Here is a 163809-nt window from a genome sequence, read left to right on the forward strand (position 1 = left end):
GGGTGCCTCCCGGCTGAGCGGGGCCGGCGTCGGCGCCCGCCGAACCAGCAGCGCCGCCGCAGGCGGTGAGGGCCGTGGTCAGGGCGACGAGGCCGATCGCGGCCCTGACGGCGGGTGTCCGTTGATGGCGGTCGATCACTGGGTCAACTCCAAGATGTGTGTGTGTGCAGGGAGGAAGAACGTGGGTCGGTCGGTGGGTCGAGTCGTCTTCCGGAACGCACGGGGCACGCCCTCGGCCGGCGGGGCCGCCGGGTCGAACAGCGGTGTATACCCCGCCGCCAGATACAGGCCGACAGCCTCCGGTCGGCGCCACCCGGTGGTGAGGTGGATGCTCTCGTAGCCTCGGGCCGCGATCTCCGATTCCAGTTCGGCGAGAACGCGCCGAGCGAGTCCTCGTCGGCGGTGCGATGCGGACGTCCAGATGCGCTTCAGCTCGGCGGTCTGCTCGTCGTGACGCCGAAACGCCCCGCCGGCAACAGGTTCACCGTTCTCGAGGAGCACGATCAGCCCGCCGTGCGGCGGCGCGAACTCCTCTGCCGGATGGGTGGACAGAGCCGAGTACATCTGGTCGGCGGTCCCGCCGTAGCGGGTGCTGTACTCGATCGCCAGCGCCGCGGGCAGGGGTCGTGCCAGCGGATCGCCCTGGTCGACTCGCGCGACCTCGAGCTGCGGGCGATCGCTGCCGGCCACGGGGGCTCCTTGTCGGACCGAGGTCACTTCTTCGGGAGCCCGGGTGGATTGATCTCCGACGCCGACACGGCCTCGCCGCCGAGCCCCCACTTGTCCAGCACCTGCTGGTAGGTCCCGTTCTCGATGGTGTGATCGATGGCGTCCGCGAACGCCTCGGCGAGCCCGCTGTCCTTCTTCACCAGGACGGCGATCTCACCCTGGAGCGCCTCGCCCGCACCGGAGAAGGTGCCGATGATCTTCGACTCCCCTGTGCTCGACGAGTGGTACTGCGCGGACGGATTGGGTCCGAGGTACCCGTCGATGCGCTTCGAGGACAGGGCGAGGTAGTAGTCGGCGGCGTTCTGGTAGTAGACGATCTCGGCGGGCGCGATGCCCTCCGCCCCGTTCTGCGTGTTCCAGTCGACGAGCAGTTGTTCCTGGTTGGTACCGGACGAGACACCGATCTTCTTGCCGGCGATGTCCTTGCGGTCGGCGAACGTCCAGTCGGAGTCCGTCGGAACCTCGAGGGCGACGTTGTCGAGGCGGTAGGTGGCGAAGTCGTACTTCTCCTTGCGCTCCTCCGTGACCGTCACGTTCGAGATGAAGGCGTCGTTCTCGCCCGAATCGATCTTGACGAAGTTCTGGGCCCAGTCCGCGGTCCGGCGGTCGACCGAGAGACCGAGGACGTCGGCGAAGAGGCTCGCGAGATCGATCTCGGATCCGACGACGGTGGTGTCGTCGGTGGCATAGAAGCCGAGAGGCGGAGTCGCACCCGCTGTTCCGGTGACGACGAGGGTTCCGCGATCACGGATTGCCTGCGGCACCTTCGCCGCGATGTCGTCCACCTTCTCGGTGTGGATGCGCCCGGACTGCTCGGGCGAGAGATCATAGGAGACACCGGCTTCGGACACCACGGTGTTCTCGGCTGCGGGTTCGCCGCACGCGGACGCGACGAGCGCGAGGACGGCGACGGAGGACAGGACCGACGCGAGGCGACGGGACGATCGAGACATGGGAGAGGTCACTTTCGGGAGAGGTGTGCGTGGGAATCAGAGAACCCGGGAGAGGAACTCTCGAGTGCGACTGTGGGTCGGGGTGTCGAACACCTTTGCAGGAGAACCCTGTTCGAGGACGACGCCGCCGTCCATGAACACCACGGTGTCGGCGACCTCGCGTGCGAAGCCGACCTCGTGCGTGACGATGACGAGCGTCGCGCCGTCTGCGGCGAGACCGCGGATGACATCGAGCACCTCGCCCACCAGCTCGGGATCGAGTGCCGACGTGGGTTCGTCGAACAGGATCACCTTCGGGCGCAGCGCCAGCGCCCGGGCGATCGCGACGCGTTGCTGTTGTCCGCCGGACAACCGCCGCGGGTAGTCGTGCGCCTTGTCACCGACACCGACCCGCGACAGGAGTGCGAGAGCCTCGGGTTCCACCTCCGACCGCGGACGTCGCTGTGCGGACACAGGTGCCTCGACCACGTTCTCGAGCACCGTGAGATGCGGGAACAGGGTGAAGTTCTGGAAGACGAAGCCGATCTGCGAGCGCTGGCGCCGAATCTCCTTCGGCGTCAGTTCGTGCAGTTTCCGCCCTCTGCGGCGGTATCCCACGAGGGCACCGTCCACTCGGACGGATCCGGCGTCGACCTTCTCGAGGTGGTTCACCGTGCGCAGCAGAGTGGACTTGCCCGACCCGGAGGGTCCGAGAACGGCCGCGACCTCCCCCGGCCGCACGGTCAGGTCCACGCCTTTCAGGACCTCGAGAGCACCGTAGGACTTGTGCACTCCCCGTACCTCGACCGCATACCGTGCAGTCTCGATCTCGGCGGTCATCGAGTTGCTCCCCTCGGTGACAGCGGCAGCGCAGCGATGCGCGAATGCAACTTCTGGATCGGCGTGAGCGGCACCGTGCGCAGTGCACCCTTGGAGTAGTGCCGCTCGACGTAGAACTGCACCACGGACAGGACGGACGTCAGAATCACGTACCAGACCGTCGCGACCATGAGCATCGGGACGACGCGGCCGGTCCGTCCGTAGATCACCTGGACCTGATAGAACAGCTCGGCGATGGCCATGACCGAGACGATCGAGGTGCCCTTGAAGAGACTGATCACCTCGTTGGCCGCGTTGGGGAGGATTCCCCTCATGGCCTGCGGCAGCACGATCGCGAAGAATTCGCGTCGCTTCGGGATCCCCAGCGCCGCAGCGGCTTCGAGCTGCCCCTGATCGACCGAGATGATGCCGGCGCGCACGATCTCCGCCGAGTACGCCGCCTGATGCAGGGCCAGACCGATGATCGCCGCAGTGGACCCGCTGATGACACTGTTGACGTCGAACTCGACGAAGCTCGGTCCGAACGGAATGCCCAGGGACAACCGCTGATACAGGTAGGCGATGTTGAACCAGAACAGCAGTTGCCCGATCAGCGGGATCGACCGGAACGCCCAGATGTAGAACCAGGAGATGATCTGCAGGACCGGGTTCTGCGACAACCGCGCCGCCGCGAGAGCGATGCCGAGTGCGAACCCGATGAGGGTGCCCCAGAAGGTCAGCTGGATCGTGAGCCACAGAGCAGTGACGACGGACCGCGCCGTGAAGTACTGAGCGAAGGTGCCCCAGTCCCAGCCGGCGTTGGTGACCAGCCCGTGGACGAACTGTGCGAGAAGGACCAGGGTCGCGACGGCGATGATCCACCGCCACGGGTGCACCGTGCGTGCGACGACGAGGTCGTGATCCGAGACGTCACCGGCGTCGGTGGCGACCGGTCGATCGTGGAGTTGAGTCACCGGCTGCACCGGTGCGTGAGGGCAGCGAACATCGCTGTGCCTTTCGAGAGGACGAAGTGAGGGACCTGGTCAGCGCCGCGTACAGGCGCAGCAGCACTCTCGACACCACTCGAGGTGCAGGCGCAGGACGTGCGGGCGTCGGGTCGTCACAGTGTTCATCGGCGGATCTCCTCCATCGGTCCTGGCGGTAGCACCCACACACTCGAACTCGAGGCGGGTTGCTGCGACGTCGACGAGCCAGGTCTCTCGGTCGCTCTGGATGGTGAGGAAAATGTAGCGCCGACGTCTCGAGACGTCAAATCGCACAACAGTTTTCAGATCCGTCGAGTTCGAATCATGATGACCGGAAAGGGTGACAACCGCACCGACCGCGTGTTCGCGGTGGTCACGAGCCCGAGGTCTCACGGCCAGACGTGCGCCGGATCGCCGCGACGGAACCGTCCCGGTCGGTACATTCACGGGGTACACGGTGGAGGTCAGCCGACGACGGATCACCGGTGACGGGGACCGGGGTGCTCGCGTGACGCCACACATCGACAGAGCGCACCGCGGCGCGCGGACGTCGCCCACCGAGTCGCCTCTCGAGACACCCGCACGGCAGGTGCTCGACATCCGGTCGATCGCGATGGGAACGGCGATCACCGGTTCCGCCCTGTCACTGGGAGCGGGCTGGGTGGTGCCCGGTCTGTTCTTCCCCGGCATCGCCCCGATGCTCGCCACCGCTCTCGCCGTCGCTGCGGCCGTGGTGGGAGCCGGCATCATCTGGCGCTCGGGGCGGCTGACCGAACGCCAGTTCGTCGCCATGGGCATGGTGATGCTGTGCGGTACGACGTTCTCCGCGGTGGCGGTGACCGATCCGGCGGGTTCCCTCGCGATCGCCGCGCTGCTCACCATCGTCCCGGTGCTCTCATCGTCGGGTCCATGACCATGCCCAACGAGCCGATCAGCGTCAGATCGACGGGCGATCCGGGGACGAACCAGTTCTCGAGGGTGAGCGGGGCGCCCGAGTCGTCGGAGATCCTCGACGCCGAGGGCGACGCCTGCACGATGCCGTTGCCCTCCGGGCTCATGCCGCGGACGAGTGCCGCGTCACCATTGGTGCCCCATCCCTCACCGACGTGTTCGTTCAGGTCGGGGAGCAGTCCGGTGTCGCGGGCATGCACGAGAAGCCGCGACGTTCCCATCGACCCGGCTCCCAGGAACAGGTCGTCGCAGGTCACCGTGCGGGTGGAGAGGACCTCGGCGGACGGGTCGAGCAGATCCACGGTCAGCGAATAGCGACCGTCCGCCTCCCTGGTCACGGCGGTGACCTCGTGACTCGCATGGATCGTGCACCGGCCAGTGGCGCGAGCAGCGGCCAGATAGTTGCGGTTGAGGTCGAACTTGGCGCCGTTGGAGTTGCCGAGATTCGACTCCCCGATGATCGCAGACGGACGGGACCGACCGGCCATCTCTCCGCGCACCACGTCCCAGTCCCAGATACCGTCGATGCGCTGTGGTGTGTACCCGGCGCGGCGGACCTGGTGATCCCACACCCGTGAATGCGTGAACGGCAGCGACTGGTAGACGTCCTCCGGCATCGGTGCGAGCCGCAGCTCGGAACGGACGAGCGGGTAGTGCAGAGCCTGCATCTCGTCGTACGAGACGAGCCCGGTGAAGAGCTGGTCGAAGAACCGTCGTTCGGGGGCGATCATCACGCCGGTGAACACCAACGAACCACCGCCGACCGCGGCTCCGGACCACACGTCGATGGTGCCGTGTTCGCTCACGTCGAAGATGCCGCCGAAGCGGTCGGTGGGAACCGTGGGCAGTCCGGTCAGCGGAGCAGTGCCACCGCGACGCCAGAACGCGCGCCCGTCCGGCAGGAAGTCGTTGGCGAAGATCTGTCGACGCGGATCCGTGGGCCACTGCGACCCGCGCTCCAGGACGGTGACGCGAACGCCGGCCTCGGCGAGGCGCCGCGCGGTGACCGCGGCACCGAAGCCCGACCCGACCACCACGGCCTCCGAATGCGCCGGCGCCGGATCGATCGGTGCGTAGAGCTCGGGCACCGCCGACCGATACAGACCGTCGAGTATCGGAGCCGCGCGGGACACCGCTTTCGGTCCCGTCGACCCGATCAGGCCCGCGACGCCCATCGCGCCCAGGAACTGTCTCCTCGACCACTGCATGTCACGCTTCTCTCCACCCGGTGCAGGTGATCGCGGGTGTCGCGGACGGGCAGCGGATGCGCTGAAGCTTCCTTACTCGCCGGTAAGTTGTCCACTTCGCCCGGCTCGATGAGAGGCGATCGGCTGTGACGTCGACGAGTGCGCCGCACCACTCGAGCTGTTCCGGCGCCCGCGCGCTGCGCACGGCGTTCCGCGCACGGTGCAGCGCGCGCTCGGCACCGGGCGGTGCGCTCGGCGCCACGTAGCGGACCAGTGCGACGCGCCACTCGGCAACACTGGTTGCTCCGTCGCCCCCACGGGTAGCCCATGCTGGATCGAGACACGATCACCGATCGGAGGCATCACACACATGGCAGCACGAAGTCCGGGCACGGCGCTCGTCGTCGGAGCCACCGGCATCTCGGGGCAGACCATCTGTCGACGACTCGTCGACGCGGGGTGGCGCACCTACGGGTTGTCGCGCAAGACCGAGTTGCCGGTCGACGGCGTGACACCCGTGACGGCCGACCTTCTCGACGCCGATGCTCTGAGTGAGGCACTGCGCGGAACGGCGCCCGACCTCGTGTTCTTCACGGCGTGGATGATGCAGGACTCGGAGGCGGAGAACATCGAGGTGAACACCGCCACCCTCCGGAACATGTTCGACGCGCTGGCGCCGGAGAACTCGGTGAAGCACGTCGCTCTCATGACGGGTCTGAAGCACTACCTCGGCCCGTTCGACGCCTACGGCGCCGCTGTGACGGCGGAGACCCCGTTCCACGAGAGCGAGGAGCGCCTCGACACACCGAACTTCTACTACGCCCAGGAGGACGAGTTGTTTTCGGGCGCAGAGCGACTGGGTTTCACCTGGAGCGTGCACCGGGCACACACCATCTTCGGGTTCGCCGTGGGCAACGCCATGAACATGGCACTCACCCTGTCGGTGTACGCCACTCTCTGCAAGGAGACCGGCGAGCCGTTCGTCTTCCCCGGTTCGGAGACCCAGTGGAACGGTCTGACCGATGTCACCGATGCCGATCTGCTCGCCGAGCAGATGATCTGGGCCGCCACGAACGAGAACGGCGCCGACGAGCCATTCAATGTCGCGAACGGCGACGTGTTCCGTTGGCGATGGCTGTGGCCGCGCATCGCCGACCATTTCGGTGTCGAACCCGTCGGTTTCGACACCGAACCGCGACCGTTGGCGACGCGAATGGACGATGCACCCGACGCGTGGCGGCGCATCGCCGAGAAGTACGACCTCGTCGAGTCGGACGTGACTCGACTCGCATCGTGGTGGCACACCGACGGCGACCTCGGCCGCGACATGGAGTGCCTGACCGACATGACGAAGAGCCGCGAGGCGGGGTTCCTCGGATTCCGCTCGACCAGTGAGAGTTTCGCGGAGAACCTCGCTCGGTACCGGGACGCGCGGATCATTCCTCGCTGACGTCGGACGCAACGGCCGGGCGGGTGGACCCGCCCGGCCGTCGGCGTCAGGACGCGATCGAGAGGCTCTTCAGAATGTTCAGGAAATCGGTCAGAGGCAGCAGATCTCCGAACGAGAAATTGAGGAAGCTGAGGCCGTTGAGAATGCTGAGCATGATGTCTCCCGAGTGAGTGATGTCGCGATTGTTTCGCGCACACAGATCATGAAGGACCCGTCGTCACGGACGACGATGAACGGTGTGGTGACCTGTCACTGACTTGGTCGTGCTCACAGACAACGCCCCGAAACGGTGTCAATTTCGAGAACATCATCAGCGAGCGAGAGCGGTCACCTCGTCCGCGATGATGCGCCCCAACTCGTCGGTCCCCGACGTTCCGCCCATGTCCGCGGTGAGCGCGGCGCCGCCCCGTGCCAACACGTTCTCGACCGCGGTCAGGACCGTGCGCGCGGCATCGGGTTCGCCGAGGTGATCGAGCATCATGCTGCCGCTCCAGATCTGTCCGATCGGATTGGCGACGTTCTTGCCCGCGATACCCGGTGCCGATCCGTGCACCGGCTCGAACAGACTGGGAAAGAGCCCCTCCGGGTTGATGTTTCCACTCGGGGCGATGCCGATGGTGCCCGCGATCGCCGGTCCGAGATCGGACAGGATGTCCCCGAACAGATTGCTCGCGACGACCACGTCGAACCAGTCCGGGTGCAGCACGAAGTTCGCCGTGAGGATGTCGATGTGATAGCTGTCGACGTCCACCGTGGGGTGATGCGACGCCATGGCGGCGACCCGCTCGTCCCAGTACGGCATCGAGATGGAGATGCCGTTGCTCTTGGTCGCGGACGTCAGGTGGCGTTTCGGCCTGGTCTCGGCGAGTTCGAAGGCGTACTTCAGGATTCGGTCGACGCCGATGCGCGACATGACCGTCTCCTGGATCACCGTCTCACGCTCAGTTCCCGCGAACATCCGGCCGCCGAGATCGGTGTACTCCCCCTCGGTGTTCTCCCGCACCACGTAGAAGTCGATGTCGCCGACCTCGCGTCCCGCAAGCGGGCTGGTGACGCCCGGCATGAGCCGGATGGGCCGCAGATTCACGTACTGGTCGAAGTGACGTCGGAACTGGAGCAGACTGCCCCACAACGAGATGTGGTCCGGCACCACCTCCGGCCAGCCCACCGCTCCGAAGAAGATCGCGTCGAACGGTCGGAGCTCCTCGAACCAGCCGTCGGGAAGCATCTTTCCGTGCTCGACGTAGTAGTCGGCGCTGGCGTAGTCGAAGTACTCGTACTCGAGGTCGAGGTCGAACGCCGCCGCCGCGGCGTCCAGTACTTCGATACCGGCGGGAACCACCTCCTTGCCGATGCCGTCACCCGGGATCACTGCGATGCGTCTGGTAGCCATCGTTCGAGCCTAGTCGGGGCGAAACCTTGACACTCGCGGACAGAACTGTCTAGGTTCTGAGCACCCGGCATCGAGATCGGGTGTTCGCCGGGGGGTGCCCACAGGTATCGGCGGACTCCACGAACGATCCGGGGGAAGCCGCATGTCACCGTTCACTCGCCGCACGTTCCTCTCCGGCGCCGCCGCGGCCGGCGGTGCGCTGATCGCCGGCAACCATGCCGCCCGCGCCTCTGCTCACGGCATCGCCGCACGCACACAACGAGTTCCGCTCTCCCGCGAGGATCACCGCGTGGTGATCGTCGGCTCCGGGTTCGGCGGCGGCGTCGCCGCACTGCGCCTCGCACAGGCAGGCGTTCCGGTGACCGTGCTCGAGCGCGGTCTGCGATGGCCGACCGGTCCGAACGCCGAGACCTTTCCGCACGCTCGCTCACCCGACGGTCGTTTCCTCTGGTACGGATCCGCGAAGAACGTGTTCGGACGTCCGATCGACGTCCCGGCGTACACCGGCCTCGTCGAGGCGGTTCCCGGCGAGAACATGACCGCGCTGTGTGCGGCCGGGGTCGGCGGCGGGTCCCTCGTCTATCAGGGGATGACGCTGCAGCCGGCCGAGGCGGTGTTCGCGTCGCAGTTCCCCGGCGCACTGGACTGGGGCCTGCTCGATCGCGTCCATTACCCGCGGGTCGCCCGGATGCTGCACCTCGCGGTCGCGCCCGACGAGTTGGTCGACAGCCCCAATTACGCTGCACCACGAGCATTCCGGGACAGTGCACGACGACTCGGACTCCCCGTGTCGAAGATCCCGATGCCCATCGACTGGAACTTCGCGCTCGACGAACTTCGTGGCGAGATGGCCCCGTCCTACACCAACGGCGACGGCGCCATCGGCGTCAACAACGGCGGCAAGTTCTCCGTGGACGTCACGTACATCGCCGAGGCGGAGGCGACCGGGCTGGCGACGGTACAGACCCTGCACCAGGTCACCGACGTCGAACGGGCGTCAGACGGCCGGTGGACGGTGTACGTCGACCGCATCGACACCTCGGGGGCGGTCGTGGAGAACAAGATCCTCACCACGCCGACCCTGATCATGGCTGCGGGCAGCATGAACACCACGCGACTGCTGATGCGGGCGGCAGCGTCCGGCCGGATCCCGGACATGCCGGACGCGCTCGGCGACGGCTGGGGCACCAACGCGGACAGGATCTACTCGTGGACGACGTTCGACCAGGACTTCGGACCCGCACAGGGCGGCCCGGTGGTCTTCGGCAGTCTCGACTGGGCGGACGCGTCCCGCGCGATGACGGTCATCCAGGCGTCGTTCCCCCCTCTCGGGGTGGATGCCCGGACCACCGTTCTGGTCGGCTACGGCGTCAGCGACGCCCGTGGGCGTTTCGTCTACGACGGTGCGCGGGACGATGCGATCCTGCGGTGGCCGCACGAGGGGGATGCGGCCATCCAGAGTCACATCGACCCGCGCGTGCGCGCGATCGCCGGACCGAACAGCCTCGTCGTGGACACCAACGCGGTGTTCCCGTCCACCTGGCACCCGCTCGGCGGGGCCAACATGGGAACGGTCTGTGATCTGGAGGGTCGAGTCCAGGGACAGCGCGGCCTCTACGTTCTCGACGGCGCCCTGATCCCGGGCAACTGCGCCGCCTGCAACCCGTCGATGACCATCGCCGCAGTCGCGGAGCACGCTCTCGACAGCATCGTGGCCACCGACGTCGGCACCGTCATCTGAGCCGGTCCGCGGCCGGCGTCAGTCCAGCAGGGCATCGGTCAGCTCGACCCGCCGCGCGACGATGTCGTCCGCGAGCTGGGTGACGCGTATCCCGTCTGCGTAGGCGAGGGACCGGAGCCGAACCACGGCCTCGTCGGCGGTGATCCGGAACCGTGCTGCCATCATGCCGGCAGCCACGTGCACGGAGGCGCGGGACAGCGGATCGTCCGCGCCGTCCCCCACTCCGGCGACGTCGCGGCGCACCGCGGACGCGAGTTCCCCGGCGCACCGCGCGGCACGCGCCGCGGTCACCGGCGACCACGGATGCGCGTCACGGCGGTAGAGCTCGAGCACGCCCACCGTCGGCTCCGTGCCCACCGGAAGCGCGAACACGGCACCCACGTCGAGAGCTCGAACGGCGTCGTCGAACAGCGGCCACGGCGAGCCCTCGTCGGTACCGACCATGCTGATCATCGTCTGTTCACTCCGGAAGGCATCGAGGCACGGCCCGGTTCCCAGCGTGAACTGCAGTTCGTCGATGCGGGTCGCGACGTCGTCGCTGCTGTAGACGAGGTCGCGGATCGCCGCGGTCACGATGACTGCCACCGCGATCCCGTCCACACCCAGCGACGGCGCGTACCGCTCCACAACGGCGCGGGTGGCGTCGAAGGAATCCATGGATTCTGGTGCCCGAGTCGGACATGGATAAACGTACCGCCGAGATCACTCCACGACGACAGTTCGGCCGCCCTCGTTCATCGAAGCGACGAGGGCGTCGGCGACGAGACCTGCACGCAGCCCCGCGTCCGCGTCGGCGAGCTCCGAGACCCGGCCGGCCTCGAGGGAATCGACCCACTCCTGGAGTTGCAGGCGATACGCGTCCGCATAGCGGGGAACCCAGTCGGCCGGGTAGGCCACGGACCGCCGGCGGTCGCGGTCGGTGACCACGTGAGTGGGCAGCACGAGCGCAGACGCTCCGATATCGCCCACCACCTCGCACCTCGTGTCGTATCCGTAGCGGGCGTTGAGGAAGATCTCGACCGTCACCAGAACGTCGGACTCGGTCCGCAACAGCATGATCTGCGGATCCTGGCGCGTTCCGGAGTGCGCGGACGTACGACCCGCGTGCCAACTCACCTCCGTGATCGGCGACGACAGCAACCACGGCACGATGTCGAGTTCGTGAATCGCGGAGTTGGTGATGGTCGACGCGGACGTGCCGCCGGGGTAGGCCTCGACGGTGCGACTCACGCAGTGGGCGACGAGGGGTTCACCCAGTTCACCGGAGGACACCACGCGCTTCAGTTCCACGTAGGCCGGATCGAACCGACGCATGAAGCCGACCGTGATCAAGGTGCGTTCGCCCTGCGCGGCGATGATCTCGCGGCACTCCGCCGCCGTGGGCGCGAGCGGCTTCTCGCACAGCACCGGCTTGCCCGCGGCCAGCGCCAGGTGCACCAGTTCGGCGTGGGTCGAATCGTGCGAGGCGATGACGACGGCGTCGACGTCGTCGCGCTCGATCAGCGCCGGGCCGTCCGCCGCGACGGTGGCGCCGCGCAGGGTGGAGGCGACTGCACTCGCCCGTGCTGCGTCGAAGTCGGCGACAGCGGTCACCGCCGCGCCCGACACCCGCCGATCGAGGGACAGGGCATGGTCCGCTCCCATGACGCCGACACCGATGATTCCAACCCGCACAGTCATGATCGAAAGTATTACATCTTAATGTCCTGACAAATATGCTTTCGTCTGATTGGCTCTGCCGCATGACGCAGAGCGCCTCCCTCCCCCTGTCACGAGTTCCCGATCCCCGTGACGCGCCCGTGCTCCGATGGGCAGTCCTCGGGCCGGGCTGGATCGCGCACCGGTTCGTCGAGTCACTGCACCGGCACACGACCCAGACCGTCGTCGCGGTGGGATCGCGCTCACCGGAGCGCGCACGCGCCTTCGCCGACGAGCACGGCGTCGACCGCGCGCACGGCACCTACGAGGCCGTCTTCGCCGACGACGACGTCGACATCGTGTACATCGCCACGCCGCACACCGAGCACCTCGCGAACGCCCTCGACGCCATCGCCGCGGGCAAGCACGTGCTCGTCGAGAAGCCGCTCGCCGTCGACGCGGTCGGCGCGGCCCGTATCGCGGAGGCCGCACGGTCGGCAGGAGTGTTCGCGGGAGAAGCGATGTGGACGAGATTCCTGCCGAAGTTCGACGTGATAGAGCAGGTGCTCCGCAGCGGCGTCCTCGGACCGATCCACACGGTGCTCGCGGATCACGGCGAGTTCTTCACCACCGATCACCGCATCTACGATCCGGCGCTGGCCGGTGGCCCGCTCCTGGATCTGGGAACGTACGTCGCGTCCTTCGCCTACTCGGTTCTCGGTGCACCGGAGACGGTGGATGCTCGGAGTCGACCTGCCAATGACCAGATCGACGGTCAGATCTCGGCCCTTCTCACCGGCGAGTCCGGACATGCGGTGCTCAACACCACGATCCTGACGAACACGCCGACGACGGCGGTCGTGTGCGGCCGGGACGGCACGCTCACCATCGCCGGGCCCTTCTTCATGCCGGGGCCGTTCACCGTCGCACTCCGCGACGGCATCACCCTTGCCTACGACGAGACCCCCGGCCTCCAGGTCGACGGACTGCATCTCGCCGCGGTGGAGGCTGCGAGAAGGATTTCCGTCGGCGAGGTCGAGTCCGCCGTCCATCCCCTCGCCGACGCGGTCGCGACCCTGGAGATCATCGACCGGATCCGCGAACGGATCAGCTGATCAGATCAGCGTAGACCACGATATTGTCGTCGTAACTGGCTGCGTCGCTGTCGAATCGACCGCCACACGTGATCAGCCGGAGTCCCGGGTGGTCGATGTCGCCGTACACCGTGGTCGTCGGGAACTCGGCCTTCGGGTACTGATCGACCTCCACGACCCGGAAGCGCGACGTGGTGCCGTCCTGCAGAGTGACGATCACGTCGTCGTCCGGGTTGAGGTCACCGAGCCGGGAGAACACGCCCGGCGCACCGTCCCAGTCCACGTGACCGGCGATCACGGACGGCCCCATCGCGCCGGGAATCGGTGAACCCGTGTACCACCCGGCCGGAAACGCGCCGGGTGGTACCTCCATCGTCCCGTCCTGCTGCAGACCCAGGCCCATGAGGTCGGAACTCACGGAGATCGCGGGAACGTCGATGCGGACCGGCGGCGACGAGAGGGCCACGGCATCAGGGACACCGGTGGTGCCCTCGTCGACCACGCCGACGTCCGCCGACTCGGTCGCGGCCGGCGCCGGCGGGGCGGTGCCGGCAGCAGTGGAGCATCCGGAGATCAGCGCCAGCGCGAGCAGCACCGCAGCGCACAGTGAGCGCGCCGCGGTGGTGACGGAACGTGATGCCATGTCAGCTCTTTCGACGACGCAGCACCAGGGCCGACCCGATGATCGCCGCGGCCGCGAGGCCGATCGACGCGGGCCGCCAGTGGTCGGCCGACCGGACGGTGCTGCCGTCACCCGTGTCGACGCCACCACCCGGGACCTGAGTGATCTGGCTGCCCGGCGAGTACCGGCCCGGCGCGTCCGGACCCGTGGGGACACCGGGGGTTCCCGGCGTGTTCGGGGTTCCGGGCGTGTTCGGGGTTCCGGGCGTGTTCGGGGTTCCGGGAGTGTTCGGATTTCCCGGCGTGTTCGGGGTTCCCGGCGTACCGGGAGTGTTCGGGGTTCCCGGCGTACCGGGAGTGTCCGAGGTGGGCGGGACCGCCGGTGCGGTGGGCACCGACGAGGTGGGCGGTGTACCCGGCAACCCCGGAAGACCCGGGATGGTGATCACGGGCGGGACACCGGGGATCGACGGCAGTCCCGGGATCGACGGGATCGGAATCACGATGGGAGGCACCACGACTCCCCCGTCGCCGACCGGGGTGGTGGTCGTCCGCGGGGAGCAGTCGTTCGCCGTGATCACGTTGTCGTCCAGGGTGACCGCGCCGTTGCGCGCCAACACACGTCCGGAGACGGTCGCACCGTTCTGGACGCTGATCGAGGTGAGCGCCAGTACCGTTCCGACGAACGTCGTGGAGGTACCGATGGTCGCCGAGCTGCCCACCTGCCAGAAGACGTTGCAGGGATTCACGTTGATCAGTGCCACTCTGCTGCCGGACCCCGTGATCAATGTGGACGGTGCCTGAAAGACGAAGACGGCGTCGGGATCCGATCCACCGTCCAACGTGACGGTGCCGTTCAGGGCCAGTGCGCTGGAAGCCTTGTAGACCCCCGGGGCGAGGGTGCTGCCGGTGATGTCGGCAGCGACGTTCGCCGAGATCGGCTCCGCACTCGCCTGGTCGTATGCCGTGGTGAGGTCCGACTGCGCCTGCAGCGCAACCGCATTGGCGGCATGGATCGTGCCGTTGTTCACGAGACCGGGAGGGAACCCCGTGACGGCCGCGGTCGGACTGGTTCCGAGGTCACCCGAGATGACCGACGGGCCGGTGTTGGTCACGCCCGCACCGGCCAGGACCGCGTAACTGGCAGCGGTGCCGAGTCCCACCGGAGTGGCGGCGTCGGCGGTGCTCGCGCCGACGATCATCAGAGCCGCCGTGGCGACGGCGACGGTACCCAGTGCGGGGAGGCGGCCTCGCTTCGCGGCGTCGAAGGGAGAGCGGTCGAGGTGTGTCCTGATCATGCGGTTCCTTGCGCGATGTGGTGAATGTGCCGCATCCGAGATGCAGCACATGTGGTGCGCAGACTCTGTCCCCGACGACGCAGAGCGGTGCGATGACGCCCCCGCGACGTCGGCGCGTCGATGACCGTCCGAGAAGACGACCGCGGTGCCGAGATGTGGCGGGGGCAGGTGTGAGATCGAGCCGACTCCGTCGAATGCGACGTAGATTTACGGCATAAATGAGAGTGAACAGGACGATAACGGTAATGTCAATGCATGCCGGAATTGCGACATTCTGTCGAGTCCGGACAATCACGTGATGGACGACTGACATCTCTGTGCGACAACGATTCTCGGACTCTGATGTCGACATCGATACGATATCGGGCATGCATTCACGATATAACGGGTGAATAACTTGGATGTACCGCCTCAGTTCTGTCCGACCGGCCGCATCGACCTCCGATCACCGCAGACGCGAGGTCAACGCGTGTGCGGCCCGCAGCAGCTGTTCGCCGAGAACAGGGCGCCGGACATCGTCGAAACGGCCGGCGACGCCCGTCAGACTCAGCGCCCACGCCGGGGCGTCGCGGCGATCGAACACCGCGGCCCCGAGACCCCAGCTACCTTCCACCAACAACCCGGGATTCACCGAGTATCCCTGCACCAGAACTTGTTCCACCCGTTCGGCGATCTCGCGCGGCGCGTGACGTTCTCCCCAGCCGCCGAGCTCTGCACGGTCGAGGTACTCCCTCCGCTCGCGTTCGGGCAGGTGCGCGAGGATCACCAACCCGGCGGACGCGACTCCGAGGGGCATGCGCAGGCCGACGTGCAGGACGTGCGAGCGCAGCGGGAAACTGCCCTCCTCGCTCGCGATGCAGACCGTCTCGTCGCCCCGACGTGCCGACAGGAAGGCGCTCTCCCCCGTCGTTCGGGCCAGATCGCGCAGGATGTCTCCCGCGCTCGACGTGATGTCGTACCGCTCCGCTGCCATCGATCCGAGAAGGAAGGTCTCGGGCCCCAGCGCCCACCGGCCCGACTCGTGCCGATCGACGAAGCCCTCCGCCGCCAACGCGGTGACCATCCGGTGCACGGTGGGCCGCGCCAACCCGGCGGTCCTGGCGATGTCGGTGGTCGACGCGCCGTCCGGCTCGTGATCACCGACGGCACGCATCACGGCCGCGACTCGCGCGATGACCGACCTCGCTGCCTCCGCCATCACCACAGTCTAGGGCTCGCGGGGTGTCCACTCAGTGAACACCGTGCCGCCGATCGTTCCACGAGTCGAGCAGTTCGCCGTCCGGACCCCGTATCGCCTGCGAAGACGCCGTGGTCCTGATCGAATGCAGAGAGTGCGCACGTCCACTCACCGGACCGTACATCTGATCAGTACTCGATCTCAGGAGGAACTCGTGGCCACCGAAGTCCTGTCCACCCCCGCCGACGCGATACGCGGCGTCACGGACGGCGCCACCCTGGCCGTCGGCGGCTTCGGGCTCTGCGGCATCCCGGACGCACTGATCGACGCCCTCGCCGCCACCGACGTCACCGATCTGGAGGTCTTCTCCAACAACTGCGGAGTGGACGACCATGGCCTCGGCATCCTGCTCGCAGCGCACCGAATCCGTCGCGTCACCGCGTCCTACGTCGGCGAGAACAAGGAATTCGCCCGGCAGTACCTGTCCGGCGAGCTCGAGGTCGAGCTCACTCCCCAGGGCACTCTCGCCGAACGACTACGCGCCGGGGGCGCGGGCATCCCGGCGTTCTTCACCCCGGCCGGTGTCGGCAGCCCCATCGCCGACGGCGGGCTCCCGTGGCGCTACGCCGCCGACGGATCCGTCGCACTCGCGTCCCCCCCGAAGGAGACCCGCGTCTTCGGCGACAAGCGGTACGTCCTCGAGGAGGGCATCCGCGCCGACTTCGCGCTCGTGCACGCGCACCTGGGTGACACCGACGGAAACCTCGTCTTCGACAAGGCAGCCATGAACTTCAACCCGCTCGCCGCCATGGCCGGCCGCATCACCGTCGCTCAGGTCGAGCATCTCGTGCAGCCGGGCGAGATCGACCCGGCGCACGTGCACCTGCCCGGCGTGTTCGTCCAGCGCATCGTGGAGACCGGCCCACAGACACCCCGCATCGAGAAGCGCACCACCCGACCCGCAGGAGACGCACGATGAGCACCGACACCGGATGGACCCGCGAGAACATGGCTCGGCGCGCGGCGGCCGAACTGCGCGACGGTGATTACGTGAACCTCGGCATCGGGCTGCCCACACTGATTCCCGGCTTCCTCGATCCCGCGATCCGCGTCACGCTGCACTCCGAGAACGGCATCCTCGGTACCGGCCCCTACCCCACCGAGGACGAGGTCGACGCGAATCTCATCAACGCCGGCAAGGAAACCGTCACCACCCTGCCCGGCGCGGCGTTCTTCGACTCCGCGCTGTCCTTCGGCATGATCCGCGGCAGCCACATCGACACCGCCGTCCTCGGCGGCATGCAGGTCTCGGCGACCGGCGACCTCGCCAACTGGATGGTCCCGGGAAAGATGGTCAAGGGCATGGGCGGCGCCATGGACCTCGTCCACGGCGCCGCGCGCGTCATCGTCGTCATGGAGCACACCGATCGGGACGGCAACCCCAAGATCGTCGACGCGTGCACGCTCCCCCTCACCGGTCAGGCCGTCGTCGACCGTGTCATCACCGACTACGCCGTCATCGACGTCGTCGGCGACGGCACCCTGGTCCTGCGGGAGACCGCGCCCGGTGTCACGGCGGCGCAGGTACACGACGCCACCGGCGCCACCCTCACCGACGCCGACGACCTCGTCACGCACTGACCGGCGGCGGGCCGTTCTCACGGCGTGAGGATGGCCCGCCCTCGCACCGTGCCCGCGTCCAGATCGTCGATGGCGCTCTGGAAGTCGTCGAGTGCGTACTTCGCGGTGTGCAGAACGACGGACCCGCGTGCCGCGAGAGCCATGAGGTCGCACAGGTCGTTGTAGGACCCGACCAGGTTGCCGATGACGTTGATCTCCGACGACACGATGTCGATTGTCGGCACGTCGATGTTCTCGCCGTATCCGACGACGTGGTAATTGCCCGCCTGCCGCAACATCGCGATGCCCTCCGCCGTCGCGCCGCCTTCACCGACGAAATCGATGACCGCTTCGCCGCCCTGCCCACCGGTGAGCTCGAGCACCTGCTCGATGTGGGTGCCGTCGGCGACGACGCCATGATCCGCCCCGATGGACAGGGCCAGCTTCACCGCGTCGGCGTTACGGTCGACGACCACGATCTCGGCCGCGGTCAGCGCCTTCAGCACCTGAATCCCGATGTGCCCCAGCCCACCTGCGCCGATCACCACGACGCGGTCGCGGGGAGTCAGATGCCGGGAAGCCTTCGCCGCGGCATGATAGGCCGTCAGCCCGGCATCGGCGAGGGCAGCCACGTCCGCCGGCTCCAGCGAGTCGTCCAGCTTCACCACACTGCGTGCCGACGTCTTCAGGTACTCCGCGTAGCCACCGTTCGTGTCGATGCCGGGGAACTGGTTGATCTCGCAGTGCACGTCGTCGCCGGATCGGCAGGCGCGGCAGAGCCCGCACGTGATGAGCGGGTGGACGATGACCTTGTCACCCTCCTGCACGTTCGTCACGGCGGAACCGACGGCGTGGACCCAGCCGGCGTTCTCGTGACCGATCGTGTACGGCAGGGTCACGTTCGACTTCTCGGCCCACTGCCCCTCGAGGATGTGCAGATCGGTACGGCACACCCCCGCTCCACCGATCCGGACGACCACGTCGAACGGCCCCGTGGGAGTGGGAACGGGCACCTCGGTCATTCGGAGTTTCTCGTGGTACCCCACGACCTGGACTGCGCGCATGGTGCTCATGATGTGTCTCCTCGGCTTCTCGGGAAGGTCAGGCGTCGACCGTCGTGCGGTCCGGGTCGTCGTAGCGGGTACGGAGCAGTCCCCGGCAGAAGTGGGCATTGCCGTCGATCGAGATGCGGGTCGATCGAGCCCGACGCAGTGCGAGCGGCACGTCGAGCTGCGCATAGCCGGCTCCGGTGTGATCGACCATGACGATGCTGTCGGGCACGTCGTCCAGACCGAGGGACCGTCGCCGCGACCGCAGTGCCCTGGTGGTGTCGTCGTCCGGGAGATCGCCCAGCACAACGGTTCCCATGTCCTCCATGCGCCGGGACGGATCCCGCTTCAGCAGCGCGGTCAGGCACCGCTCCATCGCCGCGACGTGAGCCTTGCGCCGGAACGTCGTCCGGAGCTCCTCCAGATCGTTCTCCGCCTCGTGCGCGAAGGTGCCCCGGTACCCCACGTCCGCGGCGAGTCCCGCGTTGATGATCGGTGAATCGTGGTGGTCGTCGAGTTCCACCGTCACGTTCCGCGTCCAGGGCAGGCCGGTGAGCACGTCCTTCGCGTCGGAGGCCATGAGGTAGGCGAAGTTCGGCGCGCAGAAGGACGTCGGCAAGCGCAGGTGCACCACGACGTCACGGTCCTCGGAGACGGTGAGCGACTGCACGAAGTCGAGGTCGGTGATCGGCTCGTCGAGCTCGGGATCGATCACCACGTCCAGAGCCCGCATCGCCGAGTCGGCACGGGTGGTCATCTCACGCTCCCACGAGAACGTCGTCGGCCGCACGGTCGGCGCCGCGCGGGCCGGTGGCCGTCTCGTCGGCATCGGCGATCTGCAGCTCCGCCGGAACCGGGATGTCGTACATCTTCGCGGCGTTCAGGCCCAGCACCTTGCGCTTCTGGTCCATCGTGATCTCCGGGTACTCGCTCAGCTCCGCCGGGATCTGGAAGTCGACGAACGACTCGATCAGCCAGCGCGGTGTCCAGAGGGCGTAGTCGGACGAGAACTGGATCCGGTCCTCACCGAGCCAGTAGAGCAACTCGCCCATGATCTGGCCGAAGTACTTCGGCCGGGAGTGGATGAACGGCATCGCGACGGCGAGCCCGGCATGCACGTTCGGCTCCTGGGTGGCGATCCAGCAGAAGTCCTCGAGCCGCGGGAGACCGCAGTGCTCGACGACGAAGTTCAGATCGGTGAAGTCGGTGGCGACATGATCGACGTCCGCCACGTCGAAGGCATCGCGATCGAGCGGCCTGATGGTCGGTCCCTTGTGGACGTGGATGTTGGTGATCCCGAGCTCGCGGCAGACCTCGAGGTAACGCCGGGTCCAGTCGTCGTCGAGCTTGTAGCCGCGAGAGTCTCCGTGCCACTCCGCCGTGTAGAGCTTGACGCCCTTCAGTCCGAACCGTTCGGCATCGGCGCGGAGCTGATCGAGCCCACGCTCGCCGTTGCGCGGATCGAAGTGGTGGTTGTAGGTGAGCTTGTCGGGATTCTGCGCCGTGAGGGCCCATGCCTCCTCCGTCTGCCCGAACCCGTTCACGTAGAACTCCCCGAGGTGGGCCGGCTGAAAGATCGCATGATCGACGTAACCGTCCTCGAAGAGGTCCTTCATCAGGCGGTCGCCGCCCTGGTAGAGGTACTCGTCGTACGGCCACAGCTCGCTCTCGGGCGACAGGTTGCGGTGGTAGTCGTAGAAGCAGTCGATGAACTGCTTGCCGTGGATGTTGCGCTGGTTCTCGGGCCGCGCGTCCCACAGCGCGACGTGCGCGTCGACGATGAAGAAGCTGTTGTCGCCCTTGGTGTACATCGAGGTCCCTTCGTCGTGTGACTGGCGTCACCTTCACTGGCTCGACGCTAGGGCGCGACGGACGGAAAGCGGGCGTCCCCGGCGTCTCAATCTGAGACGGTCGACCACCCCTCGGGCGCTGTAACCTGGATCACAACCCGACCCGCTTCGACCCACCAGGACGCCCGCGTGCCAGCACAGCTCCCCGAACACCGGACCGGCTCCGGCCGCGAGGTGGACGCGGTCGCCGGTGCGGTACCCCCTCGGCTCCGCGCCTCCTGGCTTCGGAGTCGGCGCTACGGCATCCCGGTCGATCATGTCGAGCCGGTCTTCGCCGGGACGGAACGGCAGGAGTCGCTCTTTCGGCAGTGCGGTGACGAAGTGCTCGCCGACCTGCAGCGGACGCTCACCGCCGAGCCGGTGGGCCTCATGCTCACCGACGCCGACGGCCTCGTTCTGTCCCGCCTGAGCGGGGACCACACGTTGCTCCGCGCGCTCGACGACGTCCACCTCGCGCCCGGTTTCGGCTACTCGGAACGGGAGGTGGGGACCAACGGTCTGGGTCTCGCGCTGGCAGACCTGGCACCCACCCTGGTCCGAGCGGAACAGCACTACTCCCACAGCCTCACCGGCTTCACCTGCGCAGCCGCCCCGGTGCTGGATCCCGCGACGGGTCGTCTGCAGGGTGCCGTCAATCTCACCACCTGGTCCCGGACGTCGAGCGACCTCCTACTCACACTCGCACGGTCGGCCGCGAGCACCATCTCGCTGTCGATGTCGTCCCGATCGACCGGTCGACGAGAGCGACCGACGGTGCGTCGCAGCCTCTTCCGTATCGAGCACGGGTCCACCGGCACAGGCGTTCGACTCGGCGCGGAGTGGTCACGACTGGAGGCGGACGCCCACTCCGCGATGGCCGCGGGATCGACCGTCGCGGTGATCGGCCGCCCCGGCTCCGGCCGCTCGTCGCTGGTGACGCACGCTGCGCGGCGCGCCTTCCCGCGCCACCGCATTCTCTCGGCAGCGGCCCCCGCACCCGACGACGTCGACACGTGGCTCGACCTGTGGACGTACGAGGCGGATCGCACCGACACGGTCGTCGTCCTGCGCGACGTCGACACGCTCCCCGACTTCGCCGCGCAGTCACTCGTCGACCTGCTGCGGTCCGCCGAGACCCGGATGCCCTTCGCGGTCACCGCCGAACGACTGCACGACATCCCGGCCGCACTCGCCTCCGCGGTCGCATCGGTCGTGTCGCTGCCCCCACTGTCGGACCGACCGGACGACGTCGTGCCGTTGGCTCACGAGTTCGCGCGCGCGGTGCGCGGACGCGACGTGCACATTTCCCCCGCGGCGGAACGCGCTCTGCAGCACCACGACTGGCCGCAGGGCGCGGCGGAGCTCCGCGAACTCGTCACGCGAGTCGCGTCGCGTGCGGACGTCGTCGACGTCGCGATGCTCCCCGCCGAACTGCTGGCGGGCCGGACGCGCCGGTTGTCGAGCATCGAGGCGTTCGAGCACGGGGAGATAGTGCGGGTCCTCGCGTCGGGCAAGGTCACGATGAGCCAGGCGGCCCGTCAGCTGGGGATGAGCCGCGCCACGCTCTACCGCAAGACGGCCTACTACAAGATCGATCCGCGGAACCCCGGCTGACGCGCGTCGGCCGCGTAGTCTCGTCCCGGACGACTCGATCTCACGGGAGGGGCGCGGACATGGACGACGAACTCACGCGACGTCTGTTCGCACTGCGCGACCTCCCCCACTTCCGTCGGGCCCGCGAACGGGACTCGACGGCGACGACCACGGTCTCCGATTTTCTGACCGGCTCGGTGGACGACGATGCCGCTCTGCTCGTCGTGCTCGAGCAGGGCGCGGCGGCGGCGGTCCGATCACTCGACGGCGTGGCGCACGCCGGCATCACCGCCACCGTGGACGGCCACCCCTTCACCGTGTCCCCCACCGACGCCGTCGTGTTCGCGCTCGACGCCCAGCAGTACGACCTCGACGACGGACCCTGCCTGCGCGCGCTGCGGACACACTCGTCGCTGCACTTCTCCCACGACGAGGTGGCCCGACTCTGGCCGCCCCTGGCCGCCCTCGCGGCGAGGGCCGGCGTGGACCGGGTGCACGCGTGCGCGCTGACCGTCGACGGGGCGGCCGCCGGATCGGTCAACCTGTACGCCGCGGGGCCTCCCCTGTCCTCCGCGCAGGTCGAGGCCGAGGACGATCTGGTGTGCGTCCTCGTGGACCACCTCGACACCGCCCTGTGGTCCTACGGCCGCGGGCGCGACCTCGTCGCCGGAGTCCGACGGATCGGTGCGGCCATGGCGGACCGCCGGGTCGTCGGCATCGCGGTCGGCATCCTCATGGTGCGGGACGATCTCGACATGGGCGAGGCCCGAGCACTACTCGAGAAAGCCGCTGCCGCAGCGGAACTGCCACTCGTCGACGTGGCCCGCCGGATCACCGAGGACAGCTGACCGACGATCACGCCGCCATGAACGCCGCCTCGAAGGCGTCGAGTGCCTCGTCGGGATCGGCGCGTGCCCACCCCTCGAGACCGACGACACCGTCGTACCCCATCTCGCGCAGTGCGGCGGCGACGACCGGGTAGGCGATCTCCCCGGTGCCCGGTTCGCAGCGCCCCGGAACGTCGGCCACCTGGATCTCGCCGATCCAGGGAAGCGAGCGCCGCACCGTCTCGATGAGGTTCCCCTCGCCGATCTGAGCGTGGTACAGGTCCAGATTCAGGCGCAGCGCCGCACTGTCCACCGCGGACACGAGTGCGAGCGTGTCCGCCGCGGTGGCGAACGGTGTACCGGGGTGATCGACCGCGGTGTTGAGGTTCTCGAGGGTGAACACGCGACCGGCACGCTCGCCCAGCTCCGCGACCCGGCGCAGTGTGTCGGCCGCCCGGAGCCACATGTCGGGGGTCACCGTGTGCTCGGGGTGGACCGGCAACCCCTCGGAATCGAGACCTGTGCCGTGCAGATTCAGGCGCGGGCAGTCGAGCCGATCGGCCACGCGCAGCGACTCCGCGGCCGTGCGGAGCAACTCGTCGATGCCGTCCGGGTCGGTGAGGCTTCCGCTCAGGTACCCGGTCATCGAGGAGAACCGGGCACCCGTGGCCTGCAGATCGTCGATGTTCTTCGTCGACCAGTTCCAGATCTCGACCTGCAGGCCGCGGTCCGCGATCCGTCGGACCCGATCGACGAACGGCAGATCGAGGTGGAGCATCTCGGCGCTGGCCGCCAGCGTGTACGTCATCGGACACCGTCCGAGTCGAGATCCGCGACGGCGACCGCGGCGCCGGACCGCACGCTCTCGATCGCGGCGAGCGCGATCGACAGGGCGACCCGTGCGTCGGCTCCACCGACGACCGCGGGCGTCGAGTCGCGGACCGAGGACACGAACGCGGTGAACTCGCCGATGTAGGCCTCGCGCAGCAGATCGGTGTCGCGACGGGCGGTGTCCACGGTGATCCCGCGAGCGTCGTACAGGGTCATGTCGCTCGACGCCGCGGTGCCGGCAGTGATCATGCCGCCGGATCCGAACACCTCTCCGCGGACGTCGTAGCCGTACAGCGCGGAGAAGTTGGCCTCGGCCGTCGCGAGGGCGCCGTTGTCGAACGCGATGGTGACGACGGCGGTGTCGAGGAAGCCGTCGTCCATGGCCTCGGGCCGGATCAACGCGTCGGCCATGGCGTGCACGCGCACCGGAGCGGCTCCCGGGTTGAGGAAGCACAGCGTGTCGAAGTCGTGGATCAGCGTCTCCAGGAAGATGGTCCACGCTGGAACGCGGCTCGGATCTCCACCCCACGGGCCGGGATCACGGGTGAGCGACCGCAGCAGCTGGGGCGTACCGATCCTGCCCTCGTCGACGGCCCGACGTGCCGCCGCGAATCCCGGCGCGAAGCGTCGGTTGAACCCCACCTGGAGTGTCACTCCCGCGGCCCGTGCGGCGGCGATGGCACGGTCCGCGTCCTCGAGGGTCACGGCCATCGGCTTCTCGACGAACACGTGCTTCCCGGCCTCCGCGGCCGCGACGACGAGTTCGGTGTGACTCCGCGCGGGGGCGGAGATCACGACCGCGTCGACGTCGTCACGCCGCAGGGTCTCGTGGATGTCGGTGGACGCCGTCGGTGCACCGAGTTCCCCGGCGAGCCTGTCGGCGGCGCCGGGCACCGGATCCGCCACTGCCCGCAGTGCGGCACCCGGTACCCGGCGCGCGACGATCTCGGCGTGGTTGGCGCCGATCCTGCCCGCACCGAGCACCGCGATGCCCACCGCCTCCGAACGATCGACTGCCATGACGCCTCCTACTAGTACGTTCTAGTTTGCCTGTTCGCAGAGGCTAGAACGTACTAGACGCCGGCGTCAACACCCCCGTACGATCGGTGCGTGACCACCAGGAGACGAACCGAGCGTCCCGTCACGATGACCGACGTGGCACGGGCGGCGGGAGTCTCCACCGCCCTGGTGTCTATCGTCTTCCGCGACTCCCCCGGTGCCAGCGACGCGACCCGCGCACGGGTACGCGAGATCGCCGACGAACTGGGATACGTCCGCGACAGACGGGCGAGCAGTCTGCGGCAGTCGCACTCCCGGCTTCTCGGGGTCGTCTTCGAGCTGCAACAACCGTTCCACGGGGATCTGGTCGAACACGTCTATTCCGCCGCGGCTCGACGGGGCTACGAGGTGGCTCTCAGCGCCGTCGCACCCAGCAGAGGTGAGACAGCGGCCATCGACTCCCTCCGTCACGATCGCTGCGAGGCAACGATCCTCCTCGGCAGCCGACTGCCGGAGGACGAGCTGGCCGCGCTCGCCCGCTCCGTTCCCACCGTCGTCGTCGCTCGCCGTGTCGACACCCCGGACACGGTGACGGTGCGCAGCGACGACGTCGCCGGCATCACGCTGGCGGTACGGCATCTCGAGGAGCTCGGCCATCGTCGCATCGCCTTCGTCGACGGCGACGGCGCACCGGGCAGCGAGGACCGATCCGCCGGTTTCCTGGACGCCCTGTCCCACATCGACGACGCCCGAGCCGAGGTGGTGCGGGGCGGCCTCACGGAGGACGACGGAGCGCGAGCAGTCGAGGGACTCCTCGACACCGAGCACCCTCCCACCGCCGTGATCGCCTTCAACGACCGGTGCGCCACAGGCGTTCTCGCTGCACTGGTCGCTCGCGGACTCGCCGTGCCGCGGGACATGTCGGTGATCGGGTACGACGACTCGCGCGTCGCCGGACTGGACCACGTCGCACTCACCACGGTGTCCCAGGACGCCGAGAGCCTGGCCGACGCGGCGGTGGACGCCGCACTCACCCTCACCGTCGACGACAGTGCGCCGAGCATCGTGCTGACGCCCAGCCTGGTGTCACGGTCGACCACCGGCGCACCGAGGGCTACGTCGTGACGTCCGGGGCGGCACCGGTCACGACGGTCCGCAGATCACGGCACGCGACGCGATAGATCTCCGCCAGGTCGGCGTCCTGATCCCCGTCGTCCACGCGCGCCGCCCACGAGTCGAACGCGACCCGGACGGTCATGATCGCCGTCTCGGCGGTCAGGCGGGAGGGCGATCGCGGAACTCGCGCCGCCAGCGCGTCGGCCAGGCGAGCGATGACCACTTCGTCGAGGGCGATCGCCGCGGACCGTAGGTGCGCATCCGACACGATCAGCCGACGGATGCGCATCACGCGGTCGGACGACGCCGTGTTCGCCGCACTCATGCGCCGGAGGAACCGCTCCACGATGTCCTCGATGCCGGCCAGACCGACACCCGCGAGGTCGGCCTCGGTCACCCACGCCAGGATCTCGCGCTCGAGCCCGGCGTCGAAGCCGACGACGGACTGCTCCTTCGTGGGGAAGTGACGGAAGTACGTGCTCTGCGAGATGCCCGCGTCGCGAGCGATGTCGCCGACGGTGGTGGACGCGAATCCCTGACGCTCGAAGAGTTCCAGCGCCGCCAGTGAGATCTCGGAACACATGTCGCGACGCCGACGTTCCCGCAGATCGGGCACCGGTGTCGCCGCCACCTCGGTCGAGCCGTCTCCACTCACGACATCACTCCTCTCCGAATGGCCGTCACCCTACATCAACAACCAGTTTGACAGTGACTGTCATGCAGGAAGACACTGTTACCACACCGAACGACAGAGAGGCCCCACGACGATGCAGGTTCAGCAGACAGAGGTGGACGCGCCGCGCGTCACGGACGGGCCTCTGCCCCGGAGCAGTCGGCTGTTGATCGCGGTACTCGTGGTGTCGGCGTTCGTCATGATCCTCAACGAGACGATCATGAGCGTCGCGCTGCCCACCCTGATGGTCGATCTCGCCATCGACGCCGGCACCGCGCAGTGGCTCACCACCGGCTTCCTCCTGACCATGGCCATCGTCATCCCGACCACGGGCTTCCTCTTCCAGCGCTTCACTCTCCGCCAGGTCTTCTTCGCGGCGATGTCGCTGTTCTCCGTGGGCACCGTTCTCGCCGCGTCGGCGCCCGGCTTCCCGCTGCTGCTCACCGGTCGAGTCGTCCAGGCAGGCGGCACGGCGATCATGCTTCCCCTGCTGATGACGACCGTGCTGCGACTGGTTCCCGCCGATCGGCGCGGCCGCATGATGGGCGTCATCTCCATCGTCATCGCCGTGGCTCCGGCCGTGGGGCCGACCATCTCGGGTGTCATCCTCAGTGCGCTCGACTGGCGGTGGATGTTCTGGCTCGTGCTCCCGATCGCGTTGCTGGCCTTCGCGATCGGATCCCGCCTGGTGGAGAACGCCACCGCGGCGAGCACGGTGGCCCCGTTCGACGCCGTCTCGGTGGTGCTGTCCGCGCTGGCGTTCGGCGGCATCGTGTACGGACTCGGCAGCCTGGGTCACGCCGCCGAGGGCACCGCGGTCCCCGTGTGGATCCCGTTGGGTGTCGGCGTCGTCGCACTGGTCGTGTTCGTCCTCCGGCAGATCGCTCGCCAGGACTCGGGCCGGGCCCTGCTCGACCTGCGTCCGCTGCGCACCCCCACGTTCAGCATCGGCCTGGGCATGCTCTCCATCAGCATGATGGCGCTGTTCGGTGCCCTCATCCTGCTGCCGATGTATCTGCAGAACGTCCGCGGGCTGGACACGTTGACCACGGGCCTGATGCTCCTTCCCGGCGGTCTGATCATGGGCGGTCTCGCTCCCGTCGTCGGACGGGTCTTCGACCGGGTCGGCCCCCGCCCACTGGTGGTCCCGGGCGCCGTCGTCGTCAGCGCCGCACTGTGGTCGATGACGATCCTCACGGCCGACACCGCCCTCCCCGTGGTCGTCGCGATTCACTCGCTGCTCAGCGTCGGACTCGCTCTGATCATGACTCCGCTGATGACCTCCTCACTGGGTTCGGTTCCGCCGCAGTTGTACTCGCACGGCAGCGCGATCTTCAACACCGTGCAGCAGTTGGCGGGAGCGGCCGGCACCGCGCTGTTCGTGACCGTGATGTCCACCGCTGCGGCCTCCCGACTGGCCGGTGGCGTGGGCGACGTGGCGGCGCAGCAGTCGGGGATCCACACCGCGTTCCTGTGCGGCGGTGCCGTGTCCCTGCTGGCAGTGGCCGCCTCGTTCTTCATCCGTACGCCTGCGGCCGACCGGGGGTGACCTGGTCGTTGCCGGAAGGTTGTCGCCCCGTCGTGGTGCAATGGTGGTGTGAACTCCTCTGACTCCTTGCCGCTCGCGGTCGTGATCGGTAACGCCGTCCGCTCGTTGAGCGCGGCGGGCACCGACGACGACCATGCTGCGGAGTTGATGCACCGGCTGGTCGACGCCGCCTGCGCGTGCATCCCCGACACGGACATGTGCGGAGTCACCGTCGAGCTGAACGGCGCACCCTTCGCGGCCGCGACGTCGTCGGCCACCGTCTCCGCCATCGACCTCGAGCAGTACGACGCGAACAGCGGTCCGTGCCTGCACGCCGCTCGCGAGGGCGAGACGGTGCTGGTCGACTGCGAGGCGGGAGACGCCCGGTGGCCGGAATTCGGCACCACTGCGCGCGCCGCGGGGATCGCCGCGATGATGTGCACCCCGGTGCGGGTGGGTGACCGCACCATCGGTTCGCTCACCCTCTTCGCCCACACCCCGCACTCGTTCGACGACCTGGACCGTCAGGTTCTCAGCACGCTGGTCGGCGCCGTCTCGGACGCGCTGGAACGCGACGACCAGCACCGCGACCTCTCGACCACCGTCGACGGCCTCCGCGATGCCATGGCCCACCGCGCACCCATCGAGCAGGCCAAGGGCATCCTCATGGCCCTGCGCGGCATCGACGACGCCGCGGCGTTCGAGGTGCTCTCGACCGAGTCGCAGCGCACCAACCGCCGACTGCGGGACATCGCCCGCGAATTCGTGTCGTCGGTGACGGACGTCGCGCCGGCCGAGATGACCGGCGCGCGCCCCGCCTGACGCACGGGGTGCGGTCAGCCGGAGCCGGAGGGCGTGGTCAGCCGAGCACGAACCTCTGCACGACGAGTCCTGCCAGCACGAGATACCAGAGGACGAGGGGGACGGCGTGGTACCGCGTCAGCAGGTCTCTCGTCCGGCCCGGTCCCGCCAGAGCCGACACGTTCACCACCGTCACGTACCAGAAGACGGGCACCGTGACGGCCCACACCACCATGCAGTACGGGCAGAGCGCACCGATCTCGTACAGGCTCTGCACGATGAGCCAGTGCACGAAGGCGACGGCCGCGGTGACCCCCACCTGCAGCCCTGCCCAGAACCACCGATCGAGACGCGTGCGCATCAGCAGGGCGACGCCCACCATGGCGACGATGGCGAAGCCGCCCACCCCCATGAAGGAGTTGGGGAATCCGAGGACGGCCGCCTGGCGTGATGCCATGACCGAGCCGCAGTTGACCACGGCGTTGAGGTTGCACGTCGGCGCGTACGACGGGTCCGCCGTCAGTCGTATCTTCTCGTAGGTCAGCACACAGGCGGCCGCGAATCCGACGACCCCGCCGATCAGCAGGACCCACGGCAGCACGCGCGCCGGGGTTCCGCGAGACGGACGGTCCACGTCGACGTCGTCGTCGGACAGCGAGGACATCGTCATCGGTGAGATCCCGTCGGAGAGTCGGAGAGTGGTCGAGTCCCCGAGTGTAAACAGCCTCCCTGAGAGATCGGCTCCGGCGAGTCAGTTGACCTCGCGGTCCATCCCGTCCCAGTAGGGCGTGCGTAACTTGAACTTCTGCAGCTTGCCGGTGGCCGTGCGCGCCAACTCGTCCCGGAACTCCACGGTGGTCGGCGCCTTGTACCCGGCCAGTCGCTGCTTGCACCACGCGATGAGGTCGACCTCCGTCTCCGGGCCGGCGTCCACGTCCGGCGCGAGCACCACCAAGGCCTTGATCGTCTCGCCCCACTTCTCGCTCGGCACCCCGATGACGGCGACCTCGCTCACCGAGGGATGGGAGAAGAGGCAGTCCTCGACCTCGATGGACGAGACGTTCTCGCCGCCGGTGATGATCACGTCCTTCTTGCGGTCGGCGATGGTGAGATAGCCGTCGTCGCCGATGAGGCCGCCGTCACCGGTGTGGAACCAGCCGCCGTCCAGCGTTCTGGCGCTCTCCTCGGGCCGCCCCCAGTAGCCCTCCATGACGACGTTGGATCGCGCCAACACCTCGCCGGTCGGGTCGACGTCGAGTCGGACACCCAGTGCGGGGGCGCCGGCCCGAGTGAGCTTCGCGGCACGCTCCTCGGGTTCCAGATCGTCCCACTCCTGGCGAGTGCGGTTGACGGTCAGCAGAGGGGACGTCTCGGTGAGCCCGTAGATCTGGATGAACTCCCACCCCAGTTCACGCTCCACGCGCGCAACGGTCTTCGTCGGTGGCGGCGCACCGGCCATGATGATGCGCACCCGATCCCGGCCGGGGATCTCGCCCTCCCACGACTGCGCGGCATCGAGCACGGCTGCCGCGACGGCGGGGGCCGCACACATCACCGTCACGCCGTGATCGCGCACGCGGCGCAGGATCTCGGCGCCGTCGACCTTGCGCAGGACGATGTGCTGCGCACCGACTCCCGTCATCGCGAACGGCTGTCCCCAGCCGTTCGCGTGGAACATGGGCAGGGTGTGGAGGTAGACGTCGCGATCGCTGACGCCGACGTGCATGCCGAAGGTGACCGCGTTGACCCAGATGTTGCGGTGCGTGATCTGGACACCCTTGGGGCGAGCCGTGGTCCCCGACGTGTAATTGATGGCAGCGGTTGCGTTCTCGTCCGGATCCCACGGTGCCGGAGTGGATCCCGGCGGAGCGTACAGATTCTGGTCGTCACCGAGAACGACGACGTGTTCGCACTCGACGTCGCCGAGCGAGTCCTTCAGCTCCGGATCGATGTAGAGCACGCGCGCACCGGAGTCCTCGATGATGTACCGCACCTCGTCCGGCCGGAGTCTAAAATTGACGGGAACGATGACGCGGCCCCAGCCACTGATTCCGTAGAACGACGTGAGCAGACGGCCCGCGTTGTGGCTGACGATCGCCACTCGATCGCCACGCTCGATACCCAGATCGTCGAGTTTCGCGGCCTGCCGCCGGGCGAGGTCCGCCATCTCGGCATAGGTCGGCGATCCGAGGCTCGGAGCGGGCTGATCGGGCTCGTCGACGAACCCGACCCGGTCTCCGTACACGGCGGCGGCGCGGTCGAGGAAGTCGGTGACACTGAACGGGACGAACATTCGACCGACACTAACAAGGCTCCGCGCCGTGCGGCGCAGTTCACCGAGAGGCGGTGCCCAGCAGGTCGGCCATCATGCCGACGAGCCACTCCTCGACGACGTCGAGCGGCCGCGTGCTCCGTTGCGCCTTGCACATGAGGAGGGCGCCCTCGATGGCCGACAGGGCAAGGGTCGCACCGCGTTCCGCGTCGTCACGAGCGACACCGCGCTCGCACAGAGAGTCCGCGATGATCTTCTCCCACGACGTGAAGGCCGCACCTGCCGCGTCGCGGGCACCCGGGGTGTTGGGCCCCTCGACGGCCGCCGCACCGACGGGACACCCCGCGACGTGATCCGTCGCGACGAGTTGGTCACGGAACGACCCGACGATGGAGGCCATGGTGTGCTCGGGTCCCCGCGACGCGAGACCCGCCGAGATCATCGATCCCATGAAGTCACCCGCGCCCCGTGTCGCTTCCTCGACGAGCTGCGGGCGCCCTCCGGGAAAGTGGTGGTAGATCGATCCGCGCGGCGCATGGGCATGCTCGATGACGTCGGCCACCGAGGTGGCCTCGACACCCTTCTCCCGAAACAGCAGCGCCGCGCTGCGCAACATGTCGGTACGGGCGGTGCTCTGCCTGGGCATGCGATTCCTCTCGTTCTATGCAGTGCACTATACCGACCGTGCTCGTGCTCAGCCGACGGTGAGAAACTCCCGGAACGAGAGCGGTCGGCGTCCGGTGATCTCCTCCACGTCACCCGAGACGTCGGCGAGAGCTCCCGAGGCGATGGCCGTGTACGTCGACACCCACGCGTCGTTCTGCCAGGCGGGTGCCGCCCACCGTGCCCTCGACTCGTAGGCCTCCGCCACCGTCTCGTCGTGAAACCGCACGTCGACTCCCCGGACGTCGGACAGTGTGGCGGCCACCTCCGTCATCGACAGCGCCTCGGGCCCGGTCAGATCGTAGGTCCGGCCGATGTGACGGGCAGGGTCGCTCAGCACCGCCGCAACGGTGCGCGCTAAGTCGACGCGGGCGACGAGCGCGGCACGCCCCTCCCCCGCCGGTCCGCGCAGAACACCGTCCTCCCCCACGAAGTGCTCCATGACGTCGAGGTAGAAGTTGTCCCGGAGGAACGTGAACCCGATACCCGTGGACCGGATGTGACTCTCCGTGGCGTGGTGATCTCGGGCCAGGGTGAAGACGGCGTCCGGCGCGGCGCCGACGAACGACGTGTAGACGATGTGGCGCACGCCGGCGGCGACCGCCGAGTCGACGAACGTCCTCTGCTGGTCGACACGATCGGCGCTCTCGGAGGCCGAGACCATGAACAGGACCTCGATTCCGGCGAGTGCCTGCACCGCGGCGGTCGCGTCCGCGTAGGAACACTGCGCGACGTCGGCACCCGGGTGTGACGGCGCGCGACCGGCGTTCCGCACCAGCAGACGCTGCGACGCGCCCGCAGCGGCGAGCGACGCGGCGACGGCGCCGCCGAGTGCGCCGGTCGATCCGGTGACCGCGACGGGAGTTCGGGTGACGTTCACGGGCTTTCCTCTCGTGACACGATGGCCGCCGGACGATCACCGACCAGGAGACTTTTTCATGGCGCCGTGGCAGATGCGCGCGGTGGCGCTGTAACTGCGGGCGACGGCGAAGCGGACGATGGCGTCCGAGGCTCGTGCCGACCGCCGGATGCGGCGGCCGAAGGACTCTCCGACTCCGCCGGCGCGCATGGCGGGACGGCACAACATCGAGCGGTTCGAGGTCGCGGGGACGGCCCGTCGACGTGGTGCGTCCGCGCGACCGACCTTGCGTCGGCGGCGTCGACGCCCTGATACGCGATCTCACGACCGCGCCCTGACGTCGCTGCGTCAGGTGTCGCTCACCGCATCACGACGCGCGCGGAGACGCCGGAGACGAACGACGACGACCACGGCGAGCAACAACCATCCGGCGCCGATCACACTGCAGCCGACCACGACCATGGTGCGCAACGGATGATCCTGGTCGAGGCGTGCACCGACGAGCGCCCAGAACAGGCCCAGCACCGCGAACAAGGCCATCGCCTGCGCGACGGATCGCTTGAACGTCACTCGTCTCGTCACCAGCGGGGTGTACCCCGCACCGGGCGCGGACTACCCCCGAGGGGGGTGCGAGTCTCGTCACGCGGGAACGACGACGGTGCCGCAGCGCGGAACAAAACATGACCGTGCTCGGTTCTGAGTACAGTCATATAAACCCGTCACAGAATCGAGCTCGTCATGACCGCTCTCGCCGGATCCGTCGTCCTCGTCACCGGAGCCAACGGTGGCATCGGTACGCAGTTCGTCCACGACGCCCTCGCCCGCGGCGCCGCCAAGGTGTACGCCAGCGCCCGGACGCCGCGCGACTGGGACGACGACCGCATCGTTCCCGTCACCCTGGACGTGACCGACCCCGCGTCCGTCGAGGCCGCCGCCGCACAGGCCACGGACGTCACGGTGCTGATCAACAACGCGGGCGCACTTCCGCCCGGCGCCAGCCTGCTCGACGTCGAGGTCGCCGACATCCGCGCCACCATGGAGGTGAACTTCTTCGGTCCCCTGCTCGTGGCGCGAGCTTTCGCGCCGGCACTGACAGCTCACGGCGCGGGCGTGCTGATCGACGTGCACTCGGTCGCCAGCTGGTACCACTTCGGTGGCGCGTACAGCGCGTCCAAGGCGGCCCTCTGGGCGGCCACCAATTCCCTGCGTCTCGAACTGGCGCCCCACGGCGTGCTCGTCACCGGTGTGCACATGGGGTACGTCGACACCGCGATGGCGGCGGGCGCCGACGGGCCGAAGTTGACGACCGAGCAGCTCGTCGCGGCCGTTCTGGACGGAGTCGAGGCAGGTGAGACGGAGGTGCTCGCCGACGAGCTGACCGTCGGCACCAAGGCCGCACTGGCCGGACCACTCGACGCCCTGTACCCCGGATCCCGCCCCACCACAGTCTGATTCGACCGGCCGAAGAGAACTCAGGAGGCTCACGATGCGCGCACTCGTTCTCACCCGCTACAAGCACCCTCTCGTCGAACGGGATGTTCCGGAGCCGATCGTCGGTGATCACGACGTCCTGATCAGAGTGGAGGCGGCCGGTCTCAACGTGCTCGACGAGAAGATCCGTCTCGGCGAGTTCACGCAGATACTTCCGTACACCCTTCCCCGCACACTCGGTCACGACGTCGCCGGCACCGTTCTCGCAGTCGGCTCGGCGGTGCGGTCCTTCGCACCGGGGGACGAGGTCTGGTCGCGGCCACCGACCGATCAGATCGGCACCTTCGCCGAGCGCATCGCCGTTCCCGAGTCCGACGTGGCACCGAAACCGGCCGGCATCAGCATGGCCGAGGCCGGGTCGCTGCCCCTCGTCGCGCTCACCGCGTGGCAGGCGTTGGTCGAGCGAGGCGGTCTGCAGGCAGGTCAGACGGTGCTGATCCATGCGGGGGCCGGTGGTGTGGGCACCATCGCCGTCCAGCTCGCGAAACATCTGGGAGCGACCGTGGTGACCACGGCCAGTGCGCGCAACGCCGACTTCCTGCGGGAACTGGGCGCCGACGTCGTGATCGATTACCACACCGACGATCTCGACACCCTGTCCGGCGTCGACCTCGTGCTCGACAGCGTCGGCGGTGAGACACTCGAGACGTCGCTCCGCGTGCTGAAGCGAGGTGGCAAGGCCATCGGGATCACCGGCCCGCCGGACCCCGCCTTCGCCTCCGACACAGGCCTGAACATCGTCGTCCGCACGGCCATCGCGGTGATCAGCCGGAAGATTCGTCGACAGGCGGCGAAAGCCGATGTGTCGTACGAATTCCTGTTCATGCACGCGGACGGCGGTCAGCTACGGGAGATCGCCGCCCTGATCGAGAACGGGGCGCTCCGTCCCGTCGTCGGCCGCACCATCACCTTCGACGAGATCCCCGAGGCGCTGTCGACGATGTCCGCCGGCGGCAACCGCGGAAAGATCGTGGCCACCCTTCCCGTCACCTGACCGGCGGCGGCTCCCGGTAGCGTCGTCGCGATGAGCTGGATTCGCATGAACGACGTCACCGCCGGGTACGAGCAGAAAGTCGTTCTCCGCGAGGTGTTCTTCCGTCTCTCCGACGGAGACAGGGTGGGCCTCACCGGCCGTAACGGGTCGGGCAAGACCACGCTCCTGCAACTGCTCCTGGGTCGCGTCGCGCCGGACTCCGGCACGGTGGACGTCACCGAGGGTGCTCGGATCGGCTACTTCTCCCAGTTCTCCGAGCTCGACGGCGATCGCAGCATCACCGCCGAACTCGAGTCGCTCTTCGGGGACATCAGGGCGGTGGAGACGGAACTGGCCGAGGTCGAGACGGCGCTCGGAGGCGACATCGACGAGAAGGAGATGTACCGCCTCGTCGACCGCCAGGCCGAGCTGCTCGAGCAGATGGAGGTCGGCGGTGGATGGACGTACCACCAGCAGATCGACACCGCCCTGTCGATGCTGGGTTTCGACGCCGAGCGTCGAGAACTGCCGGTGGACAAGCTGTCCGGTGGATGGCGCAACCGAGCCGCGCTGGCCCGCATCGTCCTGGAATCGCCCGACGTCCTCCTTCTGGACGAGCCCACAAACTTCCTCGACGTAGCCGGGATCACGTGGCTGGAGCGGTGGCTCCGTGACTTCCGCGGCGCACTGCTCCTCGTCTCCCACGATCGCCATTTTCTCGAGCAGGTGGTGACCACCATCGTCGAGATCGAGAACAACCGGTTGCACACCTACGACGGGAGCTACTCGGAGTACGTGCAGCAGAAGCAGTTTCGACTGAAGAACCTCGAGAAGGAGTTCAGCACCGAGCAGCAACTCCTGGCCTACGAGCAGGACGCGATCACCGACCGGAAGGAAGCCGCGAAAAATCCGAGCGGCGTGCTGAAGCGGCGACTGGCGTCGATCAAGAAGAGCAAGACCCCTCGACCGGTCGATCAGATCATCACGTCGATCTACGGCGGACTGCACGTGCACGACGACCTCTGCGTCGTCGACGGCGTCACGAAGGGGCACGGCGGCGATCCACTGTTCGCGGATCTCTCCTTCGAGATCCATCGGGGCGACCGCATCGCGATCACCGGCCCCAACGGCTGCGGGAAGTCCACGCTCCTCGACGTGCTGACCGGGCTCGCACCCGCCGACTCCGGAACGGTGAAGTGGAAGGTCAAGGCGCCCGCCTTCATTCACTACAACACGGTGCTCGCGAACCTCGATCCGGACGACACCGTCACGCACGCGGTCAACGCGATGCCGGACAGTCTGGCACTGACCGCGACCCGGAAGGACGTGGCGCGCTTCCTCGCTCTGCTGCAGTTCTCCGAGGCCGAACAGAAGCAGCGCATCGGAACGCTGTCCGGAGGTCAACAGGCACGCGTCGCGTTGGCCCAGTGTCTCCTGTTCGGAGCCGGCGTCATCGTGCTGGACGAGCCGACCAACCATCTCGACCTCCCGAGCTCGCAAGTCCTCGAGCGAGCGCTGACGGCGTTCCCCGGGGCCGTCGTGGTGGTGAGCCACGACCGCTTCTTCATCGAGAAGGTGGCCTTCCGCCAACTCGCCTTCGACGGCCGGGGCGGAGTGCAGAAGATCGCCGGCGTGCAGATGTAGCCCGGGGTTCGCTCAGCGCGGCGGCACCCGGTGCAGAAGCAGCGTGGCCGCGTCGAGCACCTGATCACGGTCGCGGGTGAGTCGATACTCCACACACGGCTCCCCGTCCGCGGTGCACGGCACCGCGGTCAGCGCCGCGGCGAATTCCGGGTCCACCACCACGATCGAGTGTTCTCTCGCCAGCGGCTCGCTCTGTCCGATCACGACGATTCGATGGTGGCCGGCCAGCGATCGCGCGTCTCCCGCGGTGAACAGCACGGTCAGAGCACTTCGCTCGGACAGCTGATCGAGCAGCTGCCGCCGAGTCCCGATCATCGTCTCCGGCTCCGGGACCGTGACGAGCACCAACGATGTCGGCCCACACTCCAGGGCACGACGGAGCAGATCCGCCTCCAGGTCGGCCAGCGCGGCCAGGGTGGTCCGCACCGCGGACCCGCGGCCGTGAGTGAGCCCGAAGGGTGTCACGGCCACCGGGGCACGCACCGTCACAGCGGGGCCGGCCAGCCCTGGATGCGGTCGACGCGGCACGGCGTCGAAACGCGGTAGCGGGCCGGGTGCGCCGAAGTACCAGCCCTGCCCCCACGAGGCACCGAGCTCGAGGGCGCGGGCCTCGTGCGCAGCATTCTCGATTCCCTCGGCGACGACGACGGAGCCCGTTCGCGCGGTCTCCGCGGCCACCGCGGCGAGGAGCGCGATCGTCTCCGGCGTGGAAGGTTGCTGGACCAGGCGCATCTCCAGCTTGACGACGTCCGGTCGCAGCAACGCCAGCAGCGCGAGGCTCGACGAGTCCGCCCCCACGTCGTCGACGGCGATACGCCACCCCAGGTCTCGGGCGTGCGCGACCGCACGCAGTATTCCGGCCGGATCCGCCATCAGGTCACGCTCGGTGATCTCCACGACGATGGACTGGTCGGCGGCGTCCACGAGCGCACCGCGTGCAAAATCCGGCGGTGGGGCGTCCAGGGCGGCGGGTTCGGAGTTCACGAACAACGCCAGTTCACTCGGGAGTCCCGCTTCCGCTGCGCCACGCACTGCGGACACGCGGCAGAGCCAATCGAACTCGGCGGTCACACCCCGGCGCTCGGCCTCGGCGAACAAGTCCTCGGGTGAGCCGCCGGACGCCGGCCTGGTCAAAGCCTCATAGCCGACGATCGAGCGATTCCTCAGATCGACGATGGGCTGATAGACGGTGTCGATCGGTCCGGGAAGAAGAGGGGGTGCGTCCACCACATGCCCTTTCCGATCCACAACTGCTCCGACGTCCCCACCCGGCCACACAGTGTGCCTCGAGTTCCGTTCGAGTCGGACATCGCGGCTCTGCGTGACCAATGGCCGACCCGCCCTAGGATCAATGCCCATGGTGAACCGGTCGACAGGTGCGATGAATGGCTGAGCAGGTGGCCGCACCCCGCATCGTCGCCGGTCGCTACCTCCTCGGACCTGTCCTGGGTCGCGGTGGCGTCTCGGACGTGTTCCGGGCGACCGATCGGACGCTGGGCCGGGCCGTGGCGGTGAAGTTGTTCCGCAGCGACGACCACACGCCGCACGACCGTCGACGCATCGACAGCGAGATGCGCACCCTCGCGTCGCTGACCCACCCCGGCCTGGTCACGCTCCACGACGCCGGCTCCGAGTCCGACGTCGCCGGCTACGACGGGCCCTACCTGGTGATGGAGTTCGTGGACGGCACCACGCTGTCCACATTCCGCGCGGGCGGCGCCCTGCCGCCCGAGGTGGTCCGGCAGATCGGCCACCAGGTGGCGCAGGCACTGGCACACATCCACGCGTCGGGCATCGTCCACCGCGACGTCAAGCCTGCCAACATCCTGATCACCCGCGACGACGACGCGGGACTGCGAGCGAAGCTCACCGACTTCGGTATCGCGCGCATCGTCGACTCCGACCCGATGACCGAGCACGGCACCGCCGTCGGGACGGCGCACTACCTCAGCCCGGAGCAGGCGACCGGCGAGGCGACGGGGCCGGCCTCCGACGTCTACTCGCTGGGCCTGGTCCTGACCGAGTGCCTCACGGGACGAATGGTGTTCGAGGGCAGCGCGATCGCCGCCGCGATAGCCCGTCTGCATCGCGAACCGGTGATCCCCGTCGAACTCGGGCCTACGTGGGTGTCGCTGCTGACCGACATGACCTCCCGGACGCCGACGGCGCGCCCGACCGCCGCCGACGTGGCTCACCGGCTGCACACCCTCACCGAGGACACCGACACCGCGGTCCTCCCGACCCCGGTGGCGACGCCGGCCGCCGTCGTGTCGGGCCGTCGATCCGCCGTGCCGTGGGTACTCGCCGCGCTGGGAATCTGCGCGGCGCTCGTCACGGTGCTCGCGATCCGTGGAGCGGGGTCGGACGGTGAACCGACGACGGAGCCGCCGCTGCCGAGCACGTCCGTGGTGGTCGAGACGACGTCGGAGCCGACGGCCACCCCTGTCCCGGTTCCCGAGACGGTCCCGGAGGTCGCGCCACCGGTCGTCGAGACGACGACGGTCGCTCCCGCACCCGTCGTTCCGCAACCCGCAGCACCCGGCAACGGCAACTCCGGGAACGGCAACTCTGGCAACGGCAATTCCGGGAACGGCAACTCGGGCAACGGCAATCCCGGGAACGGCAACGGTAACTCCGGGAACGGTAATGGCAATCGCTGACTGATCACCCTCGTTTGTGGCGTGACAGCTCGGGTAGGCCGCACCCATGACTGCAGACGACGCGACCACACCACTACCCGACTACGACCAGCTCACGGTGGGGACCATTCAGCACCGTTGCCGATCGCTCGATCAGGATCAGATGGAGCGGCTGATCGCTCACGAGCGCGATGCGGCGAACCGCCCTCAGGTGCTTCAGATTCTCACTGCTCGTCTCGGCGAACTGCGCGCCGGAGCCGAACCCTCCGGAGGGGACCCGTCCGCCGCTCCCGAGGTGTCGGACACCCCGCGGCAGTCGAACGTCGGTCCGGAGCACTCCCCCACCGACCACACGCCGCTCCGGCACGGCGTCACGTACCAGACCCCGGCACGCGGCAAGCCCTGACGACGCTGGGTCCGCGCGGCGTTCACCGGTCGGTGTGCGCCCAGCGTCGTGCGCCGGCGAAGGTGCTCGCGAGGACGAGCACGACGACGATCGTCAGGGCGGACCACATGGTCACGGACGCGTCGAAGGAGAACAGCAGGCCTGCTCCCAGTGCGGCCGCCGTCGCGACCACCGCGCCGAGGGGAAGCGCCACTGCCACCGCCGTCGTCGTGCGCCGGACCAGAGGATCGGAGGTCAGCCTCAGCGTCAGGAACACGGCGAGCAGCGCGAGAACGTATGCCGCCGCGACGCTCCCCACGTAGAGGATGAGCAACCCGTCCACGGGGAACGCCACGGACGCGTCGGGCGGCAGACCGACGAAGGCGGACACGATCCACAGCAGCCCGGGCAGCAGACCGAGCAGAACACCGGTGAGTCCCGCGGCGACGACTCGTCCCACGTCGTCAGCGACGTCCGGTGCGGATCACGCGGGTTCTCGCATCACACCGAAGTGCCGCGCGGTTCCGGACACCCCGGGCAGCTCCTGCACCGGGGACCATGTGGCGAGACCGTCCGTGCTGTCGGAGTACAGGTACTTCCCGTCGATGTAGGCATCGAGGTAGATGCGCCACACGTCGTTCGGCAGCTGGACCAGAGCCGGACCCTCGACCATGGAACCCCACGCGCCGGGGGCGACGAAGCGGTAGGGCCCGAGCACGGTCGGCGCGACGGCATGCTCGACGAACTTCTTCGTCTCGTTCTTGGTGAACGCGTGGTACGTGGATCCGACCTTCACGATCGTCGTGTCGATGTGGTCGGCTCCGATCCCGTCGAGTGGCACCGGAATGCTCCACGAACTCAGAGAGTCGTCGAGTGCCGTCATCAGGTACGGCACGAAGCCGCCACCGGTCGACAACGACAGGACGACGTGCACCCTGTCGCCGTCGACGAACCATTCCGGAGCCCAGGCCTTGGTGACGAACGGCGACAGCGACGGGCCGTCGGCGAAGCCTGCCGACTCGGAGAAGAACGGGATGCGTGGGCCCTTGCCGTCTCCGGTGCCGGGCATGAACGCGCAACAGAACGGCACCGGCTGGGTACCTGTGAACGTCCAGTTCACCCGGTCCGGGCTGCGAGCGAAGCCGATGTTCGCACCGTCGGCCGTCGTGTAGGTGAGGCGGTACGACCCGTCGATGTGGCGAAAGATGCTGGGGTCCCGCATCAGTCCCGACGGCGGTCGGAACGCGGACGTACGCTCCGGCGTGAACGTGGTCCCGTCCGACGACCGATACACGTCGAGGTCACGGTCGCTGGCATTGCTGAACGCGACCATCGTGTAGGTCCATTCCGCTGGAGCGGCAGCACTGCTCGCCGGGGCGGCGACGAGCAGGCTCGCCACGGCGAGAAGCACCATCGGTGGGCCGGACAGTCGCCTGCGTCGGAGGGTCGTCACCGATGCAGTCTCCCAGTCCCATCCGTCTCATCCGCACCAGGAGTCACATCGGTGCGGGATCGTTACGCAGGTCGTTCACAGGAGACGTCCAGCGTCCTCGCACCGCGGGTGCAGGAAGCATTCGTAACGTCCGACCCATGATGTTCTACAGAACCCCCACACCCGCCGGCTTCCCGCGAGGCGGCCGCACGGCCCTCGCCTCTGTTCTCGTGGCCGGCAGTCTGCTGCTCGGCGGCTGCAGCGCCGCCACCGAGAACGCGGCGACACCGGCCTCCGCCACCACGAGCCAGGAGGCCGCCGTGTCCACCGCCTCCGTCACCGAGGGCGCGACCACCACCGCGGCCACGATCAGCGACAGCGCCACGGCCGCCGAGGCCTTCCTGGCGACGCTCACCGACGCGCAGCGCGAGCAGGTCACCTATGCCTACGACGACGAGACCAAGACGACGTCCTGGTCCAACTTCCCCGTCACGTTCGTCGACCGCGCCGGCCTGAACCTCGCCGACCTCACCGACGAGCAGCGCGGCGCCGCCATGACCGTGCTCGAGTCGTTGCTCAGCGACGACGCCTACTCGACCGTCACCGGCATCATGGGCGGCGACGAGTACCTCCACGAGAACAGCACCTCCACCGAGGACTCACTCGGCCAGTACTACATCGCCTTCTTCGGCGACCCGTCCGACACCAGCGCCTGGGAGATCCAGTTCGGCGGACACCACCTCGGCATCAACGCCACCCTCGACGGCGCCGCCGACGCCGTCACCTTCGCCCCCACCCACCTCGGCGTCCAACCCGCCGAGTACACCACTGCCGACGGCACCGACGTGCAGCCGTTCGACGGCATCTACACCGACGCCTTCGCCTTCTACGACAGCCTCACCGACGAGCAGAAGACCACCCTGTACCAGGGATCGGACGTCGCGGCCATGGTGTGCGCGCCCGGCAGCACCTGCGACTTCCCCACCGGCACCGGACTTTCCGGCGCCGACCTCACCGACGAGCAGAAGCAACTGCTCCTGCAGGTCATCGCGAACTGGGCCGGCATGGCCGACGAGGAGACCACCGCCGACGCGCTCGCGACCATCGAGGCGACGCTCGACACGACCTACGTGAACTGGTCCGGCGCGACCACCTACGACATGAGCCAGGGCGACGGAATCCACTTCCAGATCAGCGGACCGGACGTCTACGTCGAGTTCGCAGCACAGCAGGGCTCGGCCGGGGCGGACGTCGCGGGCGTCACCACCTCGGGGTGGGGCCACGTCCACACCATCTACCGCGACCCGAGCAACGACTACGCGAACAGTGTCACGCAACAGGAGTCGACCGGAATGGGCGGCGGCACGATGCCGGGTGGGGGCTTCTGACGATTCCTCGGTTGCGCCGGGCGGTTCGCGGCGGGTAGTCAGGTGCAGATGAAGACCTACGAGCTACCCGGCACCGATCTTCGCGCGTCCAGCGTCGTGCTCGGCCTCATGCGCATCGAGACGCTGAGCGACGAGGAGATCCGAACACTTGTCGGCACCGCGCGTGATGTGGGAGTGTCGGTCTTCGACCACGCGGACATCTACGGCAGCGATCGTCACGCCTGCGAGCGCAGGTTCGGCGACGCCGTGTCGTTCGCGTCGGATCGAGACGACGTCATCGTCCAGAGCAAGGTGGGCATCCGAGAAGGGTTCTACGACTTCTCGTCCGAGCACATCCTGACCACCGTCGACGAGTCTCTCGCCGCCTTGCGTACCGATCACCTCGACGTCCTGTTGCTGCACCGGCCGGACACCCTCGTGGAGCCGGCCGAAGTCGCGGCGGCCTTCGACACGCTGCACACGGCGGGCAAGGTGCGGCATTTCGGAGTCTCGAACCACACTCCCGGACAGATTCAGGTGCTGAAGACCGAGGTGCGACAGCCCCTGATCGTGAACCAGGTCCAGCTGAGCATCACGCATGCACCGCTCGTGGCGGCCGGTCTCGCGGCGAACATCGCCGGGCTCGAGCAGTCGGTCGACCGCGACAACGGTCTGCTCGATCACGCGCGACTGAACGGCGTCACTCTGCAGGCGTGGTCACCGTTCCAGAAGGGGACGTCGGACGGCGTGTTCCTCGGTGATCGCGAGAACTACCCCGAACTGGACGACGCGCTCCGCGAGCTCGCCTCCCAGTTCGGAACCACGCCCACCGCGATCGCCACCGCGTGGATCACCCGGCACCCGGCGAACATTCAAGTGGTGCTCGGAACTACCAACCCCGGCCGCGTGCGGGAAGCTGCCGCCGGTTCGGACGTGGTTCTGAGCCGGGAGCAGTGGTACCGCCTCTTCCGCGCTGCAGGGCACACGTTGCCGTGATGCCGGTGAACCATGCACTCCCGAACACCGGGATTCCCGCGCCCGCAGGAGAGAATCGTCGTCGAACACCCCTCAGCAGCACATCGACGAGGAGCAGCGCATGCGCCCGCACGTCCACCTCAGCGGTCAGCTGATCTGTCGGGACGATGCCGAGTCGGCCGTCGTGTCGGAGTGTCTGCCCCGCCATGTCGAGCTGACGCGGGCCGAGCCCGGTTGCGTGTCCTTCGACGTCCAGCAGAGCGACGACCCCCTCGTGTGGCAGGTGGACGAGTACTTCACCGACGACGCTGCCTTCGCACGACATCAGGAGCGAGTCTCGTCGAGTGAGTGGGGCGGACGGACGGCGGGCATCGAACGGCGGTACGTCGTGGAGCGCGAGCGCGACGTCGCCCCGACGACGAGGGGGCCGTTACGCACCGCAGGCATCTCTCTGGATTGCGCCGATCCGGAGGAACTCGTTCGGTTCTATCTGGCCCTCCTCGGTGGTCGTCGACTCTGGGGTGACGACCAGGCGTCCGGGATGCGCACCGATGAGGGGCTCGTCCTGGTGGCGCAGAAGGTCGAGGAGTACACACCTCCCGAGTGGCCCGGAACCGCCGTGATGCATCTGGACATCGACGCGGGCAACGACCTGGCCGGTGCAGTCCGGTACGCAGAAACCTGTGGCGCGCGACAGTCCGAGTCACAGGTCGATTCTCGGTGGGCTGTTCTCCTCGATCCGGCCGGACATCCGTTCTGCATCACGACGATGGTGTGGTCCGACCGATGACGAGTCCGGCGCGGTGGCCCCAGCGCTCGATCGGGCGGTGGGATCCGGTGCAGCAGTCCGCGCTGTACGCGGTTCAGTGCACCGGATTCGCTCTGCGCGGCCGGCGTGCCGTTGTTCGTCGTCGATTGGCAGTGGCTGTTCACTCGTCGGTCGAGTCGAACAGTGCACGCACCACACCGTCGAGCGTCTGCGACGAGACGTCGGCCTCGCCGAAGGCGGCACTGGGCACCTTCTCCTCGCGGCGGCACCATCCGGTGCGCATTCCCGCGCGTCCTGCGCCCTGGAGATCCCAGGAGTGCACCGCCACCATCGCGCACCGGTCCGCGGTGACTCCGGCGCTCGACACCGCCAGCTCGTACGGCGCCGCTGCCGGCTTCCACGCGCGGACGTCGTCGATGCTGAGCACTCGTTCGACCCGATCGGACACACCCGCCCGGTCGAGGAACCCTGCTGTCGAGTCCGCGCTTCCATTGGACAGGGTGAACACTCGCGCACCACTGGCGACAGCGGCGTCGAGTGCCGCGACGACGTCCGGGTGCGGTGTCGTCTCGGCGAACCCTCCGACGACGTGCTCGATGTCGGCGTCGGAGACGAACCCACGGGTGTACGCCCGCAGAGCGGACGATGCCACGACGGCGAACGGCTCGTACGCACCGGACAGGGTCAGCGCCATGCCGTCACGCAACAGGTGCGCGAACCATCCGTCGAACGACGACGACGGCGGCGCCACCGAGATGAACCTGTCGCGGACGATGTCGAGATCGGCGAGTGTGCCGACCACATCGAACACGACGACATCAGGAGCAACGGGTTCTGCCATGCCACCGGCGTACCCGACGCGGGGAGACGCCAACCCCGAGCCCATCCGTGTCGCCGACTGTCACCCGCCCGCCGCCACCCGGGTGTGCGCGGTCATGAGGACGGTTCCCACAGTGGACTCGAGTCCCTCGCCCAGTGGTTCAGCACTGAGATCGGCGAGGATCTGTCTGCACAACAGCCGAACTGGAGTATTCGTCTCCTGCGACCGCCACCTGATCAGTGCGAAAGCCTGATCGTCCGTGATGTCGAGGACGACCATGACGATGCCCTTGCACTGATCGATGACCGCGCGTGACTCGAGCGCCGCTCGAAGACCGTCCACCTGACGTTGGGCGTCGTCGGCTCGCCGGGCGATCGCGAGCAACGACTCCACCACGGTGACACAGATCGTCGACGTGTCCGCGTCCGCGTACTCGAACCCGTGATCGCTCCGGCTGTAGAGGTTGAGAGCCCCGTAGCGCTCATCGCCCACCGACACCGGTGTGGACAGGAAGCTCCGCATTCCCGTGTCCGCGTTCCGTGTCCAGAACTCGGGATACCTCTGCGCGGCAACCCCGCTCGTCACACGGACCGGCGTCCGGGTCGCCGCGGCCTCCAGGCACGGGCCCTCGTCGGCGTCGTACTGAGCACGGTCGACAGCTCGGACGCACCCGTCGGTGACCACGATCGTCACCGGTCTTCCCCGTCGAATGACTGTCACGCCTGCCGCGTCGGCTCCGGGTACGGCGTCGACGAGGTTGTCGCACATCTGTTCCAGCGTCGCGTCCACGTCTCCGATGGATTCGAGGAACGAGGTCATCTTCCCGACCACCTCGGCGACGGAGGTCAGAGCCGCATCCGAGGGGCTCCGAGCCATGTGCCGTGCGTCCTCACAGTGCTTCTCGAGCATGAGATCACCGAGTCCTTTCAGGGCTCGTCGGTTGCCGCGTCTCCGGTGTCCGATCGGGCCACGCCCACGGTGAAGGCATTCGCCAACTCGTCGAGCACTCGCTCCGCTCGCGCGGCGCGCCAGGTGTCACCGCACTCGAGCAACCTGTCGCGGTGCGATGCGAAGTGGGCGCTGAGCAACGGGATGAGGTCGACCGGGATGTACATCGATCCCCGTGACGGCCGGGCCTCGAACACCTGGTCCACCTCGACGCCGATGTCCCCGGTCATGACGCATCGCTCAGCGTCGCGGGCAGCCCGCCGCCCGTTCGACGACGCTCGGCGAGCAGTCGCTCGAGTGCCATCAATCTGAACACCTCTTCTGCGGGGGCGTTCTCTCGTACGGCAGCGCGTCGTCTCTGCACGATCGCCACCACGTCGTCGACGTCGGCCGTCCGGTCCATGTCGTCTGCTCTCGACACCATGGCGTTCTCCCCTTCCGACACCGGACGAGTCGTGGAACAGTCGGGCCGATGCCTGGTCTCCGGCCGTCGCCCGGCCGGGAACGAGCGCGCGGCTCGGAGCGTCGACCGCGCTGGGTCAGGTCGATACCCGTAGGGAGTTCCTGTAAACACCACGAGCGTATCGACGTGGCGTGCCGAGAGGACGGAAGGACGGTGTCGGTGCCCCCACCGGGACTCGAACCCGGAACACAAGGATTTTAAGTCCTCTGCCTCTGCCAATTGGGCTATAGGGGCCTGCTCGAGGCCAGCCTATCGTGGGCCGTTCAGGAGACGCCTGGTCCCGTCTCGACCGGTCGCGCGGGATCCGACGACCACGCGGACCAGGATCCCGGGAACAAGGCCGCATCGATACCGGCGAGTGCGAGCGCTGCGATCTCGTGCGCCGCGGTCACACCGGAACCGCAGTAGACGGCCACCTCGTCGCCAGGCCGAATACCCATGCCCGCGAACCGATCGCGCAGTACATCGGGTGCTACGAAGGTCCCGTCGACGGTCACGTTGTCCGACGTCGGCGCACTGAGAGCGCCGGGAATGTGGCCGGCACGGGAATCGACGGGCTCGACCTCCCCGCGGTACCGCTCCCCCGCACGTGCGTCGAGAAGACGACCGGGGAATGTGGCGGCAGCGTCTGCCGTGACCGTCGGCAGATGGCCCTCGGACAGCGTCACGTCCCCAGCTCGCGGCGCCCTCTCCTCGCCCGACCGCGTGGGTAGTTCGGCCGCCTGCCACGCGCCGAGTCCACCGTCGAGCATGCGCACGGTCTCGACGCCCGCCCAGCGCAGCAGCCACCACGCCCGAGCCGCAGCCATGTTGCCGGTGGCGTCGTAGACGACGACGGACGAGTCGGCGTCGATGCCCCATCGCCGCGCATACATCTGCAGATCGTCGAGTCGGGGCAAGGGGTGCCGCCCTTCGGTGGGCTCCCCGTGACCGGCGAGTTCCGAGCCCAGGTCGACGAAAACGGCGCCGGGGATGTGCGCGTCGAGGTAGTGCTGGTGGTTGTCGGGATCACCCAGTGCCCACCTGACGTCGAGCAGCACGGGCGGACGCGGCGACGTCAGCGCTGCGGACAACTCCGACACGGTCACCAGGATCTCCGACATGGCGATCAGAGTACGACTCGGTGTGCCGCGCGCACCGCTCGGTCAGGCAGGGATCACGGGCGGCTCGAAGGTGAACGTCGTCCCGAGCAGCCAGACGAGCAGCAGCACCACCGGGAAGTGGAAGAGGAACTGCAGGAACGTGAATCCGATGAGATCGCGCGCCCGCAGACCCAGGACGGCGAGCAACGGCAGCATGAAGAACGGGTTGATCAGGTTGGGTAGCGCCTCGGCCACGTTGTAGATCTGCACGGTCCAGCCGAGGTTCATCTGCACGTCGGTGGCGGACTGCATGACGTACGGCGCCTCGACCAACCACTTGCCTCCGCCCGACGGGACGAAGAGTCCCAGGATCACGGTGTAGACGGCGATGACCACAGCGAAGGCTCCGCCACCGCCGACCTCGGTGAAGAACGTGGCCAGGTGCTCGGACACCGTGACTCCGCCCCGCCCTTCGGATGTGGTCAGAATCGCGGCCATCGCGGCGTACAGCGGGAACTGCACCAGGATCCCCGCTGTGGCGGGTACGGCCTTGGCGACGGCATCGAGGAACCGTCGCGGTGTGCCGTGCAGCACGAGTCCCAGCATCAGGAACACCAGCAGGTAGCCGTTGAGGCTGCTCACCACCGACAGCACGGGCTTCGAGAGCAGTTGCGACACCAGCCATCCCAGCGTCATCGCCCCGGCGAGGATCGGGAGGATGCGGCTGTACTCGAGCCACTCGCCCGGACGGGTGCGCGGCGGCGGCTCGGCGATGGTGTCGTCGAGATTCACGTCCATGGCCTCGGCGGTCTTGATCGCCGCACCGGTGGGAGCGGAGAGGTGCGCGATGATCACCGTCAGCACGATGATGATCACGCACATGACCAGTGACTGCCACGTGAAGATGGTGGTGCCGAAGTCCAGGACTCCGGTGATGCGGAGCAGGGCCGGCGGGAGCGAGCTCGCGGTGGCCTGGAGCTGCGCCGCGGACGACGACATGCCCAGTGCCCACACCGCGCCCAGGCCCATGAACGCCGCGGCGCCGAGCGCGCGGTAGTCGACGCTCAGATCGCGTCGCCGGGCGATGGCACGAGCGAGCAGTCCACCGAAGACGAGGCTGAGACCCCAGTTCAGGAACGACACCGAGCACGACATGAGCGCGACGAAGCTGACCGCCGTGCGTGGATTGTTCGGCAGCGCGGCCAGTCTCGTGATCAGCCGAGCCACGGGTGGCGACGTGGCCACGACGTACCCGGTGAGCACGACCATGGCCATCTGCAGAGTGAACGCCGTCAGGTCCCAGAATCCGTTGCCGAACGCATCGACCACGTTCTGCGGCGACGATCCGTTCGCGAACGCGGCGATCGCCACCACGAGCACGCCGACCAGCGCGAAGATGTAGGCGTCGGGGAACCATTTCTCGGTGCCGCGGGCCAGTGCCTGGGCTGTTCGCGCCAGACCCTTCTCCGCGGGTGCGTCGGTGTCGCGGACTGCCATGGTGACCTCCTGGTCGTCGAGCGATCGGTGTGTCGGGGACCACAACGGCCTCGATCGACCCTTCCCGTGCGTCCGCCCGAAGGCAAGAGGCATCACTGCACCCTTGATCTGCGGCGATGCAGGACTGCAGGTGGCACACTGCGTCCATGGCGACAGAGGACGACGTCCGACGTATCGCACTCGCGCTGCGCGAGGTGACGGAGAAGCCGTCGTACGGCACTCCCGGCTTCCGCGTGAAGGACCGACTGTTCGCACGGGTCCACGAGATGCCCGACGTTCTGCTGCTCCGCAGACCGAGCGTCGAGGACCGCGAGGCCCTCATCAGCTCGAACCCGGCAGCGTTCTTCACCACTGATCACTACGAGGGTCACGCGTCGGTGCTCGTGCGACTACCCGAGGTGGACGTCGACGAGCTTCGCGAACTGATCGAGGAAGCGTGGGAGTGCCGCGCTCCGGTGACCGTCAGGAAGCTCGGGCCGAGACCGGAGTGATCATCGCCCGGCGACGCTGAGAGCGATCCCGTCGAGGATGTCGTGCTCGCTCACGACCAGGCTGTCGATTCCGGCTTCGGCACCGATGTGTTCGGCGAGTGTGGCCGCGACGAGGGATCCTCCGCCGATGACGTCGACGCGACCGGGATGCATCGGGCCGAGCACGGCACGGTCCGACCTCGTCATGCCGAGCAGACGATCACAGACATCGCGCAGATCGGTGAACGGGATGCGCGACAAGTGGATCGCGTCCGGATCGTAGGCGGGAAGATTCTGTGCCACGGCCGAGAGGGTGGTCATGGTCCCGGCAACCCCGACCCAGGTGCGGGCATCCTTCACGGATACCGCGTCGAACGCCGGCTGGAGGCGCTCGGAGGTGAAGGTCTGCCCTGCCCTGCGCTCGGCCTCGGTGGGTGGATCGGTGCGCAGGCACCGCTCGGTGAGCCGAACACATCCGATGTCGGCGGAGAAGGCGGCGCGCACGCCGTCGGCATCTCCGAGCACCAGCTCGGTGGAGCCGCCGCCGAGATCGACCACGAGGAACGGCCCCTCGTCCGGATCCAGATCGCCGACCGCCCCGGCGAAGGACAGACGAGCCTCCTCGTCGCCCGAGATGACCTCGGCCACTGCACCGTCCGCGACGGAGGCGAGGGTCCGGCGCGTCATGTCGAAGAACAGATCACGATTGTCGGCGTCGCGCGTGGCCGACGTCGCGACCATGCGCACCGCGTCGACACCGCCCAGCTCGGTGATGATGTCGACGTACTCGAGCAGCGCTGCCTCGGTGCGGTCGATCGCCTCGGGTGCGAACGACCCGGTCGCGTCGACACCCTGCCCCAGCCGGACCACACGCATCTCACGCGCGAGGTCGCGGAGACCGTCGTCGTCCACGTCGGCCACGAGCAGACGGATGGAGTTGGTTCCGCAGTCGATCGCAGCGACCCTCATGCTCGGAGCTCCTCGATGGTGGGCCAGTCCGCGGGCAGGGCCGTGCCGCGCAGAGGCCCCTCGGCGGCCAGCGCCACCGACTCGTCGCCCAGCGGATTGGCACCCGGCCCCTTGGCCAGCGAGTGTGCCATCAACACATGCAGACACTTGACCCGGTCCGGCATCCCGCCGCCGGTGAAATCGGTTCCGAGCGACTCGATCTCGTTGCGCTCGGCCAGATACGCCTCGTGGGCACGCAGGTAGGCCGCCGCGAGCTCCTCGTCCTGCTGCAGCCGCTCGGTCATCTCGCGCATGACACCGGCGGATTCCTGGCGGCTCGCCTCGGCCGTCAGACGCGGATCCGTGAGGTAGAAGAGGGTGGGGAACGGCGTTCCGTCGGGCAGCTTCGGCGCCGTCCTGACGACGGCGGGACGGCCGTCCGGGGTGCGGTAGGCGATCTCGAGCACGCCGCGCGGCTCTCGTCCGAGCTGGGCGGACACGGCGTCGAGGTCTTCGCGCGACACGTCGCTCACTGGGTCTGACTCATTTCCGGATCGGGTGGATCGGCGTGCGCCGAGGCGTCACCGTGGGGTGGTCGCCGTGGACCACAGGTCGCTGTACCAGGGTCCGGGCGGGGGCGGCGGCGGATCGTTCTCGATGTCCGATCGTGCACGCGCGCCGGGCAACTGGACTTGATAGGGGGTCTCGCCGGGCATGACGTAACCGAGGCGCTCGCGTGCCTGTGCGGTGATGTAGGCCGGATCGTCGGTCTGGTCCTTGCGGATCTGGAGCTCGGCCACGCGCTGTTCCAGGGCCACTCGCTCGGCGGCCACTTGGGCGGCGTCCCCGCGCTGGGAGATGTACGTCCGCAACGGAACTGCGAGAGTCAGGGCGAGAGCGCAGATCACCACGGCGAGAACGACGGCCTTGCCCGTCGACAGGCCGAGGAACGTGCGCTCCTTCTTCTCGCCGCCGCGGCGGCGTCCGCGCCGACCGACCAGTGCGGCACCCTCGGTGACGACGTCGTTGACCGCGCCGGCGACGGTCCGGGGCTGCGAGGCCCCGGACCCGTCGCGGCGCGTGGATCGACCGGGACGCGCGTCACGGCGCGGCGAACGGCCACCCGGCCGTGCCGCACTGCGTCGAGAGTCCCGGTCCGCCATCGGTGAGCTCAGCTGTCCTTCGAGGTGAAGTCGAGCCGCGGGAACGCCAGCTCGCCCGAGTAGCGCGCGGCGTCGCCGAGTGCCTCCTCGATGCGCAGCAGCTGGTTGTACTTGGCGACGCGCTCGCTGCGAGCCGGGGCACCGGTCTTGATCTGTCCGCTGCCCACGGCGACGGCGAGATCGGCGATGGTGGTGTCCTCGGTCTCGCCGCTGCGGTGGCTCATCATCGTGCGGTAGCCACTGCGGTGCGCGAGATCGACGGCGTCGAGGGTCTCGGTCAGCGTGCCGATCTGGTTGACCTTCACCAGGAGAGCGTTGGCGGCTCCCTTGACGATGCCCTCCTCGAGGCGCTCCGGGTTGGTGACGAACAGATCGTCGCCGACGATCTGGACCCGGTCACCGATGCTGTCGGTGAGGGCGACCCAGCCGTCCCAGTCGTTCTCGTCGAGCGGATCCTCGATGGAGACGAGCGGGTACTGGTTCAGCAGGTCCGCGTAGAACGCCGACATCTCCTCCGCGGTGCGGGTGTTGCCCTCGAAGGCGTATCCCGTTCCGGCGGTGAAGAACTCGGTGGCGGCGACATCGAGCGCGAGAGCGATGTCGGAGCCCAGCGTGAGACCGGTCTTGCCGACGGCCTCCGAGATGAGGTCGAGTGCGGCCTTGGTGCCCGCGAGGTCGGGGGCGAAACCGCCCTCGTCGCCGAGCCCGGTCGACAGGCCCTTGGCCTTGAGGACCGACTTCAGTGCGTGGTAGACCTCGGCGCCCCAGCGCAGGGCCTCCTTGAAGGTCGGCGCACCGATGGGGGCGATCATGAATTCCTGCACGTCGACGCCGCTGTCGGCGTGGGCGCCACCGTTGATGATGTTCATCATCGGCACCGGCAGGATGTGGGCGTTGGGTCCACCCAGGTAACGGAAGAGCTCCAGTCCGGCGGACTCCGCGGCACCCTTGGCCACGGCGAGCGAAACGCCGAGCAGGGCGTTCGCGCCGAGGCGCGACTTGTCGGCGGTGCCGTCGAGGTCGAGCAGTGCCTGGTCGACCGTGCGCTGCTCGATGGCGTCGAGGCCGATGACGGCCGGCGCGATCTCGTCGAGCACGGCGTTGACGGCCTTCTCGACACCCTTGCCGCCGTAGCGATCGCCGCCGTCGCGGAGCTCGACGGCCTCGTGCTCACCGGTGGAGGCGCCCGAGGGCACCGCTGCACGGGTCAGCGTGCCGTCGTCGAGCGCGACCTCGACCTCGACCGTGGGGTTGCCACGTGAGTCGAGGATCTCGCGAGCTCCGACCTGTTCGATGATGGCCACGAATGAACTCCTAGTCAGGCGTTGAACACACAGCTTCGGGCGCGAACCGGTCACCCGTGGTCGGGCGCGGCTCGAAGACAGACTAGCCGCCGCAGCCGCCGTGCTCGATATTCGACGCGCAGGCGCGCACGCGGGCAGGCCGGAGGCCGGTCGGTAGTCAGGCGGGCAGGCCGGAGGAGGTCGACGTCAGGACGGCCGGGCACCGACGGAGTAGGCGGAGGCCGCGTCGCGGACGTCCCTCAGGTAGACCCCCGACAGGTTGTAGGCCATGAGGGCGGCCTGCCATCCCTCCGCTGCGGTGAGGTCTCCCCCACGGGCGCAGAGGTAACGCCCCGCGGTGAGCGCGGCGTCGTCGAGGTTGTCGGGGTCGGCGCGGCCGTCCCCGTTGGCGTCCACGCCCCACTTGCGCCAGGTCTCGGGGATGAACTGCATCGGTCCCATGGCGCGGTCGAAGACGGTGTCGCCGTCCAGTTCTCCGCCGTCGGTGTCGGCGATCTCCGCGTTGCCGGCGGTACCGTCGAGGGGCACTCCGCGGATGGGCGGGGTCGCGGTGCCGTCGGGACCGACGGACGATCCACCGAAGGTGCCGTGACGACTCTCGATTCGGCCGATCCCGGCGAGAGTGGTCCAGGCCAGACCGCACCCCGGTGACGAGCGGGCCATGACCGCGGCCGCGTGGCCGTAGGCCTCGAGCGCCGTGCGACCGATTCCGGTGGGGTCGACCAGCGGTTCCGCCCAGCCGGCGAGCAGGTCGGCCGAGCGACCGGGCGCGTCCACGTCGATCGGCGGCAGGGGCGCTCCGGGCCCCGGCGGGATTCCCTCCGGGATCTCCACCGCGGGTCTGCCCGGATCCAGATCGAGGGCGCCGCAGCCGGAGACGACGGCGGCCGTGGCGAGCGCAGCCGCGACGACGCGGAGGCGCCGGGAGCGCGGTGGGAGCATGCCTCCATCATCCCGAGTCAAAGTAATAGAAGGGTAAAGGTCTTCAAAAGTCCTGGTCGGCGGCTGTTTCGCACCCCGAAGCCGGTGTATGTTCACCTTTCGTATGAGGGTCGCCTTGCCTAAGACGCCCCACTCCACTCGAACCCGGGAGATCCCGCCGTGTCCACAGTCGCCGTCGTCGCGTCCGCGCCGTCCGTCGTGACGCAGATGGTCGGCAGCGGACTGATCGGGGTGCGGGAGGGACTCGAGACCGGCATCGTCGTGATGATCCTGGTCGCGTTCCTCGTGAAGTCCGACCGCCGCGACGCGCTGAAGTGGGTGTGGACGGGTGTCTCGGCCGCCGTGGGCATGGTCGCCGTCGTGTTCGCCGTCATCCACCTCGGCACCTCGACGGTCACGGGCCTCACCGCCGAGATCATCGCCGGCATCGCCTCGCTGATCGCCGTCGCGATCGTCACCGGCATGGTGTTGTGGATGCGGTCGGCCGCCGCCTCCATCTCCGGCACGTTGAAGGCCGGCATGGCCCGCGCGCTCGACGTCGGGCCGGTGGCCGTCACATCGCTCGCCTTCCTGGCGGTCGGGCGCGAAGGAATCGAGACGGCGCTCCTCATGGTCGGCTACGCGGAGAACACCAACGGCAGTTCCTGGCCGCTGCTGGGCCTGCTGGCCGGAATCGCCGTTGCTGCATTCCTCACCGTCCTCCTGTACTTCGGAGCAGTGCGCATCGACTTCGCCCGGTTCTTCCGCTGGACGGGCGTCTTCCTCGTGTTCGTCGCCGCCGGAATCCTGGCGTACGGACTGCGGGCTCTGCAGATCGGCGGAATTCTCCCCGGTGGCAGCGCGACCGCGTTCGACATCAGCGACACCTGGGACGCGGGCAGTTGGTACGGCACCGTCGTCGCCGGCATCTTCAACTTCCGCCCCGAGCCGACCGTTCTGCAGGTCGCGGCCTGGGTGCTCTACCTCGTCGTCGTCCTGCCCCTGTTCCTCCGGCGGCCGAAGGCCGTGCCACGAGTCACCGCACCGCAGCCACAACCCGCCGCGTCCTGACCCACACATCTGCTCCAGAACCTCCGGCCTTCCCGCTCCACTACCGACCGGCCTCCGGCCTTCCCGCTCCCGAAAGGGCACCACTGAAATGCGCACCACCACCCGCCTCCTCTTCTGCGCCGCCGCGCTGCCGCTGGCACTCACGGCCTGCACCGAGAAGGAGGCCACGACCTCGGCCGAGGGCGGCGACATCGTGGTCGACGCGACCGACAGCTCGTGCGACGTCGGTACGACGAGTGCACAGACGGGCAGCTCCACCTTCCAGGTGACCAACAACGGCTCCAAGGTCACCGAGTTCTACGTCTACGGCGAGGGCGACCGCGTCATGGGTGAGATCGAGAACATCGGGCCCGGCGTCTCCCGCCAGCTCATCGTCGCGCTGCCCGAGCCCGCCACGTACCAGACCGCGTGCAAGCCGGGCATGGTCGGCGACGGCCTCCGCGGCGACTTCGTCGTCACGGGTGACGCCAAGGAGTCCGACGCCGACGGGACGCTCGCCGAGGCGGCCGACGGCTACAAGCGCTACGTCGTCAGCCAGGTCACGGCGTTGCAGGAGACGACGGCGTCGTTCGTCACCGCGGTCACGTCCGGCGACGTCGAGGGCGCCAAGGCCCAGTTCCCGCTCGTCCGCACCTACTACGAGCGCATCGAACCCGTCGCGGAGAGCTTCCCCGACGATCTCGACCCCCGCATCGACCTGCGCGAGCCGGACGTCGAGCCGGGTGCCGAGTGGACCGGGTTCCACCGCTTGGAGAAGGACCTGTGGGCACAGGGGCTCCAGCCGGACACGAACGCGATCGCCGCGCAGTTGAAGGCGGACGTCGACGAACTGGTCGCGGGCGTGCAGTCCCCCGACTTCGTGATCGACCCGATCACGGTGGCGGGCGGCGCACAGGGCCTCCTCGACGAGGTCGCCCAGACGAAGATCACCGGTGAGGAGGACTTCTTCTCCCACACCGACCTGTACGACTTCCAGGCGAACGTCGACGGATCGCAGGCAGCGGTGGCGGCTCTCGCTCCGGTGCTGTCCGAGCGGAACCCGGAACTCGCGGCCACCATCGAGCAGCGCTTCGCCGAACTCGACACCGAGCTCGCGAAGTACCGCCAGGGTGACGGCTTCGTCTCCTACGACACGGTCACCGAGCCGCAGCGCCAGGACCTGTCGAAGAAGATCGACGCCCTGTCCGCGTCGGTGAGCCAGGTCCAGGGTGTCGTCGCAGGCGCCTGAGCGGACGTCCGACATGGACGCCGCCGCCACCCCGCCGAGTCGACGCCTCTCGCGCCGCGCGCTCTTCGGTGGCGTGGGAGCCGGCGCACTCGCGGTCGGCGCCGGTGCCGCGCTGGGCCGGTCGACCGCACCCGAACCCGTGGTCGCCGACGCGGACGAGGCCGTGGTGCCGTTCCGCGGCGTCCACCAGGCGGGCATCGTCACGCCCGCACAGGACCGCATGCACTTCGTCACCTTCGACGTGACGACCACCTCGCGCGACGAGATCGTCGCGATGCTCACGAAGTGGACGGCGATGGCCGAACGTCTCACCGTCGGCGCCGAGTCGGTGCCCGGTGGCGTGGTCGGCGGCGGACAGTACGAGCCGCCCGGTGACACCGGCGAGGCCTACGGCCTGATGCCGTCCAACCTCACGCTGACCATCGGCTTCGGCCCGTCGTTCTTCGACAGGTTCGACTTGGGTGACCGCAGACCGGCTGCACTGCAGGATCTTCCGCGATTCCCCGGTGACGACCTCGACCCGGCGAGGAGCGGTGGCGACATCGCGGTGCAGGCCTGCGCCGACGATCCGCAGGTGGCGGTGCACGCCATCCGCAATCTCGCGCGCATCGCGTTCGGCACCGCGTCGGTGCGGTGGTCGCAGCTCGGCTTCGGTCGCACCGCGTCGACGTCGACCGCCCAGGCGACACCGCGCAACCTCTTCGGCTTCAAGGACGGCACGAACAACATCAAGGCCGAGGAAGCGGCGACCGTCGACGAGCACGTGTGGGTGAACGGCGGCGAGTCCGACTGGATGACGGGCGGCACCTACCTCGTGGCGCGGCGCATCCGGATGAAGATCGAACCGTGGGACCGCGCGGTGCTCGGCGAACAGGAACGCGTCATCGGTCGGTCCAAGGCCACCGGCGCGCCACTGGGCGGTACGGCCGAGTTCGATACCGTCGATCTCGGCTCCTCGACCATCGCGAAGGACGCGCACGTACGACTGGCGTCGTCGGAGTCGTTGGGCGGCATCAAGATTCTTCGCCGCGGGTACAACTTCACCGACGGCTCCGACGGCTTCGGCCACCTCGACGCGGGGCTCTTCTTCGTCGCTTTCTGCAGCGATCCGCAGACCCAGTTCGTGCCGATGCAGCAAGCGCTCGCGCGACGAGATGCCCTGAAAGAGTACATCTCCCACGTCGGCTCGGCGGTCTTCGCCTGCCCACCGGGAGTTCCGGAAGGCACCGAGGACTACTGGGGCTCGACGCTCTTCGGCCAGTAGGTCAGCGGTTCTTCTCGTCCGCCTGCGGCCGATGGTGGGACGCGGCGACGCGTGCGTCGTCCGTCCCCGTCGCCGCGAGCGGTCGGCCGAACATGTCGGTTCCCGGCCAGTACTTGGACCACGCTCGTGCGTCCATCTCGGCCGATCGGACTCCGTCCATGGCGGCGCCGCGCTCCGCGGCCCGTACGTCGGCCACGAACTCGTTGACGGTGCGGCGCAGCGAGTCCTCGGCGCTGGTGGCGCCGTGATCACCCGAGATGTCGATGCGCACGGAGAGCATGGACTCCGGGACGAAGTCCTGAGGGAGCCCGGCCTTGACCGCTCGGGTGATGACCTGCTGGGCGAGCGCGAGCGACGGCTGCGCCATGGCGATGCCGTCGAGACACGACGCGCGTACCTTCTCCGCGGCCTTGCGCTCCTCCCAGGCCTTCTCCTGCGCACCGATGTCTATCGGGGCGCCGGACGTGTCGGCCAGGTGCGGGCTGCGGTGGGTCAACTTGGCCACCAGGGTGGACGCCACGTCGTCGATGTCGAACGCCTCGGCGCCCGCGTCCTTGGCGATGCGCGCGTGGAAGATGACCTGCAGCAGCAGATCGCCGAGCTCCTCCCGGATGGAGTCCGCATCGCCGGTCTCGATGGCATCGAGCAGTTCGTAGGTCTCCTCGAGGAGGTACCCGCGCAGCGACTCGTGCGTCTGCTGCGCCTCCCATCCGCCGAGTGAGCGCAGTTTGTCGATGACGAAGACGGCCTCGGCAAGGTTGCCGCCGCGGGGTACCGGCACCTCGATGACGTCCTCGCCGCGCGTGATGCGTTCCTGAACGTCGGGGTTGTCGCGGCTGGTGCTGATGAGCACCTCGGGCTCGTCGTCGCCCGCGGAGGTGAACCCCGTGAGGCGCCAGCGGATGGAGACCGGCACCTCTTCGGTGAATCCCACGGGCTTGTCCAGCAACGTCACGGCCTGCACCGGCACCATGGTGGGCCGCAGGGGATCCAGCAGCAGAATCGTCATCGCGCGCTCACACCCCGATCGGTTGCTCGACTCGTACGGAGCCCGCGGGCTGCCCGTCCATCGCGAGCAGCACGTCGGCGACGAACTGCAGAAGTTCCTCGTCGCGGACACGGGCCGAACCGACTCCACCACCTGCCACACGCGGAATCGGGATCTGCACCGTGCCGGTGGTCGCCCGATACTGTGCGCTGGGGTAGAGCCGCTTCAACCGTATCTGCTTGGAGTCGGGTAGGTCCATCGGCGCCAACTTCACCATGGTCCCCGCCATCTGCACGTCCACGATGCCGTAGGAACGGCACAGGATGCGCAGGACGGCCACGGCCACGAGCCGGGCGACCTCGGCCGGCACCGGCCCGTAGCGGTCGGTCAGCTCGTCGATGACCGCGCGGATCTCGGCGTCGTTCTGCGCCGCGGCCAGCTTGCGGTACGCCTCGAGTCGGAGCCTGTCGCTGGTGACGTAGTCCGGCGGGATGTGGGCATCGACGGGGAGGTCGATGCGCACCTCCTTGGGCGCCTCGTCGGTGGTGACGGGGCGGCCGTCGGCCACGGCGCGGTACGCCTCCACCGCCTCGCCGACCAGTCGGACGTACAGGTCGAATCCCACACCGGCGACGTGGCCGGACTGCTCCGCGCCCAGCACGTTGCCCGCGCCGCGGATCTCGAGGTCCTTCATCGCCACCGCCATACCGGCGCCCAGGTCGGAGTTCTGCGAGATGGTGGCCAACCGGTCGTACGCCGTCTCGGTGAGCGGCTTCTCCGGCGGGTAGAGGAAGTACGCGTAGCCACGGTCCCGGCTGCGACCCACACGCCCACGCAACTGGTGGAGCTGGGACAGACCCAACGAATCGGCTCGCTCGACGATCAGCGTGTTCGCATTGGAGATGTCGAGGCCCGTCTCGATGATGGTGGTGCAGACCAGGATGTCGAACTCACGCTCCCAGAACCCCTGCACCGTCTTCTCGAGCGCGTCCTCGTTCATCTGGCCGTGTGCGACCACGACGCGCGCTTCCGGCACCAGCCGTCGGATGTTCGCGGCGGCCTTGTCGATGCTGCTCACGCGGTTGTGAACGTAGAAGACCTGGCCGTCACGGAGCAGCTCACGGCGGATCGCCGCCGCCACCTGCTTCTCCTGATAGGCACCGACGTAGGTCAGGACGGGGTGACGCTCCTCGGGCGGCGTCAGGATGGTCGACATCTCGCGGATGCCCGCCATGCTCATCTCGAGCGTGCGCGGAATCGGTGTCGCCGACATCGTCAGGACGTCGACGTGCGTGCGCAGCGCCTTGATGTGCTCCTTGTGCTCGACGCCGAAGCGCTGCTCCTCGTCGACGATGACCAGCCCGAGGTCCTTCCACTGCACACCGGTCTGCAGCAATCGGTGCGTGCCCACGACGATGTCCACCGTGCCGTCCGCGAGGCCGGCGAACGTCTCCCGCGACTCGGCGGCGTCGGAGAACCGGGACAGCCCCTTGACCGTCACCGGGAAGTTGGCCATCCGCTCGGTGAAGGTCTGCAGATGCTGCTGGGCCAGCAGGGTGGTGGGAACGAGCACCGCTACCTGCTTGCCGTCCTGGACGGCCTTGAACGCCGCCCGGACGCCGACCTCGGTCTTGCCGTAACCGACGTCGCCGATGACCACTCGGTCCATCGGGACGGGCTTCTCCATGTCCGCCTTGACCTCGTCGATGACGGTCATCTGGTCGACGGTCTCGGTGAACGCGAAGGCGTCCTCCATCTCCTTCTGCCACGGGGTGTCCGGCCCGTACGCGTGACCGGGCGCCGCCTGCCGCGCCGCGTAGAGCTGGACGAGCTCCCCTGCGATCTCGCGGACGGCCTTGCGGGCCTTGCGCTTGGTGTTGGTCCAGTCGGATCCGCCCAGCTTGCTCAGGCTCGGCATCTCCCCGCCGACGTAGCGGGACAACTGGTCGAGCGACTCCATGGGAACGAAGAGGCGGTCGCCCGGGTGGCCACGCTTGCTGGGCGCGTACTCGACGACGAGGTACTCACGGCGTGCCCCGCCGATGGTCCGCTCGACCATCTCGACGAAGCGGCCGATGCCGTGCTGGTCGTGGACCACCATGTCGCCGGCCGTCAACGCGAGCGGATCGACCTGATTGCGACGCTTGGCGGGCAAGCGTTTGCCGTCGCCGGCCGCCGCGACCCGGTTGCCGGTGAGATCGGCCTCCGTCACCACCACCAGGCCGGCGTCACGCAGGACGAGACCCGAGTGCAACGACCCGCACATCACGCCGACGACGTCGGGGCCGGGCTCGGCACCGGCATCGAGAGGGAGCGCCGGCACACCGGCCTCCCGCAGGCGTTCGACCGTGCGCTGCGCCGTTCCCGCGCCTGCGACGACGACGGCCACGCGGCCGCCGGACGCGAGGTGCGCCGTGAACATCTGGAAGAGCGTCGCGAGTGCCTCCTCGGAGCCGCGCACGTCCGGCGCCGCGTCGACGTCGAGCACGATCTCCTCGTCACTGCCCGAGGCGAGCGGGCCGACGGTCCACCACGGCCGACCGGCCGCCTCCGCAGACTCTCGGACCTGCCGCAGCGACCGGTACGCGGACGCGCTGAGATCGAGGTCGAGGACGGCGCTCTCGTCCGTCACGCTGCTGGTGTCCAGCGCTGCGGTGTCGAGCGGTGCGGCCGCACCGATGCTCGCGGCAGTCCACGACGCCTCGAGGAACTCCTTGCCGGTCCGCACCAGATCCGTCGCGCGCGTACGCACCTTCTCCGGATCGCAGACCAGCACGTGCGCGCCGTCGGGCAGCGCGTCGGTCAGCAGTTCGAGGCCGCCGGCCTTGAGCACCGGCAGCAACGCCTCCATGCCCTCGACCGGAACGCCGGCGGAGATCTTCTCGAGCATCTCCACCAGGATCGGGTCGCCGGTGTTGTCGGCGGCGAGACGCGCCGCACGCTCCCGTACGGCCTCGTCGAGAATCATCTCCCGGCACGGCGGCGCGATGACCGTGTCGACCTCCACGTCGGGGATGGAGCGCTGGTCCGCGACCGAGAAGGCGCGCAGGTCGGTGACCTCGTCACCCCAGAACTCGACACGGACGGGGTGATCCGCCGTCGGCGAGAACAGGTCGAGGATGCCGCCGCGCACCGCGAACTCACCGCGTTTGCCGACCATGTCGACACGCGTGTAGGCCAGCTCGACCAGTCGCTTCTGCAACTCCTCGAAGTCGAACTCCGCCCCCACGCGCAGGCCGACGGGCTCGATCTCGCCCAGTCCACGCGCCATCGGCTGGAGCACCGAGCGCACCGTGGTGACGATGATCTTCAGCGGGACGCCGTAGTCGGCGTCCTCCGGCCGGGCGAGGCGCCGCAGCACCTCGATACGACGACCGACGGTGTCCGCTCCGGGAGACAGACGCTCGTGCGGCAGCGTCTCCCAGGACGGGAACTGCGCCACGGCGCCGCCCACCATCTCCGTGAGCTCGGCCGTCAGATCGTCGGCCTCGCGGCCCGTCGCGGTGACGAGCAGGACCGGTGTGGTGCGGGACATGGCCGCAGCGATGAACGCCCGTGCCGGAGTGGGTGCCACCAGGGTGGCCTCGCGGCGGCCGGACAGATCGACGATCTGCGCCAGCGACGCGTCACGCAGTGCGAATTCCAGCAGGCCCGACATCCGGCCCGCACCGTCGTCCGGGGTCTGCGCGGGAGAAACATGGACGGACGGCGAGGACACCAGCAGAACTCCTGACGGAAAGACGACACGATCGTGCACCCGCAACGCTCGACACCCCTCACGGAGATCGATCGGTCGGTGACGACTCGGTATCGATTCTAGGAGCAGTCGCCGACAGAAACGACCGTGGGCCGACCGAGGCGACCGCGACGCGGCCGCTCGTCGTCAGGCGCCGTAGCGCAGGACCCGGCGGGCGGCGAACTCACGGAAGTAGTCGAGCTTGCGACCGGGGACCAGCGACGGGAGCAGGTAGTGCCACAGCCGCTCCATGCGCGCCGACAACTCCTTGGTGCTGTCGGTGGCCACCGCAACCATGTGGGCGCCGACGATGACCTCCAGGAACAGCATTCCGGTGGTCAAGGGGTCGAGGTCGGCCTCGAGGTCGCCCTCGTCGATCGCCCGACGCGCCAGGCCGGTGTGGTACTCGGCCCAGCCCTCCATGACGTTCTCACCGGTACCGCGGTAGTCGCCGATCTGATGCTTGAGCCGGAACATCGCGGCGACCATCGGATCCGTGATCGCCAGATCGACCGTGATGTACGAGACACCGATCTCGGCCTCGAGAGCGGGGATCCGGCCGTCGTCCAGGGCGCGGCACGCCGTGGTGAGCCGCCGCACGCCCTCGTCGATGACGGCGCGAGCCAGCTCCTCCTTCGACCCGAAGTGGAAGTAGAGAGCTCCCTTGGTGACCTGCGACTGCGAAATGATCTCGCTGAGGCTGGCATTGGCGTACCCGAGCCGTAGAAAGACATGGGCGGCCCCCGCGAGCACCGTGTCTCTGGTGATCTCGGCGCGTGCCTGTCTGACCATGCGATCCGCCTCGAAAGTTTGGGGCATTCAATCCGTGAACAACGCGAGAACGGTACCACTGGACCACTACACAGCACGAGCACTCGTCCCGGAGTCCGAGCGTCGTGTCGTCACGACCGACGAGGTGGTCCACCGTGACCACCTCCGGTGACACTCGCGCTTTCAGCTCCCCAACCGGGGATCGGGCTCCAGATTCGTGAGCCCGTTCCAGCACAGGTTCACGATGTGCGCGGCCACCACCTCTTTCGAGGGAGACCGTTCGTCCAGCCACCATTGCGCCGTCATCGACACCATTCCGACCAATGCCTGGGCGTACAGCTGGGCATTGGCCGGGTCGATGTCTCGGCGGGAGAAGTCACCCGCCAGGATGTGCCCCACCTGGCCGACGGCGTCGTTCAGCAGGCTCGAGTACGTCCCCTCGGCCGCGGCGACCGGGGAGTCGCGCACGAGGATGCGGAACCCGTCGCTGCGCTCCTCGACGTACGTCAACAGGGCCAGCGCCACCCGTTCGACCCGGATCCGGGACCGGTTCTCTGTCAGCGACGACGTGATCATGGACAGCAGCGTGGACATCTCGCGGTCCACCACCACGGCGTAGAGACCCTCCTTGCCGCCGAAGTGCTCGTACACGACCGGCTTGCTCACCTGCGCGCGTTGCGCGATCTCCTCGATGGACGTGGCCTCGTAGCCACGCTCGGCGAACAGCGTGCGGCCGATCTCGATCAACTGGGCCCGGCGCGCGGTCCCCGTCATCCGGACGCGGGGCGCACGTTCCGGTAGGGCGGCGTCACCGGGTGCACGCGGCTGATCGGGCTCGCGGGGCGCGTCGGGCGTCGAGGTCATGGAATCACTGTGACACGCGAGCACTGCGCGGCGAGTGAGGCCTGCGGAGCGTTTTACCAAGCGGGTGCACTCGTGCGAGGATCGACGCGCTCGGCGCACGCCAGCCGAGGCTGTGATCCGCCGTGGTGTAATGGCAGCACCTCTGATTTTGGTTCAGATAGTTCAGGTTCGAATCCTGGCGGCGGAGCCGTGACGCCACAGCGGCGGAGCTGCTGTCGTAGGGCGGCGGAGCCGTGGCGACGAGTGTGGCGGGTCCCCCGCCCGGGGCACATCCGAAGTCGGTCGAGGAGATTCATGACGTCGAAGGTCGCTGTAGTCGTGCTCGCCGCGGGGGCGGGAACCCGAATGCGATCGAAGACTCCGAAGGTTCTGCACGAACTGGCCGGTCGGTCCATGCTCGCGCACGCTCTGCACGCGGCCGACGGAGTGGACCCCGATCACCTCGTCACCGTCGTCGGGCACGACCGCGAGAAGGTCTCGGCCGCCGTCGCCGATCTGGCCGAGACGTTGGGTCGCACCATCGACATCGCGGTGCAGGCCGAACAGCACGGCACCGGTCACGCGGTGCAGTGCGGCCTCGCGTCGCTGCCCGCCGACTTCGACGGCACCGTGGTGGTCACCGCGGGGGACGTGCCACTGCTCGACGCCCACACTCTGCAGGCACTGCTGCACGATCACCACTCCTCCGCGGAGCCCGTCGCGGTGTCGGTGCTCACCTTCGTCCCCGACGACGCGAACGGCTACGGCCGCATCGTCCGCGACGGGTCCGGCCAGGTCCAGGAGATCGTCGAGCACGCCGACGCGACTCCCGATCAGCTGACCATCACCGAGGTGAACTCGGGTGTCTACGCCTTCGACGCGCAGTCGCTGCGGGTGGCTCTCGACTCGCTCGGCACCGACAACGCGCAGCACGAGCTGTACCTGACCGACGTCCTGAAGATCTCGCGCCGACGCGGCCTGCCGGTGTTCAGCACCCAGCTCACCGACCCGTCGCTGGTGCGCGGTGTGAACGACCGAGTGCAGCTGTCCGAGGTCACCCGCATCCTCAACGAGCACATCCTCGCCCGCCACATGCGCGCCGGCGTGACCGTGATCGACCCGTCGTCGACGTGGGTGGACATCGAGGTCGCCGTCGGACGCGACGCCGTGCTGCACCCCGGCACGCAGTTGCACGGACGCACCGTCATCGGTGAGGACGCGATCATCGGGCCCGACACGACACTCACCGACGTGTCGGTCGGCGAGGGCGCGACGGTGGTCCGCTCGCACGGATCCGACTCGGTGATCGGTGCCGGAGCGACGGTCGGGCCCTTCACCTACCTGCGGCCGAACAGCGACCTCGGCGACCACGGCAAGCTCGGCGCCTTCGTGGAGACCAAGAACGCGACCATCGGAGCGCACTCCAAGGTGCCGCACCTGACCTACGTCGGCGACGCCAGCATCGGCGAGCACTCCAACATCGGTGCGTCCAGCGTCTTCGTCAACTACGACGGCGTCGGCAAGAGCCGGACCGAGATCGGTTCGCACGTGCGCACCGGTTCCGACACCATGTTCATCGCGCCGGTGCGCGTGGGCGACGGGGCCTACACGGGCGCCGGAACCGTCCTACGCCATGATGTACCGGCGGGAGCGCTCGCCGTCTCCGGTGGTCCGCAACGGATCATCGAGGGCTGGGTGCAGAAGAAGCGTCCGGGAACGCCGGCGGCAGAGGCCGCCGAACGCGCCCGTTCGACCGAGGAATCACACGTGCACGAACCGAAGGACGGCGAGTAGAGCAGTGACCACAGCCAACTGGATCGACAACCAGAAGAACTTGATGCTCTTCTCCGGTCGCGCTCATCCCGAGCTCGCCGAGCAGGTGGCGAAGGAACTCGGGATCGAGGTCACCCCGCAGACCGCCCGCGACTTCGCGAACGGCGAGATCTTCGTCCGTTTCGAGGAGTCCGTCCGCGGCTCCGACGCCTTCGTGCTCCAGAGCCACCCGTTCCCGTTGAACACGTGGCTCATGGAACAGCTCATCATGATCGACGCGCTCAAGCGCGGATCCGCGAAGCGCATCACCGCGATCCTGCCGTTCTACCCCTACGCCCGCCAGGACAAGAAGCACCGCGGCCGCGAGCCGATCTCCGCGCGCCTGGTCGCCGATCTGCTCAAGACGGCCGGTGCCGACCGCATCATCACGGTCGATCTCCACACCGATCAGATCCAGGGCTTCTTCGACGGCCCGGTCGACCACATGCACGCGCACAGCCAGCTCGCCGACCACATCCGTGAGGGCTACAACCTCGAGCACATCACCGTGGTCTCCCCCGACTCCGGCCGCGTGCGCGTCGCGGAGAAGTGGGCCGACTCGCTCGGCGGGGCGCCGCTGGCGTTCATTCACAAGACACGAGATCCGTTGGTGCCCAACCAGGTCAAGTCGAACCGAGTCGTCGGTGACGTCGAGGGACGCACCTGCATCCTGATCGACGACATGATCGACACCGGTGGCACCATCGCCGGCGCGGTGAAGGTGCTCGAGGAGGCCGGCGCGGGCGACGTCGTCATCGCCGCCACGCACGGCGTGCTGAGCCACCCGGCCGCCGAGCGCCTCGCGTCGTGCGGCGCCAAGGAGGTCGTCGTGACCAACACGCTGCCCATCAGTGACGACAAGCTGTTCCCGTCGCTGACCGTGCTCTCCATCGCACCCCTGCTCGGCAAGACCATCCGTGAGGTCTTCGAGAACGGGTCCGTCACCAGCCTGTTCAACGGCAACGCCTGAGAAACGACGTCACCGACCGACACTCCCCGCGGACCTCGTCCGCGGGGAGTGTCGTCGTCGGGCGCCCTACTTCCGGGCCAGCACCAGGGCGAAGCGCTCGTCGGAATCGGTCCAGAACTCGTCGACCGTCAGCCCCGCCGCGGCCAGTTCGCCGGTGATCGACTCGCGTCGGAACTTGGCGGAGATCTCGGTCCGCATCTCCTCGCCCGCCGCGAACTGCACGTTCAGGTCGAGGTCCGCGACGCGCACCGTGTGGTCGCGACGTGCGCGCAGCCGCATCTCGATCCACTCGTTGCGCTCGTCCCACACGGCGACGTGCTCGAAGTCGTCCATGTCGAAGTCGGCGTTCAGCTGCCCGTTCAACACGGAGAGCACGTTCAGGTCGAACTGCGCCGTCACTCCCTGCGCGTCGTCGTACGCGGGCACCAGAACCGCGGGGTCGATGACCAGCCCGACCCCGAGCAACAGGAACTCCCCCGTGTCGAGGGTGTTCGAGATGGCGGAGAGGAACTCGGCGCGCTCCTGCGGCACGAGGTTCCCCAGCGTGCCGCCCAGGAACGCCAACGTCCTGCGCCCGCCGGTGGGGACCCAGAACAGACCAGTGTCCGGGCCGCCGGTGCTCGTGAAATCGCTCACCACACCGTGGATCTCAAGATCCGGGTACTGGCGCGACAACTCCTCCATCGCACCGGTCAACGCCGACGGCGACACGTCCTGCGGTACGTAGCGACGCAGGGTGCCGTGTTCCAGACCCGCGGACAGCAGCACCCGGGTCTTGTCCGACGATCCGGAGCCCAACTCGACCAGCACCTCCACTCCCGTCACGCCAGCGATCTCCGCGGCCCGTTCGGTCAGCAGGGCGCGCTCGGTGCGCGTCGGGTAGTACTCGTCCAACTCGGTGATGCGCTCGAACAGTTCGCTGCCCACGGCATCGTAGAAGTACTTCGGCGGCAACCATTTCGGCGTCGCGGTGAGCCCGCGGCGGGCATCTTCCCGCAGCGATTGCTGTAGATCACCCTCGGTGATGTGGATGTCCAGTGACGGCGCTGTCATGACGAACTCCTCGGTGCTGACGAGCATGGAAGGTGCAGGGGTGGAGCGGTCAGAAGGTGGTGATGTCCACGGATCCCGGTCGGGCGGAGACGAGGCACCGATCGGGCACCTGCTGCCATCCGGGCAGATCGTCGAGCGGTTCGGACGCGAGGACGACGCTGTCCTCGTCGTACCGGACGGAGAGCGAGTGGTAAAGCGTCGTCGCCCAGAGCGACTCGCCATCGCCGAGCAGCAGGTTGACGCGCGAGTCCGGGGCGGCGGCGTCGACGTCCGCCAGCAGACCGGCGAGTGCGTCCGCCGGATCGCGGTCCAGTAGCCGCTGCTGCAGAATCGCCCACAGCACAGCGGAATCCGTGGGTGCCGCCAACCGCAGCAGCGACTCGACGGGCACCTTCTCGGCGAGCGCGGAGACCGACTGCGGCCATCCGCGCACGACACCGTTGTGGCTGAACGCCCATCGACCCTCGACGAAGGGCGCGCACGCCGACCGCTCGACGGGCATGCCGACGGTGGCTGACCGCACGGCCCCCATCACCGCCACCGAGCGGATGTGGGTGAGCGTGTCGGTGACGGCCGGGTCACCCCACATCGGCATCGCGCTCCGATACGACGACGCGGTGCCGTTCGACCACCAGGCCGCACCGAAGCCGTCCGCGTTGATCGTGCCGCCGCCGCGCATCTCGCGGGGTGCGTACGACTGGGTGAGCAGCGATGTCGGGCCCGCGGTGAGCACGTCTCCGACGGTGCGTGCGGGTCCGAGATAGCCGACGTGTCGGCACATCCGCTACCGGTGTCCCACGTCGCGGGCGCACCGGAAGCCGGCGAAGATCTGGCGCCGGATCGGGTGGTCCCAGTTGCGGAACGTCGCGCGGACCGCCGTCTGGTCGGTGCCGAACGAGCCGCCGCGCAACACCTTGTAGTCGCCGCCGAAGAACACCTCGGAGTACTCCGGGTAGGGGAACATCTCGAACCCGGGGTACGGCTCGAAGTCGGACGACGTCCACTCCCAGACGTCCCCCATCAGCTGCTCGACGCCGAGCGGCGAGGCTCCCTCGGGATACGCGCCGACGTCGGCGGGTTCGAGGTGGCGTTGACCGAGATTCGCGTGCCGGTCGTCGGCGTCGTCGTCGCCCCAGGGGTTGCGCCGGGAGAGCCCGGACGCGGGGTCGAAGCGTGCCGCCTTCTCCCATTCCGCCTCGGTCGGCAGGCGCTTACCGGCCCAGCGGGCGTAGGCGTCGGCTTCGAACCAGCTGACGTGAACTACGGGCTGCGCTGCTCGAATCTGCTTCGCACGTCCGAAGACTCGACGCCACCACACACCGTCGTCGTCCTGCGACCAGAACTGCGGCGCGGTGAGACCGGCCTCGGTGCGGTGTGCCCAGCCGCGTTCGGTCCACAGCTCCTCGCGGTCGTAGCCACCGTCGGCGATGAACTGGAGGTACTCGCCGTTGGTCACCGGAGCCGCGTCGATCGCGAAGGTGGGCACCTCGACAGTGTGCGCGGGCCGCTCGTTGTCGAGGGCCCACGGATCGTCGCCGGTGCCCATCTCGAAGGCGCCACCGGGGACGATGACCTCGACGTCGTGGGCGGGCGGCAGCTGGGCGCGGGGAGCGTCGGGTGCCTCCAGCACGGCGTCGCCGGTGCGCAGCTGATGTGTCGCCAGCATCGTCTCGTCGTGCTGCTGTTCGTGCTGCGCGACCATCGCGAAGACGAAGCCGTTCTCCACCAGCCGACTCTCGTCGAAGGTGCAGCGCTGCAGCGCATCCAGTGACAGGGCGCGCACGGTGTCGACGTAGGCACGCGCCTCGTCGGGCGACAGCAGATCCAGCCCCGGCCGGGTGGACCGTGCGTGGCGGAACGCGTCGTAGAGGTCGTCGATCTCCGGGTGCACCGCGTCGCGGCCGCCCACGTCGCGGACCAGCCACAGCTCTTCCTGGTTGCCGATGTGGGCGAGATCCCAGACCAGTGGGCTCATCAACGGCGACACCTGCTCGCGCAGCCCGTCCTCGTCGAGGCACCGGGTGAGCGCCAGGGTCCGGGCGCGACTACGCACCAGCATCGATTCGAGCCGGCCGCGCAGCGCCACCGCGTCGACCGTCGTGTTCGCCGTCATCGTGAGAACTCCTTCCGAGCATCGCCTCGTGGTGGTGTCGCCGCTGTCCCTGGTGCCGTCGGCGGCTGGGCGGCGGAGCAGCGCGTCGCCGCGCGGCCCAGGGCTTCACGCGCCTCGCCGTGGCTGGAGTCGGCCGCGAGTGTCAGCAGCTCCACCGCAGCTCGCCGCAGCGCCTGGTCGGCGAGTCCGTCCCGCGCCGCGTCCTCCCACCTGTTCAGGGTGGGTTCCGCCAGGTCCAGCGCCTGGTCGGCCACCGAGTCGGAGGACACCAGGGCGTCCACCGCGTACATCGGCACCTCCCACGCCCCGTCGGGTTGGCCGTCGAGGTACCGGATCTCGAGGTGGCCGCTCGCACGCACGAGGGGAAACACCGTCGTCAGGTGGTAGTCCAGGTCGGCCGTCGTGGGGCGCCGACCCATGTCGTCGTCCAGGTCACCCTCGAGCCACTGGGCGAACGTGGCCTCGCGCGGCGGCGCGGCGAGGCGCCCGTCGCGTCGCACACACAGGAGCGGGACGTCCATGACCCAGCGTGCGTAGTCGCGGACGGGATCGACCCCGAGCGGAACACGCGTGCGGGTGCGGTCCAGTTCGAACCAGGTGCGCATGCGCTGCGAGGCCCACCGACCGTCGGGAACGCCGTACAGAGCGGGCGTGGTCGCGAACGCCGCCAGTAATGCCGGACCCACGGCATGCACTGTGGCCCAGCGCCGTCGGATCTGCTCGTCGTCGCCGCCGGCGTCCACACTGACCTGGACCGCGGCCGTGTTGCACATCATGAGCTTGCCGTACGGGCCGTACTGCTCGAAGCGCTGCTCCATCGCGCAGTAGCGCGGCAGCGTGAGCAGGCGGTCGGGAGGTCGCAGCGTGTCCGCGCCGCCTCCGGCGAGGGAGATCCCGTGCGAGTCGAGCAGGCGGGTCAACGTCTGCTCGTCGTCGCGCAACGCCTCGACGACGGAGGCGAGGGACGTGGCGGGCGAGGACGACAATTCGATCTGACCACCGGGCTCGACGGAGACGACACTTCCGGAGCGGAGGGCGAGTGCGGGGGACTCGGGCCGAAGAGACTGCGGGGTGTGGGCACCCAGTGCCTCGGCGAGCGAGTCGAGAGTGGGACGTGCACCGGACGGGGTCCGGGTGAACCATTCGAGTTCTGCGCCGATCAGAGTCGGCGGCCCCACCTTGAAACAGACCCGGGCGAGGTATGCCTCGGCGGCGGGCCGCGAACTGAGAGTGCCGGAAACGGCCGTCATGGATGCCTCCGCGGGGTGACGGTGGAGCGTGAAGTGGAACGGGCACTGCGTACGGGAAGAGGAACGGACGCTGCGTGTCCGGATGACGTCTACCCCCGCCCTTCACAGACTAATCGCTCCCGCGCGCGGTCGCCGGTAGTGTCGGCGTCACTGTGAACGCCACCCCCGAGACGGACACCGTCGACGTGCTCGCTGCCCGCGCGGACACCCCTGCCGCCGAGCACGGGGTGTTCCTCGACAGCGCCGGCTCGTCGCTGCCGCCACAGCGCGTCGTCGAGACGGTCGTCGAGCACCTGCGCCGTGAGGCCGAGGTGGGCGGATACCGCGCAGCGAGTGAACGCTCGGAGGATCTCGCCGCGGTGCGCACGTCCGTGGAGATGCTGATCGGAGCCCCGACCGGCACCGTGGCACTGTCCGACAGCGCCACGCGGGCCTGGTGCGACTTCTTCTACGCGGTACCACTCTCCCCCGGCGACCGCATCCTGGTCTCCACCGTCGAGTACGCCACCAACGCGATCGCCGCACTGCAGCGGGCGCGGGCGACCGGCGCGGTGGTCGACACCTTTCCCGTGGACCCGTCCGGACGCATCGATCTCGAGGCCCTCGAGCGGATGATGGACGACCGCGTCGCGCTGGTCTCGCTCGTGCACGCGCCGACCAACGGCGGCCTGCTGAACCCGGTCCGGGAGATCGTCGACCTGGCCCACCGTCACGGGGCCCTCGTGCTGCTGGACGCCTGTCAGTCGGTGGGCCAGATCGCCCTCGACGTGGCGGAGCTCGGTGTGGACGCTCTCTCCGCGACGGGACGCAAGTGGCTGCGAGGACCGCGCGGCACCGGTTTCCTTCACGTCGCCCCGTCGGTGCTCGACACCCTGGAGCCGCGATCACTGGATCTGCACAGTGCGTCCTGGACCGGCCCCGACTCCTACACCGTCGCTGACGACGCGCGGCGGTTCGAGACGTGGGAACACGACGTCGCGGCTCGGCTCGGTCTCGGCTCCGCCGTCGATCTCCTGCTCGAACTCGGACCGAGCGCGGTGGAGGCCGCGGTGCGTGTGCGGGCCGAGCGGCTGCGGAACGCCCTCGCCGAGGTGCACGGCATCGCGGTGCACGACCTGGGCGACCACCACACCGGCATCGTGACCTTCACCGTCGAGGGCGCCGCGCCCGCCGCGGTGAAGGACGCACTGGCGGAGCGCGGCATCACCGTCTCCGTCAGCCCGGCGTCGTCGACTCTGCTCGACATGACGGCCCGCGGACTGGACTCCGTCGTCCGGGCGTCTCCCCACTACTTCCTGACCCTCGATCAGATCGATCACGCCGTGGACGAGTGCCGGGCTCTGACGTCGCAGCGGTGACCCGCCGCCAACGGTGACGAGCAGGGGCGATTCGCGGCCGATCGGCGCGTTCGGGTAGTGTTCACGCCGTTGTCTCGGCGAGGGTGACGAGTGCGCAGTGCGTACGTCACCGTGATCGACGCAGGCGCGGTCTCGCAGCCGTCCTCGTTCGTGTCCACGCCGAGCGAGTAGTACCCGCAGCAGTCACACCGGACCGCAGCCGTTTCAGACCGCAGTCACACCAGATCTTCCGAGGAGCCCCGTCCCATGGCCAACGTTCTCAACGCCACCGTCCGCACCGAGTTCGGCAAGGGCGCAGCCCGCCGCACCCGCCGCGACGGTCTCGTCCCCGCCGTCCTGTACGGACACGCCACCGAGCCCAAGCACCTCTCGCTCCCGTCCCGCGAGTTCGCCGCCGTGCTCCGCGCCGACGGCACCAACGCCGTCATCGAGCTCCAGGTCGACGGCGAGAAGCACCTCGCCCTCACCAAGTCGGTCGTGGTCCACCCGATCCGTAACTACATCGAGCACGCCGACCTCCTCGTCATCCGTCGCGGCGAGAAGGTCACCGTCGAGATCAACGTCGTCGTCACCGGCGACGCGGCGCCCGGCGCCCTCGTCACCACCGATGCCAACGTCATCGAGATCGAGGTCGACGCGACCCAGATCCCCGAGCAGTTCGAGGTCTCCGTCGAGGACGCCGAGATCGGCACCCAGATCCTCGCCTCGTCGATCGAGCTGCCGTCCGGCGCGACGCTGATCTCCGATCCCGAGCTCCTCCTCGTCAACGTCGTCGAGGCGCCCAGCGAGGCTGCACTCGAGGCCGAGGGCGCGGGCGATCTCGCCAGCAACGTCGCCGCCGAGGAAGAGGAGGCTGTCGAGGACAGCTCCGCCGCCGACGAGGCCGCAGCAGCAGACGAGAACTGATCCACCGAGCACCACCGCGGCGCGCCTCCCTCACCGGAGGCGCGCCGTTTCTCGTTCCCCACTCCGCACGACCCCGCACGCCACGAGCTGAAAGCGACTGCCGCACATGACCGATCGCCCTGCTCTCGTCATCGGCCTGGGCAATCCCGGGCCGCAGTACGAGCGCACCCGACACAACGTCGGCGCCGTCGTCGTCGACACCCTGGCGGAGCGGATGCGAGGGTCGTTCTCGTCGCACAAGCGCAGCTACTCCGACGTGCTCCAGGCACGGCTCGGGACTCGCCCGGTCGTGCTGGGGAAGCCGCGGTCGTACATGAACGAGTCCGGCGGCCCGGTCGCCAACCTGGCCCGGTTCTTCTCCGTGGCGCCGGCGGACATCATCGTCGTGCACGACGAACTCGACGTCGATCTGGGTCGGGTGCGGCTCAAGATCGGCGGCGGCGAGGGCGGGCACAACGGGCTGCGCTCGATCTCGAAGTCGTTGTCCACCAAGGACTACCTCCGTGTCCGGGTCGGGGTGGGGCGCCCGCCCGGCCGGATGGATCCGGCGTCGTACGTGCTCAAGCCGTTCGCCGCGTCCGAGCGCGACGAGGTGGCGGTCGTGCTGGAGGAGGCCGCGGACGCAGTGGAGCTGCTCCTGAAGGGCAGCCTCGAGGACGCGCAGAACCGCATCCACCGACCCTGATGCGCTGAGCTCAGCCGAGAAGCGACGCCGAGTTCGCGCGGCGGAGCTTGCCCGAGGACGTCTTCGGAATGGTGCCGGGACCGAGCACCGCGACCGTGCGAGGACGAACCCCCACTTCCGAGAACACTGCGTGCACGATGTCGTGCTCGATGCGCTTGACCGCATCCGGGTCGGCGATCTCGTTGGTCTCCGCCGCGACCGCGAAGCTCTCCCGCTTCTGCCCCGCGTCGAGACGGATCGCAACGGCATTGCCCGGCCGGACGCCCGCGACGGTGCCCACGGCACGTTCGATGTCGGTCGGATAGATGTTGCGGCCGCCCATGATGATGACGTCCTTGATGCGCCCGCAGACGACGACCAGGCCTTCCTCCGTGAAGTACCCGATGTCTCCGGTGTCGAGAAAACCGTCGTCGTCCTGCGCGGACACCGAGCCCTCCACCGTGATATATCCGGGCGTCACCGCCGGCCCCCGCACGTGGATGACACCGACGCCGCGACTCGGGAGCACCTGGCCCTCGGCGTCGACGACGCGCCCCTCGAGATTCGGCACCATCCGCCCGAGCGTCGCGAGACGACGGACGTTGCCCTTGGTCGACGGAACGGCGCGGCCCATCACCTCGAGCAGGTCCGCGTCGACCACGTCGAGCACCTGGCCCTGATCACGGACCGGGATCGACACCGCGAGCGTGGTCTCCGCCATCCCGTAGACGGGTGCGAGAGCGGTCGGGGCGAGCCCGAACCGGGCGCCCGCCTCTGCGAGGGCGAGCATCGTGTCGGGATCCACCGGCTCGGCACCGTTCCACGCGTAGCGCAACGACGACAGATCGAGGGCCGTGTCGGCGGACGCCTGCTTCAGCCTGCGCGCGAGCAACGAGTACGCGAAGTTGGGAGCGGCGGTGACGGTGCCGCGGTACTTGTCGATCAGCTGGGCCCACAGCAGCGGAGAACGCAGGAAGTCGATCGGCGTGATGCTGACGACCTCGGCACCGACCTGCATCGGCACCGACAGGAACCCGACCATCCCCATGTCGTGGAACAGCGGGAGCCAGCTGACCATCACGTCGTCCTCGAGCGAGTACTCGATCCGATCGATCATCGCGTAGGCGTTGACGTAGAAGTTCTCGTGGGTGATGCGCACGGCCTTGGGAGATCCGGTGGACCCGGACGTGAGCTGCTGCAGCGCGATGTCGGACTCGTCGGTGGGCACGGGATCGGTGTCCTCACCGCCGCGCAGGTCGTCGATCGTCAGCACGGTGATCCCGCGTTCCTCCAGGATGGGCGCCGCGGCGTCGAACGGCGCACCGAGCACCACCGCGGCGGCGTCGATCATCCTGATGACGGTCTCGGTGTCGGCACCCCACACGGCGAGATCGGTGCGCGGCGTCGGCTGATGCAGCATGGTCACGGACGCGCCGCGCATCCACGCCGCCTGGCACGACGGCGCGATGTCCACCGGCTGACCGGCCAGGATGCCGATCGCGTCCCCGCGAGAGACGCCTGCCGCGGCGAGCCCGCCGGCCATCCGACGCGCGACCGCATGGATGTCGCCCCACGTCTGCCGCAACGGTGCGTCGGGCTCACCGGTGACGAGACCCCGCTCGGTCGTGGCCGCGGTCGCGTACATCTCCTCGGTGAACCTGCTCAACGTCACTCCCTCGTCGGTGGTGCGTGCCGGGTGCGCGCACCACTGTTACATCCGGACGACGGTGACCGCTGTTACGGACGGACGGGCTCGGCGTGTCGGCCGAGTACCCTGGGTACGTTCCGACCAGTGATCCGCACAGCTGCGGTCACCGAAGAAAGGCCTTCGTGAGCACCCCGTCCGTCGACACCGACACCACCACCGCGGTCACCGCCGCCGGCACCACCCCGCCGAAGAACCTCCGGCGCGAGGTGGAGCGTCGTCGCACCTTCGCGGTGATCTCGCATCCCGACGCGGGCAAGTCGACGCTCACCGAGGCCCTGGCTCTGCACGCGCGGAAGATCTCCGAGGCCGGTGCGATCCACGGGAAGTCGGGTCGCCGCTCCACCGTCTCCGACTGGATGGAGATGGAGAAGGCGCGCGGTATCTCCGTCAGTTCGACGGCGCTGCAGTTCGACTACGCCGATCACACCATCAACCTGGTGGACACCCCGGGTCACGCCGACTTCTCGGAGGACACCTACCGCGTGCTGACCGCGGTGGACGCCGCCGTGATGCTGATCGACGCGGCGAAGGGTCTGGAACCGCAGACGCTGAAGCTGTTCCAGGTGTGTCGGCACCGCGGCATCCCGGTCATCACCGTGGTCAACAAGTGGGACCGGCCGGGCCGCTCCCCCCTCGAGCTGCTCGACGAGATCGAGGAGCGCATCGGTCTGACGCCGACCCCGCTGTACTGGCCCGTCGGTATCGCGGGTGACTTCCGCGGACTGCTCGACGTGTCGGAGCACCAGTACATCCACTTCACCCGCACGGCCGGTGGCGCGACCATCGCACCCGAGGAGTTCATGGACTCCGAGGCGGCGCAGTCCCGTGAGGGCGACGACTGGACCACCGCCGTCGAGGAGAGCGAGTTGCTCGTCGAGAGCGGGCAGCGCCACGACGAGGACGAGTTCCTCGCGGGCCGGACGTCTCCGGTGATCTTCGCGTCGGCGATGCTGAACTTCGGCGTGCACCAGATCCTCGACACCCTCGTCTCGTTCGCTCCGGCCCCGGGCCCCCGTCCCGATGTGGCCGGTGGTGAGCGCGAGGTCACCGACCCCTTCAGCGCGGTCGTGTTCAAGGTGCAGGCCGGCATGGACACCGCACACCGCGACCGCCTCGCCTTCATGCGCGTGGTCTCCGGAGTCTTCGAGCGCGGCATGGTGGTCACCCATGCCCAGACGGGCAAACCGTTCACGACGAAGTACGCGCTGACGGTGTTCGGCCGCGAGCGCACCACGGTGGAGAACGCCTACCCCGGCGACGTCGTCGGGCTGGTCAACGCCACCGCGCTCGCTCCCGGCCACACGTTGTACGCGGATCGCAAGGTCGAGTTCCCGCCGATCCCGTCCTTCGCTCCCGAGCACTTCGCCGTCCTCCGCGCGGAGAGCGCGAGCAAGTACAAGCAGTTCCGTCGCGCCGTGGACCAGATGGATCAGGAGGGTGTCGTCCAGATCCTGCGCAACGACATCCGCGGAGACGCGTCACCCGTCCTCGCCGCCGTGGGGCCGATGCAGTTCGAGGTGGTGTCCGCGCGCATGAAGTCCGAGTTCGGCGTCGAGGCGCGCATGGAGCCCCTGGGCTACTCGATCGCTCGACGCACCGACGCGGCGTCCGCCGGGGAGCTCGGTCGCCAGCGCGGCGTCGAGGTGTTCACCCGCACGGACGGCGTGATGTTGGCGCTGGTCAGTGACAAGTGGCGGCTGCAGTACATCCAGAAGGAGCTGCCGGACCTGCTGCTCGAGCCGCTGGTCGCCGCGGCCGACTGATTCTCTGGGACATCTCCACACCACCTCACCCCAAGATTGGTGTCATCTCCAATCCATAGGGTCAAAACTGTTCGCTGTTTCCTTCCCGTGGTACTTTTTCTCTGTTCGAACGTACTTCTGGTTTGTTCTTCGGAAGTACTCGAGTCACGTACCGAGACGATCGAGGAGCAGTCCGAGTAATGAGCGATGGATCAAGTGGGCCCCTCACGGGGATCAAGATCGGCAAGGCACCAGCCCACCGATCCAACGGGACACCTTCGAGCGTCACTCCGAGCAAAAGTGAGGTCGACATGACAACCAGTGATCAGATTTCCGAACACGCGTTGCCTGGCGGCAGCACGTCCATCAACGGATCGTCGAACGGCAGCAGCTTCGCCTCGGGTCGTCACCCGAGCCCCGATCGCCGCACGGCCATGGGCATCGCGTCCATCCGCATCGCGGGACGGCTGACCCAGAACGAGATCACCAGCCGCGACACGCGCCCGATGGATTCCTCCACCGGACCCGACGAGCTGCTGCAGCTCCTCGGTGAGTACCTCACCTCCGGTGGGCTCGCGAGCCCCGAGCTGCACGTGCGTTCCAACGGCACGACGGTGGTGCTCGATCTGCAGAACCCCGCCAAGGGCTTCCGCTGATCCTCCCCTGACACACGAGAATGGCCCCCGGCATCGCCGGGGGCCTTTCTCGTGCTGTCGTCATCCGTCCCCGTGACGCACGAAGGCGACCCGAGAAGAATATCGGGTCGCCTCGTACTACTTCACGACGGACACAGTCGGGGGACGACCGCCGCGAAGAGAGTGTTCGTCCTCATGATCCCTGTGGAAAAGGATCAGGCGGGGGGCATCATGACCGAGTCGACCAGGTAGACGGTCGCGTTGGCGGTCTTGACGCCACCGCAGACCAGGTTCGAGTCGTTGAACTTCAGCGTGTCGCCCTCACCGGTGACGTTGACTGCCTGGCCCTCGACCGAGGTCTGCTCGCCGGCGATGGCGTCGGGAGCGATCTGGCCGGGGATCACGTGGTACGTGAGGATCTTGGTGAGCAGCGCGGAATCGGTCTTCAGCGTCTCGATGGTGGCCGGGTCGATCTTTGCGAACGCGTCGTCGGTCGGGGCGATGACGGTGAACTCGGAGCCGTTCAGCGTGTCGACCAGGTTGACGCCCGGGTTCAGGCCACCGGAGACCGCTGCGGTCAGGGTGGTGAGGATCGGGTTGTTGGAGGCGGCGACGGCGACCGGATCGGCAGCCATTCCGCTCACGGAGCCGGCACCGTCCGGGACCTGCTCGGCGTAGGCGGCGCAGCCCGAGCCGACGAGGTTGGAGGCCGGATCGGCACTCGAGTTCATCGCGGTGGAGGAGGACATGGCCGACGAGGTCATCGACTCCATGCTGCTGCTCGCGGTGGTCTCGGTGGTGCTGCTGCTGTCGTCGGACGAACATGCGGACAGTCCGAGGAGTGCAACTGCTGCGAAGCCGACTGCTACTGCACTCTTGCTCTTGGTGACGCTCATGGCGAGAACCCTTCTTGTACGGATCTGATAGCCGCTCACCGCCGGTGATGATCACCGGCCGCTGTCGGTTGTGTCATCCACCATTCGGATCCGGGTCCCATGGGGGATTGGTGACGGTTGTGAGAAAAATTCCCCACCAGTCACTTCGGGGTCCGACCAGGGATCACTCCCTGGGATCGGTACGCCCCGGCCCCAATTCGGCGGGCAGATCGGTCGGAAGGCAGGTTTCCTGTGTGGCCGTGAACCATCCGGTGTAGCGGAACAACCGCCCGAGCGTGCGGCCACGCACCTCGATGTCGATGCGGTGGCGCTGCTGCTCCTCGTCCCACCACTCGCGGCCGATGGTCTCCGCCGACAGGAGACCCGGCGGCTTGATCGACCCACGCGGAGCGAGGAACCGGGGCAGACCGCTGTCGAGCCGCAGGCCACCGTCGGCGTCCGCGGAGCACTGGGTGTGCACCACCATGTCGGGGCCGGCACCGATGTAGTCGAGTGCGCCGCGCGATCCCACGACCATCACCGAGTCGAGTGCCACCTCGTGGCCGGGGAACTGGAACCGCCGGACGAACGCCAGCGTGGGCCTGCCCAGCTCGTCCGTGTACGCGTAGTTGGCGATGGTGAAGGGGATGTTCTCGCCCGAGTCGGAGGGGACCATCCGCCGCTTGCCACCGAGCCACAGGGCCGGCGGCGGCAGCAGCGGAGAGTGCGTGATGGTCTCCATGACACCGGTGCCGAACTGCGCCACATGGTCGTCCGCACCGAAACCGAAGCGCCACTGCACCTTCGGGTGAAGCTTCTCGAACTCCGAGCCCATGACCTCGGACACGACGGATGTCATCGTCACTCCTCGCGCAGAACGCGGTCGCCGATCGACCGCCTGAACGCGAGGGTAGACCGTGTCAGCCCAGTTCCTCGGCCAGCTCCATCCAGCGCTCCTCGACGGAGTCCTTCTCCGCGACGACGGTGAGCAACTCGGCGTTCAGCGACTGCAACGTCGCCGGGTCCGTCGCCGCCTCGGCCAGCGAGACGTGCAGTGCGCGCACCCGATCGTCGAGCTTGACCAGGGAGCGCTCGAGCTTCGAGAGTTCCTTGCGAGCGGCGCGCTCGTCGGCACCGCCCTTGGCCGCGGCCGGCTTCGCTCCCCCGCCCGACGTCATTCCCGGAGCCGCGTCGTCGGCTGCGGCGATTCGCGCGCGACGCCGCAGGTACTCCTCGATGCCACCCGGCAGGTTGGTGAGCTTGCCGTCGCCGAACAGAGCCCACGTCGAGTCGCAGACGCGCTCGATGAGGTACCGGTCGTGACTGATGACGATCATGGTGCCGGCCCAGCCGTCGAGCAGATCCTCGAGCTGCTGCAGCGTGTCGATGTCGAGGTCGTTGGTCGGCTCGTCGAGGAGCAGGACGTTCGGCTCGGACATCAGCACGCGTGTCAGCTGCAGTCGACGGCGCTCGCCACCCGACAGGTCACCGACGGGCGTGCGCTGCCGTGCAGGCGTGAAGCCCAGCCGCTCGGCGAGCTGTCCGGCGGAGATCTCCCTGTCACCCAACTGAATTCGTTCCGCGACGTCCTGGACCGCCTCGAGCACGCGCATCCCGACGGGCAGGTCGTCGAGTTCCTGGCGGAGCCAGCCGATGCGCACCGTCTTGCCCTCGATGCGGCGGCCCTTGGCGGGTTCGAGCTCGCCGGCGATGGTGCGGAGCAACGTCGTCTTGCCGGAGCCGTTGACACCGACGAGACCGATGCGCTCCCCCGGCGCGAGGCGCCACGTGAAGTCCTCCACCAGTACGCGACCGTCCGGGGTCGCCAGCGTGGCGTCCTCGAGCTCGATGACGATGCGGCCCAGCCGGGTCTGCGCGAACTTCGACAACGCGACCGAGTCGCGCGGCGGCGGCACGTCCGAGATGAGGGCCTCGGCGGCCTCGATGCGGTAGCGCGGCTTCGAGGTTCGAGCGGGCGGGCCGCGGCGCAGCCAGGCCAGCTCCTTGCGGGCGAGGTTGCGGCGACGATCCTCCGCGGCATCGGCCTGGCGAGAGCGCTCCGCGCGAGCGAAGATCCAGTCGGCGTAGCCGCCCTCGTACGTCTCGACCTGACCGTTCACCACTTCCCAGGTGCGGGTGGCGACGGTGTCGAGGAACCACCGATCGTGGGTGACGACGACCAGTGCGGACCGCCGGTTCCTAAGATGCTCCGCGAGCCACTGGACGCCCTCGACGTCGAGATGGTTGGTCGGCTCGTCGAGCACGAGCAGGTCGAGGTCCTGCACCAGCGCGGCGGCGAGCGCTGTGCGTCGGCGCTCACCGCCCGACAACTGCTCGACCGGTGCGTCGAGCCCGAGACCGGTGATGCCGATGCCGTCCAGAACGCTGCGGATCCGGGCGTCACCGGCCCACTCGTGCTCGGCGACACCGAGCGGTGCGAGGACGATGTCCCCGATGGTGGACCCGGGCGGCAGGACACCACGCTGCGTCACGACGGCCATCCGGAGGCCGCCCACGCGACTCACCCGGCCCGAGTCGGGCTGCTCGACGCCCGCGAGCACCTCGAGCATGGTGGTCTTGCCGTTGCCGTTCAGGCCCACGACGCCGATGCGCTCGTTCTCCTGGACACCGAGCGAGACTCCGTCGAGGAGCGGCTTCACGCCGAAGGATTTGGAGACCTGCTCCAGGTTGATCAGGTTGGCCATCAGTGTTGTCCCCGGTTCGTGTCGTTCTGGTCGCGTTCGGTGCGCACTCGCGCTCCGCTCACCGGTCCACGTGCCACACGTACCGTGCGGCAGACGCCGGCGCCGGACAGTTCCGCGCCGACCTCGACCGCGTGGTCGGCGGAGGCACAGAGGAAGGCGCAGGTGGGTCCGGACCCGGAGACGATGCCGGCGATGGCACCCGCCTCGGTGCCGGCGCGCAGGGTGCGGCGAAGGCCCGGTTCGAGGGACAGCGCCGCGGCCTGGAGGTCGTTGCCCAGGAGCGGCCCGACCCGCGCCGGATCGCCCGACGCCAGGGCCTGCATCAGCTCGTCGGGTGCGCCGAGGCGCGGCGGCGCTCCCCGTTCGCGGAGCCGGTCGAGTTCGCGGTAGACCGCGGGAGTCGAGAGACCGCCCTTCGCGAGAGCGAGCACCCAGTGGAAGGAGTTGCGTGAGAGCACCGGCAGCAGCTTCTCGCCGCGACCCGTGCCGACGGCCGTGCCACCGGCGACGGAGAATGGGACGTCGCTACCGAGCTGCGCCGCGAAGTCCATGATCTTCTCGCGGGACAGGCCGAGGTTCCAGAGCGCGTCCAGCGCGACGACGGTCGCGGCCGCGTCGGCGCTGCCCCCGGCCATGCCCCCCGCGACGGGAATGCCCTTGTCGATGCTGATGGCGACGGCCGGCCGACGACCGGCATGGGCGGCGACGAGTTCGGCCGCCTTCCACGCCAGGTTGGTGTGGTCGGTGGGAACGATGCCCGCATCGTCCCCGTACACGCTGACGGACAGTGTCTCCGCGGCCACGACGGAGACGTCGTCGACGAGGGAGAGCGCGTGGAAGACGGTGGTGAGTTCGTGGTAGCCGTCGGGGCGCAGGTCACCCACGGCAAGGTGCAGATTGACCTTGGCGGGAGCGCGGACCGAGACCGGCCGCGGAACGACTGTGAGCACGTCTCACCACTGTAGTCGGCGTGCGCCCGAGTACCGAACCGGATCGAGGACCCGAACTGTCCGCAGTCGGGTGCATCATGTCGACATGCGCGAGACGTCCGCTCGACTGCTGGCTCTGCTGTCGTTGCTGCAGACCCGGCGCGACTGGTCCGGGGCCGATCTGGCCGAACGGCTCCAGATCACCCCGCGCACCGTGCGCCGTGACGTCGACCGGCTGCGGTCGCTGGGCTATCCGGTGGACGGAACGGTCGGCGTCGGCGGCGGGTATCGGCTGGGTGCCGGCGCGGAGATGCCACCCCTGCTGCTGACGGACGACGAGGTGATCGCCGTGGCGCTCGGGCTGCAGAGCGGCGCGTCCGCGTCCGTCACCGGCACCGCGGAGTCGTCGATAGGGGCCCTCACCAAGCTTCGGCAGGTGATGCCGTCACGGTTGCGTCACCGACTCGACGCACTGCAGATCGACGTCGTGCAGTCACGTCCGGTGCAGTCGAGCGTCGACGCGTCGGTACTGACGGCACTGGCGACCGTGTGCCAGAACCACGAACGCCTGCGGTTCGACTACCGCACCCACGGCGGGGACACCATGCGGCGTGAGGTGGAGCCGTACCGGCTCGTGCGGTCGGGGTTGCGGTGGTACCTCGTGGGCTGGGACCTCGCCCGTGAGGACTGGCGGTCGTTCCGCGTCGACCGCCTCGATCCGAAGGTGCCGACTGGGCCTCGCTTCACTCCTCGGGCCCTGCCCGAGGGCGGCGCCGCGGAGTTCGTGTCGAGGGGCATCGATCAGGCGTTCTCGGCCGCCCGCGGACGGGTCGTGCTGCACGTGCCGTTCGAACGGGTCGAGGACCGCGTCGATCCGCAGTGGGGCACCCTCGCCCGGCTCGACGACGAGCGGTGCGAGGTCTCGATCACCGCGGACACCTACCCGTCGATGGCGCGGTGGCTCGCCGCCTTCGACGTGGACTTCACCGTGTGTGGTCCGCAGGAGTTGATCGACGCCTGCGAGGTCGAGTCACGGCGACTCGACCGTGTCGCCGCCCGATACGCCCGTGCCCGCGACGAGCACCGCCCGCGTCAGGACTCGTGACCACCGGTGGTCTGCGCCAGTCGGACGAACGCGGCGGCGTCGAGCGTCTCCCCGCGCGCCGACGGGTCGATCCCCGCCTCGACGAGCCGCGTCTCCGCCATGGCCGCCGATCCGGCCCACCCCGCCAGAGCCGCACGTAACGTCTTGCGCCGCTGCGCGAATGCCGCGTCCACGACGGCGAACAGAGTGCGGCGGAACGTCTCGTCCATCGGCCACTGCGGATTCTCGTGCCGATCGACGCGCACCAGACCCGACTCCACCTGAGGCACCGGCCAGAACACCGAACGGCCCACGGCGCCCGCGCGGCGGACGTCGCCGAAGTACGCGGCCTTCACACTCGGCACCCCGTAGGTCTTGCTGCCGGGAGGAGCCGCCAGCCGGTCCGCCACCTCCGACTGCACCATCACCAGCGCGGTGCGCAGGGTGGGGATCAGGGCGAGCAGGTGCAGCAGCACCGGCACCGCCACGTTGTACGGGAGGTTGGCGACCAGTGCGGTCGGCGCGCCGGGAATCTCGTCGCGGCGCACGCGCAGGGCGTCCGCACCGACCACCGCCAACCGGTCGACTCGCGACTCGGCGCGCTCGGCGACGGTCTGCGGAAGACGCTGCGCCAGTACGGGGTCGATCTCGACGGCGACCACGTCGTGCACGACGTCGAGCAACGCCAGGGTCAGCGATCCGAGTCCCGGCCCCACCTCGAGCACCGTGTCGTCCGGACCGACTCCGGCCGCGGTCACGATGCGCCGCACCGTGTTCGCGTCGTGGACGAAGTTCTGGCCGAGGGTCTTGGTGGGCCGGACGCCCAGCTCGGCTGCGAGGGTGCGCACCTCCGCGGGCCCCAGCAGGCGGACGCGTGCCGGACCGGCTGCGGAATCGAACGCCGGCGAATCGGACGTCGGCGGGGAGACGGGAGGTTCGGACACGGGTGGAGCGTATGTCAGCGCAGCCCGAGCCTGCTGGTGCAGGAGGGCCAGGCGCCCCAGCCCTGGGTGCGCTGGGTCTGCGACGCGATCGCGATCTGCTCCTCGCGGGTGGCCAGGTCGGCGCGCGCCGCGTACTTGAGCCCGCCCTGCCGCTCCCAGGTGTTCTGGTCGAACTGCACGCCGCCGAAGAAGCCGTTGCCCGTGTTGATGGCCCAGTTCCCGGTGGCCTCGCACTGCGCGAGGGCGTCCCAGACGGCGCCGTTCTCGACCGGTGGCACCTCGGTGCCGGGCTTGGCACCGACGCGCACGGTCTTGGCGACCGGCGGTGTCGTGACGTCGGCCTTCACGAGCGTGCGGGAGACCTCGACACCGTTGACCTTGTTCACCGAGTAGGTCGCGTTCTGCTCGCCCGGAGCACCGGCGGACTCCTCGATCGTCTTGCTCATGTTCATCGTCGGGTCCTCGATGCGCTGATCCGGCGCGACGACGGGTTCGGTGACGCTGACGGTCTCCGTCCGATCGCGGGTCACCGTGACCACGGCGCCCTCGACGAGCGGCTCGTCCGCCGCGGGGGCGACCGTGTCGTTCTGTTCGAGAGGCGCACCGGCCGCGGCGAGGAACTCGCCGACGGTGGGTGCGGCGAGCCGCATCGGTGCGGGCGACGCGGCCCCGTCGGCGAGGGTCACGGACTTCGGCAGCACGACGTTGACGGAGGCACCGTCGAGCGGCAGCGGGTCGGACTCCGACTCGTCGATGTGGACGTCGGGAGCGATGCCCAACTGATCCTTGGCCTCGGCGACGGTGGAGGCGGTGGTCCACACCGTCGTCGGCGCACCGTCCACGGTGAGAGTCACCTCGCGGGCCCGCTTGAGCGTGACGGTCTCTCCGTCGGCGAGGGTCGCGTCCGCGGCGGGCGCGACCTCGTCCCGCTCGGTGGGCTGATATCCGGCGGCCTCGAGGGCGCTGCGGACGTCGGTGGTCATCGTGGAGAGCTGGACCTGCTGCCCGTCGACGTCGATCGTGACGGTCTTGTGGCGGGCCACGGCGACGCTCGCTCCCACGACGAGTGTGGCGAGAAGCGCGGCCACCACGACGTACAGCAGGCGGGACCGGGCGGAGTTGAGTCTGGCGACGTGCGACATCGTCACCGCGCTCCCGCCCCGGTGGACACGACTGGTCGAACGGACATCACGGACGAATAACGCAACTTCGATTTCCTTGCCGGGTCGAGACGATCACGAGGCCGAAAGGCTCGCATCGGGGTCATACGATCACGATACGGTAACGAGCGGGCACAGGTTCGGCAACTTCACGGCCTCGAGCAGCCCGTCGACCGTTCCTACCTTCCGGTAAGGGTCGTCGCGAGCCCCCCGGCCGATAGGGTCCGAGCCGACTGTTCACCTGCACCAGAACGGAAGGCTCTTCGTGAATCCGACCTCCCCACCGCGATCCGAACGCGGACGGTGGCACCGACTGCGCCGCCTCCCGGCGATCACCGCCGTCGTGGCACTCGTCGCGTTGGTGCTCGCACCCGCAGCGCAGGCCCAGCCGGCGCCCCCGAGCCCGGTGGAGGGTCGCACGTTCGCCATCGCCACCGACGTGACCTTCGCACCGTTCGAGTTCCAGAACTCCGACGGCCAGTTCGTCGGCATCGACATGGACCTGATCCGAGCGATCGCGGAGGACCAGGGTTTCCAGGTCGACATCCGGCCCCTCGGGTTCGACGCGGCGTTGCAGGCAGTGCAGGCGAACCAGGCCGACGGCGTCATCGCCGGCATGACGATCACGCCGGCACGCGAGGCCGTGTTCGACTTCTCCGAGCCCTACTTCGAGTCCGGCGTGCAGATGGCCGTGCTCGAGAACTCGTCGATCACCTCGTACGACGATCTCTCCGGGCAGCAGGTCGCGGTCAAGAACGGCACCGAGGGCGCCGACTTCGCGGAGAGCATCAAGGCGCAGTACGGCTTCACGACGCGGTACTTCGCCGACTCCGCGAGCATGTACGACGAGGTGCGCACCGGGAACTCGGTCGCCGTGTTCGACGACTACCCGGTGTTGCAGTACGGCATCACCCAGGGGAACGGTCTGAAGACGGTCACGGAGAAGGAGTCGCCGAGCAACTACGGCTTCGCCGTGAACAAGGGCGCGAACCCCGAGCTGCTCGCCGCATTCGACACCGGACTGGCCAACCTGCGGTCGTCCGGCCAGTACGACGAGATCCTCGGCACCTACATCGGCGCCGCGGCGGACGAGACGGACAACTCGATCCCCGGACTGATCAAGAGCGAGTACAAGGAACTACTGAAGGGTCTCTGGCTCACCATCGTCCTGACGGTCATCTCCATCGTGCTGGCGCTGATCCTCGGCGCCGTCTTCGGACTCTTCCGGGTGTCGACGAAGGCGTGGCTGCGCGGGATCGGCGCCACCTATGTGGCCATCTTCCGCGGCACGCCACTGCTGGTGCAGGCCTTCTTCATCTACTTCGGCATTCCCGCCGCGCTCAGCTTCCAGATGTCGGCGTTCACCGCCGGCATCATCACGCTGTCGCTCAACGCCGGTGCGTACATGGCGGAGATCGTCCGTGGCGGCATCCTGTCGGTGGACAAGGGCCAGATGGAGGCCTCGCGCAGTCTCGGCATCAGCTACCTGACGTCCATGCGCAAGGTCGTGATGCCACAGGCGATCCGGACGATGATCCCGTCGTACATCAATCAGTTCGTCATCACGCTGAAGGACACCTCGATCCTGTCGGTGATCGGCCTCGCCGAGCTCACCCAGTCGGGGCGGATCATCATCGCCCGCAACTTCCAGTCGTTCAACATGTGGCTGATCATCGGCGTCATGTACTTCGTCATCATCATGGCGTTGACGATGCTGTCGAACCGTCTCGAGAAGAGGATCAACAAGTGAGCACCGAGACCACCGCGCCCGACGCCGCTGCGGCCGAGGTCAAGATCCGCGCCATCGGACTGAAGAAGTCGTTCGGCGATCTCGAGGTGCTCAAGGGCCTCGACGTCGACGTCCACTCGGGTGAAGTGGTGTGCGTCATCGGCCCGTCCGGCTCGGGCAAGAGCACGTTCCTGCGCTGCCTGAACAAGTTGGAGGACATCACCGGCGGGACGGTCGTCGTCGACGGTTTCGACCTGACCGATCCGAAGGTGGACCTCGACTCCGTGCGCCAGCACATCGGCATGGTGTTCCAGCACTTCAACCTCTTCCCCCACATGAGCGTCATCGAGAACGTGATGCTCGCGCCCGTGGAGACGAAGAAGTCGGACAAGTCGAAGGCGCGCGAGAACGCCGTTCGTCTGCTGGCCCAGGTGGGCCTCGCCGACAAGGAGAACGCGAAGCCGGCGCAGTTGTCCGGTGGGCAGAAGCAGCGCGTCGCCATCGCACGTGCACTGGCGATGGACCCGGACATCATGCTGTTCGACGAGGCCACGAGTGCGCTGGACCCCGAGATGGTCGGCGAGGTCCTGCAGGTCCTCCGCGATCTGGCGAAGGGCGGCATGACGATGGTCGTCGTCACGCACGAGATGGGCTTCGCCCGCGAGGTGTCCGACCGTGTGATCTTCATGGCGGAGGGGTACATCGTCGAGGAGGGTTCGCCGGACGACCTGTTCGGCAACCCGCAGCACGAGCGAACGAAGGACTTCCTCGACAAGGTCCTGTGAGACGCGGGCCCCGCACCGAGAAGCCGCTACACCGACGAGAGGCACGACAGTGAGCGACGACCAAGAGATCATGCAGAAGATCACGGCGAAGATCGACGCTCGGTTGGGTGCGCAGACGAACGGTCTGCAGAACGAGGTGCCGCCCGGAGCGAGCACGCAGGACGACGACGAGGACGGTGAGCGCGGTCCCCTGGGCCGCGACTACCACCTCGCGGGCAAGTACGCGCAGGCTCTGGCCATCAACGAGCCCAGCGTGATCGACCGTGCCGAGTTCGATCGACTGGTGGAGACGTACGGGGACGACGACTGATCCGTCGCCACCACCCGATCGTGACCTGAGCATCGGTAACGATCGGGTGGTGGTCACCGACACACCCTTCGACCGCCGAGCAGAACGCTCGGTACGAACACCCTGGAGGCTCGGTGACCACTCTCCCGCGTTCGATGGCCGTTCTCACCGTGGCGGCCTGCGCCGCCGCCGCCGTGTCGTGCGGTTCCGCCGGTACGACCGGGACGGCGCTCCCTGCCGACGACCCGGCACCCTCGTCGTCCGCTCCGGCCCCCGCACCGGCACCCGCGCCGGAGACGAGGGTGGAGACGCAGACCGAGACGGTCACCGTGCCCGCACCCGCACCGGCGCAGCCGGCGCAGGTGGTGCCGTGCGTCGATCCGAGTTCGCTGAACGTGCGCACCGCCGTGGCGAACCTGGGCACCGACTCGCAGGGCGGGGCCTTCGTGATCGACGATCACACGCCCGGCACCAGCGCCGACCGGTGCCCGACGCTGGAGTGGGCGCGGGCGACGGGCACCGGCATCCGGAACGGGACGGTGCAGTCGCACGTCCTGTTCTTCACCAACTCGGGTGACTACCTCGGGACCGCCACGTCGGATGCGTACAGCTACACCTCGGTGGTCGGTGCGACCGACAGCACCGTCACGGTGCGCTACCGGTGGCTGAACCCCGACGACGCGTTCTGCTGCCCGTCGAACACCTCGTTCGTCGAGTTCGACCTCACCGGGAACACCATCACCCCGTACGGCGAGTTCCCGCCCCCGAACTAGAGGCGGTAGACCCGCTCGGCCGTCGCGGTCGCCGACGCCGCGACGTCATCAGCAGTTCGGCCGGTCGCCTCGGCCAGCGCACGGGCCGTGTAGGGCAGGCAGTACGGCTCGTTCGGAGCACCTCGGAACGGATGCGGTGTCAGGAACGGGGCGTCGGTCTCGAGCAGGTACTGCCCGTCCGGCACCAACTGGGCCGCTTCCCGCAACTCGTGGGAATTCTTGAAGCTCACCGTCCCGGAGAAGCTGAGCACGTAGCCGGCGTCGACGCACACCTGCGCCATCTCGGGACCCGACGAGAAGCAGTGGAAGATCACCGTCTCCGGCGCGCCCTCGTCGAGGAGCACCGCGAGAACGTCGTGGTCCGCGTCGCGGTTGTGGATCATGAGCGGCTTGCCGACGCGCTTCGCCAGGTCGATGTGCCAGCGGAAGCCCTCTACCTGCTCCTCCACCGCGGCGCAGCCGTCGAGCTTCCCCGGCCAGTAGTAGTCGAGCCCCGTCTCCCCCACGGCGACGGTGCGGGGATCTCGCGCGAGGCGTTCGATCTCCGCGCGGACCTCGTCGGTGAGCACGTTCGCGCGCGTCGGATGGATCGCGGTGGCGGCGTACACGCGGGAATCCCAGTGCGCGGCGGCGACGGCGAAGCGAGCAGCGTCCAGGTCGTCCGCGACGGTGACGACGCGTCCGACGCCCACCGATGCGGAACGATCGAGGATCGCCGCGACCGACGCTGCATCGGTGGCCCCGCACGCGTCGAGGTGCGTGTGCGCGTCCACGAGCGGTGAGAGCGGAGTGGGCAAGTCGGGGGCGGGACGGTCTCTCGGCACGAAAGATAGAGTAGGCGCACCATGACTGAGACCGGTTCGACCAAGCCTGCGTTCTACATCACGACCGCTATCGCCTACCCGAACGGTGATCCCCACATCGGCCACGCGTACGAGTACATCTCCACCGACGTCCTCGCTCGGTTCAAGCGGCTCGACGGGTTCGACGTGCGGTTCCTGACGGGAACGGACGAGCATGGTCTGAAGATGGCGCAGACGGCGTCGAAGGAGGGCATCTCCACCGCCGATCTCGCGCGTCGGAACTCGGACGCGTTCCAGGCCATGCAGGAGTCGCTGAAGATCACGTTCGACCGGTTCATCCGCACCACGGACGCCGACCACCTCGAGGCCAGCCGCGACCTGTGGCAGAAGATGACCGACAACGGCGACATCTACCTCGACTCGTACAGCGGGTGGTACTCGGTGCGGGACGAGGCGTACTACGCCGAGGGCGAGACCACGCTGCAGGACGACGGTTCCCGCATCGCGACCGAGTCGGGCACACCGGTGGAATGGACGGAGGAGTCGACGTACTTCTTCCGACTGTCCGCGTACCAGGACAAGCTGCTCGCGCTGTACGAGGAGCGTCCCGACTTCATCCTCCCGGCGGGTCGCCGCAACGAGGTGGCGAGCTTCGTGAAGTCCGGTCTCAAGGACCTGTCGATCTCTCGGTCCACCTTCGACTGGGGTGTCCAGGTTCCCGGCGATCCCGACCACGTCATGTACGTGTGGGTCGACGCGTTGACGAACTACCTCACCGGCGTCGGCTACCCCGACACCGACAGTGAGTCGTTCCGGAAGTTCTGGCCGGCCGACGTCCACATGATCGGCAAGGACATCGTGCGATTCCACGCCGTGTTCTGGCCGGCGTTCCTGATGTCGGCAGGTGTCGAGTTGCCGAAACGCGTTTTCGCGCACGGCTTCCTGACCAACAAGGGCGAGAAGATGTCCAAGTCGGTGGGCAACGTCGTCAGTCCGGCGGCCTTGATCGAGGAGTACGGCCTGGACTCGCTGCGCTTCTTCCTCCTGCGCGAGGTGTCGTTCGGACAGGACGGCAGCTACAGCCACGAGGCGATCGTCACCAGGATCAACGCCGACCTGGCCAACGAACTGGGGAACCTGGCTCAGCGGTCGCTGTCCATGGTGGCCAAGAACTGCGATGCGCAGGTGCCGACACCCGGCGAGTTCACCGCCGACGACGAGGCGATGCTCGCTCGCGTCGATGCCCTTCACGCCGTGGTGCGCGGCCACATGGACGCCGTCGAGATGCACCTGGCGCTCGACGCGATCTGGTCGGTACTCGCGGAGACCAACCGCTACTTCTCGTCGCAGGAACCGTGGGTTCTGCGCAAGACGGATCCGGCCCGCATGGCGACGGTGCTGTACGTGACCCTCGAGGTGCTCCGCGTGACCGTCCTGCTGACCCAGCCGTTCATGCCCGACAGCACAGCGAAGCTGCTCGACCTGCTCGGGGTGACGGAACGCGAGTTCGACTCGCTGACAACGCGTCTCACTCCCGGCGTCGCGCTGCCCAAGCCCACCGGCGTCTTCCCCCGCTACGTCGAACCGGAGGAGTGAGCGGACCGATCGGCGACCGTCGTTCCGACGACGACGAGCAGGATCAGGGCCGTCACGGCCGCACTGACGACGGCCGATCCGGGTACGGCCGTGGCCGCGAGCACAGCGACACCGCCGACCGGCGTCACGATGTTCACCAGCCGTGACGACCGGCGGCGCATCGCCACCATCCAGAACCCCAGGACGAAGACCGCCACCGGAATCGTGATCGCGGCGGAGGACTGACGGTCCGACAGCACTCCGTCACCCTCGATGTGCGCGACGGCCACCTCGATGCCCGCCGACACCGCGCCCGCCGCCGCGAACACGAAGTAGTGCGTGTAGCCGAAACTCAAGGAGCGGCCGAGTCTCGCCCCGACCGAATCCTCCTGCGACACCGAGAAGTACAGCCACCACATGCCGGCGACGACGACGAGCGTGGCCATCGCGAGGCCGACGAGTTCGACCGTGTGATCGTGTTCGTCGATGCCGCCGACGATGGCCGTGGCCGAGGCCAGCAACGACTCACCGAGCAGGATGAGCGTGAAGAGACCGTAGCGCTCGGCGATGTGCTCGCCGTGCAACGGCGTCCGTCCCGCGCGCTCCGCCAGCACGGGGACGGCGAGCTCCGCGGCCACCAGCGCGACGAACCCGAGCACGGTCACGCTGTCGGGAAGCGCGAGGCGGGCGACCCACAACACCTGCACGACGGTGATGCCCACCGCGTACCGCACGGCGGTGTCGCGGAACTCGTCGTTGCGCAGCCCCGCCCGTATCCACTGACTCACCATCGCCAGACGCATCACGACGTAGCCGATGGTCACCAGCGTGAAGTCGTAGTCGATCATGGCGTCGGAGACACCACTGGCCAGGATCAGCACTCCCGCCATCTGCACGATGGTGGTGACGCGGTACAGCCAGTCGTCGGTGTCGAACGACGTGGCGAACCACGTGAAGTTCATCCACGCCCACCAGATGGCGAAGAACACCATCGCGTAGGCACCGATGCCCGACGCGATGTGGTTCTCTTCCAGCAGATGGGCCAGTTCCACGGAGGCGAACGACACCGCGACGACGAAGACCAGGTCGAAGAACAGTTCCAGCGAACTCGCCGCTCGATGTTCCTCGTTCGGGTCCCGCGGAACCATCGGCCGCAGCGCAAGACTCACCCGTCGGCCAACTTCTCGAGCTCCTCGAGTGCGGTGTCGAGATGCGTGAGCATGCGCTGCAGCGACGGCACGCTACGCCGATCTCCGACGAGTCCGAAGTTGACGTTGTCGGCGTTGGTCGCGAGCGTGATGTTGAGCGCCTGCCCGTCCAGCACGATCGACGCCGGGTAGACACCGTCGAGTTTCGCACCGTTCCAGTACATCTCGGTCTTCGGACCGGGCACGTTCGAGATGATCACGTTGAACGGAGGCGGCGTGTTGCGCACGAAGCCCGGCACCGGTGTGAGCAGCAGCGGGGCCATCACGGCCGCGCCGTAGCTGAGCGCCTGCAGTGGAGACAGGGTGCGCATCATCGCCTTCGACTCGTTCATCGACGAGACGACGGCGGCGAGTCGGCGTTCCGGATCGGGTTGATCGGTACCGAGGTTGCAGAGCACCGTGGTGACGGCGTTACCGCCGTCCGCGTCCGCGCCGGCCTCCCGCATGGACACCGGCACCATCGCGATCAGCGGCTGGTCGGGCAGTGCGTTGCGGTCGATGAGATAGGACCGCAGCGCCCCGGAGCACATCGTCAGCACCACGTCGTTCAACGTGACCCCCAGCGCTGCCGCGATGTCCTTCATCCGCGACTTGGACCACTGCTGCGTGGCGAAGCGGCGTGCCCCGCCGATCGGCACGTTGAGCATCGTCCGCGGCGCGGTCAGAGGCAACACCATCTCGTTGCCGCGCAGCTTGTTCAGACCGATCCGGGCCGCGGCGGGTCCGACCCCGGCGAGCTCACCGGCCGCCTTGACGCCCGTGGACAGCAGCGACAGGACGCCACCGTCGTCGACCTTCGCGACCTCGGTGCTCTTCTTCTTCGGCCGCTCGAACAGCGCCGGGTCCCAGATCGGGCCGCAGTCACGGGCCTCGGGATCGGTGGTCAGGGTGCGCTCGAACAGCTTGAGCGCCGAGACACCGTCGACCAGCGAGTGGTGGATCTTGCTGTAGAGCGCGACGCGGCCGTCGGCCAGCCCCTCGATGATGTGCAGCTCCCACATGGGGCGATGCCGATCGAGCGGCGCACTGTGCTCGGCGGAGATGTAGCGCAGCAGCTCGCGGATGCGGCCCGGCCGCGGCAGCATGATGCGCCGGACGTGATGCTCGAAGTCGAGCTCCTCGTCGTAGATCCAGCGCACGGTGCCCATGAAGTTCACCGGCGGCGCCGGCCGCTTGCGGAACAGTTTGTAGACGTCGGTGGCGGCCTGGAACGTCTCGTAGAGCTGCATCCCGAAGTCGTCGCCGGCGTCCTCCGGGGGCACGAACAGCTGCAGTCCCCCGACGTGCATGGGGTGCTCGCGCGTCTCGGCCAGTAGGAACATCGACTCTGTGACCGGCATGAAGGGCATGGGGGCGGACCTCTCTCGAACTGCGGAACCGCGTGGTCACGGTGCGGCTCACCTGCAGGTTCACTGTGCTACCCGGAAGTAACGAACCCACAACTATTGCGACAACGTGGGGTCACGGTGTGACCCCGGCAACAACTATTCCTCGAGAAGTGTTTCGTTTCGGCCCTATCGTGCGATTCCCAGTACGAGCAAGGAAGTGGAGGGCCACCCATGAGCATCGCCTCGGCCGAGATGACCGCACCGTCGTCGCTGACACGCACGTCCGCCAGTCGCCGGGTGCGACGCGCCCTCGGCGTCGGCACCGCCGTGGACCGCCAGGAGTTCGAGGGCGGCAGCATGCAGTCCAAGCTTCTCGCCGCGTACCTGCGCCGCACGGTCCGTCCCTTCCTGGGCGTGTGGGCCCGGACCCACAGCCTGCCGTGGCCCATGTCGATGGTCGACCAGGCCGGCCGACTCCTCCCACCCGTGGGTGACACCACCGTCGCGCCCGTGCGGCTCGACGAGTGCCGGGCCGAGTGGGTCCGCACGGACAGCCCGCGTCGTGTCGGTGCCGACGGCAGGTCCGAGCGACCGACCCGCCGCGCGGACCGCGATCGCGTGATCCTGTATCTCCACGGCGGCGCGTTCGTGGTGTGCGGCCTCAACAGCCACCGCCGGCTCGTCTCGCGCATCGCCCAGTCCACCGGTGCCGACGTGCTGTCGGTCGACTACCGGATGATGCCGCGCAACCCCATCTCGCACGCGGTGGAGGACGGGGTCGACGGCTTCCGCTACCTGCTCGACGCGGGGTACCTGCCCGAACAGATCTTCATCGCCGGTGACTCCGCCGGCGGTTACCTGGCCTTCATGGTGGCGCTCGCCCTGCAGAGCCAGGGTCTGCCGCCCGCGGGCGGCATCATCGCCCTGTCTCCGCTCACCGATCTCGATCCGACGCGGAAGATGTTGCATCCCAACGCGTCCCTGTGCTCGGTCTTCCCCAAGGGCGCCGTGCCGGCGCTCACCGAGCTGGCGGACGAGGTCGAGGCCCGCATCGTCGTGGACGGCAAGCGTGGTCCCCGCGTCTGTCCCGTCGACGCGGACCTGTCCGCCCTCCCGCCGGTCCTGATCCAGGTCGGATCCACCGAGATGGTCTACGCCGACTCGGAACTGATGGCGGAGCGCCTGGCTGACGCCGGAATCGAGTGCCGTCTCCAGGTGTGGCAGGACCAGGTGCACGTGTTCCACGCCGCGGACTTCGTTCCCGAGTCGGCGCGGGCGATCTCGGAGATCGCCGTCTTCGTCGACGAGCAGGTCCGCCGCGGCACAGTTCCCCTGGCCGGCACCGGGACATGATCACGACACCGACCCAAACCGCCCTGTAGGTGTGGACGGTCGGTTACATTCACGCCATGGCTGTCAGCGGAAACAGAGAAGTCGAGATCGAGGCACCACCGGCCGACGTGCTCGCGGTCATCGCGGACCTCGAGGGTCTGCCGGCCTGGTCGTCGATCCACAAGAAGGTCTCGGTGCGCGAGCGTGACGATCAGGGTCGTCCCGTCCTCGCCGAGATGACCGTCGCCGTCATGGGATTCACCGACGAGCAGGTGCTGCGCTTCACGTGGTCCGACATGTCGGTGGCGTGGGACGTCGTCGAGAGCACCCAGCAGAAGTCGCAGCACGCGGAGTACCGCCTCAGCGAGACCGACAAGGGCACCCACCTCGAGTTCGAGATCACGCTCGACCCGAAGATCCCCGTGCCGGGATTCATCGTCAAGCGCGGGACCAAGTCCGTCCTCGAGACGGCGACCGACGGACTGCGCCAGCAGGTCGTCGGCTGACGTCGCGGCGTCGGCGTCAGCCGCGCGCGGCCAGCACCGCTTCGTAGAGCGCACGCTTGGACACGTCCGCCGCCGTCGTGGTGGCCACCCGTGCGCACGCGTCCTTGAGGCCGAGTCCGGCGGACACGAGATCCTCCACCTCCGCGACGAGGTCGGCGGGATCCGCACTGACGGGCTCGGCTCCGGCCAGGACAACCGTGATCTCGCCGCGCACGCCGTCGGCGGCCCACGCGGCCAACTCCCCCAGCGTCCCTCGCTTCACTTCCTCGTAGGTCTTGGTCAATTCCCGGCACACCGCGGCGCGCCGATCGGGGCCGAGTACCTCGGACGCGTCGGCGAGGCAGTCCGCGATGCGGTGCGGGGCCTCGAAGAACACGACGGCGCGGCTCTCCGTCGTCAGCGTGCGCATCCACGCCTGCCGGGGACCACGCTTGCGAGGGGCGAATCCGTCGAAGCAAAAGCGCTCCACCGGCAACCCCGACAGGGCCAGTGCGGTGGTCACGGCGGACGGCCCGGGCAGGCAGGTCACGCCGATCCCCGCCTCTGCGCACGCGGCCACCAGTCGGTAACCCGGGTCGCTCACGGAGGGCATACCGGCGTCGGTGACCAGCAGGACCCGCCGCCCCTCGCGCATCTCGGCGAGCAGCAGGGGAACCCGATCGACCTCGACCTGGTCGTAGAAACTGACGACGCGACCGGTGATCTGCACCCCGAGTGCCGTGGCCAAGGTCTTCGTGCGACGCGTGTCCTCCGCCGCGACGACATCGGCCGTGGCCAGTGCGTCGCGCAGTCGGGGCGACGCGTCTGCGGGGTCCCCCATCGGTGTCGCACCGAGTACCAGCACGCGTCGTCCTCATCTCGCTCGTCGGTCACGACCGCGGTCGCCGTCGGCATCTAGCCTACGATCGAATCGTGACCCTCGTGACCGCGCGTATCCCCACCGGTCGCGACGGTTCCGACGAGTACCTCACCGCGCCGCGCCCCGCTCTCCCGCCCGCAGTGTTCGGGCCCACCGACCGCATGCGCGGATGGATCGTCACCGCGGTCCTCACGGTCCTCGCGGCCGTCACCCGCTTCACGATGCTCGGCTATCCGACCGACGCCGGCACCCCGGTGTTCGACGAGAAGCACTACGCCCCGCAGGGCTACCAGGTGCTCACCGGCGGCGGCGTCGAGGACAACCCGGCCTACGGCCTCGTCGTCCACCCGCCCGTCGGCAAGCAGCTGATCGCCGTCGGCGAGGCACTGTTCGGCTACACCGGATGGGGTTGGCGGCTGTCGTCGGCCGTCTTCGGTGTGATCCTCGTTCTCCTCGTCGTCCGCATCGTTCGCCGCATGACGCGCTCGACGCTGCTGGGCGCGATCGCCGGGATCCTCATGATCGTGGACGGCGTCACGTTCGTGACGTCCCGAGTCGGCATGCTCGACATCTTCATGGTGGTGTTCGTCGTCGCCGCGTTCGGCGCTCTGGTCCGCGACCGCGACGACGTCCGTGAGCGGTTGCACCGGGTCGCCGTCGAGGGCCGCATGGAGATGACCACGTGGGGCCCGCGTCTCGGCGTCCGCTGGTGGCGGTTCGGCGGCGGACTCCTGCTCGGTCTGGCGTGCGGAACGAAGTGGTCGGGTATCTACTTCGTCGCGTTCTTCGGACTGCTCAGCGTCGCCTTCGACGTCGCGGCGCGTCGCCAGTACGGGGTCACCCGGCCGTGGGTCGGCACCGCCGTGCGCGACGTCGGACCCGCGCTGTACGCGCTGGTGGCGATTCCGCTCGTCGTCTATCTGGCCACCTACGCCGGCTGGTTCGCGAGTGAGACCGGCGTCGACCGCAACGCCGTGGGCACCGACATCGGGACGGGCGGACCGTTCTCGTTCGTGCCCGCCGCTCTGCGCTCGCTCTGGTACTACAGCGGCAACGTCCTCGACTTCCACGCCGGACTGACCAACTCGGCCGGTAACCGCCACCCGTGGGAGTCCAAGCCGTGGACGTGGCCGATGGGTCTGCGGCCGATGCTCTACTACTTCGCCGACGGGCAGCAGATCACCGGTTGTTCGACGGGCGGCAACTGCGTCAAGGCCGTCATGCTCATCGGCACGCCTGCTCTGTGGTGGGTCGCGTTCCCGATGCTCGGCTGGGCGCTGTGGAGCACCGTGGCCCGCCGCGACTGGCGCTACGCCGCCGTGCTCGTCGGCTACGGCGCCGGCATCCTGCCGTGGTTCCTGACCCTCGACCGTCAGATGTACTTCTTCTACGCCGCGGCGCTCGCGCCCTTCCTCGTCATGGGCGTCACCCTGGTCCTCGGCGACATCCTCGGGCGAGGACTCCGCGGTGGGCAGGGTCGCGAGCGCCGCACGCTCGGTCTGCTGCTGGTCTCGCTGTACGTCGCCGTGGTGATCGCCAACTTCGTGTGGCTCTGGCCGATCCTCACGGGTCTGCCCATCAGTCAGGAGACGTGGCAGCAGCAGCTCTGGTTGCCGAGCTGGCGCTGACCGCTCAGAGCTCGGTGCGCCCGGCCTTCGTCAGCCGGAGACGTCGACGACGTTGCGTGAGCACCAGTGGATCGTGCGACAGGTCGCGGTAGAGCGACACCGACAGCCCGATCATGACCAGCACGAACGGCGCCGCGGCGATGATTGTCATGGTCTGCAAGCCGTTGAGCGCGTCCGCGCCGCCCGTCCACAGGATGATCGCGGCGGTGCCACCGGTGATGGCTCCCCAGAACACGACGACCCAGCGGCTGGGCTCGAGGGTTCCGCGCTGACTGAGGGTGCCCATGACCATGGACGCCGCGTCGGCACCGGAGACGAAGAAGACGGCCACGAGAATCATCACGACGATCGTGGACAGTCCGAAGAGCGGCAGGTTCTCGAGCATGCCGAACAGCTGAGACTCGCTGCTGCCGCGCGCGGCCAGGTCGATGCCGTCGCGCTGTTCGCCGATACCGGCTCCGCCGAAGATCGAGAACCACACCAGGCTCACGGCACTCGGGATCACGATGACACCGATGATGAACTCACGAACGGTGCGGCCACGGCTGATGCGGGCGAGGAACATGCCGACGAAGGGGGTCCAGGAGACCCACCAGGCCCAGTAGAAGATCGTCCACGACGACAGCCACGACGCGGTCTCCGGATCGGACGACGCCGCCGAGCGAGCCGACATGTGGAACAGCTGGCTCGCGTAGTCGCCGATGGTGGTGGGAATCAGGTTGAGGATCAACACCGTCGGGCCCAGCACGAACACGAAGAGTGCGAGGACGAGTGCCAGCACCATGTTGATGTTGGACAGCCACTGGATGCCCTTGGCGACGCCGGAGACCGCGGACGCGACGAAGGCGAGGGTCAACAGCGCGACGATGGCGACGAGCAGGAGCGTGCCGGCCTCACCGAGCCAGCCGATGACCTCGACACCCGAACCGATCTGCAGAGCACCGAGTCCGAGGGAGGCGGCGGTACCGAACAGCGTCGCGAAGATGGCGAGGATGTCGATGACCTTGCCGATCGGGCCCTCGGCGCGGCGACCGAGGAGCGGGAGGAAGGCGGAGCTGATGAGCTGACGACGGCCGCGGCGGTAGGTGCTGTACGCGACGGCGAGACCCATGACGGCGTAGATGGACCACGGATGCAGGCTCCAGTGGAACATCGTGGTGGCCATGGCCGTTCCGACACTGCTGTCGGTGCCGGGCGGCGGCGTGACGAAGTGCGTCAGCGGCTCGGAGACGCCGTAGAACATCAACCCGATGCCCATGCCGGCGCTGAACATCATGGCGATCCAGCTGACGGTCTTGAACTCCGGCTTCTCCCCGTCCTTGCCGAGCGGGATACGTCCGTACTTCGACATCGCCAGGTAGATGCAGAAGAGCACGAAACCGGTGGCGGAGATGATGAACAGCCAGCCCATGTTGGTGACGAGCCAGTCCAGCATCGAGGACGTCACGTTCTCGAGGCTCGTCGGTCCGGCCAGTCCCCAGACGATGATGCCCGTGACGACGGCTGCCGCGACGCCGAACACCACGGGGTCGAGGGTGGCGCGCCGCGGCGCCGGTTCCTGCGACCCGGGGTCCTGCGCATCGGGGTGCGCGGAGGTGGGCAGCACGGCAGATGCCGCGGACGAGGGAACGTCCGCGGCATCATCGCGTGGGGTGTCAGCCGGTCCTGTGTCCGTGTCCATACGCGATGTCATGAGACGTCACGTTGCTCGCCTCGACGCCCCGGTGCAAGTTCACAGACTGTTTTTGCAGGTCAGGACGATACGCGTGCACGTGACTTCGGACGGCGGAATGCGCGGTCGACACTGTACGTGCCCGAGCCGACTGCCGCGAGGAGTAGCGCTCCGGCGCCGAGTGCGACGACCAGTTCCCAGCCGCCCTCGCCGACGAACACGCCCTTGTCGAGGTGCACGAAGACGAGCGCGCCGACCATGTCGACGACCAGCAGCAGAGCCGCGACGGACGTCAGCACGCCCAGGATCAGAGCGGCTCCACCGATGAGCTCGACGAAGGTGGCGAAGTACGCCGACACCTGCGGGGCCGGAATGCCCATGCCCTCGAAGCCGGCGGTGGTGGCATCGAGCCCGTTGGTACGCAGTTTCTGCCACCCGTGGGCGACGAACACGACGCCCAGGGCGATGCGCGCGACGAGTGCGGCGATGTCTCGAACGACGACAGGTGTCTTCACAGTGATCCTCTGATGGGTCGGGGTGGATTCGGGATCACGATGACACACTTTAAGTTGAAGCGTCAACCTAAGTGGTGTCAGGAGTCCGCGAGCGCCATCCGCACGTAGCGCAGAGCCACCTCGTCGTCGATGCCGGCGCGACGCGCCGCGCGGACGTACTCCGTGGCCGCGAGTTGCACTGCCCCGGCCGAAGGATCGCCGCCGGCCGCCACGAAGGTGCCCGACCGCCCCCGGGTCTCGATCACGCCGTCCTTCTCGAGTTCGCGGTACGCCTTCGCCACCGTGTTGGGAGCGAGGTCCAGCGTCGCCGCGAGAGCTCGCACCGTCGGCAGTTTCGATCCCGCGATGAGCTGCCCCGACCGCACCGCGGCCACGATCTGCGACCGCACCTGGTCGAACGGCGCCGTCCCCGACGCACCGTCGATCGTGAACCTCATCGGTCCCACTCCCGCCATACTTGCTCCATGTCCGTCACGATCTATCACAACCCCCGGTGCTCGACGTCCCGCAACGTACTCGCGGCCATCCGCGACGCGGGGGTGGAGCCGACCATCGTGCCCTACCTGACCACCCCGCCGGACGAGGCGACGTTGCGAGCCCTCATCTCCGATGCCGGCCTCACCCCGCGCACCGCTGTGCGCAAGCGCGAGACACTGTACAAGGAACTCGATCTCGCGAATGCCGACGACGAGACGGTCCTGCGCGCCATGCTGACGCATCCGGTTCTCATCGAGCGACCCTTCGTGGTCGGCGAGAAGGGCACCGTCCTGGCGCGCCCGGCGGCCACGGTGAGCACGGTCCTCTGACCGGCCGGAGGTCAGCGGGAAGGCCGGAGGCCGGCCGGACATCAGCGGGAAGGCCGGAGGCCGGCCGGAGGTCAGACGGGATCGCGGGCGACGGGGCAGGACATGCAGCGGGGTCCGCCGCGGCCCGATCCCAGTTCCGATCCCGAGATGCGCAGCACCTCGATGCCCGACGCTTCGAGGCGCGCGTTCGTCTCGACGTTGCGTTCGTACGCGACGACGACGCCGGGAGCCAGTGCGAGCGTGTTGTTCCCGTCGTCCCACTGCTCGCGTTCGGCGGTGACGTTGTCGAGTCCGGTGTCGATGACCCGCAGTTTGCCGATACCCATGGCGTCGGCCGCGGCGTCGAGGAACGGGCCCGCGCCGGTGATGGTCACACCGGTGTCCTCGCGGCGAATCGTGAACGCGGACAGCGTGTCCTGGATGATCGGGTACATCACCACCGCGTCGGTGTCGACCATCGTGCACACGGTGTCCAGGTGCATCGACGCCCGTTCCTGCGCGATGGGCACCACGAGCACGGTGTGCGCGAGGTCGTCGTCGAAGAGGCTGCGCGCGAGCGCTTCGGCACCGGCGGGCGTGGTGCGTTCACCGACTCCCACGGCGACGACGCCGGGCGACATCAGCAGCACGTCGCCGCCCTCCACCGGCGCGGTGTGCGACTCGTAGGCCCGGCGCACACCGAGGAATCGTGGATGGAAGGCGTAGATCAGATCCGTCAGCGACGTCTCCCGAGCGCGGGCCCGCAGCGCCAGTGACGTGATCGCGACGCGTTGCTGGATCCAGAACGACGAGTCGCGGGTGAACAGCAGGTTCGGGAGCGGCTCGATGACGAAGTCGCCGCCGTGGTGCATGCGCCGGACCAGCGAGACACCCGAGTCGTCCGCGACCGGCAGTTCGTCGAAGGTCATGCCCGCCATCAGCACGGTCGCCAGTTCGGGTGCGGGCAGGCCGCGGAGGTAGGTCGCCAGGTCCCGGGCGAGCACGTGTCCGAGCCGCCGGGGTTCCACCGCGGCGGCGACACCCTGCACGCGTGCGGCACCGCTGAGGGCCAGGGTCTCGGTCAGCAGATCACCGAGCAGGAGGACCTCGACACCGCGTCCTCGCAGCAGGTCGGCGAACGCGTCGTGCTCGTCGCGAGCGCGGTCCACCCACGGCAGCCCGTCGAACAGCAGCTGATCGTTGTTGCGTGGGGTGAGTCGGCGCAGCTCGTCGCCAGGGCGGTGCAGCATGACCGTCCGGAGCGTTCCCACCTCGGAATCCGCTCCCAGCGGAGCCGTCGCGTCCATGCCAGAACGGTAGTGCGTGAGCGCCGACTCGGCACGCGCTCCGCCGCGACACGCGCGTGAGGTCAGCGCAGCAGTCGGGAGAAGTAGTCATTGGCCGCCTGCATGGTCATCTCGTAGGGGCGCGCGAACTTGCGCGACACCCAGTACCCCACCCGGATGTCGTTGCTCGAGTAGACGAGGAAGTGCCGCTTCGCCATCCCGGTCAGGATCTTCTCCGCGACCACCTCGGGCGACACGGCGTGGGCCTCGAAGCGTGCGGTCAGCTTTCTCACGCGTGGGTCGTCGCGATCCACGCCGGCGATGTCCACCGTCTCGACGAGCGGTGTCCGCACCGCCCCGGGGACCACGAGCGAGACGTCGATGCCGTGCCGGGCGAGGTCGTAGCGCAACACCTCGGACATGCCGCGCACGCCGAACTTGCTGGCGCTGTACGCCGCGTGCCACGGATACGCGAGCAGGCCGGCCGACGACGACACGTTGACCAGGTACCCACCGCGACCCGCCGCGATCATCGGGGGAACGAAGCACTGGGTGACGTGGATCGGGCCCATCAGGTTGATGTCGATCAGCGCCTTCCACGTCTCGTGGGCCATGTTCTCGACGGTGCCCCACGCGGAGATCCCGGCCACGTTCATGACGACGTCGACGCTGCCCACCTCGGCGTGCACGGCGTCCGCGAACGAGGCGACGGCGTCGTGATCGGAGACGTCGAGCGCACGCGAGGCGACGACGCTGCCGCCGTTCTCGGCGATGGTGGCGGCCGTGGCGGCCAGTCCCGCCTCCGCGATGTCGGTGACGATCATCCGCGCCCCACGCCGCGCGGCCTCGATCGCCGTGGCGCGACCGATGCCGCTGGCGGCGCCGGTGACCAGCACGATCGCCCCGCGCAGGTCGGTCCACGACCGTCGCGGACGTCTCCCTCTCAGCCTGCTCTGCACCATCGCGTCGCACTCCCCCCTCGCCGGCCTGCTGTGGTGCCCGACACTACCGGTCGAGTGTGCGCGCTCCGACTTGTCAGAGGCCCGACGACCGGCGCAGAATCTGCCACCATGGCGTTGATCTCGAAGGGCTTCGTGGGCCGCCGGCGCGGCGACGACGGTCGGACTCCCCCCGGCCAGTACCTGACCAATGATTTCCCGGTTCTCGCCATCGGGCCCGCGCCCGTGGTCGCGACCGACACGTGGTCGTTCTCCATCACGTCCGAGACCGGTGAGACCCGGACCTGGACGTGGGACGAGGTGGCCGCGCTGCCGCACGAGACCCCGACGGTCGACATCCACTGCGTCACCAAGTGGTCGAAGCTCGACACCAACTGGAACGGCGTGAGTCTCGACGTGCTGCTGGACGGTCTCGACACCGAGGCGGGGTACGTCGTCGTGCACGGCTTCGACGGATACACCACCAATCTGCCCCTCGAGGACCTGCGAGACGGGAAGGCCTGGCTGGTCACCGAGTTCGACGGAGAGCCGCTCGCACGCGAACACGGCGGTCCCGCACGGCTTCTCGTGCCGCACCTGTATTTCTGGAAGTCGGCGAAGTGGGTCTCGCGCATCGAGCTCACCGAGGAGAACGAACAGGGATTCTGGGAGCGCGGCGGCTATCACGACTACGGCGACCCGTGGCGCGAGCAGCGATACCAGGGCGACTGACGTGACCACCGGATCCACGGCCGGGGTCGGGGCCAGGCCCTGGCTCGTCTCGACCGTGCTCGAGGTGCGGCGCGAGACACCGACCGCCTCGACGCTGGTGCTCGACGTCGACGGCTGGCCGGGACATCTCGCCGGACAGCACGTCGACGTGAAGCTGACCGCCGAGGACGGGTACAGCGCGCAGCGCAGCTACTCCCTCGCCTCCGCACCGGACGGCACGTCGCGCATCGAGATCGCCGTGCAGAACGTCTCCGACGGCGAGGTGTCCCCCTACCTCGTCGGCGCCGTCGAGGTGGGCGACCGATTGGAGATCCGCGGACCCGTCGGCCGGTGGTTCGTCTGGCGGCCGTCCACACCCACCGAGACCCCGTCGCCGCCAGTCCTGCTGGTGGGCGGCGGCTCGGGCATCGTTCCGCTCCGCGCGATGGTCCGCGCGCAGGCCGCGGCGGGATCGAGCGGCGGCCGGGTGCCGTTCCGCGTGCTCTACTCGGTCCGCGAACCGGCGGAGGTGTACTTCGCCGACGAGTGGGCGCATCCGCCCGCGGGAGTCGACGTCACCACGCTCTACACGCGGCGCGCTCCCACCGGGTCCCGCAGGCCGCTCGGCCGCATCACGATCGAGGATCTCGACGCGCACGGGTGGCCCGCCGAGTTCGAGCCGCGGTGCTATATCTGCGGGCCCACGAGCTTCGTCGACACGGTCGCGGACATGCTGGTCGAGCGAGGACATGCACCGGCGAACATTCGCACGGAGCGCTTCGGCCCCAGCTGACAACCGTCCCCGCCCGGCCGAGTTCAGAGGCGGGTGGTCATCTCGTCCTGGTAGTCGCGGACAGTGCGTTCGATGCGTGCGGCATCGTCGGCGTCACCGCGTTTCCGAGCGTCGTCCGCGCGTGACTGCAGCACGCGGATGGCCTTGCGCAGCTCGTTGTCGGACATGCGGCGGTCGGTGCGCTCGCGCGTGGCGATGTCTTCCATGAGTCTCTCCCGACGTCACTCGTGCGGTCGACACACGATGCCGTGTGTCTCACATCACAGTGTGCGCCGGGAGAGCGCCGAACGCTAGTGATTGCTGGAGACGCCGGTGTCGCTGGTGGCGTCGGCACCCGAGCGATCGCGTACGAAGCTGGAGAGGCTTCGCGAGGCGAACTCGCGGAAGTACGGGAGCTTCGCCGGCGGCACGAGCGAGGGCAGGATGGTGTGCCAGACCTGCTCCATGCGCACGGCGGCACCGTCGAGGCGCGCAGTGCCCTCGGCGACCATCAGCACGCCACTGAGCATCTCCGAGACCAGGCAGGACGCGGTCTCGGCGTCCAGCGAGTCGATGACGTCACCGTGCTCGATGGCACGCTCGAAGAGGTGCGAGAAGATGTTCTGCCACGTCCCGAAGACGCTCCCCCGCGTGGGGTCCGGTGCGTCCACCTCGAGCTGCAGGCGGTACATGATGCGCACCAGGTTGTCGGTATTGGCAAGGTCGAGAACGGAATACGTGATCCCGATGACGGATTCCAGTGCGGGAGAACGGCTGTCGACCATTCCGGTGCAGGCGGCCGCGACACGCTCACGACCCTCGTCGACGAGCGCGCGCGCCAGCTCTTCCTTGGAGGCGAAGTGGAAGTACAGCGCGCCCTTGGTCACACCCGACTCCGCCGAGACCTGGCTCAGGGTCGCCGTGGCGTGGCCGACCCGCAGGAACAGATCGGCGGCAGCCCGCAGGGCCGCGGACCGCGTTGCCTCTGCACGTAATTGCCTGACCATTGTTACTCCCCACTAGTCACGCGCGTTCGGACCGGTGCTCCGAACCGCCGGTGTGAATCCCGTGTCACACCCTTCTACTGCGCGTGATCATGATAGGCACAGGTTGGACTCGAACACCGCCACAGAAATGCACTCGAGACAAAATCACAATGACGACCAGCGCTCGAGCGAGTCCAGGCACCGCTCCGACTGCTTCTACTCGTCGGTAGGTTCTTTATCTCGACGAGAGCCGACTTCTCGTCCGCCGGCACCGGACGTCGGCGCACGTCATTGCAGCGAGACGGCGACGAAGATCTCGACGTTCCCGTCGGCTGAGAGGCACTCGAACTCCACCCCGCCGGCGCGCACGATCGAGCCGTCGGCGATGGCCTCCTCGGCCTGCGCCCACGCGTCCTCCGCCCGGTCGGGCAGCGTCATCGACGGCGTGAAGACCGCGAACGCTCCCGACGGAACCGTGACGAAGACGTCGCCGATCGGCACGTCGTCGACGTTCCCACGAGGTACGCCGACGACGACGTTGCAGACACCACGCTGATCCGGGACGTAGACGGTGTAGACGTCGGCGTCCTCCGGTTCACGTTCGCGGATACGTTCACGCAGGAACACGACGAGATCGCTGGCGCTGCCCTCGGGTCCGGGATCGACACCGGGCACGACCAGTCCGCCGAACACCATGCTCGGACGTGCCACGAGACGGAACGTCATCCCGCACCGCCGACGCCCCGCGAGCCGGGCGTCGCGACCGGAACGTACATCTCGATCTTGTACGCGTGGGGATACACCTCGAACTCACCGGTGAAGGCGCGAGTGAAGGACCCCATCTCCTCCGCGTGGGTGATCTCGTTCCACAGCGTCGTCAGGACCTGCGGAAAATTGCCGACTGCTGAGAATTTCGCATAGCGACCCGCCGGCACACGCGCCACGATGTGCCCGCGGCGCACGTCACCGTCCGCGACGCGGTACCCGACGATCTGCGTGCTGTAGGACCCGATCGCGGGAACGAAGTCGGTGTAGACCGACCCGAGCGGTTCACCGATGTCCTGGTTCAGGATTCCGGACCACGCACGTTCGAGATTGGTGTCGTAGAGAGAGCCCAACGCCCGTTTCGGGCTGCGCACAGGAAGACCCGCAACCCACGTTTCCGCGAGGTCGACGAATTCGATGGTCATGACGGGCTCCCGTGCAACGGCTTCGATGTCCGCGTGGTGGTCACTGACATTCCGGCGGACCGGCACTCGCGACCCCGCCCGGAGAAGTGCCCACCCGCCGAATACCACGACGCGCCCTCACCATACAGTGCCGCGTCAGGGGAGAACGGATACCCCGTGAGATCCGTCCATTCCTGCCGAGGCCGGCAACGCCTCCACGGGCGGCGGTGCATCGGATCGCCACTGCACCACGGCGGCTCCCGTCAGAATTGCTGCACCACCTGCGATTTGAGTGAGAGACACTGTCTCGCCGAGCAGGAGCCACGCCGCAACCACCGCACACAGCACCTCGACCAGCGCGATCACCGATGCGGTCGATGCCCCGAGAGCGCGGGACGCCATGATCCCGAAAACGTACGCGACGGCTGCGGAGACCAGGGCGAGCACTGCGACGGCAGTCCACCACGGCCACGCCCGGCCGTCGATAGCGACGTCGTTCGTCGACACCTGCAACGGAACCATTCCCAGCATTCCGGCGACGCCGACCACAATGGCGCCCACCGCCAGTCCGGCGGCCGAGAGAACCAACGGATCGACGGCGTCACCCTGTTTCGCGGACACCACGAAGTAGAACGCGAGACACACGGCGGCGGACAGTCCCCAGAGCACGCCGACAGGATCGAACACGGCGCCGTCGAACACGTCGAGCACGACCAGCGCACCGCCGAGCGCGAGTGCGACACCCGCCATCGTCGTCGGGCGGGGGCGCCGCCGGGTGGTGATCCAGATCCAGCCGATCACCAGGACCGGCCCGAGGTACTCGAGCATGAGTGCGACACCCACCGAGAGGTGTTGGATCGCATTGAAGAAGCAGACCTGGGCTCCTGCCACCGCGACGACGCCGTACGCGACGACGGTGACGGGAGCCGAGAGCACCCCGCGGAGTGCGCCGCGGCGCAGCAGGACGACGACGGGCAGGAGGATCACCGCACCGCCCACGATGCGAGCGAGCACCGCGGACTCGGGCGACCACCCGGTGTCGGTGAGCGCCTTCGCGAACGGGCCCGACATTCCGAACGCGATCGCGGAGGTCACGGCGAACGCGACACCGGAACGGGAGGACACCATGAGCGGCCCTTTCGAGGATCCGGCCACACCGTCGGGTACGTCGCCCGTCATGTCATGACCGTAACTGTAGATTGGTCATGACACTAGAGACCCGGAAGGTCAGGAGTCAAATGCTTTTTGCTCATGACACACGCACCGCCCTCGTCTGGGCGGCGGCGCTGATCAACACCGCCGCGAACGGCGAGGACCACCTCCCTGACGTGAGCACCCTGTCGTCGATGCTCGACGAGCACGAGTGGACGGGGCGCCGCGACGGCACACAGGAGGAACTCGACGCCGTGCGGGCCCTGCGCCCGGCCTGGCGGGCGCTGTGGGAGACGGGCGAACCCGACGCCGTCGTACCCGTCGTCAACGCGATGCTGGCCGCATCCGACGCCCGGCCGTACCTCACCCGCCACGGCGACTGGGGCTGGCACATGCACGTCAGCGACGACGACGCGCCCCTCGCCGATCGCATGACGGCCGAGACCGCCGTCGCCCTCGCCGACATGGTGCGGTCGGACGAGCTCGAGCGGCTCCGCCTGTGCGACGCACCGGACTGCGACGCGGTGCTCGTCGACCTGTCCCGCAACCGATCGAGGCGGTACTGCGACACCGGAAACTGCGGCAACCGCGCCAACGTCGCCGCGTACCGGGCCCGCAAGAAGATCTGACGACGGCCGGTCCTGGTGAACCGATATTCGCATAATTCCTGATCAGCTGAAGGTATTCCGTGGTCACCGGACCAGCCACTGGTAGCCACCCCGCTCAATAACGGTGGTTCGCGCCATATGTTGTCGCACAACATCATACGACTCATCGGTGGCTTTGACGCCACCTGCAGCCGGGGTTACCGTCGGTGATCGCGGCGGCCCGCCGGGCCGCACGCCTCATCGCTTCTCCTCGTCTCGGGAGCCACACCATGTCGATCTCGACGTCCCTCGACGGGCGGGTGCAGAGCCACACCCGCGCGCATCTGTCCGAGTCTCGTGCACGCGTGGCCTCCATGCTGGGCGACATCGTCGAGGACCGCTCGCTCGGAGCCAGACTGTGGTCGACCGACGACGTCGAGTACCTCAACTGCGGCGGGTACGGGACCCTCCTGCTCGGCGCCCGGCATCCCCGCGTCGTCGACGCGGTGATCGCCCAGCTCGGACGCCATCCCGTCTCCACCCGCACCCTGCTCGAACCTCGGGTGGCCGAGGCCGCGGCGGCACTGGCGGCCCGCCTGCCGGACCCGCTGTCGAAGGTCTACTTCGGCGCCTCCGGAACCGAGGCCACCGAAGCCGCCGTCAAGATGGCCTGCAGCGCCGGCCACCATCGCCTGATCGGGGCGAGCCGCGGCTACCACGGCAAGACCCTCGGCGCGCTCGCCCTCACGGCGAATCCGTCGTATCAGAACCCGTTCCGTCGACTGTTCACCGCGGCGACCACAGTTCCGTACGGCGACGTCGAGGCACTGTCGGACGCACTCGGCGACGACGCCTCCGACGCCTGCGTGGTCCTCGAACCCGTGCAGGGCGAGGGCGGGGTCGTGCTGCCGCCCCGCAACTACCTCGCGGTCGCCTCGGCACTGTGCCGTGAACGCGGAGCCCTCCTCGTGATCGACGAGATCATGACCGGCCTCGGACGCACCGGCCTGATGTGGGAGAGCGAGCGGGACGCCGTCGACGCCGACATCGTCCTCGTGGGAAAGAGTCTGGGCGGCGGCGTGATTCCCGTGTCGGCCGCCGTCGCGACACCGCGCGCCTTCCGTGCCTTCGACATCGACTTCGGCATCCACACGTCGACCTTCTCCGGTGCGCCGCTGGGGATGGCGGCCGCGTGCGCCGCGCTCGAGGTCATCGACGACGAGAAGCTGGTGGCGCGATCCGCACGGACGGGCGGACGACTGCTCGACGAGTTGCGCATACTCACAGCGGATCTCGGGACCGTGGAGGTCCGCGGTCGAGGGTTGCTCATCGGGCTGGACTTCGGCGACGCCGGCACCGCCGGCCGCTTCCTGCTCGCGCTGCTCGACCGGCGCGTCGTGGCCAACCACTCCCTGAACGCCAGTCCAGTCGTGCGTTTCACTCCCCCGGCCACGATGACCGAGGCTGATGTCGACTGGATGCTCACCGCCGTCGGCGACGCACTGCGCGAGACGTTCTCGAAAGGACACCGATGACGATTCTGCTGACCGGAGCCTCCGGCGTCGTCGGACTGCCGACGCTCCGCGCCCTCACCGAGGACCACGACGTCGTCGTGCTGGAAGGTCGACGGGCCGTGCAGCACTCGGGGATCACTGTCCGCGGCGACCTCCGCGCGCCACACCTCGGACTCGACGACCGGACGTGGTCCGCCCTCACCCGCGACGTGGACACCGTCGTGCACTGCGCCGGCGTCGTGGACTTCGGGATCGACGACGCGTCCACCCGGGCCGTCAACGTCGACGGAGTCCGCCACATCGTGGAGCTCTCCCGGGACGCGTCGGCACGCCTGGTGCACGTCAGCACCGCCTTCGTCGGCCAACCCGTGATCCCGGACGTCACCGGCGGACTCGCCACCATGCACCCCGGTGCGTACATCGCCAGCAAGAGGGACGGCGAGGATCTCGTGCGGAGCAGCGGCCTCGACTGGACCATCGTCCGCCCGTCCATCGTGTGCGGCGATTCCGAGACCGGTGAGATCTCCGAGTTGCAGGGGCTGCACACCCTCGTGCGCGCCTTCCTGCGCGGGACGTTGCCGGTCGTCCTGTGCGAGGACGCGCTGCAGTACGACTTCGTGCCGTGCGACGTCGTCGCACGGTCGATCGCGACGGTGGTGAACCACCCGCGGCAGTACGACCGCGAGCACGTGTGGGTCACCAGCGGGGCCGCGGCACTGGACATCGACTCGCTCGTCGCCGTGCTGGTCGACGAGGCCACCCGCCTCGGGATCGCGGTGGACGCGCCTCGCCGGCTGCACCCGGACGTGTTCCAGCGCCTGTGGAAGCCGGCCTTCTTCGACCTGCTCGACCCCGCGTCGCAGACGAAGTTCGCCAATCTCCTCGCCTCCGTCGCGAACCTGTTCAACACCAGCCCGTTTCCCACGTCGCTCGGGTCCGGACCCCTCCCTCCCGCGCAGACGGCGGGCACCATCGAACGCTCCGCCCGCCTCACCGCCCGACATCTGGTGGAGCGCTCCCCCGGCGCCTATCCCGTCCTGCAGTCCGCCTGACCGTCGATTCCATTCGAGGAGTTCTCATGTCCCCCAGCATCATCAGTGTGATCGCCACCCTCACCGGCGTCACTCCGGACGACGTGTTCGATCGGGTCAGCGACTTCGCCTCCTTCGGCGATCACGTACCCATGGTCGACCGCATCGCCGTGACGGATCCCGAGTCGCGGGACGCGGCCGGGTACGTTCGATCGTCGTCGTGGTCGACCCACTTCCGCGGCGGTCTGCTGCAGTGGGTCGAGACGGACACCGTCGACGTGCCCGGCCGCACCGTCACCTTCGAGCAGTCGAGCGGCGACCTGGGATCGTTCGACGGCCGGTGGGCGGTGCGGGAGACCGGCGACGGCGCCGTCGAGATGGCCTTCGACGCCGCCGTCGACATCGGCATCCCGTCGATGGCCGACATGCTCAATCCGGTCGCCGCACAGGAACTGGCCACCGGCGTGCACCAGATCGTCGACGGGCTCTTCGGCTCGGGCGTCGTCTCCGTCGAGACCGGGTCGCGGCTCACTCAGCGCTGACGGACCGGCCCCGGCCTATGCTGAACGCGTGCTCGGCCGACGGCAGTTCCTCCGCGGGGCCGGCGTAGCTGCGGCCGCCGCCGCCCTGGCGGGGTGTTCCCGAGATACGTGGTGGCAGGACGCTTCCGGCCGACTGCGCATCGCCACCGGCAACGTGGGTGCGGTGTTCGACGAGTACGGCGCGGCTCTGCGCACAGAGGCCTCGCAGGTGCTGCCGGGTGTGCGCTCGGAGGTCCTCGTGACCGGCGGCTCCGTGGGAAACGTGCTCGACCTCTCGTCGGGCAGCGCGGACGTCGCGTTCTGCCTCGGCGACACGGCACTCGATGCGGTGCGCGGCGAAGGGGCCTTCGACTCCCCGGTCCCCCTGACCGCGCTGGCCCGGCTCTACGACAGCTTCCTGCAGATCCTCGTCCCGGTGGATTCCCCGGTCACGGGAATCCAGGACCTGGCGGGCGTGCGCCTGAGCGCGGGCCAGACCGACTCGGGTACCCGGTCGGTGACCGAGAGGTGCCTGGCCGCAGCAGGAGTGGACACGGCGGACGTCGACTTCGTCGCGCAACCGCTCGGCGAGGCGACGGCGGCGCTGAGCACCGGACGCGTCGACGCGCTGGCCTTCGTCAGCGGGTTCCCGGTGCGGGCACTGGTCGAGCTGGGCGCGCGCACACCGGTCCGCGCGCTGGATCTCGGTGGACTGGTCGAGGGACTCGTGTCGACGTGGGGTCCGCAGTACGTCACCGGTCCGCTGCCGGCCGGGCCGTACCGTCTGCCCGCCGCCGTCCAGACTGTCAGCGTGAAGACGTACCTCATCGCGACGCCGACGCTCCGCGAGGACACGGCCTACGGGTTCACGTCCGTCGTCTTCGACCGTCAGGACGCGATCGCACGAACCGTGCCCGACGTCCGGCAGCCGACCGTCGCCGCCGGAATGTTCACCCAGCCGGTCCCGCTGCATCCGGGGGCGCTGCGGTGGTTCCGCGATCGAGACGCGCGGGAAGTGAGATGACCGTCCGCAGGCCCGGATCGGCGGGTTCGAAGACCACGTCCCCGTCGGCGTCGCGGATGCGGAGGACGACGATCGCGAGACCCAGTCCGGTGCCCTCGACGCCGGCGTGCCGGTCGAGTCGGTGGAAGCGCCGCCCCAGCTCGGCGGCTTCGGCGGCACTGACGCCGTCACCGTGATCGCGCACCGTCACTCGCCACGCGTCGCCGGCCTGCTCCAGCGCGACGTCGACGGACCGACCCTCCGCGTACTTCAGCGCGTTGTCCAGAAGGACGTCGAGGACCGTGGGGACGAGGTCCTCCTCCAGGAACGCCGGGGCGGTGTCGACGTCGACCCGGACGGTGAGCAGATCCTCGAACAACGGCGCCCACAGCGCAACCCGCTCGCGTAGCTGCCGGGCGACGTCCACCTCGGAGGAGCGCCGGTCGAAGCCTCCCGCGCGGCTGATCTCGATCACCGCGTCGAGTGAGCGCGCCATGCGTTCGGTCTCGGCGAGCACCGGTTCGACGGCCGGATCGTCCACGGCCAGGTTCTCGAGCCGGAGCCGCAGTGCCGTCAGCGGATTGGCCAACTGGTGCGACACGTCCGCGACCAGTTCGCGCTGCTGCTGCCGGGAGTGCTCCACGTTCGCCGCCATGTCGTCGAACGACTCCGCGAGCCGCCGGAGTTCGGGAGGCCCGACGTGGCGTCCCTCGGTCGGAGTGCGGCCGCGGGACAGCTGCTCGACGCGGGTGGTCAGATCGTCGACCGGCCGCACCACCCAGCCGACGAGTGGCACTCCCACGAGCCAGGCGACGAGCGCGAGGACGACGGCGCCGCCCGCCGCGGCGAGCACCATCGCTCGCTGCACGTTGTCCCGCGCGGCCGACGTGTCCTCCAGCATGACGACGGCACCGAGGATCTGCGCGTCCCGGCCGATGGGCGTCGCGACGATCAACGGCTCGGTCTGCCACGGCCACAGCGCAGTCGGAGCGGAGGTCGGTGTTCCCGCGAGCGCGTCGCGTACCGCGCCCGCCAGACCCGGCACGTCGGCCGGCAGATCCGAGCCTGCCGGTGCGAGCACCGATCCGTCGATGTCGACGATCCACGTGCGGGTGCTCTCCGTGACCTCGCCGTACCGCATCAGATCGGGTCCCAGTGAGCTCGCGTCACCGACACTGTCGGCCAGGGTGGCGAACCGGGTCGCGGCGGCCAGACGCCGTTCGTGGATGGTGATCGCCCGTTCCTCCGCGTGGGCGGCCACGAGCGGCGCGACGAGTGCCGCCAGCACGGCGGCCGTCAACGTGATCGCCAGTGCGAGCAGCCGTCTCCTCACGCGTCGGGCTCGGCGGGAGCGACCAGTCGATAGCCAACACCGCGCACCGACTCGATCCGGGCGACGTCCTTCAGCTTGTTCCGCAGTGACGCGACGTGGACGTCGAGCGTGCGCGAGGCACCCACCCACGTCGTGTCCCACACCTCCTCCATGAGCGCGGCGCGGCTCACGGGGCGGTCCGGTGTGCGGGAGAGTGCCACGAGCAGTTCGCATTCCTTCGCGGTGAGCGTGCGCACGGAGCCGTCGGGTGCGGTGACCTCGCGGGTGTCCCGAGCGAGGTCGAAGCCGAGATCGACGGCCGGCTCGGTGGCGACGCGTCCGACACTGCGCCGCACGACCGCGTCCAGCCGTGCGAGCAGCACCGCGAAGCTGTACGGCTTGGTGACGTAGTCGTCGACACCCGCACGCAGAGCGCCGATCACGGAATCCTCGGTGCGCCGCGCCGTGAGCGCCACGATGGGAACGGACGAGTGCTCCCGGATCCGGCGGCAGACCCACAGGCCGTCGTGATCCGGGAGCCCCATGTCGAGCAGGACGAGATCGGCGTCGTCCACCATGTCGAGCGCCGCGGTCCCGGTCGCGGCGTGCCGCACCGCCCAGCCCTGCCGACGCAGCGACTGTGTGAGTGCGTCGGCGACTCCGAGGTCGTCCTCGACGACGAGAATCTGCATCGTGAGGCCCTCCCGTCCGGCGCGGAAAGCCTAACGCACGGACCTCAGGACACTGCCGCCTCGTTCCTGTCCGCTCGGCGTGCCTGCTCGGCGTCCAGGAAGGTCGGTGCGCGGTTCTTCAGGACGAAGACGTACACGACGAGCGAGACACCGATGGCGATGGTGACGTAGATGCCGAAGGCGTCGAGCGCATCGTTCTCCTTGGCGGCCTCGTAGATCACCGGAGCCGTGCCACCGAACATCGAATTGGCCAGTGCGTAGCCGAGTCCCAGCCCCAGAGCGCGCACGTGCGCCGGGAACAGTTCCGCCTTCACGATCGCGTTGATCGAGGTGTAGCCGGTGAGGATGACGTAGGTGCCGGCGAGCAGCAGGAAGGACACCATCGGCGTCTCGACGCGCGGCAGCAGGTTCAGGAAGGTCCACGACCACAGCACACCCGCGATGCCGAACCCGACGAGCAGCGGCTTGCGCCCGATCTTGTCGCTCAGCAGTCCGCCGAGTGGCTGGATCACCATGAGCAGCACCAGCGCCGCGAGGTTGATCCACGTCGCCGTCATGCCCTGATCGGCGTAGGTGCTCTTGACGATGAGCGGCCCGTTGACGCTGTAAGTGTAGAACGCGACGGTGCCGCCGAGGGTGACGAGGAAGCAGATGAGCAGCTGCTTCGGATACGCGGTGAACAGTTCGGTCATCGAGCCGCTGCGCTTGCCATCGACCTCGGTCTGCAGGGATTCGTCCATGCTCCGACGCAGGAACAGCACGACCACGGCGCCGAGGGCGCCGATACCGAACGCGATGCGCCATCCGAAGGAGGCGATCTGTTCGTCGGTCAGGACGCTCTGCTGGATCAGCAGTGTGACCTGGGCGAGGACGTGACCGCCCACCAGGGTGACGTACTGGAACGAGGAGAAGAATCCGCGCAGCCCCGGCGTCGCCGCCTCGGACATGTACGTCGCCGACGTGCCGTACTCGCCACCCGTCGCGAAGCCCTGCAGCAGGCGGCAGAGGACGAGCATGACCACGGCGGCCGACCCGATGGACGCGGCCGTCGGGGTCAGCGCGATGAGCAGAGACGAGCCCGCCATGAGCGAGATGCTGAACACCAGCGCGGGACGACGCCCGTGCCGGTCCGCGTACCGACCGAAGAACCACGACCCGATCGGGCGCATCACGAAGGTGATCGCGAAGATGCCCATCGTGTAGATGCCCGCGTTGGGCTCACCGTCGGCGAAGAAGCTCGACTGCAGGTACGACGCGAAGACCGTGTAGACGTACACGTCGTACCACTCGACGAGGTTGCCGAGTGATCCGCGAATGGTGTTGAACACCGCCCGCTTCGTCGAAGGAGGCCCCGCGGGGATGGCTGTCGTGGCCATGGATGGTCACCTTTCGGTCCGGTGCAGGGGATGCACCGAACGAACACTAGGTGTGACCGGCGCCATATGAGGCACGGCTGCGGGCAGTCTTTACAGACACTTTGCAAACCCGATCGAGGCTGTCGGTGGGACCTGCCACCATCGTCGACATGACGACGACGCCGGCGCTACCCGAAGCGTGCCTCGCGTGGTGCAGCACCCGTTCGTACGAGTACGACGTGCTGGGTGATCTCGCGGAGATCGACCTCGACTGGTGGAACAGTCGTCTCACGAGCGCGCGCATCCCGGTGCGGGTCCGCGCCCGAGGTCTGGACGGAGACGTCGTCGAGACCGGCACCGGGTTCCTGCGGCGCGGCGATCTGCAGACCATCGGGAGCGGGTGCGATCTGACCACCGTCTACCACTGCGCCGCATGGCTCGTCGGTCATCGAGACCGAGACCGCGCTCGCCGCTTCCCCGATGCGCGGGACCTCGAGGAGCCGGCCGGCGACCGTCGGCTGCACGGTGTTCGGCAGGCACTGGACGAGTGCCGCCGCGCGCCGGCGCTCATCGACGTCGGTCCGCACCGGGACTGGTCGGGCTGGCCGAGGGCCACGGGATTCGGGCGCGTTCCGATGTCCCTGTACGTGTGGGCGATCGGGTCGGAGAACATGCTGCACCGCCCGCAACTCCTCGACCAGCAGGCGCTCTCGGAACTCGTGCACCTGGGGTGGGTGGACAATCCCTCGGTGTCGGCCATGACCGTGCGGCGCTACCTCGGCTACTGCGAGGTGCTCGACGAGTGGGCGAGACTGGGCCGCGTACGGCCCGAGCTCGTCGAGATGTGGCTGGTGCGGTCGTGGCGGATCCGACGGGAGACGCCGTCGCCGTTCCTGGACGAGTTCCGCGATGCGCTGTGACGAGCGTCGAACGTGGTGGAGCTGAGGGGAATCGAACCCCTGACCTTCTCGATGCGAACGAGACGCGCTACCAACTGCGCCACAGCCCCTGACCCGGCGAACCAGGATCGTCTCGAACTCTAGCAGCCCCGCGGGACTGCCAGAAATCCGGTCACTCCCCCGCTGCGCGGCGCATGCGGACGTCGAGGTGGGAGTCGCCGACGTGCTCGTCGTAGTGCTCGAGATGGTCGAACGCCGGGTCCTCGTCGTCCACCTCGAGCACCACGGCGCCGGGGCGACGCAGGCGCTCGGGAGTGAGCTTGAGCTCCGGGTCGGTGCTGGACTCGACACCGAGGCGCGAGCGCTGCAGACGCTGCATGCGACGACGACGGATGTCCTCCTCGATGCGCACCTGGCGGCGGAGGTAGAACAGGTAGGACGACAGCCCGACGATGGTGACGGCGAAGACCCACCAGAAGATCGGGCTCGCAAGGAATCCCAGCGCTGCAGACATCGCGATGACGAACACGGAGCCGAGCACCGTGCGCTGACGGAACGCGTAGCGGGCGGCGCGGGCGATGGCGTCGGCCTCGGGATCGAAGCCGCCGCGGCCGCGTCGCTGCGGCACGAAGTCCTCCGAGAAGTACTCGTCGACGTGCTCGTCGCTCTCGTGGCCGTGCTGGGTCTCCATCGGATCCTCCGAAAGCGAGTCGGTCGAGTGCAGGTCGTCGTCGGACGGGCGCCAGTCGGGGTCGCTGCGGTGCCCTGCCGCGGGACCGGGATCGACGCGGAGCCGCGCTCCGCCCCGGTGCAGGACCCGTGTCGCGAGCGCGACGTCGGTGGTGCGGCGGATACGCGGGCGCGATGTGACCACCATCGGCACGAGCACGAACAGCCAGATGGCGACGAGGCCGATCCAGATCACCGAATTGGGCACACCCACCACCTCCTGACGTGAATCACATTCATGTGAGCTTGCACGTCAGCGTAGTGGGGCGCGGTGAACCGCCGACGGCGACGCGCCGAACACGAGTGCACTCATGTCACTCCAGTCACAGGCCGAACTTCCCGTAGTGCTTGCGTGTTCCCGCGGACACTGCAGCACGCGCGGGAACACGGAAGCCCTACGGGAATCTCGAGGCGACTACCGAGCCCACGCCGCCCGACCACTGCGCACCAGCACGTCCGCCACCGTTCCGGGCGTCTCCCCCACCGTCATGGCGACGAGGATGTGGTCGCGCCACGCACCGTCCACGTCGAGGTACCTCTGCAGCAGGCCCTCCTGGCGGAACCCGACGTTGCGCAGAACCGCTTGACTGGCAGCGTTTTCCGGCCGCACGGTGGCTTCGAGCCGGTGCAGCCCGGCCGACGAGAAGCAGTGGTCGACGCCGAGTGCGAGTGCTGCCGTGGCGACCCCCTGCCCGCCGACGTCCTTGGCCACCCAGTAGCCGATCCACGCCGATCGAAGGGCTCCGCGAACGATGTTGCCGACAGTCAGCTGCCCGACGAAGGTGCCGTTCAGTTCGATGGCGAAGGGCAGCATCATCCCGCGCCTGGCCTCGGCCTTGAGGCTCGAGAACAGGGGCGGCCACGACGACATCGCGTGCCGCATGTCCCACGGCGCCTCACCGGTGGGCTCCCACGGTTCGAGGTGCGCGCGGTTGTCGATGCGGGTCCGCGACCACACCGCGGCGTCACGCAAACGTACCGGTCGGACCGTCACCTCGCCCGCGGGAACCACGAGAGGTCCCAGCTTCGCCGGCCATCCGGGATGGCTCGACCACGATCGCGGCATACTTCGAAACCTTAGCGAAGAGGACGGAGCGTCAGCCGCGCTGCGCGAGGAATGCGACGTCGACCTCTTCGCCGGTCCGCACCTCGGTCACCTCGGGGTCGACCATGACCAGGCAGTTGGCCTCCGCCAGCGTCGCCAGCAGGTGCGACGAGCTGCCGGGAGCACCGCCGAGTGCCTGCACGAGGTAGTCTCCCGTGCCCTCGTCCCGCATGAGCTGGCCGCGCAGGTAGGCGCGGCGCCCGGCGATGGACGTGATGGGTCCGACGGTGCGGGCGGTGACGATGCGGCGCATGGGCTGGCGTCGACCGAGCGCGATGCGCACGAGCGGCCGCACCATCACCTCGAAGACGACGAGCGCACTCACCGGGTTGGACGGCAACAGGAAGGTGGGTACCTCGTCGCGACCGAGCTGGCCGAAGCCCTGCACCGATCCGGGGTGCATGGCCACGCGGCCGACCTCGATGTCGCCGAAGTCCTCGAGCGCCTCGCGGATCTCCTCGGACGCGCTGCCGCCGACGGCTCCGGCGATGACGACGATCTCGGAGCGGATGAGCTGCCCTTCCACCACCTCGCGCAGCCGCTTCGCGTCACCGCTGACGATGCCGATGCGGTTGACGTCCGCGCCCGCGTCCCGCGCCGCGGCAGCGAGGGCGTAGCTGTTCACGTCGTACACCTGGCCCTGGCCCGGTGTGCGTTCGATGTCGACGAGTTCGCCGCCGATCGAGATGACCGAGAGTCGGGGACGGGGATGCACCAGGACCTTGTCACGGCCCACGGCTGCGAGGAGACCGACCTGCGCTGCGCCGATGATGGTCCCGGACCGCACGGCGACGTCGCCGGGCTGCACGTCGTCACCGATGCGGCGCACGTACTCCCCGGAACGCACGGGTGCGAGCACCTCGATGCGGCCGCGCGCGAACTTCGCTCGATCCACGGGGAGAACGGCGTCCGCGAGGGTGGGCAGCGGTGCACCCGTGTCGACGCGCACCGCCTGCCTCGGCTGCAGACGGATGGGCTGACGCGACCCCGCCGCGACCTCGCCCACCACGGGCAGCGAGATGTCGACGGGTGCGCCGTCGTCGTCGGTGGCCGACCCCGCTGCAGCGATGTCCACACTGCGGACCGCGTAACCGTCGATGGCCGCCTGATCGAACCCGGGCAGCGGGCGCTCGGTCACCACTTCCTCCGCGCACAGCAGACCCTGCGCCTCGGAGATGGCGACTCGCACCGGCCGGGGGGCAACCGCTGCAGCCGTCACTCTCGACTGCTGCTCCTCAACCGAGCGCATCCGCACCTTCCGTCATCCGTGTCGACCGGGCGTCACTCGTAGGTCGTGAGCTCCGGTGCCCAGCTGTCGCTCAAGCGCTCCTGGAGCCACTCGCGCAATGCCGGACCGTAATCTTCGCGTTCCAGTGCGAAGTCAACCGCAGCGCGGAGGTAACCCCCGGGATTTCCGAGGTCGTGTCTCACTCCGCGGTGCACCACCACATGTACCGGATGACCCTCCTCGATGAGGAGAGCGATGGCGTCGGTGAGTTGCAACTCGCCGCCGGCGCCGGGCTGGATGCGTCGCAACGCATCGAAGATGGCCCGGTCCAGAAGGTATCGGCCGGCCGCCGCGTAGTTCGACGGCGCGTCCTCCTTCTTGGGCTTCTCCACCATGCCGTTGACCTTGAGCACGTTGGGGTTCACTGCGTCGGGCACGATCTCGGTGTCGAACACTCCGTACGCGGACACCGCGTCCTCGGGAACCTCGATGGCGCACAACACGGTTCCGCCGCGCTTGGCACGCACCCGCGACATCACGTCGAGCACACCCCGCGGCATCACCAGGTCGTCCGGGAGCAGCACTGCGATCGCGTCCTCGTCGTCGTCGAGCACCTCCTCGGCGCACGCGACGGCATGTCCGAGACCCAATGGCTCCGCCTGGATCACCGACTGGACGTCGAGAAGACCGGGCGCGACACGGACCTTCTCGAGCATCTCGAGCTTGCCGCTCGCCTCGAGCTTGTTCTCCAGCACCAGATCCTCGACGAAGTGGGCGACCACACCGTCCTTGCCGGGCGAGGTGACGATGACGAGGCGCTGCGCGCCGGAATCGGCAGCTTCTCCGGCGACGAGCTCGATTCCGGGCGTATCGACCACCGGCAGTAGCTCTTTCGGTACCGTTTTCGTGGCGGGGAGGAAACGTGTTCCCATGCCTGCAGCGGGTACGACGGCCGTACGGAACGACGGCTTCTTGCCACCGGCCACGGACTCACTGTTTGCTGAGCTCATGCGCACACCCTATCCATGTAGACCGCGAATCGTCCTTCGCGAGACACTGGGGTTTCCCCCGTGATCAGTGACGACAAACTCGAGTGGAGGACACGCATACTCACTGCCCGCAAGCAGCGAGACGTCCACGCACGAGAGCGGGCATCAGAGGCACTCTCTCACGCCGTGTCGGTTTTGGCCTCCGATGCGCGGGAGCGCGGCGGCGACACTGTCGCCGCCTACGTACCGGTGGGTAGCGAGCCCGGTGATGCGAGCATGCTCGACTCCGCACTGGCCGCCGGACTGCGAGTGCTGCTGCCCGTCGCGCGTGAACCGGGGCCGCTGTCCTGGGCCGAGTACCGCGGACCCGACTCGCTCGTCGCGGCCGCGTACGGCTTGCGCGAACCGTCCGGCCCGACGCTTCCTCCCGAGACCGTCGCGGACGCGTCGATCGTGTTGGTACCCGCACTCGCCGTCGATCGCAGCGGCGGTCGCCTCGGCCGAGGCGCCGGCTTCTACGACCGCACCCTCGATGCCGTCCGGCCCGACGCGTGGCTGGTGGGCGTGGTGTACGACGACGACCTGGTCGACGCGCTGCCCACCGAGACGCACGACGTGCGCATGACCCACGTGTTGACGCCGCTGTCGGGGCTGCGGCGGCTCGGCCACGACAGTCGCGGCTGAGGAATAGCACCACCTGCACGGACGTTGCCTCGATTGCCGACGCTGGCACTGTCGACTGTAGAGTGCCAGTCAGGGACCGACAGCGGAGGAAACGTGCCTACCTACTCTTATGCGTGCACCGAGTGTGACAACCGGTTCGACATCGTCCAGAAGTTCACGGACGACTCGTTGACGGTCTGCCCCGCGTGCTCCGGCAAGCTTCGCAAGCTGTTCAACACCGTGGGCATCGTCTTCAAGGGCAGCGGCTTCTACCGCAACGACAGCCGCGGCAGTTCGAGCAGCAGCGAGTCGGGCTCGTCCGACTCCGGCAGCTCCTCGGACAGCAAGAGCTCGAGCGAGAAGAAGAGCGACACGAAGTCCGACTCGACCTCGACCACCTCGAGTGAGAAGAAGTCGACCAGCACCTCCACCCCCGCCGCCGCAAGCTGATCGTCCGACCCGGGGAGCGTTGAACCGCTGTCCCCGGGCACCGTGAAACCTGGCGGCGTCCTGCGTCGCCCGCGTTCTACGGTCGCGTCATGTCTCCCACGGTCGATCACCCGCTGAGCGCGCGCCTGTTCGACCGCATCCCGCCTCTCCCGCCGCGTCTGCGGTCACCTGCCGCTCGACGCATCCTCGCCGCTGCTCTCGTGGGGCTCGCTGTCGTCTCGGCCTATCGAACCGATCCGTCGCGGACCGAGGTCCCGGTCGTCGTGACCGCCACGGACGTCGCTCCCGGCACCTCACTCACGGCCGCCGACGTCACGCTGACCCGCGTCGACTCGTCCCTGCTCGCGGACGGAACGCTGCGGTCGGTGGACGATGCGGTGGGACGGACTGTCGCCGGACCCGTCCGATCCGGCGAGGCGCTCACCGACGTCCGATTGCTGGGGCCCCGGCTGGCGTCCGCCACCCTGCCGTCCGGTGATGCCCGCATCGTGCCGATCCGCCTCGCCGATTCCGAGCTGGCGCAACTGCTTCGAGCCGGCGACGTGGTCGACGTGGTGCGGGCGGCGCCGGACGACACGTCCCCGTCCGGGGTGATCGCCGAGAGCGCCACCGTGGTGATGGTCTCCGCGCCGAGCTCCGGAGTGTCGCGACGAGACCAGCTCGTCCTGGTCGCCCTGCGCGCGGACGACGCGTCGGCCGTCGCCGCTGCGTCGCTCTCCGATGCACTCACGGTCCTGCTGCGATGACCGTCCCTGGTTCCGGGCTTCGCCGCGCCCATCGAGACGCGCTGGTCGGTTATTCTCGTCGTGGCTCAATCCATGATCGACGAGAGTAGGGGCGGATCGCATGTTGAAGGGCTTCAAGGACTTCCTGCTGCGCGGGAACGTGGTCGACCTCGCGGTCGCGGTGGTCATCGGTGCGGCCTTCACGGCCATCGTCACCGCATTCACCACCAACATCGTGAATCCGTTGATCTCGTCCATCGGGGCGAGCAACGAGCTGGGCTGGGGCTTCCTGATCCGCTCCGGCAACGACGCGACATTCGTGAACATCGGGGCTGTCATCACCGCGGTGATCAACTTCGTCATCATCGCGGCGGTCGTCTACTTCGTCCTCATCCTCCCGGTGAACACCGCGAAGAACCGCTTCGCGACGAAGAAGGAGAAGGCTCTGAGCGATCAGGACATCCTGATCCAGATCCGGGACCTGTTGGCGGAGGGCCGGTCCGACGGCGTCAAGACCACCTCGGACGGCATCACCGGAAACACGACGCCGGGCACCACCACCACGTAGACGCGACCCACACACGAGGGCCCGTACGCATCGCGTACGGGCCCTCGTGTCGTGCTCGGGGTGTCAGTTGAACTTGACCAGCGGGAACTCGTCGAGGGTGATCGCGGTGCCGGCCGCGGAGCAGGCGTCGACCACGGCCGTCGAGTTGTCGACCAACGCCTGACCGGACGAGCTGTCCGGCTCGGTGAGTTCGAGGGAATCGGCGGGTAGCGCGCCGATGAGGGTGCTGAGCGAGGACTCGACGTCACCGGTGGCGGTGTCCGCGAGCGGCTGGAACTTCTGCATCTCGGCGGTCTTCGCGTCGGTCCAGGTCTGCACGTCCGTGTCGGCCGGACCGGCCTTGACGAGGGCGGTGAACTGGTCGTACGTGGTCTCGAAATCGGTGCAGGCGGTGGCGTTCTCGGACGAGTCGTCGGACGACCCGGAATCGCCGCTGCTGCAGGCGGACAGACCCACCAGGGCCGTGAGGGCGAAGGCTGCAGTCATCACACGAGTCGCGGTACCGGAGTTCATGCGGACCATTCAACAGGACGCGTGGACGTCGGAACGCAGTGGGGCGGTGCATCTTCGGATGCTCGTGACATGCCACCGACCGTTGTCGTACTCCACTGTCACGCTTCACGAACACGACGAAGCCCCACCCGGATGACCCGGATGGGGCTTCGTCTGTGTTCAGATCTGCTGTGGCAGCGGACTACCGATCAGCAGGCACCTGATGCTGGCTGGGCCAGGATCAGTTGAAGCGCCACGGCTTGCCGTAGGTGACTGCGGTGTCGCCATTGCTGGAGACGACCTTCACGTACGGGCGAACCGAGACGTTGCCGGCGATGTTGGTCGCGGTGCCGTGCACGTTCGAGATCTGGATCTCGGTGCGCTCGCCCGAAGCCGAGCCGGTGCCGACCTCGACGTCCTCGATGCCGGGGCCCGGCTCGAGGGTGACCGTGGTGCCGACCTGCGGGAGGATGTCCGAGACGGTGAAGGCGTCGCCGTCACCGATCTCGAGCTGAGGGGTGCTGTAGCTGAAGGTCAGCTCTCCACCCAGCGAAGCCGGGTAGCCGAACTGGTAGCCGAGGGTGATGTCACCCTCGAAGTCGGCGGCGTCGGGGCCGGTGACCTCGACGATGGCGCGACCGTTGTGGAACCACTCACGGGTGAGGGGGCTTCCATCGAGCGGGAAGACACTGTTGATGAAGGTGTCGGCCTGCGACACGGTGATGGTGTTACCGCCACCGTCCACCACCGAGTTGGAATCATCGACAGCTGCGGAAGCGGAACCGGTGCCGACCACCAGGCCGACAACGGCGGCGCTGGCAATCACTGCTGCTCGCACGGACTTCTGAATCCTCATGTATTTCCTCATCATGTTCGTCCCGCGGCTGTTGCCCCGGGTGCGCTGTCGGGCTCTGACGTCCTCCCGATCGGTTCGCTTGCGAGCGAACCGTATCAGGCGGCGACTGCAAACTCATGGTTTACGCGTCGGGCAGTGCAGGAACACAAGTTGGACGCATCCTCGCATCGATTCAGCATCCACCGTTGAACCTGAGCGAAACCTTAGAGGGTGATTCGGACCGTGACAATCCCTACGTTCGCGGCGTTGCGTCCGAAAACCGCCGTCCACGTTTCGTGCGTGTGAACGTGCGTCACAAGCGTTTTGGCCGCACGACGCGCCGCAGCTCCAATGGCGCGAAACGTCGTCGGACTGTGCTAATCGGGTGCCCGGGTGCCCGTGACGTGGGCGTTATTCAACTCGGCCCCGAGCGGAACCACCGCCCGACGGGGGTTGCCAGTCACACCAGTCACATCTACCCTGCGGTAACTCGCGGGGCGCTCGTCCGGATTCAGGCGAATTCGTCGTTAACAGCCCGGCAACACACGGTTCGCACTGTGGTAACTCCCAGTGATGTGGATCACACAAAACTATTCGTAATGCGGAGGCCTCTGGCTCCTCAACCACTCCTCCGAGCCCGAGGACGAATCACCTCGGTGTGGTTCGCCGGACGTTCCGTCGTCTCGAGTCGACTCGGGAAGAACGTCACCGAACACACGAGCGAGCCGGGCCCGTCGTGCACGGGCCCGGCTCGCAGTGTCCTCGGAGTCCGGATCGACGGGTGATGCGTCGCCGGCTCGAGGGTCGTTCTTCTGGGGGTCGTCAGCCGTCAAGGCTGGACAACTCACCGATGACATGGGCGGCGAGGGGCGTCAGCGTCGCCATTCCGTCGCGGACGGCCGCGCGGCTCCCGGCCAGATTGACCACCAGCGTGCTGCCGGACACGCCGGCGAGCCCGCGGGACAGGCCGGCGTCGAGCGATCCCGCCGCCAGTCCGGAGGAGCGCAGCGCCTCACTGATACCGAGGAGCTCACGGTCGAGCACCTCGGCCGTCGCGTCCGGGGTGACGTCGCGCGGCGACGTACCGGTGCCGCCGACGGAGACCACCAGGTCGACTCCGCCGATGACCGCGGTGTTCAGTGCGTTGCGCACGTCCACCTCGTCGTTGCTGACCACGACCACACCGTCGACGAGGAAGCCCGCCTCGGTCAGCAGTTCGTTGACCAGAGGTCCCGTCGAGTCGGCATCTCCGTGAGCCGTGCGGTCGTCGACGATCACGACGAGCGCACGTCCGGCCACGGCTGCATCCATAGTCATGTCGCTCACCGTAATGCCCGGGCCCGACGGAGACTCGATGTGCCCGACGATGGGACTGAGGTGCCCACGGTCACGGACGATCCGGGGTCGCTTCATCAGTTGCCTCCGCTCGGGGCGGTCCCGAGCGTGACCTGCACGGTCTGCTCGTTGCCCCCCTGTGTGTACGTCACCGAGACCTGGTCGCCCGGGGCATGCGAGCGGACCGCCGCGATGAGTGCGTCGCCGCTGGCGATGACGCGGTCGTCGACCTTGGTCACCACTGCACCCGTCGGGATGCCCGCCTGCGCGGCCGGCCCGCCGTCGGTGACCGCCATGACCGTGGCACCGTTGGCGTCGTCGCGGCTCGGGACACTGATGCCGATGATCGCCTGCGTCGCCTTGCCGGTCTGCACCAGCTCGTCCGCGATGCGGCGCGCCTGGTCGACCGGGATGGCGAAGCCGAGGCCGATGGACCCACTCTGCGACTCGGACGAGCTGGCGCCCGCTCCCAACGTCGCGATGGCGCTGTTGACACCGACCAGCTTGCCGTTCATGTCCACGAGCGCACCGCCCGAGTTGCCCGGGTTGATGGCCGCGTCGGTCTGGATCGCGTCGATCACCGTGGTCTGGTCCGTCGACTCACCACTGGTCGCGACCGGGCGGTTGAGCGACGAGATGATGCCGGAGGTCACCGTGCCGGCGAGGCCGAGCGGCGAACCGACGGCCACGACACCCTGACCCACCTGCAGACCGTCCGAGGTGCCGAGCTCGATGGGCGTCAGGTTGCTACGTCCCTGCGCCTTGATCACCGCGATGTCCGACGATGGGTCCGCACCGACCACCGTGGCCGACGACGTGGATCCGTCGTTGAAGGAGACGGTCAGCTGGGCGTTCGCACCCGCACCGGACACGACGTGGTTGTTCGTCAGGATGAGGCCGTCCGAGGAGAGGATCACGCCGGACCCCTCACCCTCGGCAGTGCGACCCGCCACCTGGATCTGGACCACGCTGGGGAGAACCTTGCCCGCCACGGCCTGCACCGAACCGTCGGGGGCGTTCGCGGCCGGGTTCGCCTGCGTGACCGGCTGATTGAGGGCGTTGGTCACGCCACCGTTTCCGCCGTCCGCCGCGATGGCGCCGACCGCGCCACCGACTCCACCGCTCACCAGGGCCAGCGCGATGGCGCCTGCGACGAGAGCTGCACGCCCCGGCTTGCGCGACGTGGTCGCCGGCGCCGTCCCGCCGTAGTACTGCGGCTGCTGGTACGGGTTCTGCTGGTAGGGGTTCTGTCCCTGCTGATACGGGTTGTGGGGCTGCTGGTGCTGACCGGCCGGGTGTTGACCCGACTGTCGACCGTCCCACCCGGTGTACTGGGGCTGTGTCTGTCCTCCGTACGCGGGCTGCTGCGCGGTGGGCTCCGATGCGCCGTCCCGGCCGTCGCGGCCGGTGTCACCAGTGGTGCGGTCCTCGTTCATGCGTTTCGCTCCATCTCCATGACCGGCTCGCACCGGTCACCTCACGTCGTCCTGATCGACGATGCTCCGCCGGACTGAGAGGGCGCTGAGATCATCGTGTCAGTGGCCTGTGGGTCCTGCGATCCTGTTCCCAGCAGATCCTGCGGACCGGCGGATTCCCCCGGGAGAACGATTCGAATCAGGGTGCCGCCGGTGACCGAGTCCTCGACCGCGATGGTTCCGCCGTGCTTGAGCACCACCTGGCGCACGATCGCCAGACCCAACCCTGATCCGGGCATGGACCGCGACGCGGTGGACCGGTAGAAGCGTTCGAACACCAGCTCCCGTTCCTCGGGCGCGATGCCCGGACCCGCATCGGACACGGTGAGTTCGAGCAAGCCGTCGGGCCGGGCGATCATCGCCACGTGCACGGTGGCGCCCGACGGACTCCACTTGGCGGCGTTGTCGAGCACGTTGAGGACGGCGCGGGACAGACCCGCCTGGTCGCCGTACAGGATCCACGGTGTGGTCATCGAGTCGAAGTCGATCTCGTTGCGGCGCCTGCGGACTCGCTCCAGGCTGCGTTCGACGACATCGGCCATGTCGACACGTTCGAAGACGTTCTCCGGGGCGTCCTCGCGTGCCAGGTCGACCAGATCGCCGACGAGCGTGGACAGTTCCTCGATCTGCGCCACCACGTCGAGGCGCAGCTCCGCCATGTCCTGCTCAGGGATGCGCGGCGCACCCGGCCGACTCGACGCGATCAGCAGTTCCATGTTGGTGCGCAACGATGTCAGCGGGGTCCGCAGTTCGTGCCCCGCGTCCGCCACGAGTCGACTCTGCCGCGCCCGCGACTCGGCGAGCGCGCGCAGCATCGTGTTGAAACTGTCGGTGAGGCGGGCGAGTTCGTCGTTGCCCGTCACCGGAATGGGAGTCAGGTCGTCGGTCCGGGCGACACGCTCGGCCGCCGCCGTCAGCCGTCCGATGGGTCGCAGACCGGTGCGTCCCACGGCCGTGCCGGCCACCGCCGCGAGGACGACGCCACAGCCGCCCACGACGAACAGCACCCAGGCCAGTCGGTCCAGGACCTGGCCGGTGGGAGCGAGCCGCTGTGCGATCACGAGCGTGCTCCCGGTCTGCGTGCGCTCGGCGAGAACACGAGCTCCCGACGTGGTGCGCAGCGACGAGGTCGACTGTCCCAGCGCGACATCCATCTCGGGGTCACCGATGGGCACGATCGAACCCGGCGGGATGTACTTCGTCAGGTCCGGAAAGATCAGCGCGACACTGACATCGGTGCTGTAGAGCGTGGCGCCCGCGACGTACCGGGGATCGAAGGCGACGAGGTTGGTCTCGATCAGCGCACTCGCCCGGGTACGCAGCTGGTTGTCGACGTCGCCGTACAGCGCGCGGGACACCACCGCGTACGCGGCGATCGCCATGACGGCGACCGCGATGGCCACCACGGACGCCGCGAGCAGCGTGACACGCCACCGCAGGGACACCGAGCGAGTGAGGGGCATCGGAGGACGCATGAGTCCGTCCTGTGCCGCGCGAGCCTTGTCGGTCCCGGCCTCGCCCCGCCGTCGGCCGAAGGGAGCAACCATCACGGAGGCGTTTCCCGCAGCACGTAACCCACACCGCGGACGGTGTGGATGAGACGGGTCTCGCCGTCGGCCTCGGTCTTGCGTCGTAGATACCCGACGTACACCTCGAGGGCGTTGCCCGACGTCGGGAAGTCGTAGCCCCACACCTCCTCGAGGATGCGGCTCCGACTGAGTACCCGGCGGGGGTTGGCGAGCAACATCTCGAGCAGCGAGAACTCGGTGCGGGTCAGGCTGATGGGCCGTTCGCCCCGTCGCACCTCGCGCGTGACGGGGTCGAGTGACAGATCGGCGAACGTCATGGCCTCGCTGTCGGGACCCAGTTCCCCACCGGTGCGTCGCAGGAGTGCACGTAGCCGTGCCAGCAGCTCCTCGAGCGCGAAGGGTTTGGGCAGGTAGTCGTCCGCCCCGGCATCGAGACCCGCCACCCGCTCGGACACGGAGTCACGAGCCGTCAGGACCAGGATCGGCAGGTCGTCACCGGTGCTGCGCAACCGACGGCACACCTCGAGCCCGTCGAGCCGGGGCATCATGACGTCGAGGACCAGCGCGTCCGGTCGCTCGGCCGCGACCTTCTCGAGGGCGTCGAGACCATCGGTGGCCAGGTCCACGGTGTACCCGTTGAACGTCAGCGACCGTCGCAGCGATTCTCGGACGGCACGATCGTCGTCGGTCACCAGTACACGCATGGGAACAGTGTCGCCCCGACGACTGAGACGCTGCTGAGAGGACACGGGGACCGCCGGCGTCAGCGCCCGAACAGCCGGTCGACGAACGCGATCGCATCGGGCTGCGAGTCACGGAACGTCTGACTGTGGTCGCCCGGGTAGGTCCGGAAGGTCAGCGGTTCGCCGTTGGCCGTCATGGCCGCCGCGAGCGACAGGGCGGACGGCGCCGGCACGTCGACGTCCCGCAGACCCTGGCCGATGAACACGGGGCGGTCGTACCCGGAGGTGGGCACACCCATGTAGTCGTTCAGCAGTCCGTACACGTTCGGGATCTGCGCCAACGGCCGCGAGAACATGTCGCCGAGTCGCAACCCGGACACCGCGTCGTGGAACGGGTTCGCGCACTGCGTCTCGGCGGTGTCCACCCACTGCCGGCCGAGCGGAGTCAGGTAGGAGTTCAGATCGATCTCCGGATGGGCGGCACGCAACCCCGCCAGGATGTAGAAGACGTACGACGTCAGACCGTCCGGAATCGCGACGGGCGGGACTCCGGGCCCGAGCGGAAGCAGAACGAGTTCGATGTTGGCGGGCACGCCGGTCCCGACGGCGCCGAGGTAGTCCAGGCCGTCGCCGCCGTACTCGGTGGCGTACCGCGCGGTGGTCACCGCGGCGCCGCCGCCCTGGGACTGGCCGATCGCGACCCAGCGATTCGACAGCGTCGGCTCCAGTTCCCCTGCAGCAGCGACACTGTCGACGACGCTGTGCGCCTGAACCTTGCCGTCCAGGTACGGCATCACTCCGGGGGTACCGAGTCCCACGTAGTCCGTGGCGACGATCGCGTAGCCGCGGTTCAGCCACGTCTGGAGGTACGGGAAGTCGCGGTCCGGCAACGTGGGGCCGACGACCGACGGAGCGCAGTCGTCGCCGAGCCCGGACGTGCCGTGGGCCCACGCGATGACAGGCCAGCCACCTTCGGGCGCCTCGCCGGGCGGCAGATAGACGCCACCGGTACTCAGGGCCGGCTCGTTCTGCGAGCCCACCGACCAGTAGGTGATGCGCCGGGCGTCGACACTTCCCGGAATCGGGGCCGGTGACGCCGTCGATCCGACGAGAGTGCCCGGATCACGGTCCTGCGCCTGCGCCACACCCGTGAGGGTCAGCGCGACGGACGTCGTGGCGGTCAGGGTCACCAAGGCGCGCAGCAGGCGGCGGGAGCGGTTCGGCACGGCGTCACCGTACCGCTCCGGCACCGGATTCCGGACTAGAACATACGTTCGATCACGGCTACGCTCTTCAGTCATGGACGAGGTGGGTGCGACGCAGAGTTCTGTGAACGACAAGGTGCTCGAGCTGCGCGCGGTCGCGGACGAGCTCCGGGCGCTCGACGACCACCGAGTGGCCCTCGGCGACAAGCTGGTGGACCTCGAACACTGGTTCCGACGGGTGGGGTGCCTGGAGTTGTCCGACCACGCGCTCGACGTCTTCGTCTCCCGCTACGTGGGCCGGGTCTTCGAGCTGGCGGACGGCCTACGCGAGTAGCCGTGACCTCGCGTCACACTCAGTTGTGACCGCCGTCGCCCCGATCGGCACCACGTGGGGTGCCCCTCATTCCGGTGGAAACCACCTCGCAGCGGGCAATCATGGAACACGGCGGGACACGCTCCCGCCGGGGCCGGTCAGGGGAACCGACCTCAGCACGATCGGAGGAAACACATGATGATCACACTGACACTCGTCGGCGCGGCAGCACTCGCGGTCGCACTGCTGTCCGGCGGACGCGACCTGGACTTCCGGGGACGCCAGATGTCGCACAGCTACCGTTCGCGCTGACACCGACGCACATCGACGACTGCCCACCGTTCACCTGTGAACGGTGGGCAGTTCTCTGTCCGTATTCGGTGACATCTACTATCGAACATATGTTCCAATCCATGTAGTCTGAGGTCATGGAATCGGGGGATCCAGGGTCGGCCTGGCAGGTGCAGATGGGCCGACGTGTCGGCGCGCTGCCTGCTGTGGCCGCACCTGTCGACGATCCCCGCGTGTGCGCGCTACTCGCCCAGCTCGGCTCCGCGGTCGAGGGCATCGCCATGCTCGACGCGTCGACGCTTACCAGCGAGGACCGACTGGCGCTGGTCTGCGGGGCCGAGAACACCCGGCGCCTGCTCACCGGCGCGTCACACACCTGGCTCAACGGCCTGGTGGCCGGCTCGGGATTCGACTCTGTGATCGGTGCGATCGGCGCGAGCGGTGTTCCGCACGCGCTGGCGCACATGCTGCGCATCACCACGGCTGCCGCCGCATCCCGCCTTGCCGTGGCACGCGATCTCGGCACCGGAACGACCATGACGGGTGAGACGCTCGATCCGCCGTTGACCCACACGGCCGCGGCAGCGCGGGACGGCGCGCTGGCCGACGCACACGTCTCGATCATCCGCTCGTTCCTGAAGAAGCTCCCTCACGCCGTCGATGCCGAGACGCGCGACGCCGCCGAGCAGACTCTCGCCGACCTTGCGCGCACGGTCGGACCGGAGGAGCTCACGGCCATCGCGACGCGCCTCACCGAATACCTCGATCCCGACGGAGCGGAGCCCGACGATCGCGACCGCGCCAGGAAGCGCTTCTTCGAGATCGACCCCCAGGGCCCCGATTCGATGTCGACCGGCCGCTTCTGCGTCGACCCGGTGCTGCGCGCCCTCCTCGACGCGTTCCTCGCCAAGTTCGCGGCACCCGGAACGAACGCTCCCGACGGTTCAGTCGATCTCGACGCCCCGCCCCCGAACGATGACACGACCCCCGCCGACGCTGTCCCGTCCGGCGACGCAGGACAGCCGGCCGCGGCGGAGGAGCCGGGCGACCGGGAGGCCGAGCGGGACCACCGCACCCCTGGCCAGCTCAATCACGATGCACTGACCTACCTCCTGAAGGACGTGCTGGCCTCGGGTCGACACGGACAGCATCGTGGTCTGCCCCTGTCCGTGGTCGTGTCGGTGTCACTCGACCAGCTCACCGCCGCAGCGGGTCTCGGGCTCACTGCCACCGGATCCACGGTCCCGGTGGCCGATGTCGTCAGGCTCGCGGCCGAGGCGCACCACTACCTCCGCGTCTTCGACGGGGCCACCGGCAGCACGCTGCACTTCGCCCGAGCCCGCCGGTGCGCGAGCACCGACCAGCGGCTCGCCCTGTTCGCCCGCGACCGCGGCTGCACCGGGCCGGGATGCTCGGCCCCCGCGTCACGGTGCGAGGCCCACCATGTCGACGACTGGGCGGCGGGCGGCCTCACCGACATCGACGACCTCGCGCTGGCGTGCGACGTCCACCATCCGCTCGTCGGCGAACGTGCCGGCCAGTGGGCCACCAGCACCGCTCCCCCGAGCCATCCGTACCCGGGAACAGTGCTGTGGCATCCGCCTGCCGTCATCGACGAGGGTCGGCGCGGCATCCCGAACCACCTGAACTTCCCGGAACGGCACCTCGCGCCGCCCCCGGACGACTGATCGAATCCGAGACGGTGAGCCGAGGGCGACCTCAGGTTCGACACTGCGCCGGCCTGGCACCGTCAGCCGGAATGTTCCGCCGTGAATTCCGTGATCTCGGCGAGCGCAGGCTTGGGCGAGAAATCGCGGCGCACCATTCCGAAATTCTGCTCCGTGTCGGACTCGTCGCTGCCCGAGTCACGCATGCTGTAGACGTATGCGGGCCCGAGCCAGGAATTGCCGAGAAGGGCATTGAGCATGATGCCGATGGACTCGGCCTGCCCCTCCTCACTCATGGCATTCGCGTTCGTTCCCGTGGGTGCGCCCATCTCGGTGATCCAGATCTGCTTGTCGCCGTCACCCTCGGCGCTCATGACATCGTGCATCGACCACATCGCCATCGCCGTGTTCCACGGCGCCGTCGACAGATCGTTCGGAAGGAACGGCCACGTGTACGGGTGGACGTTGAAGGCATCGAAATAACGATTCGCTCCGAGGGTGTACAGCGACGAGAGGAAAGCGGTCGGCGAGATGTTGGTGCCGTTGTTCACCGCGGGCGCCATACCGCCGGCGAGCACCAGCGCCTCCGGTTGCACCTTCTTGATGGCGCGGTACGTCGCGCGCAGCATCAGCGCATACACCGTCGGGTCGGGCAGCGGCGTGAAGAAGGTCGTGATGTTCGGCTCGTTCCACACCTCCCACAACACGATTCGGTCGCGGTACCGCTCCGCGGCGAGTGCTGCGAAGGCCGCGAAAACGTCCGGGCTCGCCGGCCGGGCGTAGGGCTGATCCCGGGCCGTCGCCACACGCGCCCAGGCAGGCGCGTAGGTCACGATGGCGTACGGGCACATGCCCCGAGCGACGACGGCGTCGACCATCCTGTCCGTCGACGACCAGTCGCGCCGACCGGGCTGCGGCTCCACCACCGACCAGTCGATGTCGATCCGGACCGAGAACATGCCCGCGTTCTTCGCGACGTCGAGTTCGCGTCCGAGGTCCTCGTCCGACAGGAACCCGAAAGAGCCGCCGGGTGATCCGCCCACCTGGACGCCGTCGGACTCCGCGACGCACCGCGGTACCTCGTTCGACGGAGCGCCGGACGCCGGTGTCGGTAGACCGACGAGAACGAGAAGGACAGCGACACCCGACACGCTGCATCGCCGAAGAAACCCGGCACCGGCTCCGCGCCGAGTCGGCCTCGAACGAGGAACAGACCGATCGGTGAGCACCGGCCCAGGCTAACAGCGGCGGCAGCGCCGCGCGTACCAGCGAAAACGGACATCGGCGAGGCTCAGAATGCGGTCATTCTCCACATCGTTCGATCCTGTACGAGCCTGCATTAGTATCGGCGAAATGACGACGGGAAACGACGGCTTCGACGCCCGCCTCAACGAGGTTCTGGAACAGCAGGCCGTGAGGGTGGGCGAGACGGTGCCCGCCTATGTTCGGCGCGCCGTCGTGACACGCCTGGTGAAGGAACTTGCCGAGGCGGACGACACCGATCTCGGCCATCTGCTCAAGCGCCTCGAGTCGACGGCGGATCCGGTGCCCGACACGCCCGCGTCCACACCTCCGGCGGCATCCGACATGCCCGCGATCGTCACCGATCCCGATCGCGTGCGCGCCGTGGAGGCCACCGGACTCCTCGACACCCCGTCGGAACCGGCCTACGACCGCATCGTCGCCATGGCCGCGGATGCGCTGTCGGTACCCGGCTCGGCGATCACACTGATCGACAAGGACCGACAGTTCATCAAGAGCGCCCTCGGATTCGGGCCGGAAGAGGAGCGCCCCCGGGAGATTCCCCTCGAAGCCGGGATGTGCCGTCACACGGTGGCCCTGGGTGAACCACTGCTGGTGGAGGACGCACGCCTCGACGAGAAGTTCATGAATCATCCCGGCGTGCTCGACCACACCTTCGTCTCCTACCTCGGCATCCCGCTGGTGGACGACAGCGGTCACGCGGTGGGCACGCTGTGCGTCTGGGACGCCGAACCACGTCAGTGGACGACGGGGCACGTACAGGTACTCAAGGACATCGCGTGGATGGTTCGCGAGCGAATTTTCGAGTGAGCGAACCATTCCGGGCGTGATCTACATTTTCGCCTCGTTAGTCTGTCCGTCGGTCGCTTTTCCGTAATGGCGCCGTGACCATTCTGAGAAGACAACTCCAAAGAATGGTCTAGTGTTGACCTCGGTCGGTCAACCACTAGGTCCGTACGGAGTGAATCCTGTGTCCGAAACACTGGAATCGCGAGATACGTTGCTACGCAACGCCCCTGCCACGAGGGTGTCCAATGAACGTGGAATAGCGGACCGTCTTCGCGTCGATCCCGCACACACGATGGTCACCATCGCGGCAGACGCGACGGCAGCGATCGTGGCTGTTGCCGTGGCGAGGTTCTGGCCGGGAACGGGCGGCATCGACTACGGCTGGGTGCCGTGGTTGTTCGTGCCGATGGTTCTGCTCATCCTGGCGTCCCGCTCGCTCTACCGACGCGGACTCCGCCGGAACTTCCTCGACGAGATCGGTCCCGTCGAGACGTCCGTCGCGCTCGCCACTCTGTTGGTGCTGACGATCTTGCTGGTCATCGGCACGGAGTACCGGCCCGGCCTCTTCATGGTCCGGGTGTGGATCGCCGCGGCGATCCTGGTGGCGGTGGCGCGGTTCCTGCGCACCGCGATCCAGCGGTACCTGCGGGTGAACCACAAGTCGGCGGCTCCGACGCTCATCATCGGCGGCGGTCCGATCGCCCACCAGCTGGCGTCGCGCATGCACCAGTTCCCCGAGTACGGCCTCGACCCCGTGGGCGTGCTCGACAAGGCACCCGCGGTCGATCCGCAGCCTGACACTCCCGAGGCACTGACCGTCCCCTACATGGGCACACCGTCCCAGCTCGCGCAAGCCATCGAGCAGACCGGCGCCGAGGAGCTCGTCATCGGGTTCTCGGACGTTCCGACCGAGAGTCTGGTCAAGGCCATCCGCACCGCCCACTCGAACGGAATGCGAGTGTGGTTGGTACCGCGCCTGTTCGACACCGTCGGCGTGCGGACCCGCGTCGAGCATCTCGGCGGGTTGCCCCTGATGGTGCTGCCGCACACCGACCCCAAGGGCTGGCAGTTCGTCGTCAAGGGCGTCATGGACCGCACCCTGGCCGGACTGGGCGTGCTGGTCCTGTCCCCCGTCTTCCTGGTGCTCGCGCTGCTGGTCAAGACGAGCTCCCCCGGACCCATCTTCTTCTCCCAGGAGCGCATCGGCCGTGACGGAAAACCGTTCGGCTGCCTGAAGTTCCGGTCGATGCGTCCGCCGCGTGCCTCGGACGCCGAGTTCACTCGCGTCGAGGGCGCCGCTCCGGGCGGCGTCGAGGGCGTGGATCGCCGGACCCGTATCGGCAAGATCATGCGCCAGACGTCGCTGGACGAGCTGCCCCAGCTCCTCAACGTCGTTCGCGGCGACATGAGCCTCGTGGGTCCCCGACCGGAGCGCCCCGCATACGTGGATCTGTTCGAGATGCAGATCCGCCGCTACGGTGAGCGCCACCGGGTGAAGGCCGGTGTCACCGGGTGGGCGCAGGTGCACGGACTGCGCGGACAGACGTCCATCGCCGACCGCGCCGAGTGGGACAACTACTACATCGAGAACTGGTCGCTGTCCCTCGACATCAAGATCCTCTTCCTCACCATCGCCGCGGTCCTGAAGAAGGCGGAAGACTGACCGTGTCGGCGGTCCCGTCATGCTGATCGTCCTCGAGGGTCTCGCCGCGGTCGTCGTGCTGGTCGTCGCGTTCCTGGTGGCACGCGCGGTCTTTCACCGACCGCAGCTCGGGGTGCTGCTGCTGGCCGCGTTCGTCCCGCTGAACGGTCTCCTCGCCATCCTTCCGCTGCCCGGCTTCGTCGCCGGCTGGAAGGAGGGCCTGGTGATCTTCACGCTCGGCAGCGCCTGGATCCGGCGCAGTCGAGCGCTGGGCCCGCGTCGTCCGACACTGCTGATGCCCTGGTGGCCGGCCGCAGCCGTGTTCGTGGTGTTCGGGACCGCGTCGGCACTGCTGTCGTTCGGGGTCATCGGCTTCGTCGGCATCAAGGTGACGTTCTTCTACCTGCTGCTGGTGGCGATCCTGTGGCTCGCGCCGTTCGACGCCCGCGACCGGGACCACCTCGTCAGCATCCTCATGGGCATGGGCGCGTTCACGTCCCTGGTCGGCATCGCCCAGTTGCTCGCGGGACCGGCGGCGCTCGTGGCGATCGGGTACGAGTACGGCACCCAGGTCCGGACGTCGGGCGGGCTGCTCCGCACGTTCAGCACGTTCAACCTGCCCTTCCCGTTCGGGCTCTACGTGATGCTGTCGCTGCTCGTCGGCGGAGCCGTGGCGCTCGCGAACCCCATGCGCCGGCGCAACCTGCTGTTCCTGTGCGCGAGCCCGTTCATGGTGGTCGCCATGTCGAGTGCCATCGTGCGAGCGGCGCTGCTCGGACTCGCGGTCGGGCTGATCTACATGACCATCATCCGGTTCCGCGCACTCGGCGGTCTGCTCGTGATCATGGCGGCGCTCGTCGGCGCGATCCTGCCGTTCGTCCCCAAGATCACGTCGGTCTTCTTCTCGTCGAGCAGCCTGAACGAACGTGGCGGCAGGTGGAACGAGGTCATCGAGAAGGTGCGCACGCACTGGCTCGGCGAGGGGCTCGGGTCGAGTGGTGCGGCAGCGGACCGGATCTCGTCGGCGCAGGGTGAGAACATCACCGGGTCGCTCGGGCTGTCCACCAACTACCAGCCCGACAACTACTACGTGAAGACGGCTCTCGAACTCGGTCCGATCGGACTGTGGGCCGTCTTCGCTCTCCTGGTGACCGCCCTGATCTGGTGCACGCGACTCTCACGCACCCTCCCCGGTCAGGACGGCGCACTGACACTCGGTGTCGGCGCCTCCATCGTCGCGGCGATGTTCGCGTCGCTGGTGGCCACCTATTTCGAGATCTTCCCTATCGACGTCTATTTCTGGCTCTTGTTAGGAGTTGTGGGATGCGCAGCAGCACAACACGAATCGTCTTCGGGGCCCTCGCCCTCCGCCCCGGCGGCAGCGGCGTCCAGACGTACATCCGTGAGCTCCTGAGGGAGCTGCCCGGCCGTCTCCCCGGAACGGACCTCGCCGCCGTCGTGCAGAAGGACGCGATCGGCGAGCTACCGACGGGCGTCGACGCGCTCCCCCGGCCGGTGTCCGGCGGTGCCGTCCGCGCGGTGCTCGGCGCGCTCCCGGTCGGGTCGCACGACGTGGTCCACGGGCTCGACGTGGATCTCCCCCTCGTCGGCCGGGGCGCCACCGTCGCCACGGTGCACGACATCTCGGTCATCGACATGCCGTCCGCGTCGAGTCGTTTCCGCGCCGCCGGCGAACAACGCCTCGTCCGACGGTCGCTGCGCAAGGCCGATCTGCTCATCGCCGTCTCGCAGTTCACCGCCGACCGCATCAAGGCCGTCAGCGGCCGCGATGCCGCGGTCGTCGAACTCGCACCGGCAGCCTGGGCCGTGCCACCGGAGGACGGCGCGGTGGAGACGGTGCGCGCGAAGTACGGTCTGCCCGAACGCTTCGTCATGCAGGTGGGCACCGTGGAGCCGCGCAAGAACGTGCAGTTGGTCGCCGACGCCGCGGAGAAGCTGGGCGTGCCCTTCTTCCTGGCGGGCGCGGGGTCCACGGGCCCGGACGCACCCCGCTACGCGAACGGGCTCGGCTACGTCGACGTGGAGGACCTGCCCGCGCTGTACGCGGCGGCGACCGTCGCCGCGTACGCGTCGCGCTACGAGGGCTTCGGGTTGCCCCCGGTCGAAGCGATGGCGTGCGGCGGCGCCGTGGTCGCGAGTGCGGTGGGCGCCCTGCCCGAGGTGGTCGGCAAGGGCGCCGTGCTGCTCGACAACGAGCGGGTCGACGACTGGGCGGAGGCACTGAGCCCGTTGATGTTCGACGAGACGGCGCGCGCGGACCTGGTGACCGAGGCCCTGCACGCGATGGCCGACCTGACGTGGGCCCGGACCGCCGAGCGCACCGCGGACGCCTATCGGGACGCAGGCCTGCTCTGATGGACGACGACATCACCGTCGAGGGTGCCGTGATCCCCGAACCCGAGACCCCCGAACCTGAGACGACGGCACCTGAGACCACGGCACCCGACTATCGCGCGCTCGCCGCCGATCCGAAGGCGGCGGCGCGGGCGACCGCGGCGGTGCTGATCTCCCGCGTGATCGTGGCGGGACTCGGCTGGGTGGGCAGCGTCATCGTGGCCCGCTCGCTGAGCCCCGAGGGGTGGGGTCAGTTCAGCTTCGTCTTCGCGCTGCTCGGACTCATGTCCGTCGTCACCGACCTCGGCGTCGGCCGCGTCGTCCTGGCCCGACTGATGGACGACGACGCCGAGGAGATCGGCCGCACCGCCTCGTCGTTCCTCGCACTGCGCACCGTGCTCGGACTCGTGGGGTACGTGCTCGCCGTCGGCTACGTCGTGGTGCTGCAGTACCCGGGTGAGGTCATCGCGGCGACCGCTCTGGGCGGCCTCGTCGTGGTGTTCGCGACGCCGTCCCACGCACTCTCCGTGCTGTTCCAGGCTCGCCATCGACTGTTGCTGGTCGCGGTCATCGAGAGCCTGGGCCAGGGCCTGCAGTTGGTGCTCACGATCCTCGCCGCCGTCTTCGCGCCGGTGCTGCTGATCTTCGTGCTGCCGGCCGTGCTCAACGAGGCGTTCCGCGCGGTCGGCAAGGGTCTCGCGGTGCGGCGGCGGTCGGTGGGCTTGCGCCCGTCTCGTCACATCGACGTCCACCGGTGGGGTGCCTACCTCCGCGAGGCGATTCCCCTCGCGATCGGCTTCGCGCTGACCATCGCGATGCTGAAGATCGACGTCCTGATGCTGAGCCTTCTCGACACCTTCGACGCGGTCGGCCTGTACTCCATCGGCTACAAGTTCTCCGACATGATGGACACCATCGCGCTGGCCGCCGTGGCGCCGGTGAGCACCCTCCTCGTGGCGGCCTGGCCGAGCGAGACGGCCACGTTCCGCGCCCGATCCCGTTCCGCGGGACTGTACTTCGCGACCTTCGGCGCCGTCGCCGTCGCCGGCTTCTGGCCCTCTGCCGAGCCGCTCATCCGCCTGCTCTACGGCGAGCGCTTCGCTCCCGGTTCCGACGCGGCACGGCTCCTCGTCCTCGGTGCCGCGATCATGTCGCTCATCCTGCTCGGCATCTTCCTGCTCGCCTCCGCGGGGATGCAGCGGCACTACCCGCTCGTCGCGCTGTTCGGCCTCGCTCTCAACATCGGCCTCAACGTCGCGCTCATCCCGAGGTTGTCCTACAACGGATCCGCCATCGCCACCGTCGTCACGTTCGGTGTCACGGTGATCATGCTGTGGGTCGTGATCGAGCGCAGCATGCCCATGTCGGGGCTGCTCGCCGTGTCGCCGATCCTCGTGCTCGCCGCCGTCACGGCCGCGGTGACGGTCGGGGCGACACTGCTCGTCGACGCGGCACCGTCCCTGTGGTTCCTGATCTCGGTCGTCGCGGCGCTCCTGGTCGCCGCGTGCGGGTTCCTCCTGACCAAGCGTGACTCGCGCAGCAACTCTCCTGCCCCGGAGGTCGCCTCGTGACTCCGGATCGCACCACCGTGTTCGTCGCGCACACCGCGAACATCTCGGGTGCCGAGAAGATGCTGCTGTCGCTGGTGTCCGAGGCACTGCGGGGGCCGGGCGGCGTCACCGTCGTCTGTCCCGTCGGGGCGCTGTCCGAGGCGCTGCCCGACGCCGCGGTGCACGTCGCGATCCCCGAGCTGGGCCTGGGCGGAGAGCAGGGAGTCGCCCGCATCGGCGCCGCGGCGAGGATGGCGGCGCGGTGGGTGTCCGCCGCACGGACGCTGCGTGCGGTGACGCGACGGCCGGCGACCCACACCGTCGTCAACTCGCTGTTCGCCCTGCCCGCAGCGCGACTCGCCCGGCCACCGCACGGTGTCGCCTGGCTGGTGCACGATGCGATCGCGGCGGGACGCCAGCGCGCCGTGGCGTCGGCGAGTCGAGGCGCCGTCCGCCGCGCGGTCGCGTGCACGTCCGCCGCGGCGGCACCGGTACGCGACCTCGGCATCGAGGTGGAGATCGTGCCCTACGGCGTGCAGTGGCCCGTGGAGGATTTCGCCGCCCCCACGCACTCGCCGCCCGTCGTGGGCATGCTCGCGCTCCTCACTCCGTGGAAGGGGCACCTCGTCCTGCTCGACGCGGTCGCGACGCTCGACGACGTGGTGGTCGAACTGGCGGGCGGCAGCTTCTCCGGCGATCAGGCGTACGTCGACGAACTGCACACGCGGGCAGCACGTCCCGATCTCGCGGGACGTGTCCGCTTCCTCGGGCACGTCGATCCCGACAGCGCGCTGCGCCGGTGGGACGTCGTGGTGTCGGCCAGCGTTCTCCCCGAGGCGGGGCCCCTGTCCGTCCTCGAGGCCATGTCCCACGGGGTGCCGGTGGTGGCCACCGATCACGGCGGTCCCACCGAGTTCCTCGCTCGCGGGGAGGGCGTGCTGGTCCCGCCGGGTGACGTGGCGGCACTGGCCGACGCTCTGCGAAGGGTGCTCGGCGACGACGCGGCGCGCGCGGACATGGGAGCACGCGCGCGGGACACCGTCGCGACGCGTCACGACATCTCTGTAACCCTCCCCCGACTGTTGACGGAATTGACCGCATGAATGCCACGGCAGAAAGAGCCATCAGCCATTCCTCGCGCGCCCAGAATGGGTACCGCGTCGGTTTCGCGACGGTCCTCGGACCGATCTCCCGAACGGTGACACACGGCAATTCGCCTACGCAGGAATGGTCTCCGTCCCTGCGTAGTATCGAATGGAACATGCCGTCGACCGGGCATGACCGCACGCGCACCAGCAACTCGAGGAGATTCGGTTGGCGCCCGTAGACGACCCCGTGCACCGCGGAGACGTACCTCCGCCGATAGATCTCGCCGGGCACATGCGGGAACTGGGACGCGCGTTCCTTCCCGCTCTGATCATCGCGCTGATCGTCGGCGCCGGCGTCTTCGCCCTCCGCGAGTACGGCACCGAGAAGCAGTACGCGGCATCCGTCGTGACGGAGATCCGGGCGACCGGCGAGGTGATCCCCGGCGACGCGTTCATCGAGCAGCTGCGCGCCCCGTTCATCGGGCTGGCCGCGGACAACGACGTGCTCGATCAGGTGCTGTCGCAGGTCGACACCGGCTGGGACGCCGGCGAGCTCGCCTCCCACCTCGAGCTCGCCCCGGGAACGTCGCCGGCGTTGCTCACCTTCACCGTCACCGCGGACTCCCCCGAGCTCGCCCTCGAGGTCGCCCGCACCACGGTGACCACGGTGTCGCAGGCGTCGTCGGCCAACGCCGCCCGCAACGCACAGGGGCAGCTCGAGCAGGTTCAAGCCTCGATCGCGGCCGAGGAAGCCCGCAACTCCCAGCTCATCCCGGGCGACCCCGCCCGCTCCGCATCGGACCAGTCGCTCGCCGACCTCCGCGACCAGCTGACACAGCTCCAGAGCACGGGCGGCGGGAACCAGCTGGTGGTGCTCGCCGTGCCCGAGCAGAGCACCGCCCCCGTCTCACCGATGCCGGCCTCGGAGGCCTCCGTCGCGGGTCTGGTGGCGTTCATCGTCGCCGCCGAGCTGATCGTGTTGCTGCGCAGTCGACTCGGGCGTCGTCCGCGGCCCGCGTGGGCCCGCCGCGTCGCTCGCAAGTACCAGGCCGACTTCGATCCGAAGGTGACCACGGGCCTGCCGCCCATCGTCGCCGCGACGGTGGCCGCGTCGGACCGGGGCGCGTCGTCGTCCAACGGGAACGGCAGCAACGGCAACGGCACCCGGTCGGCCGGCGCTCGCCACGCCGCTCACGGTCGCATCGAGCAGAACGTGCTGGTACTCGTCGGTGACGACGCCGTGTATCCGGCTCCCACCTCCCTCTCCACGGGCGGGCAGCCCCGCCACCCGGACGCACTCGTCGGGGCCGACCTCACGAGCGAGTGGTGGACCTTCGTCGACGTGCACGACGTCGAGACCGCGGTGGTACTACTGTCGTCCGGTGGACGCGACCGCCGAGCTGCCGAGGGAGTGCTGAAGCAGCTGCGGACGTTCGGCATCCACACTCACCTCGTCGTGCAACCGTCCGGCCGCAAGCGCCGGTCCGATCCCGCCCCGGGTGGACGCACGGCCTCCCAGCGCCCCGAGGAACAGGTCGGACACAATGCCAGACACTGACAAGATCGCGATCGTCCACGAGCGCTTCACCGAGATCGCCGGATCCGAGCACGTCGTCGAACAGCTCGCTCTGCAGTGGCCGGGCGCGCGCGTGTACGCACCCATCGCCCGTCCCGAGGGAACTCCCGCCGGGCTGACCACGCCGCCGAACACCACGTGGCTCAACTCGATCTACAACGGCATCGGTCAGCGGTCCTACGCCCCGGTCCTGCCGCTGATGCCGACGGCGTTCCGTCGTCTGCCGTTGCGCGACGCCGAGGCCGTCGTCGTGAGCCACCACGCCTTCGCGACGCAGGCCGTGCACGCGACCGACGCTCCCGTCATCGCCTACGTGCACAGCCCGGCGCGTTGGGCGTGGGATCCGGAACTGCGGGCGGGTGAGGGCGGCGGCCGCGCAGGTGCCGCGATCCTCACGGCACTGTCGGCCGTCGCACGGCGCTGCGAGACAGGAGCCGCGCCGCGTCTGACCACCGTCGTCGCCAACTCGACCGCCGTCGCGGACCGCATCTCGCGCTGGTGGGGACGAGACGACGCCGTGGTGGTGCACCCACCCGTCGACACCGAGGGCTTCACTCCCGATCCGACGGTGGAGCGTGAGGACTTCTTCCTGCTCGCCGGTCGCCTGGTGCCGTACAAGCGTCCCGACATCGCGATCCGTGCGGCAGCCCTGGCGGACGTACCGCTCATTGTCGCCGGCGACGGCCGCGCGATGGAGCAGTGCCGCGCCCTCGCCGGACCGAAGACGGTGTTCCTCGGCCGCGTCTCGCACGAGAAGCTGCTCGAGCTCCACCGCTCCACGCGTGCACTGCTGATGCCCGGCATCGAGGACTTCGGCATCGTTCCCGTCGAGTCGATGGCCACCGGTACCCCGGTCATCGCGCTCGGTGAGGGTGGTGCCGTCGACTCGGTCATCCACGGCACCACCGGATTGCACGTGCAGCCCGGTACCGACGACGAGATCGTCACCGGTTTCGCCGACGCCATGACGTCGTTCGACCCGGCCCAGTTCGATCGAGCGCAGATCCGCGTCTGGGCGGAAGGCTTCTCGCGAGCCAACTTCCGCTCACGGATGCAGGAGGTGATCGATGCCGCAGTCTGAGTACCCGTCGACCGAACTCGACCGCACCTTCGCGTCCGCGCAGACCCTCGCCGTCGTCGGGCCGACGGCGGGTCTCGACGTCGACGCCGCGCGGGCGATGCTCGCCGCGGCGGAGAACGCGTCTCCCACCTCCCGCATCCGGCTCGATCCCCGCTCGGACAGTCGGAACTGGGCGTACCGCACCGACATCGGCGCCGGCACTGCCGTCACCAGCAGGCCGGATCTGGCCACCGACGACCTCGGTGAGCTGATGGACCGGGTGCGCACCCGCGACGGTGTACGCGCCCCCGTGGAGATCGTGCTGTGCGGTGACTACGCCGTGGTCCACTACTCCCACGGCGTGGGCGACGGTCAGCTCGGTGTACTGCTGGTCGGCGCCGCCGCGAGCGACCCCGGCTTCGCGATCGCACGCAGCATGGCGCCGTCGCTGCCGAGAAACGCCACGTGGAGTGCTCTGCGGCGGCACTACCGATCCAACCCTCGTGCCCTGCAGGACTTCCGGCGCCTGCGCGCCGTCCACAAACGGCGTGACGCGACGGCCGACGGGGCGCCGACGCGCCGTATCGAGCACTGGGAATCGTCGAAGACCACGCGCGCGGCCTACATGCGTCCCGAGCAGGTGGCGGAACTGCGATCGTGGTCGAAGGCGAACGCGCCGGGCGCCACCGGCGCGTCGGTGTCGGTGGCTCTGCTCGTCGCCGCTCTGCGCTCCGAGGGTGTCCCCCTCGACGAGCACGTCATGATCCTCTTCAACTGCCGCCGGTACCTCGACGAGAAGCACCGCGCGGAACACGGCAACTTCGCGATCGGTATCCCGGTCCGCCTGCCCGTGCTGCCGACGCCGGGTGACGTCGCCGGTGTCATGAAGCAGGTCATCGACTCCGGCTGGCCCATCGCCGTGCTCGGAATGGCCGATGCCCGAGCAACTCTCAAGGGTCACCGGACAGCCCCGGCACCGGCGCCGAGCGAGGACGTCGTCACGGTGCCCGACCGACCGCGACTCGCGGTGAGCGACCTGGGCACCCTCTCGATCTACGACCATCTTCCCTGGCTCGACGACGGTCGGCCCCGGCAGATGACGGCTTCTCTCGAACCCGACGGCCCGGACGGCATCTCGATCCTCGTCTCGCAGGTCCAGGGCGGACGTTCGTACTCGGCGTCGTTCTGCAGCGGCATGATCGAGACCGAGACGGTCGACCGTGCCCTCGCCCGCGCGTGTGTCGATCCTGTCGGTTTGCTGAGCCGGAACACGGCCGACCTGCGCTCCGACGGGGAGTGACGTGCGGTGGCCGCGATCATCGGGACGACGACCGCGCGCCGCCAGGTCGCGCTGACCTGGCTGTCGGTGCTGGCCGTCCTCTGCGCGAGTTGCGCTGGGCTGCCGGGAGAGTCGGCCCCGGAGACGGCCGTCGACTCTCTCACCGACGTCGCCGCGGGCTCACTGCTGGGCACCCCTCGTGACTTCGCGGGCTATCCCGCACTCGCCACCCTGACAGCGGTGTCGAAGACGGTGCTCTACCGTTCGACCTCCGGCATCGACGGCTCCGCCACCGAGGTGAGCGGGCTGGTCCTCGTTCCTCGCGGCGACCCACCGGCGGGTGGGTGGCCGGTCGTCGCCGTCGGCCACGCGACCACCGGTACCGACAGTCGGTGCGCGCCGTCCACCCACATCGGGCTGCTGGGGGCGCTCACCACCGTGATCCCCTTCCTCGCCAACGGTTACGTGGTCGCCATGACCGACTACGAGGGCCTGGGCACCCCGGGTCCGCACCCGTACCTCGATGCCGCCACGGCCGGCAACAACGTGATCGACGCGGTGCGCGCAGCGCGCGAGGTGGAACCGACGGCGTCCGACTCCTGGATCGGCTACGGCGTCTCCCAGGGCGGGCAGGCGGTGTGGGCCGCCAACGAACGGGCCGCCGACTACGGCGACGGACTCCGCCTCGTCGGCACCATCAGCATGTCCCCCGCGACCGACCTGAGCCCGCTCGTCGACGCGATGGTGGCCGGAACACTCACCGCCGAACAGGTCGCGCTGGTGCCGTCGGTCCTGACAGGGCTGTCCGTCGCGCACCCCGACCTCCAGGTGACCGACTACCTCCGCGGTGTGCTGTACGAACGTCGGGACGTCTTCGCCGCCTGCGAGGGCGAGAACGACGGTCTCGAGAGCGCGATCGCCGAGTCTGTCACACCGTCGGACTACGCACCGGTGGACGAGGCCGCCGCAGATCGTCTGCGCGCGTGGCTCACCGAGGCCGGAGTGCCGGGCGCCGCGGCGACCGCGCCCATGTTCGTCGGCTACGGCGAACTGGATCGACTCGCACTCCCGGAGTGGACAGTGGCCGCGGTGCAGCGAGCGTGCGCACTCGGCGACACCATCGAGCTCCGCGAGGCACCGGGACAGGGCCACGGCATCCTGAACCTCGGAAGTGCGCCGGCGGAGTGGCTGGACGGCCGGTTCGCCGGGACACCGGCGCCGAGTACCTGCAACTAGGTCACTCCCCGCGCCACTCGCGCTCGAACGGCAGCCGCCACGCATCGGGCGCGACCAGACTGTGGATCGCGTTGGGACCCCACGATCCCGGCGCGTAGGACCGGACGGGCGGCGGGTCCTCGAGCAGCGGTGCCGAGACCTCCCACAGCCGCTCGATGCCCTCGGAGGTGGTGAACAGCGTGTGATCCCCGTGCATCGCATCGAGGATCAGCCGCTCGTACGCCTCCAGAACGTCTGCGGCACTCTCCGTCTCGTGCAGCGCGAACTGCATGCTGAGCTTGTCCAGGCGCATGCCCGGGCCCGGCCGCTTACCGTAGAAGGAGAGCGACACCTTCGACGAGTCGGTGAGGTCGAAGGTCAGGTGGTCCGGCCCCTGGGCGCCGACGCCGGAGCCCGCCGGGAACATCGACTTGGGCGGCTCCCGGAACGCGATCGAGATGATGCGCTGCCCCTCGGCCAGCTTCTTGCCGGTCCGGAGATAGAACGGCACACCCGCCCACCGCCAGTTGTCGATGTGGCACTTCAGGGCGACGAAGGTGTCGGTGTCCGAGTCGGGGGCGATGTCCTTCTCGCTGCGGTAGCCGGAGTACTGGCCGCGCACGACGTTCCGCGGATCGAGGGGAAGCATGGAGCGGAAGACCTTGTTCTTCTCCTCCTTGATCGCCTCGGGTTCCAGCGCGGTGGGCGGTTCCATGGCCGTGAAGGCCAGTACCTGGAACAGGTGGGTCACCACCATGTCCTTGAAGGCACCCGTCGACTCGTAGAAGCCGGCGCGGCCGTCCAGTCCCAGAGTCTCGGGCACGTCGATCTGCACGTGTTGGATGAACGTGCGGTTCCAGATCGGCTCGAAGAGACCGTTGGCGAAGCGGAACGCGAGGATGTTCTGCGCCGGCTCCTTGCCGAGGAAGTGGTCGATGCGAAAGATCTGCTCCTCGGCGAAGGTCTCGTGCACAGCCGCGTTGAGCGCGACGGCGCTGGCGAGATCGGTGCCGAACGGCTTCTCCATGATGATGCGGGCCCGCTCGACGAGCGTCGCCTCGGAGAGCATGTCGATGACGGCGAGCGCCGCGGACGGCGGTACCGACAGATAGTGCAGCCGCTGCACGCCGTCCCCGAGTTCCTTCTCCGCCGCTGCCACCGCGTCCGACAACGCCTGCGGGCCGGCGGTCTGGGGCACGTAGGTCAGGCGAGTCGCGAAGCGGTCCCACTCGTCCTCCGTCGGTGTGCGCGTGGAAAACTGCTCGATCGCCTCCTTCGCCATCGCTCGGAACTCGTCCGACGTCATCTCCTGCAACGACGTACCGACGACGCGCATCCGCGGCGCCAGTTCGGACAGGACGAGGTGCATCATCCCCGAGAGCAGCTTGCGTTTGGCCAGGTCTCCGGTGGCACCGAAGAGGACGACCACCTGGGGCGGCAACGCGTCCGGGACGGAGGATCGGCGGCGAGTAGTGGTCATGCCCGCGATGCTTCCATCGAACCCGCACTCCCGCTCGGCGGGGGTGAGCGCCGCGCACGCGCTACCGTGGTGGTCAGCGCCGTGTCGTCGCGCTGCCCGATTCCGCACCTTACGGAGCACCCGCATGTCGTCCCGTCCTGCCCTTCTCCGCACCGTTCTCCTGGCGTGCCTCGCGTTCGTGATGCTGCTGGCCTCGGCCTGCACCATCGGATCGAGTGACGGCGGCTCGGGAGGTGATTCCGGCGGCGCGCCGGAGACGACGCAGGCCGCACCCGCGCCGACCCTCACCCTCGACCCGCCGGACGGCGCGGCGGACGTCAACCCGCTCGCGCCGGTGAGCGTGACGGCGTCGAACGGCACCATCACCGCGGTGCGGATGACGAACGCGGACGGTGTCGTCGTCGACGGGGTCGTGACACCCGACGGATCCACCTGGAAGCCGGCCACCACGCTCGGCTACGGGAAGCAGTACTCACTGGAGATCGACACCGAGGCGACCGACGGCGCCGCGCACGAGCAGACGAGCACGTTCACGACCGTGGAGCCGGACAACTACACGCTGCCGTCCTTCGTGACGTCGGGCGGCAACCTGCTCACGGACGGGGGCACCTTCGGCGTCGGCATCGTCGCGGTGGTGCACTTCGACGAGCCCATCGGTGACCGCGCCGCCGCCGAGCGCACGCTGTCCGTCCAGACCACGCCCGCCGTGACCGGATCCTGGTACTGGGCCGACGACCAGAACGTCCACTGGCGGCCGGAGAACTACTACACGCCCGGAACCGCGGTGACCATCTCCGCGAAGGTGTACGGCGTCGAGGTCGGTGAGGGCCTCTTCGGACAGGAGGACGTCACCACGTCGTTCACCATCGGCGACTCGCACGTCTCCGTCGCCGACGACGACACCAAGCAGGTAGAGGTGTACGAGAACGGCACGCTCGTGCGCACCATGCCCACGTCGATGGGCATGGGCGGCAGCGAGACCGTCGGTGGCCAGACGTTGACGTTCTGGACTCAGCCCGGCGTCTACACCGTGCTGGACAAGGCGAACCCGGTGATCATGGACTCCTCGACGTACGGCCTGCCGGTGAACTCGCGCCTCGGGTACAAGGAGTCGATCAACTACGCGACGCGCATCAGCAACGACGGCATCTACCTGCACGAACTCGAGGACACCGTGTGGGCGCAGGGCAACACCAACGTCTCGCACGGCTGCCTCAACCTGAGCCGGGCCAACGCGTCCTGGTTCTACGACTTCTCGGTGCCCGGCGACGTCGTCGAGGTGCGCGACACCGGCGGTGCACCGCTGCAGCAGTGGCAGAACGGTGACTGGAGCGTCCCGTGGTCCGAGTGGCTCGCCGGGAGTGCGCTGGCCTGATCCGCTCGCAGTCGTCACCACCCCGCGCGCACCTTTACACTGTACGGAGACGCGCGAGGAAGGTTCATCAGGAATGCCGGGGACGACGACAGCACACAGCGCATGACGGGTGTGCTCGCATGATGCACGTGGTCGCGTGACGACCCGCGACGAGCTGTTCCCCGGCACGGACGCCACCTCGACCGCCCATCGCGAGTTCGACTGGTCGACGACGTCACTCGGACCGGTCGAGAACTGGCCGGACGCACTGGTGACCGCCATCCGCACGCTGTTCCCGTCCGAGGTGGGACAGCTCGTGTGGTGGGGCGAGGATCTGGTCCAGCTCTTCAACCACGCCTACACCCCGATGGCAGGCGACCTGTTTCCCGAGGCCGTGGGCCAGCGCGCCGCGGACTGCTGGCGCGTCGGCTGGGAGCAGCTCGGCCCGTTGGCGCACGACGCCCTGCGCGGCACCGCCGTCCATCGCACCCGTCAGCGCGTCCTGCTGGACCGCTTCGGCTACCTCGAGGAGACGTTCTTCACGTTCTCCTACAGCCCGATCCTCGGTTCCGGCGACACGGTGAACGGGGTCTTCGTCGCCACCACCGACGTGACCCAGCAGGTGCTGGCGGAGCGCCGCATGTCGGTGCTGCACGAGCTGGGCTCGATCTCCGTGGCCTCCCGCGACATCGACGACGTCTGCCGGGCGTCACTGGACCTGCTCGCCGGCAACGAGGCCGACGTGCCGTTCGCGTCCATCCACCTCCGCACCACCCACGACGCGGAACTCGGCGAGATCCGTCCCGTCGCCTCGACGTCCGCGACGCTCCCCGGTCGGCCGCACACCGCCACGACCGTCGATCGCGGCGTGATCGATCGCGTCAGCACGAGCGGTGTCGGCGAGATCGTGGGCACGACCGCCGTCGTGCTCCCCCTGCACGCGTCGTCGGGCCGACCCGTCGGCGTTCTCGTGGCCGGCATCAGCGCGTTGCGGCGCTTCGACGAGCCGTACCGCGTGTTCCTCGATCTGGTGGCCGGACGCATCTCGACGGCGCTGACGGATGCGTACTCGTATGCGGCAGAACGCCGCCGGGCTCGCGACCTGGAAGAGCTGGATGCTGCCAAGACCCGGTTCTTCGAGAACGTCAGCCACGAGTTCCGCACCCCGCTGACACTGCTCCTGGGTCCGTTGGGCGACGTGGTGGACGACCAGGAGAACCCACTGCCGCCGCACCGGGTGCGATCGCTGCAGACCGCGCGGCGCGCGGCACTGCGACTGCAGCGACTGGTGGACACCCTGCTCGACGTCGCCCGCGGCGATGCCGACGGATTCGTCGTGTCTCTCGAACCGACCGACATCGTCTCGCTCACCACGGACTGCGCCTCGATGTTCCGCGACGCGACGGCGCGGGCCGGCGTGGAACTGCACCTCGCACTCGACGGCGTCACCCACCGCTTCGCCGAGATGGACCGCACGATGTGGACTCACGTGGTGATGAACCTGGTGTCCAACGCGGTCAAGTTCACGACGGCGGGATCGGTGACCGTGAGCCTGCGAGACGACGCGGACACGGTGACGTTGACGGTCACGGACACCGGGCCGGGTGTCCCCGAGGCCGACCGAGCGAAGATCTTCGACCGGTTCTATCAGGTCGCGGCCGCCGCCGGTCGCAGCCGCGAGGGGTCCGGCGTCGGACTCTCCCTGGTGCGCGACCTCGTGGCCGCCCTGCACGGCACCATCGACGTGAGCGACGGCCCGGACGGCACGGGATCCACGTTCACCGTGACGCTTCCCCGCACGGTGGCGTCCGCGCCGCCCGCCTCCGACGCCACCACACAGGAGGTCGCGGAAGCGTTGGGCGCCGGGTACATCGGTGAAGCCGACACCTGGCGACCGCTGGACGGCGTCCGGACCGATCCGACACCCGATCAGCGCCAGGTGGTGCTCGTCGAGGACAACGCCGACATGCGCGACTACCTCGTCGGACTGCTCCGCGAACAGAACTGGCACGTGACCATGTTCGCCGATGTCGACTCCGCGATGGCGCACGCCCGCGCCCACCCGCCGGACGTCATCCTCAGCGACATCATGCTGCCGGGACGCTCCGGTCTCTCGCTCGTCGACGAGGCGAGGTCCGACGGCCGGCTGGTGCGCGTCCCGATCGTGTTGCTCAGTGCACGTGCGGGATCCGAGTCGGTCGTCGAAGGCCTCCGCCTCGGTGCGGACGACTACGTGACCAAGCCGTTCCAGCCGGCGGAGCTCGTCGCACGTGTCCGGGTGCACCTCGAGCTCGCCCGGTTGCGGGAGCAGCTGCTCGGCAGCGCGCAACGCGAGGTGTCCTCGCTGCGCACGGCGCTCGACAGCCGCAGTGTCCTGAGTCAGGCAGTTGGCCTGCTGATGGTCACGCAGCGGATGTCGCCGGAGGCGGCCTTCGACCACATCGCGACGATGAGTCAGGCCGCCAACGTCAAGGCTCGGGTGATCGCGGAGCAACTGGTCCGGGACTTCGTGGAGGAGCTCGGGTCCGACCCCGTCGGATAGGCACAGCAGCGCAGGAGGTCTCGTCGCATGACGGAACGCAAGCCGTCGGACATCAGTGTCCAGACGTGGGTGGACCGGCAGATCGCGTCCGCTCAGGAGAACGGCGCCTTCGAGAACCTGCCGGGCCTCGGCAAGCCGATCCCGCCGTCGAGCACCGACGAGTTGTCCTGGGTGCGGGGGTATCTGAAGCGCGAGAACCTCTCGGGCGATGCTCTTCTGCCGACGCCGCTCCGCCTGCGCAAGGAGGTCGAGCGTCTCCCGGAGGCGCTGCGGGACGTACGGTCCGAGGACGCGGTCCGTGCGATCGTCAAGGATCTGAACGCGCGCATCATGGACTGGCTGCGGGCGCCCGTGGGACCTCAGGTACCCATCGGCCGCGTCGACGCCGACGAGGTGGTCGCGCAGTGGACCCGGGACCGGTCAGCGGCTCGGGCAGCGCTCGCGGCGAAGAAGGCATCGCTGCAACAGGCCGGTCTCATGACGTCGGACCCCGCGCCGCCAGCACGCGCAGCGTCACGGGCTCGACGACCCTGGCTGCGATGGGTCCGGCGACGGCCATGATCAGCACGTAGGCCGTGGCGAGTGCGGCCAGCTCGCTCTCCACGGCGCCGGCCGCGACGGCCAGACCCGCGATGACGATGGAGAACTCGCCGCGCGCGATCAGTGCTGCCCCGGCACGCATCCGGCCCAGCTGTCCCACGCCGATCTGCTTCGCGGCCCACGCGCCGGTGGCCACCTTGGTCACCGCGGTGATGACCGCGAGCAGCACCGCGTACCCGAGGACGGGCGGGATCGAGCGCGGGTCGGTGTTGAATCCGAACACGACGAAGAAGATGGCCGCGAACAGGTCACGCAAGGGCTCGAGCACCCGGGTGGCGGCCTGGGCGGTGGATCCCGAGATGGCGATCCCGAGCAGGAACGCCCCCACGGCCGCGGACACCTGCATCGCCGACGCGATTCCGGCCACCAGGAGGGCGAGCCCGAAGACTTTCAGCAGCACCACCTCTCGGTCCCGGCTGGCGACCACCTTCGACACCACCCACCCGTACCGCAGTGCGACGACCAGCACGACGGCGACGACCAACAGGGAGATCCCCACGGCCTCGGCGCCGCCGAGAATGCTGACGCCGCCGAGCACCGCGGTGAGGATCGGCAGATAGAGCGCCATCATGAGGTCCTCGAACACCAGGATGGACAGCACGACGGGCGTCTCGCGGTTGCCCAGTCGGCCCAGGTCACCGAGCACCTTGGCGACGATGCCGGACGACGAGATGTAGGTGACACCGCCGAGCACCAGGGCGCCGATCGGTCCCCAGCCGAGAATCAGCGCTGTCACCGCACCGGGCACGAAGTTCAGCACCAGGTCGACCAGGCCCGCGGTCCACGACCGTTGCAGCCCGGTGACCAGTTCGTTCGCGGTGTACTCGAGTCCGAGGAGCAGGAGCAGCAGCACCACGCCGATCTCGCTCGCGAGATGGGTGAAGTCGTCGATGCCGTCGAGCTCGACGATGCCGCCGTTGCCGAAGAACAACCCGGCGAGCAGATAGAACGGGATGGGGGACATGCCGATCCGCGAAGCGAGCCTGGCGAGCAACCCCAGCGCGAAGAAGACAGCGCCCAGCTCGGTCAGTCCGAGCGCAGTCTCTCCCACCCGTCAGCTACCGAGGATCTTCGCTGCGTGATCGAGACCGTCGCTCGTTCCGACGACGACGAGCAGGTCGCCCGAGACGAGGGTGAAGTTCGGCGGCGGCGACGGCTGGACCTGCCCCGCCCGCATGACCGCCACGATGGACACCCCGGTCTTGGTCCGCATGGCGGTGTCGCCGAGAAGTCGGCCGTCGAAGCGGGATCCCTCGTGGATCGGCAACTGCCGGGTCCGGATACCGGGGAGGTCGCGGTGCTCCTCCCCCAGCTGCGCGACGAGTTGCGGCGTGCCCAGCAGGTTGCCGAGCGCCGCCGCCTCCTCGTTCGTCAGCGTGATCGACGCCTGCGTCGAGTCCGGGTCCTCCTTCTTCGACACGATCAGCTCGTTCGTGCCGTCCTTGCGCGTGATGACCCCGATGCGTCGCCCCGTGGACAACGCGAAATCCTTGCGTACCCCGATGCCGGGAAGCAGGGTGACGTCGACGTTCATGCGGCGATGCTAGCCCCTCAGGTCAGTCGTGACGGGTCCAACAGTCCCGTCTGCACCGCCTTCACCAGCCGACGCGGCACCCGGTGCGTCACGCCGCCGACGGTGACGGACACCAGATCCGGCGGTGTCGCCTTCCACTGCGAGCGTCGACTGCGCGTGTTCGAGCGGGACATCTTCCTCTTGGGAACAGCCACGGGTCAGGCCTTTCTCGTGCGGGTGCCGTAGCGACGCTCGAACTTCTCGACGCGTCCCTGCGTGTCCATCACCCGCGCCGCGCCGGTCCAGAACGGGTGCGACTCGTTGGTGACGTCGACGACCACCAGCGGATATGTGCGACCGTCCGAGTACTCGACGGTGCGATCGCTGGTGACGGTCGACCTCGTCAGGAACATCGATCCCGTCCCGGAGTCCTGGAACACGACCGGATGGTAGTCCGGATGTACGTTCTTCTTCACTGTGCAGCCCTTCTGTCGTCGTCCGCCCCGACGGCGGAACTGTCTGTCTCGCAGGGATCTTCGTGGTACTGCCCGAAAGGGTCGGCCCACTCGGCCCAGAGCTCGGGAGTCTCGAGCTCGTCCGGCGTGAGCAGCGCGTCGGACAGCGCCGCGTACACGTGCTCGGGATCTGCCTCGTGCACCAGCACCACCAGCGACTGCGCGCGGTCCCCGTACTCCTCGTCCCATGCGAGTGCGGCGAGAGCGCGGCGGGCGGTGGGCGCCTCCTCGTAGTCGTCCGGTGCCATGGCCGCGAGCCACGAGCCCGCGGAGGCAACCCGGAGCCCACCGCCGGCGGACTCGAGCCACAGCACGGCGTCGGGTTGCGTGGCCACCCACAGCCGACCGCGGGTGGCGACGACACCGTCGAGGAGAACATCGATCGCGTCGTGCAGCCGGCCCGGGTGGAACGGCCGTCGGTCCGTGAACTCGACCAGGGTGACGCCGCACTCCGCCGACAGCGGCGGCTGCCCGTCGAGCAGTGGCGCGTGGGCGTCGTCGACGAGTCCTCGCCGCGCCGTCGCCGGAACGCGGGCCAGCAGGTCTCGCGGACGTTCGCGCGGCAGGATCCAGACCCGCGGCGCGCGTGGTGCGAGCCGCGCCAGTACCGCATCGAGGCGCGCGGCGTCCCACCGATCGACTCCGGTGTCCGCGACGACCAGCAGATCGGATCCTCGAACGGTGCCGACCGCGACCTGCGCGACGGTGCGGTCGTCGAGAAGATCCACGACCTGACCGCCGTCGGGCCCGGGCGGGAACGCCCGTTCGCCGACGAGCTCGTCGCCGGTGGCGTCGGACAGCCAGGTCGCGCCGTCGACGCAGCCGACGACCGCCTCGATGCGCACGTCTCGCGACGCCATGGCGTCCACCCGGCCGACCATTCCGGTGACGACGGTGTTCTCGATCGCCCAGCAGATCGCCTCGACCTCCAGCGAGGGATCGACCCGGACGACGATGCGTCGCACGGACGAGTCCGCGGAGACCGATCGCAGCAGGGGCAGCAAATCCTCCCGCAGCAGGCAGGAGACGCAGCACCCGAGACCCGCCAGGTCGACGACCCGGGTGGTCGGCGTGCCGTCGTCGTCCATCCGGACCGTCCGCCGCCGCACGACACCGACGGTGGCGTCGGAGAGGTCGTGGTGCAGGACGATCGTGCCCGGCTCCTGGAACGTCGCGCTCACCGCGGCGCCGAGATCCTCCGGCCCGCACACCACGACCAGGGGCGTTCTCCTGTCGGGCGCCTCGAGGTTCTCCATCGGCACTGCACGTCCTTTCGGTTCTTCGAGTTGTCGACAACGATTGTCAGTTACCGGCGTCCGAGCGTACAGTTCCGATACAGCGCTTGTCGACAACTGTTGTCGATAAAGTCACCGGTCACCAGTCGACAGAGAGGAAGGGTTCGCGATGTCCGCGCACTGCGACGTCACAGGACGGGTCCCGAGCTTCGGGAAGTCCGTCTCGCACTCCCACCACCGCACGAGTCGGAGGTGGAACCCCAACGTGCAGCACAAGACCTACTTCGTACCGAGCCTCGGCCGACGAGTGCGGCTGACGGTCTCGGCGAAGGGGATCAAGACCATCGACCGCGACGGCATCGACTCCGTCGTCACGCGGCTCGTCGCGGCCGGAAAGAAGTTCTGACATGGCGAGCAAGAGCACCGACGTCCGGCCGATCGTGAAACTGACGTCGACCGCCGGCACCGGCCACACGTACGTCACCCGGAAGAACCGGCGCAACGATCCCGACCGACTGGTCCTGCGCAAGTACGACCCCGTCGTGCGTCGACACGTCGATTTCCGGGAGGAACGCTGATGGCCACGAAGTCGAAGATCGCCCGCAACACCCAGCGGGCCGAGATCGTCGCCCGCCACGCGGCACGTCGCCACGAGCTGAAAGAGCTGATCCGGAGGCCCTCGACGAGCGACGAGGACCGGTTCGCGGCGCAGCGGGCTCTCCAGCGTCTACCGCGCGATGCGAGTCCGGTAAGATTGCGCAATCGAGACGCTGCGGACGGTCGCCCGCGCGGGTACCTCCGGAAATTCGGACTCTCCCGCATCGGCGTTCGAGAGAGAGCACATCGCGGGGAACTTCCCGGCGTCCACAAGAGCAGTTGGTGAGATGGAGAACTCATGGCAGTGAAGAGGGGCCCGTCCAAGAAGGATCGGGTCGAGAAGGATCGCAAGCCCAAGAAGAACCCGCTCATCGCGGCGGGCATCACCGAGGTCGACTACAAGGACGTGAACCTGCTGCGTCAGTTCATCTCCGATCGCGGCAAGATCCGTAGCCGCCGTGTCACCGGGCTGACCCCCCAGCAGCAGCGTCAGGTCGCCACCGCCGTGCGCAACGCACGCGAGATGGCGCTCCTTCCGTTCACCACCCGCTGAGTGTCGACCGGTAGGGGCTGACAGGCCCCCCGTGTCAGGAGTTCTCGCCGGATTCACCGTCATCTTCGTGGTCGTCTTCATCGGCTACGTCGTCGCCCGTACGGGCGTACTCGGTGAGTCCGGCGGACTCGTTCTGGGGCGGATGGTGTTCTTCGTCGCCACTCCGGCGCTGCTGTTCGACACCCTCGCCCGCGCCGACCTGTCGGTGATCTTCTCCCCCACACTCGCCATCACGGCCGTGGGGGCTCTGCTGGTCGGAGCCCTGTATCTGGTGATCGCCCTGACGATCACGAAGCGCACGGTCCCCGAGGCCACCATCGGGGCACTCGCCGCGTCCTACGTCAACGCGGCCAACCTCGGCATCCCCATCGCCGTGTACGTCCTGGGCGACGCCTCGTTCGTCGCGCCGCTGCTGCTCTTCCAGATCATGATCTACTCGCCGCTGGCCCTGACGATCCTGGACGTCTCGACGTCGTCGCGCGGCACCTCGCTGGTCGGTGTCGTGGCAGCCCCGTTCACCAACCCGATCGTCCTCGCCGGCCTCGCCGGACTGGCGCTCGCCGTGACGGGTCTGAGCCTGCCCGACCCCGTGATGCAGCCGTTCGCACTGCTCGGCGGCGCCAGCGTTCCCGGCGCCCTTCTCGCCTTCGGCATGTCGTTGCAGGGCGTACGCGTGCTCGAGCGGGGAGCCGGACCGCGCCGCGACGTCGCGCTGGCGACCTTTCTCAAGATGGCCGTGCTGCCCGTCCTCACCTACGTCCTGGCGCGGTGGGTGTGGCGCATCGACGGCCACGACCTCTTCGCCGTGGTGGTCATCGCAGCGCTTCCCACCGCGCAGAACGTGTTCATCTACGCCACCCGCTACGGCCGCGGAACCGTGCTGGCACGCGACACCGCGTTCGTCACGACGCTGGTGTCCGTTCCCGTCATCGCCCTCGTCGCCGCGCTGCTCGCGTGACCGTGGGAGCGAGCTCGGCCGGGCCCGCGCGCGGCCGCGCTACCGTGGAGGTCATGAGGTCGTTCGCCCTGGGGCTGCTGTTGTGTGTCGCACTCGGCGGATGCGGCTCCTCCGACCCCGGCGACGCCGGCGACCTCGAGACCGGCGCGGCGTCCCCCACCGACCTCGTGCCCGTCCCCGGCTCACCGCCGGTTCCCCACGAGGTGGCCGCGGACCAGGTGGGCACCGAGTTCACACCCGGCGCGTCGCTGGTGATGGCGCAGTCCACACCGTTCGAGGCGTGGACCGCGCTGCCGGGCAACCGGATCGCGGTGCACTTCGTCACCGGCACTCCCGAGTGCTACGGCGCCGACGCGACCGTGGAGGAGACCGAGGAGACGGTGGTGGTCACCGTCCGGACCGGCACCCTCGAATCCGCGAAGGACAAGTCCTGCATCATGATCGCCGTGTACGGGACCATGGAGCTGCAGCTCGCGGCCCCGGTGGGCACCCGCACGGTGCTCAACGGGACCTGAGCCGGCTCAGCGCTTCCTGCGGGCGCTCAGATAGTCGCTCACCACTGCGGCACCGAGTCCGTCCAGATCGGGTGCGACGACCCGCCCGCCCACGCGCTGGGCCATCCGGTCCACGACACGGGCCAGACCGGGATCGTCTCCCAGCCGGAAGATCGTCACCTGCGCACCGATCTTCGCCAGGGTGTCGAGCTCCCTGACCGTCAACCCGAGGGTCCGCGGATGCGGCGGATAATCGAAGAAGGCGTGGCCGTCCGGTTCGAGATGGGCGGTCGGCTCGCCGTCCGTGACGATGAGCACCACGGGTTGGGCGTTGGGATTGCGCCGCAGGTGCGCCGTGGCCAGCATCAGCGCGTGGTGCAGGTTGGTGCCCTGGTCCCACGCGCCGTCGAGCCCCGCCAGTTCCGACGGTGTGAGCGTCTGCGCGTGTCGTCCGAAACCGATCATCGTCAGATCGTCGCCGCGGAACCGCGTGCTGACGAGGTGATTCAACGCCAGCGCCGTCCGCTTCATCGGAACCCAGCGACCCTCCATCACCATGGAGAACGACGTGTCCACCAGCAGGGCCACCACGGCCTGTGACCGTAGCTCGGTCTCGCTGATCTCGACGTCGGTGACGGCCAGACGCACTCCGGTCTCGCCGTCTCCGCGAGGTTCCGTCGCGGTGCGCAGGACGGCGTTGGTCACCGTCCGGACGACGTCCCACGGCTCGGTGTCGCCGAACTCCCAGGCGCGCGACGCACCGGTGGGCTCGCCCATCGCGCCCGCTCGGCGGGTGTCACGCTCACCGCGGCGCGATGCCATGCCGCCCGCGACGTCCTTCAGAGCCGATTGCCCCAACTGCCGCATGGCCTTCGGGGACAGGCGCCACTGTCCGTCGGCCCCCTTGTCGAGGAAACCCTCCTGCTGCAACGCCTTCTCCAGGTCCGCCAACGTCCGCGCGTCCGCGGCCGCCTCCGGACCCAGTTGGCGCAGCAACGCATCGGCGTCGATGTCGTCGAGCGCCGCACCGTTGTACTGCTGCGAGAGCTGGTCCCCCAGCTCCTCGAGTTCGGCGATGTCCTGCAGCACACCGGTCCCGTCGCCGAGTCCCATGCCCTCCTGACCGCGGAACTTCTGGGCGGAGTCCCAGTCCTCCCCCGGCCGGGCCGACTGCAGATTCGCGTCGAGTCGCGACAGCTGGTCCATCAGGTCCTGGCTGCCGAAGGCCTGCTGCGCCAACGCGTCCAGCTCGGCACGCTGCTCCGCGGAGAGCGAGTTCCGCAGCCTCTGCGCTGCCGCGGACCGCTCCGCGAGAGCATCGATCAGGTCGTCGATGGTCTCGGGATTCTCGGGGAAGAACTCACCGTGATCGCGCATGAACTTCTCGAACTGCTCGTCGGTGTTCTCCCCGCGCGCATGGGCGTCGAGCATGTCGTTGAGATCGGACAGCATCTCGGCGACCCGAGCACGGTCCTCCTCGGTGGCCCCCTCGAGTGCCTGCTTCATGCCCTTGAAGCGTTGATCGAGCACCTCGCGGCCGAGCAGATCCTTGATCTTCTCGTAGTTCTCCCGCGCCTCGCTGCTGCGCCAGTCGTAGTCGGCGAGCTCCTGCACGGCCTGCGCCGTCGACGGAGGCAGTTCGGCGATCTGCATCTCCTGGAAGCGGGCGTCGTCATCCAGCGCACGGGCCAGGGTCTTGCGCTCCTCGAGGACCGCCTCGTCCAACAGCTCGCGCACCTCCTGCAGGGTGCCGTCGAGATTCTTGTTCTTCAGCAGTTCCCGCCGACGACGGTTCGCCCGCGCGGCGAGATCGTCCAGGCCGCGCATGTTCTTCGTCCCGCGACGCAACATCTCCTGCATCGCGCGGCGCGGCGACGCACCTTCGAGAACGTCCTGACCGATCGCGTCGAGCGCCTCCCGCAGATCGACGGGTGGCGCCAGCGGATCCGGACCGTCGACGTACGGCCCGTACCGGGAGTTGTGGCCCGCCATCAGCTGTACACCGTCTGCCCGTCGTCGCCGGTGTCCTTGCCGATTCGACGTGCGAGGTAGAGACCCTCGAGCGCGAGCTCGACAGCCGCGGCGCGCTCACCGTCGGAGGTCGCGCCCAGACGCTCGGCGATCTCGTCGATGACAGGAAGATCCGGCAACTCGTTCAGCAGCACCTTCGCGGTGACTCGATCACCGGTGATCACGGGCTCACCCTGCTCGACGGCCGTGACGAGAGGGCCCAGGTCGATACCGCCGAGCGAGTCCCGTGCGGTGTCGGCTGTGGCCCGCCGCAGCAGGTGGTTCAGAACCTCGATCTCCCGTCCCTCCTCGCCCGACTCGAACTCCACCTTGCCCCGCAGGACGTCGACGATCGTCTGGGTGTCGACGGGTCGAGCCACCGGATCGGACTCGCCCAGCACGGCGGCACGGTGCACGGCGGCCGCGCCGACGGTCTCGGCGGCGGCGACGGCGAACCGAGCCGAGACGCCGGAACGCTGGTCGACCGACGGCGATTCACGCAGCAGCCGGGTGAACCGCGCCAGCACCTCGAGCACGTGCGGCGGCACGACTGCGGTGAGGTCGGCCTCCTGCTCGATGACCGCGATCTCGTCGGTCAGCAGGATCGGATAGTGGGTGCGGATCTCGGCGCCGAACCGGTCCTTCAGCGGAGTGATGATCCGACCGCGGTTGGTGTAGTCCTCCGGGTTCGCACTCGCGACGAGGAGCACGTCGAGGGGCAACCGCACCGTGTAGCCACGGATCTGGATGTCGCGCTCCTCCATCACGTTGAGCAACGACACCTGGATGCGCTCGGCGAGGTCGGGCAGCTCGTTGATCGCCACGATCCCGCGGTGGGTACGCGGCACGAGGCCGAAGTGGATTGTCTCCGGATCGCCCAGGCTGCGGCCCTCGGCGACCTTCACGGGGTCGACGTCGCCGACGAGGTCGGCCACCGACGTGTCCGGGGTCGCCAGCTTCTCCGAGTACCGCTCGGAGCGATGGCGCCAGGACACCGGCAGATCGTCGCCGAGTTCGGCTGCCCGGCGGATCGAGGCGGGGGTGATGGGGTCGTAGGGATGCTCACCGAGCTCGGAGCCGTCGATGACGGGCGTCCACTCGTCGAGCAGCGTGGCGAGGGTACGGAGCAGGCGGGTCTTGCCCTGCCCGCGCTCGCCGAGGAGAACGACGTCGTGCTGGGCGAGGAGTGCGCGTTCGATCTGCGGAAGGACGGTGTTCTCGAATCCGAGAATGCCGGGCCATGCGTCGCGGCCCTCGCGCAGGGCGTCGAGCAGGTTGTCGCGGAGTTCGTTCTTGACTGTCTTCTGGACGTGTCCCGACGCGCGGAGTTCACCGAGGGTGGTCGCGCGCGGGTGTGGATCTCGACTACTGGGAGACTGGGTCACCCTTCCAACGTACGAGCGTCGAGCCGTTTCGGCACGTGCACAGCTCGATCAGTGCCCCGACGGGTCCGTCAGGTCCTTGCCCTCGGCGTTCTTGACGCGCTTGCGTTCGAGCAGGATCACTGTCAGACCGGCGGCCCAGAGGATCACGGTGGCCGGGAACAGGATCATCACCCACCCCTCGAAACCGCCTCCTGCGGCAGTGAGCCCGAGACCCATGGCCCCGAGGCCCAGTGCGATGAGGAAGTAGCCGGGCCAGTTCCGGGCATCGGCGATGGCCTCGCCGGCGTGTGCGCGGAAGGTCCGCTCGTCGTCGCGAGGCTCGCGCTCCGAGCTGCCCTCCTTCATTCCGCCGTCCGGGTCGCCGTCACGGTGGTCCTGAGTCATGGCCCGCGTCTACCCTCGCCGAGAACAGACCAAACACGATGTGGCCTCCTGCCGGTAGCGTCGAGCGGTGACCGAGACCAGTGCATACGACTTCACCGCCACGACCATCGACGGCGAGCCCGTCGACCTCGCCGCCTACAAGGGCAAGCCGCTCCTCATCGTCAACACCGCTTCGCAGTGCGGATTCACGCCGCAGTACGAGGGCCTCGAGGTTCTGAACAAGACGTACGGGCCGCAGGGGCTGGTGGTTCTCGGCTTCCCGTGCGATCAGTTCGGGCACCAGGAGCCCGGCGACGCCGACGAGATCAAGAACTTCTGCTCGCTGCGGTACGACGTCACGTTCCCGATGCACGAGAAGATCGAGGTGAACGGCGACGGCGCGCACCCGCTCTACAAGTGGCTGCGCGACCAGAAGTCGGGCGTGCTGGGCAGCCGGATCAAGTGGAACTTCACCAAGTTCCTCATCGACGCCGACGGCAAGGTGGTCGACCGTTTCGGGCCGACCACCAAGCCGGAGAAGCTCGCTAAGCCCATCGAGAAAGTTCTCGCGAAGGGCTGAGCCAGGGGGGCTCGACGTTCGGGGGGTCGAAGTTCGGGGG

At 68.6% G+C, this 163809-nt stretch carries 165 protein-coding genes, 3 tRNA genes and 1 riboswitch (1 of these 169 cut by a window edge); of the genes, 75 read left to right on the forward strand and 93 right to left on the reverse strand.

The features are described 5' to 3' along the window. The 5 genes in view from HQ308_RS08295 to HQ308_RS08315 are tightly spaced (at most 36 nt apart) and all read right to left on the reverse strand, a layout consistent with a single transcriptional unit that may run on beyond the window. On the reverse strand, positions 1–139 hold the beginning of the coding sequence (locus HQ308_RS08295) for an ABC transporter substrate-binding protein (protein ID WP_222646120.1). Its footprint begins 1490 nt before the window's first position; the window shows 139 of its 1629 coding nt (coding positions 1–139); it begins with the start codon at positions 137–139; the stop codon falls past the left edge of the window. Then, complete coding sequence (locus HQ308_RS08300) at positions 136–690, reverse strand: GNAT family N-acetyltransferase (protein ID WP_222646121.1); 555 nt, start codon at positions 688–690, stop codon at positions 136–138. The genes HQ308_RS08295 and HQ308_RS08300 overlap by 4 nt, the downstream gene beginning before the upstream one ends. 23 nt (positions 691–713) lie before the next feature. Beyond that, positions 714–1682, reverse strand: coding sequence for an ABC transporter substrate-binding protein (locus HQ308_RS08305; RefSeq protein WP_222646122.1), 969 nt, complete (start codon positions 1680–1682; stop codon positions 714–716). 36 nt (positions 1683–1718) lie between these two features. After that, positions 1719–2501, reverse strand: coding sequence for an amino acid ABC transporter ATP-binding protein (locus tag HQ308_RS08310; RefSeq protein WP_222646123.1), 783 nt, complete (start codon positions 2499–2501; stop codon positions 1719–1721). Further along, positions 2498–3454, reverse strand: coding sequence for an amino acid ABC transporter permease (locus HQ308_RS08315; protein WP_308115720.1), 957 nt, complete (start codon positions 3452–3454; stop codon positions 2498–2500). The genes HQ308_RS08310 and HQ308_RS08315 overlap by 4 nt, the downstream gene beginning before the upstream one ends. A gap of 169 nt (positions 3455–3623) precedes the next feature. After that, positions 3624–3720, reverse strand: a riboswitch (SAM riboswitch). A gap of 254 nt (positions 3721–3974) precedes the next feature. Here HQ308_RS08315 and HQ308_RS08320 point away from each other — a divergent pair. Further along, the gene (locus tag HQ308_RS08320; RefSeq protein ID WP_222646125.1) at positions 3975–4379 is read left to right on the forward strand and encodes a hypothetical protein; all 405 of its coding nucleotides are present in this window, start codon (positions 3975–3977) and stop codon (positions 4377–4379) included. Here the strand turns inward: HQ308_RS08320 and HQ308_RS08325 are convergent. Beyond that, positions 4342–5625, reverse strand: coding sequence for an NAD(P)-binding protein (locus HQ308_RS08325; protein WP_222646126.1), 1284 nt, complete (start codon positions 5623–5625; stop codon positions 4342–4344). The two genes, HQ308_RS08320 and HQ308_RS08325, sit on opposite strands and share 38 nt — an antisense overlap. A 349-nt stretch (positions 5626–5974) precedes the next feature. On the opposite strand from HQ308_RS08325, the gene HQ308_RS08330 reads away from it, so the two are divergent. Then, positions 5975–7054: an SDR family oxidoreductase gene (locus HQ308_RS08330; protein ID WP_222646127.1), complete on the forward strand. Its 1080-nt coding sequence runs from the start codon at positions 5975–5977 to the stop codon at positions 7052–7054. A gap of 310 nt (positions 7055–7364) precedes the next feature. On the opposite strand, the gene HQ308_RS08335 is transcribed toward HQ308_RS08330, so the two are convergent. Beyond that, positions 7365–8447: a tartrate dehydrogenase gene (locus HQ308_RS08335; protein WP_056447200.1), complete on the reverse strand. Its 1083-nt coding sequence runs from the start codon at positions 8445–8447 to the stop codon at positions 7365–7367. 142 nt (positions 8448–8589) lie between these two features. Between HQ308_RS08335 and HQ308_RS08340 the strand changes: the two genes are divergently transcribed. Further along, the gene (locus HQ308_RS08340; RefSeq protein ID WP_222646128.1) at positions 8590–10188 is read left to right on the forward strand and encodes a GMC oxidoreductase; all 1599 of its coding nucleotides are present in this window, start codon (positions 8590–8592) and stop codon (positions 10186–10188) included. A gap of 18 nt (positions 10189–10206) precedes the next feature. Here HQ308_RS08340 and HQ308_RS08345 read toward each other — a convergent pair whose 3' ends face one another. Then, positions 10207–10845 (reverse strand): ANTAR domain-containing protein, encoded by a 639-nt coding sequence (locus HQ308_RS08345; RefSeq protein WP_222638262.1) that lies wholly within the window; start codon positions 10843–10845, stop codon positions 10207–10209. A 45-nt stretch (positions 10846–10890) separates the two neighbouring features. After that, positions 10891–11868: a Gfo/Idh/MocA family oxidoreductase gene (locus tag HQ308_RS08350; protein WP_056447194.1), complete on the reverse strand. Its 978-nt coding sequence runs from the start codon at positions 11866–11868 to the stop codon at positions 10891–10893. A gap of 62 nt (positions 11869–11930) precedes the next feature. Here HQ308_RS08350 and HQ308_RS08355 point away from each other — a divergent pair, with 62 nt between their 5' ends. Further along, positions 11931–12941 (forward strand): Gfo/Idh/MocA family protein, encoded by a 1011-nt coding sequence (locus HQ308_RS08355; RefSeq protein WP_027504026.1) that lies wholly within the window; start codon positions 11931–11933, stop codon positions 12939–12941. Here the strand turns inward: HQ308_RS08355 and HQ308_RS08360 are convergent. The 3 genes from HQ308_RS08360 to HQ308_RS08370 form a co-directional block, all read right to left on the reverse strand. After that, positions 12934–13563 (reverse strand): class F sortase, encoded by a 630-nt coding sequence (locus HQ308_RS08360; RefSeq protein ID WP_222646129.1) that lies wholly within the window; start codon positions 13561–13563, stop codon positions 12934–12936. The genes HQ308_RS08355 and HQ308_RS08360 overlap by 8 nt on opposite strands. A gap of 1 nt (position 13564) precedes the next feature. Continuing rightward, complete coding sequence (locus HQ308_RS08365; RefSeq protein ID WP_261775856.1) at positions 13565–14839, reverse strand: ice-binding family protein; 1275 nt, start codon at positions 14837–14839, stop codon at positions 13565–13567. Between the two features lie 445 nt (positions 14840–15284). Continuing rightward, positions 15285–16037: an IclR family transcriptional regulator gene (locus HQ308_RS08370; RefSeq protein WP_056447183.1), complete on the reverse strand. Its 753-nt coding sequence runs from the start codon at positions 16035–16037 to the stop codon at positions 15285–15287. 193 nt (positions 16038–16230) lie between these two features. Here HQ308_RS08370 and HQ308_RS08375 point away from each other — a divergent pair, with 193 nt between their 5' ends. Further along, positions 16231–16995, forward strand: coding sequence for a CoA transferase subunit A (locus HQ308_RS08375; protein WP_056447180.1), 765 nt, complete (start codon positions 16231–16233; stop codon positions 16993–16995). Next, on the forward strand, positions 16992–17657 hold the full coding sequence (locus HQ308_RS08380) for a 3-oxoacid CoA-transferase subunit B (protein WP_222646130.1): 666 nt from the start codon (positions 16992–16994) through the stop codon (positions 17655–17657). Before HQ308_RS08375 ends, HQ308_RS08380 begins: the two co-directional genes overlap by 4 nt. A gap of 17 nt (positions 17658–17674) precedes the next feature. Here HQ308_RS08380 and HQ308_RS08385 read toward each other — a convergent pair whose 3' ends face one another. The 3 genes from HQ308_RS08385 to HQ308_RS08395 are packed head-to-tail and all read right to left on the reverse strand — an operon-like array spanning position 17675 to position 20496. Then, positions 17675–18700 carry an NAD(P)-dependent alcohol dehydrogenase gene (locus tag HQ308_RS08385; protein WP_204870263.1) on the reverse strand — a complete coding sequence of 342 codons (1026 nt, stop codon included), beginning with the start codon at positions 18698–18700 and terminating at the stop codon, positions 17675–17677. A 37-nt stretch (positions 18701–18737) separates the two neighbouring features. After that, the gene (locus HQ308_RS08390) at positions 18738–19442 is read right to left on the reverse strand and encodes an iron-sulfur cluster assembly protein (RefSeq protein ID WP_222646131.1); all 705 of its coding nucleotides are present in this window, start codon (positions 19440–19442) and stop codon (positions 18738–18740) included. A gap of 1 nt (position 19443) precedes the next feature. Next, positions 19444–20496: an amidohydrolase family protein gene (locus HQ308_RS08395; protein ID WP_056447174.1), complete on the reverse strand. Its 1053-nt coding sequence runs from the start codon at positions 20494–20496 to the stop codon at positions 19444–19446. Positions 20497–20664: 168 nt separating this feature from the next. Here HQ308_RS08395 and HQ308_RS22915 point away from each other — a divergent pair, with 168 nt between their 5' ends. Together HQ308_RS22915 and HQ308_RS08405 are read left to right on the forward strand one after the other, a co-directional pair. Continuing rightward, positions 20665–22128, forward strand: a complete 1464-nt coding sequence (locus tag HQ308_RS22915) for a helix-turn-helix domain-containing protein (RefSeq protein WP_308115721.1) — start codon at positions 20665–20667, stop codon at positions 22126–22128. A gap of 59 nt (positions 22129–22187) precedes the next feature. Next, entirely contained in the window at positions 22188–22955 is a 768-nt protein-coding gene (locus HQ308_RS08405) for an ANTAR domain-containing protein (protein ID WP_027504035.1), read from the forward strand. A 7-nt stretch (positions 22956–22962) separates the two neighbouring features. On the opposite strand, the gene HQ308_RS08410 is transcribed toward HQ308_RS08405, so the two are convergent. Further along, on the reverse strand, positions 22963–23742 hold the full coding sequence (locus tag HQ308_RS08410) for a TIM barrel protein (RefSeq protein WP_222646132.1): 780 nt from the start codon (positions 23740–23742) through the stop codon (positions 22963–22965). Continuing rightward, positions 23739–24785, reverse strand: a complete 1047-nt coding sequence (locus tag HQ308_RS08415) for a Gfo/Idh/MocA family oxidoreductase (protein WP_222646133.1) — start codon at positions 24783–24785, stop codon at positions 23739–23741. The genes HQ308_RS08410 and HQ308_RS08415 overlap by 4 nt, the downstream gene beginning before the upstream one ends. Positions 24786–24911: 126 nt before the next feature. On the opposite strand from HQ308_RS08415, the gene HQ308_RS08420 reads away from it, so the two are divergent. Beyond that, positions 24912–25889: a LacI family DNA-binding transcriptional regulator gene (locus HQ308_RS08420; RefSeq protein WP_222646222.1), complete on the forward strand. Its 978-nt coding sequence runs from the start codon at positions 24912–24914 to the stop codon at positions 25887–25889. Here the strand turns inward: HQ308_RS08420 and HQ308_RS08425 are convergent. Further along, positions 25879–26535, reverse strand: coding sequence for a TetR/AcrR family transcriptional regulator (locus HQ308_RS08425; RefSeq protein WP_235578814.1), 657 nt, complete (start codon positions 26533–26535; stop codon positions 25879–25881). The two genes, HQ308_RS08420 and HQ308_RS08425, sit on opposite strands and share 11 nt — an antisense overlap. Before the next feature lie 112 nt (positions 26536–26647). Here HQ308_RS08425 and HQ308_RS08430 point away from each other — a divergent pair, with 112 nt between their 5' ends. Both HQ308_RS08430 and HQ308_RS08435 read left to right on the forward strand, forming a co-directional pair. Then, the gene (locus HQ308_RS08430) at positions 26648–28102 is read left to right on the forward strand and encodes an MDR family MFS transporter (protein ID WP_222638272.1); all 1455 of its coding nucleotides are present in this window, start codon (positions 26648–26650) and stop codon (positions 28100–28102) included. Positions 28103–28150: 48 nt separating this feature from the next. After that, positions 28151–28903 carry a GAF and ANTAR domain-containing protein gene (locus HQ308_RS08435; RefSeq protein ID WP_222646134.1) on the forward strand — a complete coding sequence of 251 codons (753 nt, stop codon included), beginning with the start codon at positions 28151–28153 and terminating at the stop codon, positions 28901–28903. A gap of 37 nt (positions 28904–28940) precedes the next feature. On the opposite strand, the gene HQ308_RS08440 is transcribed toward HQ308_RS08435, so the two are convergent. The 6 genes from HQ308_RS08440 to HQ308_RS08465 all read right to left on the reverse strand — a co-directional run bounded on the left by HQ308_RS08440 (position 28941) and on the right by HQ308_RS08465 (position 33258). Continuing rightward, positions 28941–29552: a vitamin K epoxide reductase family protein gene (locus HQ308_RS08440; RefSeq protein WP_082544607.1), complete on the reverse strand. Its 612-nt coding sequence runs from the start codon at positions 29550–29552 to the stop codon at positions 28941–28943. A gap of 81 nt (positions 29553–29633) precedes the next feature. Then, on the reverse strand, positions 29634–31175 hold the full coding sequence (locus HQ308_RS08445; RefSeq protein ID WP_027504041.1) for an AMP-binding protein: 1542 nt from the start codon (positions 31173–31175) through the stop codon (positions 29634–29636). Positions 31176–31215: 40 nt separating this feature from the next. After that, the gene (locus tag HQ308_RS08450) at positions 31216–31800 is read right to left on the reverse strand and encodes a TetR/AcrR family transcriptional regulator (protein ID WP_027504042.1); all 585 of its coding nucleotides are present in this window, start codon (positions 31798–31800) and stop codon (positions 31216–31218) included. Positions 31801–31848: 48 nt separating this feature from the next. Continuing rightward, positions 31849–32697, reverse strand: coding sequence for an SDR family oxidoreductase (locus HQ308_RS08455; protein ID WP_222646135.1), 849 nt, complete (start codon positions 32695–32697; stop codon positions 31849–31851). A 36-nt stretch (positions 32698–32733) separates the two neighbouring features. After that, a complete protein-coding gene (locus tag HQ308_RS08460) occupies positions 32734–32886 on the reverse strand; it encodes a hypothetical protein (RefSeq protein ID WP_222646136.1) in 153 nt (50 codons plus the stop codon). Between the two features lie 138 nt (positions 32887–33024). Beyond that, positions 33025–33258, reverse strand: coding sequence for a hypothetical protein (locus HQ308_RS08465; RefSeq protein WP_155956902.1), 234 nt, complete (start codon positions 33256–33258; stop codon positions 33025–33027). Positions 33259–33414: 156 nt separating this feature from the next. Here HQ308_RS08465 and HQ308_RS08470 point away from each other — a divergent pair, with 156 nt between their 5' ends. Genes HQ308_RS08470 through HQ308_RS08480 form a run of 3 tightly spaced genes read left to right on the forward strand, consistent with a single transcriptional unit; the run spans position 33415 to position 36784 of the window. After that, positions 33415–34128 carry an SDR family oxidoreductase gene (locus tag HQ308_RS08470; protein WP_222646137.1) on the forward strand — a complete coding sequence of 238 codons (714 nt, stop codon included), beginning with the start codon at positions 33415–33417 and terminating at the stop codon, positions 34126–34128. Between the two features lie 34 nt (positions 34129–34162). Next, entirely contained in the window at positions 34163–35161 is a 999-nt protein-coding gene (locus tag HQ308_RS08475; protein ID WP_222646138.1) for an NADP-dependent oxidoreductase, read from the forward strand. A gap of 30 nt (positions 35162–35191) precedes the next feature. Beyond that, positions 35192–36784: an ABC-F family ATP-binding cassette domain-containing protein gene (locus HQ308_RS08480; RefSeq protein WP_261775857.1), complete on the forward strand. Its 1593-nt coding sequence runs from the start codon at positions 35192–35194 to the stop codon at positions 36782–36784. Between the two features lie 12 nt (positions 36785–36796). Here the strand turns inward: HQ308_RS08480 and HQ308_RS08485 are convergent, their stop codons facing one another. Next, complete coding sequence (locus tag HQ308_RS08485; protein ID WP_308115722.1) at positions 36797–38011, reverse strand: EAL domain-containing protein; 1215 nt, start codon at positions 38009–38011, stop codon at positions 36797–36799. Positions 38012–38169: 158 nt separating this feature from the next. Here HQ308_RS08485 and HQ308_RS08490 point away from each other — a divergent pair, with 158 nt between their 5' ends. Both HQ308_RS08490 and HQ308_RS08495 read left to right on the forward strand, forming a co-directional pair. Continuing rightward, a complete protein-coding gene (locus tag HQ308_RS08490) occupies positions 38170–39444 on the forward strand; it encodes a serine/threonine-protein kinase (protein ID WP_222646140.1) in 1275 nt (424 codons plus the stop codon). Between the two features lie 46 nt (positions 39445–39490). Continuing rightward, positions 39491–39829, forward strand: coding sequence for a hypothetical protein (locus tag HQ308_RS08495; RefSeq protein WP_222646141.1), 339 nt, complete (start codon positions 39491–39493; stop codon positions 39827–39829). 22 nt (positions 39830–39851) lie between these two features. On the opposite strand, the gene HQ308_RS08500 is transcribed toward HQ308_RS08495, so the two are convergent. Further along, the gene (locus HQ308_RS08500; RefSeq protein ID WP_027504051.1) at positions 39852–40268 is read right to left on the reverse strand and encodes a hypothetical protein; all 417 of its coding nucleotides are present in this window, start codon (positions 40266–40268) and stop codon (positions 39852–39854) included. Positions 40269–40292: 24 nt separating this feature from the next. Beyond that, positions 40293–41222, reverse strand: a complete 930-nt coding sequence (locus HQ308_RS08505) for a glycoside hydrolase family 43 protein (RefSeq protein ID WP_056447128.1) — start codon at positions 41220–41222, stop codon at positions 40293–40295. Positions 41223–41398: 176 nt separating this feature from the next. Between HQ308_RS08505 and HQ308_RS08510 the strand changes: the two genes are divergently transcribed. From HQ308_RS08510 to HQ308_RS22535, 3 genes are all read left to right on the forward strand, one after another. Further along, positions 41399–42628, forward strand: coding sequence for a DUF3500 domain-containing protein (locus HQ308_RS08510; protein ID WP_374198520.1), 1230 nt, complete (start codon positions 41399–41401; stop codon positions 42626–42628). A gap of 48 nt (positions 42629–42676) precedes the next feature. Then, complete coding sequence (locus HQ308_RS08515; protein WP_222646142.1) at positions 42677–43603, forward strand: aldo/keto reductase family oxidoreductase; 927 nt, start codon at positions 42677–42679, stop codon at positions 43601–43603. Positions 43604–43703: 100 nt separating this feature from the next. Next, entirely contained in the window at positions 43704–44372 is a 669-nt protein-coding gene (locus tag HQ308_RS22535; RefSeq protein ID WP_261775858.1) for a VOC family protein, read from the forward strand. Positions 44373–44511: 139 nt separating this feature from the next. Here the strand turns inward: HQ308_RS22535 and HQ308_RS08530 are convergent, their stop codons facing one another. The 7 genes from HQ308_RS08530 to HQ308_RS08560 all read right to left on the reverse strand — a co-directional run bounded on the left by HQ308_RS08530 (position 44512) and on the right by HQ308_RS08560 (position 49161). Beyond that, positions 44512–45192 carry a haloacid dehalogenase type II gene (locus HQ308_RS08530; RefSeq protein ID WP_222638282.1) on the reverse strand — a complete coding sequence of 227 codons (681 nt, stop codon included), beginning with the start codon at positions 45190–45192 and terminating at the stop codon, positions 44512–44514. Between the two features lie 60 nt (positions 45193–45252). Further along, complete coding sequence (locus HQ308_RS08535) at positions 45253–46047, reverse strand: GAF and ANTAR domain-containing protein (RefSeq protein ID WP_222646143.1); 795 nt, start codon at positions 46045–46047, stop codon at positions 45253–45255. A gap of 50 nt (positions 46048–46097) precedes the next feature. Beyond that, positions 46098–46349, reverse strand: a complete 252-nt coding sequence (locus HQ308_RS08540; protein WP_222627592.1) for a hypothetical protein — start codon at positions 46347–46349, stop codon at positions 46098–46100. Then, the gene (locus tag HQ308_RS08545; RefSeq protein WP_222627594.1) at positions 46346–46543 is read right to left on the reverse strand and encodes a hypothetical protein; all 198 of its coding nucleotides are present in this window, start codon (positions 46541–46543) and stop codon (positions 46346–46348) included. The genes HQ308_RS08540 and HQ308_RS08545 overlap by 4 nt, the downstream gene beginning before the upstream one ends. A 199-nt stretch (positions 46544–46742) precedes the next feature. Continuing rightward, positions 46743–46816: transfer RNA gene (locus HQ308_RS08550), tRNA-Leu, on the reverse strand. 29 nt (positions 46817–46845) lie between these two features. Then, complete coding sequence (locus tag HQ308_RS08555; RefSeq protein ID WP_261775859.1) at positions 46846–47685, reverse strand: sulfurtransferase; 840 nt, start codon at positions 47683–47685, stop codon at positions 46846–46848. Positions 47686–47727: 42 nt separating this feature from the next. Beyond that, entirely contained in the window at positions 47728–49161 is a 1434-nt protein-coding gene (locus HQ308_RS08560; RefSeq protein ID WP_222646144.1) for a short-chain fatty acid transporter, read from the reverse strand. A 146-nt stretch (positions 49162–49307) separates the two neighbouring features. On the opposite strand from HQ308_RS08560, the gene HQ308_RS08565 reads away from it, so the two are divergent. Continuing rightward, positions 49308–49652: an MmcQ/YjbR family DNA-binding protein gene (locus HQ308_RS08565; protein ID WP_222638284.1), complete on the forward strand. Its 345-nt coding sequence runs from the start codon at positions 49308–49310 to the stop codon at positions 49650–49652. Here the strand turns inward: HQ308_RS08565 and HQ308_RS08570 are convergent, their stop codons facing one another. The 5 genes from HQ308_RS08570 to HQ308_RS08590 form a co-directional block, all read right to left on the reverse strand. After that, positions 49653–50600 (reverse strand): Ppx/GppA phosphatase family protein, encoded by a 948-nt coding sequence (locus HQ308_RS08570; protein WP_222646145.1) that lies wholly within the window; start codon positions 50598–50600, stop codon positions 49653–49655. It lies immediately after the preceding gene. Continuing rightward, positions 50597–51112, reverse strand: coding sequence for a DUF501 domain-containing protein (locus HQ308_RS08575; protein WP_027504060.1), 516 nt, complete (start codon positions 51110–51112; stop codon positions 50597–50599). Before HQ308_RS08575 ends, HQ308_RS08570 begins: the two co-directional genes overlap by 4 nt. Positions 51113–51160: 48 nt before the next feature. After that, positions 51161–51742, reverse strand: a complete 582-nt coding sequence (locus tag HQ308_RS08580; RefSeq protein WP_204866522.1) for a septum formation initiator family protein — start codon at positions 51740–51742, stop codon at positions 51161–51163. 8 nt (positions 51743–51750) lie between these two features. Then, positions 51751–53046: a phosphopyruvate hydratase gene (eno, locus tag HQ308_RS08585; protein WP_027504061.1), complete on the reverse strand. Its 1296-nt coding sequence runs from the start codon at positions 53044–53046 to the stop codon at positions 51751–51753. A 186-nt stretch (positions 53047–53232) separates the two neighbouring features. Further along, positions 53233–53988, reverse strand: coding sequence for a lytic transglycosylase domain-containing protein (locus tag HQ308_RS08590; protein WP_222646146.1), 756 nt, complete (start codon positions 53986–53988; stop codon positions 53233–53235). Between the two features lie 207 nt (positions 53989–54195). Between HQ308_RS08590 and efeU the strand changes: the two genes are divergently transcribed. The 3 genes from efeU to efeB all read left to right on the forward strand — a co-directional run bounded on the left by efeU (position 54196) and on the right by efeB (position 57530). Beyond that, positions 54196–55038 carry an iron uptake transporter permease EfeU gene (gene efeU / locus HQ308_RS08595; RefSeq protein WP_081821100.1) on the forward strand — a complete coding sequence of 281 codons (843 nt, stop codon included), beginning with the start codon at positions 54196–54198 and terminating at the stop codon, positions 55036–55038. 88 nt (positions 55039–55126) lie between these two features. Continuing rightward, positions 55127–56266: an iron uptake system protein EfeO gene (gene efeO, locus HQ308_RS08600; protein WP_222646147.1), complete on the forward strand. Its 1140-nt coding sequence runs from the start codon at positions 55127–55129 to the stop codon at positions 56264–56266. Positions 56267–56279: 13 nt separating this feature from the next. Continuing rightward, on the forward strand, positions 56280–57530 hold the full coding sequence (gene efeB, locus HQ308_RS08605) for an iron uptake transporter deferrochelatase/peroxidase subunit (RefSeq protein ID WP_222646148.1): 1251 nt from the start codon (positions 56280–56282) through the stop codon (positions 57528–57530). Between the two features lies 1 nt (position 57531). Here the strand turns inward: efeB and HQ308_RS08610 are convergent, their stop codons facing one another. The 4 genes from HQ308_RS08610 to HQ308_RS08625 form a co-directional block, all read right to left on the reverse strand. Then, positions 57532–58539: a MazG family protein gene (locus tag HQ308_RS08610; protein WP_081821037.1), complete on the reverse strand. Its 1008-nt coding sequence runs from the start codon at positions 58537–58539 to the stop codon at positions 57532–57534. A 7-nt stretch (positions 58540–58546) separates the two neighbouring features. Then, positions 58547–62236, reverse strand: a complete 3690-nt coding sequence (mfd, locus tag HQ308_RS08615) for a transcription-repair coupling factor (RefSeq protein WP_374198521.1) — start codon at positions 62234–62236, stop codon at positions 58547–58549. A gap of 165 nt (positions 62237–62401) precedes the next feature. After that, complete coding sequence (locus HQ308_RS08620) at positions 62402–63046, reverse strand: ScbR family autoregulator-binding transcription factor (protein ID WP_222646149.1); 645 nt, start codon at positions 63044–63046, stop codon at positions 62402–62404. Between the two features lie 162 nt (positions 63047–63208). Continuing rightward, positions 63209–63799, reverse strand: a complete 591-nt coding sequence (locus tag HQ308_RS08625; RefSeq protein WP_027504068.1) for a TetR/AcrR family transcriptional regulator — start codon at positions 63797–63799, stop codon at positions 63209–63211. Between the two features lie 206 nt (positions 63800–64005). Here HQ308_RS08625 and HQ308_RS08630 point away from each other — a divergent pair. The 3 genes from HQ308_RS08630 (at position 64006) to HQ308_RS08640 (ending at position 66650) form a co-directional block, all read left to right on the forward strand. Next, a tRNA-Gln gene (locus HQ308_RS08630) sits at positions 64006–64076 on the forward strand. 107 nt (positions 64077–64183) lie between these two features. Next, positions 64184–65662 (forward strand): bifunctional UDP-N-acetylglucosamine diphosphorylase/glucosamine-1-phosphate N-acetyltransferase GlmU, encoded by a 1479-nt coding sequence (gene glmU / locus HQ308_RS08635; protein ID WP_027504069.1) that lies wholly within the window; start codon positions 64184–64186, stop codon positions 65660–65662. Positions 65663–65666: 4 nt separating this feature from the next. Continuing rightward, positions 65667–66650 carry a ribose-phosphate diphosphokinase gene (locus HQ308_RS08640; protein ID WP_027504070.1) on the forward strand — a complete coding sequence of 328 codons (984 nt, stop codon included), beginning with the start codon at positions 65667–65669 and terminating at the stop codon, positions 66648–66650. A gap of 66 nt (positions 66651–66716) precedes the next feature. Here HQ308_RS08640 and egtD read toward each other — a convergent pair whose 3' ends face one another. The 4 genes from egtD to egtA are packed head-to-tail and all read right to left on the reverse strand — an operon-like array spanning position 66717 to position 71066. Beyond that, positions 66717–67703 carry an L-histidine N(alpha)-methyltransferase gene (egtD, locus tag HQ308_RS08645; protein ID WP_222646150.1) on the reverse strand — a complete coding sequence of 329 codons (987 nt, stop codon included), beginning with the start codon at positions 67701–67703 and terminating at the stop codon, positions 66717–66719. A 49-nt stretch (positions 67704–67752) separates the two neighbouring features. Continuing rightward, entirely contained in the window at positions 67753–68484 is a 732-nt protein-coding gene (gene egtC / locus HQ308_RS08650) for an ergothioneine biosynthesis protein EgtC (protein WP_222627607.1), read from the reverse strand. Positions 68485–68487: 3 nt separating this feature from the next. After that, complete coding sequence (gene egtB, locus HQ308_RS08655) at positions 68488–69816, reverse strand: ergothioneine biosynthesis protein EgtB (protein ID WP_222646151.1); 1329 nt, start codon at positions 69814–69816, stop codon at positions 68488–68490. Beyond that, on the reverse strand, positions 69813–71066 hold the full coding sequence (gene egtA / locus HQ308_RS08660; RefSeq protein ID WP_222627611.1) for an ergothioneine biosynthesis glutamate--cysteine ligase EgtA: 1254 nt from the start codon (positions 71064–71066) through the stop codon (positions 69813–69815). The genes egtB and egtA overlap by 4 nt, the downstream gene beginning before the upstream one ends. 152 nt (positions 71067–71218) lie before the next feature. Between egtA and HQ308_RS08665 the strand changes: the two genes are divergently transcribed. From HQ308_RS08665 to pth, 3 genes are all read left to right on the forward strand, one after another. Beyond that, on the forward strand, positions 71219–72424 hold the full coding sequence (locus HQ308_RS08665; protein WP_222646152.1) for an aminotransferase class V-fold PLP-dependent enzyme: 1206 nt from the start codon (positions 71219–71221) through the stop codon (positions 72422–72424). 246 nt (positions 72425–72670) lie between these two features. Continuing rightward, entirely contained in the window at positions 72671–73330 is a 660-nt protein-coding gene (locus HQ308_RS08670) for a 50S ribosomal protein L25/general stress protein Ctc (protein WP_056447089.1), read from the forward strand. Between the two features lie 106 nt (positions 73331–73436). Next, the gene (gene pth / locus HQ308_RS08675) at positions 73437–74015 is read left to right on the forward strand and encodes an aminoacyl-tRNA hydrolase (RefSeq protein WP_222646153.1); all 579 of its coding nucleotides are present in this window, start codon (positions 73437–73439) and stop codon (positions 74013–74015) included. Positions 74016–74025: 10 nt separating this feature from the next. Here the strand turns inward: pth and HQ308_RS08680 are convergent, their stop codons facing one another. Next, the gene (locus tag HQ308_RS08680) at positions 74026–75660 is read right to left on the reverse strand and encodes a fatty acyl-AMP ligase (RefSeq protein ID WP_222646154.1); all 1635 of its coding nucleotides are present in this window, start codon (positions 75658–75660) and stop codon (positions 74026–74028) included. A gap of 164 nt (positions 75661–75824) precedes the next feature. Between HQ308_RS08680 and HQ308_RS08685 the strand changes: the two genes are divergently transcribed. Then, complete coding sequence (locus HQ308_RS08685; protein ID WP_056447083.1) at positions 75825–77465, forward strand: peptide chain release factor 3; 1641 nt, start codon at positions 75825–75827, stop codon at positions 77463–77465. Positions 77466–77755: 290 nt separating this feature from the next. Next, positions 77756–78100, forward strand: a complete 345-nt coding sequence (locus HQ308_RS08690) for a hypothetical protein (RefSeq protein WP_261775860.1) — start codon at positions 77756–77758, stop codon at positions 78098–78100. A gap of 194 nt (positions 78101–78294) precedes the next feature. On the opposite strand, the gene HQ308_RS08695 is transcribed toward HQ308_RS08690, so the two are convergent. The 4 genes from HQ308_RS08695 to HQ308_RS08710 form a co-directional block, all read right to left on the reverse strand. Next, positions 78295–78975, reverse strand: a complete 681-nt coding sequence (locus HQ308_RS08695) for a fasciclin domain-containing protein (protein ID WP_027504081.1) — start codon at positions 78973–78975, stop codon at positions 78295–78297. Positions 78976–79138: 163 nt separating this feature from the next. After that, positions 79139–79813 (reverse strand): DUF4166 domain-containing protein, encoded by a 675-nt coding sequence (locus HQ308_RS08700; RefSeq protein ID WP_027504082.1) that lies wholly within the window; start codon positions 79811–79813, stop codon positions 79139–79141. Positions 79814–79874: 61 nt separating this feature from the next. After that, positions 79875–81659, reverse strand: coding sequence for an ABC-F family ATP-binding cassette domain-containing protein (locus HQ308_RS08705; RefSeq protein ID WP_222646156.1), 1785 nt, complete (start codon positions 81657–81659; stop codon positions 79875–79877). Further along, complete coding sequence (locus HQ308_RS08710; protein ID WP_027504084.1) at positions 81659–82609, reverse strand: 4-(cytidine 5'-diphospho)-2-C-methyl-D-erythritol kinase; 951 nt, start codon at positions 82607–82609, stop codon at positions 81659–81661. The genes HQ308_RS08705 and HQ308_RS08710 overlap by 1 nt, the downstream gene beginning before the upstream one ends. An 85-nt stretch (positions 82610–82694) precedes the next feature. Here HQ308_RS08710 and HQ308_RS08715 point away from each other — a divergent pair, with 85 nt between their 5' ends. Continuing rightward, positions 82695–83693, forward strand: a complete 999-nt coding sequence (locus HQ308_RS08715) for a YafY family protein (protein WP_222646157.1) — start codon at positions 82695–82697, stop codon at positions 83691–83693. On the opposite strand, the gene rsmA is transcribed toward HQ308_RS08715, so the two are convergent. Together rsmA and HQ308_RS08725 are read right to left on the reverse strand one after the other, a co-directional pair. Further along, positions 83681–84538 (reverse strand): 16S rRNA (adenine(1518)-N(6)/adenine(1519)-N(6))-dimethyltransferase RsmA, encoded by an 858-nt coding sequence (gene rsmA / locus HQ308_RS08720; RefSeq protein WP_051613059.1) that lies wholly within the window; start codon positions 84536–84538, stop codon positions 83681–83683. The two genes, HQ308_RS08715 and rsmA, sit on opposite strands and share 13 nt — an antisense overlap. Positions 84539–84630: 92 nt before the next feature. Then, on the reverse strand, positions 84631–85758 hold the full coding sequence (locus tag HQ308_RS08725; RefSeq protein WP_222629006.1) for a resuscitation-promoting factor: 1128 nt from the start codon (positions 85756–85758) through the stop codon (positions 84631–84633). A gap of 379 nt (positions 85759–86137) precedes the next feature. On the opposite strand from HQ308_RS08725, the gene HQ308_RS08730 reads away from it, so the two are divergent. The 4 genes from HQ308_RS08730 (at position 86138) to HQ308_RS08745 (ending at position 89352) form a co-directional block, all read left to right on the forward strand. Continuing rightward, a complete protein-coding gene (locus HQ308_RS08730; RefSeq protein ID WP_373425295.1) occupies positions 86138–87526 on the forward strand; it encodes an amino acid ABC transporter substrate-binding protein/permease in 1389 nt (462 codons plus the stop codon). Further along, positions 87523–88290 carry an amino acid ABC transporter ATP-binding protein gene (locus HQ308_RS08735; protein WP_082544604.1) on the forward strand — a complete coding sequence of 256 codons (768 nt, stop codon included), beginning with the start codon at positions 87523–87525 and terminating at the stop codon, positions 88288–88290. The genes HQ308_RS08730 and HQ308_RS08735 overlap by 4 nt, the downstream gene beginning before the upstream one ends. 49 nt (positions 88291–88339) lie before the next feature. Beyond that, positions 88340–88600, forward strand: a complete 261-nt coding sequence (locus tag HQ308_RS08740) for a hypothetical protein (protein ID WP_027504090.1) — start codon at positions 88340–88342, stop codon at positions 88598–88600. A 113-nt stretch (positions 88601–88713) separates the two neighbouring features. After that, on the forward strand, positions 88714–89352 hold the full coding sequence (locus tag HQ308_RS08745; protein WP_222646158.1) for an LppP/LprE family lipoprotein: 639 nt from the start codon (positions 88714–88716) through the stop codon (positions 89350–89352). On the opposite strand, the gene HQ308_RS08750 is transcribed toward HQ308_RS08745, so the two are convergent. Then, the gene (locus tag HQ308_RS08750; protein ID WP_222646159.1) at positions 89349–90176 is read right to left on the reverse strand and encodes a TatD family hydrolase; all 828 of its coding nucleotides are present in this window, start codon (positions 90174–90176) and stop codon (positions 89349–89351) included. The genes HQ308_RS08745 and HQ308_RS08750 overlap by 4 nt on opposite strands. Before the next feature lie 21 nt (positions 90177–90197). Between HQ308_RS08750 and metG the strand changes: the two genes are divergently transcribed. Then, the gene (gene metG / locus HQ308_RS08755; protein ID WP_222646160.1) at positions 90198–91751 is read left to right on the forward strand and encodes a methionine--tRNA ligase; all 1554 of its coding nucleotides are present in this window, start codon (positions 90198–90200) and stop codon (positions 91749–91751) included. Here metG and HQ308_RS08760 read toward each other — a convergent pair. Further along, positions 91730–92899, reverse strand: coding sequence for a low temperature requirement protein A (locus HQ308_RS08760; RefSeq protein WP_308115723.1), 1170 nt, complete (start codon positions 92897–92899; stop codon positions 91730–91732). The two genes, metG and HQ308_RS08760, sit on opposite strands and share 22 nt — an antisense overlap. After that, positions 92896–94287, reverse strand: coding sequence for a wax ester/triacylglycerol synthase family O-acyltransferase (locus HQ308_RS08765; protein WP_222646161.1), 1392 nt, complete (start codon positions 94285–94287; stop codon positions 92896–92898). The genes HQ308_RS08760 and HQ308_RS08765 overlap by 4 nt, the downstream gene beginning before the upstream one ends. A 336-nt stretch (positions 94288–94623) precedes the next feature. Here HQ308_RS08765 and HQ308_RS08770 point away from each other — a divergent pair, with 336 nt between their 5' ends. Then, positions 94624–95619 carry an alpha/beta hydrolase gene (locus HQ308_RS08770; protein WP_155956926.1) on the forward strand — a complete coding sequence of 332 codons (996 nt, stop codon included), beginning with the start codon at positions 94624–94626 and terminating at the stop codon, positions 95617–95619. A gap of 56 nt (positions 95620–95675) precedes the next feature. Next, positions 95676–96104 carry an SRPBCC family protein gene (locus tag HQ308_RS08775; protein ID WP_027504095.1) on the forward strand — a complete coding sequence of 143 codons (429 nt, stop codon included), beginning with the start codon at positions 95676–95678 and terminating at the stop codon, positions 96102–96104. Positions 96105–96120: 16 nt separating this feature from the next. Here the strand turns inward: HQ308_RS08775 and rsmI are convergent, their stop codons facing one another. Then, positions 96121–96948, reverse strand: coding sequence for a 16S rRNA (cytidine(1402)-2'-O)-methyltransferase (gene rsmI, locus HQ308_RS08780; RefSeq protein ID WP_307095321.1), 828 nt, complete (start codon positions 96946–96948; stop codon positions 96121–96123). A 176-nt stretch (positions 96949–97124) separates the two neighbouring features. Here rsmI and HQ308_RS08785 point away from each other — a divergent pair, with 176 nt between their 5' ends. Next, a complete protein-coding gene (locus HQ308_RS08785; RefSeq protein ID WP_222629038.1) occupies positions 97125–98591 on the forward strand; it encodes a dolichyl-phosphate-mannose--protein mannosyltransferase in 1467 nt (488 codons plus the stop codon). 4 nt (positions 98592–98595) lie between these two features. Here the strand turns inward: HQ308_RS08785 and HQ308_RS08790 are convergent, their stop codons facing one another. The 3 genes from HQ308_RS08790 to HQ308_RS08800 form a co-directional block, all read right to left on the reverse strand. Then, entirely contained in the window at positions 98596–100284 is a 1689-nt protein-coding gene (locus HQ308_RS08790; RefSeq protein WP_261775861.1) for a BCCT family transporter, read from the reverse strand. Positions 100285–100343: 59 nt separating this feature from the next. Beyond that, complete coding sequence (locus HQ308_RS08795) at positions 100344–100778, reverse strand: DoxX family protein (protein ID WP_027504098.1); 435 nt, start codon at positions 100776–100778, stop codon at positions 100344–100346. 77 nt (positions 100779–100855) lie between these two features. Further along, positions 100856–101215, reverse strand: coding sequence for a GntR family transcriptional regulator (locus HQ308_RS08800; protein ID WP_222646162.1), 360 nt, complete (start codon positions 101213–101215; stop codon positions 100856–100858). A 27-nt stretch (positions 101216–101242) separates the two neighbouring features. Between HQ308_RS08800 and arsC the strand changes: the two genes are divergently transcribed. Then, positions 101243–101584: an arsenate reductase (glutaredoxin) gene (arsC, locus tag HQ308_RS08805; protein ID WP_027504100.1), complete on the forward strand. Its 342-nt coding sequence runs from the start codon at positions 101243–101245 to the stop codon at positions 101582–101584. Between the two features lie 71 nt (positions 101585–101655). On the opposite strand, the gene arcA is transcribed toward arsC, so the two are convergent. Further along, on the reverse strand, positions 101656–102870 hold the full coding sequence (gene arcA / locus HQ308_RS08810; protein ID WP_222646163.1) for an arginine deiminase: 1215 nt from the start codon (positions 102868–102870) through the stop codon (positions 101656–101658). 62 nt (positions 102871–102932) lie between these two features. Beyond that, the gene (locus HQ308_RS08815; RefSeq protein ID WP_222646164.1) at positions 102933–103811 is read right to left on the reverse strand and encodes an SDR family oxidoreductase; all 879 of its coding nucleotides are present in this window, start codon (positions 103809–103811) and stop codon (positions 102933–102935) included. A 108-nt stretch (positions 103812–103919) separates the two neighbouring features. Here HQ308_RS08815 and HQ308_RS08820 point away from each other — a divergent pair, with 108 nt between their 5' ends. Together HQ308_RS08820 and HQ308_RS08825 are read left to right on the forward strand one after the other, a co-directional pair. After that, positions 103920–104519, forward strand: coding sequence for a sulfite oxidase-like oxidoreductase (locus HQ308_RS08820; RefSeq protein ID WP_056447072.1), 600 nt, complete (start codon positions 103920–103922; stop codon positions 104517–104519). Between the two features lies 1 nt (position 104520). Next, positions 104521–105291: a ferredoxin reductase gene (locus tag HQ308_RS08825; RefSeq protein WP_222646165.1), complete on the forward strand. Its 771-nt coding sequence runs from the start codon at positions 104521–104523 to the stop codon at positions 105289–105291. Positions 105292–105314: 23 nt separating this feature from the next. On the opposite strand, the gene HQ308_RS08830 is transcribed toward HQ308_RS08825, so the two are convergent. From HQ308_RS08830 to HQ308_RS08850, 5 genes are all read right to left on the reverse strand, one after another. After that, positions 105315–105497, reverse strand: coding sequence for a hypothetical protein (locus tag HQ308_RS08830; protein ID WP_056447066.1), 183 nt, complete (start codon positions 105495–105497; stop codon positions 105315–105317). Between the two features lie 84 nt (positions 105498–105581). Further along, positions 105582–106277 (reverse strand): TetR/AcrR family transcriptional regulator, encoded by a 696-nt coding sequence (locus tag HQ308_RS08835; protein WP_051612955.1) that lies wholly within the window; start codon positions 106275–106277, stop codon positions 105582–105584. 267 nt (positions 106278–106544) lie between these two features. After that, the gene (locus HQ308_RS08840) at positions 106545–106967 is read right to left on the reverse strand and encodes an effector binding domain-containing protein (RefSeq protein ID WP_162247027.1); all 423 of its coding nucleotides are present in this window, start codon (positions 106965–106967) and stop codon (positions 106545–106547) included. Positions 106968–106978: 11 nt separating this feature from the next. After that, positions 106979–107446 carry an effector binding domain-containing protein gene (locus HQ308_RS08845; protein ID WP_222646166.1) on the reverse strand — a complete coding sequence of 156 codons (468 nt, stop codon included), beginning with the start codon at positions 107444–107446 and terminating at the stop codon, positions 106979–106981. Positions 107447–107581: 135 nt separating this feature from the next. Further along, on the reverse strand, positions 107582–108604 hold the full coding sequence (locus HQ308_RS08850) for a DMT family transporter (RefSeq protein WP_222646167.1): 1023 nt from the start codon (positions 108602–108604) through the stop codon (positions 107582–107584). A gap of 59 nt (positions 108605–108663) precedes the next feature. Here HQ308_RS08850 and HQ308_RS08855 point away from each other — a divergent pair, with 59 nt between their 5' ends. The 5 genes from HQ308_RS08855 (at position 108664) to HQ308_RS08875 (ending at position 113254) form a co-directional block, all read left to right on the forward strand. After that, positions 108664–109206 carry a CGNR zinc finger domain-containing protein gene (locus HQ308_RS08855; protein ID WP_027504105.1) on the forward strand — a complete coding sequence of 181 codons (543 nt, stop codon included), beginning with the start codon at positions 108664–108666 and terminating at the stop codon, positions 109204–109206. 248 nt (positions 109207–109454) lie between these two features. Then, positions 109455–110699, forward strand: coding sequence for an aspartate aminotransferase family protein (locus tag HQ308_RS08860; RefSeq protein ID WP_222646168.1), 1245 nt, complete (start codon positions 109455–109457; stop codon positions 110697–110699). Further along, entirely contained in the window at positions 110696–111730 is a 1035-nt protein-coding gene (locus HQ308_RS08865; protein WP_222646169.1) for an SDR family oxidoreductase, read from the forward strand. The genes HQ308_RS08860 and HQ308_RS08865 overlap by 4 nt, the downstream gene beginning before the upstream one ends. Before the next feature lie 26 nt (positions 111731–111756). Continuing rightward, on the forward strand, positions 111757–112251 hold the full coding sequence (locus tag HQ308_RS08870) for an SRPBCC family protein (protein ID WP_222646170.1): 495 nt from the start codon (positions 111757–111759) through the stop codon (positions 112249–112251). Positions 112252–112279: 28 nt separating this feature from the next. After that, on the forward strand, positions 112280–113254 hold the full coding sequence (locus tag HQ308_RS08875; protein ID WP_222646171.1) for a TAXI family TRAP transporter solute-binding subunit: 975 nt from the start codon (positions 112280–112282) through the stop codon (positions 113252–113254). On the opposite strand, the gene HQ308_RS08880 is transcribed toward HQ308_RS08875, so the two are convergent. Genes HQ308_RS08880 through HQ308_RS08890 form a run of 3 tightly spaced genes read right to left on the reverse strand, consistent with a single transcriptional unit; the run spans position 113181 to position 116613 of the window. Continuing rightward, on the reverse strand, positions 113181–114566 hold the full coding sequence (locus HQ308_RS08880) for a HAMP domain-containing sensor histidine kinase (protein ID WP_222646172.1): 1386 nt from the start codon (positions 114564–114566) through the stop codon (positions 113181–113183). The genes HQ308_RS08875 and HQ308_RS08880 overlap by 74 nt on opposite strands. Next, positions 114563–115237 (reverse strand): response regulator transcription factor, encoded by a 675-nt coding sequence (locus HQ308_RS08885; RefSeq protein ID WP_027504108.1) that lies wholly within the window; start codon positions 115235–115237, stop codon positions 114563–114565. The genes HQ308_RS08880 and HQ308_RS08885 overlap by 4 nt, the downstream gene beginning before the upstream one ends. Positions 115238–115281: 44 nt before the next feature. Next, a complete protein-coding gene (locus HQ308_RS08890; RefSeq protein WP_222627659.1) occupies positions 115282–116613 on the reverse strand; it encodes an MFS transporter in 1332 nt (443 codons plus the stop codon). Between the two features lie 149 nt (positions 116614–116762). Here HQ308_RS08890 and HQ308_RS08895 point away from each other — a divergent pair, with 149 nt between their 5' ends. Beyond that, complete coding sequence (locus tag HQ308_RS08895) at positions 116763–117512, forward strand: hypothetical protein (protein WP_222646173.1); 750 nt, start codon at positions 116763–116765, stop codon at positions 117510–117512. A 13-nt stretch (positions 117513–117525) separates the two neighbouring features. Here the strand turns inward: HQ308_RS08895 and HQ308_RS08900 are convergent. The 5 genes from HQ308_RS08900 to HQ308_RS08920 all read right to left on the reverse strand — a co-directional run bounded on the left by HQ308_RS08900 (position 117526) and on the right by HQ308_RS08920 (position 121563). After that, positions 117526–117601, reverse strand: a tRNA-Ala gene (locus HQ308_RS08900). A gap of 62 nt (positions 117602–117663) precedes the next feature. Continuing rightward, positions 117664–118428 (reverse strand): gephyrin-like molybdotransferase receptor GlpR, encoded by a 765-nt coding sequence (gene glpR / locus HQ308_RS08905; protein ID WP_027504110.1) that lies wholly within the window; start codon positions 118426–118428, stop codon positions 117664–117666. A gap of 207 nt (positions 118429–118635) precedes the next feature. After that, positions 118636–119286: a GNAT family N-acetyltransferase gene (locus HQ308_RS08910; protein ID WP_027504111.1), complete on the reverse strand. Its 651-nt coding sequence runs from the start codon at positions 119284–119286 to the stop codon at positions 118636–118638. A gap of 31 nt (positions 119287–119317) precedes the next feature. After that, on the reverse strand, positions 119318–120574 hold the full coding sequence (gene glp / locus HQ308_RS08915; protein WP_222646174.1) for a gephyrin-like molybdotransferase Glp: 1257 nt from the start codon (positions 120572–120574) through the stop codon (positions 119318–119320). 32 nt (positions 120575–120606) lie between these two features. Further along, positions 120607–121563, reverse strand: coding sequence for a UTP--glucose-1-phosphate uridylyltransferase (locus tag HQ308_RS08920; RefSeq protein ID WP_051612960.1), 957 nt, complete (start codon positions 121561–121563; stop codon positions 120607–120609). Between the two features lie 63 nt (positions 121564–121626). Here HQ308_RS08920 and HQ308_RS08925 point away from each other — a divergent pair, with 63 nt between their 5' ends. From HQ308_RS08925 to mscL, 4 genes are all read left to right on the forward strand, one after another. Further along, positions 121627–122226 (forward strand): 5-formyltetrahydrofolate cyclo-ligase, encoded by a 600-nt coding sequence (locus HQ308_RS08925; RefSeq protein ID WP_374198525.1) that lies wholly within the window; start codon positions 121627–121629, stop codon positions 122224–122226. 93 nt (positions 122227–122319) lie between these two features. Then, the gene (locus HQ308_RS08930; RefSeq protein ID WP_081821044.1) at positions 122320–122655 is read left to right on the forward strand and encodes an FmdB family zinc ribbon protein; all 336 of its coding nucleotides are present in this window, start codon (positions 122320–122322) and stop codon (positions 122653–122655) included. A gap of 89 nt (positions 122656–122744) precedes the next feature. After that, positions 122745–123401 (forward strand): SAF domain-containing protein, encoded by a 657-nt coding sequence (locus HQ308_RS08935; RefSeq protein WP_222646176.1) that lies wholly within the window; start codon positions 122745–122747, stop codon positions 123399–123401. A gap of 100 nt (positions 123402–123501) precedes the next feature. Further along, positions 123502–123948, forward strand: coding sequence for a large-conductance mechanosensitive channel protein MscL (gene mscL / locus HQ308_RS08940; protein WP_037183963.1), 447 nt, complete (start codon positions 123502–123504; stop codon positions 123946–123948). A gap of 63 nt (positions 123949–124011) precedes the next feature. Here mscL and HQ308_RS08945 read toward each other — a convergent pair whose 3' ends face one another. The 7 genes from HQ308_RS08945 to HQ308_RS08975 form a co-directional block, all read right to left on the reverse strand. Continuing rightward, positions 124012–124434, reverse strand: a complete 423-nt coding sequence (locus HQ308_RS08945) for a hypothetical protein (RefSeq protein ID WP_222646230.1) — start codon at positions 124432–124434, stop codon at positions 124012–124014. A 247-nt stretch (positions 124435–124681) separates the two neighbouring features. Beyond that, positions 124682–125296, reverse strand: coding sequence for an MspA family porin (locus tag HQ308_RS08950; protein WP_261775863.1), 615 nt, complete (start codon positions 125294–125296; stop codon positions 124682–124684). An 801-nt stretch (positions 125297–126097) separates the two neighbouring features. Beyond that, positions 126098–126592, reverse strand: coding sequence for a molybdenum cofactor biosynthesis protein B (locus tag HQ308_RS08955; RefSeq protein WP_197027709.1), 495 nt, complete (start codon positions 126590–126592; stop codon positions 126098–126100). A 95-nt stretch (positions 126593–126687) separates the two neighbouring features. Beyond that, the gene (locus HQ308_RS08960; protein ID WP_222646177.1) at positions 126688–128046 is read right to left on the reverse strand and encodes a S1C family serine protease; all 1359 of its coding nucleotides are present in this window, start codon (positions 128044–128046) and stop codon (positions 126688–126690) included. 41 nt (positions 128047–128087) lie between these two features. Then, positions 128088–129560 carry a HAMP domain-containing sensor histidine kinase gene (locus tag HQ308_RS08965; protein WP_231476140.1) on the reverse strand — a complete coding sequence of 491 codons (1473 nt, stop codon included), beginning with the start codon at positions 129558–129560 and terminating at the stop codon, positions 128088–128090. A 71-nt stretch (positions 129561–129631) separates the two neighbouring features. After that, the gene (locus HQ308_RS08970; protein ID WP_027504120.1) at positions 129632–130318 is read right to left on the reverse strand and encodes a response regulator transcription factor; all 687 of its coding nucleotides are present in this window, start codon (positions 130316–130318) and stop codon (positions 129632–129634) included. A gap of 59 nt (positions 130319–130377) precedes the next feature. Further along, complete coding sequence (locus HQ308_RS08975) at positions 130378–131523, reverse strand: alpha/beta hydrolase family protein (protein WP_374198522.1); 1146 nt, start codon at positions 131521–131523, stop codon at positions 130378–130380. 73 nt (positions 131524–131596) lie between these two features. On the opposite strand from HQ308_RS08975, the gene HQ308_RS08980 reads away from it, so the two are divergent. Together HQ308_RS08980 and HQ308_RS08985 are read left to right on the forward strand one after the other, a co-directional pair. Further along, a complete protein-coding gene (locus HQ308_RS08980; protein WP_027504121.1) occupies positions 131597–131836 on the forward strand; it encodes a hypothetical protein in 240 nt (79 codons plus the stop codon). Positions 131837–132243: 407 nt separating this feature from the next. Next, complete coding sequence (locus tag HQ308_RS08985) at positions 132244–133794, forward strand: HNH endonuclease signature motif containing protein (protein WP_222646179.1); 1551 nt, start codon at positions 132244–132246, stop codon at positions 133792–133794. A 62-nt stretch (positions 133795–133856) separates the two neighbouring features. Here the strand turns inward: HQ308_RS08985 and HQ308_RS08990 are convergent, their stop codons facing one another. Beyond that, entirely contained in the window at positions 133857–134924 is a 1068-nt protein-coding gene (locus tag HQ308_RS08990) for a cellulase family glycosylhydrolase (protein WP_222646180.1), read from the reverse strand. A 202-nt stretch (positions 134925–135126) separates the two neighbouring features. Between HQ308_RS08990 and HQ308_RS08995 the strand changes: the two genes are divergently transcribed. The 10 genes from HQ308_RS08995 to HQ308_RS09040 all read left to right on the forward strand — a co-directional run bounded on the left by HQ308_RS08995 (position 135127) and on the right by HQ308_RS09040 (position 147611). Next, positions 135127–135846 carry a GAF domain-containing protein gene (locus HQ308_RS08995; RefSeq protein ID WP_222646181.1) on the forward strand — a complete coding sequence of 240 codons (720 nt, stop codon included), beginning with the start codon at positions 135127–135129 and terminating at the stop codon, positions 135844–135846. 271 nt (positions 135847–136117) lie between these two features. Continuing rightward, positions 136118–137488: a sugar transferase gene (locus HQ308_RS09000; protein ID WP_222646182.1), complete on the forward strand. Its 1371-nt coding sequence runs from the start codon at positions 136118–136120 to the stop codon at positions 137486–137488. A 19-nt stretch (positions 137489–137507) separates the two neighbouring features. Next, a complete protein-coding gene (locus HQ308_RS09005; protein WP_222646183.1) occupies positions 137508–138881 on the forward strand; it encodes an O-antigen ligase in 1374 nt (457 codons plus the stop codon). Beyond that, positions 138791–139843 carry a glycosyltransferase family 1 protein gene (locus tag HQ308_RS09010; protein ID WP_222646184.1) on the forward strand — a complete coding sequence of 351 codons (1053 nt, stop codon included), beginning with the start codon at positions 138791–138793 and terminating at the stop codon, positions 139841–139843. Before HQ308_RS09005 ends, HQ308_RS09010 begins: the two co-directional genes overlap by 91 nt. Continuing rightward, positions 139843–141393: a flippase gene (locus HQ308_RS09015; RefSeq protein ID WP_081821048.1), complete on the forward strand. Its 1551-nt coding sequence runs from the start codon at positions 139843–139845 to the stop codon at positions 141391–141393. The genes HQ308_RS09010 and HQ308_RS09015 overlap by 1 nt, the downstream gene beginning before the upstream one ends. Then, positions 141390–142475 carry a glycosyltransferase family 4 protein gene (locus HQ308_RS09020; RefSeq protein ID WP_308115724.1) on the forward strand — a complete coding sequence of 362 codons (1086 nt, stop codon included), beginning with the start codon at positions 141390–141392 and terminating at the stop codon, positions 142473–142475. The genes HQ308_RS09015 and HQ308_RS09020 overlap by 4 nt, the downstream gene beginning before the upstream one ends. A 277-nt stretch (positions 142476–142752) precedes the next feature. After that, positions 142753–144018, forward strand: a complete 1266-nt coding sequence (locus HQ308_RS09025) for a hypothetical protein (RefSeq protein WP_200933706.1) — start codon at positions 142753–142755, stop codon at positions 144016–144018. After that, on the forward strand, positions 144005–145117 hold the full coding sequence (locus HQ308_RS09030) for a glycosyltransferase (protein WP_027504128.1): 1113 nt from the start codon (positions 144005–144007) through the stop codon (positions 145115–145117). The genes HQ308_RS09025 and HQ308_RS09030 overlap by 14 nt, the downstream gene beginning before the upstream one ends. Further along, positions 145104–146396 carry a hypothetical protein gene (locus tag HQ308_RS09035; RefSeq protein WP_222646185.1) on the forward strand — a complete coding sequence of 431 codons (1293 nt, stop codon included), beginning with the start codon at positions 145104–145106 and terminating at the stop codon, positions 146394–146396. Before HQ308_RS09030 ends, HQ308_RS09035 begins: the two co-directional genes overlap by 14 nt. Before the next feature lie 6 nt (positions 146397–146402). After that, positions 146403–147611: a lipase family protein gene (locus tag HQ308_RS09040; protein WP_308115725.1), complete on the forward strand. Its 1209-nt coding sequence runs from the start codon at positions 146403–146405 to the stop codon at positions 147609–147611. A gap of 1 nt (position 147612) precedes the next feature. Here the strand turns inward: HQ308_RS09040 and zwf are convergent, their stop codons facing one another. Beyond that, entirely contained in the window at positions 147613–149070 is a 1458-nt protein-coding gene (gene zwf, locus HQ308_RS09045; RefSeq protein ID WP_056447015.1) for a glucose-6-phosphate dehydrogenase, read from the reverse strand. Between the two features lie 124 nt (positions 149071–149194). Here zwf and HQ308_RS09050 point away from each other — a divergent pair, with 124 nt between their 5' ends. The 3 genes from HQ308_RS09050 to HQ308_RS09060 all read left to right on the forward strand — a co-directional run bounded on the left by HQ308_RS09050 (position 149195) and on the right by HQ308_RS09060 (position 153527). After that, positions 149195–150445 carry an Ig-like domain-containing protein gene (locus HQ308_RS09050; RefSeq protein ID WP_027504131.1) on the forward strand — a complete coding sequence of 417 codons (1251 nt, stop codon included), beginning with the start codon at positions 149195–149197 and terminating at the stop codon, positions 150443–150445. A gap of 136 nt (positions 150446–150581) precedes the next feature. Continuing rightward, on the forward strand, positions 150582–152966 hold the full coding sequence (locus HQ308_RS09055) for an ATP-binding protein (protein ID WP_056447009.1): 2385 nt from the start codon (positions 150582–150584) through the stop codon (positions 152964–152966). Positions 152967–152993: 27 nt separating this feature from the next. Further along, positions 152994–153527: a DUF1992 domain-containing protein gene (locus tag HQ308_RS09060; RefSeq protein ID WP_027504133.1), complete on the forward strand. Its 534-nt coding sequence runs from the start codon at positions 152994–152996 to the stop codon at positions 153525–153527. Here HQ308_RS09060 and HQ308_RS09065 read toward each other — a convergent pair. The 5 genes from HQ308_RS09065 to mrf are packed head-to-tail and all read right to left on the reverse strand — an operon-like array spanning position 153442 to position 156850. Then, positions 153442–154617, reverse strand: coding sequence for a cation:proton antiporter (locus tag HQ308_RS09065; RefSeq protein ID WP_027504134.1), 1176 nt, complete (start codon positions 154615–154617; stop codon positions 153442–153444). The genes HQ308_RS09060 and HQ308_RS09065 overlap by 86 nt on opposite strands. A gap of 3 nt (positions 154618–154620) precedes the next feature. Next, positions 154621–155100 (reverse strand): cation:proton antiporter regulatory subunit, encoded by a 480-nt coding sequence (locus HQ308_RS09070; protein WP_027504135.1) that lies wholly within the window; start codon positions 155098–155100, stop codon positions 154621–154623. Positions 155101–155117: 17 nt separating this feature from the next. Continuing rightward, a complete protein-coding gene (rpmF, locus tag HQ308_RS09075) occupies positions 155118–155294 on the reverse strand; it encodes a 50S ribosomal protein L32 (protein ID WP_056447007.1) in 177 nt (58 codons plus the stop codon). A gap of 3 nt (positions 155295–155297) precedes the next feature. Beyond that, the gene (locus HQ308_RS09080; protein WP_027504137.1) at positions 155298–155555 is read right to left on the reverse strand and encodes a type B 50S ribosomal protein L31; all 258 of its coding nucleotides are present in this window, start codon (positions 155553–155555) and stop codon (positions 155298–155300) included. After that, positions 155552–156850, reverse strand: coding sequence for a ribosome hibernation factor-recruiting GTPase MRF (gene mrf / locus HQ308_RS09085; protein WP_222646235.1), 1299 nt, complete (start codon positions 156848–156850; stop codon positions 155552–155554). Before mrf ends, HQ308_RS09080 begins: the two co-directional genes overlap by 4 nt. 148 nt (positions 156851–156998) lie before the next feature. On the opposite strand from mrf, the gene rpmB reads away from it, so the two are divergent. From rpmB to HQ308_RS09115, 6 genes are read left to right on the forward strand one after another with little or no spacing between them, the layout of a single operon-like run. Then, entirely contained in the window at positions 156999–157235 is a 237-nt protein-coding gene (gene rpmB, locus HQ308_RS09090; RefSeq protein WP_027504139.1) for a 50S ribosomal protein L28, read from the forward strand. A gap of 1 nt (position 157236) precedes the next feature. After that, positions 157237–157407, forward strand: coding sequence for a 50S ribosomal protein L33 (rpmG, locus tag HQ308_RS09095; protein WP_027504140.1), 171 nt, complete (start codon positions 157237–157239; stop codon positions 157405–157407). After that, complete coding sequence (rpsN, locus tag HQ308_RS09100; protein WP_222638315.1) at positions 157407–157712, forward strand: 30S ribosomal protein S14; 306 nt, start codon at positions 157407–157409, stop codon at positions 157710–157712. Before rpmG ends, rpsN begins: the two co-directional genes overlap by 1 nt. A 12-nt stretch (positions 157713–157724) precedes the next feature. Then, positions 157725–157979, forward strand: coding sequence for a 30S ribosomal protein S18 (rpsR, locus tag HQ308_RS09105; protein WP_027504142.1), 255 nt, complete (start codon positions 157725–157727; stop codon positions 157977–157979). Positions 157980–158010: 31 nt separating this feature from the next. Continuing rightward, positions 158011–158937 carry an AEC family transporter gene (locus HQ308_RS09110; RefSeq protein ID WP_056447002.1) on the forward strand — a complete coding sequence of 309 codons (927 nt, stop codon included), beginning with the start codon at positions 158011–158013 and terminating at the stop codon, positions 158935–158937. A 53-nt stretch (positions 158938–158990) separates the two neighbouring features. After that, positions 158991–159452, forward strand: coding sequence for a hypothetical protein (locus HQ308_RS09115; RefSeq protein WP_027504144.1), 462 nt, complete (start codon positions 158991–158993; stop codon positions 159450–159452). Positions 159453–159458: 6 nt separating this feature from the next. On the opposite strand, the gene HQ308_RS09120 is transcribed toward HQ308_RS09115, so the two are convergent. The 3 genes from HQ308_RS09120 to HQ308_RS09130 are packed head-to-tail and all read right to left on the reverse strand — an operon-like array spanning position 159459 to position 163210. After that, a complete protein-coding gene (locus tag HQ308_RS09120; protein ID WP_056446995.1) occupies positions 159459–161423 on the reverse strand; it encodes a VWA domain-containing protein in 1965 nt (654 codons plus the stop codon). Continuing rightward, entirely contained in the window at positions 161423–162826 is a 1404-nt protein-coding gene (locus tag HQ308_RS09125) for a sigma 54-interacting transcriptional regulator (RefSeq protein WP_222627689.1), read from the reverse strand. The genes HQ308_RS09120 and HQ308_RS09125 overlap by 1 nt, the downstream gene beginning before the upstream one ends. A 48-nt stretch (positions 162827–162874) precedes the next feature. Next, positions 162875–163210 (reverse strand): hypothetical protein, encoded by a 336-nt coding sequence (locus HQ308_RS09130; RefSeq protein ID WP_081821049.1) that lies wholly within the window; start codon positions 163208–163210, stop codon positions 162875–162877. Between the two features lie 67 nt (positions 163211–163277). Between HQ308_RS09130 and HQ308_RS09135 the strand changes: the two genes are divergently transcribed. Continuing rightward, positions 163278–163769: a glutathione peroxidase gene (locus HQ308_RS09135; RefSeq protein ID WP_204866400.1), complete on the forward strand. Its 492-nt coding sequence runs from the start codon at positions 163278–163280 to the stop codon at positions 163767–163769. The last annotated feature ends 40 nt before the right edge of the window (positions 163770–163809 follow it).

The organism is Rhodococcus sp. BP-241, assembly GCF_019836145.1.
In the GTDB taxonomy this organism is placed as follows: Bacteria; Actinomycetota; Actinomycetes; order Mycobacteriales; family Mycobacteriaceae; genus Rhodococcoides.

Coding starts and splice junctions, on each gene's coding strand:
- HQ308_RS08870 (WP_222646170.1), top strand. CDS start 111,757: ATGTCCCCCAGCATCATCAGTGTGATCGCCACCCTCACCGGCGTCACT.
- glmU (WP_027504069.1), top strand. CDS start 64,184: ATGACGTCGAAGGTCGCTGTAGTCGTGCTCGCCGCGGGGGCGGGAACC.
- HQ308_RS08395 (WP_056447174.1), bottom strand. CDS start 20,496: ATGTACACCAAGGGCGACAACAGCTTCTTCATCGTCGACGCGCACGTC.
- HQ308_RS08790 (WP_261775861.1), bottom strand. CDS start 100,284: ATGACATCGCGTATGGACACGGACACAGGACCGGCTGACACCCCACGC.
- HQ308_RS08670 (WP_056447089.1), top strand. CDS start 72,671: ATGGCCAACGTTCTCAACGCCACCGTCCGCACCGAGTTCGGCAAGGGC.
- HQ308_RS08325 (WP_222646126.1), bottom strand. CDS start 5,625: ATGCAGTGGTCGAGGAGACAGTTCCTGGGCGCGATGGGCGTCGCGGGC.
- rpsN (WP_222638315.1), top strand. CDS start 157,407: ATGGCCACGAAGTCGAAGATCGCCCGCAACACCCAGCGGGCCGAGATC.
- HQ308_RS09060 (WP_027504133.1), top strand. CDS start 152,994: ATGACGGAACGCAAGCCGTCGGACATCAGTGTCCAGACGTGGGTGGAC.
- HQ308_RS08725 (WP_222629006.1), bottom strand. CDS start 85,758: ATGTCGCACGTCGCCAGACTCAACTCCGCCCGGTCCCGCCTGCTGTAC.
- glp (WP_222646174.1), bottom strand. CDS start 120,574: ATGCGCTCGGTTGAGGAGCAGCAGTCGAGAGTGACGGCTGCAGCGGTT.
- HQ308_RS09130 (WP_081821049.1), bottom strand. CDS start 163,210: ATGACTCAGGACCACCGTGACGGCGACCCGGACGGCGGAATGAAGGAG.
- HQ308_RS09115 (WP_027504144.1), top strand. CDS start 158,991: ATGAGGTCGTTCGCCCTGGGGCTGCTGTTGTGTGTCGCACTCGGCGGA.
- HQ308_RS08305 (WP_222646122.1), bottom strand. CDS start 1,682: ATGTCTCGATCGTCCCGTCGCCTCGCGTCGGTCCTGTCCTCCGTCGCC.
- HQ308_RS08785 (WP_222629038.1), top strand. CDS start 97,125: ATGCGCGGATGGATCGTCACCGCGGTCCTCACGGTCCTCGCGGCCGTC.
- HQ308_RS08415 (WP_222646133.1), bottom strand. CDS start 24,785: ATGGCAGTCGATCGTTCGGAGGCGGTGGGCATCGCGGTGCTCGGTGCG.
- HQ308_RS08565 (WP_222638284.1), top strand. CDS start 49,308: ATGGCGACAGAGGACGACGTCCGACGTATCGCACTCGCGCTGCGCGAG.
- HQ308_RS08945 (WP_222646230.1), bottom strand. CDS start 124,434: ATGACTGCAGCCTTCGCCCTCACGGCCCTGGTGGGTCTGTCCGCCTGC.
- HQ308_RS08540 (WP_222627592.1), bottom strand. CDS start 46,349: ATGACCGGGGACATCGGCGTCGAGGTGGACCAGGTGTTCGAGGCCCGG.
- HQ308_RS08715 (WP_222646157.1), top strand. CDS start 82,695: ATGCGCGAGACGTCCGCTCGACTGCTGGCTCTGCTGTCGTTGCTGCAG.
- HQ308_RS08340 (WP_222646128.1), top strand. CDS start 8,590: ATGTCACCGTTCACTCGCCGCACGTTCCTCTCCGGCGCCGCCGCGGCC.
- egtD (WP_222646150.1), bottom strand. CDS start 67,703: ATGACAGCGCCGTCACTGGACATCCACATCACCGAGGGTGATCTACAG.
- HQ308_RS08445 (WP_027504041.1), bottom strand. CDS start 31,175: ATGTTCGTCCCGTTCAGTGTCACCGACTTCCTCGACCGCGCCGCCGCC.
- rpmG (WP_027504140.1), top strand. CDS start 157,237: ATGGCGAGCAAGAGCACCGACGTCCGGCCGATCGTGAAACTGACGTCG.
- HQ308_RS08370 (WP_056447183.1), bottom strand. CDS start 16,037: ATGGCGGAGGCAGCGAGGTCGGTCATCGCGCGAGTCGCGGCCGTGATG.
- HQ308_RS08440 (WP_082544607.1), bottom strand. CDS start 29,552: ATGACGATGTCCTCGCTGTCCGACGACGACGTCGACGTGGACCGTCCG.
- HQ308_RS08560 (WP_222646144.1), bottom strand. CDS start 49,161: ATGGCAGTCCGCGACACCGACGCACCCGCGGAGAAGGGTCTGGCGCGA.
- HQ308_RS08460 (WP_222646136.1), bottom strand. CDS start 32,886: ATGCGCGCCGGCGGAGTCGGAGAGTCCTTCGGCCGCCGCATCCGGCGG.
- HQ308_RS08345 (WP_222638262.1), bottom strand. CDS start 10,845: ATGGATTCCTTCGACGCCACCCGCGCCGTTGTGGAGCGGTACGCGCCG.
- HQ308_RS08545 (WP_222627594.1), bottom strand. CDS start 46,543: ATGGTGTCGAGAGCAGACGACATGGACCGGACGGCCGACGTCGACGAC.
- HQ308_RS08555 (WP_261775859.1), bottom strand. CDS start 47,685: ATGTCGGAGATCCTGGTGACCGTGTCGGAGTTGTCCGCAGCGCTGACG.
- HQ308_RS08895 (WP_222646173.1), top strand. CDS start 116,763: ATGACGACGACGCCGGCGCTACCCGAAGCGTGCCTCGCGTGGTGCAGC.
- HQ308_RS08980 (WP_027504121.1), top strand. CDS start 131,597: ATGGACGAGGTGGGTGCGACGCAGAGTTCTGTGAACGACAAGGTGCTC.
- zwf (WP_056447015.1), bottom strand. CDS start 149,070: ATGACCACTACTCGCCGCCGATCCTCCGTCCCGGACGCGTTGCCGCCC.
- HQ308_RS08705 (WP_222646156.1), bottom strand. CDS start 81,659: ATGGCCAACCTGATCAACCTGGAGCAGGTCTCCAAATCCTTCGGCGTG.
- HQ308_RS08530 (WP_222638282.1), bottom strand. CDS start 45,192: ATGGCAGAACCCGTTGCTCCTGATGTCGTCGTGTTCGATGTGGTCGGC.
- HQ308_RS08510 (WP_374198520.1), top strand. CDS start 41,399: ATGATGTTCTACAGAACCCCCACACCCGCCGGCTTCCCGCGAGGCGGC.
- HQ308_RS08580 (WP_204866522.1), bottom strand. CDS start 51,742: ATGGCGGACCGGGACTCTCGACGCAGTGCGGCACGGCCGGGTGGCCGT.
- HQ308_RS08450 (WP_027504042.1), bottom strand. CDS start 31,800: ATGCCCAGGCAGAGCACCGCCCGTACCGACATGTTGCGCAGCGCGGCG.
- HQ308_RS09070 (WP_027504135.1), bottom strand. CDS start 155,100: ATGAACGTCGACGTCACCCTGCTTCCCGGCATCGGGGTACGCAAGGAT.
- HQ308_RS08850 (WP_222646167.1), bottom strand. CDS start 108,604: ATGACGGGCGACGTACCCGACGGTGTGGCCGGATCCTCGAAAGGGCCG.
- HQ308_RS09000 (WP_222646182.1), top strand. CDS start 136,118: ATGGTCACCATCGCGGCAGACGCGACGGCAGCGATCGTGGCTGTTGCC.
- HQ308_RS08380 (WP_222646130.1), top strand. CDS start 16,992: ATGAGCACCGACACCGGATGGACCCGCGAGAACATGGCTCGGCGCGCG.
- HQ308_RS09015 (WP_081821048.1), top strand. CDS start 139,843: ATGGACGACGACATCACCGTCGAGGGTGCCGTGATCCCCGAACCCGAG.
- arsC (WP_027504100.1), top strand. CDS start 101,243: ATGTCCGTCACGATCTATCACAACCCCCGGTGCTCGACGTCCCGCAAC.
- HQ308_RS08490 (WP_222646140.1), top strand. CDS start 38,170: ATGGCTGAGCAGGTGGCCGCACCCCGCATCGTCGCCGGTCGCTACCTC.
- HQ308_RS08365 (WP_261775856.1), bottom strand. CDS start 14,839: ATGATCAGGACACACCTCGACCGCTCTCCCTTCGACGCCGCGAAGCGA.
- HQ308_RS08700 (WP_027504082.1), bottom strand. CDS start 79,813: ATGACATCCGTCGTGTCCGAGGTCATGGGCTCGGAGTTCGAGAAGCTT.
- HQ308_RS08910 (WP_027504111.1), bottom strand. CDS start 119,286: ATGCCGCGATCGTGGTCGAGCCATCCCGGATGGCCGGCGAAGCTGGGA.
- HQ308_RS08430 (WP_222638272.1), top strand. CDS start 26,648: ATGCAGGTTCAGCAGACAGAGGTGGACGCGCCGCGCGTCACGGACGGG.
- HQ308_RS22535 (WP_261775858.1), top strand. CDS start 43,704: ATGCGCCCGCACGTCCACCTCAGCGGTCAGCTGATCTGTCGGGACGAT.
- HQ308_RS08385 (WP_204870263.1), bottom strand. CDS start 18,700: ATGCGCGCAGTCCAGGTCGTGGGGTACCACGAGAAACTCCGAATGACC.
- egtA (WP_222627611.1), bottom strand. CDS start 71,066: ATGACGGCCGTTTCCGGCACTCTCAGTTCGCGGCCCGCCGCCGAGGCA.
- HQ308_RS08865 (WP_222646169.1), top strand. CDS start 110,696: ATGACGATTCTGCTGACCGGAGCCTCCGGCGTCGTCGGACTGCCGACG.
- HQ308_RS08845 (WP_222646166.1), bottom strand. CDS start 107,446: ATGACCATCGAATTCGTCGACCTCGCGGAAACGTGGGTTGCGGGTCTT.
- HQ308_RS08965 (WP_231476140.1), bottom strand. CDS start 129,560: ATGCGTCCTCCGATGCCCCTCACTCGCTCGGTGTCCCTGCGGTGGCGT.
- HQ308_RS08815 (WP_222646164.1), bottom strand. CDS start 103,811: ATGGTGCAGAGCAGGCTGAGAGGGAGACGTCCGCGACGGTCGTGGACC.
- HQ308_RS08830 (WP_056447066.1), bottom strand. CDS start 105,497: ATGGAAGACATCGCCACGCGCGAGCGCACCGACCGCCGCATGTCCGAC.
- HQ308_RS08885 (WP_027504108.1), bottom strand. CDS start 115,237: ATGCAGATTCTCGTCGTCGAGGACGACCTCGGAGTCGCCGACGCACTC.
- HQ308_RS08690 (WP_261775860.1), top strand. CDS start 77,756: ATGACAACCAGTGATCAGATTTCCGAACACGCGTTGCCTGGCGGCAGC.
- mrf (WP_222646235.1), bottom strand. CDS start 156,850: ATGGAGAACCTCGAGGCGCCCGACAGGAGAACGCCCCTGGTCGTGGTG.
- egtB (WP_222646151.1), bottom strand. CDS start 69,816: ATGACGGCGAACACGACGGTCGACGCGGTGGCGCTGCGCGGCCGGCTC.
- HQ308_RS09030 (WP_027504128.1), top strand. CDS start 144,005: ATGCCAGACACTGACAAGATCGCGATCGTCCACGAGCGCTTCACCGAG.
- HQ308_RS09010 (WP_222646184.1), top strand. CDS start 138,791: ATGCGCAGCAGCACAACACGAATCGTCTTCGGGGCCCTCGCCCTCCGC.
- HQ308_RS08985 (WP_222646179.1), top strand. CDS start 132,244: ATGGAATCGGGGGATCCAGGGTCGGCCTGGCAGGTGCAGATGGGCCGA.
- HQ308_RS08620 (WP_222646149.1), bottom strand. CDS start 63,046: ATGGTCAGACAGGCACGCGCCGAGATCACCAGAGACACGGTGCTCGCG.
- arcA (WP_222646163.1), bottom strand. CDS start 102,870: ATGGACGCGACGGCTCCGCTGGGAGCGGATTCCGAGGTGGGAACGCTC.
- HQ308_RS08820 (WP_056447072.1), top strand. CDS start 103,920: ATGGCGTTGATCTCGAAGGGCTTCGTGGGCCGCCGGCGCGGCGACGAC.
- HQ308_RS08570 (WP_222646145.1), bottom strand. CDS start 50,600: ATGAGGGTCGCTGCGATCGACTGCGGAACCAACTCCATCCGTCTGCTC.
- HQ308_RS08475 (WP_222646138.1), top strand. CDS start 34,163: ATGCGCGCACTCGTTCTCACCCGCTACAAGCACCCTCTCGTCGAACGG.
- HQ308_RS08995 (WP_222646181.1), top strand. CDS start 135,127: ATGACGACGGGAAACGACGGCTTCGACGCCCGCCTCAACGAGGTTCTG.
- pth (WP_222646153.1), top strand. CDS start 73,437: ATGACCGATCGCCCTGCTCTCGTCATCGGCCTGGGCAATCCCGGGCCG.
- HQ308_RS08950 (WP_261775863.1), bottom strand. CDS start 125,296: ATGAGGATTCAGAAGTCCGTGCGAGCAGCAGTGATTGCCAGCGCCGCC.
- rpsR (WP_027504142.1), top strand. CDS start 157,725: ATGGCAGTGAAGAGGGGCCCGTCCAAGAAGGATCGGGTCGAGAAGGAT.
- HQ308_RS08775 (WP_027504095.1), top strand. CDS start 95,676: ATGGCTGTCAGCGGAAACAGAGAAGTCGAGATCGAGGCACCACCGGCC.
- HQ308_RS08420 (WP_222646222.1), top strand. CDS start 24,912: ATGACCGACGTGGCACGGGCGGCGGGAGTCTCCACCGCCCTGGTGTCT.
- HQ308_RS08835 (WP_051612955.1), bottom strand. CDS start 106,277: ATGGTCAGGCAATTACGTGCAGAGGCAACGCGGTCCGCGGCCCTGCGG.
- HQ308_RS08410 (WP_222646132.1), bottom strand. CDS start 23,742: ATGACGTACACGCTGGCGGCCAGCGCCGAGATGCTCCACCTCGATCTG.
- HQ308_RS08330 (WP_222646127.1), top strand. CDS start 5,975: ATGGCAGCACGAAGTCCGGGCACGGCGCTCGTCGTCGGAGCCACCGGC.
- egtC (WP_222627607.1), bottom strand. CDS start 68,484: ATGTGCCGACACGTCGGCTATCTCGGACCCGCACGCACCGTCGGAGAC.
- mscL (WP_037183963.1), top strand. CDS start 123,502: ATGTTGAAGGGCTTCAAGGACTTCCTGCTGCGCGGGAACGTGGTCGAC.
- HQ308_RS08590 (WP_222646146.1), bottom strand. CDS start 53,988: ATGCTCCCACCGCGCTCCCGGCGCCTCCGCGTCGTCGCGGCTGCGCTC.
- HQ308_RS08855 (WP_027504105.1), top strand. CDS start 108,664: ATGCTTTTTGCTCATGACACACGCACCGCCCTCGTCTGGGCGGCGGCG.
- HQ308_RS08860 (WP_222646168.1), top strand. CDS start 109,455: ATGTCGATCTCGACGTCCCTCGACGGGCGGGTGCAGAGCCACACCCGC.
- HQ308_RS08350 (WP_056447194.1), bottom strand. CDS start 11,868: ATGACTGTGCGGGTTGGAATCATCGGTGTCGGCGTCATGGGAGCGGAC.
- efeB (WP_222646148.1), top strand. CDS start 56,280: ATGGACGCCGCCGCCACCCCGCCGAGTCGACGCCTCTCGCGCCGCGCG.
- HQ308_RS08765 (WP_222646161.1), bottom strand. CDS start 94,287: ATGCCCTTCATGCCGGTCACAGAGTCGATGTTCCTACTGGCCGAGACG.
- HQ308_RS08935 (WP_222646176.1), top strand. CDS start 122,745: ATGTCTCCCACGGTCGATCACCCGCTGAGCGCGCGCCTGTTCGACCGC.
- HQ308_RS08310 (WP_222646123.1), bottom strand. CDS start 2,501: ATGACCGCCGAGATCGAGACTGCACGGTATGCGGTCGAGGTACGGGGA.
- HQ308_RS08955 (WP_197027709.1), bottom strand. CDS start 126,592: ATGACTATGGATGCAGCCGTGGCCGGACGTGCGCTCGTCGTGATCGTC.
- HQ308_RS08625 (WP_027504068.1), bottom strand. CDS start 63,799: ATGACGGGGACCGCGCGCCGGGCCCAGTTGATCGAGATCGGCCGCACG.
- HQ308_RS08610 (WP_081821037.1), bottom strand. CDS start 58,539: ATGACGATTCTGCTGCTGGATCCCCTGCGGCCCACCATGGTGCCGGTG.
- HQ308_RS08470 (WP_222646137.1), top strand. CDS start 33,415: ATGACCGCTCTCGCCGGATCCGTCGTCCTCGTCACCGGAGCCAACGGT.
- HQ308_RS08360 (WP_222646129.1), bottom strand. CDS start 13,563: ATGGCATCACGTTCCGTCACCACCGCGGCGCGCTCACTGTGCGCTGCG.
- HQ308_RS08800 (WP_222646162.1), bottom strand. CDS start 101,215: ATGAGGTTCACGATCGACGGTGCGTCGGGGACGGCGCCGTTCGACCAG.
- HQ308_RS09005 (WP_222646183.1), top strand. CDS start 137,508: ATGCTGATCGTCCTCGAGGGTCTCGCCGCGGTCGTCGTGCTGGTCGTC.
- metG (WP_222646160.1), top strand. CDS start 90,198: ATGACTGAGACCGGTTCGACCAAGCCTGCGTTCTACATCACGACCGCT.
- rpmB (WP_027504139.1), top strand. CDS start 156,999: ATGTCCGCGCACTGCGACGTCACAGGACGGGTCCCGAGCTTCGGGAAG.
- HQ308_RS08335 (WP_056447200.1), bottom strand. CDS start 8,447: ATGGCTACCAGACGCATCGCAGTGATCCCGGGTGACGGCATCGGCAAG.
- HQ308_RS08390 (WP_222646131.1), bottom strand. CDS start 19,442: ATGACCACCCGTGCCGACTCGGCGATGCGGGCTCTGGACGTGGTGATC.
- HQ308_RS08355 (WP_027504026.1), top strand. CDS start 11,931: ATGACGCAGAGCGCCTCCCTCCCCCTGTCACGAGTTCCCGATCCCCGT.
- efeU (WP_081821100.1), top strand. CDS start 54,196: ATGGTCGGCAGCGGACTGATCGGGGTGCGGGAGGGACTCGAGACCGGC.
- HQ308_RS08515 (WP_222646142.1), top strand. CDS start 42,677: ATGAAGACCTACGAGCTACCCGGCACCGATCTTCGCGCGTCCAGCGTC.
- HQ308_RS08890 (WP_222627659.1), bottom strand. CDS start 116,613: ATGGCCACGACAGCCATCCCCGCGGGGCCTCCTTCGACGAAGCGGGCG.
- HQ308_RS09025 (WP_200933706.1), top strand. CDS start 142,753: ATGCGGGAACTGGGACGCGCGTTCCTTCCCGCTCTGATCATCGCGCTG.
- HQ308_RS08495 (WP_222646141.1), top strand. CDS start 39,491: ATGACTGCAGACGACGCGACCACACCACTACCCGACTACGACCAGCTC.
- HQ308_RS08960 (WP_222646177.1), bottom strand. CDS start 128,046: ATGAACGAGGACCGCACCACTGGTGACACCGGCCGCGACGGCCGGGAC.
- HQ308_RS08535 (WP_222646143.1), bottom strand. CDS start 46,047: ATGGCTCGGAGCCCCTCGGATGCGGCTCTGACCTCCGTCGCCGAGGTG.
- HQ308_RS08770 (WP_155956926.1), top strand. CDS start 94,624: ATGCAGTCCAAGCTTCTCGCCGCGTACCTGCGCCGCACGGTCCGTCCC.
- HQ308_RS09050 (WP_027504131.1), top strand. CDS start 149,195: ATGTCGTCCCGTCCTGCCCTTCTCCGCACCGTTCTCCTGGCGTGCCTC.
- HQ308_RS09035 (WP_222646185.1), top strand. CDS start 145,104: ATGCCGCAGTCTGAGTACCCGTCGACCGAACTCGACCGCACCTTCGCG.
- HQ308_RS08480 (WP_261775857.1), top strand. CDS start 35,192: ATGAGCTGGATTCGCATGAACGACGTCACCGCCGGGTACGAGCAGAAA.
- HQ308_RS08695 (WP_027504081.1), bottom strand. CDS start 78,975: ATGAGCGTCACCAAGAGCAAGAGTGCAGTAGCAGTCGGCTTCGCAGCA.
- HQ308_RS08920 (WP_051612960.1), bottom strand. CDS start 121,563: ATGAGCTCAGCAAACAGTGAGTCCGTGGCCGGTGGCAAGAAGCCGTCG.
- efeO (WP_222646147.1), top strand. CDS start 55,127: ATGCGCACCACCACCCGCCTCCTCTTCTGCGCCGCCGCGCTGCCGCTG.
- HQ308_RS09120 (WP_056446995.1), bottom strand. CDS start 161,423: ATGGCGGGCCACAACTCCCGGTACGGGCCGTACGTCGACGGTCCGGAT.
- HQ308_RS08405 (WP_027504035.1), top strand. CDS start 22,188: ATGGACGACGAACTCACGCGACGTCTGTTCGCACTGCGCGACCTCCCC.
- HQ308_RS08970 (WP_027504120.1), bottom strand. CDS start 130,318: ATGCGTGTACTGGTGACCGACGACGATCGTGCCGTCCGAGAATCGCTG.
- HQ308_RS08505 (WP_056447128.1), bottom strand. CDS start 41,222: ATGGTGCTTCTCGCCGTGGCGAGCCTGCTCGTCGCCGCCCCGGCGAGC.